The 226,396-nt window shown below is 71.9% G+C and carries 204 protein-coding genes, 1 tRNA gene and 6 pseudogenes (2 of these 211 only partly in view); 99 read left to right on the top strand and 112 right to left on the bottom strand.

Features of this window, described 5'->3' with window-relative positions; genetic code table 11:
• Positions 1-709, top strand: partial view of an allantoicase gene (gene alc / locus ACIGXW_RS17365; RefSeq protein WP_399573776.1) — the 3' portion only. 503 nt of this gene lie to the left of the window's left edge; 709 of the gene's 1,212 nt are visible here — the last part of the coding sequence; its start codon lies beyond the left edge, outside the window; its stop codon occupies positions 707-709.
• A gap of 4 nt (positions 710-713) precedes the next feature.
• On the opposite strand, the gene ACIGXW_RS17360 is transcribed toward alc, so the two are convergent.
• From ACIGXW_RS17360 to ACIGXW_RS17350, 3 genes are read right to left on the bottom strand one after another with little or no spacing between them, the layout of a single operon-like run.
• Entirely contained in the window at positions 714-1,382 is a 669-nt protein-coding gene (locus tag ACIGXW_RS17360; RefSeq protein ID WP_399573775.1) for a transcriptional regulator, read from the bottom strand.
• Positions 1,383-1,405: 23 nt separating this feature from the next.
• Positions 1,406-1,549: a DUF6126 family protein gene (locus ACIGXW_RS17355; protein WP_177338302.1), complete on the bottom strand. Its 144-nt coding sequence runs from the start codon at positions 1,547-1,549 to the stop codon at positions 1,406-1,408.
• Entirely contained in the window at positions 1,546-2,154 is a 609-nt protein-coding gene (locus tag ACIGXW_RS17350) for a helix-turn-helix domain-containing protein (protein ID WP_399573774.1), read from the bottom strand. The genes ACIGXW_RS17355 and ACIGXW_RS17350 overlap by 4 nt, the downstream gene beginning before the upstream one ends.
• A 184-nt stretch (positions 2,155-2,338) precedes the next feature.
• On the opposite strand from ACIGXW_RS17350, the gene ACIGXW_RS17345 reads away from it, so the two are divergent.
• The 12 genes from ACIGXW_RS17345 (at position 2,339) to ACIGXW_RS17290 (ending at position 14,084) form a co-directional block, all read left to right on the top strand.
• Entirely contained in the window at positions 2,339-2,761 is a 423-nt protein-coding gene (locus tag ACIGXW_RS17345) for a ribonuclease domain-containing protein (RefSeq protein ID WP_399573773.1), read from the top strand.
• A 186-nt stretch (positions 2,762-2,947) separates the two neighbouring features.
• Positions 2,948-3,583 (top strand): 2-dehydro-3-deoxyphosphogluconate aldolase, encoded by a 636-nt coding sequence (locus ACIGXW_RS17340; protein ID WP_071965201.1) that lies wholly within the window; start codon positions 2,948-2,950, stop codon positions 3,581-3,583.
• 159 nt (positions 3,584-3,742) lie between these two features.
• Positions 3,743-4,954 (top strand): cytochrome P450, encoded by a 1,212-nt coding sequence (locus tag ACIGXW_RS17335; protein WP_399573772.1) that lies wholly within the window; start codon positions 3,743-3,745, stop codon positions 4,952-4,954.
• A 142-nt stretch (positions 4,955-5,096) separates the two neighbouring features.
• The gene (locus tag ACIGXW_RS17330) at positions 5,097-5,846 is read left to right on the top strand and encodes a GntR family transcriptional regulator (RefSeq protein WP_399573770.1); all 750 of its coding nucleotides are present in this window, start codon (positions 5,097-5,099) and stop codon (positions 5,844-5,846) included.
• A gap of 270 nt (positions 5,847-6,116) precedes the next feature.
• On the top strand, positions 6,117-7,097 hold the full coding sequence (locus ACIGXW_RS17325) for a sugar ABC transporter substrate-binding protein (protein WP_177338303.1): 981 nt from the start codon (positions 6,117-6,119) through the stop codon (positions 7,095-7,097).
• Positions 7,094-8,146 carry an ABC transporter permease gene (locus tag ACIGXW_RS17320; RefSeq protein ID WP_399573769.1) on the top strand — a complete coding sequence of 351 codons (1,053 nt, stop codon included), beginning with the start codon at positions 7,094-7,096 and terminating at the stop codon, positions 8,144-8,146. The genes ACIGXW_RS17325 and ACIGXW_RS17320 overlap by 4 nt, the downstream gene beginning before the upstream one ends.
• A complete protein-coding gene (locus ACIGXW_RS17315) occupies positions 8,143-8,964 on the top strand; it encodes an ATP-binding cassette domain-containing protein (protein WP_399573768.1) in 822 nt (273 codons plus the stop codon). Before ACIGXW_RS17320 ends, ACIGXW_RS17315 begins: the two co-directional genes overlap by 4 nt.
• Positions 8,965-9,260: 296 nt before the next feature.
• Positions 9,261-10,382 carry an ROK family glucokinase gene (locus ACIGXW_RS17310; RefSeq protein ID WP_399573767.1) on the top strand — a complete coding sequence of 374 codons (1,122 nt, stop codon included), beginning with the start codon at positions 9,261-9,263 and terminating at the stop codon, positions 10,380-10,382.
• Between the two features lie 5 nt (positions 10,383-10,387).
• The gene (locus tag ACIGXW_RS17305; protein ID WP_399573766.1) at positions 10,388-10,978 is read left to right on the top strand and encodes a hypothetical protein; all 591 of its coding nucleotides are present in this window, start codon (positions 10,388-10,390) and stop codon (positions 10,976-10,978) included.
• A 36-nt stretch (positions 10,979-11,014) separates the two neighbouring features.
• On the top strand, positions 11,015-12,580 hold the full coding sequence (locus ACIGXW_RS17300; protein WP_399573765.1) for an alpha/beta fold hydrolase: 1,566 nt from the start codon (positions 11,015-11,017) through the stop codon (positions 12,578-12,580).
• A 50-nt stretch (positions 12,581-12,630) separates the two neighbouring features.
• Positions 12,631-13,275, top strand: coding sequence for an MBL fold metallo-hydrolase (locus tag ACIGXW_RS17295; RefSeq protein WP_399573764.1), 645 nt, complete (start codon positions 12,631-12,633; stop codon positions 13,273-13,275).
• Between the two features lie 29 nt (positions 13,276-13,304).
• A complete protein-coding gene (locus tag ACIGXW_RS17290) occupies positions 13,305-14,084 on the top strand; it encodes an exodeoxyribonuclease III (RefSeq protein WP_399573763.1) in 780 nt (259 codons plus the stop codon).
• Between the two features lie 18 nt (positions 14,085-14,102).
• On the opposite strand, the gene ACIGXW_RS17285 is transcribed toward ACIGXW_RS17290, so the two are convergent.
• The 6 genes from ACIGXW_RS17285 to ACIGXW_RS17260 all read right to left on the bottom strand — a co-directional run bounded on the left by ACIGXW_RS17285 (position 14,103) and on the right by ACIGXW_RS17260 (position 21,678).
• Positions 14,103-15,101, bottom strand: a complete 999-nt coding sequence (locus tag ACIGXW_RS17285) for a TIGR03842 family LLM class F420-dependent oxidoreductase (RefSeq protein ID WP_399573762.1) — start codon at positions 15,099-15,101, stop codon at positions 14,103-14,105.
• Positions 15,102-15,125: 24 nt separating this feature from the next.
• A complete protein-coding gene (hydA, locus tag ACIGXW_RS17280) occupies positions 15,126-16,526 on the bottom strand; it encodes a dihydropyrimidinase (RefSeq protein WP_399573761.1) in 1,401 nt (466 codons plus the stop codon).
• Positions 16,523-17,797 carry an aspartate aminotransferase family protein gene (locus ACIGXW_RS17275; protein WP_399574048.1) on the bottom strand — a complete coding sequence of 425 codons (1,275 nt, stop codon included), beginning with the start codon at positions 17,795-17,797 and terminating at the stop codon, positions 16,523-16,525. The genes hydA and ACIGXW_RS17275 overlap by 4 nt, the downstream gene beginning before the upstream one ends.
• A gap of 41 nt (positions 17,798-17,838) precedes the next feature.
• On the bottom strand, positions 17,839-18,681 hold the full coding sequence (locus ACIGXW_RS17270) for a nitrilase-related carbon-nitrogen hydrolase (protein ID WP_399573759.1): 843 nt from the start codon (positions 18,679-18,681) through the stop codon (positions 17,839-17,841).
• A gap of 211 nt (positions 18,682-18,892) precedes the next feature.
• Complete coding sequence (ggt, locus tag ACIGXW_RS17265; RefSeq protein WP_399573758.1) at positions 18,893-20,719, bottom strand: gamma-glutamyltransferase; 1,827 nt, start codon at positions 20,717-20,719, stop codon at positions 18,893-18,895.
• A gap of 74 nt (positions 20,720-20,793) precedes the next feature.
• The gene (locus ACIGXW_RS17260) at positions 20,794-21,678 is read right to left on the bottom strand and encodes an SGNH/GDSL hydrolase family protein (RefSeq protein ID WP_079273620.1); all 885 of its coding nucleotides are present in this window, start codon (positions 21,676-21,678) and stop codon (positions 20,794-20,796) included.
• 155 nt (positions 21,679-21,833) lie between these two features.
• On the opposite strand from ACIGXW_RS17260, the gene ACIGXW_RS17255 reads away from it, so the two are divergent.
• The 3 genes from ACIGXW_RS17255 to ACIGXW_RS17245 all read left to right on the top strand — a co-directional run bounded on the left by ACIGXW_RS17255 (position 21,834) and on the right by ACIGXW_RS17245 (position 25,335).
• Entirely contained in the window at positions 21,834-22,286 is a 453-nt protein-coding gene (locus ACIGXW_RS17255; RefSeq protein WP_071962093.1) for an Rrf2 family transcriptional regulator, read from the top strand.
• 109 nt (positions 22,287-22,395) lie between these two features.
• Positions 22,396-23,586: a globin domain-containing protein gene (locus ACIGXW_RS17250; protein WP_399573757.1), complete on the top strand. Its 1,191-nt coding sequence runs from the start codon at positions 22,396-22,398 to the stop codon at positions 23,584-23,586.
• A gap of 162 nt (positions 23,587-23,748) precedes the next feature.
• Positions 23,749-25,335, top strand: coding sequence for a CocE/NonD family hydrolase (locus tag ACIGXW_RS17245; RefSeq protein WP_399573756.1), 1,587 nt, complete (start codon positions 23,749-23,751; stop codon positions 25,333-25,335).
• A 14-nt stretch (positions 25,336-25,349) separates the two neighbouring features.
• Here the strand turns inward: ACIGXW_RS17245 and ACIGXW_RS17240 are convergent, their stop codons facing one another.
• Genes ACIGXW_RS17240 through ACIGXW_RS17225 form a run of 4 tightly spaced genes read right to left on the bottom strand, consistent with a single transcriptional unit; the run spans position 25,350 to position 28,568 of the window.
• Positions 25,350-26,210, bottom strand: a complete 861-nt coding sequence (locus tag ACIGXW_RS17240; RefSeq protein ID WP_399573755.1) for an amino acid ABC transporter permease — start codon at positions 26,208-26,210, stop codon at positions 25,350-25,352.
• Positions 26,207-26,851, bottom strand: coding sequence for an amino acid ABC transporter permease (locus tag ACIGXW_RS17235; RefSeq protein ID WP_071962096.1), 645 nt, complete (start codon positions 26,849-26,851; stop codon positions 26,207-26,209). The genes ACIGXW_RS17240 and ACIGXW_RS17235 overlap by 4 nt, the downstream gene beginning before the upstream one ends.
• A gap of 11 nt (positions 26,852-26,862) precedes the next feature.
• A complete protein-coding gene (locus tag ACIGXW_RS17230) occupies positions 26,863-27,792 on the bottom strand; it encodes a glutamate ABC transporter substrate-binding protein (RefSeq protein ID WP_399573754.1) in 930 nt (309 codons plus the stop codon).
• Positions 27,793-27,824: 32 nt separating this feature from the next.
• Positions 27,825-28,568, bottom strand: coding sequence for an amino acid ABC transporter ATP-binding protein (locus tag ACIGXW_RS17225; RefSeq protein ID WP_399573753.1), 744 nt, complete (start codon positions 28,566-28,568; stop codon positions 27,825-27,827).
• Between the two features lie 210 nt (positions 28,569-28,778).
• Between ACIGXW_RS17225 and ACIGXW_RS17220 the strand changes: the two genes are divergently transcribed.
• Positions 28,779-29,561: a GntR family transcriptional regulator gene (locus ACIGXW_RS17220; RefSeq protein ID WP_399573752.1), complete on the top strand. Its 783-nt coding sequence runs from the start codon at positions 28,779-28,781 to the stop codon at positions 29,559-29,561.
• A 15-nt stretch (positions 29,562-29,576) separates the two neighbouring features.
• Here ACIGXW_RS17220 and ACIGXW_RS17215 read toward each other — a convergent pair whose 3' ends face one another.
• The gene (locus ACIGXW_RS17215) at positions 29,577-30,017 is read right to left on the bottom strand and encodes a DUF6278 family protein (RefSeq protein WP_399573751.1); all 441 of its coding nucleotides are present in this window, start codon (positions 30,015-30,017) and stop codon (positions 29,577-29,579) included.
• 148 nt (positions 30,018-30,165) lie between these two features.
• Here ACIGXW_RS17215 and ACIGXW_RS17210 point away from each other — a divergent pair, with 148 nt between their 5' ends.
• Positions 30,166-32,022: an SGNH/GDSL hydrolase family protein gene (locus tag ACIGXW_RS17210; protein WP_399574047.1), complete on the top strand. Its 1,857-nt coding sequence runs from the start codon at positions 30,166-30,168 to the stop codon at positions 32,020-32,022.
• A gap of 38 nt (positions 32,023-32,060) precedes the next feature.
• On the opposite strand, the pseudogene ACIGXW_RS17205 reads toward ACIGXW_RS17210, so the two are convergent.
• The 35 genes and pseudogenes from ACIGXW_RS17205 to ACIGXW_RS17035 form a co-directional block, all read right to left on the bottom strand.
• Positions 32,061-32,582: pseudogene (locus ACIGXW_RS17205) on the bottom strand (biotin/lipoate A/B protein ligase family protein); the annotation flags it as partial.
• Positions 32,583-32,999: 417 nt separating this feature from the next.
• Complete coding sequence (locus ACIGXW_RS17200) at positions 33,000-34,055, bottom strand: biotin/lipoate A/B protein ligase family protein (RefSeq protein ID WP_399573750.1); 1,056 nt, start codon at positions 34,053-34,055, stop codon at positions 33,000-33,002.
• Between the two features lie 93 nt (positions 34,056-34,148).
• Positions 34,149-34,883 carry a hypothetical protein gene (locus tag ACIGXW_RS17195; RefSeq protein WP_399573749.1) on the bottom strand — a complete coding sequence of 245 codons (735 nt, stop codon included), beginning with the start codon at positions 34,881-34,883 and terminating at the stop codon, positions 34,149-34,151.
• 27 nt (positions 34,884-34,910) lie between these two features.
• Positions 34,911-35,597, bottom strand: coding sequence for a pentapeptide repeat-containing protein (locus ACIGXW_RS17190; protein ID WP_399573748.1), 687 nt, complete (start codon positions 35,595-35,597; stop codon positions 34,911-34,913).
• A gap of 71 nt (positions 35,598-35,668) precedes the next feature.
• Entirely contained in the window at positions 35,669-35,863 is a 195-nt protein-coding gene (gene amcA / locus ACIGXW_RS17185; RefSeq protein WP_399573747.1) for a multiple cyclophane-containing RiPP AmcA, read from the bottom strand.
• Entirely contained in the window at positions 35,860-37,014 is a 1,155-nt protein-coding gene (gene amcB, locus ACIGXW_RS17180; RefSeq protein ID WP_399573746.1) for a cyclophane-forming radical SAM peptide maturase AmcB, read from the bottom strand. Before amcB ends, amcA begins: the two co-directional genes overlap by 4 nt.
• A gap of 503 nt (positions 37,015-37,517) precedes the next feature.
• Positions 37,518-37,799, bottom strand: coding sequence for a hypothetical protein (locus tag ACIGXW_RS17175; protein ID WP_399573745.1), 282 nt, complete (start codon positions 37,797-37,799; stop codon positions 37,518-37,520).
• Between the two features lie 169 nt (positions 37,800-37,968).
• Entirely contained in the window at positions 37,969-38,100 is a 132-nt protein-coding gene (locus tag ACIGXW_RS17170) for a hypothetical protein (RefSeq protein ID WP_399573744.1), read from the bottom strand.
• Positions 38,101-38,509: 409 nt separating this feature from the next.
• Positions 38,510-39,355, bottom strand: coding sequence for a helix-turn-helix domain-containing protein (locus tag ACIGXW_RS17165; protein ID WP_399573743.1), 846 nt, complete (start codon positions 39,353-39,355; stop codon positions 38,510-38,512).
• A 23-nt stretch (positions 39,356-39,378) separates the two neighbouring features.
• Entirely contained in the window at positions 39,379-39,906 is a 528-nt protein-coding gene (locus tag ACIGXW_RS17160) for a DUF6879 family protein (RefSeq protein ID WP_399573742.1), read from the bottom strand.
• Positions 39,836-40,120 carry a hypothetical protein gene (locus ACIGXW_RS17155; RefSeq protein WP_399573741.1) on the bottom strand — a complete coding sequence of 95 codons (285 nt, stop codon included), beginning with the start codon at positions 40,118-40,120 and terminating at the stop codon, positions 39,836-39,838. Before ACIGXW_RS17155 ends, ACIGXW_RS17160 begins: the two co-directional genes overlap by 71 nt.
• Positions 40,121-40,292: 172 nt before the next feature.
• Positions 40,293-40,559 (bottom strand): hypothetical protein, encoded by a 267-nt coding sequence (locus tag ACIGXW_RS17150; RefSeq protein WP_399573740.1) that lies wholly within the window; start codon positions 40,557-40,559, stop codon positions 40,293-40,295.
• Positions 40,556-40,807, bottom strand: coding sequence for a hypothetical protein (locus ACIGXW_RS17145; RefSeq protein WP_399573738.1), 252 nt, complete (start codon positions 40,805-40,807; stop codon positions 40,556-40,558). The genes ACIGXW_RS17150 and ACIGXW_RS17145 overlap by 4 nt, the downstream gene beginning before the upstream one ends.
• 64 nt (positions 40,808-40,871) lie before the next feature.
• Complete coding sequence (locus tag ACIGXW_RS17140; protein ID WP_399573737.1) at positions 40,872-42,878, bottom strand: peptidoglycan-binding protein; 2,007 nt, start codon at positions 42,876-42,878, stop codon at positions 40,872-40,874.
• A 21-nt stretch (positions 42,879-42,899) separates the two neighbouring features.
• Positions 42,900-44,126, bottom strand: coding sequence for a hypothetical protein (locus ACIGXW_RS17135; RefSeq protein WP_399573736.1), 1,227 nt, complete (start codon positions 44,124-44,126; stop codon positions 42,900-42,902).
• Positions 44,127-44,130: 4 nt separating this feature from the next.
• Positions 44,131-45,195 carry a phage distal tail protein gene (locus tag ACIGXW_RS17130; RefSeq protein ID WP_399573734.1) on the bottom strand — a complete coding sequence of 355 codons (1,065 nt, stop codon included), beginning with the start codon at positions 45,193-45,195 and terminating at the stop codon, positions 44,131-44,133.
• Between the two features lie 48 nt (positions 45,196-45,243).
• Positions 45,244-50,070, bottom strand: coding sequence for a hypothetical protein (locus ACIGXW_RS17125; protein ID WP_399573733.1), 4,827 nt, complete (start codon positions 50,068-50,070; stop codon positions 45,244-45,246).
• 53 nt (positions 50,071-50,123) lie between these two features.
• Positions 50,124-50,480, bottom strand: coding sequence for a hypothetical protein (locus ACIGXW_RS17120; RefSeq protein ID WP_399573732.1), 357 nt, complete (start codon positions 50,478-50,480; stop codon positions 50,124-50,126).
• 80 nt (positions 50,481-50,560) lie between these two features.
• Positions 50,561-50,941, bottom strand: a complete 381-nt coding sequence (locus ACIGXW_RS17115; RefSeq protein ID WP_399573731.1) for a hypothetical protein — start codon at positions 50,939-50,941, stop codon at positions 50,561-50,563.
• A gap of 51 nt (positions 50,942-50,992) precedes the next feature.
• Complete coding sequence (locus ACIGXW_RS17110; RefSeq protein WP_399573730.1) at positions 50,993-51,658, bottom strand: phage tail protein; 666 nt, start codon at positions 51,656-51,658, stop codon at positions 50,993-50,995.
• A 92-nt stretch (positions 51,659-51,750) separates the two neighbouring features.
• Positions 51,751-52,152 (bottom strand): hypothetical protein, encoded by a 402-nt coding sequence (locus tag ACIGXW_RS17105; RefSeq protein ID WP_399573729.1) that lies wholly within the window; start codon positions 52,150-52,152, stop codon positions 51,751-51,753.
• 2 nt (positions 52,153-52,154) lie between these two features.
• Positions 52,155-52,466: an HK97 gp10 family phage protein gene (locus ACIGXW_RS17100; protein ID WP_399573728.1), complete on the bottom strand. Its 312-nt coding sequence runs from the start codon at positions 52,464-52,466 to the stop codon at positions 52,155-52,157.
• A 33-nt stretch (positions 52,467-52,499) separates the two neighbouring features.
• Positions 52,500-52,841, bottom strand: coding sequence for a hypothetical protein (locus ACIGXW_RS17095; protein WP_399573727.1), 342 nt, complete (start codon positions 52,839-52,841; stop codon positions 52,500-52,502).
• A complete protein-coding gene (locus ACIGXW_RS17090) occupies positions 52,838-53,251 on the bottom strand; it encodes a hypothetical protein (RefSeq protein ID WP_399573726.1) in 414 nt (137 codons plus the stop codon). Before ACIGXW_RS17090 ends, ACIGXW_RS17095 begins: the two co-directional genes overlap by 4 nt.
• Before the next feature lie 60 nt (positions 53,252-53,311).
• Positions 53,312-54,256, bottom strand: a complete 945-nt coding sequence (locus ACIGXW_RS17085) for a phage major capsid protein (RefSeq protein ID WP_399574046.1) — start codon at positions 54,254-54,256, stop codon at positions 53,312-53,314.
• Between the two features lie 100 nt (positions 54,257-54,356).
• Positions 54,357-54,875, bottom strand: a complete 519-nt coding sequence (locus tag ACIGXW_RS17080; protein ID WP_399573724.1) for a hypothetical protein — start codon at positions 54,873-54,875, stop codon at positions 54,357-54,359.
• A gap of 67 nt (positions 54,876-54,942) precedes the next feature.
• The gene (locus ACIGXW_RS17075) at positions 54,943-55,731 is read right to left on the bottom strand and encodes a hypothetical protein (RefSeq protein WP_399573723.1); all 789 of its coding nucleotides are present in this window, start codon (positions 55,729-55,731) and stop codon (positions 54,943-54,945) included.
• The gene (locus tag ACIGXW_RS17070; RefSeq protein ID WP_399573722.1) at positions 55,728-57,053 is read right to left on the bottom strand and encodes a phage portal protein; all 1,326 of its coding nucleotides are present in this window, start codon (positions 57,051-57,053) and stop codon (positions 55,728-55,730) included. Before ACIGXW_RS17070 ends, ACIGXW_RS17075 begins: the two co-directional genes overlap by 4 nt.
• Positions 57,054-57,151: 98 nt before the next feature.
• On the bottom strand, positions 57,152-58,921 hold the full coding sequence (locus ACIGXW_RS17065; RefSeq protein WP_399573721.1) for a terminase: 1,770 nt from the start codon (positions 58,919-58,921) through the stop codon (positions 57,152-57,154).
• 24 nt (positions 58,922-58,945) lie between these two features.
• Complete coding sequence (locus ACIGXW_RS17060; RefSeq protein WP_399573720.1) at positions 58,946-59,383, bottom strand: hypothetical protein; 438 nt, start codon at positions 59,381-59,383, stop codon at positions 58,946-58,948.
• A 316-nt stretch (positions 59,384-59,699) separates the two neighbouring features.
• The gene (locus ACIGXW_RS17055) at positions 59,700-59,999 is read right to left on the bottom strand and encodes an HNH endonuclease signature motif containing protein (protein WP_399573718.1); all 300 of its coding nucleotides are present in this window, start codon (positions 59,997-59,999) and stop codon (positions 59,700-59,702) included.
• Between the two features lie 310 nt (positions 60,000-60,309).
• Positions 60,310-61,212, bottom strand: coding sequence for a class I SAM-dependent methyltransferase (locus ACIGXW_RS17050; protein ID WP_399573717.1), 903 nt, complete (start codon positions 61,210-61,212; stop codon positions 60,310-60,312).
• Positions 61,209-61,406 carry a hypothetical protein gene (locus ACIGXW_RS17045; RefSeq protein ID WP_399573716.1) on the bottom strand — a complete coding sequence of 66 codons (198 nt, stop codon included), beginning with the start codon at positions 61,404-61,406 and terminating at the stop codon, positions 61,209-61,211. Before ACIGXW_RS17045 ends, ACIGXW_RS17050 begins: the two co-directional genes overlap by 4 nt.
• 184 nt (positions 61,407-61,590) lie before the next feature.
• Positions 61,591-61,969 (bottom strand): annotated as a pseudogene (locus ACIGXW_RS17040) (inositol monophosphatase family protein); the annotation flags it as partial.
• Between the two features lie 207 nt (positions 61,970-62,176).
• Positions 62,177-62,524 (bottom strand): hypothetical protein, encoded by a 348-nt coding sequence (locus ACIGXW_RS17035; protein ID WP_399573715.1) that lies wholly within the window; start codon positions 62,522-62,524, stop codon positions 62,177-62,179.
• 254 nt (positions 62,525-62,778) lie between these two features.
• Here ACIGXW_RS17035 and ACIGXW_RS17030 point away from each other — a divergent pair, with 254 nt between their 5' ends.
• On the top strand, positions 62,779-63,069 hold the full coding sequence (locus ACIGXW_RS17030) for a hypothetical protein (protein ID WP_399573714.1): 291 nt from the start codon (positions 62,779-62,781) through the stop codon (positions 63,067-63,069).
• Positions 63,070-63,237: 168 nt separating this feature from the next.
• On the opposite strand, the gene ACIGXW_RS17025 is transcribed toward ACIGXW_RS17030, so the two are convergent.
• From ACIGXW_RS17025 to ACIGXW_RS16985, 9 genes are all read right to left on the bottom strand, one after another.
• Complete coding sequence (locus ACIGXW_RS17025) at positions 63,238-64,011, bottom strand: hypothetical protein (RefSeq protein ID WP_399573713.1); 774 nt, start codon at positions 64,009-64,011, stop codon at positions 63,238-63,240.
• Positions 64,008-64,322, bottom strand: a complete 315-nt coding sequence (locus ACIGXW_RS17020) for a WhiB family transcriptional regulator (RefSeq protein WP_366683512.1) — start codon at positions 64,320-64,322, stop codon at positions 64,008-64,010. Before ACIGXW_RS17020 ends, ACIGXW_RS17025 begins: the two co-directional genes overlap by 4 nt.
• Before the next feature lie 34 nt (positions 64,323-64,356).
• Positions 64,357-64,806 (bottom strand): single-stranded DNA-binding protein, encoded by a 450-nt coding sequence (locus tag ACIGXW_RS17015; RefSeq protein ID WP_399573712.1) that lies wholly within the window; start codon positions 64,804-64,806, stop codon positions 64,357-64,359.
• The gene (locus tag ACIGXW_RS17010; RefSeq protein WP_399573711.1) at positions 64,806-65,210 is read right to left on the bottom strand and encodes a hypothetical protein; all 405 of its coding nucleotides are present in this window, start codon (positions 65,208-65,210) and stop codon (positions 64,806-64,808) included. The genes ACIGXW_RS17015 and ACIGXW_RS17010 overlap by 1 nt, the downstream gene beginning before the upstream one ends.
• Positions 65,207-66,118, bottom strand: coding sequence for a hypothetical protein (locus tag ACIGXW_RS17005; protein ID WP_399573710.1), 912 nt, complete (start codon positions 66,116-66,118; stop codon positions 65,207-65,209). Before ACIGXW_RS17005 ends, ACIGXW_RS17010 begins: the two co-directional genes overlap by 4 nt.
• Positions 66,119-66,175: 57 nt before the next feature.
• The gene (locus ACIGXW_RS17000) at positions 66,176-66,511 is read right to left on the bottom strand and encodes a hypothetical protein (RefSeq protein WP_399573709.1); all 336 of its coding nucleotides are present in this window, start codon (positions 66,509-66,511) and stop codon (positions 66,176-66,178) included.
• Positions 66,511-67,293, bottom strand: a complete 783-nt coding sequence (locus tag ACIGXW_RS16995) for a recombinase RecT (protein ID WP_399573708.1) — start codon at positions 67,291-67,293, stop codon at positions 66,511-66,513. Before ACIGXW_RS16995 ends, ACIGXW_RS17000 begins: the two co-directional genes overlap by 1 nt.
• Positions 67,290-68,213, bottom strand: a complete 924-nt coding sequence (locus ACIGXW_RS16990; protein ID WP_399573707.1) for a YqaJ viral recombinase family protein — start codon at positions 68,211-68,213, stop codon at positions 67,290-67,292. The genes ACIGXW_RS16995 and ACIGXW_RS16990 overlap by 4 nt, the downstream gene beginning before the upstream one ends.
• Before the next feature lie 677 nt (positions 68,214-68,890).
• Entirely contained in the window at positions 68,891-69,595 is a 705-nt protein-coding gene (locus tag ACIGXW_RS16985) for a beta-ketoacyl-ACP reductase (RefSeq protein ID WP_399573706.1), read from the bottom strand.
• 319 nt (positions 69,596-69,914) lie between these two features.
• On the opposite strand from ACIGXW_RS16985, the gene ACIGXW_RS16980 reads away from it, so the two are divergent.
• Complete coding sequence (locus tag ACIGXW_RS16980) at positions 69,915-70,763, top strand: helix-turn-helix domain-containing protein (protein WP_399573705.1); 849 nt, start codon at positions 69,915-69,917, stop codon at positions 70,761-70,763.
• A gap of 421 nt (positions 70,764-71,184) precedes the next feature.
• Here the strand turns inward: ACIGXW_RS16980 and ACIGXW_RS16975 are convergent, their stop codons facing one another.
• Both ACIGXW_RS16975 and ACIGXW_RS16970 read right to left on the bottom strand, forming a co-directional pair.
• Positions 71,185-72,942: a recombinase family protein gene (locus ACIGXW_RS16975; RefSeq protein WP_399573704.1), complete on the bottom strand. Its 1,758-nt coding sequence runs from the start codon at positions 72,940-72,942 to the stop codon at positions 71,185-71,187.
• Positions 72,943-73,090: 148 nt separating this feature from the next.
• Positions 73,091-73,630, bottom strand: a pseudogene (locus tag ACIGXW_RS16970) (biotin/lipoate A/B protein ligase family protein); the annotation flags it as partial.
• 218 nt (positions 73,631-73,848) lie between these two features.
• Between ACIGXW_RS16970 and ACIGXW_RS16965 the strand changes: the two are divergent.
• From ACIGXW_RS16965 to ACIGXW_RS16955, 3 genes are all read left to right on the top strand, one after another.
• Positions 73,849-74,325 (top strand): DUF3761 domain-containing protein, encoded by a 477-nt coding sequence (locus ACIGXW_RS16965; RefSeq protein WP_399573703.1) that lies wholly within the window; start codon positions 73,849-73,851, stop codon positions 74,323-74,325.
• A gap of 102 nt (positions 74,326-74,427) precedes the next feature.
• Positions 74,428-75,255, top strand: coding sequence for an inositol monophosphatase family protein (locus ACIGXW_RS16960; protein ID WP_399573702.1), 828 nt, complete (start codon positions 74,428-74,430; stop codon positions 75,253-75,255).
• Positions 75,256-75,291: 36 nt separating this feature from the next.
• Complete coding sequence (locus tag ACIGXW_RS16955) at positions 75,292-76,701, top strand: phytoene desaturase family protein (protein ID WP_399574045.1); 1,410 nt, start codon at positions 75,292-75,294, stop codon at positions 76,699-76,701.
• A 47-nt stretch (positions 76,702-76,748) separates the two neighbouring features.
• Here ACIGXW_RS16955 and ACIGXW_RS16950 read toward each other — a convergent pair whose 3' ends face one another.
• Both ACIGXW_RS16950 and ACIGXW_RS16945 read right to left on the bottom strand, forming a co-directional pair.
• On the bottom strand, positions 76,749-77,327 hold the full coding sequence (locus tag ACIGXW_RS16950) for a Clp protease N-terminal domain-containing protein (protein ID WP_399573701.1): 579 nt from the start codon (positions 77,325-77,327) through the stop codon (positions 76,749-76,751).
• A 2-nt stretch (positions 77,328-77,329) separates the two neighbouring features.
• Positions 77,330-77,554 carry a hypothetical protein gene (locus tag ACIGXW_RS16945; protein WP_360907359.1) on the bottom strand — a complete coding sequence of 75 codons (225 nt, stop codon included), beginning with the start codon at positions 77,552-77,554 and terminating at the stop codon, positions 77,330-77,332.
• A 124-nt stretch (positions 77,555-77,678) separates the two neighbouring features.
• On the opposite strand from ACIGXW_RS16945, the gene ACIGXW_RS16940 reads away from it, so the two are divergent.
• Entirely contained in the window at positions 77,679-79,163 is a 1,485-nt protein-coding gene (locus ACIGXW_RS16940; protein WP_399573700.1) for an AlkA N-terminal domain-containing protein, read from the top strand.
• A gap of 11 nt (positions 79,164-79,174) precedes the next feature.
• Complete coding sequence (locus ACIGXW_RS16935; protein ID WP_399573699.1) at positions 79,175-79,666, top strand: methylated-DNA--[protein]-cysteine S-methyltransferase; 492 nt, start codon at positions 79,175-79,177, stop codon at positions 79,664-79,666.
• A 34-nt stretch (positions 79,667-79,700) separates the two neighbouring features.
• Here ACIGXW_RS16935 and ACIGXW_RS16930 read toward each other — a convergent pair whose 3' ends face one another.
• Positions 79,701-81,383: a BCCT family transporter gene (locus tag ACIGXW_RS16930; protein ID WP_399573698.1), complete on the bottom strand. Its 1,683-nt coding sequence runs from the start codon at positions 81,381-81,383 to the stop codon at positions 79,701-79,703.
• A 125-nt stretch (positions 81,384-81,508) separates the two neighbouring features.
• On the opposite strand from ACIGXW_RS16930, the gene ACIGXW_RS16925 reads away from it, so the two are divergent.
• On the top strand, positions 81,509-82,639 hold the full coding sequence (locus ACIGXW_RS16925; protein WP_399573697.1) for a glycerate kinase: 1,131 nt from the start codon (positions 81,509-81,511) through the stop codon (positions 82,637-82,639).
• Positions 82,640-82,731: 92 nt separating this feature from the next.
• Here the strand turns inward: ACIGXW_RS16925 and pssA are convergent, their stop codons facing one another.
• The 9 genes from pssA to ACIGXW_RS16880 form a co-directional block, all read right to left on the bottom strand.
• On the bottom strand, positions 82,732-83,580 hold the full coding sequence (gene pssA / locus ACIGXW_RS16920; RefSeq protein WP_399573696.1) for a CDP-diacylglycerol--serine O-phosphatidyltransferase: 849 nt from the start codon (positions 83,578-83,580) through the stop codon (positions 82,732-82,734).
• Positions 83,567-84,223, bottom strand: coding sequence for a phosphatidylserine decarboxylase (locus ACIGXW_RS16915; protein WP_399573695.1), 657 nt, complete (start codon positions 84,221-84,223; stop codon positions 83,567-83,569). Before ACIGXW_RS16915 ends, pssA begins: the two co-directional genes overlap by 14 nt.
• 181 nt (positions 84,224-84,404) lie before the next feature.
• Positions 84,405-85,610, bottom strand: a complete 1,206-nt coding sequence (locus ACIGXW_RS16910; protein ID WP_399573694.1) for an acyl-CoA dehydrogenase family protein — start codon at positions 85,608-85,610, stop codon at positions 84,405-84,407.
• A gap of 1 nt (position 85,611) precedes the next feature.
• On the bottom strand, positions 85,612-86,124 hold the full coding sequence (locus ACIGXW_RS16905) for a MaoC family dehydratase (RefSeq protein WP_071962110.1): 513 nt from the start codon (positions 86,122-86,124) through the stop codon (positions 85,612-85,614).
• A 5-nt stretch (positions 86,125-86,129) separates the two neighbouring features.
• Positions 86,130-87,107 (bottom strand): HpcH/HpaI aldolase/citrate lyase family protein, encoded by a 978-nt coding sequence (locus ACIGXW_RS16900; protein WP_399573693.1) that lies wholly within the window; start codon positions 87,105-87,107, stop codon positions 86,130-86,132.
• A complete protein-coding gene (locus tag ACIGXW_RS16895; RefSeq protein ID WP_399573692.1) occupies positions 87,104-89,116 on the bottom strand; it encodes a protein meaA in 2,013 nt (670 codons plus the stop codon). The genes ACIGXW_RS16900 and ACIGXW_RS16895 overlap by 4 nt, the downstream gene beginning before the upstream one ends.
• Positions 89,117-89,126: 10 nt before the next feature.
• Complete coding sequence (gene ccrA, locus ACIGXW_RS16890; RefSeq protein WP_399573691.1) at positions 89,127-90,464, bottom strand: crotonyl-CoA carboxylase/reductase; 1,338 nt, start codon at positions 90,462-90,464, stop codon at positions 89,127-89,129.
• A gap of 364 nt (positions 90,465-90,828) precedes the next feature.
• On the bottom strand, positions 90,829-91,689 hold the full coding sequence (locus ACIGXW_RS16885; protein WP_399573690.1) for a TetR family transcriptional regulator: 861 nt from the start codon (positions 91,687-91,689) through the stop codon (positions 90,829-90,831).
• Positions 91,690-91,789: 100 nt separating this feature from the next.
• A complete protein-coding gene (locus tag ACIGXW_RS16880) occupies positions 91,790-93,619 on the bottom strand; it encodes a 3-hydroxyacyl-CoA dehydrogenase family protein (RefSeq protein WP_399573689.1) in 1,830 nt (609 codons plus the stop codon).
• 325 nt (positions 93,620-93,944) lie between these two features.
• Between ACIGXW_RS16880 and ACIGXW_RS16875 the strand changes: the two genes are divergently transcribed.
• Entirely contained in the window at positions 93,945-94,580 is a 636-nt protein-coding gene (locus ACIGXW_RS16875) for a HEAT repeat domain-containing protein (RefSeq protein WP_399573688.1), read from the top strand.
• Here the strand turns inward: ACIGXW_RS16875 and ACIGXW_RS16870 are convergent.
• The gene (locus ACIGXW_RS16870; RefSeq protein ID WP_399573687.1) at positions 94,550-95,074 is read right to left on the bottom strand and encodes a GNAT family N-acetyltransferase; all 525 of its coding nucleotides are present in this window, start codon (positions 95,072-95,074) and stop codon (positions 94,550-94,552) included. The genes ACIGXW_RS16875 and ACIGXW_RS16870 overlap by 31 nt on opposite strands.
• A 114-nt stretch (positions 95,075-95,188) precedes the next feature.
• Between ACIGXW_RS16870 and ACIGXW_RS16865 the strand changes: the two genes are divergently transcribed.
• The 7 genes from ACIGXW_RS16865 to ACIGXW_RS16835 all read left to right on the top strand — a co-directional run bounded on the left by ACIGXW_RS16865 (position 95,189) and on the right by ACIGXW_RS16835 (position 105,785).
• Positions 95,189-95,647, top strand: a complete 459-nt coding sequence (locus tag ACIGXW_RS16865; RefSeq protein ID WP_071962118.1) for an SRPBCC family protein — start codon at positions 95,189-95,191, stop codon at positions 95,645-95,647.
• 257 nt (positions 95,648-95,904) lie between these two features.
• Entirely contained in the window at positions 95,905-98,244 is a 2,340-nt protein-coding gene (locus ACIGXW_RS16860) for an MFS transporter (RefSeq protein ID WP_399574044.1), read from the top strand.
• 146 nt (positions 98,245-98,390) lie between these two features.
• Positions 98,391-100,805 carry a SpoIIE family protein phosphatase gene (locus ACIGXW_RS16855; protein WP_399573686.1) on the top strand — a complete coding sequence of 805 codons (2,415 nt, stop codon included), beginning with the start codon at positions 98,391-98,393 and terminating at the stop codon, positions 100,803-100,805.
• Positions 100,802-101,521, top strand: coding sequence for a class I SAM-dependent methyltransferase (locus tag ACIGXW_RS16850; protein WP_071962121.1), 720 nt, complete (start codon positions 100,802-100,804; stop codon positions 101,519-101,521). The genes ACIGXW_RS16855 and ACIGXW_RS16850 overlap by 4 nt, the downstream gene beginning before the upstream one ends.
• A 52-nt stretch (positions 101,522-101,573) precedes the next feature.
• Positions 101,574-102,407 (top strand): M55 family metallopeptidase, encoded by an 834-nt coding sequence (locus ACIGXW_RS16845; RefSeq protein ID WP_399574043.1) that lies wholly within the window; start codon positions 101,574-101,576, stop codon positions 102,405-102,407.
• The gene (locus ACIGXW_RS16840; RefSeq protein ID WP_071962122.1) at positions 102,400-103,782 is read left to right on the top strand and encodes a M20/M25/M40 family metallo-hydrolase; all 1,383 of its coding nucleotides are present in this window, start codon (positions 102,400-102,402) and stop codon (positions 103,780-103,782) included. Before ACIGXW_RS16845 ends, ACIGXW_RS16840 begins: the two co-directional genes overlap by 8 nt.
• Before the next feature lie 5 nt (positions 103,783-103,787).
• Positions 103,788-105,785 carry a prolyl oligopeptidase family serine peptidase gene (locus ACIGXW_RS16835; RefSeq protein ID WP_399573684.1) on the top strand — a complete coding sequence of 666 codons (1,998 nt, stop codon included), beginning with the start codon at positions 103,788-103,790 and terminating at the stop codon, positions 105,783-105,785.
• Positions 105,786-105,788: 3 nt separating this feature from the next.
• Here the strand turns inward: ACIGXW_RS16835 and ACIGXW_RS16830 are convergent, their stop codons facing one another.
• Positions 105,789-106,607, bottom strand: a complete 819-nt coding sequence (locus ACIGXW_RS16830; protein WP_399573682.1) for an ABC transporter ATP-binding protein — start codon at positions 106,605-106,607, stop codon at positions 105,789-105,791.
• Positions 106,608-106,760: 153 nt separating this feature from the next.
• Here ACIGXW_RS16830 and ACIGXW_RS16825 point away from each other — a divergent pair, with 153 nt between their 5' ends.
• The 6 genes from ACIGXW_RS16825 (at position 106,761) to ACIGXW_RS16800 (ending at position 114,559) form a co-directional block, all read left to right on the top strand.
• Positions 106,761-107,555 (top strand): 2,3-dihydro-2,3-dihydroxybenzoate dehydrogenase, encoded by a 795-nt coding sequence (locus ACIGXW_RS16825; RefSeq protein WP_399573680.1) that lies wholly within the window; start codon positions 106,761-106,763, stop codon positions 107,553-107,555.
• Between the two features lie 680 nt (positions 107,556-108,235).
• Positions 108,236-109,366: an isochorismate synthase DhbC gene (gene dhbC / locus ACIGXW_RS16820; RefSeq protein WP_399574042.1), complete on the top strand. Its 1,131-nt coding sequence runs from the start codon at positions 108,236-108,238 to the stop codon at positions 109,364-109,366.
• Positions 109,367-109,368: 2 nt separating this feature from the next.
• Positions 109,369-111,018: a (2,3-dihydroxybenzoyl)adenylate synthase gene (locus ACIGXW_RS16815; RefSeq protein WP_399573678.1), complete on the top strand. Its 1,650-nt coding sequence runs from the start codon at positions 109,369-109,371 to the stop codon at positions 111,016-111,018.
• An 18-nt stretch (positions 111,019-111,036) separates the two neighbouring features.
• The gene (locus ACIGXW_RS16810) at positions 111,037-111,669 is read left to right on the top strand and encodes an isochorismatase family protein (protein ID WP_399573677.1); all 633 of its coding nucleotides are present in this window, start codon (positions 111,037-111,039) and stop codon (positions 111,667-111,669) included.
• Positions 111,670-111,674: 5 nt separating this feature from the next.
• Complete coding sequence (locus ACIGXW_RS16805; RefSeq protein WP_071962128.1) at positions 111,675-111,905, top strand: phosphopantetheine-binding protein; 231 nt, start codon at positions 111,675-111,677, stop codon at positions 111,903-111,905.
• Entirely contained in the window at positions 111,902-114,559 is a 2,658-nt protein-coding gene (locus tag ACIGXW_RS16800) for an AMP-binding protein (protein WP_399573675.1), read from the top strand. The genes ACIGXW_RS16805 and ACIGXW_RS16800 overlap by 4 nt, the downstream gene beginning before the upstream one ends.
• A 241-nt stretch (positions 114,560-114,800) precedes the next feature.
• Here the strand turns inward: ACIGXW_RS16800 and ACIGXW_RS16795 are convergent, their stop codons facing one another.
• Positions 114,801-115,595 carry an HAD-IIA family hydrolase gene (locus ACIGXW_RS16795; protein ID WP_399573672.1) on the bottom strand — a complete coding sequence of 265 codons (795 nt, stop codon included), beginning with the start codon at positions 115,593-115,595 and terminating at the stop codon, positions 114,801-114,803.
• A 168-nt stretch (positions 115,596-115,763) separates the two neighbouring features.
• On the opposite strand from ACIGXW_RS16795, the gene ACIGXW_RS16790 reads away from it, so the two are divergent.
• From ACIGXW_RS16790 to ACIGXW_RS16770, 5 genes are all read left to right on the top strand, one after another.
• The gene (locus ACIGXW_RS16790) at positions 115,764-117,197 is read left to right on the top strand and encodes a hypothetical protein (protein WP_399573670.1); all 1,434 of its coding nucleotides are present in this window, start codon (positions 115,764-115,766) and stop codon (positions 117,195-117,197) included.
• Complete coding sequence (locus ACIGXW_RS16785; RefSeq protein ID WP_399573668.1) at positions 117,194-118,645, top strand: CoA transferase; 1,452 nt, start codon at positions 117,194-117,196, stop codon at positions 118,643-118,645. The genes ACIGXW_RS16790 and ACIGXW_RS16785 overlap by 4 nt, the downstream gene beginning before the upstream one ends.
• A 190-nt stretch (positions 118,646-118,835) precedes the next feature.
• Positions 118,836-120,836, top strand: coding sequence for a DUF5107 domain-containing protein (locus ACIGXW_RS16780; RefSeq protein ID WP_399573666.1), 2,001 nt, complete (start codon positions 118,836-118,838; stop codon positions 120,834-120,836).
• A gap of 63 nt (positions 120,837-120,899) precedes the next feature.
• Entirely contained in the window at positions 120,900-121,631 is a 732-nt protein-coding gene (locus ACIGXW_RS16775) for an SDR family oxidoreductase (RefSeq protein WP_399573665.1), read from the top strand.
• A 97-nt stretch (positions 121,632-121,728) separates the two neighbouring features.
• The gene (locus ACIGXW_RS16770; protein ID WP_399573663.1) at positions 121,729-124,311 is read left to right on the top strand and encodes a DUF6185 family protein; all 2,583 of its coding nucleotides are present in this window, start codon (positions 121,729-121,731) and stop codon (positions 124,309-124,311) included.
• A gap of 10 nt (positions 124,312-124,321) precedes the next feature.
• Here ACIGXW_RS16770 and ACIGXW_RS16765 read toward each other — a convergent pair whose 3' ends face one another.
• Complete coding sequence (locus ACIGXW_RS16765; RefSeq protein ID WP_071962139.1) at positions 124,322-124,672, bottom strand: VOC family protein; 351 nt, start codon at positions 124,670-124,672, stop codon at positions 124,322-124,324.
• A gap of 10 nt (positions 124,673-124,682) precedes the next feature.
• Positions 124,683-125,516 (bottom strand): class I SAM-dependent methyltransferase, encoded by an 834-nt coding sequence (locus tag ACIGXW_RS16760; protein ID WP_399573661.1) that lies wholly within the window; start codon positions 125,514-125,516, stop codon positions 124,683-124,685.
• A gap of 184 nt (positions 125,517-125,700) precedes the next feature.
• Between ACIGXW_RS16760 and ACIGXW_RS16755 the strand changes: the two genes are divergently transcribed.
• Positions 125,701-126,909: an aminotransferase class I/II-fold pyridoxal phosphate-dependent enzyme gene (locus ACIGXW_RS16755; protein WP_399573659.1), complete on the top strand. Its 1,209-nt coding sequence runs from the start codon at positions 125,701-125,703 to the stop codon at positions 126,907-126,909.
• 81 nt (positions 126,910-126,990) lie between these two features.
• Positions 126,991-127,995 carry an MBL fold metallo-hydrolase gene (locus tag ACIGXW_RS16750; protein WP_177337572.1) on the top strand — a complete coding sequence of 335 codons (1,005 nt, stop codon included), beginning with the start codon at positions 126,991-126,993 and terminating at the stop codon, positions 127,993-127,995.
• Between the two features lie 16 nt (positions 127,996-128,011).
• Here ACIGXW_RS16750 and ACIGXW_RS16745 read toward each other — a convergent pair whose 3' ends face one another.
• The 4 genes from ACIGXW_RS16745 to ACIGXW_RS16730 all read right to left on the bottom strand — a co-directional run bounded on the left by ACIGXW_RS16745 (position 128,012) and on the right by ACIGXW_RS16730 (position 131,272).
• Entirely contained in the window at positions 128,012-129,253 is a 1,242-nt protein-coding gene (locus ACIGXW_RS16745) for a hypothetical protein (protein ID WP_399573658.1), read from the bottom strand.
• A gap of 87 nt (positions 129,254-129,340) precedes the next feature.
• Positions 129,341-129,970: a DedA family protein gene (locus ACIGXW_RS16740; RefSeq protein ID WP_399573656.1), complete on the bottom strand. Its 630-nt coding sequence runs from the start codon at positions 129,968-129,970 to the stop codon at positions 129,341-129,343.
• Complete coding sequence (locus ACIGXW_RS16735; protein WP_399573654.1) at positions 129,967-130,731, bottom strand: MBL fold metallo-hydrolase; 765 nt, start codon at positions 130,729-130,731, stop codon at positions 129,967-129,969. Before ACIGXW_RS16735 ends, ACIGXW_RS16740 begins: the two co-directional genes overlap by 4 nt.
• 16 nt (positions 130,732-130,747) lie before the next feature.
• Positions 130,748-131,272, bottom strand: coding sequence for a GNAT family N-acetyltransferase (locus ACIGXW_RS16730; protein WP_360907431.1), 525 nt, complete (start codon positions 131,270-131,272; stop codon positions 130,748-130,750).
• 132 nt (positions 131,273-131,404) lie between these two features.
• On the opposite strand from ACIGXW_RS16730, the gene ACIGXW_RS16725 reads away from it, so the two are divergent.
• The 3 genes from ACIGXW_RS16725 to ACIGXW_RS16715 all read left to right on the top strand — a co-directional run bounded on the left by ACIGXW_RS16725 (position 131,405) and on the right by ACIGXW_RS16715 (position 135,387).
• Positions 131,405-131,647, top strand: coding sequence for a hypothetical protein (locus ACIGXW_RS16725; protein ID WP_399573652.1), 243 nt, complete (start codon positions 131,405-131,407; stop codon positions 131,645-131,647).
• A 122-nt stretch (positions 131,648-131,769) separates the two neighbouring features.
• The gene (locus ACIGXW_RS16720) at positions 131,770-133,875 is read left to right on the top strand and encodes a hypothetical protein (RefSeq protein WP_399573651.1); all 2,106 of its coding nucleotides are present in this window, start codon (positions 131,770-131,772) and stop codon (positions 133,873-133,875) included.
• A gap of 120 nt (positions 133,876-133,995) precedes the next feature.
• Positions 133,996-135,387, top strand: coding sequence for an amino acid permease (locus ACIGXW_RS16715; RefSeq protein WP_399573649.1), 1,392 nt, complete (start codon positions 133,996-133,998; stop codon positions 135,385-135,387).
• Positions 135,388-135,465: 78 nt separating this feature from the next.
• Here ACIGXW_RS16715 and ACIGXW_RS16710 read toward each other — a convergent pair whose 3' ends face one another.
• Together ACIGXW_RS16710 and ACIGXW_RS16705 are read right to left on the bottom strand one after the other, a co-directional pair.
• Positions 135,466-136,227, bottom strand: a complete 762-nt coding sequence (locus ACIGXW_RS16710) for an SDR family NAD(P)-dependent oxidoreductase (protein ID WP_399573648.1) — start codon at positions 136,225-136,227, stop codon at positions 135,466-135,468.
• Between the two features lie 118 nt (positions 136,228-136,345).
• The gene (locus tag ACIGXW_RS16705; protein WP_399573647.1) at positions 136,346-136,927 is read right to left on the bottom strand and encodes a TetR/AcrR family transcriptional regulator; all 582 of its coding nucleotides are present in this window, start codon (positions 136,925-136,927) and stop codon (positions 136,346-136,348) included.
• Positions 136,928-137,014: 87 nt separating this feature from the next.
• Here ACIGXW_RS16705 and ACIGXW_RS16700 point away from each other — a divergent pair, with 87 nt between their 5' ends.
• Positions 137,015-137,956, top strand: coding sequence for a leucine-rich repeat domain-containing protein (locus ACIGXW_RS16700; RefSeq protein WP_399573646.1), 942 nt, complete (start codon positions 137,015-137,017; stop codon positions 137,954-137,956).
• 8 nt (positions 137,957-137,964) lie between these two features.
• Here ACIGXW_RS16700 and ACIGXW_RS16695 read toward each other — a convergent pair whose 3' ends face one another.
• A complete protein-coding gene (locus ACIGXW_RS16695) occupies positions 137,965-139,203 on the bottom strand; it encodes a PP2C family protein-serine/threonine phosphatase (RefSeq protein WP_399573645.1) in 1,239 nt (412 codons plus the stop codon).
• Between the two features lie 249 nt (positions 139,204-139,452).
• Here ACIGXW_RS16695 and ACIGXW_RS16690 point away from each other — a divergent pair, with 249 nt between their 5' ends.
• A complete protein-coding gene (locus ACIGXW_RS16690) occupies positions 139,453-140,760 on the top strand; it encodes a phosphatase PAP2 family protein (protein ID WP_399574041.1) in 1,308 nt (435 codons plus the stop codon).
• 399 nt (positions 140,761-141,159) lie between these two features.
• On the opposite strand, the pseudogene ACIGXW_RS16685 reads toward ACIGXW_RS16690, so the two are convergent.
• A pseudogene (locus ACIGXW_RS16685) lies at positions 141,160-141,543 on the bottom strand (transposase family protein); the annotation flags it as partial.
• 367 nt (positions 141,544-141,910) lie between these two features.
• On the opposite strand from ACIGXW_RS16685, the pseudogene ureA reads away from it, so the two are divergent.
• The 11 genes and pseudogenes from ureA to ACIGXW_RS16630 all read left to right on the top strand — a co-directional run.
• A pseudogene (gene ureA / locus ACIGXW_RS16680) lies at positions 141,911-142,261 on the top strand (urease subunit gamma); the annotation flags it as partial.
• Positions 142,241-142,657: an urease subunit beta gene (locus tag ACIGXW_RS16675; protein ID WP_399574040.1), complete on the top strand. Its 417-nt coding sequence runs from the start codon at positions 142,241-142,243 to the stop codon at positions 142,655-142,657. The pseudogene ureA and the gene ACIGXW_RS16675, both read left to right, overlap by 21 nt.
• A gap of 81 nt (positions 142,658-142,738) precedes the next feature.
• Complete coding sequence (gene ureC / locus ACIGXW_RS16670; RefSeq protein ID WP_399574039.1) at positions 142,739-144,739, top strand: urease subunit alpha; 2,001 nt, start codon at positions 142,739-142,741, stop codon at positions 144,737-144,739.
• Between the two features lie 98 nt (positions 144,740-144,837).
• A complete protein-coding gene (locus ACIGXW_RS16665; RefSeq protein ID WP_399573644.1) occupies positions 144,838-145,512 on the top strand; it encodes an urease accessory protein UreF in 675 nt (224 codons plus the stop codon).
• A 26-nt stretch (positions 145,513-145,538) separates the two neighbouring features.
• Entirely contained in the window at positions 145,539-146,234 is a 696-nt protein-coding gene (ureG, locus tag ACIGXW_RS16660; protein ID WP_399573643.1) for an urease accessory protein UreG, read from the top strand.
• Between the two features lie 113 nt (positions 146,235-146,347).
• A complete protein-coding gene (locus ACIGXW_RS16655; RefSeq protein WP_399573642.1) occupies positions 146,348-147,136 on the top strand; it encodes an urease accessory protein UreD in 789 nt (262 codons plus the stop codon).
• Positions 147,137-147,485: 349 nt separating this feature from the next.
• Positions 147,486-148,133 (top strand): annotated as a pseudogene (locus ACIGXW_RS16650) (transposase).
• Positions 148,134-148,211: 78 nt separating this feature from the next.
• Positions 148,212-149,429 carry a Shedu anti-phage system protein SduA domain-containing protein gene (locus ACIGXW_RS16645; protein WP_399573640.1) on the top strand — a complete coding sequence of 406 codons (1,218 nt, stop codon included), beginning with the start codon at positions 148,212-148,214 and terminating at the stop codon, positions 149,427-149,429.
• Positions 149,426-149,752, top strand: coding sequence for a hypothetical protein (locus ACIGXW_RS16640; RefSeq protein ID WP_399573639.1), 327 nt, complete (start codon positions 149,426-149,428; stop codon positions 149,750-149,752). Before ACIGXW_RS16645 ends, ACIGXW_RS16640 begins: the two co-directional genes overlap by 4 nt.
• A 385-nt stretch (positions 149,753-150,137) precedes the next feature.
• Entirely contained in the window at positions 150,138-150,557 is a 420-nt protein-coding gene (locus tag ACIGXW_RS16635) for a tyrosine-type recombinase/integrase (protein WP_399573638.1), read from the top strand.
• A 205-nt stretch (positions 150,558-150,762) separates the two neighbouring features.
• Positions 150,763-151,140 carry a nuclear transport factor 2 family protein gene (locus ACIGXW_RS16630; RefSeq protein ID WP_399573636.1) on the top strand — a complete coding sequence of 126 codons (378 nt, stop codon included), beginning with the start codon at positions 150,763-150,765 and terminating at the stop codon, positions 151,138-151,140.
• Here ACIGXW_RS16630 and ACIGXW_RS16625 read toward each other — a convergent pair.
• Entirely contained in the window at positions 151,130-151,957 is an 828-nt protein-coding gene (locus ACIGXW_RS16625) for a helix-turn-helix domain-containing protein (protein ID WP_399573634.1), read from the bottom strand. The two genes, ACIGXW_RS16630 and ACIGXW_RS16625, sit on opposite strands and share 11 nt — an antisense overlap.
• A gap of 31 nt (positions 151,958-151,988) precedes the next feature.
• Positions 151,989-153,797, bottom strand: coding sequence for an FAD-dependent oxidoreductase (locus ACIGXW_RS16620; protein ID WP_399573633.1), 1,809 nt, complete (start codon positions 153,795-153,797; stop codon positions 151,989-151,991).
• Positions 153,798-154,004: 207 nt separating this feature from the next.
• On the opposite strand from ACIGXW_RS16620, the gene ACIGXW_RS16615 reads away from it, so the two are divergent.
• Positions 154,005-154,310 carry a 4a-hydroxytetrahydrobiopterin dehydratase gene (locus ACIGXW_RS16615; protein ID WP_399573632.1) on the top strand — a complete coding sequence of 102 codons (306 nt, stop codon included), beginning with the start codon at positions 154,005-154,007 and terminating at the stop codon, positions 154,308-154,310.
• 96 nt (positions 154,311-154,406) lie between these two features.
• Here ACIGXW_RS16615 and ACIGXW_RS16610 read toward each other — a convergent pair whose 3' ends face one another.
• The 3 genes from ACIGXW_RS16610 to ACIGXW_RS16600 all read right to left on the bottom strand — a co-directional run bounded on the left by ACIGXW_RS16610 (position 154,407) and on the right by ACIGXW_RS16600 (position 158,285).
• Positions 154,407-155,249, bottom strand: coding sequence for an aldo/keto reductase (locus ACIGXW_RS16610; RefSeq protein ID WP_399573631.1), 843 nt, complete (start codon positions 155,247-155,249; stop codon positions 154,407-154,409).
• 114 nt (positions 155,250-155,363) lie between these two features.
• Positions 155,364-157,190 carry an AMP-dependent synthetase/ligase gene (locus ACIGXW_RS16605; RefSeq protein ID WP_399573630.1) on the bottom strand — a complete coding sequence of 609 codons (1,827 nt, stop codon included), beginning with the start codon at positions 157,188-157,190 and terminating at the stop codon, positions 155,364-155,366.
• Between the two features lie 168 nt (positions 157,191-157,358).
• Entirely contained in the window at positions 157,359-158,285 is a 927-nt protein-coding gene (locus ACIGXW_RS16600) for a LysR family transcriptional regulator (protein WP_399574038.1), read from the bottom strand.
• A 103-nt stretch (positions 158,286-158,388) separates the two neighbouring features.
• On the opposite strand from ACIGXW_RS16600, the gene ACIGXW_RS16595 reads away from it, so the two are divergent.
• On the top strand, positions 158,389-159,510 hold the full coding sequence (locus tag ACIGXW_RS16595; protein WP_399573629.1) for a bile acid:sodium symporter family protein: 1,122 nt from the start codon (positions 158,389-158,391) through the stop codon (positions 159,508-159,510).
• Here ACIGXW_RS16595 and ACIGXW_RS16590 read toward each other — a convergent pair.
• Together ACIGXW_RS16590 and ACIGXW_RS16585 are read right to left on the bottom strand one after the other, a co-directional pair.
• Entirely contained in the window at positions 159,448-161,466 is a 2,019-nt protein-coding gene (locus ACIGXW_RS16590; protein ID WP_399573628.1) for an exo-alpha-sialidase, read from the bottom strand. The genes ACIGXW_RS16595 and ACIGXW_RS16590 overlap by 63 nt on opposite strands.
• 104 nt (positions 161,467-161,570) lie before the next feature.
• Complete coding sequence (locus ACIGXW_RS16585) at positions 161,571-162,503, bottom strand: zinc-binding alcohol dehydrogenase family protein (protein WP_399573627.1); 933 nt, start codon at positions 162,501-162,503, stop codon at positions 161,571-161,573.
• 118 nt (positions 162,504-162,621) lie between these two features.
• On the opposite strand from ACIGXW_RS16585, the gene ACIGXW_RS16580 reads away from it, so the two are divergent.
• A complete protein-coding gene (locus ACIGXW_RS16580) occupies positions 162,622-163,083 on the top strand; it encodes a MarR family winged helix-turn-helix transcriptional regulator (RefSeq protein ID WP_360907462.1) in 462 nt (153 codons plus the stop codon).
• Positions 163,084-163,437: 354 nt separating this feature from the next.
• Complete coding sequence (locus ACIGXW_RS16575) at positions 163,438-166,035, top strand: GTPase-associated protein 1-related protein (protein ID WP_399573626.1); 2,598 nt, start codon at positions 163,438-163,440, stop codon at positions 166,033-166,035.
• Between the two features lie 22 nt (positions 166,036-166,057).
• Here ACIGXW_RS16575 and fdhD read toward each other — a convergent pair whose 3' ends face one another.
• Positions 166,058-166,891, bottom strand: a complete 834-nt coding sequence (fdhD, locus tag ACIGXW_RS16570) for a formate dehydrogenase accessory sulfurtransferase FdhD (protein WP_399573625.1) — start codon at positions 166,889-166,891, stop codon at positions 166,058-166,060.
• A gap of 209 nt (positions 166,892-167,100) precedes the next feature.
• On the opposite strand from fdhD, the gene ACIGXW_RS16565 reads away from it, so the two are divergent.
• Positions 167,101-168,645 (top strand): aldehyde dehydrogenase family protein, encoded by a 1,545-nt coding sequence (locus ACIGXW_RS16565; protein ID WP_399573623.1) that lies wholly within the window; start codon positions 167,101-167,103, stop codon positions 168,643-168,645.
• A 10-nt stretch (positions 168,646-168,655) separates the two neighbouring features.
• Here the strand turns inward: ACIGXW_RS16565 and ACIGXW_RS16560 are convergent, their stop codons facing one another.
• Complete coding sequence (locus ACIGXW_RS16560; RefSeq protein ID WP_399573622.1) at positions 168,656-169,987, bottom strand: DUF2254 domain-containing protein; 1,332 nt, start codon at positions 169,985-169,987, stop codon at positions 168,656-168,658.
• A 106-nt stretch (positions 169,988-170,093) separates the two neighbouring features.
• Here ACIGXW_RS16560 and ACIGXW_RS16555 point away from each other — a divergent pair.
• Positions 170,094-170,181: transfer RNA gene (locus ACIGXW_RS16555), tRNA-Leu, on the top strand.
• A gap of 76 nt (positions 170,182-170,257) precedes the next feature.
• On the opposite strand, the gene ACIGXW_RS16550 is transcribed toward ACIGXW_RS16555, so the two are convergent.
• Positions 170,258-170,983 carry a hypothetical protein gene (locus ACIGXW_RS16550; RefSeq protein ID WP_399573621.1) on the bottom strand — a complete coding sequence of 242 codons (726 nt, stop codon included), beginning with the start codon at positions 170,981-170,983 and terminating at the stop codon, positions 170,258-170,260.
• Positions 170,984-171,207: 224 nt separating this feature from the next.
• Between ACIGXW_RS16550 and ACIGXW_RS16545 the strand changes: the two genes are divergently transcribed.
• From ACIGXW_RS16545 to ACIGXW_RS16535, 3 genes are all read left to right on the top strand, one after another.
• Positions 171,208-172,269 carry a hypothetical protein gene (locus ACIGXW_RS16545; protein ID WP_399573620.1) on the top strand — a complete coding sequence of 354 codons (1,062 nt, stop codon included), beginning with the start codon at positions 171,208-171,210 and terminating at the stop codon, positions 172,267-172,269.
• 91 nt (positions 172,270-172,360) lie between these two features.
• Positions 172,361-173,908 carry an FAD-dependent monooxygenase gene (locus ACIGXW_RS16540; RefSeq protein ID WP_399573619.1) on the top strand — a complete coding sequence of 516 codons (1,548 nt, stop codon included), beginning with the start codon at positions 172,361-172,363 and terminating at the stop codon, positions 173,906-173,908.
• A 127-nt stretch (positions 173,909-174,035) separates the two neighbouring features.
• Positions 174,036-175,613 (top strand): FAD-dependent oxidoreductase, encoded by a 1,578-nt coding sequence (locus ACIGXW_RS16535; protein WP_399573618.1) that lies wholly within the window; start codon positions 174,036-174,038, stop codon positions 175,611-175,613.
• Positions 175,614-175,642: 29 nt separating this feature from the next.
• Here the strand turns inward: ACIGXW_RS16535 and ACIGXW_RS16530 are convergent, their stop codons facing one another.
• The 5 genes from ACIGXW_RS16530 to ACIGXW_RS16510 all read right to left on the bottom strand — a co-directional run bounded on the left by ACIGXW_RS16530 (position 175,643) and on the right by ACIGXW_RS16510 (position 184,548).
• Complete coding sequence (locus ACIGXW_RS16530; protein ID WP_399573617.1) at positions 175,643-176,785, bottom strand: serine hydrolase domain-containing protein; 1,143 nt, start codon at positions 176,783-176,785, stop codon at positions 175,643-175,645.
• 131 nt (positions 176,786-176,916) lie between these two features.
• A complete protein-coding gene (locus ACIGXW_RS16525) occupies positions 176,917-178,128 on the bottom strand; it encodes a cytochrome P450 (protein ID WP_360907482.1) in 1,212 nt (403 codons plus the stop codon).
• Positions 178,128-179,729 carry an FAD-dependent monooxygenase gene (locus tag ACIGXW_RS16520; RefSeq protein WP_399573616.1) on the bottom strand — a complete coding sequence of 534 codons (1,602 nt, stop codon included), beginning with the start codon at positions 179,727-179,729 and terminating at the stop codon, positions 178,128-178,130. Before ACIGXW_RS16520 ends, ACIGXW_RS16525 begins: the two co-directional genes overlap by 1 nt.
• Positions 179,726-183,022: a ferritin-like domain-containing protein gene (locus tag ACIGXW_RS16515; protein ID WP_399573615.1), complete on the bottom strand. Its 3,297-nt coding sequence runs from the start codon at positions 183,020-183,022 to the stop codon at positions 179,726-179,728. The genes ACIGXW_RS16520 and ACIGXW_RS16515 overlap by 4 nt, the downstream gene beginning before the upstream one ends.
• Entirely contained in the window at positions 183,022-184,548 is a 1,527-nt protein-coding gene (locus ACIGXW_RS16510; RefSeq protein WP_399573614.1) for a flavin monoamine oxidase family protein, read from the bottom strand. The genes ACIGXW_RS16515 and ACIGXW_RS16510 overlap by 1 nt, the downstream gene beginning before the upstream one ends.
• A gap of 413 nt (positions 184,549-184,961) precedes the next feature.
• Between ACIGXW_RS16510 and ACIGXW_RS16505 the strand changes: the two genes are divergently transcribed.
• The 3 genes from ACIGXW_RS16505 to ACIGXW_RS16495 all read left to right on the top strand — a co-directional run bounded on the left by ACIGXW_RS16505 (position 184,962) and on the right by ACIGXW_RS16495 (position 188,084).
• A complete protein-coding gene (locus tag ACIGXW_RS16505) occupies positions 184,962-185,945 on the top strand; it encodes a DMT family transporter (RefSeq protein ID WP_399573613.1) in 984 nt (327 codons plus the stop codon).
• A gap of 108 nt (positions 185,946-186,053) precedes the next feature.
• Positions 186,054-186,554: an inorganic diphosphatase gene (locus ACIGXW_RS16500; RefSeq protein ID WP_399573612.1), complete on the top strand. Its 501-nt coding sequence runs from the start codon at positions 186,054-186,056 to the stop codon at positions 186,552-186,554.
• A gap of 36 nt (positions 186,555-186,590) precedes the next feature.
• Positions 186,591-188,084, top strand: a complete 1,494-nt coding sequence (locus ACIGXW_RS16495; RefSeq protein WP_399573611.1) for a hypothetical protein — start codon at positions 186,591-186,593, stop codon at positions 188,082-188,084.
• A 13-nt stretch (positions 188,085-188,097) separates the two neighbouring features.
• On the opposite strand, the gene ACIGXW_RS16490 is transcribed toward ACIGXW_RS16495, so the two are convergent.
• Together ACIGXW_RS16490 and ACIGXW_RS16485 are read right to left on the bottom strand one after the other, a co-directional pair.
• A complete protein-coding gene (locus tag ACIGXW_RS16490; protein ID WP_071965439.1) occupies positions 188,098-188,511 on the bottom strand; it encodes an SsgA family sporulation/cell division regulator in 414 nt (137 codons plus the stop codon).
• Between the two features lie 281 nt (positions 188,512-188,792).
• Positions 188,793-189,998: a sensor histidine kinase gene (locus ACIGXW_RS16485; protein ID WP_399573610.1), complete on the bottom strand. Its 1,206-nt coding sequence runs from the start codon at positions 189,996-189,998 to the stop codon at positions 188,793-188,795.
• Positions 189,999-190,139: 141 nt separating this feature from the next.
• Here ACIGXW_RS16485 and ACIGXW_RS16480 point away from each other — a divergent pair, with 141 nt between their 5' ends.
• Positions 190,140-191,240, top strand: a complete 1,101-nt coding sequence (locus ACIGXW_RS16480) for a WD40/YVTN/BNR-like repeat-containing protein (RefSeq protein WP_399574037.1) — start codon at positions 190,140-190,142, stop codon at positions 191,238-191,240.
• Here the strand turns inward: ACIGXW_RS16480 and ACIGXW_RS16475 are convergent.
• Positions 191,229-191,528 carry a YciI family protein gene (locus ACIGXW_RS16475; RefSeq protein WP_071965435.1) on the bottom strand — a complete coding sequence of 100 codons (300 nt, stop codon included), beginning with the start codon at positions 191,526-191,528 and terminating at the stop codon, positions 191,229-191,231. The two genes, ACIGXW_RS16480 and ACIGXW_RS16475, sit on opposite strands and share 12 nt — an antisense overlap.
• A gap of 79 nt (positions 191,529-191,607) precedes the next feature.
• On the opposite strand from ACIGXW_RS16475, the gene ACIGXW_RS16470 reads away from it, so the two are divergent.
• From ACIGXW_RS16470 to ACIGXW_RS16435, 8 genes are all read left to right on the top strand, one after another.
• On the top strand, positions 191,608-192,300 hold the full coding sequence (locus tag ACIGXW_RS16470; protein ID WP_399574036.1) for an endonuclease V: 693 nt from the start codon (positions 191,608-191,610) through the stop codon (positions 192,298-192,300).
• 123 nt (positions 192,301-192,423) lie between these two features.
• On the top strand, positions 192,424-192,561 hold the full coding sequence (locus ACIGXW_RS16465) for a hypothetical protein (RefSeq protein ID WP_399573609.1): 138 nt from the start codon (positions 192,424-192,426) through the stop codon (positions 192,559-192,561).
• Between the two features lie 2 nt (positions 192,562-192,563).
• Positions 192,564-193,499 (top strand): dihydrodipicolinate synthase family protein, encoded by a 936-nt coding sequence (locus ACIGXW_RS16460; RefSeq protein WP_399574035.1) that lies wholly within the window; start codon positions 192,564-192,566, stop codon positions 193,497-193,499.
• 36 nt (positions 193,500-193,535) lie between these two features.
• Positions 193,536-193,892: an MmcQ/YjbR family DNA-binding protein gene (locus ACIGXW_RS16455; protein WP_399573608.1), complete on the top strand. Its 357-nt coding sequence runs from the start codon at positions 193,536-193,538 to the stop codon at positions 193,890-193,892.
• Positions 193,893-193,995: 103 nt separating this feature from the next.
• A complete protein-coding gene (locus ACIGXW_RS16450; RefSeq protein WP_399573607.1) occupies positions 193,996-195,144 on the top strand; it encodes a CaiB/BaiF CoA transferase family protein in 1,149 nt (382 codons plus the stop codon).
• Positions 195,141-196,283 (top strand): acyl-CoA dehydrogenase family protein, encoded by a 1,143-nt coding sequence (locus ACIGXW_RS16445; protein ID WP_399573606.1) that lies wholly within the window; start codon positions 195,141-195,143, stop codon positions 196,281-196,283. The genes ACIGXW_RS16450 and ACIGXW_RS16445 overlap by 4 nt, the downstream gene beginning before the upstream one ends.
• A 36-nt stretch (positions 196,284-196,319) precedes the next feature.
• Positions 196,320-197,534, top strand: a complete 1,215-nt coding sequence (locus ACIGXW_RS16440; RefSeq protein WP_399573605.1) for an acetyl-CoA C-acetyltransferase — start codon at positions 196,320-196,322, stop codon at positions 197,532-197,534.
• A 47-nt stretch (positions 197,535-197,581) separates the two neighbouring features.
• Positions 197,582-199,762, top strand: coding sequence for a 3-hydroxyacyl-CoA dehydrogenase NAD-binding domain-containing protein (locus ACIGXW_RS16435; RefSeq protein WP_399573604.1), 2,181 nt, complete (start codon positions 197,582-197,584; stop codon positions 199,760-199,762).
• A gap of 35 nt (positions 199,763-199,797) precedes the next feature.
• Here the strand turns inward: ACIGXW_RS16435 and ACIGXW_RS16430 are convergent, their stop codons facing one another.
• Both ACIGXW_RS16430 and ACIGXW_RS16425 read right to left on the bottom strand, forming a co-directional pair.
• Positions 199,798-200,550, bottom strand: coding sequence for a MerR family transcriptional regulator (locus ACIGXW_RS16430; protein ID WP_399573603.1), 753 nt, complete (start codon positions 200,548-200,550; stop codon positions 199,798-199,800).
• 140 nt (positions 200,551-200,690) lie between these two features.
• On the bottom strand, positions 200,691-202,211 hold the full coding sequence (locus tag ACIGXW_RS16425) for a M1 family metallopeptidase (RefSeq protein ID WP_399573602.1): 1,521 nt from the start codon (positions 202,209-202,211) through the stop codon (positions 200,691-200,693).
• A gap of 256 nt (positions 202,212-202,467) precedes the next feature.
• On the opposite strand from ACIGXW_RS16425, the gene ACIGXW_RS16420 reads away from it, so the two are divergent.
• A complete protein-coding gene (locus ACIGXW_RS16420) occupies positions 202,468-204,378 on the top strand; it encodes a Xaa-Pro dipeptidyl-peptidase (protein WP_399574033.1) in 1,911 nt (636 codons plus the stop codon).
• A 43-nt stretch (positions 204,379-204,421) separates the two neighbouring features.
• Here ACIGXW_RS16420 and ACIGXW_RS16415 read toward each other — a convergent pair whose 3' ends face one another.
• The gene (locus tag ACIGXW_RS16415) at positions 204,422-205,375 is read right to left on the bottom strand and encodes an FAD-dependent oxidoreductase (RefSeq protein WP_399573601.1); all 954 of its coding nucleotides are present in this window, start codon (positions 205,373-205,375) and stop codon (positions 204,422-204,424) included.
• 69 nt (positions 205,376-205,444) lie between these two features.
• Between ACIGXW_RS16415 and ACIGXW_RS16410 the strand changes: the two genes are divergently transcribed.
• On the top strand, positions 205,445-206,485 hold the full coding sequence (locus ACIGXW_RS16410) for an oxidoreductase (protein ID WP_399573600.1): 1,041 nt from the start codon (positions 205,445-205,447) through the stop codon (positions 206,483-206,485).
• A gap of 50 nt (positions 206,486-206,535) precedes the next feature.
• Entirely contained in the window at positions 206,536-208,173 is a 1,638-nt protein-coding gene (locus tag ACIGXW_RS16405; protein ID WP_399573598.1) for an ABC-F family ATP-binding cassette domain-containing protein, read from the top strand.
• Positions 208,174-208,264: 91 nt separating this feature from the next.
• On the opposite strand, the gene ACIGXW_RS16400 is transcribed toward ACIGXW_RS16405, so the two are convergent.
• Entirely contained in the window at positions 208,265-210,634 is a 2,370-nt protein-coding gene (locus tag ACIGXW_RS16400) for a Tex family protein (protein WP_399573597.1), read from the bottom strand.
• A 75-nt stretch (positions 210,635-210,709) separates the two neighbouring features.
• Positions 210,710-211,567, bottom strand: coding sequence for a hypothetical protein (locus ACIGXW_RS16395; RefSeq protein ID WP_399573596.1), 858 nt, complete (start codon positions 211,565-211,567; stop codon positions 210,710-210,712).
• 104 nt (positions 211,568-211,671) lie between these two features.
• Between ACIGXW_RS16395 and ACIGXW_RS16390 the strand changes: the two genes are divergently transcribed.
• Together ACIGXW_RS16390 and ACIGXW_RS16385 are read left to right on the top strand one after the other, a co-directional pair.
• Positions 211,672-212,661, top strand: coding sequence for a GlxA family transcriptional regulator (locus ACIGXW_RS16390; protein WP_399573595.1), 990 nt, complete (start codon positions 211,672-211,674; stop codon positions 212,659-212,661).
• A 33-nt stretch (positions 212,662-212,694) separates the two neighbouring features.
• Positions 212,695-213,342, top strand: coding sequence for a DJ-1/PfpI family protein (locus ACIGXW_RS16385; RefSeq protein ID WP_399573593.1), 648 nt, complete (start codon positions 212,695-212,697; stop codon positions 213,340-213,342).
• On the opposite strand, the gene ACIGXW_RS16380 is transcribed toward ACIGXW_RS16385, so the two are convergent.
• Positions 213,326-214,078 (bottom strand): enoyl-CoA hydratase/isomerase family protein, encoded by a 753-nt coding sequence (locus ACIGXW_RS16380; RefSeq protein ID WP_399573591.1) that lies wholly within the window; start codon positions 214,076-214,078, stop codon positions 213,326-213,328. The two genes, ACIGXW_RS16385 and ACIGXW_RS16380, sit on opposite strands and share 17 nt — an antisense overlap.
• Before the next feature lie 245 nt (positions 214,079-214,323).
• Between ACIGXW_RS16380 and ACIGXW_RS16375 the strand changes: the two genes are divergently transcribed.
• Positions 214,324-214,842: an ATP-binding protein gene (locus ACIGXW_RS16375; protein WP_071965422.1), complete on the top strand. Its 519-nt coding sequence runs from the start codon at positions 214,324-214,326 to the stop codon at positions 214,840-214,842.
• On the opposite strand, the gene idi is transcribed toward ACIGXW_RS16375, so the two are convergent.
• The 3 genes from idi to galE all read right to left on the bottom strand — a co-directional run bounded on the left by idi (position 214,817) and on the right by galE (position 217,615).
• Entirely contained in the window at positions 214,817-215,428 is a 612-nt protein-coding gene (gene idi, locus ACIGXW_RS16370) for an isopentenyl-diphosphate Delta-isomerase (protein WP_399573590.1), read from the bottom strand. The genes ACIGXW_RS16375 and idi overlap by 26 nt on opposite strands.
• 100 nt (positions 215,429-215,528) lie before the next feature.
• Positions 215,529-216,476: a cation diffusion facilitator family transporter gene (locus ACIGXW_RS16365; protein ID WP_071965420.1), complete on the bottom strand. Its 948-nt coding sequence runs from the start codon at positions 216,474-216,476 to the stop codon at positions 215,529-215,531.
• A 152-nt stretch (positions 216,477-216,628) separates the two neighbouring features.
• A complete protein-coding gene (galE, locus tag ACIGXW_RS16360; protein ID WP_399573589.1) occupies positions 216,629-217,615 on the bottom strand; it encodes a UDP-glucose 4-epimerase GalE in 987 nt (328 codons plus the stop codon).
• Between the two features lie 254 nt (positions 217,616-217,869).
• Between galE and ACIGXW_RS16355 the strand changes: the two genes are divergently transcribed.
• From ACIGXW_RS16355 to hpnD, 9 genes are all read left to right on the top strand, one after another.
• A complete protein-coding gene (locus tag ACIGXW_RS16355) occupies positions 217,870-219,681 on the top strand; it encodes a DUF5941 domain-containing protein (protein ID WP_399574031.1) in 1,812 nt (603 codons plus the stop codon).
• Positions 219,678-220,430, top strand: coding sequence for a sugar phosphate nucleotidyltransferase (locus ACIGXW_RS16350; protein WP_399573588.1), 753 nt, complete (start codon positions 219,678-219,680; stop codon positions 220,428-220,430). Before ACIGXW_RS16355 ends, ACIGXW_RS16350 begins: the two co-directional genes overlap by 4 nt.
• Positions 220,418-221,479: an iron-containing alcohol dehydrogenase family protein gene (locus ACIGXW_RS16345; protein ID WP_071965416.1), complete on the top strand. Its 1,062-nt coding sequence runs from the start codon at positions 220,418-220,420 to the stop codon at positions 221,477-221,479. Before ACIGXW_RS16350 ends, ACIGXW_RS16345 begins: the two co-directional genes overlap by 13 nt.
• Entirely contained in the window at positions 221,457-222,236 is a 780-nt protein-coding gene (locus tag ACIGXW_RS16340; protein WP_071965415.1) for a CDP-alcohol phosphatidyltransferase family protein, read from the top strand. The genes ACIGXW_RS16345 and ACIGXW_RS16340 overlap by 23 nt, the downstream gene beginning before the upstream one ends.
• Complete coding sequence (locus ACIGXW_RS16335; protein ID WP_071965414.1) at positions 222,233-223,129, top strand: glycosyltransferase; 897 nt, start codon at positions 222,233-222,235, stop codon at positions 223,127-223,129. Before ACIGXW_RS16340 ends, ACIGXW_RS16335 begins: the two co-directional genes overlap by 4 nt.
• A gap of 78 nt (positions 223,130-223,207) precedes the next feature.
• A complete protein-coding gene (locus ACIGXW_RS16330; RefSeq protein ID WP_399573587.1) occupies positions 223,208-224,143 on the top strand; it encodes an ABC transporter permease in 936 nt (311 codons plus the stop codon).
• On the top strand, positions 224,136-224,927 hold the full coding sequence (locus tag ACIGXW_RS16325; protein WP_071965411.1) for an ABC transporter ATP-binding protein: 792 nt from the start codon (positions 224,136-224,138) through the stop codon (positions 224,925-224,927). Before ACIGXW_RS16330 ends, ACIGXW_RS16325 begins: the two co-directional genes overlap by 8 nt.
• A 456-nt stretch (positions 224,928-225,383) precedes the next feature.
• On the top strand, positions 225,384-226,283 hold the full coding sequence (hpnC, locus tag ACIGXW_RS16320; protein ID WP_071965410.1) for a squalene synthase HpnC: 900 nt from the start codon (positions 225,384-225,386) through the stop codon (positions 226,281-226,283).
• Positions 226,280-226,396 carry the beginning of a presqualene diphosphate synthase HpnD gene (gene hpnD / locus ACIGXW_RS16315; RefSeq protein WP_071965409.1) on the top strand. Its footprint extends 834 nt past the window's final position, so only the first 117 of its 951 coding nucleotides appear in the window; the start codon lies at positions 226,280-226,282; its stop codon lies beyond the right edge, outside the window. Before hpnC ends, hpnD begins: the two co-directional genes overlap by 4 nt.

The raw sequence follows: 226,396 nt of genomic DNA, 5'->3' as shown, positions 1-226,396 counted from the left end.
CACCGCGCTGCCCGGCACCCCGTCGCCGCACGAGCTGCTCGCCGACGACGTGACGTGGACGACCCTCGTCCCGCGCACCCCCGTCGGCGGCCACGCCGCCAACGGCTTCCGCGTCGACTGCCGGCAGCGCATCACCCACCTGCGGCTCAACCAGCACCCCGACGGCGGCATCGCCCGGCTGCGCGTCCACGGCGAGGCCGCCCCCGACCCGGTCTGGCTCGCGGCCCTGGGCACCTTCGACCTCGCCGCCCTGGAGAACGGCGGGCACGTCGAGGACGCCTCCGACCGCTTCTACTCCTCGCCGGACAACAGCATCCTCCCCGGCCGCTCCCGCAAGATGGACGACGGCTGGGAGACGCGCCGCCGCCGCGACAGAGGTCACGACTGGGTGCGCTACCGCCTCACCGGCCAGTCGGTCCTACGGGCCGTCGAGATCGACACCGGCTGCTACAAGGGCAACGCGGCGGGCTGGGCCGCCCTGTCCGTGCTCGACGCCACCACGGGAGCCGACCCCGCCGACCACTCCACGGGCTGGAGCGAGCTGCTGCCGCGCACCCGCCTGCAGCCCGACACTGTCCACCGCTTCCCACTGGCCGAAGCCCCCACCGCCACGCACGTACGGATCGACATCCACCCCGACGGGGGCATCGCCCGCCTGCGCGTCCACGGCTCGCTGACCGAGGAGGGCGCGGGGCGGCTGCGGCGCTGAGGCCCTACGCCGCGGGCGGTCCGGCCAGCGTGTTCCAGAACATCGACTCGTACTCCTGGAGCAGCCGGCCGTAGCGGTGCGCCAGGCGCTCCGACAGCCGGCCGCCCACCAGCCCCTCGGCCACGGCGGCCAGCGCCTTCTCCGTGCCCTGTGGGTCGGGCCCGGCGAAGAAGTCGAAGAAGCCGCACGCCTCGTCGTCGAAGCCGTAGTGGACGCGCAGGGCCTCGCTGACGGTGGCGCAGTAGCCGCCCCACGCGGCGAAGTTGGCGGTGAGCGCCACCACCGCGTCCACCGGCTCGGCGCCCAGGGCCAGCCAGGCGACGTACGCCGGGTAGGTCTGGCACCCGGCCCTCGGCTCATGCGCCCCGGCTGCCTCCTCGTCCAGCCCGCAGGCGGCCGTGAGCGGGGTCAGCAGGTCGAGGGCGAGGCTCTCGCCGTGGGCGAGGTGGGCGAAGAAGTGGGCGAGGGCGCTGTCGTGCCGGCCGGTCGCGCGTGTCGCGAGGTGTTCGAAGCTGCGCCGGTCGGCGGCGATGACGTGGCGCTGTTCCAGGGCGAGGGCGGCGACGGCCGCCCGGGGCGCCTCGCCCGCGGCGATCAGGGGGACGAGGCGGTTGGAGCCGGGCGGCAGGCTGCGGACGGCGTCGTCGAGGACGTCCCGGGCGGTACGGGCCATGCGGCCAGGGTATCCACGGGCGGCTACTCCGCCCCGCCGAGATAGAAGAGAAGGAAGAAGAAGGCCACGATGAAGTGGACGGCGACGAGGTAGATGAAGACCCGGACCGTCATGCCCATCGGGGCCCGGTCCTCCTCCACGTAGTCGTCCTTCACGTTGTCGCTCATGGCATTGCCCTCCGGGTCGGTGCCGAGCCGCCGAGGCACAGCCCGGCGGCGCCGCTCTGCATCAGCGTGTGCATGAACAGAAGATCCACTCCCTCGCGGGACGCGGCCGCGATACGGTGCGGAGTGAGGGAGTCGAAGTGGGCGGCGTCCCCCGCGTCGAGCAGATGGGTGCTCTCGCCGAGGGTCAGCCGCAGCCGCCCGCCGGTGACGTAGAGCCACTCCTCGCCCGGGTGCACCCGCACCAGCTCCTCCTGGCCGCCCGGGCCCTGCGGGACGTGCAGCCGCAGCGCCTGCATGGCCCGGCCGGAGCCGCCGGCCCGCCAGTACGTCCAGCCGCCCGCCTCCTGCGCCTCCATGCGGTCCGCGCGTACGATCGGATCACGCTGCTCGGGCACTTCGCCCAGCAGGTCGGATACGGTCGTCCCGTACGTGCGTGCCAGCGCGAGCAGCATCGGCAGCGACGGGGTCCGCTGCCCGGTCTCCAGCCGGGAGAGGTGGGCGGGCGAGAGCCCGGCCCGTGCCGCGGCGGCCTCCAGGGTCAGCCCGCTGCGCTTGCGCAGGGCGCGCAACTGTGGGGCCACGGCGGGCAGATCGTCTCCACTCATGGTTCCGGTATAAGCCCGGTCGTGCCTCTGGGGCAAAAGTTTTGCCTCTCGGGCAAATTCGGGGGTCGTTACCCTTGGTAACCCTCCAGTACCGTCCGGTGCGGCGGCTGATCGCGGTAAACGTCAGGGAAACATCAAGATTTGGCATTGACATGACATGCGCTACGCGCGTCATGCTGGTGACATGACAACCCCCCCTCGCCTGGCCCGTTTCGCGGCCCTCGCCGCCCTGGCCTCCACGCTCCTGGTCGGTACCCCGGCCGTCGCCGCCACGTCGACCGCCGCCGGGACCCCGGCTGCCGTGATCGCGTCCGCCAAGACCGTCGGCGACATCTGCTACTCCGAACTGCCGTCGCAGGCCCATGACACCCTGCGTCTGATCGACAAGGGCGGCCCGTTCCCGTACCCGAAGGACGGCACGGTCTTCTCCAACCGCGAGGGCGTCCTGCCGAAGCACAACAGCGGCTACTACCACGAGTACACCGTGAAGACCCCGGGCTCCCCGGACCGCGGTGCCCGACGGATCGTCACCGGCGAGAAGACGCACGAGGACTACTACACCGGCGACCACTACGCGACCTTCGACCTGGTCGACTTCACCTGCTGAGTACGCTCTCGTCCCACCCGGGTCCCGCTGCCTCCCCTGGCGGCGGGGCCCTTTGCTGTGCGTTCTCCCGAACGTTCCACAGGTCCGCGGTCGCCGTCGTCGGACCGGGGCCGATTGTCAGTGGGGCCCGCTACCGTTTTGGTGAGGCACGACACCCAGGCACTTCGAGAAGGGCGGCGAACTTCCGTGTACCGGTGGGAGATCACCCGGGCCGCGCTGGCCCAGCGCGTCGTGGCCCAGGTCCGTGGCGACAGCTACGACCAGGCCGCTTCGACGGCGGGCACCCTGCTCTCCGCCGGGATCACGAGCCTGGAGATATCCCTTGCGACCCCCTTCGCCCTGGAGGCCGTCACCACGCTGGCCCACGAGGTCGGCGAGGAGGGCATCATCGGCGCCGGGGCGGTCCTGGACGCGCCCTCCGCCCGGATGGCCATCGACGCCGGCGCCCGCTTCCTGGCCTCGCCGGGCCTCGACGCCGGCGTCATCCGCACCGGCCACCGCTACGGCGTGCCGGTCTTCCCGGGCGTCGCGACGCCGACCGAGCTGGTGCGCGCCCTGGAGCTGGGCGCCGACGCGCTCAAGCTGTTCCCCGCCGTGGGCCGGCATCCGGAGTGGGTCGGGGCGGTGCGGGCCGAGCTGCCGCAGGCGGCGCTCGTGCCCAGCGGCGGGATATCCGTCGACAGCGCCCCCGACTGGATCGCGGCGGGGGCCGTGGCATGCGGCATGGGCGCCGAACTCTCCGACGGCGACCGGGACTCGGTCGCCAAGCGCGCCGGGGAGCTCCTCGGCCGCCTGGCGGAGGCGGGTCACCGCTGCGGCTGACGTCTCCAACTCCCGGACGGCGCGTCCCCCTTGCGGCTCCTCCTCACGGCCGATGCCCCAGCACCGTACGCTCCCGTACGGTGAGGGCAGCCGACGGACGACCGGAGTGCGCCTCCGGCGCCCGTACCGAGCGATCTCCGACGACCAGGGGGTAGCGCCATGGGAGCCACGACGGACACGCGGGACGGCATAGTCGACCTTGCGGCGATGGGGGCCGACTTCGCCCGCGACCCGTACAGCGTCTACGCGAAGCTGCGCGAGCAGGGGCCGGTGCACCGGGTGCGGATGCCCGAGGGTGCGATCTGCTGGCTCGTGGTCGGCTACGACGAGGTGCGCGCCACCCTCAACGACCCCCGGCTGTCGAAGGACTGGGACCGGGCCTCGGGCGACCTCGGCCTGCCGCGGATCGCCTCCGGCCCGCACATGCTCATCGTCGACGCGCCGCACCACAGCCGCCTGCGCCGGCTCGTCGCCAAGGAGTTCACCGCCCGGCGCGTCGAGGCCCTGGCCCCGCGCGTGCAGGAGCTCACCGACGGGTTCCTGGACGCGATGCTGGCCGGCCCGGACCGCCGTGCCGACCTCGTCGACGCCCTGTCCTTCCCCTTGCCCATCAGCGTCATCTGCGAGCTCCTGGGCGTTCCGGACCTCGACCGGCAGTCCTTCCGCCGCTGGTCGAACACCGCCATCGGCTCCGACCCGTCCCCGGTGAAGGCGCAGGCGGCCGGAAACATCGCCGCCTACCTCGCCGAACTGGTCGCCGCCAAGCGCGAACGGCCCGGCGGGGACCTGCTGAGCGCACTGATCCGCACCACGGACGAGGACGGCGGCCGGCTCTCGCCCGAGGAGCTCCTGGGCATGGCGTGGGTCCTGCTGGTCGCCGGCCACGAGACGACCGTGAACCTCATCTCCAACGGCGTCCTCGCCCTGCTCAGCCACCCCCGCCAGCTCGCCGACCTGCGGGCGGACTTCGGGCTGCTCGACAACGCCGTCGAGGAGATGCTGCGCTACGACGGACCGGTGGAGACCTCCACGTACCGCTTCACCACCGAACCCGTCGAGATCGGCGGCACGCTGGTGCCGGGCGGCGGCGAGCTCGTGCTCGCCGTCATCGCCGACGCCGACCACGACCCGGCCCGCTTCCCCGAGCCCGGCCGCTTCGACATCCACCGCGATGCCCGCGGCCACGTCGCCTTCGGACACGGCATCCACTACTGCGTGGGCGCCCCGCTGGCCCGGCTGGAGGCGAAGATCGCCATCCGCTCGCTGCTGGAGCGCTGCCCGGACCTCGCCCTGGACGCCCACCCGGCGGCCCTGACCTGGCGCGAGGGCCTGCTGATGCGGGGCCCGCACCGCCTGCCCGTCCGGTTCTGACCGCTGCGGCGCCGACCGGCGGGGGCCCCCGGCCGGGCCCGCCAGGAGGCCGCCCGCCGGCCCGCGACCCACGCCCGCATATTGTCAGGACAACCGGACCTCCGGACTTCCCGTCATCTGGTCCCGGGGCTACGCTCCCTCCGTGGCGAAGCACCGACCCCTCCAGTTCTCCCTCGACCGCAGCAGCCCGGTCCCGCTCTACTTCCAGCTGTCCCAGCAGCTCGAGGCCGCCATCGAGCGCGGCGAGCTCGCCCCCGGCAGCCTGCTCGGCAACGAGATCGAGCTCGCCGGGCGGCTGGGCCTGTCCCGGCCCACGGTCCGCCAGGCCATCCAGTCGCTGGTCGACAAGGGCCTGCTCGTACGCCGCCGCGGCGTGGGCACCCAGGTCGTGCACAGCCAGGTCCGGCGCCCGCTGGAGCTGAGCAGCCTCTACGACGACCTGGAGGCGGCCGGCCAGCGGCCCGCCACCCGCGTGCTGCGCCACGCCGTCGAGCCCGCCACCGCACGCGTCGCCGCCGCCCTCGGGGTCGCCGAGGGCACGGACGTGGTGGTCGTCGAGCGGCTGCGCCTCTCGCACGGCGAGCCCATGGCGCGGCTGACCAACCACCTCCCGGCCGGCCTGCTGGACCTCGAGGACGACACGCTGGAGGGGACCGGCCTCTACCGCCTGATGCGCCTCGCCGGCATCACCCTGCACAGCGCCCGCCAGACCGTCGGCGCCCGCGCCGCCACCGCCGCCGAGGGCGAGCTGCTGGCCGAGCCGGAGGGCGCGCCGCTGCTGACGATGGAGCGCATGACCTTCGACGACACCGGTCGTGCGGTGGAGTTCGGATCGCATCTGTACCGTGCCTCCCGGTACTCCTTCGACTTCCAGCTGCTGGCACGTCCGTGACGGAGCGCCGACCTGTCAGGGCATAAGAATGTACTGACAAAGTCTTGACGTGGTGTGTCGCCCGCCACTACAAATCCCCCCACAGCGTGAGCGACGCGCGACGAACAAGGAATGCAGCCCCGCACGGCACCGCCGACGCCCCGGCCGACAGCGGTGACGGATGGTGACGGATACTTGGGCGGTTGGGTCTGTGATCGGGACCCGGCCGCACCGTGACAGACAGTGGAAGGGCAAGTCCTCGTGGCAAGGGTTCGGACAGGCGTACGTGCGGTGAGCGCCGTGCTGGCAGCGGTGCTCGGCGCCACACTGGCGGGGTGCAGCAGCACGGGCGGCAAGCGCGCCGAGGAGCGGGCCGCCAAGGCCGCCCAAGGGCGGGCCGCGGTCGACACCCCCCGGTGGACCTTCGCGATGGTCACCCACTCGGGCGATGGCGACACCTTCTGGGACATCGTGCAGAGCGGTGCCAAGCAGGCGGCCGCCAAGGACAACATCAAATTCCTCTATGCGCACGACCCGGAGGGGAACAAGCAGGCGCAGAACGTCCAGGCCATGATCGACCAGAAGGTCGACGGCCTGATCGTCACCCTCGCCAAGCCCGACGCCATGAAGGACGTCGTCGCCAAGGCGAAGAAGGCCGGCATCCCGGTGATCACCGTGAACTCGGGCTCCGAGAAGTCCAAGGACTTCGGGGCGCTCACCCACATCGGCCAGGACGAGACGATCGCCGGCGAGGCCGTCGGCGAGCAGCTCAACCAGCGCGGGAAGAAGAAGGCCGTCTGCGTCCTGCACGAGCAGGGCAACGTCGGCCACGAGCAGCGCTGCGAGGGCGTGAAGAAGTCCTTCAAGGGCGACCTGCAGAACCTCTACGTCGAGGGCACCAACATGCCCAACGTGCAGTCGTCCATCGAGGCGAAGCTGCAGTCCGACAAGGACATCGACGCGGTCGTCACCCTCGGCGCCCCCTTCGCCCCCACCGCCGTCAAGGCCGCCGAGCAGGCCGGCAGCAAGGCCGAGGTCGACACCTTCGACCTCAACGCCAAGGTCGCCGAGGCCCTCCAGGCCGGCACCCTCGGCTTCGCCGTCGACCAGGACCCCTACCTCCAGGGCTACGAGGCGGTCGACCTGCTGTGGCTCTACCGCTACAACCGCGACATGCTCGGCGGCGGCCGCCCGGTCCTGACCGGCCCGCAGATCGTCACCAAGGACGACGCCAAGGTCCTGGCCGAGTACACCAAGCGGGGCACACGATGAGCGCACCCGCCACGGCCCCCGTCCAGGACGCGCCCGACGAGCGGCTGGTGAGCCGCTCGTACCTGCGCCGCATGCTCGGCCGCCCCGAGCTGGGCGCGGTCGTCGGCGCCGCCGCCGTCTTCGTCTTCTTCTCGTTCGTGGCCGACAGCTTCCTGCAGGCCTCCAGCCTGTCCACGGTGCTGTACGCGTCCTCGACGATCGGCATCATGGCCGTGCCGGTGGCGCTGCTGATGATCGGCGGGGAGTTCGACCTGTCGACCGGCGTCATGGTGACGACCTCGGCCCTGGTCTCGTCGATGTTCAGCTACCAGATGACGGCGAACGTCTGGGTGGGCGTGGGGGTCTCCCTCCTCACCACCCTGGCGATCGGCTTCTTCAACGGCTTCATGCTGACGCGCACCAAGCTGCCGAGCTTCATCATCACGCTCGGTACGTTCCTGATGCTGACCGGCCTCAACCTGGGCTTCACCAAGCTCATCAGCGGCACGGTCTCCACCAAGACGATCGGGGACATGGAGGGCTTCGAGTCCGCCCGGAAGGTCTTCGCCTCCCATCTGACGATCGGCGGCGTGGACCTCCAGGTCACGATCCTGTGGTGGTTCGGCCTCGTGGCGCTGGCCACCTGGATCCTGCTCCGCACCCGCGTGGGCAACTGGATCTTCGCGGTCGGCGGCGGCGCGGACGCGGCCCGCGCGGTCGGCGTCCCCGTCAACCGCACCAAGATCGGCCTGTACATGGCCGTGGCGTTCTGCGCCTGGATCTCGGGCCAGCACCTGCTTATGTCCTACGACGTCGTCCAGTCGGGCGAGGGCGTCGGCAACGAGTTCCTCTACATCATCGCGGCCGTCATCGGCGGCTGCCTGATGACCGGCGGCTACGGCTCGGCCATCGGGTCCGCGGTCGGCGCGTTCATCTTCGGCATGACCAGCAAGGGCATCGTGTACGCGCAGTGGAACCCGGACTGGTTCAAGTTCTTCCTCGGCGCCATGCTGCTCCTGGCGACCCTGCTGAACGCCTGGGTCCGTAAGCGCGCGGAGGCGACCAAGTGACAGCTCTCGTCAAGCTCACGGACGTGAGCAAGTACTACGGCAACATCCGCGCGCTCGAGGGCGTCTCCCTGGAGGTCCACGGCGGCGAGATCACCTGTGTGCTGGGTGACAACGGCGCGGGCAAGTCCACGCTGATCAAGATCATCGCGGGTCTGCACCAGCACGACGCGGGCTCCTTCGAGATCGAGGGCGAGGAGGCGAGGCTCGCCTCGCCCCGGGAGGCCCTCAACCGCGGCATCGCCACGGTCTACCAGGACCTCGCCGTCGTCCCCCTGATGCCGGTGTGGCGCAACTTCTTCCTCGGCTCCGAGCCGACGAAGGGGGCGGGCCCCTTCAAGCGCCTCGACGTCCAGCGGATGCGCGAGACGACCCGTGCGGAGCTGCTGCGCATGGGCATCGACCTCCGCGACGTCGACCAGCCCATCGGCACGCTGTCCGGCGGTGAGCGCCAGTGCGTGGCGATCGCCCGCGCCGTCTACTTCGGCGCGAAGGTCCTCGTCCTGGACGAGCCCACGGCGGCGCTCGGCGTCAAGCAGTCGGGCGTGGTCCTGAAGTACGTCGCCGCCGCCCGCGACGCGGGCCTGGGCGTGGTCTTGATCACGCACAACCCGCACCACGCGTATCTGGTCGGTGACCGCTTCGTGCTGCTCAAGCGCGGGGCGATGGCGGGCAGCCACCCGAAGTCGGGGATCGCGCTCGACGAGCTGACGCGGCAGATGGCCGGTGGCAGTGAGCTCGATCAGCTCAGCCATGAGTTGGAGCGGGCGCCGGGGCCGGATGTGATCGGCGGCAAGCCGGTGGACTCCGACGGGGACTAACAGTGTTCCTTGCCCGGCATTGTGGGCGCCGCTTCGGTGCGGGCCGGTGGGCCGGTTGTGCCCACCCTCCCCCAGCTACCGCTGGGAGGTGCCCCCAGCCCCGCGGAACGCCTGCCCACAAACCGGCTCACCTGCGCCATTGTGCGGCGGGACGGGCCGGTGAGGCACAATCGGCGACGACCGTAGATACGAGGCCCCGGCCTCCTGAGACCACTGCAGGGACATCGACTCGTGCGAGCACGCACCGGCAGCGCCCGTAGAACCGCCAGGCCCCACGCAGTGGTGGAGGTGTCGCGATGAGCACGTACCGCGAGCGGGTGTACCGGGGCACCGGAAGAGCGACCGTGCTGCGCACGACCGGCACGCGCGAGCGCCGCTCGCACCTCACCGCGCCCCGCGTCCCCACCGTCGGCATCGACATCGGCGGCACCAAGGTGATGGCGGGCGTCGTCGACGCCGACGGCAACATCCTGGAGAAGCTCCGCACGGAGACCCCGGACAAGTCCAAGAGCCCCAAGGTCGTCGAGGACACGATCACCGAGCTGGTCCTCGACCTCTCCGACCGCCACGACGTCCACGCCGTCGGCATCGGCGCCGCCGGCTGGGTCGACGCCGACCGCAACCGCGTCCTGTTCGCCCCGCACCTGTCCTGGCGCAACGAGCCGCTGCGCGACCGCCTGGCCGGCCGCCTCGCCGTCCCGGTCATGGTCGACAACGACGCCAACACCGCCGCCTGGGCGGAGTGGCGCTTCGGCGCGGGCCGGGGCGAGGACCACCTGGTCATGATCACTCTGGGTACGGGCATCGGCGGTGCCATCCTCGAGGACGGCCAGGTCAAGCGGGGCAAGTTCGGCGTCGCCGGCGAGTTCGGCCATATGCAGGTCGTCCCCGGCGGCCACCGCTGCCCCTGCGGCAACCGCGGCTGCTGGGAGCAGTACAGCTCCGGCAACGCCCTGGTCCGCGAGGCCCGCGAGCTGGCCGCCGCGGAGTCCCCGGTCGCCTACGGGATCATCGACCGCGTCGGCGGCAACGTCCCCGAGATCACCGGCCCGCTGATCACGGAGCTGGCCCGCGAGGGCGACGCCATGTGCGTCGAGCTCCTCCAGGACATCGGCCAGTGGCTCGGCGTGGGCATCGCCAACCTCGCCGCCGCCCTCGACCCCTCCTGCTTCGTCATCGGCGGAGGCGTCAGCGCCGCCGACGACCTGCTGATCGGCCCCGCCCGGGAGGCGTTCCGCCGCCACCTCACCGGCCGCGGCTACCGCCCGGAGGCCCGCATCGTCAAGGCACAGCTGGGCCCCGAGGCCGGCATGGTCGGCGCCGCCGACCTGGCCCGCCTCGTCGCCCGCCGCTTCCGCCGCGCCAACCGGCGCCGCGTCGAGCGCTACGAACGGTACGCACGGGCGGGCCGGGGATGAGCATCATGGAACACAGCGCACCCACCGCCCCCGCGGAGGAGCCCGGCGGCCGCGACGGCGGCCGGGGCGACGGCACGGGCGGCGGCCGTACGAGCCGCCGCTGGGTCAAGCCCGTCGTCATCTTCCTGCTCATCGCCATCCCCGCCGGCTACCTCTACATCTCCGCGATGCAGAGCCGCAGCGGCAGCACCACCAAGCGGGAGGAGGCCGTCTCCAAGGGGCTGGAGGAGGGCTGGCCCTCCAAGGTCCAGCGCCGCATCTACGGGATGACGGTGCCCGCCTACGCCACCGACGTCGCCCACTACGAGACCAACTCCTGGCGCTCCAGCTCGCTGTACCTGCAGTTCACGACCACGCGCAAGAAGTTCGACAAGTGGCTCAAGCAGGTCGGCACCAACCCCGCCGCCCTCCAGGACGGCCGGATCGCCATCGACGAGGACGAGGCGGCGACGGTCGGCTGGGAGTTCGGCAGCGGTCACCGTTGGAAGGGCACGGTCCGCGAGCAGGACAAGCCCAAGCCGAACTTTCAGATCACCGCCAACATGGACAACCCGGACCACCCCCAGGTCTTCGTCATCTCCACCACGACCCCCTGAACCGGTTCCGCCACTACGGCGGATAGCGTGGCGCGGGTGAGCGAGCAGCAGACCCCTTCCCTCCAGCACCGGTTCGACGGCCCCGAGGACGGCCCCGTACTCGTCCTCGGCCCCGCCCTGGGCACCACCTGGCACATGTGGGACCGCCAGATACCGGAGCTGACCCGGCACTGGCGCGTCCTGCGCTTCGACCTCCCCGGTCACGGCGGCGCCCCCGCCCGGCCCGCCGCCACCGTCGGCGAGCTCGCCGACCGGCTGCTGGCCACCCTGGACCGGCTCGGCGTCGAACGCTTCGGGTACGTGGGCTGCTGCGTCTCCGGCGCCATCGGCACCGACCTCGCCCTGCGCCATCCGCACCGGCTCGCCTCGCTGGCGGTGGTCGGCTCCGCCGCGCACTTCGCGGGCGCCGACAGCTGGGGGTCCCGCGCCGGCGAGGTCCGCGCGAACGGGCTGGAGCCGGTGGCCCGGTCGGCGCCCGAGCGCTGGTTCACCTCCGCCTTCGCGGGCGGCCAGCCCGCGATCGTGGACTGGGCCGTCCAGATGGTCCGTACGACCGACCTCCACTGCTACGCCGCCTCCTGCGAGGCCCTCGCCGCCTTCGACGCACGGGCGGGGCTGGGCCGGATCGGCGCCCCCACGCTGGTGATCGTCGGTGCCGAGGACCAGGTGACCCCGGCCGCCGAGGCCCGGGTGCTGGTCGCCGGGATCCACGACGCCCGCCTGGCCGTGGTGCCCGCGGCGCGGCACCTCACGCCGGTCGAGCAGCCGGCCGCCGTGACCGATCTGCTGGTCCGCCACTTCTCGGCCCCCTGGCAGCCCGCCGCCGGGCCTCAGTCGTCCGTTCAGGGCGGGTCGTTCGGGGCACCGGAGCCCGCTGTCGCGTCCGCCCCGGCCGGAACGTTCGGCGCGCCGGAGCCCGCTGCCGCCGCCACCGCTCCCGCGCCCGCCCCCGCCGGATCTCAGCCGTCCGTGCCGTCAGTACCGTCCGTGCCGGGCGGACCCTTCGCGGTGACGCAGCCGGCAGCCGTCGCCGAGCCCCGGGCCGCCTCGGCCCCGGCCCCCGAAGCGGCCCCGAAGGCCGATTCCCCGGAACCGGACCAGGGCGCGAACCCCTTCGCCGCGGCCGGGCACCTGCCGGCCTCCGCGGGCGCCAACCCGTACGCGGCCCCGGGGGACGCCAACCCCTACGCGACCACCCCCGCCCCGGCACCCGGCCCCGCCCCGGACGCCGACGCCCACGCGACGGGCGTCCGGATCCGTCGCGAGGTGCTCGGCGAGGAGAGCGGGAGCCGGCCCGGACCGGACGGGTTCGGCGCCGAGTACGACGACTTCGTCACCCGCGTGGCATGGGGCGGCACATGGGCGCGCCCCGGGCTCGACCGGCGCACCCGCTTCCTGCTCACCCTGACCGCCCTGACCACGGCCGGCCACCTCGACGAGCTGGACCGGTACGTCCGGGCCGCCCTGCGCGACGGCGTCACCGCCGACGAGGTCAAGGAAACGTTGCTGCACACCGCCCTCTACTGCGGTCTGCCGGCGGCGGGCGCCGCCTTCGCGGTGGCCGAGCGCGTCGTCGCGGCGGAGGGCGGCGACGCGCGGTAGGGCGCGGCGGCGCGCAGACGCGGCGCGGGGGCGCGTAGCAAGATGGGGCCATGAAGCTGACCAAGCAGAGTCATGCCTGCGTCCGTCTGGAGAAGGACGGCCGCACGCTCGTCATCGACCCCGGAGGGTTCAGCGAGGAGGACGCGGCCGTCGGCGCGGACGCCGTCCTCGTCACCCACGAGCACCCCGACCACTTCGACGAGAACCGGCTGCGGGCCGGTCTGGAGGCCAACCCGGCCGCGGAGCTGTGGACGCTGCGCAGCGTCGCCGAGCGGATCTCGGCCGCCTTCCCCGGCCGGGTGCACACGGTCGGCGAGGGCGACACCTTCACGGCTGCCGGCTTCGACGTCCAGGTGCACGGGCAGCTGCACGCCGTGATCCACCCGGACATCCCGCGGATCACCAACGTCGGCTACCTCGTGGACGGTTCGGTCTTCCACCCCGGCGACGCGCTGACCCTGCCGGGGCAGCCGGTCGAGACGCTGATGGTCCCGGTCATGGCCCCCTGGAACAAGGTCTCCGAGGTCATCGACTACGTCCGGGAGATCAAGCCCCGGCGGGCGATCGACATCCACGACGCGCTGCTGACGGACCTCGCGCGGCCCGTCTACGACCGGATGCTGGGCCCGGACGGCCCCGGCGTCGGGGGAGCGGACCACTCCAGGATGGCGGCCGGCCAGAGCATCGACCTGTGACTGTCAGAGGCGGCCGTTAGGGTGGCCGCATGCGCATCGCCACCTGGAACGTGAACTCGATCACCGCCCGTCTCCCCAGGCTGCTGGCCTGGCTGGAGAGCAGCGGCACGGACGTGCTGTGCATCCAGGAGACCAAGTGCACCGCCGAGCAGTTCCCCACCGAGGCGCTCCGCGAGCTCGGCTATGAGTCCGCGGTCCACGCCACCGGGCGGTGGAACGGCGTGGCGCTGGTCTCCCGGGTCGGCCTGGACGGTGTGGTCATGGGCCTGCCCGGCGGGCCCGACTACGAGGGCGCGCAGGAGCCGCGCGCGATCTCCGCGGACTGCGGGCCCGTCCGTGTCTGGTCGGTCTACGTGCCCAACGGCCGCGAGGTCGGCCACAACCACTACACCTACAAGCTCCGCTGGCTGGAGTCGCTGCGCGACGCCGTCGCGGTGGACGCGGCGGGGGAGCGGCCGTTCGCCGTCCTCGGCGACTTCAACATCGCCCCGACCGACGAGGACGTCTACGACCCCTCGGTCTTCGAGGGCGCCACGCACGTCACTCCCGCCGAGCGTGCCGCCCTCGCCGCCCTCCGCGACGCCGGCCTGTCCGACATCGTGCCGCGCCCCCTGAAGTACGACCGTCCGTACACCTACTGGGACTACCGCCAGCTGTGCTTCCCCAAGAACCGGGGCATGCGCATCGACCTGGTCTACGGCAACGCCCCCTTCGCCAAGGCCGGCCAGGACGCCTTCGTCGACCGCGAGGAGCGCAAGGGCAAGGGTGCCTCGGACCACGCCCCCGTCGTCGTCGACCTCGACGTCTGACGGCCCCGGCGCCCCGGCCTAGCCGAGCGCCGGGACGATGTGCCGGCCGTAGGCGTCGATGGTGCTCTCCTTCGCGTCGTGCATGGCGTAGACGGCGAACTGGTCCACCCCCAGCTCGCGCAGCCGCTCCAGCCGCTCCCGGTGCGCCTCCACGGGACCGAGGAGGCAGAAGCGGTCCACGATCGCGTCGGGCACGAAGTCGGTGGAGGGGTTCCCGGCGCGCCCGTGGTGGCTGTAGTCGTAGCCCTGCCGCTGCTCGATGTACGAGGTGAGCACCTCGGGCACCAGGCCGGAGTGCGCGCCGTAGCGGCTGACCAGGTCGGCGACGTGGTTGCCGACCATGCCGCCGAACCAGCGGCACTGCTCGCGCGCGTGCGCCAGGTCGTCCCCGACGTAGGCGGGGGCGGCCACGCAGATCGTGACCGAGGACGGGTCGCGGCCCGCCTCAGCGGCGGCGGTGCGCACGGCCTTGATCATCCACTCCGTCAGATACGGGTCGGCGAGCTGGAGGATGAAGCCGTCGGCCTCGCGGCCGGCCAGGGCCAGGGCCTTGGGTCCGTACGCGGCCATCCACACCGGCAGCCTGCCCTCGCCGACCCAGCCCAGCTTCAGGGTCTTGCCGTCCACCTGCGTCTCCCGGCCCTCGGCCAGGTCGCGGATGACGCGCATCGCTTCGCTGAGGGTGGCGAGGGTGTTGGGCTTGCGCCCGGCGACCCGCATCGCCGAGTCGCCGCGGCCGATGCCGCACACCGTGCGGTTGCCGAACATGTCGTTGAGGGTGGCGAAGGTGGAGGCGGTGACCTCCGGGCTGCGGGTGGAGGGGTTGGTGACCATGGGGCCGACCATGAGTCGTTCGGTGTGTTCCAGGATGCGGCTGTAGATGACGAAGGGCTCCTGCCACAGCACGGCGGAGTCGAAGGTCCAGCCGTAGCGGAAGCCGGCCCCTTCGGCACGGCGCATCAGGTCGATGACGGCGGAGGCGGGCGGGTCGGTCTGGAGGACGAGGCCGAAGTCCACGGTACGGGGTGCTCCTTACACGAGTTACGCCAGGTACTGACAGGTCGAGCGGGGCAGGTAGCGTCCGTGTCCCGCCCGGCCGGTGAACCGCCTCCGGTCGAGGACGGTCTCTCCGCGGCACAGGACGCTCTCCACCTGTCCGGTGATCCGCTTGCCCTCGTAGGCCGAGTAGTCGACGTTCATGTGGTGGGTCGCGGCCGAGATCGTCTGCTCGGCGTGGGGGTCGTAGACCACGATGTCCGCGTCGCAGCCCGGAGCGATGGTGCCCTTGCGCGGGGCGAGCCCGAACATCCGGGCGGGGGCGGCGCAGGCGATCTCGATCCAGCGGCGGCGGGAGATATGGCCGTCGACGACGGCCTGGTGGAGCAGGTCCATGCGGTTCTCCACGCCCGGCAGGCCGTTGGGGATCTTGGAGAAGTCGCCCCGGCCCAGCTCCTTCTGTCCGGAGAAGCAGAACGGGCAGTGGTCGGTGGAGACGACCTGGAGGTCGTCGGTGCGCAGCCCGCGCCAGAGCGCCGCCTGGTGCTCGCGTGGGCGCAGCGGTGTCGAGCAGACGTACTTCGCGCCCTCGAAGCCGGGCTCGGCGAGGTTGTCCGTGGACAGGAACAGATACTGCGGGCAGGTCTCGCCGAAGACCGGCAGGTCCATGCCGCGGGCGCGGGCCAGCTCGGCCACCGCCTCCTCGGCCGAGACGTGCACGACGTACAGGGGGCTGCCGGCGACGCGGGCGAGCTGGATGGCCCGGTGGGTGGCCTCGGCCTCCAGCAGGGCCTTGCGGACCTCGCCGTGGTGGCGGGGGTCGGTCCTGCCGGCGGCGAGGGCCTGTTCGACCAGGACGTCGATGGCGATGCCGTTCTCGGCGTGCATCATGATCAGTCCGCCGTTTCCGGCGGCCCGCTGCATGGCCCGCAGGATCTGCCCGTCGTCGCTGTAGAACACGCCCGGGTAGGCCATGAACAGCTTGAACGAGGTGACGCCTTCCCCCACCAGGAGGTCCATCTCCTTCAGGGAACCGTCGTTCACATCGGAGAGGATCATGTGGAAGCCGTAGTCGACGGCGCACTGCCCGTCGGCCTTCGCGTGCCAGGTGTCCAGTCCCTGGCGCAGGGACTGCCCGCGCTGCTGCACCGCGAAGTCGACGATGGTCGTGGTGCCGCCCCACGCGGCGGCCGCGGTGCCCGTCGCGAAGGTGTCCGAGGAGGAGGTGCCGCCGAAGGGGAGGTCGAGGTGGGTGTGGGCGTCGACCCCGCCGGGCACGACGTACTTCCCCGTCGCGTCGATCGTGTGCTCCGCGCTCCAGCCGCCGGCGCAGGAACTGCCGGGCGCGGCCAGGGCGGCGACCTTGCCGTCCTCGATGAGGACGTCCGCGTGCATCTCCTCGGCGGCGGTGATGACGAGACCGCCGCTGACGATCGTTCTGGTCATGTCCGTTCCTTCGCTCCGACGGTGTTCTGCACCGTGCGCAGCGCCTCTTCGAGCGCGGCGGCGCCCTCCTCGGCCTCCGCGACGGTGAGCGACAGGGGTGGGGCGATGCGCAGGGTGTTGCCCTCGCGGCCGCCCTTGCCGACCAGCAGGCCCTGTTCGCGGGCGCGTTCGAGGGCGAGCGCGGCGGCGCGCGGGGAGGGCGAGCCGTCGTGCTCGACGAGCTCGATGCCGATCATCAGGCCGCGGCCGCGCACCTCGCGGACGACGGACAGGCCGGCCGTGATGGCGCGGAGCCGCTCGATGAGGAGGCCGCCGACGCGCCGGGCGTTGCCCTGGAGGTCGTGCTCGAGCAGATAGGTGAGGTTGGCCAGGCCCGCCGCCGCGGTGACCGGGCTGCCGCCGAAGGTGGAGATGGAGTTGGCGTCGAGGCAGTTCATGACCTCGGCCCGGGCCACGACGCCGCCCAGCGCCATGCCGTTGCCGATGCCCTTGGCGAAGGTGAGCGCGTCCGGCGGGCCGCTCGCGTCGTGCGCCTGCCAGCCCCAGAAGTGATCGCCCGTGCGGCCCCAGCCGGTCTGCACCTCGTCGCTGATCCACAGGATGCCGTGCCGGTCGAGCACCTCGCGGAAGGCGGCGTAGAGCCCGTCGGGCGGTGCGGTGAACCCGCCGACGCCCTGCACCGGCTCGGCGATGAGCGCGGCGACGTTGCCGTGCGTCTGGCCGAGCATGTCCTCCAGGTCCGCGACGCAGGCCTCGATGAACTCCGCGTCCGACAGCCGCCGGTAGGGCCCGCGGCCGCGGATGCCGCCGTGCACGTACAGCGTCTGCAGCGGCGAGAGGCTGGTGGGCGACCAGCTGGAGTTGCCGGTGACGCCGACGGCGGAGAACGAGCGGCCGTGGTAGCCGTTGCGCATCGCCAGGATCTGGTTCGAGCGGCGGAAGGACGTGGCCAGCAGCAGGGCCGTGTCGTTGGCCTCGGTGCCGGAGGTGGTGAAGAAGACCCGGGCGTCGGGGATGCCGGACAGGGCAGCGATGCGCTCGGCCAGCTCCACCATGTGCCGGTCGAGGTAGAGGGTGGAGGTGTGCAGGATGCGGCCGGCCTGCCGGGCGACGGCCTCGGTGACCTCGGGCAGGGCGTGGGCGGTCATGGTGGTCAGGACGCCGCCGAAGAAGTCGAGGTAGCGCCGGCCGTCGGCGTCCCAGACGTAGCGGCCCTCGCCGTGGGAGAGCTCCAGCGGCTCGTCGTAGTAGACGGAGAGCCAGTCGGGCATCACCGCGCGGTGCCGGGCGCGCAGCGAGGGCTGCCCCGCGCTCACGGCCGCACCAGCCCGTCGTACGCGTCGGGCCTGCGGTCCCGGTAGAACGCCCACTGCCGGCGCACCTCGTCGATGACGCCGAAGTCCAGGTCGCGGACCAGGAGTTCCTCCTTGGTGTCGCTGGCGAGGTCCCCGACGAACTGGCCGCGCGGGTCGACGAAGTACGACGTGCCGTAGAAGTCGTTGTCGCCGTACTCCTCCTGGCCGACGCGGTTGATGGCGGCGATGAAGTACTCGTTGGCGACCGCCGCCGCGGGCTGCTCCAGCTGCCACAGGTGGGCGGACAGGCCGCGGGAGGTGGCGGAGGGGTTGTAGACGAGCTGGGCGCCGGCGAGGCCGAGGGAGCGCCAGCCCTCGGGGAAGTGGCGGTCGTAGCAGATGTAGACGCCGACCTTGCCGACGGCGGTGTCGAAGACGGGCCAGCCGAGGTTGCCGGGCTTGAAGTAGTACTTCTCCCAGAAGCCCTTGAGCTGCGGGATGTGGTGCTTGCGGTACTTGCCGAGGTAGCTGCCGTCGGCGTCGATGACGGCGGCGGTGTTGTAGTAGAAACCGGACTGCTCGACCTCGAAGACCGGTACGACGATCACCATGCCGGTCTCGCGTGCGAGCTCCCGCATCCGCTGGACGGTGGGTCCGTCCGGGACCGGCTCGGCCCAGCGGTAGTGCTCGCTCTCCTGCACCTGGCAGAAGTAGGGGGCGTTGAAGACTTCCTGGAACCCGATCACCTTGGCGCCCTGCGCGGCCGCGGCGCGGGCGTGTTCCTCGTGCTTGGCGATCATCGACTCGGTATCGCCGGTCCAGGTCGCCTGGACCAGTGCGGCGCGGACAACGTTGGCCATGAGCTGCTCCTATGCCAGGGGCTTCCACCAGGCTGACACGCGAAGATCCGTGTGTGCATGCGACCGTAGGTCCCGTCACTCCCCGTGGCAAGACCATCGCACTTCCTGTGGAAAACCCGGGGGCATCCGGGTGTGCGCCGCCCGGGAGAGCGGTCGGCCGGGGCGGCGTCCGCGGTGGTGCCGCCCCCCACCGCGGACGCCCCGGTCCGGCTCAGTGCGCCGGCCGCACCACCATCGCGGAGCCGCCGCCGCGCCGTGCGGTCTCGGCGGCCGCCAGCCACCGCCCGTCCGGCAGGCGCTGGACACCGGTCGCGGCGCCGATCTCCGGGTTGGGTTTGAAGACGTGGCCCTTGGCTTCCAGGCGGCCCCGCAGCGGGCTGTCCCACAGGCTCGGCTCCAGCTCGGTCGTCGCCGCGTTGCGCTGGCTGGCGCGCGGCGCGGCGATCGCGTCGACGAGCGGCATCCCGCGGTCGACGTGGTTGAGCAGCGTCTGCAGCACCGTGGTGATGATCGTGGCGCCGCCGGGGGAGCCCAGGGCGAAGGCGGGCCGGCCGTCCTTCAGGACGATCGTGGGGGACATCGACGAGCGCGGGCGCTTGCCCGGGCCGGGCAGGTTGGGGTCGTGGACGCCCGGGCTGACGGGGGTGAAGGAGAAGTCGGTCAGCTCGTTGTTGAGCAGGAAGCCGCGCCCCGGCACGGTGATGCCGCTGCCGCCGGTCTGCTCGATGGTGAGGGTGTACGCGACGACGTTGCCCCACTTGTCGGCGACCGTCAGATGGGTGGTGTGCTCGCCCTCGTACGGCGTGGGGGCGGGGGTGCCGCGCGTCGTGCAGGACGGTGCGGGCCGGCGCGGGTCGCCGGGCGCCAGCGGGCTGGTCAGCACGGCGTCGTCCTTGATCAGGCAGGCGCGCGAGTCGGCGAAGGCTTGCGAGGTCAGCCCCTGGACGGGCACCTTCTCGAAGGCCGGGTCGCCGACCCAGCGGTTGCGGTCGGCGAAGGCGATCCGGCTCGCCTCGATGTAGCGGTGGAGGTACGCCTGCGGGGACAGCCGCTTGATCTCGCTGTTCTCCAGGATGTTCAGCGCCTCGGCGACGGTGGTGCCGCCCGAGGAGGAGGGGGCCATTCCGTAGACGTCCAGGCCGCGGTAGGCCGTCCGGGTGGGTTCCTGCTTCCGGGTGGCGTACGCCCGCAGGTCCTTCTCGGTCAGGTCGCCGGGGCGCGCCACGCGCTGCGAGGCGGGGTCGACGGGGGGCTTGCGCACGGTCTTGACGATGTCGCGCCCGACCGGGCCCCGGTAGACGGCGTCGACGCCGTCCTTGGCCAGCAGGCCGTAGGTGCGCGCCAGGTCGGGGTTCTTCAGGGTCGAGCCCACGGCCGGGAGCTTTCCGCCCGGCAGGAACAGCTCGGCGCTGGCGGGGAAGTCCTTGAAGCGCGCCTGGTTGTCGGCGGTCTGGCGGCGGAAGGTGTCGTCGACGGTGAAGCCGTCGCGCGCCAGCCGCCGGGCCGGCTCCAGCACCTGGGCGAGCGAGCGGCTGCCCCACGAGCGCAGGGCGGTGTCCCAGGTCGCCGGGGTGCCGGGCGTGCCGACGGCGAGGCCGCTGGTGACCGCGTCGGCGAACGGCAGCGGTCTGCCCTTCTCCAGGAAGAGGTCCTTGGTCGCGCTGAGCGGCGCCCGCTCCCGGCCGTCCACGGTGGAGACCTTGCGCGTCTTGGCGTCGTAGTGGACGAGGTAGCCGCCGCCGCCGATGCCGGCGGAGTAGGGCTCGGTGACGCCGAGGGCGGCGGCGGTGGCCACCGCCGCGTCCACGGCGTTGCCGCCCTTGCGCAGCACTTCGATGCCGGCCGCCGACGCGTCCGGGTCGACGCTGGCCACCACGCCCCCGTGGCCGACGGCCACGGGGGACTTGCGCGGGGCGGCCTCCGTGGCCGGGCCGGCCCCGGAGGCCGCGGCGGGTGCCGTCAGCGCGCCCGCGAGGAGCGCTGTCGCTATGGCGAGGACGGGCAGGCTTCGGTGAGTGGTCGGTCTCGGGAGCGCCATCTGTGCCTCCATTCGGGCGAACGGGCCCCGGAGCCTACTCGCGGAGCCCGCCCGCCGACAGGGCACGCTCGGCGTCAGCGCAGCTTCGCGAGCACCGAACGGGCCATGGACTGCTCGCCCTTGGCATTGGGGTGGAAGGGCGCGGCGGGGTTCTCGGGCTGTGCGCCCTCGACCCACCGGTCGGCGGTGGGCTTGCACACATCGTGGCCCACCGTCGGGCCGTAGGTGTCGGCGAAGCGGACGTGCGCCTTGCCCGCCTGCTCCTTGAGCATCGCGTTGAGTCGCTTCTCGGTGTCCCGCAGGTACGGGGTGTCACCGGCGGCGATCGGCACGGCCGGGAAGCAGCCCTTGCCGTCGTCCGGCATGATCGTCGGGTAGCCGACGAGCACGACCTTGGCGTACGGGGCGCGCTCGTGCACGGCCTTGAGGACACGGGCGATCTTGGGCGCCGCGTCGTTGATGCGCGCGGTGAGCTGGTCCGAGCCGTCCGCGGCCGTGAACTGCTTCTTGCAGGGGGCGCCGGCCGGGTCCGTGGCGGACAGCTGGGCGCAGGTGCCGATGATGGTGCCGAAGCCGATGTCGTTGCCGCCGATGCCGACGGTGACGAGCCGGGTCTGCTTGCCGAGGGCGTCGAGCTGGGGCGCGTTCGCACCCTGCGCGCGCCACATGTCGTCGGTCACCGCACCGCTGCAGCTGACGTCCTTGAAGGACTTCTGCCCCAGCTCAGCGGCGGCCAGCGAGGGGTAGTTCACGCTGGAACGCGCGCAGTCGCCGCCGGTCTGCTCGGGGATGCCCGGGCCGGAGGTGTACGAGTCGCCGAGGGCGACGTAACGGGCGCTGCCGGGCTGCTCGGTGGTGGCGACCGAGGGGGCCGCCGCCCCGGCCGTCAGCGCTGAGGCCGCGCCGAGGACCGCCAGTGCCTTTCCGTACCGCCCACCGCGTTGGCGCACGTGTGCCACTACTGCCTCCGTAGACAAAAAGAGTCGTTCACCGATGATCGGCTGATCATGGCCTGGTCAGACTCGCCTCGTGGTGACTCTCTGTCAATCTCGTCACGGGCGTCCCACCCGTCCGATAATTCGACTCTCGGAGTCCAATTAGCTAGGTTGGAGTCGTGCGACTGACCAAAAGCACCGACATCGCCCTGCGCATCGCGATGCGCCTGGCCGTGGCGCCGGATGCCGGCGACGGCGCGGCGCCGACCACCCGCGAGGTGGCCGGCGCGGTCGGCGTGCCGTACACCCACGCCGCCAAGGTGGTCAGCCGGCTGCAGCACCTGGGGGTCGTCGAGGCCCGCCGGGGCCGCGGCGGCGGGCTCGCCCTGACCGAGGCCGGGCGCCGGAGTTCGGTGGGCCGGCTGGTCCGCGAGCTGGAGGGGGCCGGCGACGTCGTCGGCTGCGAGGACGAGCCGCCCTGCCCGCTGCGCGCCGCGTGCCGGTTGCGCGGCGCCCTGCGCCAGGCCCAGGAGGCGTTCTTCGCCGCTCTCGACCCGATCACCGTCGAGGAGCTGACCGGCCCGCCCACCGGCCCCGTCCTGCTGAGCCTGAGCCCACCCCCCGGAAGCTGACGCACCGCCGCCCGCGAGCGGGCGGTCACGCACACCCTTTAATGCGAATCTCAGATGCAAGTTCGATCGCCGATCGCTTGCTCCGAGGCCCGACCGTGAGGAGCCGCCGATGCTGTCCCCGAAGTCCACCGAGATCGTCCGCGCCACCCTGCCCGCGGTCGGCGGCGCCATCGGCGAGATCACGCCGCGCTTCTACGACCGCCTGTTCGCCGCCCACCCGCAGCTGCGCCGCGACCTGTTCAACCGCGGCAACCAGGCCAGCGGAGCCCAGCAGCAGGCGCTCGCCGGCGCCATCGCCGCCTTCGCCACCGCACTCGTCGAGCACCCGGACGTGCGGCCCGACGCCATGCTCTCGCGCATCGCCCACAAGCACGCCTCGCTCGGCGTCAGCCGCGAGCAGTACCCGGTCGTCCAGGAGCACCTCTTCGCCGCCATCGCCGAGGTGCTGGGCGAGGCCGTCACCCCCGAGGTCGCCGCCGCCTGGGACGAGGTCTACTGGCTGATGGCGAACGCCCTGATCGCCCTCGAGGCGCGGCTGTACGAGCGGGCGGGCGCCCTGCACGGCGCCACGTGGCGCTCGTGCCGCGTCCTCGCCCGCCACCAGGAGACCGCCGACGTGGTCACCTTCGTCGTCCGCCCGTGCGAGGGCCGCCCGGTGCCCGCCGCCCGGCCCGGCCAGTACGTCTCCGTCCAGGTCACCCTGGACGACGGCGCCCGGCAGATCCGCCAGTACAGCCTCTCCGGCCACCCGGAGGACGCCCTTCAGTTCTCCGTCAAGCGCGTCGCCGGCGACCCCGCGGGCGAGGTCTCGAACCACCTCCACGACCACGTCGCGGTGGACGACACGCTGCTCGTCAGCCACCCCTTCGGCGACGTCGTCCTGGACGACGGCGACGGGCCGCTGCTCCTGGTCTCCGCCGGCATCGGCTGCACCCCGATGACCGCGATGCTCTCCCACCTCGCCGCCACCGGCTCGACCCGGCGCGTCGTCGCCGTCCACGCCGACCGCAGCGAGGCCACCCACGCCTTCCGCGCCGAGCTGTCGCAGCTGACCGCCAAGCTCGCCGACGCCGGCGCCCACGTCTGGTACGAGCACCCCGAAGGCCCCTGGCCCGCCGAGCGCACCGGCCGTGCCGACCTGACCCGCCTCGACGTCCCGGCCGGCGCCACCGCGTACCTCTGCGGCCCGCTGCCCTTCCTGCGCGCCGCCCGCGCCCAGCTCCTCGAGGCCGGCGTGGCGGCCGCCGACATCCACTACGAGGTCTTCGGCCCCGACCTGTGGCTGGGTGCGGAGGACTGAGGGGCCGTCAGGCGCCGGCGGCGCGGACGATCAATCGTTACCCACGCGTAACTCGCGTGCCTATTACCCCCGGTAAGCCTCCGAGGTTACTTTCGGGTCACTTGTCCCGGCAGTGCCGCCGCCCCCTGTGCGGGGCGGCGGCACCGACGTCAGGAGTGACCCGTGCGACACCCCCGGCAGGCCCAGCGCACCACGGCCACCGTCGTCGCCTCGGCCGCGCTGCTCGCGGCCGGGGTCCTGGGCCCGGCACCCACCGCCCGGGCGTCCTCGCCGGCCGCGCCACCGCGCGCGGCCGCGGCCGCGGGGGCGGACCTGCGCTTCACCGACATCCCCGGCTCCGGCGGCATCACCCTCAAGGGCAACGTCTTCACCCCCACCGGCGCCGACGGCTCCCGCCGCTACCCGGTGATCGTGCTGCCCACCAGCTGGGCCATGCCGCAGTTCGAATACATCGCCCAGGCCAGGAGACTCGCCGACGCCGGCTATGTCGTGGTCAGCTACACCGCACGCGGCTTCTGGCTCTCCGGCGGAAAGATCGAGACGGCCGGCCCGCCGGACGTCGCCGACGCCTCCAAGGTCATCGACTGGACGCTCGCCCACACCCCGGCCGACCCGGACCGGATCGGCATGGCCGGGATCTCCTACGGAGCGGGCATCAGCCTGCTGGCCTCCGGCTCCGACAAGCGGATCAAGGCCGTGGTGGCGATGAGCGGCTGGGCCGACCTCATCGAGTCCATCTACGGCGAGCGCACCCAGCACCGCCAGGCCGCCGAACTGCTCGGCGGCCTGGGCGCCCTGACGGGGCGACCGGGCGACGAGCTGAAGGGGATCCTCAAGGACTTCCTCGGCTCGAACCTGGCCAAGGAGAAGGAGATGCTGGAGTGGGGCGCCAAGCGCTCCCCGGCCACCCGCCTGAAGGAGATCAACGACAACGGCGCGGCCATCATGCTGGGCAACGCCTGGGGCGACTCCCTCTTCCCGCCCGGCCAGTACGCGAAGTTCTACGAACGGCTCACCGGCCCCAAGCGCCTGGAACTGCGGCCCGGGGACCACGCCACCGCCGAGGGCACCGGACTGCTCGGCCTGCCCAACGACACCTGGAACAACGCCCACCGCTGGTTCGACCGCCATCTCAAGGGCGCCGCCAACGGCATCGACCGCGAACTGCCCGTCCAGCTGAAGCCCCGCTCCGACGGCCCCTACGAGTCCTACCCCGACTGGGCGGCCGTCGAGCGCACCCGCAAGGCCGTCCCCCTCACCGGCTCCCGGACCATCCGCGCGAACGTCGACTCGGGGGCCAACGGCGGCACCGCCATCCTCTCGGGCGCCCTCGACCAGTTCCTGAAGCTGCCGCCGATGGTCTCCGTGCCGCTGCTGCCGCGCTCGTACGCCGCCGTGTGGCAGACCGGCCCGTACGCCGCCCCGCAGCGCGTGCGCGGCACCGTCGGGCTGCACACCACCCTCACGAGCGACAAGGAGAGCGGCACGGTCGTCGCGTACCTCTACGACGTGGGCCCCCTCGGCGTGGGCCGGCTCGTCAGCCATGCCCCGTACACCTTCCACGGCCGCACCCCCGGCACGCCCTTCGACGTGGACCTGGAGCTGTACGCGACCGCCTACGACGTCCCGGCCGGACACCGGCTCGCGCTCGTCGTCGACACCGTGGACCCGCTGTACATCGAGCACAACCCGGCGGGCGCACGGCTGACGCTCGGCCCCGGCCGGCTCTCGGTGCCCGTGCGGGACTAGGGGTGCGTGCGGGACTAGGGGTGCGTCCCCGCGCCCGGCATCAGCGTGCCGGGCTCGGCGGGGGCGACCTCCACGGCCTCCGTCTTCAGGCTGCGCTTCTGCCGCTTGGCCACCCAGTTGGCGAACCAGGACAGCAGCATGCACATCCCGATGTAGATCGGGGAGATGACCATGACGACGGGGATGAACGGCAGGTCGTAGTCGAGGTTGCTGGCGATCAGCTTGCCCGCGTGCAGGAACTCCTCGTAGGTGATGAGGAAGCCGAGCGAGGTGTCCTTCAGGGCGACCACGAGCTGGCTGATGATGGTCGGCAGCATCGCGCGCAGCGCCTGCGGCACCAGCACGTAGGTCATCACCTGGGTCTTGTACATGCCCAGCGAGTACGCGGCCTCCCGCTGCCCGCGTTCGACGGAGTTCACGCCCGTGCGGAAGACCTCGGCGAGCACCGAGCCGTTGTAGAGCGTCAGGCCGGTGACCAGGGCCGGCAGCGGCTGGACCTTGAGCGCGACGAAGACGAAGAAGATCATGACCAGCACGGGCATGGCGCGGAAGAACTCCACCACGAGCGTGGCCAGCCAGCGCACCGGCGCGTGCACCGACAGCCGCCCGCAGGCCAGGACCGCGCCGAGCGCGAGGGAGAGCACGGCGGCGTAGGCGAAGGCCTTGAGCGTGTTGCCCAGGCCGCGCAGCAGCATCTCCTGGATGCCCTTGTACTCGAACGGCGTCCACTTGGCGGCCGTGAACTGCTGGGTGTCGAAGAGGAGGTAGACCACCCAGGCGAGGATCCCGGCGATCACCACGGTGGCGATGACGCCGTAGAGGCGGTGGCGGCGCCGGGCGAGCGGACCGGGGATGTCGTACAGGGCGGTGGTCATCGGGCGACTCCCCAGCGCTTCTCCAGCACGTTGAAGATCGCGCTGATGGTCAGGGTCACGATCAGATAGCCGACGGCGATCCAGATGAAGGACCAGATGATGCTGTAGCCCATCTCGTTGAGGGGCTTGTAGACGCCCAGCAGCTCGGTGACGCTGAACGACCCGGCGATCGCCGAGTTCTTGGCGAGCGCGATCAGCGTCGAGCCGATCGGGGGGATGACCGAGCGGAAGGCCTGCGGCAGGACCACGTCGCCGAGGGTCTGGGTGAAGGTCATGCCGAGGCTGCGGGCGGCCTCCCCCTGGCCGGTGGGCACGGTGTTGATGCCCGAGCGCAGGGCCTCGCAGATGAAGGCCGAGGTGTAGCACCCCAGGGCCAGCACGGCGAAGAGCTGGAAGGGCAGCACGATCCCGAAGCGCGGCAGGCCGAGCAGCACCGCGAAGAACAGCAGGGTGAGCGGGGTGTTGCGCAGCACCGTCACCCACACCGTGCCGAAGGTGCGCAGCGAGGCGACGGGGGCGACCCGGAAGGAGGCCATGAGGAAGCCGAGGGCGAGCGCGAGCAGCGAGGCGTAGACGGTGAGCTCGACGGTGCCGAGCAGGCCCTCGCCGTAGAGGGCGAGGTTGTCGGTCAGGACGTTCATAGGAGTCCTCCTCAGCCCGCCGGGTAGCGGTCGACGGGGGGCGGCTGCGGTGCGGGCACCCCGGACAGGCCGAGGGTGGCGTCGTACGCCTTCTTCCAGTCGCCGTTCTTCTCGTGCGCCACGAGGGCGTCGTCGAGGGCGAAGCGCAGGGCGTTGTCGGACCGGGGCACCCCGATGCCGTACGGCTCCTTGGAGAAGGGCTTGCCGACCACCTTCAGCTCGTCGGGCGCCTTGGCGGCGAAGCCCATGAGGATGGTGTCGTCGGTGGTGACGGCGTCCACCTGGAGGGTGAGGAGGTTGTCCACGCAGATCGAGTACGTGTCGTAGGCGACGGCGATCGCCTTGGGGTACTCGCGCTGGATGCGCTGCAGCGGGGTGGAGCCGGCCGCCGAGCAGACCCGCTTGCCGGCCAGGTCCCCGGGCCCGTTGATGTCCGTCTCGTCCGCGCGGACCAGCAGCGACTGGCCGGCGATGTAGTACGGACCGGCGAAGCCGACCTGCTTCTTGCGCAGGTCGTTGATGGTGTAGGTGCCGACGTAGTAGTCGATCTGGCCGTTCTGCAGGGCGGTCTCGCGGTTGGCCGAGGCGATGGTGCGGAAGGCGATGGTCTTCGGATCGAAGCCCAGGGACGCGGACATCATCCGGGCGATCTCGATGTCGAAGCCGGAGTAGGTGCCCGAGGCCGGGTCCTTCTCGCCGAGGTAGGGCTGGTCCTCCTTGGCCCCGACCACCAGGTGCCCGCGCTTCCTGGCGGCCCGCCAGGTGGGGGAGTCCTCCAGCTGGAAGCCGGCGTCGACGTGGTAGACGGGGAGCGCCCCGGGCTTGGGGCCCTTGACCGGCGGGCTGCCCTCCTTGCCGCAGCCGGCCGCCAGCAGGGCGAGGGCGGCCAGCGCCAGGGCGGCCGCCCGGCCGCGCCCGCGCCCGTGCCGCGTCCGCCTCATGTGCACGCGTCTGATCTGCACGCCGTCCCCGCTCAGTGCTTGAGGATCTTGGACAGGAAGTCCTTGGCCCGCTCGCTCTCGGGGGCCGTGAAGAACTCCTCGGGGGTGCGGTCCTCGACGATGCGGCCGTCCGCCATGAACACCACGCGGTTGGCGGCGGAGCGGGCGAAGCCCATCTCGTGGGTGACGACGACCATCGTCATGCCGTCGCGGGCGAGCTGCTGCATGACCTCCAGCACCTCGTTGATCATCTCGGGGTCGAGGGCGGAGGTGGGCTCGTCGAAGAGGAGCGCCTTGGGGTTCATGGCCAGCGCGCGGGCGATGGCCACGCGCTGCTGCTGGCCGCCGGACAGCTGCGCCGGGTACTTCTCGGCGTGGGCGAGCAGCCCCACCCGCTCCAGCAGCTCCCGCGAGTGCCGGTCGGCCTCGTCCTTGCCGCGCTTGCGGACCTTGACCTGGGCCAGAGAGACATTGGCGAGCACCGTCTTGTGGGCGAAGAGGTTGAACGACTGGAAGACCATGCCGACCTCGGCGCGCAGCCTGGCCAGCTCCCGGCCCTCCTCCGGCAGCGGCCGCCCGTCGAGCAGGATCGTGCCGGACTCCACGGGTTCGAGCCGGTTGATGGCCCGGCACAGCGTGGACTTGCCGGATCCGGAGGGGCCGATGACCACCACCACCTCCCCGCGGCCGACGGTGAGGTTGATGTCCTGCAGCACGTGCAGCGTGCCGTAGTGCTTGTTGACATCCCGCAGTTCGATCAAGGGATCGACGGCCATACCAGCGCCCTACCCACTCTCGGCTGACTCGCAGTCGCCGCAAACTATCCACATCAAAAGGGCACTTCACCGGCGACACGCGTACAGACCGGGATTGGGCCGGATAGGGGGTGCGATGGCGGCCATTTGCCCTAGGTACACAGACCCAGCCTGGGTACCTAGCCTGTGGGTGGCGGACGGGGGGAAGCTCCAGGGGGAAGGGAGCCCGGTGTGGGCGACAGCAGGCCCGTATACCTGCGCATCGCGGACGACCTGCGGCAACGGATCGACGAGGGGGCCCTGGCGGTCGGCGACCGCATCCCCTCCCGCTCCGAACTCAAAAGCGCCTACGAGGCCAGCGACCAGACCGTGGACCGCGCGGTCCGCGTCCTGAAGGCCGCCGGCTACGCCCAGGGCCAGTTCGGCCGGGGCGTCTTCGTCACCGACCGGGCGCCGCTCGGCACGCTGCTGCGCTCCACCGGCGCCGTCGACTCGCCCTTCGCCGCGAAGATCCGCGACTACGGCGGCACGCCCCACCCCACCGCGCCCGCCACCCGCGACACGGCGCTGACCTGGGAGGCGTCCTCCAGCGAGACCCCCGCCCCGGCGTCCGTCGCCGAACGGCTGGGCATCACCGCCGGCGAGCCGGTGCTGTGCACCCAGTACGAATACCTGGCCAACCGCCACCCCGTGCAGCTCGCCACCAGCTGGGAGCCGCTGACCATCACCGAGGGCACCGACGTGGCCCTCCCCGAGCGCGGCCCCTACGCCCGGCGCGGCGTGCGCGGCCGCCTGGCCGCCATCGGCATCCGCGTCGTGCGCGCCCGCGAGCTCGTCGGCTCCCGCCCGGCCACCACCCCCGAGGCCGAGGCGCTCGGCTGCACGGCCGGGCAGTGCGTCACCGTCGTCGAACGCACGCACTTCGACGGCGACGACCGGGCCGTGGAGACCTCCGACATCGTCGTCCGCGCGGACCGCTGGCGGCTGGAGTACACGATCGCGTTCACCAGCTGACGCACCGCCCCGGGGTCAGTTCTCCGCGACCTCCGCGTAGAGCTGGGACAGCTCCGGGGCGCCGTCCGCCGCCCACGCCTGCCCCGCCTCGACCACATCGATCTCCCGGCCGCTGGCCAGCCGCACCACCGGCTGCCCGTCCGGCCAGATCCACCAGCCCGCGCCCGTGACCGTGCGCACGATGACCGTGCCCAGATACAGCCCCGCGTCGTTACCGAGCCAGGGCACCAGTTCCGGGTCCTCCCGCCAGCGCGGCTGCAGCTGGTCCAGCGCCTCCAGGGACGACGGCGAGTCATCGAGTGCGACCCCTGCCGACTGTGCGTGCGCACGCAGCAGTTCGCACTCCGACAACAGCTCGGCCAGACCCTCCGGTCCCCGGTCGGCCGCCTCGGGCAGCGCCACCCCGTGCGCAGGACCGTGCCGCTTGCGCCAGCTGTCCAAGAAGGGAATGTTCATACTGGACAGGATCTCACTCATACGGATGGCCCCACCACAGGCGCGCTGCGCCCGACGTGGCCGGTCGGCCTCCTTGACGTTCCCCTGGCGTCTCCCTAGCTTCATCCCGCCACGTGCAGAGCGGGGAACGCTGGGAGGCATGACACGCATGCTCCGGACATCGAAGCTCACAGTGCCCGTCGCGGGACGGCACAGACCGACGGCCCTCGCCCGGGCCCTGGCCGCGGGCGCCGTCGCCACGGGGGCCGTCTGCGCCCTCGTCCTCGCCGGCGTCCCGGCCCACGCCGACACCGCACCCGCCGCAGAGCCGCTCCCCCTGGAGCGGCTCTTCGACAACCGGGCGGTCAGCGACGACGCCCGCCCCGAGGAGGCCGACTTCGACGGCCAGGGCGGCTCCTTCTCCGCCCAGGACCTGACGGCCGCCGGCTGGACCCCCGGCCGCCTCCTGCCCATCGACGGCGCCCCGCTGCGCTGGCCCGACTCCCGGCCCGGCCGGCCCGACAACGTCCGGGCCGACGGCCAGGCCGTGCGGCTGGGCGGACGCGGGGACGCCCTCTCCTTCCTGGTGGCCGGCAGCTCCCCGGGACCCGCGGCCGACGTCGCCGGCGGCACCGGCTACGTCCGCTACCGCGACGGCTCGCGGACCCGTTACCACCTGCGGGCGCCCGACTGGCGCCACGGCCCGCTCACCACCAAGGCCGTGGGCCTGCCCCACCGCAACACCGGCGGCGGCCAGCGCACCGAGACCACCCGCCTGTACGTGGTGACGGTGCCACTGGCCCGGGGCCGGGAGCTGTCCTCCGTCGTGCTGCCCGAACGCCAGGGGTACGCCGGTGAACTGCACGTCTTCTCCCTCGCCGTGCGGCCTCCCTCGAACGGGTGGACCGGCAGCTGGGGGACGTCCACCTCCGGGTACGCCGCCGTGGGCCCGTGGACCGACCGGACACTGCGGCTGATCGTGCACAGCAGCGCGGGCGGACCGCGCACCCGCATCCGGCTGGAGAACACCTTCGCCCAGCGCACGGTCCGCATCGGGCACGCCACCGTCGCGGTCCAGGGCAGCGGCGCGGCGACGGCCGGCCGGCCCGTGCCGCTGGCCTTCGGCGGCCGCGCCGGCGCCGAGATCCCCGCCGGCGCCCAGCAGTTCAGCGACCCGGTGGGCTTCCGGGTGCCGCCCGACACCAACCTGCTGGTCAGCATCCATCTGCCGCAGACGGTACGGGCCCTGCCCGTGCACAGCTACAGCAACCAGGTCTCCTACCTGAGCGCCGACGGCGCCGGCGACCGCACCGGCGACCGGGGCTCGGCCGCGTTCGGCGAGAAGCTGGAGGGCTGGCCGCTGCTGACCGGCGTGGACGTCGCCGGCGGGTCCGGCTCGGTCGTCGCCCTCGGCGACTCCATCACCGACGGCGAGCGCGCCACGCCGGGGGCGAACGGACGCTGGCCCGACCTGCTGTCCCGGCGGCTGCTCGGCCAGCACACGGTGCCCCGCCTCGGCGTCCTCAACCACGGCATCTCCGGCAACCGCGTGGTGACCGACCGCTATCCGGGCGCCGGGACCAGCACCATCAAGAGCGGGGTCAGCGCCGAGCACCGGCTGGAGCGCGACGTCCTGGCCCAGACCTCCGCCCGTACCGTCGTCTTCTTCGAGGGCGTCAACGACATCCGCGCCGGCACCACGGCGGACGAGGTCATCGGCGCCCTGAAGAGGATGGCGGCACTCGCCCACGAGCGGGGCATGCGCGTCGCGGCCGCCACCATCGCACCGTGCGGCGGCTTCTTCGACTGCACGGCGGAGGCCGAGGCCCAGCGCGTCGCGATCAACCGCCACATCCGGACGGCCACGGGCGTCTACGACGCGGTCTTCGACTTCGACGCCGCCATCCGCGACCCCCGCCACCCCGACCGCATGCTGCCGCGCTTCGACGGCGGCGACCACCTGCACCCCAACGACGCGGGCATGAAGGCGTTCAGCGACGCCATCGACCTGCGGAAGCTGATCTGAGCCCGTCGTTCCCCGCCTCCGTCCCCCGGGGGACGGGGCTACGGCACCCGCGCCGTCCATTCAGCCGAGGCGAACTTCGTCGCTGCCAGTTCCTCGGCCCGCGCCAGCTCCTCGGCGGTGACCGAGCCCCGGGCCAGGCCGTAGCGGCCCCGGAAGGACTCGATCATCTTCTCGATGACGGCCGAACGCGGCAGGCCGGTCTGGCGGCGCAGCGGGTCGACGCGCTTCTTCGCGCTCGTGGTGCCCTTGTCGGACAGCTTCTCCTTGCCGATGCGCAGCACGTCGAGCATCTTGTCCGCGTCGATGTCGTACGCCATCGTCACGTGGTGCAGCACGGCGCCGTCGCCGGTGACCATGCGCTTCTGCGCCGCCCCCGCGATCTTGCCGGCGTCCGTGGCGATGTCGTTCAGCGGCTGGTACCAGGCCTTGACGCCCATCCCCTCCAGCGCGCCCAGCACCCAGTCGTCCAGGTAGGCGTAGCTGTCGGCGAAGGACAGCCCCTGCACCAGGGCGTCCGGGACGCACAGGGAGTACGTGATGGTGTTGCCGGGCTCGATGAAGGTCGTAGCGACAGTACACTACGACGATCATCGAGCCCGGGTCAGCGGAGGCTCGGAGCGGGCCTAGACACCCACTCACCTGCGGAAACGTCACCGATCCGCTCTTCGTCCTCGTTGCTGAGGGCCTGGAGAACGGCCATCGAGGCAGGGCCTCCGTCCTCCGCGAGGAGCCGCACCACGTGCTCGAACTCCTTCGGAGTGAACCTCACCGCGAGTTCCGAGGCGGCACCCTCGCAGGGGGCCTGGGCAGCTTCTGCGGCTCGCCAGGCCGCAACGTTCGCGAGGGTATTCGCTAAGAAGCGAGTCGCGTTGTCCGGACGCTCGATCGGCGTGGGGGGAGGGCGATCCCCCACGCGCCGGTATTCACCCAATTCCATGATCGAGACCTTAATGGCCAAGATCAGGATTGGCTGTGACCTATGGAACCCGGGCGGTCCACTCCTGAGAGCTGAACTTGGTCTTCGCCAGTTCTTGCGCACGGCTCAGCTCCTGCTCGGTCACCTCGCCAACCGAGCAGCCGTAACGGTTCCGGAAGGATGCGATCATGCGATCAATGACATCGGCACGCGGAAGACCGGTCTGCCGGCGGAGCGGGTCGACCCGCTTCTTGGCGCTCTTGGTGCCCTTGTCGGACAGCTTCTCTTTGCCGATGCGCAGCACGTCGAGCATCTTGTCGGCGTCCATGTCGTAGGCCATGGTCACGTGGTGCAGTACCGCACCGTTCTCGCCGACCATTCGTTTTTGCGCGGCTCCGGCGATCTTCCCGGCGTCGGTGGCGATGTCGTTCAGCGGCTGGTACCAGGCTTTGATGCCCATGTCCCCGAGGGCGGCCAGCACCCAGTCATCGAGATAGGCGTAGCTGTCCGCGAACGACAGTCCTTGGACGAGGGAGTCCGGTACGTAGAGCGAGTAGGTGATCGTACTCAGGGGCTCTACAAACATAGCTCCCCCTCCACTGATACGCCGGACGACCGTCATGCCATGGCGCTCCGCGGACTCCATGTCCACTTCGTTGCGCAGCGACTGGAAGCTACCGATGATCACGGCTGGCGATTCCCATTCCCAGACCCGCAGCGTCGGCGCCCGGCGGCCGGCGGCGACCTCCGCAGTAAGGACCTCGTCGAGTGCCATGTGCAGGGCGGGGGACTGGGGCCCGGTGTGGATGAGCTGCCAGTCGTAGTCGTGCCAGTCGGTGGCGTTCGCGAGCGCCCGGCGCACGGCGACGCCCACGGCCTCGGAGGTGAGGCCGAACATGACCGTGCCCTCGGGCAGCGCCGCATCGATGCGGGCGGCGAGCTCCGGAGCCGGCAGGTCGGCGTTGGCCCCCTCGAGCGCCCGGTTGATGTCGAACAGCGCCTCGTCCGGTTCGAGGAAGAAGTCCCCCGCCACCCGCACGTCGCGGAGCGCTCCGTCCACCACGTCCAAGTCCACGACGACCAGCTTGCCGCCCGGCACCTTGTACTCCCCGTGCACTGTGCACCCTCCCGAAACTGGCCTCTGGGCCGGTCCCAGTGGCGGATACAGCCACCGTACGTGTTGGGGTGACGCGCCACCGGCCGTAGGTGGTCAGGGCGTGCCGGCACCCCTTGGCCACCGGCCTAGCCAGAAGGCGGCAGTGGAGGGCTGTTCTCCGCCCAGGGTGGAGCCGTCATGGGGCAGCAGCTCGGTGGGAGCGAGGTAGCCGTCCCCGGGCTCCAGGCGGACGCGCAGGCATTGCAGCGGCCGCCCCTGGGTGACGTATCGCCTCACGTCGTCCGTGTGCGGGTAGCGGTGTTCCGGGTCGGGGCGAACGAGTCGGTAGATCTCTTCGATGTCCCGGTCTCCGAGGAGGAAGTAGCGGATGCCGGGGCCTAGGTTCAGGCAGAGCCGGCGGCGGCCGTCGCCACGGACGCCGTAGGGGAGGCGGTCCCAGTTATCGACGTGGAGGCCGAGGCGTCGTCCGGTGGTGGGGTCTTCAGTCGTGGTGCACGCCTCTCCGGGATTCGTGACACAGCCCAGGAAATCGGCAGGCCAGCGGTCAGCGAACGGATAGAGGTCGGCGGCGGTGGTGTGGAGGTCCGGTGCCTCTTCCGTTCGCATGACCGGCAGGGGCTGGCGTACCAATTCGATCAGCGTGCCGTCGGGGGTGCCGGGCTCAGCCTCGAACCACCGGGCTTCCCGCGGGTTCAGTGGCCGCCAGTCACCGGCGGGCACGACCGCCCCTTCGTCGTAGTCCGTCTCGCCGTGGCTCAGCCGGACGGACCCGATCTCGCACCGCTCCCGGAGGCTTCCGCCCTGGCCGAACAGCAAGCTCACTGCCATATTTGTCCCTCTCGTCCTAGGCGGGGGTCATTCGTCGTCGAGGTCTTCGCCGTAGGTGACCTCCAGCTCGGCCGCCAGCGCATCGGCCAGTTGGGCGACCTGGGCACGGTCGATGAGTACTTTCTTGAGCGCGGCCGTTCCCCGCAGCGCGCTCAGGTCATTGCCCCGAAGGTCGCAGTCGCGGTACTGGCCGCCCTCGAACTCGGCGAGCCGCAGGTCACACGCTTCGAAGGCCACCGAGCCGAGGTCGCAGGCCCGGACGCTCATCTCCCGCAGGGTGCACTTCGAGAAGATCACCGGGCCAGTGGCGCGGACTCGGTCGAGAGTGGCGTAGTCGAACTTGCAGTTCTCGAAGAGCACGTTGTCCAGGGCCACGTCTTCCAGGAGCGCCCCCATGAGCTTGCAGTTGCTGAACGTGACGCGGGAGAGCCTGCTGTCCGACCATTTCAGCGAGGAGAGGTCACAGTCTGAGAAGTGCACTGAATCAGCACGCACCTCGTGGAACCGGGCGCGCTGGGTCCTCACGCGCTGGATTCGGCCGTCCAGCAGGTGGGTGCCGGCGAGGTCCATGTCCCGGAGATCCTTGTCGGTGTACTGGAACTCTGCGACTCTGCCCCGGCCGCTTTCGAGTGACTGGATGCTCGACAGGTACAGACCCGGCTCGTCCAGGGCGGGCAGGGTCACGCTCACACGGCGTACCTTGCGCGGTTCCATGCGCTCTTCCTTCACGATGTCAGCCGGTGGCACGCCAGCGTCCGCGCAGGCGTGCCACCGGGAGGAGCGGTCTACTTCTTCTTGTTCCAGTTGTCCCAGGTCGGCTGGTTGTTGAAGGTCACCGGCGGCTCTTTTGCCCAGTTGTCCCAGGTAGGGCGGTTGTCGAACTTGGCATGGATCTGCCCGTTCTGCGGCCGGCCGAACGCGGCGACCAGCTCACGCACCACGGGTGCGTCGGTGGCCGTGAGCTGCTCCAGTAAGGTCATGCCATTTGCTCCTTCTTCGCAGTGGTGGACAGGGCCATTACCAGGGCTTGCCGGGAAACACGGCAGTAGTTCGTTTCGGTGCTCGACAGGCGGCCGTTCTCGAAGTAGCGGTTTCCAGCCTGGGCGCCCCGGCAGAAGTCGAAGAACTCGCACTCGGCCTGGCAACGCTCCAGGCCGGTCAAGAACTCGCGGATGTAGCGCAGGCGGGGAGCTTCCCTCAGCATCTGCGCGATGGTCTTCTCCCGTACGTTCCCGGCGAGGAAGTCGCCGTAAGCGGCATCGCTGGTGTCCGCCAGTTCCGGCGATAACAACACGACGTCACCGTTCCAGGTCACGGTGGGGATGGGGTCGAGGAGGCGGTTGTCCCAGTCGCTCTTCTGCCCGCTGCGGACAAGGCTGAGGTATTCGGAGATCCGCTCCAGTTCGCGTATCGCCGGGCCGCTGTTCTCGCGTGACCACGACAGGACCCGCCGCCAGAACTCCTCGGCCTGATCGCGGCTGGGCGGGCGGCGCTCGATGTTGACGCCTTCGGTCTCCTCGATGTTGAAGCCCACCGAGTGGCAGCCCAGCGTGGCGACGAAGTCCAGCAGCTCTTCCGGTTGATCGATACCCTCCCGCCCCACCACCGCGATCACCGAGAACGGGATATTGCGTTCCCGTAGGAGATCAACACCCCGCATGATCCGTTTGAAGGCAGGCCGTCCCCGGAGGTCTACACGCTGGGTGTTCAGGGCAGCCGGCCCATCGATGCTCACGCCCACCCGGAACTCGAACTCCTCCAGCAGATCGCACCAGCCAGGCGCAATCAGGGTGGCGTTGGTCTGGACGTAGTGATGCATCCGGCCGTCCAGACGCAGGCCCTCGAACGGAGCGAGCAGAGCGGAGAACTTCTCCGTCCCCACCGTCAGAGGCTCCCCGCCGTGCCAGACGAGACCTATCGGATGGCTGGCGTCGGCAAGGCCGGCAAGGGACTCCGCCACGGCTGCGGCGGTCGCGGGCAACATGTTGTTCTTCAAGCCCTTGTCCCGCAAGTAGCAGTAGAAGCAGCCCATGTTGCAGAAGCTCGTGGGCTGGACCACGACGGTCTGTGGCTTCCGCGCGAACCAATGGCCGTACCGGTGGTGCGGCCGGCTACCGCAGCGTTGTGTCATAGAACCCCTCCTCTTCCGCGACCGCACCGTCACTGTGGACTGCCGGCCGCCTCCGTCAGGAATCCAAGTCCGTTCCTCTTCAGGGCGCCGTGGCCCCTGCCCGTCCCACCGGGACGGGCAGGGGCCACGGGGGCTTGCGGATGACCGTCACGCCGTGCTCGTCGCACCGGTACACACCCGCGTGGAACGGTTTGAGACTGTGCCCGCCATGCGGGCACAGCATGGTTTCAGGACCGCCCCGGGGCCGGTACCGGCTCACCACTGGACCGTCCGGTGCATGCTCGACCAGTGGGCTGCCCGATGCCGAGCGGTCCGTGTCTCAGCCGCTGCGTCACCGCTCCTGATGGCCTTGGCGAGGTCGGCGTCCAGTAGGCGGCAGGTGCGGCAGGATGGTCCTGGCGTGCCGGCCGGGGCGACGTACTTGCAGCCCGGCCCGGAGCCGTGGGGTGCGGTCACCACGTATCGATAAGCCACGGCCAGGTCCGGGCGTTCTGCCTTGACGTTCACCGCTGGCCTCCCTCGACGGGCTGGACGTAAGCCATGGAACGGCAGTAAGTCCAAAACGCGGTGTGGTCGGGAAAGCGGCCGGTATGACGCATGCACGCCAGGTGCATGGCCTCATCGTCATCCCGCTGCACGGTCCAATCACACTTCAGGCACTGGGCGCCATAAGTGATGGTGTCGGCGTGAACGACGATGCGGTGCAGGACGAAGCGCCAGATGGCTCGGAGGCCGCGGGCCCCCTTGATGGTCTCCTGGGTGCTCACCAGGGCGGTGGTGCTCATGGTGCACTCGCTTCCCGCCGGGCCGGGCGGGCTGGCTGGCGCGACCAATAAGACGTCGGCACTTCGATGACACCACTCTGCCGAACCACGAAGGCCCGGCGGGTGCAGTGATCCTCGGTCGAGGTGCGGGGGGTCCGCTGAGGCCCGCGTTTCCCTTGGGCGGGATCGCTCACCGCATGCCCGCCCCGTTCCGCCCCGGATGGTCGTAAGGGTCCTGCCGGGCCACGTCGACCGGGGCGTTCACCGTCTTGGGCGGGAGGTCCTTGAAAATCAGCACCCGGCCGTGCTCCTGGCGGCGCATGTCCATCACCCTCCGCCACGCACCGTTGAGGAGAACCCAGTCGCCCTCCCTGACTCGATCCGGCGGAACACGGACCTTCTTCATCCCGCAGGGGACTGGAATCTCCGTTGTCACCGGCTGGCGCCTCCTCTTCGCATCTCTTGATCTCGCCAATCGCAACACGCCACTCGATCCCGCCCCTGGGCGGGAGAAGCCAGACGCAGTTGGATGGCGAGTCACGGCCGAAGCGGACGGGGTCACCGATTCCGTGGACGATCCCAACCCGGCCCTCTTTGTCGAGAACCCGCACGCCCAACTTGACCCAGTCAGGTAGCGCGGGCTGGTTGGTCGGCAGCGTCGTCATGCGCTCGAACGTAGGAGGGTGAGGCGGCCAGCCTCAACGATCTTCTACAGAATTGCACGCGGGTTGCTAGAGGGCATCAATCGCGCCTGTGATCAGGTTGCGTGCATGCCGACCGTACACGGCCAGCTCACTGAGTTCTGCGAACGCCTGTGCATACTGCTCGATCTCACCAGGGGCGCGAATGTTGACGGCGGCTGTCAGCAGCTCCACCTGCACCTGCTCCTGATCAAAGATCATGAACGTCTCAAGGGTCCACATGGTGCGCGGGGCCGAGAAGGGGATCACGCCGAGGGATACGGAAGGGAGCGACATGACCGTCAGCAGGTAACCCAGTTGACCTGCCATCGTCTCGGCGTCACCGATCCGGTAGCGAAGAGTGGACTCCTCCACGAGGAGCGCGAAGCGGTGTTCTCCTCTGTGGATCACCCTGGACCGTGCGACGCGGGCAGCGGCTGCTTCGGCCGAGTCGTCGGGGGTTCCTTGCGCCCTGCTGATCAGAGCGAACAGGGCTGTGGCGTAGGCCTCGGTTTGGAGTAGTCCGGGGATGACGTTGGAGCAGTAGACGCGGAACTGTTGGGTGCTCTCGTAGAGCGGAACGCGCGACTCTTGCAGCCTGCGGCTCCCGGTTCGCTGGAGCCTCTTCCACTGCACGTACATGGAGTCGGCGGAGCGGTTCGCCGCAATGAGATCGTCTGCTTGATCGTCCGCACCACAAACCCGGCACCAGGTCCTGACGTCGTCGTCCGACGGTGGGGTTCTGGCGTTTTCGATGCGCGACGATTTGGAAGCGTGCCAGCCAGCGCGCGCAGCCAGCTCATGCCCTGTAAGCCCCGCGTCCTTCCTGATGTCACGGAGGCGGCCGGCGACGGCCTCGCGTGCCGCTTGGGCGCTGGAGGAGGGGGAGATGGGCATGGGCTGGCTGTCGGACGCGCGGCTCAGATCTGGTACTGCTCGTGGGGGATCCCGCGGTCCCAGACAGCTTCGAACGCTGTAGCGCACAGCTTGATGACGTCCGGATCCTGAGAGACCTGGGGTTCAGTGTCCACACCGTCGCCGCTGAAGTGGTTGAACCTCACGATCCGATCATCGATCAGCCAAAAGTCGACTCCAGGGAGAGCAAGGTCGAAGGTCTGGCGACGAGGTAGCCACCGCACCAGTTCGCCAGCAGCGACGTTGGTGAACGTGCCACTGTGCTCGTACCGGATGTAGTCCGTCACCGGCTCGGAGACGACCCGAGCACGTCGCATGACCACGCCTCGCCGGACCGTCTCTTGGACCAGGTCGAGCCAGGGACGCCACCACGATGCGCGATCCTCGACCTTCAGCCGGTGCCCGGCCTTCCACGCCTCGAACGCTTCCTGCTCTTGTTCGACGGCGTACAGGTCGCGCATCTCAAGGTGAATCGCCGAGCGCTTCGCCGAGGTCAGCAGCTCCGAGAAGCTGGGCACGTCGTTCTGCGTCATCACACGCCTTCCTGATGATCGACACCATCCGTACCGGTACCCGGACTATGCCTTCATGGTCGGGAAGAGGGCTGTGCGCCTGGCACTCCTCTTCGGTCTCCTCGTCCGGCTTCCATCCCTGAAACAGCAGGTCAGCGTTCGCCTTATCCACCCAGACGGCTGGGCAGTTGCCATCGTTGGTACTGGGGTCAATGCCGATGAACTCTAGTGCCACTGTGACCTCCACACCGAGGGCGTTGCACTGTCGTGCATGACAATCGTCAATCCATGCAAGAGGTGTCAAGTGGGCCGCACATTCATGCTAGTTGCACTCGCTTGTTGCACTGTTGAGCAGCAATGACGAAACGCCCCCGCGCCGGCCGTGTGGCCGATGCGGGGGTGTGATCTCACTGGGCGGGGGTCGCCTGCCAGATGGAGAGAGCCAACGTCACGAGGCTGATGATCGCTGCGAGGCTGGCGAGGGGCCAGCGGTTGCGTTCGAGGGCATCGAGTCGTTTGTCGTGGTCGGCTAGCTGCCGGTCGCTCTGGTCGCTGCGTTGGACTAGCAGGGCGAGGGCACCGTCGACGCGGGCGAAACCCGCCTCCATGGTTCCCCGGAGCCGCTCGAGTTCCAGCGCGACGGCTGCCGCGTCGGCCGGGGCGGGATTGGTCACGCACTGCCCTCGTGATCATCAGTGGGGAGGGACGCCCGCGGGTGGGTGCGGAGCCAGGCTGGCATGAGGGCCTGCACGCTGGGGATGGTCATGATCCGAGTCAGGCCGGCGGCGACGGCGAGCGCGCCGGCCACCCATGGGAGGGTGGCGGGGATGCCCGAGGCGTCGAGGATGACGGGCAGGAGTGCGGCCAGCGAGACGGCGGTCTGCACGGTGGTGCGGATGGTGCGCCGGGCGGCGTCGGTCAAGAGGGTTCGCCTTTCGTTGAACGGCGTCAGGTGTCGGTAGCGGGTGCCGTGACGGTGGCCGTGCTCACTTGCCGGTGACCTGCGGGACCTTCAGTGCGGCCCACTGCTTCGGGCCGAACCAGCCGTCGCAGTATTCGGGCGAGTTGCCCAACTTCTTCTGCCAGCGGCGGACCGATTCGCGGTCGGCGTCGGTCCACTGGGGGCCGGGCCCTTGCTCGTAGGCGCCGCAGCCCTCTTCGACCAGGCGGCGGCCCATGGCGGTGATGATCGGGCTGTTCGGCGCGCTCTTGAAGAAGGCTTCGCCCGGGAATGGCTCGAACCCCGTGCCGGTGTCGCCACCGCTCCCGCTGCTGCTGGCCGCGGACCGGGCGGTGGGGATGTCGCGTTCGTCGGCCTGGTTGGCGAAGAAGACGACGCCCTTCTGTCCCTTGCGGGCGGGGTCGGCGAGGACGACGCCTTCGGGGTAGGCGGGTATGCCGTAGCCGTAAATGCGGTCGCTCTTGCGGGGGCGGGTTCGCAGATAGACCCCGTCGCCCTCCGACGACCCGTTGTCGTTGGTGTTGCCTTCCACGGTCGTGATCGTGTCGTCCGTGTAGGCCACGCAGATGCCGACGTGTTCACCGCCGCCGTCGCCGTAGTAGACGACGCCACCCACCACGGGGTAGTCGCTCCAACGGCCTCGCTGCTTGAACCAGTCGACACCGGTGGCGCAGGAGGCGGTGACGGGGGCGAGGGACTTCATGCCGGCGGTCTGGAAGGCCCAGCTCACGAAGACGTGGCACCACGCCTGGCCCTGGGCCCATTCGAGGCCGGGCACCTCGGGTGCGTACTTTTCCTGGTTGTTCCAGTGGCCATCGGATCGGCCCTCGTGGTAGCCGACTTCCCGGCGGGCGATGCTGATCACGTTACGTGCGACGGGCATGGAGTCCTTGTCTGTTGGTTCTTTATCGGAGCCTGAATCAGGCGGTGGTTTGCCGCTGTTGGCGGCCTCCTCGGCTGCCTTACGGGCTGCTTCCTGCGCCCATCGCGACGCTTCCTGCACCGCCTTGGACGCCGCCTCGTAGGCGGCCTTGGAGATCTCGTCCCAGCCGCCGTTGCGGGGTGGCGGGGGGCTTGTGTCCACCGCGAATTTGATGGCGTCCAGATAGATCCACTTCACGGGGGACAGGACCATGGCCTGTAGCTGGCCCGGGTAGGGATCGCTGTTCGACGTGACGTCGACCCGGATGCTGTTGTTCGTGTTGTCGTTGCGGGAGGTCGCGCATATGAACGAGCGCATGTAGTGGGGCTGGGCGGCCGGCGGGAGGGTGGCCAGGAGCCAGGAGTCCGCGGGGTTGAAGTCGCGGCCGTCCTTGCGCTCGACGCTGCCGGACAGCTCGACGCTCCCGTTCACGATGCGCCAGCTCGGGGAGCCGCCGTGAGCCTTGACGTCATGGGGCAGCGGCAGCGGGTTCCACGGGCCCGGGGACAGCGGCACCCACGCGGACTCGGTACGAAGTTCCAGGCGCTGTTCGTCCTGGAGGTAGGCGATCTTGCCGGGTACCGGCATATCGGGGGCCACCTCGCGCGCCCCCGCATTCGCGTACACCGCCTGCGTCAGCGCGAACACGCGCTCGTCAACAACGTCGGACGTCTTGATGGCTCCGGCCTGCGGGGCGACGGTGATGCGCGCAAGGGGTACGTCCACGATGCCGTCCTGGCCCTGGGAGAGGGTCGGCGGCAGGGGCTTGGCGCCGGGTGTGCCGGTCAGGTAGGCGATCTGGATGCGCTGGGCGGTGCGGTCCAGGCGGACGGTGATCCGGTCGATCCGTGGGGCGGTCCCGGTGTTCGGTCCCACCACGACGTTCTGTGTGGCGTCGGCGTGGTAGTGGTGGCCCTGCACGGTGGCGTGGCCGGGGGCGAGGGTGAGGGTCATGTCCTGCCCGGTGACCGATGCGCCCAGGGGGTCCGGCTCGCCGGCGCGGGGGGCGCGGACGCCGTCGGTCTGCCACATCGACGTCATGTGCGACCACTGGGCGGACGTGACCGTGGTCCCAGGGCCGGAGTCGAAGGGATAGAAGTACTCGGGCAAGCCGAAGCCTCCGGAAGGGGGTCAGTGTCGGGTGTTGAGCTGGTGGACTGCCTGCCACAGGCGCCGTACCTGCCCGTACAGGGCGGGGGTCTTCGTCGCGCTGGCGGTGCCCACGGTGGCCTGCACGGTGGAGGTGTCGGCGGTGTCGGTGATGTGGACCTCCCGCACCGGATAGGCGAGGTCCGTGCCGCCGACGGTGGTGACGGTCACGGTGTCGCCGACGCGGTAGTGGAGGCCGTAGGTCATCTGCGGTGTGTCGATGGGCGACAGAGACAACTCCGCCTGCTGGCCGCCCTGCTCCAGCGCGCGGCTGGCGGCCTCGGCGAGCGCCGCGAACTGCGGGTCCGTGGCGTCAAGGCGGGCGGGTACGGGGGTGTCGCGCTGGTCCACGAACGTTTCTGCGCTGCGGGCCCAGTCGCGCTCTGCCTCCGGTGTGGTCCACTGCCAGAAGAAGCGGTCCGCTCCCTTGCCCTGGGCGGCCACGACGGCCCGGGTTGCCTTCGGCGCGGTCAGCTCGTAGGCGTAGGCGGCCAGGTTGCCGAGCTGGGGGGACAGGCGTACTTCGCGGGAGCGGTCCCGCACCGGGGCGACGGTCAGGGCCAGGCGCGGCACGGTGGGGTCGGGGTGGACGATGCGGACCGCCAGGCCGGCGCCGGTGGCGAGGGTCTGTACGGCCGACAGGACGGTGTCGAAGCGCAGCCGCGCCGAGGCGGCCGCCCCGGTCGCGGTGCCGGGCGGTGGGGTGGTGTCGAGGCCGGGGACGCGCCGACCGGGTAGCGCGTGCTCGCCGAGGTTTGTGGCGACCAGTTCGCGGACGATGTCGGCGGCCGGGCCCTGGCGGGTCCAGTAGTCGACGCTGTAGCGGCCGTTGCCCGTGTCGGGGGCGCGGGCGGGGTCGGGGAAGGCGAGGCGTTCGGCCAGGGCGGCGTTGTCGCAGGTGCCGGTGAAGGTGAGGGTGCCGTCGGTGCCGGTGCTGTTCGACCAGTCGTGCCGGACCTTGGCGACCGGCCCGCTCAGCAACGGCTCCCGCCGGCCCTCCGCAGCGTCCACGCCGGTGGAGCCTTCGGGCCAGATGATCACGCCCTGTCCGGTGGTCAGCAGCCGGGCTTGGGGGTGGGCTGCGGGCAGGGTGAGGGACCAGGTGCCGACGTCGAGGTGTCGCACGATGACGTCGAGGTTGGTGTAGGCGTCGATCTGGCCGATCCGCCGGAGGGCGGTGTCACGGACATCGACGCGGTAGCGCCGCACGGGGTCAGGCTCCGTAGTGTCTGGGCTGGTAGGACAGGGTCACGGCGGACCGGTCGTCCGCCCCGGCGGCGGTGACGACGAGCTGGTTGGTGCCGGGCAGCAGGGGCCACAGGGCGGCGGCCCCGCTCACGGACGGCCACAGGTTCTCGCCCTGCCCGCCCTCCGGGGTCTCGCGGTAGACCGTCTTGATCCCGGGGCGGGTGTCGATGACGACGGTGGCGCCGGCCGGGACGGCGTAGTTCAGGGCCAGGGTCTGGCCGGTGGTGGTGTTCGCGATGCGGACGGGCACGGCGGGCTGTCCGGCGTCCTGGGTGCCGAGGGGTCCGGTGATCCGCCAGACCGGCCACACGTCGGTGTCCGACGTGACGTCGATGGGCACCCCGCTCTCCCCGATGACGCTCGCGCCGATCCGAAGCGGGAAGAACTCTGTCTCTCCCCCGTCACCGTCACCGCTGCTTCCGGCGGGGGCGGGGAGGCGGGAGAGGAAGTGGGGGGTGCCGCCGCGCACGCGGAAGGTGGCCGTGCGCAGGGGGCCGTACCAGTACGGATCGGGGGCGACGAGCTGGAGGCCGTAGCGGGCGTAGGCCAGCCCGGCGTTGTCGCTTCCCTCGTCGCCTTCCAGGCCGCCCATGTAGTGGACGCCGATGGTGCGGGCGGATCCGTCGGCCTCGGCAACCCGCAGTATCGCGGGGCCTGCCATGACGGCGGCGATCAGTCGACGGCGAAGCGTCAACAGCTCCGGCCGGGAGCGGGCCCACAGCAGCAGGGGCAGGTTGATCCGGCGGGTGGCCGCACGGGTCTTGACGACTTGGCCGCCATCGAGGCCGACGTACTCGGAGACGGTGGCCTGCCACGGCGGGGCGTCCATCCCCGTGGGGCCCGGCAGGATGGCGATGCACGCACCCGCCTGTGACAGGTCAGCCGTCAGCAGGAATTCCGCCCCGCCGGCCGTGGTCAGGGTGACCCGGGGCGGAACGTCCTCGATCGGGCCGCCGGCCGCCCCGTTGTCCCCTTCTCCCGAGAAGGTGACCACGGCCGATGGGGAATTCAGCTCCGCAAGGGCACGCACAATCCAGCCCCCTTTACTCTCTCGCGCCGCACGGCGCAGGGGGTTGGATTAGGCGTAGAGGGCGTCAGCGAAGCGGAGCGCGCTCACGATCTGCTCTTCGGTGGGGATTCCGGGAACGGCGTGCAGATGAATCACGGCTCCGTCACCGCCGCTGGTCTCCTTCGGCGGTGCTCCGTTGAACCCCTGGGCATTGGCAATCATGTCCCACTGGGTCGGCGTGAACACCGGCTCGGGACGCCCCAAGCCGTTGTAGACGAGGGACAGGCCGGGAGGCAGATAGCCGCCGCTGTCGTAGCCGCCAGGGCGATCGAGCGCGGAAAGCGAACCGTACCTGTGCACGGCATAGTTGAGGCCGGAATATATGTTGGCCAACGGGTCAATTGACGTGCCGTACAGGAAAGGACCGGTGTTTCTGAAAGGGCCTGCGTAGGCGTCAAAGGTGGGGCCGATTACCTGCATCAAGCCCACGCTTGGGGTGCCGTCCTGCCAGTTGACATCCCACGTGTTGACGATGCCTGGGTTGCCGCCGGATTCGTCATTCATGCGGCGAAGAACGGTGTCCAGCCATGAGGCGGGCTGGCCGAGCATGGAAAGGGCGGTGAGGACCTGTGGCGTCCACCGGGTAACCCCGCTGCCGCCGGCGTCCCCGCCCGATCGCGGGCTTCCGCCGGCCGAGAGGAAGCCCTTCACGTAGTCCACGACGGTGTCTTTCAGGCCGGTGACCGGCGTCGTGAAAACGCTGCGGATCATCTGCGACCACTTGGCCTTGTTCATGGCGTCGAGGTCGCTGAATACCGGCTTCAGCAGCTTGTCCATGGCTTCGCCCGGGTGGGCCAGCATGTCGGCCGCGCCGGACACGCCGCGCCAGGCTTTCGTAGCCTTGTCGCTGCCCCAGTCCCACGCCTTACCTGCGGCGTCGCGCCCCCAGCCGAGGGCGGAGCCGATGACGCCGCCGCGGGCGAGCATCTGCGTGCCGGCAGCCTGGAGCAGGCCCAGCGCCCGCCCGCGGTACTTGGGATCGGTGGGGATCACGAACTCGGGCCAGCGGGGATTTCCTTCACCCACAATCGCGGTGGGCTTGTTGAAGACGCCGGGCCTTACGGGCAGCGGGCCGCCGGATTCCAGGAGTGGCAGCTTTTCCATTTTGAGCTTGTCGCCGATGCCGGGAATCCAGCCCGTCAGGGTGTTCCAGATATCGAGAACGCCCTCGTTCCAGACGGTGCCGATCACGAAATTGACCGGCCCCTTTGTGGCGTCCTGGATTTTGTGCCACGAGATGGCTACGGCGTCCTTGGCGGCGGCGAATGCCTTGCCGACCAGGTCGATTCCGACCTTCAGGGCGTCGAAAGCGGGCTTGATCGCGTTGTCCCAGCCCCATTCGATGACGCCGCCGATGCCCCGCCAGGCGGGCTTGACCACGTCGTAGTACAGCCACTCGACGGCGGGGCCGAGGACGTTCTTGAAGAACCAGACGAACGCGGCGACGGACGGTCGGATGACGTTGTCCCACGCGAACTCGATCGCGGCGCCGATCAGTTGGAACGTGGGCCGCACGATCGCGCTGAACAGCCACACGATCACCGGGGCGAGGATGTTCTTCGTGAACGACCAGAGCGCTTGCAGTGCCGGTTGGATGACCGACACCCAAACCGTGGCGATCACTTGGCCGATGAACTGGAACATCGGCCAGACGATCGCCTGGGCGAAGTCGACAACGACCGGCCCGAGTGTTTGAACGATAAACGACCAGAAGGCCAAAAAAAGGGGTTTCAGTGCGCCGTTCCAGACGGCGCCAACCACGGCTCCTATCCCCAGAAATGCGGGCTGGACGGCGTTCAGCCACAGCCACATGACCGCCGGCGCGACCGCCGTCATGATGAAGGCGGCAAGCCACGAAAGGGCGGGCCGAAGATAGGTGGCCCATATCAACTGGCCTGTGCTGGCGACCCAGTTGAAGAAGGGTTCGAGGGCGTTGTGCCAGAGCCAGAGGAACGCAGGGGCGACCTGCGTCATGACGACGGCAGCGAGCCACCGGAACAGCGGCTGGAGGACCGCGTTCCAGACGAACAGGGACGCCGTCTTGATCGCGTCCCAGCAGGCGGTTACCGCGTCGCGGAACCAGCCGAAGCGCTGGTAGGCGTAGTAGAGGCCGACGCCGAGGGCGACGACGGCAGCGATCACCAGGGCGATCACGTCGGCTGTCCAGCCGATCGGCGTCGCCTGTATCAGCACGGCGAGCGCGCCCGTGGCGGTGTTGACCAGCCATTCCGCCAGGGCGACAGCGCGCAGGCCGAGGCTGATGCTGATCAGCGCGACGCCGATCGCCTCCAGCACCCCGGGCGGCACCGCAGCGACGAGGCGGGCCAGGTCACTGACGACCGGCAGCGTGACGTGCGAGATCGGCGCTAGCGCCGTGGCGACGTTGCCGAGGGCGGCGGCGATGTTGCCGAGCAGCTCCCCGACGACGGGGCCGTTCTCACGGATCCGGGCCAGGAACGCGGCGAAGGCGGGGTTGTCCCGCAGGCCGGTGCCCCAGTCGGCGAAACGTTTCGCCCCGCGCACCAGCGAGCCGGTGAAGGCTTCGGTGTGCGGGAGGGCGGCGTCGAAGGCGCCGGCCACGCCCTTGGCCATGTAGCCGGCGGCCGTGCCGACGCCGACGATGGCCGGGCGGACGGCGCCGGTCAGGTCGTCGCGGAAGCGGTGCCAAAATGGCGTCCGCATGTCCCGGGACGTGGCGTCCCACAGCTCCCGCGCACCCGCAGCCGCACTCTTGACCAGCGGCGTGAAGGCCGGCAGGGAGGCCCGCGCACCGTCCAGGGCGCGGGTGAACAGCGGCATGACCTCGGGCTGAAGCTCCCTCGACCAGTCCTTAACGGCGCCCTTGAGCGCCACGAACGCGTCGAACGTGGCGCGGGCGCTAGGCGTGAGGGCATCCAACGCCCGCTGGTACTTCGAGGCTGCCGTCTGGGCGGCCGTCGCCGTCTGCGCGCTCTCGCGCTGCGCGTCGGCAACGCGGCGCTGGGCGGTGGCAACCTGCTCGGCCGCCTGCTGCTGGGCTTTCCCCACCGCGCGGACGGCGTCCGCCACCCGGCCTTGCGCGTCAGCGACCGTGCGGGCCTGGTCACTGACGCGCTGCTGGGACTGCGTGAGGGCATCGTGCGCCCGCCGTACCTGCTCGCTCCCCTCGACGCCGGCCTCGTTCGCCCGGCGGACGTCGGAGGCAAGGCGGCGGTGGGCGAGCTGCTGTTCCTTGAGCCGCTGGAGAGCCTGGTCGTAGTCGAGCTGGGCGCGCTCCCGCTCGAGTGCGCCGGCGCGCGGGTCCGCGGCGGTCTTGGCCAGGTCCTCGCGGGCCTGGGTGAGGTGCAGGACGGCCGCCCGCTCCGACAGTGCGGCATCCGCGAGGCGGTTGCCGAGGTCTTCGAGCTGGCGGGCGGCGTCCGCGCGGGCGGCGGTCAACGCCTCCTGCGCACGACGGGCGTCGTCCTGCGCACGGGCCAACTGCTCCTCGGCCCGGACCACGCCCTCTTCGGCGGCGGTCACCTGCCGTCGCGCGGCCTCCACCTGCTCCGCGCCCTGCCGCTGCGCTGCTGCCAGGGCCCGGACGGCCTCTTCCTGCTGCCGGGCACGCTGCGCGGCCTGCGCAGCCACGGCGGCGCCGTTGCCGGTCGCGGTGGCGGCGGCGTCCTCGGCGGCCTTCTTGGCCTGGAGCGCCTGGACGATACCGGCGAGGGCCGGGGCGGCGACGGCGGCCAGAACGGCGAAGCCGCCGGCCGCCGTCAGGGTGGCGGCGGCCAGTCCCCCGACCTGCGCGGCCACGACCTGAACCGCCGGTACGGCGGCAAGCCCGGCCAGCGCGGCGGACAGGGCCCAGGTGCCCAGGAGGGCGGGGCGGGTGTTGAAGTCGATGTTCTTGCCGTCGAGGGCATCGACCTGAGCCCGGACGGCAGCCAGAGCGGAGGACGCCGCAGCGGCGTCCACCCGCACGTCGATGTCGGCGTCGGCGGCGGACAGCGCGGACAACCGCGCCTGCACCATCTCAACCTGCGCCAGCGCCGCCCCGGCCTCGACGTCGATACCGATCCGGGCCTCGGCGAGCGTGGCGAGCTGCGCGCGCAGCGCCGCCAGCTCCGCCCGCGCCGGCGTCGTGTCGGCGTTGACGTTGATCTCGGGCAACGCCGCCTGCGCCGCCTGCACCTGGGCCCGCAGGCGGGCCCCGAAGGTCCCGTCCGTCTCCAGCCGCACGCGCCCCGGGACGGCCGTGATCCGGTCGATCTCCTCGCGGACGGCGGCGAGCTGGACGCGGGCGGCGGCGGTGTCCGCCCGCACCGTGACGTCGGGATGGGCAGCGCCGAGCCGGGTCAGCTCGGCTTCGATCTCGTCGACCTCGGCGCGCGCCGTGGCGGCGTCGAGGTCGATGCCGACGGTCTTGCCCGCCAGCGCCTCCATGCGCACCCGCAGCGCCTGGAGGTCGGCGTCCGCCTCGGCCGTGTCCGCGCCGACCGTGATGTTCGGCAGGGTGCGGAAGGCGGCTTCGAGGCGTGCGCGGACCGTGCGGGCGAACGCCCCACCGGTCTCCTCGCCCGCACGTGCGGCACTGCCCTGGGCAGCCCGGCCGCCGGCGCGGACCGCGCCCGGGATCGCGTTGCGGATGGCGGGGGACAGTGCGGAGGCGATGGCCCGGCCGAGGCTCGCGCCGATGCGGGCGCCGTCGTCGGCATAGCCGCGCATCGCGCCGGCGAACGCCCGGCCGGCCAGCCGTCCGGCCTCCTCGCCGGCCTGCCGGGAGGGCTGGGCAAGGTCGGCCGCTAGCTGGGCGCGGATCCCCTGAACATTGGGGATGACCTTGACCTCGACCGAGCCGATCAGCGTGCCCACCGGCGGCCCCCTTATCTCTCGGGGGACCAGCCGCTATGGGGCGGGCCGCCGTGCTACGTCGGTTGTGCTGGCGCGGGCGTGGTGCCGCGCATGATCTGCCACAGGGCCTCGGCCGCCGCACCGCTCATCCGTCCCCGCACGGGGGCTTGGCCGGTGCGGGGGATGCCGGGACGCGCCACCGGCTCCGGTGGCGTGATCTTCTTGCGGGCCTTGCTGTCCGTGTTCGCCACCACGTAGCAGTGGGACAACTGGCGGACAGCGTCGATGAGCTGGGCGAGGAGCATGTCTGACTGCGACCACCGGCCCGAGGCCGGATCGCTGCCCGCAGCTCGTTCGTCCAGGGCCCCGTCCGGGGCCGTGTTGCGCAGTGCGGTCATGACCGCCGACTCCGGCGGCAGGTGCTCCACCATCACCCGCACCTGCCGCCAAGACAGGCGGCCACGGTGCAGGTCGAGGAGGTCAGCCCGGTAATAGCGGCGCAGGTCCGCTTCTACCGCTTCGCCGTGCTCCGCGAGGAGGCGGTACGTCCAGAGGACTTTCCCAGGCCCTCGCCGCCCGCATCGGCCACCTCGCGCACCCACGCGCCGATCTCGTCCTGCGTCGGGTCCACCTCGTACCAGACGGACACGTCGTCCGCGTACAGCACGCCTTCGGCGAACGCATCCAGGTCACCCGAGTTCAGGGCGCGCAGGTGGGAGGCGCGCCACCGCTGCGCGGGGAGGACCCGCACCGGGCGGCCGGCCAGCGCCGCCGTCACGTAACCGCCGGAGGCGTCGACTTCCTGGCCGGCGGGGTGGGGCGCCACGCCGGTCTGCTGCGGCACATCGGTCAGGGCGCCGGCGGTCGGGGTTTCCATCATGGTCTCGGACATGGGTTTCTCAACTTCCTTACGGGAAAAGGCTCAGCGGGTCGGTGGATGCCGTTAGGCGGCGGGAGCGAAGTCGGACTGCGTCGGGGTCGTCTGCCCGGTGGTCGGCTTCGGCGTGATGACGTCCGACACCTTCGGCGCCCCATTGGCAGCGGGGGGAATCGACGCGGTGAAGGCGTGGTAGACGGTCACGTTGGAGGCGTCCGGGTAGGCCGTAATGGTGATGTCGTAGCCGGCCATTTCCTCGCTCTTATAGGTGACGTCGGAGCGGTCGGTCACCTCGCCGGCGGGGACGTAGAAGCCCTCCATCGTGTCGCCGTCCACCGTCAGGAAGTAGAAGGCCCGACGGTCCGGCTTGGGGCTCGCGCTCTCGGCGAACCGGGCGATGCCGTCCTTGTCGGGGGTCAGGTCTGACGTCGGAATGCGGAAGACGAGGGACTTGCCCACTGGGTTGTTGGTCTCCCAGAGGGTCAGGCCGAACGTTCTGACGCTCTTGGTGATCTGGGTGCGGAAGGCACTCGTCACGCCCCACGGACTGAATTCCTTGTGGTCCTCGTCGATGCCGAATTTCAGGCCGTCGTCGGAGATGGCGCCGAGTCCTGCCCACGGGGCCAGGGGCGTCCCCAGCCCGACGGGGCTCGGGGTGCCAAGAGGGGCGACCCAGGCGCCGCCGGTCGCACCGACCATCGTCAGGTCCGCAGAGCGCGTGATCTGAAGCAAAAAAGTTCCTTCGCGAAATCATGCGCACCCGGCGTCTCCTCCGGGGCGCGGGGCCAGCGGCCCGGAGTGAAAAAGGGGGGAAAGGGCGGGGTTCAGCGGGTGTGCAGGCGCACGGAGTAGGTGGCGCCGACCCTGACCACGGCCGGGTTCGTCCAGGGACGCACCGCCGGGGCCGCCGTGGTGGAGCAGGCGGTGACCACCACGTCGCCGGTGGCGGCGGAAATGGTGCTGCCGGGCAGGTGCTCCAGCAGCAGGGCTCGCAGGCGGGCGGCGAGGGCGACGGCCTGGGCCCGGGTGCCGGCGAACACGTCCACCTCCACCACAGCGGCATCGAGGCGGAACCCGTCATCGGTGCCACCGCTGCGGTAGAGCCGCACCAGCGGCAGGACAGTTTCGAGGTTGGCGGGGGTGTCCGTGCACACCCGCATTCCGTCCAGGAGGCGGGGCAGCCAGGCGATGAGCGCGGCTTCGGCGTCCGGCCAGTGGGCGTTCATGGCTACTGTCGCCTTACTGCTGCCCGCCACAGCGTGTGGTGGGCGGGGGTGTCGCCCGTGCCGTACTCGACGGCTGCGGCGTGCCGGGCGGTGTTGATGACCATCGCCCCGGTGCGGTCCTTCTTGGCGCCCATCCCGCGCTGGGCCCAGACCTCGAAGGAGTCGCGGTAGACGCCCGTTTCCACCGGGGCGGTTGCGCGGGCCCGGTCGGCGATGACCTCGCCTGCCCGAACCATGGCGGTGGCGATCATGGTCGTGTTCAGCATCGCGCGGACGCCCTTGCGGTACACCCGCACTCGCACGTCGCCGGCCATTGGAGCCTCCTCTTCCCCCGTCTCGGGGGTGGGTCAGCCGGTGGTGCGGCGGGCGGTCAGGTGGACGCCGGCGCCTTGGCCGGTGAACGGGGAGCGGTGGATAGTCACGGCCCCGTGTACCTCGAAGACCTCGCCGCGGATGCGGATGCGGTCGGTGGGGCGCACGTCGGTTCCCACGGGGAGGTAGACGGCGAGGGCTTCGGTGACCGTGTCCCGCCCGTCGGTCACCTCACCAGGCGGCCCGGCGGGGGCGATGACGCAGCCCGGGACCAGCTGCTCGGCGTCCGGGCCCGGCAGGTCGTTGCCGTAGATGTCGCGACCGGTCGCACCAGGACGTAGCACCGTGACCGGCTCCCCGAACGGGAACCCGGTCACAGGCCGCCCTCCGGATAGAGGAGAAGGGCGGTTCCGGGGGCCACGCGCACACCGCCGTGGGCCAGCGCGGTGACGGGCCCTGCCCCGGCGGGGGTGGGGTCGACGGTGAAGGCGCCGCCCCGGCCGGCCATGAGCTTGAGCGACCGGCGTTCGTCGCGCGTCATGTACAGCCCCGCTTGTGCGGCTGGCCGCTGGACGCTGTAGGGGCCCACCGTTTCGGCGGCGAGCCCCTGCGGGTTGGCGTACGCCCGTGCGGCGACGGACAGCACGACCGCGCCGGCGCCTTCGGGCAGCGGGTCCACCACCGCCCGGCACAGCGCCTCGGCCTGCGTGATGACCAGTGCGGCCCGCGCCTGCTCGACGTCTTGGCCAAGGAAGGCGGCGAGTTGCCCGGGGTCGATCAGGGGCAAAGGCTCACCCCCGATCACGTGGCAGCCGCGCAGAAAACGGGGCTTGGGCTGTTCCGGGCGTTAGGCGGCCTGCACGAAATCGGACTGCTTGGGCGCGGCCTTCGGTGCGATGACGGGCGAGGTGTAGGTCACGAAGGCGTTCTTGTCGCCGACCGCGAAACCGTAATGTGCCTCGGCGAGAAGGAGAACCAAATTCTCCTGGAACGCGGAATGCATGTGACCGTCGGAGTCGATGTAGGTACCGACGTCGGTGGACTTGATGGTGATGTCCATACCGACGCCGTACACGCACTGGTCGAAGTCACCGGCGACGGCGCGAAGGCCCGTATCGGCCGTGATGGACTGCCGGTTGAGTCGCCCACCTACACCTCGGTTGTAGGCGATCGGGTAGCCGACGAGGGAGCCCCGTGTAACGGTGCCCTGCCCGGCCGGATCGGGTACGAAAATCGGCCGACCGGTGGTGTCCGTGGTCAGCAGCATTTCCGGCTTCAGGAGCGGGTCGGCCACAAAGCCGCTGGTGTCGTATCCGGCGGTGGCCACCTGCTTAAGGCCGCTTACAACGTCGGCATAAATGCCACCCTTAGCCTGCGTAGTGGTGCCGAGGGCCACGGTATTGGGGGGGGCCGCAAGGTAGTCCTCGAACGGGCCCTTACCGCCGGTGAGGGTCTTGCCGTGAATGGCTGCGTAGTCGAATGCGCGGCCAAGCGCGGTGGGGAGGTCCCGCTGGAGCTGTGAGAACAGACCTGCGGGGTTGTTCATAAAAACTTCGGCGCTGACCGGCACCAATACGGCCACCTTCTTGCCCCGCATGGTGCGGACGGAAAGAGAGGAGGCGCCCAGAGGCTTGGTTCCGGCCTCATCGACCCAGTCGGCAAGCGGGACGTCCCCGGACACCGGGATGGCGGTCTCGGCGGTCATCGACAGCGGAACGCGTCGGGCGAGCTGCATCACCGCCGACGATTCCACCGCCCTGTCAAAGATCGGGCCCGTGATCTGCGGGGGCAGCAGAGTGGACGGAACAGCGGTGGACTTGATCGGGGTGAGCGCGGAAATAGTGCAGAGTCCTTAGGCGGTGCGATGGAACAAAGCGTGCAACAGGGGAAGTTCAGCGGTGCAGCGTGTTGCGGATGATCGCCGCGAACATCTGCGCCGGGTCACCGGCCGGGAGCTGACCGGAAGTGCCCTGGGAGGGGTCAGGCATCATCAGCGGCCCGCCGGCGGCGGCCTGCTCCGGGGCGGGGGTGAAGGTCGCCAGAAGGTCGTCGGCGTCGGCTTCGAGCTCTTCGCGCGTGGCGCCGACCAGCCGTGCGGCCTGCTGCGGGGACAGGCCCTTGGCCTGGGCGACGGGCGCGCGCAGCAGTTCGGCGCGCGACTGCTCGGCCGCCCGCTCTGCCGTCTCCGCCCGCTCCATGAGCTTCTGCACCTCCGACTTCTCCGCCTCGCGGAGCTGGTGGAGCTCGGCGGCGGCCGGCTCCAGCTCCGCCACGCGCGCGAGGTGGGCGGCCAGCTCGGCATTCAGGCGTTCGATCTCCGCCCGCGCCGCCGTCGGCTCGTCCCACGCGGGGACCGGCTTGGGCGGCGGTGCGGGAGCCTCGGGCGACTCGACAGGGGCATTAGATGACATAGCGGGCACCTCTGGGCAAAAAAGAAGCCCTGCCGGAGGACACGGCAGGGCTAGGACGGGCGGGGGGTCAGGTGGTCGCGCGGTCGGCCGGTGGGCGGCTGCGGTGCTTGGCGTCGAAGGCGCGGCGGAACGCGGTCAGCTTCTCGGATCCGTAGACGCCGTGGGACGCCTCGTAATACAGCTCCTCCCACGCGTCCACCTGCGGTTGCGGCTGCGGCTTCACTCCGCGGAACGCCGGCTCGGCGTGGCAGTGGCAGCGGTCGTGATACGGCTCGCCGTCCTCACGCCGCGCGGCGGTGCGCTGGTCGGTGTAGACGAGGCCGTTGACGGCCAGGAGCGCGCAGAAGGCACAGCACCCGGCGGTGGTCACGCGCCGCCAGCCGACCGCTTGGGGGTCGGCGCGGGCCGCCTTCTCGATCGTTCGCCGTCCGGCCTGGGCCGCAAGGCGTTGCACCCGGACGAGGTCGCGTTCGGCCTGTACCGCCTCCCACTGCTGTGCCGCCTTGCCGTCGTCCGCGTCGCCCGACGGGCGGCGGGATGCGGAGGCGCGCACGGCGCGGCGGGACGCGGTGATCTGGCCGATGGGCGGGGGCCCGGCCACGGGCACGTCGAAGGCGCCCGGCACGCCGGCGGCCTTGCGGGCGTCGGCGTAGTACTCGGCGGCCAGTTCGGCGGAGGCAGCACCGTAGCGGTGGATCATGTGCACGATCGTTGCGGACCAGGCGCGTTCGCGCTCGGTGCCGGGCGCGGTGGCCTGGTAGCGCTCCTGCGCGGACCGGTACTCGGCGGCAAGGGCGCGGCTGAGCGCTTCCTGTCGGCGCCGGTGGGCGTCGGCTAGGGCGCGGAGGATCTTCACGCGGCCAGCCCGAACCCGTCCGAGTCGGCGGTGTCGCCGGTGGAGGGGGTGAGGGTGCTGGCGAGTTCTTCGAGTGCGGCTCGGCCGGCGCTGCGGCGGCGTTCGGTGGCGATCCGCTCGCGTTGCGCGCGGTCTATTCCGGCTCGCTCGAGTGTCACTTCCGACTCTGCCGGGAGCACGCCGGCCGCCACCAGCTTCACCGTGGCGTCCGCCTGTGCGGCCACCGTCGGCGTTGCGGCGTCGCGCCACAGCACCTCGATACGGGGTACTGGCGCGGGGAGGCCGGAGAGCTGGAGGGCGAGGCGCATCGCGCGCGACCAGGCACCCGCGAAGCTGCGCTGACGACGTTCGGCCTTCTTGATCAGCCGCGCTTCGCTGGAGCGGATGGCTTCGGCGGAGGCGGGGTTGTCGGTGGTATAGCCGAGCATGTAGGCGGGTACCCCCGCGACGCCGGACATGAGGCGGGCGTACATGTCCACGAGCCGCCCGTACACCGCCGGGTCGTAGGCGGGGAACTGGCCCACCTGCGGGGTGTTGCCGTCCTCGTCCCGTTCCAGTGCCAGGTACCGGCCCGTGTACGTCTCCCACGCACCGCGCGGCGAGCCGTCCGGGCCCTGGAACGCACCCTCGGCGGCGCCGAGGATGTAGCGCTGGGGTGCGCCGAAGAACTCGCGGGCGACCTCGCCGCCCAGCAGGGTGCGGCACGCGCCGTCGGTCAGGGCCCGCACCTCCGGCGTGATCTCCGAGGATCCGCGGCGGTCGCCGGTGCGGGGCCGGTTGGCCAGGCGGACCACGGGGACGGCGCCCAGGCGGTGCGGGCGGCGTTCCACGACCGACCAGCCGGTTCCCGTCCCCTGAAGGTCAATGGTCTGGTCGGGAAGGTAGAGGGTGGCGGTGCGCTGGGCGCCGGCGGTGATCTGCCGCAGGGCGGCCCGCACGGTGCGGGTGCGCACGTCGTAGTCAACGGTCATGTGCTGCGGCGCCTCGACCGACACCAGCGGCACCCCATCGTCTCCGACCCCCACCACCAGGTAGGCCCGCCCGTACACCAGGGCGTCGAGGTGCGCCAACTGCGCCTCCTCATACAAGTCGTTGTGCGCCCACAGCCCGGCCAGTTCGGCGTCCGCGCCCGGGGCGTCCGGGCAGCGCAATCCGTCGATGTCCAGGCGCTCGTCCAGGGCGTCCACGATGATGCGCGGCCAGCCGGTCACCGTGCGGATCCGCTGCAACGCCGGTGGCACGGCGATGCCCAGGTTCGCGACCCGGGACAGGCCGGTGAAGTAGGCGTCCAGCGTGGCGAACTCCGCCTCGTCCTGCGCCACCAGGGCGGACAGGCGCGCCAGCGTATCCAGCTCGGCAGTGGACAGGGACAGCGAGGGCAGGGCAGGGGTGGACAGGGCGGTACGTCTCCTCGATCTTGCTAGCCGAGGACGACCACACGCCCCGAACCGCGCGCCTTGCGGCGCGTTGCGAACTTGTGGGAGTTGAGGACCAGGCGCCGCAGCATCCGGGCGCCGACCATGCACACGGCGAGGTCGACCTTCCGGGCGGACTCGCGGTGCTCCTTGCCGATCGTGACGCCCCAGGCGTTGACCCGGCGGCGGGCGTTGGCGACGTGCGTGCGCATGATCCGGTGCCCGTCGTGCGTCAGGGCGCGTTCCAGGATGTCGGAGCGGGTGCGCATCACCGCCTCCGTGAACGCCTGCTGGCGCTTCGGGTCGCCCATGTCCCACTCGACGGCATGGCGGCGCAGGCCGGAGGTGACCGCGTGGACCAGGAGCCGGTTGCCGTACCGTTTCGCCCACTCATCGATGTAGTGATCCCAGTACCGGCCACCCCTGTTGGGGTCCGTGGCCGTGCCGGGGTCGGTGGCACCGCCGGCGCCCGGGTCGGTGCCGGTGCCGGGGTCGGCGAAGAACGCCAGGACCCGGTAGCGGCTGAAGGTGCGTTCCACCACGCCGTCCACCTCGTCCCGCGGAACCGTCCACCCGTCTGTGCGGGGCGGGCGCTGCCAGACGCCGAGGGTGACCACGTGGCCGTCGGAGACGCGGCAGGCCGCAAGGCCGGTGGCGTCGTCGCTGGTGGAACCGTCGAAAAAGATCACGATCTCGTCCCCATCGGCCAGGACGAGTTCCGGGCGGGCGCAGGCGTCCCACTCGTACCGCGCCATCCACGCGTCCTCGCTCGCCGTGACCTGGTTGTACCAAAAGCGCCGGGAGCGCGACGGGGGGTTGCGGACGTCGAGGATAGAGGCCACGATCCGGTCGACGTCCAGCCAGTGCGCATCACCGCGCACCGCCCGGATCACCGCCGGCGCCCAGGCGGCGTTCAGCTTCGCTTCCGGCGGCGCCTCCAGGGAGTCGTACAGCAAGCCGGTATCCGCCGCACGGCCAGCCTGGACGTCCTCCCACGCCTCCCGTGTGCGCTCGGCAACGCTGTCGAGTCCCGGTTCAAAGGCATTGGTGATCGCCAGGGTGCGGGCCGCGCCGTCGGCTGACTTGGTCGCGTTGCGCTCGATCACGGCCGCCATCTCGTGACCGCCCGTGGACTGGGTCCACCAGTGCGTTTCGTTCATGATCGTTGCCGTCGTGCGTCCGCCTTCGAGGGCGGCCGGGGACGACGTCACGGCCTCGATCCGCGCCGCACCCTTGTGGGCATAGATGATGGTCTTGCCCAATTCGATGCTGTATTCCTCGATCGCCCTCTTGGTGAAGAGGGAGGGAAAGAGCGTCATCAAGTTGCGGTTCTGGTCGAACGACACCGCAGCGCACTGCACCCAGGCGGCCGGGTGCGGCTGTCCGATGGGCTGGCCGGCCAGTTCCCCCGTGGTGAACGTCCGGCCGCTGGGCCGGCATGGGCCTACGAACTCGATCGCCGAAATCGCTGCGGCGGTCGGGTCCTTCCCCCACCCCTTGAGGCGCTGGAGAACCGCGTCCCGATACAGGAACCGGTGGTCGGCGTCGAGCGCGTAGAACCAGAGGATGAACCGGAACTGTTCACCGGTCCAGGTCCACGGCCGGCCGTCGGGGTGCTGGAGGTACTCCGCAGCCCACACCGAGACGTGCCAGCCCAGGGAGCGTTCCGGGACGACGAACGAGCCGTCCTCGTTGCGCTGCCAGGCGGGGCCGAGCGCCACCGGCACCACCTTCTCCGGCGGCTCTTCCTCCGCCGGCGCCGGGGGCGTGCTCATGGCGCACCCCCTTCGGCGCGGGGGCTATCCGCTCAGTGCCTTGCGGTAGGTCTCCAGCGCCGTCACGCCTGCGGGTACCGCCTCCTCGGCGCCGCCGCGCTCCAGCTCGATCCGCACCCGCCTGCGCGCACCCTCCGTCGTCAGGAGGTCGGTCATCGCGGAGGAGACAGCGGCGAAGAGCTGAGCGGAGAACCGGCTGTTGTTCAGGTTGCGGCTCATGGCCTCGGCGACGTACCGGGCCACGGCGACGTCGGAGGGCTCGTAGAACTGCGACTGACCGGAGGCGGCGAGCGAGGTGAACCAGTCGGCTGCCACGGGATGCCAGCCCGGATCGGGCGGCGGCCAACTCACCGCGCCCGGAGCGGAAGCGGCACGGACCAGAGCGGGCCCGTCGTCGTCCTTGTTGCGGCGCCGACGCTCGGTCGAGCGCTTCGGCACCGGGCCCCGGGTTCCCACGGCCATCACCTCCTCGACGAGTGCGGGGACGGCGGCGGGTGCTCCGGCGGGCCGTGCCCACGACCGCCCGGTGGGCACACCCGTTAGGGGGCGGTTACCGGTCGCTGGCACGGCCCGCGCGGGGCGCGCTGCCTCACGTCGACTCACTTCACCCGCAGTAACCACGGGCGCAGAGCAGCACGGGCAACGCAGGTCACGAGGGGCCCGAACGGGGGCTCACGGGCTCGGAAACCCGTACACGGGGGGAGCTGCTAGGCGTATCGCCCTGGGTCCGATCCCGGGGGGAGGGAGCACCCCCAGGTGGTGGCTCCGACCGCGTCACTCATCGTGACGAGATCCGGCCCGGGTGCTGCTCCTCCGGACGCCGCCGGCCTGGTCGCCTGGCCCTGCCGGCCGCCCCTTCGAACGCGCTCTTCTGCGCGTGGCAGGGGTAGCAGACGCCCTGCAGGGCAGTATCGCGGTGGTCGTCGGTCATGGCCTTGATGTGGTCCACCTGTGTGGAGCGGCGCACGGCGCAGATGCGGCACAGGGGGTCTCGGGCGAGGATCCGGGCTCGGATCACCGACCAGTTCCTGGGCAGGCGGGCGGCGCGGTTGCTGGTGTGCCAGGGCAGGGCCGTCACCTCCTGGCGTGTCGGTGACGGTGGAGCCGGTGCCCGCCCCCGGGTTCGAACCGGGATCTCTGCGGCATATCCGCGACGCAGTGGCCGCGCATCTCTCCCTTGGGTCAGGCGGGCGTGTGAGGGGTCCGCACGAGCTTGCAACCCTGTTCGGCGCACCCCGCCCGTGTGGGCGGGGGTATTGGTTACTGATGGGCGGTGCGGACCCCTGGCGGTCCGGGCCGGAGTCGAACCGGCTGGGCCCCACCGTGCGGGCGGGGCGGCTCCCTGGTGAGCGGCGGGACCGTGCCGCCCTGGTGGGCGGCGGGCAGTGTCAGGTGGCAAGTGCTGCGGTTGCCTTGCGCGGGTCGCCCTTGACGAAGGTCAGGACGTATTGGTGGTGGCGGCCGATTTTCCGGGAGGCGCGCCACTGGGCACCGAGCCGCATGGGAACGGTGCCGAGGGAGTTGAGGAGTACGGAGTCGTTGTAGAGACGGGCGCCGGCCGCTTCGTGGGCGGCGATGGTGAGCGGCACCAGGCCGCGCAACATGCCGGTGCTGCCTCGCACTTCGCCGACCACCCATGTGGTGAATCGGTTCGGCGCCAGGCAGCGCACCGTCTCCACGATGATCTCCCGGTACGCCTGCTCGAACTCGCGCCACCGCATGGCAGACAGGTCCGCCGGGTGATCGCTGTAGCGCTCAAGGCTGTGATACGGCGGGCAGGTGAACACGTAGTCGAAGCTGTCGCCGGGGAGGCAGGGAAGCTCTTCGGCGCTGTCGCCGAGGATCCACCGGGGTTCGGCGGCCAGGAGATCGCGATCACGCCATGCGGCGGCGGTCTCCTCGTTGGCATCGACCTGGGAGGGGGACAGGTCGATGCCGGTGTACGAGTGGCCGTTGTTGGCGGCGACCAGGCCGCGCACGGAGCCACCGGCGAACGGGTCGAGAATGCTGCCGCCGTCGGGGCAGTACCACCGGTAGGACAGTTCGGCGAGGACGGGGTCGAAGGTCGACAGGCCCCCGCCGATCGTGGCGTGCTTGCTGCTGACCGGGTCGCTGCCGGTGCTGTAGGTGCTCACGTGCTCGCGCCCGCGCCTGCTGTGCAGGCCGAGTTCTTCCCAGGACCGGCGACGCGTCCGCCAAGGGCCGAGATCGGTGCGCAGGACGGAGAAGGGGCGTATGCCGTGCACCGCGTCCGACGCGGGCGGGGCGGCGCTCTGGGCGCGCTGGCTCATGCGGTCGAGCGCTCCCGTCCTGCAAGGTAGGCGCGCACTTCACGCAGTTCCACGAGGGCGCGGCCGGCACGGTCGTAGCCGCGATGCTCGACGTGGCCGCGTCGGATCCACTGGCGGACGGCGGACGGTGTAACGCTGACGTACCGGGCGGCGGCGACGGTGTCGCAGATGATCGGTGTGGGTGTCGGGGACACGTGCGTCAGCCTCCTCCCTGGCACGCCGAAAGCCCCGTCGGCGGGGGGACCAACGGGGCTTTCGAGTGATCACTTACCCCCGGTGTGCGGGCATACTGGGGGCGCTGTTGACGAGTGTGACACGGGGGGATGGAAACCCCAAACAGGTCTCCCTGGGGCAGGGGTCTCCCACAGCCCCGGGTGGCGAGGCTAGGAGGTCGTGAACTTCACAGACCTGAAGTGGAGCGAAGCCGGGGTCGCCGTGCACGAACTGCCGGGTGCCGTCGACGGGGTCGACGATCCAGACGGGGTCCTCGCCGCACAGCGAGGCGAGGATGCGCGGATCCGCGTGCACCGCTTCCTCCCCGACCACGACCGAGCCGGGCAGCAGGGCGGTCAGCGCGTGGGTGAGGTGCTCCTCCGCGAGCCGGTCGGCGACGGTCACGAGGTCGTGCGGGCCGTTCTTACTCGATGATCTCGTCCGCGGCGAGCTGCCGGAAGCGCGGCAGTATCTCGGCCGCGGCCGCTTTGCGGACCGCTTCCTCCACGTCCGTGAGATCGCCTGCGAGGAACCTGTCGACCATGTGGACCATAGGGCCATCGAACCACGTCGCACCGACATTCGATGCAGCACGGGTGACCACCGGGCGACGCCCCGGTGAACCCCTGTCCCCACCGGCCGCCCACCGGGGCGGTCCGCTGCCCGGCGACGCGGGACCCGAGCCCCTGGGCAGGCGCCGGGGCCCGCGGCGGGACTGCGGGCCCCGGTCGCGTCGCGTCTCAGGTGCTGCTCACGGGGTGGCCCGGAACATCACGGACCTGAAGGTGAATTCATCCGGCCTCGTTTCTTCGGATGCGAGGGTGGCCTTGGGGTCGCCTTCGCACCCCAACTCCTCGTACACGTCGGCGATGGCGTCGGTTGTGTTGTTCGGCCCGAATACGTAATCGGTGGACACAAGGGGGATGTTGTAGCACTGGCCCAGCGTCGGGTTGTCCAGCGTGCCACCCATCCTTTCGCCTTGGTCGGTGTAGCCGTAGAGGAATGACCCCTCCGCCGCCACCGCGTATGCGGGGGTGGAGGCGGACAGGGCAAGGGCGAAAGAGCTCGCGACGGCGAGCAGCGTGATACGCAGGCGCATGGAATTTCCCTCCGCGTGGCGGGCCAGGACTGGCCGGCCCCATGGTCCCGGCACGCGGACAAGGACCATACCGATTGCCCCTTTTGATGATGTTAATCCACCCTGGGGGATGAATTTGAGGGAGAGGTGGACGCGCCTTTCACCCCATAGGGACGTAACAGTCAGTCCTCTTGTCCGTTTACCTAGCTGGAGCGGCCGGATTCCGATAGTCCGGTTACCTGCTTCACCTCTCTCCCGCTCAGTGAGGAGCCACCATGCCAGGAAGCCTCAAGACCCGTCTCGCCGTCGCCCTGGGCTCGCTGGCCCTGGCCGCCGCCGGCGTCGTCGTCGCCGCACCGGCCGCCAACGCCACCGGCCCCGAATGCGCCAACTCCCTCGCGTCCACTGCTCCGGCGCGCAACACCACCGCCGGCGACCTCTTCTGCGGGGTCGGCGGAGCCGGCCTCCCGACGGTCAGCGAGCTGGTGTGCAGCACCGGACTCACCCGGGTCTCCCAGGTCGGCACCGCGCGGGCAGCCAGCGCCTGCGCCCAGGCCCGCCGCTGAACCCCCACCCGAGAAGCGCTGTGAGCACGCCGCTGCTCACAGCGCCACCTAAGAGGCCGCCACGACCGACAGTTGGCCAGTATCGCTCCATCAGTTAGTGGCGGTCGAACGTTAGTCGGATACTAGGAGTAACGCCTCCCGTCGTGCCCGAGCAGCAGGTAAGGATTTTCAATAGAGAGCGCCATCAGCTTCGGCGGCTAGGGCTGCACTGAGGTCTAGGGCGTCCCAGGTGGCGCGGCACCATGGGCAGGTGACGGTAGTGGCGCCGGGGACGTAGCGAAGAACGGCGCCGCAGGTTCCCCTGCGGCCGATCTCGTCGAGCACCGGTACGGGGCAGCGCCCGATGCGGCGAGCGCGTTTCGCGGGGTCGAGCATGCCCGTTGCGGTGCGGTGCAAGTCGTTTATCTCGGCGGCGAATTCGTTCACCGCAGCGTGTTCTTCGACTGCCCACGGGAGGTTCGCACGGAGGGCCGCGGCAGCCTCGGCGAGGGGGTCGTTGCGGTATGCCGGTGCGTCCCAGGAGAGGTGTTCGTGCCAGTCACGGAGCCAGCTGTCGAGGGTGGCCGTCACGGAGGTGATGACGTCGAGGACGTCTAGACGGATCGGCGCGGCCGGCTCTGAGCTGGCCCGGGTTCGGCAGGCGGGGGCGGCGGTGTGCACGCCGGGCAGCAGAAGGCCGTGGAGGTCCCGGACCAGGTCCGGGAGCTGGGCGAGGTGAGCGGTGATGCGCTGTTCGCACAGACGGCAGGCGTATCGGTGTTGTTCGTCGGCCCACAGGGTGCGGGGGCATATACAGCATGCAGGGCGTTCGTCCGCCCTCCGCTCCGCGCCGTGAGCGGGGGTCTCGCAGTGCTGGGTGGCCCGGCTGTCGTAGGCGTCGAGGCGGGCGTACAGGGCGTCAAGGGCGTCGTCGGTGATGGTGCTTGCGGTGTGGCGGGTCACGCTGCTGCCTTGGTGTGGTCGGTGCGGCGGGTCTTGAGTCGTGCGGTGGTGGGCCGGTAGCCGTGCTCTTCCTCGGTACGGCCTCCCCAGATGCCCCACTCCTGGTGTTCACGGGCCCAGTCGCCGCAGGCGGTGCGGACGGGGCAGCGGAAGCACAGGGCCTTGGCGGCGGCCACGCGTTCGAGCTGTTCCTTCTGGCGCTCTTGCCGGTCGGGCGGGAAGAACAGGTCCGGGGCGTCGGTGCAGGGCAACCGCGCCTCGTCGGTGCTGGGCACGTAGGGCGGTGGAGCGATCTTGATGGGGAAGGGCACGGGGGTCTTTCCGGGTGGAGCGGGGATGGACGGTTCAAAACGGCGCGGGGCCGAGCCGCTGTACGGCCGCCTGCGGGCCGCTTGCACCCCCGTGGGCGCCCGAGGGCCAATGGGGGGCGGCTGGGCCCGGAGTGGGGGCGCTGGCACCGCTGGTGGGGCGTATGGGACGGGAGAGGCTGGTGAGCTGCATCTGAAAGCCGGTGTGACGGACGCCGTCGCGCTCGTAGTCGTCGGGGCGCAGGTGGCCCGTGACCGTGACCGGGTCGCCCTTGGCGAGCTGGCCGGCGGCGGCCTCGGCGAGGCGTTCCCAGGCGGTGCAGCGCAACCAGAGCGTTCCGGCGTCCTCCCACTGGCCGCTCGAGTTTTTCCGGCGGTCGTTGCAGGCGACGGTGAAGGAGGCGACCGGGCTACCGGTGCCGGTGAAGCGAAGGACCGGGTCGGCGGTGAGGTTGCCGGTGGCGGTCAGGCGGGTCTCAGTGGCCATCAGCGGGTGACTTCCTTCGGGACGGTGCGACCGGCGCAGGTGAGGAGTTCATGCAGGGGCCGGCGGCGGGCGGTGGGGTCGGCGGCGCGCGTGCGCTGGGCGCGGAGGGCAACGAGGTAGGCGCGGACGTCGTCGGGGTCGGCGTCGGGCACCTCGGGTGACTGCCCGGGGCCGTGGACGTGGCGGATGCGTCCGGCGCGGGCGCGGCGTATCTCGGCGATGATCTCGGCCGGGCTGACGAACGGCTGTCGTCCGGCGACCGTGGCGGCGGCCTGCCGGGCGTCGCCGAGGTCGTAGGGGCCAAGGACGTCGTGCCAGGCGTCGGGGGTGTAGGAGTCGAGCTTCTGTTGCGGGCACAGGGCCCGGACGTATCGGGTCAGGACCACGGTCTCGTCGGGGGTCATGCGGTGAGTGCTCTCGGTTCTTCGTGCGGGGTGTCGGTGGGGTGTGCGGCCATGCGGGCGCGGGCGCGGGCCATGGCGCGGTCGAACAGGTCGTCGCTCGCCTGCTGCTGGCGGTCGACGGCCGGGGCGGGGGCGGGCTGGTCCGGGGCGCCGGCGGGGGCGGCCGGCGTGGCGTCCCAGACCTTGATCAGGTAGCGGATGCTCCGCGGTGGCCGGTCGGGGTTCCAGGCGCGCCGTGCGGCGTCGACCAGGCGGGCGACGGGGACGCGGTCGAGGTGTTCCCGCAGGGCTTGGCGGTCGGCGCTGTCCGTCCGCCATTGCAGGTGGCATCCGGCGGCGGCGAGCTGATCGGCGAGGGCCTGCGCGAAGGGCGGGACGCCGGACGCGTCCGCCTTCCGCTCGGGGGGACGGAGGGGGGACGGTTCTATCCCGCCAGGGATAGAACCCGGGACGGGTACGGGACGGGTACGGGTCGGGGCGCTGTTAGTCACGGGGTGACTGACGGCGTTAGTAACGCCCGGCGTAACGGCGTTACGCGCCTCCTCCTCAGGGGCGGTCGTCGTGTCGGTGTCGGCCGTGCGGCGCTCTCGAAAGCGCCTCTGACGTGCGGCGTTGCGTTCTCGCTCTGCCCGGACGTGGTCGGCGGTCGGCTGGTAGTCGTGGAAGTCGTGCAACACCCAGCCGTCGTCAACGCGCTTCCACAACCCGGCGTCTTCGAGCTGCCGTGCTGTCGCCGTCATGCCGCGCACGTGCGCCACAAGGCGCAATTCCCGGTCGCCGACGTGTCCGTCGGTCAGGTTCGCCGCGCACCAGCACAGGGCGGAGACATGCAGCCGGAAGGCGCGGTCCGACAGCATCGCCACCTTCCGGTGCGAGGGGAAATGATCGTCCAGGCGGACCCAGGGCACGGGGGTGTTCTCTCTGTCTCGTAGGTGGTCAGTGGGATGGCGTCGGGCCGGTGGTGTTCACGCGGCTACGGCCTCTTGGTGGGGGGCGGTGAGCCGGTAGACGGCGATGTGGTGGCCGTGGGTGTCCGGCGACGTGGACGGCACCGTTCTGCCGGTGTTGCTGATGGCCCGGGAGGCGGCCAGTCCCCGGACGGCGGCCCCGAGGAGCCCGTGGGGCAGGTCCGCGGGGAGACGGTCGCGGAAGTCGTTGGCGGAGAACTCTTCGACGGTCAGGGCGTGGTCGAGGATGAGCGCCTGGACCAAGGCGAGCTGTTCCCGGTCGGCGGCGGCCCGGATGCGCTCCAGGAGCCGGTTCGCGCCCCGCTCGGCGCGGAATTCGTGCAGGGCGCCCATCACGCAGCCTCCGCTTCCTGCTCGATGACCTCGCCGGGGATGACCTCCGGCATCTCGGGTTGGGCATCGATGGCGTCGGGGCGGCGGTCGGTGCGCACACTTCCGTCGTGGGCGAGGGCCCGGGACAGTTCGGGGCCGGTGGGCAGGAGCTTGCACAGCTCCCGCACGCATGTCTTCTTGGCCATGGCTTCGTAGTGGTCGCGCCACGGGCCGGAGTCGGCGGATCGCGAGTGCCGGCGGTGCCGCTCGATCTCCTCCGGTGGCAGCACCACGAACGCCGATCCGCCCCGGGTGGTGGTCGCCACGGCGTAGTACGCGACTGGCCGACCCCGGTCGGTGAGGGTGGGCCGGTGCACGAGCGCCGGCGTCAGCCCGTACTCATGGCGGAAGTGGTCGCCCTCGTACACCACGCGGGCGTCCAGCGTCTTGGCCAGGGGGGATTTCCACCACAGCTTGACCATGCCCTTGTACCCGAGCACGAACGTGCACTCGCGCCCGTAGGGCACCAAGTACGCCTCGCCCAGGGGGCCGGGCTCCACGCCGAGCTGCGCGCAGGTCATGAGGGAGCCGAGGAAGCTTTCCGGGGTGGTCTGCTGGAGCTTCGGGCTCCGGCGAAGGGTGGTCAAGGCGACGCGCGCCATGCGGTCGGCGTCCGTCTGAGCCCACGCCGGCAGCACCCGGGCGATCTCCGGGCGCATGGCCTCCACCTGGTCGGCCAAGGTCACCTGCGCGTGCTGCTGCCGCTGGCGGGCGGCCACGGCGGTCTGTATGGGGCTGGTCATGCGGCGAGGTCTTCCGTCAAGAGTCGGGGGTGCGGGATGAGGGCGCGGGTGCTGCCGTCGTTGCGAGTGCTGCGGGTGGCGACCTTCCGGCCAGCAGCTTCGGCCCGGCGGGCGGTGCCCATGGCGGACAGGACGGCCGCCGACGCGGCGCGCTTGGCGTCCTCCGCCTGGCGGTGATCCGTGAGCGCCTGCCGGTAGGTCTCGGCGACGTCCGGCGCGATATCGGCCACGGTGTCGTCCACGGCCCCCGGGAGGCGTTGGACCGTGCGGTACGTGGCCGGGTGGCCGTCGACCGGCGGCGGGTCGCCCGCCCGGATGCTGTCGAGGAACGCAGCGGCACGGTCCCGGAGGAACACCGCCTCGCCCTCGTCCCGCGTGATGGTGTACTCGCGGTAGTCCTGGCCTGCGACCAGGACGACGACGTGGGCGACGTCAAGGCCCAGGGTGTCGAGCTGCCAGACGACCTGGCACCGGTAGGTGACGGGCACCTGGTCCGTCCCCACCTCGCCCCAACCGTCGCCGTAGCGACTGGTTTTGATCTCCAGCAGGGCCGCAGGGCCGCCGTCGGCCGGCGTGATGATCCGGTCCGGGGTGGCGCGCTGCCAGTCCCGGGCCCGGCTCGCCCACGTCCCGGTCTCATGGACATGCAGTTCCGGGTGGGCCTCGGCGAAGGCGTCGGCAATGACCGGTTCGAGCCGGGTTCCCCATCGCATGGCGGCCGTCGGGGCCGCCTCTTCAGCGGGCAGGGTTCCGGCCTTGTCGTGCCAGAGGGAGAGCGGGGACCGCCAGGGCGACAGCCCGACGATCACGGCGGCCTCCGTGGCGGTGACGACCAGGCCGGACCGCGCGGCCGTCCACTCCGGCGTGCCGGGGTCGAAGGCACCGAGCAGTCGGGCGGCCGGGACGGCAGGCGGGATCATCGGGCACCACCGCGTCGGTGCCGTCGGCGTCGGCCGGCGGGGATGTCTGCTGTGTGCTCCAGCCACGCGAAGGCGAGGGCGCCCACGATGGCGAACCCGACGATGGCCCAGGCAGTCACGAGCGATCACCGCCGACCACATGGAAGGGCGCCGGGTATGCGGAAAGGGGAATAGGAATGCGAGCCATTTTTGGTATGCCTAGGAAAGCGCAGAGTGACAACGCTTCTGCGCGCGAGGTGAAAGGGATGGGCTCGGCTTCGCGGGGCGGGCACGGACGTAGAACGTCGACGCTTCACGCAACGTGGCGACGCGCGCACGTAGAAGCCGGAAGGCGGACCAGCGCATTCGGATGAGCGCCGAAGGTCGGCCGAAGAAAGGTCTCTGCCCTGGCGTCAGGCGGGGCAGGCTGCTGAACCTCTCACGAAACCGCAATTCGATCACGCGAAGGCGGTAGACGGTTTCGCAGGCAGCGACGGGTAAGGACCTGGGGATGTCATGGATCACGGGGAGCCCGTGGCACAATCACCTCTCACGGGTTCGGGGCTTTTGCTCAGGATCCAGTCGGGTGACTGCGGATCTTCGAATCTGCGTGTTGCGTGACGACGGTGCCGGGCCGTGAAGGTTCCTACGCCATTGAGCGGCCTGGCACCGCAAAAGATTCTTTGTGACCGTGCGCGCTAGTGGCCCATGCCGGCGCCGCCATCGACGGGCAGCACGGCGCCCGTGATGTACGCCGCCTCGTCCGAGGCGAGGAAACGCACGGCATGCGCGATCTCCTCAGGCCGACCGACGCGCCCCAAGGGGATCTGCGTAAGCATGTCCGCCCGCCGTTCTTCGGCGACAGCGCCGCTCATGGCCGTTTCCGTCAGGCCGGGGGCCACCACGTTGACGGTGATGCCTCGGGAGCCGAGTTCCCGCGCGAGGGAACGGGAGAAGCCCACCAGGCCGGCCTTCGAGGCGGCGTAGTTGGCCTGCCCTGCTTCGCCCCGCAGGGCAACCGCGGAAGAGATGACGACGACGCGCCCCTTACGGGCCTTCAGCATCCCCTTACAGGCGCGCTTGGCCACACGGAAAGTGCCCGTCAGGTTAGCGTCCACCACGCTCGTGAAGTCGTCCTCAGACATCCGAAGGAGAAGCTGATCCCGGGTGACGCCGGCGTTGGCCACCAGCACTTCCACCGGGCCGTGGATCTCCTCGATTTCCTTGTACGCCTGCTCGACCTGCTCCGGATCGGTGATGTCGCACTTCACCGCGAAGAAACCGGCGGGCGGTTCTCCCGATCGGTAAGTGATCGCGACCTTGTCGCCTGCGGCGGCGAAGGTGCGCGCGATGGCGAGGCCGATTCCCCGGTTCCCCCCGGTGATGAAGACAGAACGGCTCACGCCGACTCCTTGAACTAGTCCCGCTGTTGGCCTCCACTTTGCCTGATTTTCGGCCCGCCATGTTGGAATAGAACACTTCCGGAACACGCCAGTTCCGGTTTCGGGGGGACTAAAGTCCTTGTACGGAGCGAGCAAGATCGCATTCGACGAGTAATCATAAACCGCCAATGATCTTACTCGGGTTGATTCGTAATGGCGTCAGTTACTATCGAGTACTTGCCTGGGGCATCGATCCGACGGTTCGTTGAATCCCGGAGCAATCGGGGGCTGACGGATCGTTGCAGCCAACCCATGGATCTTTTTGTGTGAGGGCGGCGCAATGAGCGAGCAAAACGACCTGGTGGCGGTCGGACGGATGGTCAGGCAATGGCGTGAGCGCGTGGACCCGGAAGACCTCCCCGGCTTCACCGCACGGTACGGCCGTCGGCGGGGCCGCGGGCTCACCCAGGAAGACGTGAGTCACTTCGCCGGCTTCTCCACCCGCTGGTACAGCAACCTTGAACGTGGCGTCTCCACGCCCTTCTCGGACGAGTTCCTGGACTGCGTCTCACGCGTCCTGGGTCTCACCGAGGACGAGCGGCTGACCCTCTACACGTACACGGTGGGCAGGACGCCGCCGGAGGGGCCGCAGATGGACACAAGCGTCATCGGCCCGGCACTGGCCCGGTTCGTTCTCATGCAGCCCTACCCCTGCTACGTCTCCGGACCCGAGTGGGACATCCTCATCCACAACGCGGCGGCCTCGCAGCAGTGGCGATGGATGCCCCACGGCGTCAACGTGATGATCTGGGCGCTGACGTACAGGGAGGCACGCCTTCAGCTCGTGGACTGGGAACAGACCTGGGCCAGGCCCATGGCGGCACAGCTTCACCTGGCGATGCGCAACAACCCCGACAATGCGCGCATGCGAGAGGTAGTGGAAGAGGTCCGAAAGGACGACGTCGCCCGGCGCATCTATGACGAGAGCCTGGCAAACGTCCACCCGGACGGCTCACGGCGTCGTGTCTACCTGCCGCATCATCATGACCAAGAATTTGAGGTCGTCTTTCTCTGCTTCTCTCCCATGCGTGACCCCCGGTATCGCGTCATGACCGTGGTGCCGGCCAACGAATGCGACAGCGAACGCTTCGCGGTCCCCGTTTCGAGGTTGCTGCACGCGGCTTCCTGAACCTTCTGAAGTGGATGCGCCGGACATCGCCGTGGCCGGCGCATCGTTCATGCCGCCTCAGCGACACGTGAGCCCGAGCCGTCGCGGCGGGGGCGAGGCTGTGTGACCTCGGCAACCCTCCTTGGGCCTTGGGAACCCTGGACGTAAATTGTGCATAGGTGAGATGTGCGCCAAGCCGACTGACCAGCCCACGAGTTGAATCCGGTCATCGCGTCTCTCCGTGGATTTCTGCCCCAAAGGTCGGTAGAGCACGAAGGGCGAGACCCTCCGGTAGGAGGAATCCCGCCCGTCTCGTAAAGGACTTACATGGACCTCGACATCATCGTTCGAACCCGAGAAGACTGCATGGACGAGTTCTGGGACCTCGTGGCAGTGCTCGCTGTGCAGTACGAAGACGAACTAACCGCTCTCCGGGCCGCTGCTACGCAGCCAGTGCCGGCTTGATCCTGGGCGGCGGCGCGACCCACAGCGGGTAGACCTCGATCTTTCCTTCCGTGTCCTTCCCCGGGTGGACGCGGATCTCTCTGATCAGCTTGCCCGCAAGCTCCCTCCGGTCTGCCTGCCCGGCCACGGAGTAGACCTCAAGGGCCGTAGCGATGCGCTGCTGGTCCGGGCGCTCAATCACCTTGGGCACATTCTTGATCTTGTCTTGCAGCTCGGCGCTCTCCTTGAGGAGGGCGCCCTTCTGCGTCTCCAGCTCGGCACGCTTGCGTCGAGCCGCGTCCTTGGAGATCAGCTCCTCAAGGACTGCATCCGTCAGCTTGTCCTCCTCGCGGCGGATGTCCGCGAGCTGAGCCTCGATCTCGCTCAACCGCTTCAGGTAGTCGTCGTTCTCATCACCCTGGGCGCGGATCTTCGCCATCCGAGCTGCAAGCTTCCGCGAGGTCTCGGCGTCCATCGCAGCCTCCTGCGCCAGCCAACGCTGGAACCGCTTCTCGGCAACGGCGAGTGAGATGTACACGCCTCCCAGTGGGCACGACTTGTTGTCGATGTGGTTCGCGCAGCGGAAGGTGACGTCCAGCGGGTTCGTCAGGCCGTCGATGAGCGGGCGCCGATGCTTCTTGCCCCGCAGTGCGGTCTGCATGCGGCCCCCGCAGCCCGAGCATCGCAGGTGGCTCGACAGGGAGTAGCGCGCCTGATTCGTGAAGTGGTGCTTCCTGCTCTGGGTCATGCGGCGCTTGGTGTAAGCGTCCCACAGCCGCTCGCACTCCACCGGGTCATCGATGACGGCCTTGTGTGCGCCGCCGTAGTAGAGGTACGCGGTGATGTCGCGCTGACGGTTGACGCGCTTCTTCTTCGTGCTGCCGTCCTCGCGGGTGATGACCTTGTGGCCGAGTTCCGGAATGAGGTAGCGCACGAAGCCGAGGCCGAAGCCGGTGTCGAGCGTGGCGTGGAGGTCGCCGGACGTCCAAGGCTTGCCCACGAACGTCGTGAATCCGCGCCTGTTAAGGCCCATGACAATCTTCCTGACCGAGATGCCCGCCGCGTAGTCGCGGTACATCTGGGCCAGCACCGGGCCTGTCACCGGATCCACATTCAGGATGCCAGGACGACACCTGGGGCACGTTTCGAGCTTCTTGCCGAACTCCCACTTCGGGCAGGTAAGGCAGCGGTAGTAGCCGAACTTTCCACGGTTGGCGTGGGGAAGGCCCCGATTCCTGCGGCGCTCGAACGTGTCGCGCCACATGTCGGCCTTCTGGTTCGACTCAAGTTCGGCAATGTTCAGCATCTGAGCGATGGCGAACCTGCCGATGGTGGTCTTGCCGTCGAAGTCTTCCTTGGCGGCGCGTACCTCGACGCCGTAGTCCATCAGGGCGTCAAGATGCTGAAGCGACTCGCGAAGGTTCCGACCGAAGCGCGACCAGATCCAAAGGATCAAGACGTCAAACACCTTGTCCCGAGCCATCTGCTTGATCTCTTCGATCTTGCGCTCTTCGAACTCTCGGCCTGATTCGCCGAGGTCCATGATCGGCTCAAGAATGACGTCGATGTCATTGGCGTCGGCCAGCGCCTGGGCATGACCTACCTGGAGTTCCGGGCTGATCATGTCAGCTCGTGCCTGCGATACGCGGACGTAGATGAGGCCGCGCTTCCTGCGCTTAAAGGTCTCTGGAAGGCCATCAGCCTCCGCGGGGCGCAGGCGTATTGGTGCAGGTGCAGGTGCCACGGTGATGCTCACGTCCTTGACGTTACGAGGGGAACTGATTTCTCCCTCGTCGCAGGACGCAAATCCCTAAGTACCGAGACTTAAACGATATCCGTAATGATCGATACGCGGTCGTGGCGAAAGATCACTACGCCGCGGTGCTGTAGTGCCTTTGCGATGCGACGAACATCGCACCCCCGCCGGAGATGCGGCGCACCACCGTCATGCCGTGGCGGGCAGCCCCCTCCGGGTCGACCTCGTTGCGCAGCGACTGGAAGCTGCCGATGACCACGGCGGGGGAGCCCCACTCCCACACGCGCAGCGTCGGCGGGCGCCGCCCGGCGGCGACCTCGGCGGTCAGGACCTCGTCCAGGGCCATGTGGAGGGCGGGCGACTGCGGCCCGTCGTGGATCAGCTCCCACCGGTAGTCGGTCCAGTCGGTCGCGTTCGCCACGGCCCGGCGCACCGCGATGCCGACGGCCTCCGAGGTGAAGCCGAACATCACCGTGCCCTCGGGCAACGCCGCCTCGACGCGGGCCGCCAGCTGCGGGGCCGGGGTGTCGGCGGGGGCGCCCTCCAGGGCCCGGTTGATGTCGAGAAGGGCCTCGTCGGGCTCGAGGAAGAAGTCGCCGGCCACCCGCACGTCGCGCAGCACCCCGTCCGCGACCTCCACGTCGACGACGACGAGCTTGCCGCCCCGCACCTTGTATTCACCGTGCACGGCGCATCCTCCAGCGTGCTTCCTCCGGCCGGCCCGGCCGGCCGGCAGCGGAAACAACCGTAACTCCGTCATCTGGCCACGCGTTCGCCGCGAAGCCCCTTACACTCTGGCTACCCCCCACCCCGCCCTCCCGGACCGCCGGGCGCCGGCTCGCGACCGGGTGCGGAGCCATGCGCGGAACTGCTTCGCGCAGCAGTACACCGGGGGGAATCCTCATCGTGAGCACGTTCACCGCGCGGCGGACCGCACGGGCCTGTGCGGCGCTGTTCGCCGCGCTGGCACTGGGATTCGGCGCCGTCGCCTGCGACGACGGCGACAGCAAGAAGACGCAGGACCCGAAGCCCACCGTCTCGACGGCGACACCGTCGGAGATAGCCGAGCCCACCGCCACGCCCACACCCAGTCCGACGCACGCCCCCACGCCCTCGTCGAGCAGCGCCTCGCCGACCCCCTCGCCCACGCCGCCGGCCAAGGCGGACGCCGGTTCCCTCGGCGGCGCCGTGTCCGGCGGTTCCGGCGGGTCCGGTTCCACGTCCACCGGGGGAGGCGGCGGCTCGTCGTCCACCACCGGCGGCTCGCACAGCGGGGCCTCCGCGATCTGCAACGACGGCACGTCCTCCTACTCCGCGCACCGCAGGGGCACCTGCTCCCACCACGGCGGTGTCGCGCAGTGGCTCAAGGACCTGCCCTCCTGAGCCCACCCCGGGCAGCAGGGCCGGCGAGGGGTTCACCGCGGGGACACCGTGCGGCCATCACCACACCACCGATTGTCGGTGCGACGTGGTTCGATGGTTCGTATGATCGATGAATTTCTCGCAGGTGATGTGAACGATGTCGAGGAAGCGGTCCGCAAGGCGGCCGCCGCGGAGATCCTGCCGCGCTTCCGGCAGCTCGCCGCGGACGAGATCGTCGAGAAGAACGGCCCCCACGACCTCGTGACCGTCGCCGACCGGCTCGCGGAGGAACACCTCACGCACGCGCTGACGGCCCTGCTGCCCGGATCCGTCGTCGTCGGCGAGGAGGCGGTGCACGCCGACCCGCGCATCCTCGCCTCGCTGTGCGGCGAGGAGCCGGTGTGGATCGTCGACCCGGTCGACGGCACCCGGCAGTTCGTGAACGGCGACCCCGGCTTCGCCACCCTGGTCTGCCTCGCGCACCGCGGCGAGCTGCTCGCCTCCTGGACCTACGCGCCGGCTCTGGAGCTGATGGCGATAGCCCGCAAGGGGGAGGGGGCGGTGCTCAACGGCGTACCGCTGCGCTCCGGTTCGCCCGAGCCGGGCAAGGACCTGGAAGTCGCCACCTCGCACTACGACTTCACCACCGACGAGCAGAAGCGGGTCCTGGCGGCGCTGTGCACGGAAGGCGTCGCGCCGCGCCCCTGCGGCTCGGCGGGGCTGGAGTACCTGCACGTGGCGCAGGGCTCGCTCGACGCGGTGGCCTTCTCGTGGGAGAACGCCTGGGACCACGCGGCCGGGCTGCTGCTGGTCGCCGAGGCCGGCGGGGTCAGCGGGACCGTCGCGGGGGAGCCGTTCCGGATCGCGGGCGGCAACGCCCTGCCGTTCAGCGCGGCGCGGGACGAGCCGACCCTGCGGCATATCCTGGGCCTGCTGGCGTCCGCCGGCTGACAGGCAGGGACGAGGGGAGTCCATCCGGTGGCCACCATGCTCGACGCCGTCGTCGTGGGAGCGGGGCCCAACGGGCTGACCGCCGCCGTCGAACTGGCCCGCCGCGGCCTCGCCGTCGAGGTGTTCGAGGCGGCCGACGCCATCGGCGGCGGAGCCCGCACCGAGGAGCTGACGCTCCCCGGCTTCCGCCACGACCCGTGCTCGGCCGTGCACCCGCTCGCGGTGCGCTCGCCGGCGTTCCGCGCGATGCCCCTCGACCGGCACGGCCTGGAGTGGATCCACCCCGACCTGCCCATGGCGCACCCCTTCCCCGACGGCACGGCCGCGGTCCTCTCCCGGCTCGTCGGCGAGAGTGCCTCCTCGCTCGGACCGCGCGACGCGGGCGCGTACCGGCGGCTGGTGGCGCCCTTCCACGGCCGGTGGGACACCCTCTCCGCGGACTTCCTGCGCACGCAGTGGGACGGGCTGCCGCGCGACCCGGTCACCTACGCCCGGTTCGGGCTGGTCGCCGCCCAGTCCGCCACGCTTCTGGCCAGGAGCCGCTTCCGGGACGAGAAGGCCCGCGGGCTCTTCGCCGGGCTCGCCGCCCACGGCATCGCCCCGCTCGGCGGCTTCGGCACGGGCGGCATGGCCCTGATGTTCGCCCTCGCCGCGCACGAGTGCGGCTGGCCCGTCCCGCGCGGCGGCTCGCAGTCCATCGCCGACGCGCTCGGCTCCTACCTGCGCGAGCTGGGCGGCACGATCCACACCGGCTTCGAGGTCAAGCACCTGGACGACCTGCCGCCGGCCCGCGCGTTCGTCTTCGACACCTCGCCGACCGCCCTCGCCCGGATCGCCGGACTGGGCGACGCCTACCGCCACTTCCGCTACGGCCCGAGCGTCTTCAAGCTCGACTACGCCCTGGACGGGCCCGTGCCGTGGACGGCCGAGGCGGCCCGCCGGGCCGGGACGGTCCACATCGGCCCGACCATCGGCGAGATCGGGGCTGCCCTGCGGGCAGCCGTCGGGGGTGACGACCCGTCCGTCCCCTTCCTGATCACCGCCCAGCCCAGCATCATCGACCCCACCCGGGCCCCGGAGGGCAAGCACACCTTCTGGGTGTACGGGCACGTACCCAGCGGCTGGGAGGGCGACGGCACCGAGGTGATAGAGCGTCAGATCGAGCGCTTCGCGCCCGGCTTCCGCGATCTCGTCCTCGCCCGCGCCACGGCCGGGCCGCCGGAGCTGGCGGCCCGCAACGCCAACTACGTCGGCGGCGACATCGCCACCGGCTCCGTGGCCGGCCTGCGCCTGGTGATCCGCCCCCGGCTGGCCCGGGTGCCGTACGCCACCTCGCACCCCGCCGTCTTCCTCTGCTCCTCGGCGACCCCACCGGGGCCGGGCGTGCACGGGATGTCCGGGCACCACGCGGCGAAGGCGGTATGGCGGAGCCTGCGCGACGCCTGACCGGGGGCTCCGCCCCCGGGCCCCCGGTCCTCGAACGCCGTGGAAAATCAGGCGGCCTGCGCCAGGTCCGCCAGCACCCCGGACCGCAAGGTCGCCGGATCCGTGCCCAGCCGCCGCAGGACACCGGCCGTCACCTCGTCCTCCGCGTCCAGAATGCCCAGCAGCACATGCTCGACGCCGATGCGCCGGTCCCGCAGCGCCAGCGCCTCCCGCAGGGAACGCTCCAGCGCCTTCTTGGCGCGGCGCGTGAACGGGACGTGCGCCTTGGTGCCGCCGCCGCGTCCGAACAGCCGGCGCGGGGCCGGGCCGGCCGGCGGCGGTGCGTCGAGCGCGCCCGGGCCGAAGGCGTCCTCCGCCCTGCCGCGCACGGCCTCGAGGTCGATGCCGAAGGCGCGCAGCGCCTCCGCGTCGCCGTCGTCGAAGGGCCGGGGCGAGCCGATCGCGGCCCGGCACGCCTCGGGGGTGATCCCGAGCCGGGCCAGGGTGCGGGCGCCCGGCGCCCCGGTGCGGGCGACCACCCCGAGCAGGAGGTGTTCCGGGCCGATCCACGCGTGGTCCAGGGCGCGCGCCTCTTCCTGCGCGCTGACGACGGCTTCGCGCGCGTCCTTGGTGAACCGTTCGAACATGCCTACCTCCTGGCGTGCTTCTTGTGGACTGCCTGCCTGCTGACGCCCAGCGCGGCCCCGATCTCCTCCCAGGACCAGCCCTGCCGTCGCGCGCTGTCGACCTGGAGTTCCTCCAGGCGCTCGACCAGCCGCCGCAGTGCGGCGACGGCCCGCAGCCCCACGTGGGGGTCCGCGTTCATGGCGGCCTCGGTGGTGCCGACCGCGTCCTTCGCATCCGTTCCGGCCATGCTGTCAACCTAGGGTGACACCGCGCGCGTGTCAACCAGTGTTGACATGTGGGTGGGGAACGCCGCGGACGGTGATGTCGGATTTCCGCGAGCCCCACCGCCCCGGAAGCCGGATCCTTGAGACATGCACACCGACTTCGACCGCTGCGTACGGGCCGTGCGCTCCAAGGACGCGCGCTTCGACGGCTGGTTCTTCACCGCCGTGCTGACCACGCGCATCTACTGCCGCCCGAGCTGCCCGGCCGTGCCGCCGAAGGACCGGAACATGACCTTCTATCCCAGCGCGGCCGCCGCCCAGCAGGCCGGGTTCCGGGCCTGCAAGCGCTGCAGACCCGACGCCAGCCCCGGCTCCCCGCGCTGGAACGAGCGCGCCGACCTCGTCGCCCGCGCCATGCGCCTCATCGGCGACGGCACGGTCGACCGCGAGGGCGTACGCGGCCTCGCCGACCGCCTCGGCTACAGCACCCGCCAGATCGAACGCCAGCTGCGCGCCGAGCTCGGCGCCGGTCCGCTCGCCCTGGCCCGCGCCCAGCGCGCCCAGACCGCCCGCGTGCTGATCGAGACCAGCGCGCTGCCCATGTCCGACGTCGCCTTCGCCGCGGGCTTCTCCTCCATCCGCACCTTCAACGAGACCGTCCTCGAGGTCTTCGCCCTCACCCCCACCGACCTGCGCGCCCGCGCGTCGCGCGGCCACGCCCCGGCCACCCCCGGCACGCTGACGCTGCGTCTGCCCTTCCGCGAGCCGCTGTGCCCCGACAACCTCTTCGGGCTCCTCGCCGCCACCGCCGTCCCCGGCGTGGAGGAGTGGCGCGACGGCACGTACCACCGCACCCTGCGCCTGCCCTACGGCCAGGGGACGGTCGCGCTGCGCCCCCGCCCCGGGCACGTCGAGTGCCGCCTCGCCCTCACCGACCAGCGCGACCTGGCCGGCGCCATCAGCCGCTGCCGCCGGCTGCTGGACCTGGACGCCGACCCCGAGGCCGTCGACGGGCTCCTGCGCGCCGACCCCCACCTCGCGCCCCTCGTCGACAAGAGCCCCGGCCGGCGCGTGCCGCGCACGGTGGACGCCGAGGAGCTGGCCGTCCGCGCGGTCCTGGGCCAGCAGGTCTCGACCGCCGCCGCCCGGACGCTCGCCGCCCGGCTGGTCGCCGCGCACGGCGAACCCCTCGCGATACCCGGCGGCGCCGGCACGGGGCTGACCCACCTCTTCCCGACGGCCGGGGCGCTGGCCGCCCTGGACCCCGCGGCGCTGGCCATGCCCGCCGGCCGCCGCGCCACGCTCGTACGGACGGTCGGGGCCCTCGCCGGCGGCGAGCTCGCCCTCGGGCCCGGCAGCGACTGGGCGCGGGCCCGGGCCCACCTCGCCGAGCTGCCCGGCATCGGGCCCTGGACGGCCGAGCTCATCGCCATGCGGGGCCTCGGCGACCCCGACGCCTTCCTCCCCACCGACCTGGGCGTGCGGCGCGCGGCGGCCCGGACCGGACTGCCCGCCACCCCCGCAGCCCTGACCCGGCACGCCACCGCCTGGCGGCCCTGGCGCGCGTACGCCGTCCAGTACCTGTGGTCGGCCGACGACCACGCCGCCGCCCGACCGCCCCTCACCAGCTGAAGGAAGCCACCATGTCCCGCGTCCACACCGTCGTCGACAGCCCCTACGGGCCGCTCACGCTCGTCGCCGACGACGGCGTCCTGTGCGGCCTCTACATGACCGGCCAGCGGCACCGGCCGCCCGAGGAAAGCTTCGGCGACCGCGCCGAGGACGGCCCGTTCCCCGAGGCGGTGCGGCAACTGGAGGCCTACTTCACCGGCGCGTCGGACCGGTTCGACCTGCCGCTGAGTCTGGTGGGCACCCCCTTCCAGCGCCGCGTCTGGGAGGCGCTGCGGGAGATCCCCTACGGCCGGACGGTCTCCTACGGCGAACTCGCGGACCGCATCGGCTCCCCGGGCGCCTCCCGCGCGGTCGGCCTCGCCAACGGCAAGAACCCCATCGGCATCATCGTCCCCTGCCATCGCGTCATCGGCGCCACCGGGAGCCTGACCGGTTACGGCGGCGGGCTGGACCGCAAGCGCCGGCTGCTGGCCTTCGAGCGGGCCGGGGAGCGGCTGTTCTGAGGTGTCCTGACGTATCGACGACCGGGACCGAGCCCTAGGTGCCGTCGCCGTCCCCGTCGCGGTCCCGGGCGCCCTCCGCCACCCGGCGCAGGCGGTGGTGGCGCACCGGGCCCTGTTCCAGGACGGCCTCGCCGACCATCGTGCGCAGGGCGTCCCGCAGGCCGTGCATCGCGTGGTGGCGGGCCGGCCCCGCGCCCGGGTCGGTGCGCAGCTCCCTGAGCAGGGACCAGCACAGCGCCAGCATGACCAGGACGAACGGCAGCGCGACCAGGATCGTCGCCGACTGCAGGGACTTCAGGCCCCCGGCCACGAGCAGCACGGCGGCGACGGACGCCATGAGCACGCCCCAGACCACGACCAGCCAGGTGCGCGGGTGGAGGGCGCCGCGGCTGGAGAGCGAGCCCATCACCAGGGACGCGGAGTCCGCGCTGGTGATGAAGTACGTCATCACCAGCGCCATCGCGATCCAGGAGGACAGCGTGGCCAGCGGCAGGGTGTCCAGCAGCGCGAACAGGGAGGCCTCCGCCCCCTCCTTGACCGTGCCCGCCATGTCGGCGGCGCCGGTCATGTCCAGGCGCAGGGCGCTGCCGCCCATCACGCAGAACCACACCACCGTCGCTCCGCTGGGCACCAGGAGCACCCCGACGAGGAACTCGCGGATCGTCCGGCCGTGGGAGATGCGGGCGATGAACGTGCCGACGAACGGGGCCCAGGACAGCCACCACGCCCAGTAGAAGATCGTCCAGGCGCCGAGCCACTTGGAGTCGGTGAACGCCCCCGTGCGGGTCGCGAAGGTCATCAGGTCGTGGAGGTAGCCGCCGGTGGCGGCCGGGATGGTGTTGAGGACGAAGACGGTCGGGCCGAGCAGGAAGACGAAGAGCATCAGGCACGCGGCGAGCGCGATGTTGAGCGTGCTCAGCCACTTCACGCCCTTGTGCAGGCCGGAGAAGGCGGAGAGGACGAAGGCGGCCGACAGCGAGGCGATGATGACGAGCTCGAGGGAGGTGGAGTCCTTGACGCCCGTCGTGATGTTGAGGCCCTTCGAGACCTGCAGCGCGCCCAGGCCCAGGCTGGTGGCCGTGCCGAAGACCGTGGCGAAGACGGCGAGGAGATCGATGGCCCGCCCCGGCCAGCCGGCCGCCCGCCCCGCCCCGAGCAGCGGGACGAACGCCGAGCTGAGGCGGTTGCCGCGGCCCTTGCGGAAGCCCGCGTACGCGAGCGCCAGGCCGGCCATGCCGTAGATCGCCCAGGGGTGCAGGGTCCAGTGGAAGAAGGAGTACTCCAGCGCCGTGCGGGCCGCGGCCGGGGAACCGGCGGATACCCCGCTGCCGGGCGGCGGGACGACGAAGTGCTGCAGCGGCTCGCCGACGCCGTAGAACATCAGGCCGATGCCCATGCCGGCGCTGAACATCATCGCGATCCACGCGAGGTTGCCGAACTCCGGCTGCGCGTCGTCCGTGCCGAGCCGGATCCGGCCGTAGCGGCTGACGGCGATCACCACGCACAGCGCGAGGAACACATCGGCCGCGATCACGAACAGCCAGGCGAAATTGGACAGCACCCAGCCCAGAGCCGTCGTCGAGACCCGGTCGAAGGAGCGCTTGCCCAGCGCCGCCCAGGCGACCACCGCCAGGACCGCCACGCCGCCGAAGACGACGAGCGGCACGTCCGGGGGCTCGTCCTGCGGTGCGCGCACGCCGGTGCTCTCGGTGCTCATGACGCCCCACTATGGCCGGGAAAGGCCGTATTGGGCGGCCTGGCACGCCGCCGCGGGGCATGGGCGGCGCGACAGTCCCCCGGGTAGGGTCACCGCGGCGCGACCCGGAAGCGAGGGGATGCACGGTGGCGGATGCGACACGTGTACGACACGTACTGATCGCCGCGGACAAGTTCAAGGGGTCCTTGACGGCCGTGGAGGTCGCCCGGCACGTCACGGCCGGTCTGCGGCGCGGTGCGCCGGGCGTGGCGGTGCGGGCGCTGCCGGTCGCGGACGGCGGCGACGGCACGGTGGAGGCCGCGGTGGCGGCGGGCTTCGAACGGCGCACGGCGACGGTGACCGGGCCGGTCGGCGAGCCGGTCGCCGCCGCGTACGCGCTGCGTCCGGCCGACGGCACGGCAGTGGTGGAAATGGCCGAGGCGTCCGGCCTGCGCCACCTGCCGCGCGGGGCCTTCGCCCCGCTCACCGCCACGTCCCTCGGCACCGGGGAGCTGCTGCGGGCCACGCTGGACGCCGGGGCCCGCACGGTCGTGCTGGGCGTGGGCGGCAGCGCCGGCACGGACGGCGGGGCGGGGATGCTGGCCGCCCTCGGGGCCCGGTTCCTCGACGCGGACGGGCGGGCGCTCGGCCCCGGGGGCGGCCCGCTGGCGGCGCTCGCGCGCGCCGATCTGTCCGGGCTGGACGCACGGCTCGCACGGACCCGGATCGTGCTCGCGAGCGACGTCGACAATCCGCTGACGGGCCCGCGGGGGGCTGCCGCGGTGTACGGGCCCCAGAAGGGCGCCTCGCGGGAGGACGTCGCGGTGCTGGACGCCGCCCTGGCCCATTACGCGCGCGTGCTGGACGGCGGCGTGCGGGCGGGTGCGCCCGGGGCCGGGGCGGCGGGCGGACTGGGCTACGGAGCCCTGGCCGGCCTGGGGGCGGACTTCCGGCCCGGCATCGAGGTGATGCTCGAGGTGCTGGGCTTCGCGGCGGCGCTGAAGGATGCCGACCTCGTGATCACGGGGGAGGGCTCGCTCGACGAGCAGACGCTGCACGGCAAGGCGCCGGTGGGGGTGGCCCGGGCCGCCCGTGGCACGCGCGTGGTGGCGGTCTGCGGCCGCCTCGCCCTTGGCGGTGCCGCTCTCGCGGGCGCGGGCATCGAGCGCGCGTACGCCCTCACGGACCTGGAGCCGGATGCTGAGCGGTGCATGGCCGAAGCGGGGACGCTCGTGGAGCGTCTCGCCGAGCGCATCGCGCGCGACTACCTCGCCTGAGGCCAGGACCCTTCCCACAACACCGAAGGGCGTGGGCCCGGGCTTTCGCCCGGGCCCACGCCCTTGGTTCGTACCGTCCCGCGCGGCCAGCGCTACGGCTGCGTCGCCCGTGCCTCGCGGCGGTTGTCGCGGAACGTGTTCACGCGACGCGCCGTGGCGAAGAGCGGGATCACCGCGCCCAGGACGACCTGCAGTGCGCAGCCCGTCTGGAGCAGGAGCTCACCGCCGGGGGCGTCGAAGGCCCACGCGGCCAGCAGGCCCATGCTGAGCACGATCCAGCTGAGCATGGCCACCGCCAGCGGCCCGCGCGGCTTGGGGTACTCGACCCGGCTGACCATCAGCCACGCCACCCCCATGATCGCGAGCAGCGTCGGCACGAACGGCAGCTCGAGCAGCACGATCGAGACGACCGTCAGTGCCCCGAAGGGGCTCGGCATCCCCTGGAAGATGCCGTCCCGCAGCTGGACGCACGAGAAGCGGGCCAGCCGCAGCACCACCGCGAGCAGCACCACGATCGCCGCGACCGCCGAGACCCGCTGGTGGGCGTCGTCGGCGACCATGCCCCAGACGACCACGAAGTACGCGGGCGCCAGGCCGAAGCTGATCAGGTCGGACAGGTTGTCCAGCTCCGCACCCATCGCCGAGCTGCGCAGCTTGCGCGCCACGAGCCCGTCGAAGAGGTCGAAGACCGACGCGAGCAGCATCAGTATCACGGCCGTGGCCGCGCTGTGGCGGGCCATGCCGCCGTCCTCGTTGCCCGTCAGGTGCGGGATGAGGACGCCGGTGGTGGTGAAGTACACCGCCATGAAGCCGCAGATCGCGTTGCCCAGGGTGAGGGTGTCCGCTATTGACAGACGCGTGGACAGCGGCATGACGTCCGTGTCGTCGGCGTCGGCCTCGGGAACCCAGGCGGCCTGTGTGTCCGGCTCAACCACGGTCAAGGCGTGTCACCCCTGCCGTGGTGGCCTGTCCGACCTCGACCGCGACCTCCACGCCCTCGGGCAGGTAGAGGTCGACACGGGAGCCGAAGCGGATCAGGCCGATCCGCTCGCCCTGCTCGACCTTGGTGTTCGCGTCGATGTACGGCACGATGCGGCGGGCGACGGCGCCGGCGATCTGGACCATCTCGATGTCACCGAGCTCGGTGTCGAAGTGCCAGATGACGCGCTCGTTGTTCTCGCTCTCCTTGTTGAAAGCCGGAACGAAGCCGCCGGGGACGTGCTCGACCGAGGTCACCGTGCCGGCCATCGGGGCGCGGTTGACGTGGACGTTGAGCGGGCTCATGAAGATCGCGACGCGGGTTCGTCCGTCCTTCCAGGGCATGATGCTCTGCACCACGCCGTCGGCCGGGGAAATGACCCGGCCCTGGGTGATCTCACGATCGGGGTCGCGGAAGAACCACAGCATGCCCGCCGCGAGTGCGGTGGCGGGCACGGCCAGTGCCGCCCAGCGCCCGGAGCGGCGGGCCTGGGTGAGGCTGACCGCCGCGGTGGCGACGGTGGGAAGGAGCCACGGCGATGCTCCTCGCGCGAGGCGTACACCGCGGGAGCTGTCGCGAGGTGCAGAGGAAGAGCTGTGGGGCATGGGTGACCTTCGTAGCGGAGGGTGCCGCGTAACGATATGGGGGACGGCGGCTTTCCGGGGATGCTATCGGTTTCGGACGGCAACTGGCTAAGCGCCGGGGCCAGTAGATGGCCGAACGCCGATGACAGGGTGTGATCTTCTTCTCTGTTAAAACACCCCCAGATACCTCCAAACCGGGCATTTACCCCTGGATTCGGTACTCCTCCAGTAGCCGGCGCCCGATGATCATTTTCTGGATCTCGGCCGTACCTTCACCGATCAGGAGCATCGGCGCCTCACGGTAGAGCCGCTCGATTTCGTACTCCTTGGAGAAGCCGTAGCCGCCGTGGATGCGGAAGGCGTCCTCGACGACCTCCTTGCAGTATTCGGAGGCCAGGTACTTGGCCATGCCGGCCTCGAGGTCGTTGCGCTGACCCGAGTCCTTCTTCCGCGCGGCATTCACCATCATCGCATGGGCCGCCTCGACCTTTGTCCCCATTTCGGCCAGCTTGAACTGAATGGCCTGGTGCTGGGCGATGGCTTTTCCGAAGGTGTGGCGCTGTTGTGCGTAGGAAACACCCAGCTCGAACGCACGCTGAGCGACGCCGCAACCACGCGCCGCGACGTTGACGCGGCCCACCTCGACGCCGTCCATCATCTGGTAGAAGCCCCGCCCGGTGGCCCCGCCGAGCACACGGTCGGCCGGCACGCGCAGCCCATCCATGATCAACTCGGTGGTGTCGACGCCCTTGTAGCCCATCTTCTCGATCTTTCCGGGGATGGTCAGACCCGGCTTGACCTGGCCGAAGCCCGGTTCCTTCTCGATCAGGAAGGTGGTCATCGACTTATGGGCGGGGGTGCCCTCGGGATGGCCCTCGTCCGTCCGGCACAGCACCGCCACCAGCGTCGACGACCCGCCGTTGGTCAGCCACATCTTCTGGCCGTTCAGGACGTACTCGTCGCCGTCCCGCACGCCCTTGGACGTGATGGCCGACACGTCCGAGCCCAGTCCGGGCTCCGACATCGAGAACGCGCCCCGCACCTCGCCCGTCGCCATCCGCGGCAGGAAGTACTCGCGCTGCTCCTGCGTGCCGTGCTGCTTGAGCATGTAGGCGACGATGAAGTGCGTATTGATGATTCCGGACACACTCATCCAGCCCCGGGCGATCTCCTCGACGCAGAGCGCGTATGTGAGAAGTGACTCACCCAGCCCGCCGTACTCCTCCGGGATCATCAGACCGAAGAGCCCGAGTTCCTTGAGGCCCTCGACTATCCGGGTCGGGTACTCGTCGCGGTGCTCCAGCTCGGTCGCGACCGGGATGATCTCTTTGTCGACGAATTCACGGACCGTGGCGAGAATGTCCCGCTGGATGTCCGTCAGCCCGTCGGTCTGCGCCAGGCGGCCCATCTCACTTCTCCCGGATGATCGGCTCGGGGCGGCCGGGCTGCTCCCCGCCGCGCTCCTTGATGTACGTGGCGGTGGGGACCATCACCTTGCGCCGGAAAGTGCAGACGACGGTGCCGTCCTGCTTGTAGCCGATGGTCTCGACGTACACGATCCCGCGGTCGCTCTTCGACTTCGACGGCGTCTTGTCCAGCACGCGCGTCTCGCCGTAGATGGTGTCGCCATGGAAGGTCGGCGCTATGTGCTTGAGCGACTCGACCTCGAGGTTGGCGATCGCCTTGCCCGAGACGTCGGGCACGGACATGCCCAGCAGCAGCGAATAGACGTAATTTCCCACCACGACGTTCTTGCCGAAGTCCGTGGTCTTCTCGGCGTAATGGGCGTCCATGTGCAGTGGGTGGTGATTCATGGTGAGCAGGCAGAAGAGGTGGTCGTCGTATTCCGTGACCGTCTTGCCGGGCCAGTGCTTGTAGACGTCGCCGACGGTGAACTCTTCGTAGGTGCGGCCGAACTGCATCGCTCTTATGCCTCCGGGATCTCGAACTTCGACGTACGGGTCATCCCGGCCGCGCGGCCCTTGCCCGCGATGACGAGCGCCATCTTGCGGCTGGCCTCGTCGATCATCTCGTCGCCGAGCATCGCCGAGCCCTTCTTGCCGCCCGCCTCGGAGGTGCACCAGTCGTAGGCGTCCAGGATCAGCTCGGCGTGGTCGTAGTCCTCCTGCGAGGGCGAGAACACCTCGTTGGCGGCCTCCACCTGGCCCGGGTGCAGCACCCACTTGCCGTCGAAGCCCAGCGCTGCCGCGCGCCCGGCGACCTCCTTGTAGCCGTCCACGTTCCTGATCTGCAGGTACGGGCCGTCGATGGCCTGCAGATCGTGGGCGCGGGCTGCCATCAGGATGCGCATGAGGATGTAGTGGTAGGCGTCCGCCGGGTAGCCGGGCGGCTGCTCGCCGACCACGAGGGACTTCATGTTGATGGAGGCCATGAAGTCGGCCGGGCCGAAGATGATCGTCTCCAGGCGCGGCGACGCGGCGGCGATGTCGTCGACGTTGACCAGGCCCTTGGCGTTCTCGATCTGCGCCTCGATGCCGATGCGCCCGACCTCGAAGCCCATGGTCTTCTCGATCTGCGTCAGCAGCAGGTCCAGCGCGACGATCTGCTGGGCGTCCTGCACCTTCGGCAGCATGATGCAGTCGAGGTTGGGGCCGGCGCCCTCGACGACCGTGATCACGTCGCGGTACGTCCAGTGCGTGGTCCAGTCGTTGACCCGGACGACCCTGGTCTTGCCCGTCCAGTCGCCGTTGTTCAGCGCGTCGACGACGGTGTGCCGGGCGCCTTCCTTGGCCAGCGGCGCGCAGGCGTCCTCCAGGTCGAGGAAGACCTGGTCGGCGGGCAGGCCCTGGGCCTTCTCCAGGAAGCGCGGGTTGCTGCCGGGCACGGCGAGGCAGGAGCGCCGCGGGCGCAGCCGGTTGACAGGGGCCGGCGCGGGGGTGGTCATGCGGAGACCTCCAGAGGGTCGAGCTGGTTCGCTTTGCGGATCTCGTCGACGATACGGCCGATGATCTCCGTGATCCCGAAGTCCTTCGGGGTGAATACGGCCGCGACCCCGGCCGCCCGCAGGGCGGCGGCGTCGGCGGAGGGGATGATGCCACCGACGATGACGGGCACGTCGTCCGCCCCCGTGCGGCGCAGCCGGGCCAGTACGTCCGGTACGAGCTCGGCGTGCGAGCCCGAGAGGATCGACAGGCCCACGCAGTGGACGTCCTCGGCCACGGCGGCCGAGACGATCTGTTCCGGGGTGAGCCGGATGCCCTGGTAGACCACCTCGAAGCCGGCGTCGCGGGCCCGTACGGCGATCTGTTCGGCGCCGTTGGAGTGTCCGTCGAGGCCGGGCTTGCCGACCAGCAGCCGCAGCTTGCCGCTGCGCAGCTCCTCGGCGGTGCGGGCGACCTTCGCGCGGACGGTCGCCATCGGGGTACCCGCCTCGGCGGTCACGGCCACCGGGGCGCTGCTGACGCCCGTCGGGGCGCGGAACTCGCCGAAGACGTCGCGCAGGGCCCAGGACCACTCGCCGGTCGTGACGCCCGCGCGCACGCACTCCAGCGTGGCGGCCATCAGATTGTCGGAGCCCGCCGCGGCCTTCTTCAGGGCGGAGAGCGACTCCTGGGCGCGGCCCTCGTCGCGGTCGTCGCGCCAGGAGTGCAGGGCCGCCACGACGCGGGCCTCGTTGGCGGGGTCGACGGTCATGATGGCCGTGTCGAGGTCCGCGGTCAGCGGGTTGGGCTCGGTGGACTCGTAGCAGTTGACGCCGACGATCTTCTCCTCGCCGGCCTCGATGCGGGCCCGGCGCTCGGCGTGCGAGGAGACCAGCTGCGACTTGAGGTAGCCGGACTCGACGGCCGCCATCGCCCCGCCCATGGCCTGGATGCGCTCGATCTCCTCCAGGCACTCGGTGACCAGGGCGGCGACCTTGGCCTCGATGACGTGCGATCCGGCGAAGATGTCGTCGTACTCCAGCAGGTCGCTCTCGTGCGCGAGGACCTGCTGGATGCGCAGCGACCACTGCTGGTCCCAGGGCCGGGGCAGGCCCAGGGCCTCGTTCCAGGCGGGCAGCTGCACGGCGCGGGCGCGGGCGTCCTTGGAGAGGGTGACGGCGAGCATCTCCAGCACGATGCGCTGGACGTTGTTCTCCGGCTGGGCCTCGGTCAGGCCGAGCGAGTTGACCTGGACGCCGTAGCGGAAGCGGCGCTGCTTGGGGTTCTCGATGCCGTAACGCTCGCGGGTGATGTGGTCCCAGATGCGGCCGAAGGCGCGCATCTTGCACATCTCCTCGATGAAGCGGACGCCCGCGTTCACGAAGAAGGAGATGCGGGCGACGACGTCGCCGAAGCGCTCGGCCGGGACCTGGCCGGAGTCGCGGACCGCGTCGAGCACGGCGATGGCCGTGGACATCGCGTACGAGATCTCCTGGACGGGGGTGGCCCCGGCCTCCTGCAGGTGATAGCTGCAGATGTTGATCGGGTTCCACTTGGGGATGTGGTTCACCGTGTAGGTGATCATGTCGGTGGTCAGCCGCAGGCTGGGGCCCGGCGGGAAGACGTGCGTCCCGCGCGAGAGGTACTCCTTGACGATGTCGTTCTGCGTCGTCCCCTGCAGCCTGGTGACGTCGGCGCCCTGCTCCTCCGCGACCACCTGGTACATCGCCAGCAGCCACATCGCGGTGGCGTTGATGGTCATGGAGGTGTTCATCTGCTCCAGCGGGATGTCCTGGAACAGCCGCCGCATGTCACCGAGATGGGCGACCGGGACCCCGACCCGCCCGACCTCGCCGCGGGCGAGGATGTGGTCGGGGTCGTAGCCGGTCTGCGTCGGGAGGTCGAACGCGACCGAGAGGCCGGTCTGGCCCTTGGCGAGGTTGCGCCGGTACAGCTCGTTGGACGCCTCGGCCGTGGAGTGCCCGGCGTAGGTCCGCATCAGCCACGGACGATCCTTCTGACGCTCAGTCATCGCAGGTTTCTCACACGTTCCTGAAGCGGTTGATGGCCTCGATGTGCTGCGCGCGCATCTCCTCGTCGCGCACGCCCATGCCCTCCTCCGGCGCCAGGCACAGCACGCCGACCTTGCCCTGGTGGAGGTTGCGGTGCACGTCGTAGGCCGCCTGGCCGGTGTCGGCCAGGGCGTAGGTCTTCGACAGCGTGGGGTGGATCTTCCCCTTGGCGATGAGGCGGTTGGCCTCCCACGCCTCGCGGTAGTTGGCGAAGTGCGAACCGACGATCCGCTTCAGCGACATCCACAGATAGCGGTTGTCGTACTGGTGGTTGTAGCCCGAGGTCGAGGCGCAGGTGACGATGGTGCCGCCCTTGCGGGTGACGTACACCGAGGCGCCGAAGGTCTCGCGGCCCGGGTGCTCGAAGACGATGTCGACGTCCTCGCCGCCGGTCAGTTCGCGGATGCGCTTGCCGAACCGCTTCCATTCGCGCGGGTCCTGCTCGTGCTCGTCCTTCCAGAAGCGGTAGCCCTCGGCGCTGCGGTCGATGATCGCCGTCGCGCCCATCCGCCGGCAGATCTCCGCCTTCTGCTCGCTGGAGACCACACAGATCGGGTTCGCCCCGCCGGCGAGCGCGAACTGGGTGGCGTACGAGCCGAGTCCGCCGCTCGCGCCCCAGATCAGGACGTTGTCGCCCTGCTTCATCCCGGCGCCGTTGCGGGAGACAAGCTGGCGGTAGGCGGTGGAGTTGACCAGGCCGGGCGCCGCGGCCTCCTCCCAGCTGAGGTGGGCCGGCTTGGGCATGAGCTGGTTGGACTTCACCAGCGCGATCTCGGCCAGGCCGCCGAAGTTGGTCTCGAAGCCCCAGATGCGCTGCTCGGGGTCGAGCATCGTGTCGTCGTGGCCGTCGGCCGACTCCAGCTCCACCGACAGGCAGTGTGCGACGACCTCGTCGCCGGGCCGCCAGGCGTTGACGCCGGGTCCGGTGCGCAGCACGACGCCCGCCAGGTCGGAGCCGATGACGTGGTACGGCAGGTCGTGCCGCTTGCCGAGCGGGGAGAGCTTGCCGTAGCGCTCCAGGAAGGCGAAGGTCGACACGGGCTCGAAGATGGAGGTCCACACCGAGTTGTAGTTCACCGAGCTGGCCATGACGGCCACGAGGGCTTCGCCGGGGCCCAGTTCGGGCACCGGCACCTCCTCGAGGTGCAGCGACTTGCGCGGGTCCTTCTCCCGGGTGGGGAGTCCGGCGAACATCTCCGCCTCGTCCTTGTGCACGGTCACCGCGCGGTAGGACTCGGGAAGGGGCAGCGCGGCGAAGTCCTCGGCGCTGGTGTCGGGCGCGAGTATCGCGTCCAGGATCTGGTTCACGGTTTGCCTCCGGCGAAGCACGTGTGGAACGGGCTTGAGGGAACGTCGGGGGTGGTGCAGAGGCGGTGCCGTCGGTTCGGCGATGGTGCTCGGCTGCGCGGGTGAGCGCGGTGGGGCCTGGTGACGCAGGCATCCGGGCGCACGGCGTACGGGGTACGTAGTGGGGACAGCCGGCACACGACGGTTGTGTCTGCGTGCCGGCCGCCCGGACACCCACAAGGTATGGCACCGCGTGCCATGCGACAAGACACTGGGTGCCAACAATTTCTCTCAGATGTCATCCGGAGGGCACGTATGAGCAACAACGGCCGCCCCGATGGGGCGGCCGTTGAGGGACTGCTATTCGTTGATATCCGCTTATGTCTTAGTTTTTCTTGAGCGCCTTCTCGATGGCGCGCATGACATCGCCCAGCGGTGCGTCCGTACGGGCCACCGCCACCAGCACCTCGTCCTCGGTCCGCACCGACGCCGCGGGCGCGTCCGCCGCGCCGGAGCGCCCCGCCCCGATGCCCGTGCCGAAGGTCTCGCGCACGATGGCGAAGGCGTGGTCGAGCTGGGCCTCCACGTCCCCCTCGCCGCCGCTGCGCAGCCAGCGGCGCAGGACGTGGTTGTGCGCGGTGACGACCGCGGAGGCGGCGACCTCGGCCAGCAACGGGTCGTCGTCGCCCACGTGATGGGCGCTCTCGTCGAAGTGGCCCAGCAGATAGCGGGTGAACAGCCGCTCGTAGCGGGCGACCGAGGCGATCTCGCGCTCGCGCAGGGCGGGCACCTCGCGGGTCAGCCGGTAGCGCTCGACGGAGACGGCCGGGGAGGCCGCGTACATCCGCATGACCTCCTTGATCCCCCGGCAGACGGTGTCCAGCGGGTTCTCGTGCGGAGGGGCGGCGTCCAGGACGCCCGCGGCACGGACGAGCGTGTCGTCGTGATCGGGGAAGATCGCCTCTTCCTTGGAGCGGAAGTGGCGGAAGAACGTCCGCCGGGCGACCCCGGCCGCCGCGGCGATCTCGTCGACGGTCGTCGCCTCGTAGCCCTTGCGTGCGAACAACTCCATCGCCGCCGCGGCCAGTTTGCGGCGCATCGTGAGCCGCTGGGCGGCGGCGCGGCGGGATCCGGCGCTCCCGGGGACGTTCTCGTGCGGGTCCTGGACGGCCTTCGGGCCCTTGACTCCCCTGGACTCGGTGGCGGCCCCGCGCGGTGCGCGGGCGGACTTGGCGGGCTGGGACATGTGGGGAACGTAACACGCGTCCGTATGGGTGTGCCGGGGCGGACTTCCCGACGGTTCGAGCAGTCCGCCCCACCCCACCGCTTGATCGAGCACGGCCCGGTCAGGCCTTCGCGTACTCACGGAAGCCGCGGCCCGTCTTGCGGCCCAGGCAGCCCGCCGCCACCAGGTGCTCCAGCAGCGGAGCCGGCGCGAGGCCCGGATCGCGGAACTCGCGGTGCAGCACCTTCTCGATGGCCAGGGACACGTCCAGGCCGACGACGTCGAGGAGCTCGAAGGGGCCCATCGGATAGCCGCCGCCCAGCTTCATCGCCGCGTCGATCTCGTCCAGGGAGGCGTAGTGCTCCTCGACCATCTTGATCGCGTTGTTGAGGTAGGGGAACAGCAGGGCGTTGACGATGAAACCGGCCCGGTCCCCGCAGTCCACCGGGTGCTTGCGCACCTTCGCGCACACCGCGCGCACGGTGGCGTGCGCGTCGTCGGCGGTCAGCACCGTACGGACCACCTCGACCAGCTTCATCGCCGGCGCCGGGTTGAAGAAGTGCATGCCGACGACGTCCTGCGGGCGCGAGGTGGCGCGGGCGCAGGCCACGACCGGCAGCGAGGAGGTGGTGGTGGCCAGCACCGCGCCCGGCCTGCACACCTTGTCGAGCGTGGCGAACAGCTGCCGCTTGACCTCCAGGTCCTCCGCCACCGCCTCGACGGCCAGGCCCACCTCCGCGAACGCGTCCAGCGAGCCGGCCGGGGTCACCGCCGCCAGGGCCTCCGCGGCCTGCCCGGCCGACAGCCTGCCCTTGTCCACCGCACGCGCCAGGGACTTCGCGATCCGCGCCTTGGCCGCCTCCGCCTTCTCCTGCGAGCGCGCCGCGAGCACCACCGCGTAGCCGGCCTTCGCGAAGACCTCGGCGATCCCGCTCGCCATCGTCCCCGAGCCCGCGACCCCCACGGACCGCACCTCGCGGACACCCGCCTCCCGCGCCGCGGGTGCCGGGGTGTGCGTGTCCGGCACGACGACGGCGGAGCCCGCCGCCTCGTACGTGTAGAAGCCGCGCCCCGCCTTGCGCCCCGTCAGCCCGGCCGCGGCCAGCTGGCCCAGGACGGGCGCGGGAGCGTGCAGCCGGTCGTGCGAAGCGGCGTACATCGCCTCCAGGACCGTGCGGGCGGTGTCGATGCCGATCAGGTCCAGCAGGGCGAGCGGGCCCATCGGCAGCCCGCAGCCCAGGCGCATCGCTGCGTCGATGTCCTCGCGGGTGGCGTAGCGGGACTCGTACATCGCGGCGGCCTGGTTGAGGTAGCCGAACAGCAGCCCGTCGGCGACGAACCCGGGCCGGTCGCCCACCGCCACCGGCTCCTTGCCGAGCTCGCGCGCCAGGGCGGTGACCGCGGCGACCGCGCCCGGCGCCGTCAGCACCGAGGAGACGACCTCCACCAGCTTCATCGCCGGCGCGGGGTTGAAGAAGTGCAGGCCCAGCACGCGCTCGGGGCGCGCCGAGTCCGCGGCCAGCCGGGTCACCGACAGCGCGTTGGTGCCGGTCGCCAGGATGGCCGTGGGGCGGACGACGGCGTCGAGGGCGGTGAACACCTCGTGCTTGAGCTCGTAGTGCTCGGGCACGACCTCGATCACCAGATCGGCGTCGGCGGCGGCCTCCAGCTCGCGCGCGGTGCGGAAGCGGGCGAGCGCGGCCCGGCGCTCCGCCTCGGTGATCCGGCCGCGTTCGACCGCGCGGGCGGTGGCGGCCTCCAGCGCGGCACCGGCCCGCAGGGCGGCGGCGTCGCTGATGTCGATGCCGACCACATCACGGCCGGCCAGGGTGAGGACCTCGGCGATCCCGGTGCCCATGGTGCCGAGGCCGATCACGGCTATGGTCCTGAGGGGGGCGGGCGATGCCGAGGAGCTGAGAGGGGACGGCTCAGGGGTGGACGTACGGTCCATCGCGAGACTCCAGGGGATGTTCCCCGTACGCAGGGGAGACGGCGGTTGGCGGCGGCCCCGGCCAGGGGGCGGCGACTGAGAGAATCCGCGGACGGGTAAGGGGCGTCCACGGAGAGGGAGTTGTACGACCGGCAGGCCCTGTCCCGGGGCGGTGCCGTACTCGAAAATGCCGAACCGACGTCATCGCTGTGGCGGCTGCGTCACCAGAACGCCAGAGCGGGAATGCTGCTCTTGCCGGGAGATTAACTCACGGGTAACCAAGAGCGCCAGGGGCGTGCGCGCGACTTACGATGTGGCCCAGGCCACTCGGGGAGGAGAGCGGGAAATGGAAGAGGAATTCCGCGCGCTGCTGAAGCGGGTACGGGCCGAACTGGTCTCCCCGGCCGAATTCGCGGCGCACGACAAACTGATCGCGCTCGTACGGTCCGACAGCCGCGCGGCGCGCGACCGGCTCGCCCAGGTCCTCGTCGCCCCCGAACAACCGCTGTGGGCCCGCGAGATCGCCGCCTTCGCCCTGGGCGCCAAGGGTGACCGGCGCGCCTTCGAGACGCTGATCCTCCTCCTCAACTACCGCGAACCCGTGCGCTGCGCCACCGCCGCCCACGTCCTCGCCCGCCTGCGCGACCCCCGCACCGCCCGCGCCGCGGCCGCGCTCGCCACCAATCCGCTGCGCACCGCCTACGCCCTCTACCCCGTCCGCCTGCTGACCGAGCTGCGCGCCCCCGAGTCCGTGCCGGCCCTGCTGGCCACCCTCGAGCGGCTGCTGGCCGCCCGCGACCACTGCTGGCCGGTCGCCCGCGCCTGCGTCGAGGGCCTGGGCGTGCTGGGCGACCGGCGCGCCGAGGCCACGCTGGTGGCCGCGCGCGAATACGAACGGCTGCGGCCGGCCGCCGTCGTGGCGCTGGCCCGGCTGACCGGCCGCGGCGGCACTCAGGGGCTGCGCAGCGGCTCCAGTACGTAACGCACCTCCGGCACGGCGGCGCCGTCGATGTCGTCCGTCCGCTCGGCGCCGTCGCGACTGCAACCGGCGCGTTCGTAGAAGCGGCGGGCGTGCGCGTTGCCCTTCAGCACCCACAGCACCATGCGCGCGTCCCCGCGCTGCCGTGCGCCCTCGAGCGCCGCCTCCCACAGGGCGCGGCCGACCCCGGTGCCGATCAGGTCGGGCCGCACGTAGACCGCGTACAACTCGGCCGTCCCGGGCGGCTGGTCGGCGTCCCGGCACGGCCCGTGGCAGACCCAGCCCACCACGCCGCCCGCCGCCTCGGCCACCGCGTTCACCGCCGGATCGGCGCCGCTCGCCAGGCGCGCCCGGTGGGCCGCGGCGTTCGCACTCGCGTCCATGGCGTCCAGATGGCGCCGCGGCACCAGGCCGGTGTACGCGTGGCGCCAGCCGGCCACCCGGAGGGCGGCCACGGTCTCGATGTCGGCGTCCGTCATCTCCCGTATGTTCACCATGCGCGGAGGCTAACGCCCGGCGCCCAGGATTTGGGCGGTTGTGACGAGGGTGGTTGGCTTTGCCCGCACACGCACAACGGCAAGCACAGCTTTTATCGTCCCGGAGGACTAGCCATGGGCCAGGTCGAGGCCACCACGGAGCGGATCATCGCGGCGGGCGCGGAGGACGTCTTCGACGCCCTCGCGGACTACAGCGGCACCCGCGCCAAGCTGCTGCCCGAGCACTTCAGCGAGTACGAGGTGCGCGAGGGCGGCGACGGCGAGGGCACGCTGGTGCACTGGAAGCTCCAGGCCACCAGCAAGCGCGTCCGCGACTGCCTGCTGGAGGTCTCCGAGCCGTCCACGGGACAGCTGGTGGAGAAGGACCGCAACTCCACCATGGTCACCACCTGGACCGTCACCCCGGCCGGCGAGGGCAGCTCCAAGGTCGTCGTCACCACCACCTGGACCGGCGCCACCGGCATCGGCGGCTTCTTCGAGCGCGCCTTCGCCCCCAAGGGCCTCGGCCGGATCTACGACGCCGTCCTCGCCCGCCTCGCCGCCGAGACCGAGGGCAAGCCCAGCGCCGCCTGAGCCCCGGGGCAGCCCGGGCCCCCACCGGTCCGGGCTCACCGGTTCGAGTGGTTCTCGCCGTGCCGTACCAGTGCACCGAAACCGCCTCCGACCGGCCGAAAGCCCCTCGTTCGGCGCTCCCACGCAAATCGTCGCGCTTGCTGGCCGTTGTCGCGTAATGCGAGAAATGGGCGGCAGCGCAGGCGCGACGAGGGGAGCGGTACGTGGGCGGGTCCACCTTCGAGACCACCTTGGAGAAGAGCGACAGGACGCTCGACCTGCCCCCGTCCGTACCGGCCCCCAGCGGCCCCCCACCCCCGCCCGGCCCCGCCAGAGTGCGGCTGGTGTTCACCGGGCTGATGCTCACGCTGCTGCTCGCGGCGCTCGACCAGACCATCGTGGCCACCGCCCTGCCGAAGATCGTGGGCGAACTCCACGGCCTGGACCGGATGTCCTGGGCGGTCACCGCCTATCTGCTGACGTCCACGATCGTGCTGCCGCTCTACGGCAAGCTGGGCGACCTCTTCGGCCGCAAGGCCGTCTTCGTCCTCGCGATCGTCGTCTTCGTCGCCGGCTCCGCCCTCGCCGGCTGGTCGCGCACCATGGACCAGCTCATCATCTTCCGCGCGGTCCAGGGAATCGGCGCCGGCGGCCTGCTGATCGGCGTGCAGGCGATCATCGCCGACATCGTCCCGCCCCGCCGGCGCGGCCACTACATGGGCGTCATCAGCGCCGCCTACGGACTCGCCTCCGTCGCCGGCCCCCTGCTCGGCGGGTTCTTCACCGACCACACCGGCTGGCGCTGGTGCTTCTACGTCAACGTCCCCTTCGGCCTCGTCACGCTCGCCGTCGTCGTCCTCGCGCTCGAGCTGCCCCGGCCGCCGCGCCGCGCCCGCTTCGACGTCCTGGGCGCCCTGCTGCTCACGGCCTCCTCCACCTGCCTGGTGCTGCTGACCACCTGGGGCGGGAGCGAGTACGAGTGGACCTCCCGCACCATCCTCGGGCTCGGCGCGGGAGCGGTCGGCACGGCCCTGCTCCTCGCCGTCGTGGAGCACTTCGCCGCAGAACCGATCATCCCACCGCACCTGTTCCGCGACCCGGTCTTCACCGTCACCGCGCTCGTCGGCGCCGTCGTCGGCGTCGCCCTCTTCGGCGCCGCCACCTATCTGCCCACCTTCCTGCAGATGGTCGACGGCGTCGACGCCACCGAGTCCGGAATGCTCATGCTGCCCATGATGGGGGGAATCGCCGCCGCCTCGCTCGTCGCCGGCCACCTCATCAGCCGTACGGGCCATTACAAGCTGCTGCCCATCCTGGGCGGCGCCCTCTCCGCCGAGGGCATGTACCTGCTCTCCCACCTCGACGCCCAGACCGGACGGCTCGTCTACAGCCTCTGGATGGCCATCCTCGGCGTCGGTATCGGCCTCGCGCTGCCCGTCCTCGTCCTCGCGGTGCAGAACTCCGTGCGCCCCGCCGACCTCGGCACCGCCACCAGCGCCCACAACTACTTCCGGCAGATCGGCGGCTCGGTCGGCGCGGCGGTCTTCGGCACGCTCTTCGCCCACCGCCTCACCACCGCCCTGGCCGCCGAACTGCCGCCCCGCGCCGGCCTGCCCGCCCCCGACTCCATCACCCCGCAGCTGGTGCACGCCCTGCCCGCCCCGCTGCGGGACGGATACGTCCGGGCCTACGCGGAGGCCATGCCACGGATCTTCCTCTACCTCGTACCGGTGCTCATCGTGGGCTTTGTGCTCGCCTTCCTGCTGAAAGAGAAACCACTGGTGTCCCACAACGCCCCCGAAGCCGCCATTCCGTCCGCGCGCACCGTCCCGCCGGCCGATCCGGCGCCCTTCGTCGCGGGCATCCCCGTGACCGGCGCCGTCCAGCACCACGACGGCACCACCGTCCCGCGCGCCGCCCTCACCCTCATCGACGTCCAGGGCCGCCAGATCGGCCGGGGCGCGAGCGGCGAGGACGGGCGGTACGCCATCAGCACCCCCGGCACCGGCTCGTACGTCCTGATCGCCGCCGCCGGAGGGCACCAGCCGCAGGCCGTCACCGTCACCGTCGGCGAGCGGCCCGTCGAGCTCGACGTCGTCCTCGGCGGCGCCGGACGGCTGGCCGGCACCGTCCGCACCGCCGACGGCACCCCCGTCCGCGAGGCCCTGGTCACCCTGACCAACGTGCACGGCGAGGTCGTCGCCTCCACCCGCACCGGCCCCGAAGGCGGCTACGTCATCGACGAGTTGATCGCCGGCGAGTACACCCTCGCCTCCAGCGCCCCCGCCTTCCGCCCGGCCGCCCTGCCGGTCACCGTCCAGTCCGCCCGCGAGACCCGCCAGGACGTCGAGCTCGCCGGCGGCGCGGTCCTGCGCGGCACGGTGCGCGCCGGCGGCGGCCGGCCCGTGGAGGACGCCCGCGTCAGCCTCCTGGACGCCGCCGGCAACGTCGTGGACTCCACCATCACCGGCGCCGACGGGGCGTTCCGCTTCGTGGACCTCTCGGCGGGCGAGTACACCGTCGTCGCCGCCGGCTACCCGCCCGTCGCCACCGTCCTGCAGGTCGCCGGCGGCGGAAGGACCGAACGGGACCTGCAGTTGGGCCATGCGGACCATTGACCTCCAGGGCCGTCCGGGCACGGTGGGCGGCCCGGCACCCCGGTGCACGACATATTCCGTTATTGGCCCGCGCCCGGTCCCGCGTGGCCTCTACGGTGGTAGGCGGTGGGGAGATCTTGCGTACGCGTGCGAAGGAGCAACCGCCCATGGACCGTGGCACGTCCGGACCCGTGCCCGCACAGCGGGAAGCCGTCCCGGGGCGCGTCCCCCTCGCGGTGGTGGTGGCGGGCGCCTCCGGGCTCGTCACCCACTGGAGCAGCGGCGCCCGCACGCTCTTCGGAGCCGGGCGGGCGGACGCCGTCGGCAGGCCCCTCGCCGATCTCCTGCCCGTCTACGGGGCGTTACGGGAGCCCGGCGACCCGGACGAACGGGACGCCTACGCCTGCGGACCCGGCACCGGCCTCGGCGCCGAACCGCCCGGCATCCCGGCCGCACCCGGCTACCCCCGGGCCGGACGCGCCCGGGCCGGCGACGACGACGGCACCATCGACATCCTGTGGTGGGCCTACCCCCTGGCCGGCCCCGGCCCGGAGCGGCTGCTCGTCCTGGCCGCCGACGCCACCGCCCTGCCCGGCCTCGAACGGGTCCTTCCGGCCTTCGCCCCGCACACCGCGTTCCCCGACGCCGACGGCCTCGCCCGCCGGCTCCCCGACATCCTGCCCGGCATGGGCCCCGCCGCGAGCGAACGCATCGTCGCCCAGGTCCTCGAACTCGGCTACCCCGCCCTGGAGATCAGCCACCACGAACAGATCCCCGTCACCCACGACTGGGGCGTGCCCGCGTACGTACGGCGGCGCGCCCGGCAGCAGCACACCCGGCCCGCCGGACAGCGGACGGCGGCACCGCAGGCGGCGGGGGAGCCGGCAGAGGAGACCGACCTCGAATACGCCGCCGTGCGCGAACGCCTGGAGTTCCTCAACGAGGTCAGCGGCGGCATCGGCACCTCCCTGGACCTGGAGCGGACCATCCGCGAGGTCACCAGCGCCGCCGTACCCCGCTTCACCGACTTCGCCGGCACCCACCTGCGCGCCGCCGTCCTCGCCGGCGAGGGCTTCCCCGACGGCCCGCCCGACGTCACCACCGTCTGGCACCGCGTCTGGGTCGAGCACAACGACGAGCCCGGCCGCTGGGACGACACCGTGCCCGTCGGCGAGGCCATCGCCTTCCCCGAGCACACGCCGTTCTTCCAGTGCATGGTCTCCGGCGAACCCGTCCTCATCCCGCGCATCGGCGAGGAACTGGCCAACCGCATCTCCGGCCAGTTCGAGAAGCGGGACCTGCGGCCCCTGATCACCGGCCGCTCGATGCTGGTCGTCCCCCTCAAGGCCCGCAATGTCGTCCTCGGCTTCATGGTCCTCATGCGCCGCGACGGCCGCGAGCCCTTCGACGACATGGACCGCACCACCGGCGCCGAACTCGCCGCCCGCGCCGGGCTCGTCCTCGACAACGCCCGCATGTACACCCACCAGGAGAACGTCGCCGACACCCTCCAGGACAGCATGCTGCCGCAGCTCACCCCGCGCACGGCGGGCTGCGACACCGCCACCCGCTACCTCCCCGGCACCCGCCTCGGCCGGGTCGGCGGCGACTGGTTCGACAGCGTCAAGCTCCCCGGCTCCCGCACCGCCCTCGTCGTCGGCGACGTCATGGGCCACGGCCTGCACTCGGCCGCCATGATGGGCCAGCTGCGCACGGCCGTACAGACCATGGCCGCCCTCGACCTGCCGCCCGGACAGCTCCTGCGCAACCTCGACGACCTCGCCCAACGCCTCGGCGAGCACTACCTGGCCACCTGCCTGTACGCCGTCTACGACCCCATCCGCTCGGAGCTGCGCATCGCCAACGCCGGGCACATCCCACCCGTCCTCGTCCGCGCCGAGGACGGCCGCAGCAGCCTGCTGGACCTGCCCACCGGAGCACCCATCGGGGTCGGCGGCGTGCCCTTCGAGGCGACGACGGTACGCGTGGCCCCCGGCGACCGGCTCGTGCTGTGCACCGACGGGCTGGTGGAGGTGCGCGGCCAGGACATCGGCACGGGACTCGCCGCCCTCTGCGAATCCGCGGCCCACCCGGCGGCGTCCATGGACGCCGCCTGCGACACCATCATCCGCGCACTGAACACCGGCGACAGCCGCAAGGACGACGTCGCCCTGCTCATGGCCCGCCTCAACGGCATTCCGCCCGGGCACGTGGCCCAGTGGAGCTTCCCGGCGCAGGCCCACGAGGTGCCCCGGGCCCGGCGGCTGGTCCGCGACCGGCTGGCGGCGTGGGGACTGCGGTCGGCCGCCCCGGTCGCCGAGCAGCTCGTCGGCGAGGTCGTCGGCAACGCCGTGCGCCACGCCGACACCCGGCAGGTGGGGCTGCGCCTGGTCCGCACGGACGTGCTGCTGTGCGAGGTCACCGACGACGACCACACCCTGCCGGGGCTGCTCGACACGGCGGCGGACGAGGAGTACGGACGCGGTCTGCGGGTAGTGGACGCTCTGGCGCGCGAGTGGGGCGCCAGCCATACGGGACGGGGGAAGACGGTGTGGTTCGAGCAGACACTGGTGCGCCCGTGAGCGTGACGGACCGGTACCTGAACGCCTGGGAAGCATTCTGGAGCGAGACCTCCGATGAACAGGGCGACGCGATCTGGGACTCCGACCCCTCCCTGACCGCCGCACCCCACCTGGACCTCCTCGCACCCCACGCGGACCGCACCCTGCCGGTCGTCGACCTCGGCTGCGGCAACGGCACCCAGACCCGCTTCCTGGCCGGCCGCTTCGCGCGCGCGGTCGGGGTGGACCTGTCCCGGGCCGCGGTGGAGCGCGCACGCCGTGCCGACCGGCGGGCGCTGGCGGAGTACGCCCGGCTGGACCTGGTCGACGCGGCCGCGGTCCGCGCCCTGCACGAGCGGCTCGGCGACAGCAACGTCTACCTCCGGGCCGTGATCCACCAGAGCGACGCCCAGGACCGGGCGCCCGTCGCGCGGGCCGTCGCACGGCTCGCCGGCCGGCGGGGGCGGGCCTTCGTGGTCGAGCCGACCCGGGCGGCCGGCGACGTACTGGCCGGCGTCGCCCAGGGCCCGGACGGCCCGCCCGCCAAGCTGCGCCGCGTCCTGACGCACGGTCTGCGGCCCGCCGCCGCCCCCGACGGCGAGGTGTGCGCACTGCTGCGTTCGGCCGGGCTGGAGATCCTCGCCGAGGGGCACACGGAACTGGCCATGACCGCCTTCCACCCGGACGGCCGGCGGATCCTCCTGCCGGCCCAGTGGTTCGTCGCCGGCCGCCTCTGACACCACCGCACTGCTGCCGCGAGCACCCCGCCTGAGATAGAACGGGTGCATGGTGAAGATCCTGATCTCCGCGGACATGGAAGGTGCCACCGGTGTCACCTGGCCCGGTGACGTGCTGCCCGGCGCATCGCAGTGGGAGCGGTGCCGGCACCTGTTCACCTCGGACGTGAACGCGGCGATCGCCGGGTTCTTCGACGGTGGCGCCGATGCCGTCCTCGTCAACGAGGCGCACTGGAGCATGCGCAATCTGCTGCTGGAGCAGCTGGACGAGCGAGCGGAAATGCTCACCGGAAAGCACAAGAGCCTGAGCATGGTCGAGGGGGTTCAGCACGCAGACGTCGACGGCATCGCGTTCGTCGGCTACCACACGGGCGCCGGCACCGAGGGGGTGCTGGCCCACACCTATCTGGCCAACTCCCTCACCGGCGTATGGGTGAGCGGCGCGCGGGCCAGCGAAGGGTTGCTGAACTCCCTGGTCGTCGCCGAATACGGTGTTCCGGTGGTGCTGGTGACCGGTGACGACCGTACGTGCGAGGACGCCAAGGGCTATGCGCCCGAGGCCCGTTCGGTCGCGGTGAAGGACTACGTCTCGCGGTACGCGGCCGTGTGCCGTCCCCCGGCCCGTACGGCCCGGGAGATCAGGGCCGCGGCGAAGGCCGCCACCGCGCTCGCGGTGCGGCACGAGCCGGTGCGCGGCGGGCCGTTCGCCATGGAGCTGGAGTTCGACGCCGAACACCTCGCCGGCGCGGCCACGGCCGTGCCGGGCGTCGAACAGAGCGGCGAGCGCCGGGTCTCCTACACCATGCCGACCATGTACGAGGCAATCCGCTGCTTCAAGGCGGTCACCACCGTCGTGTCCGCGGCGGTGGAGGACCAATATGGCTGATGCGATCAACGGGGGTCACGGGGGGCACGGGGGCGACGGGTCCGGGGGCGTCGACGAACGGGCGCTGGAGGAGGTGGTGCGGTTCACCTCGGACCTGATCAGGATCGACACCACCAACCGGGGCGGCGGCGACGGCCGGGAGCGGCCCGCCGCCGAGTACGTCGCCGAGCGGCTCGCCGAGGCGGGCCTCGAACCGCTCCTGCTGGAGAAGGAGCCCGGGCGCACGAACGTCGTCGCCCGGGTCGCCGGCACCGACCCGGGCGCGGACGCCCTGCTCGTCCACGGCCACCTCGACGTGGTCCCGGCCGATCCCGCCGAATGGAGCGTGCACCCCTTCTCGGGCGAGGTCCGCGACGGCCAGGTGTGGGGCCGGGGCGCGATCGACATGAAGAACATGGACGCGATGGTCCTGGCGACCGTACGGGCCTGGGCCCGTGCCGGGGTGCGCCCGCCCCGCGACGTCGTGCTCGCCTTCACCGCCGACGAGGAGGACAGCGCCGTGCCGGGCGCGGGCTTCCTCGCCGACGAGCACGCCGCCCTGTTCGAGGGCTGCACGGTGGGCATCGGCGAGTCCGGCGCGTACACCTTCCACGCCGACGGAGGGCTGCGGCTGTACCCCGTGGGCGCGGGGGAGCGCGGCTCGGCCTGGGTCAGACTGACCGCGCACGGCACCGCCGGGCACGGCTCGAAGGTCAACCGCCGCAACGCGGTGGTCGCCCTCGCCGCCGCCGTCGCCCGGATCGGGTCGCACCCGTGGCCGGTGCGGCTGACCCCGACCGTACGCGCCGCGCTGCGCTCGATCGCCGCCGCGCACGGCATCGAGACCGACCCGGACGCGCCCGGTCTCGACATGGACGAACTCCTGGGCAAACTGGGCAAGGCGGCCGCGCTGGTGGCCGCCACCGTCCGCAACAGCGCCAACCCCACCATGCTGGACGCCGGGTACAAGATCAATGTCATTCCGGGGGCGGCCGTCGGCTTCGTGGACGGGCGGACCGTGCCGGGCGGGGAGGAGGAGTTCCGCACCACGATGGACATGCTGACCGGCCCCGACGTGGAGTGGGAGGTGTACCACGGGGAGTCCGCGCTGCAGGCCCCGGTCGACGTCCCGGTGTTCGCGCGCATGCGCGCGGCGCTGGAGCGCTTCGACCCGGAGGGACAGGTGGTGCCGTTCTGCATGTCCGGCGGTACGGACGCCAAGCAGTTCTCCCGCCTGGGCATCGCCGGCTACGGCTTCTCACCGCTCAAGTTGCCCGTGGGCTTCGACTACCAGGCGCTCTTCCACGGTGTCGACGAGAGGGTGCCCGTCGAGGCGCTGCACTTCGGTGTCCGCGTGCTCGATCATTTCCTGATGGACCGTTTTGAGGAGGCGTAGCAATCATGGTGTCCACGGCGCCCTACGGAGCCTGGCAGTCCCCCATCGGCGCGGAGCTCGCCGCGGCGCACGACGGCAGACCGGACTACGTGGGCACGGTCGGTGACGAGGTGTGGTGGGTCGCGCCGCGCCCGGCGGAGGACGGCCGCTCGACCCTGGTCCGGCGGCTGCCCGACGGACGGGAGGTGGAGGCGCTGCCCGCGCCGTGGAACGTCCGCACCCGGGTGCTGGAGTACGGGGGCGTCCCCTGGACGGCCGTCCCCCGGTCCTCCGGCGGGCCGCTGGTGGTCTTCGCGCACTTCGCGGACCAGCGGCTGTACGCGTGGGAGCCGGACGACCCGGCGGGCGGCGCGCCCAGGCCGCTGACCCCGGTGTCGCAGGTGGGCGGCGGGCTGCGCTGGGCCGACCCGGTGCTGCGGGCGGACGGCGGGGAAGTGTGGTGCGTGCTGGAGGAGTTCACCGGCGAGGGGCCGTACGACGTGCGGCGGGTGATCGCGGCGGTGCCGCTGGACGGCTCCGCCGCCGGGGACCGAGCGGCCGTGCGCGAGCTGAGCGACGACGGCCACCGCTTCGTCACCGGGCCCCGGCTCTCCCCGGACGGCCGGCGCGCGGCGTGGCTCGCCTGGGACCACCCGCGCATGCCCTGGGACGGCTCGGAGCTCAAGCTCGCCGACGTCACGGCCGGCGGGGACGGGCCGCGCTTCTCGGGCGCCCGGACCGTCATGGGTGGTGCCGGGGAGGCCGTGGCGCAGGTGGAGTGGGCGCCGGACGGCAGACTGCTGGCCGTCACCGACCGCACCGGGTGGTGGAATCTGCACCGTCTCGACCCGGAGACCGGCGAGAGCGTCAATCTCTGTCGCCGCGAGGAGGAGTTCGCGGGGCCGCTGTGGAAGGTGGGGCAGCGCTGGTTCGTTCCGCTGGCCGCCGGGCCGATCGCCGTCGTGCACGGCCGCGGCGCCCAGACGCTGGGGATACTCGACCCCGAGACCGGGGAGTTGGTGGACGCCGCGGGGCCGTGGACGGAGTGGGCCGCGACGCTGGCGGCCGGCGACAGCCGCGTCATCGGTGTGGCGGCGAGCCCGCGCACCGCCTTCGAGGTGGTCGAGCTCGACACCCGCACCGGCAGGGCCCGGGCGATCGGCGCCCGGCACACGGACGCGGTCGACCCGGCCTACTACCCCGAGCCGCTCATCCGCACCTTCACCGGACCGGACGGACGGGAGGTGCACGCCCACATCTATCCGCCGCACAGCCCCGACCACACGGCGCCCGCCGACGAGCTGCCGCCGTTCGTGGTGTGGGCCCACGGCGGCCCCACCAGCCGCTCGCCGCTGGTGCTGGACCTGGAGATCGCCTACTTCACCTCGCGCGGCATAGGCGTGGCCCAGGTCAACTACGGCGGCTCCACCGGCTACGGGCGCGAGTACCGCGACCGGCTGGCGGGGCGGTGGGGGATCGTGGACGTGGAGGACTGCGCGGCCGTCGCCGAGGCCCTCGCCGACGAGGGCAGTGCCGACCGGCACCGGCTGGCGATCCGGGGCGGCAGCGCGGGCGGCTGGACCACGGCGGCCTCGCTGGTCTCCACGGGGCTGTACGCCTGCGGGGCCATCAGCTTCCCGGTGATGGACCTCATGTCCTGGGCCGACGGGGGCACGCACGACTTCGAGTCGCGCTATCTGGAGACGCTCATCGGGCCGTTCGCGGAGTTCCCCGACCGCTACCGCGACCGGTCCCCGCTCAGCCGGGTGGACCGGGTCACCGCGGCCTTCCTGCTGTTGCAGGGCCTGGAGGATCCGGTGTGCCCGGCGGCGCAGAGCGAGCGGTTCGTGACGGCGATGGCCGGGCGGGGCGTGCCGCACGCCTACCTCGCCTTCGAGGGCGAGGGCCATGGCTTCCGGCGGGCCTCGACCGTGGTCCGCGCGCTGGAGGCGGAGCTGTCCCTCTACGCCCAGACCTTCGGCATGGCGGTGCCGGGCGTCCCCGTCCTCGAACTCGTCAAATGACCGTCAGCTGACGGCGGCCGCCGCCGTGACGGGCGCCCCGGCGGCGCCCGTGCGGGCGGCGGGGACGACGACGGGGGAGCCGTCGCCGGGGGCGGCCAGGACGTCGGCCTCGATCCCGTACAGCTCGCGGACGAGGGTGGCGTCGACGACCTCGCGGGAGGGGCCGTGCGCGACGATCCGGCCGTCGCGCATGGCGACGATGGTGTCGGCGTAGCGGGCCGCGCTCGCCAGGTCGTGCAGCACCATCACCACGGTGCGGCCGGCGGCGGCGACCTCGCGGACGAGCTCGAGGACGTCCACGGCGTGCCCGAGGTCCAGGGCGCTGGTCGGCTCGTCCAGCAGCACGATGGGCGTCTCCTGGGCCAGGACCATGGCCAGCCAGCAGCGTTGGCGCTGACCGCCGGAGAGCTGGTCGAGGCGGCGCGAGGCCAGGGCGGCGGTGCCGGTGGCCTCCAGCGCCTCCCGGACGGCCCGCTCGTCCTCGCGCGACCACTGGCGGAAGAGGCCCTGGTGCGGGTGGCGGCCGTAGCGGACGAGCCCGGCGACGGTCACGGCCTCGGGCGCCTGCGGCGACTGGGGGAGCAGGGCGATGCGGTGCGCCGCCTTGCGGGGGGTGAGCGCCCAGATGTCGGCGTCACCGATGCGGACCGTGCCGGAGTCGGGCTGGTGCAGGCGCGCGATGGAGCGCAACAGGGTGGACTTGCCACAGCCGTTGGGCCCCACGACGGCGACGACCTGTCCCTCCGGGACGGTCAGGTCCACGCCGTGCACGACCGGGTGGCCGGGATATCCGGCGGTGAGCTGTTCGACGACGAGTCGCATGAGGTTAGCCTAACCTAATGGTTGCCTTCTGTTTCTCCCCCGGTTTTCCCCGTCCCCTTGGATTCTGACGCGCCGGGATGTCATGGCCTCGCACGTCAATTCCCTTCGAGCGGGTCTGTCATGTAAGGTAAGGCTTACCTTAATTCAAATGGAATGGGGGAAACCGCCGTGGAGCAGTCCGAACTCGCCGGCCGTATCGCGCTGGTCACCGGCGCCGGTCAAGGCATAGGCGAGGCCGTGACCCGCGCCCTGGTCGCAAAAGGGGCGCGTGTCGCGGCCCTCGATTCGACGCCGGACGGCATCAAGGAGCTCGAAGCGGAATACGGCGCCGGCTCGGTGACCGCGTACACCGCCGACGTCTCCGACAGCCATGCCGTCGAAGCCGTCGTCGACGAGGTGGAGCGCACACTCGGTCCGCTCGGCATCCTCGTCAACGTCGCCGGAGTGCTGCGCACTTCGCCCGTCGTCGAGATCACCGACGAGGACTGGCAGCGGACCTTCGCCGTCAACTCCACGGGCGTCTTCAACACCTCCCGCGCCGCGGCCCGCCGCATGGGCGAGCGCCGCAGCGGATGCATCGTCACCGTCGGCTCCAACGCGGCCGGAGTGCCGCGCACGAGCATGGCCGCGTACGCCGCCTCCAAGGCGGCCGCCACCATGTTCACCAAGTGCCTCGGGCTCGAGCTGGCCCGCAGCGGCGTCCGCTGCAACGTCGTCTCGCCCGGCTCCACCGACACCGCGATGCAGCGCCAGCTGTGGACCGGCGACCAGGTCCCGGACCGCGTCATCGACGGCGACCCCGCCTCGTACCGCGTCGGCATCCCCCTCGGCCGCATCGCCGACCCCTCGGACGTGGCCGAAGCGGTCCTCTTCCTGGTCTCGGACCGCGCCCGCCACATCACCATGCACGACCTCTACGTCGACGGCGGCGCCACGCTGCGGGCCTGACGGCGCGCGATTGACCGGACCGGCCGAACCCGGCCGGTCGCCGGGCGTGCCGCCGGACGGCCCTTCGGGCCGCCGGAACGGGGGCGGATACTGCACCGCCCCGGCGGCCTTGCGGGCCCTTCGGCCCGATTCCGGGGCACCTGCCCGGCGTCCAGTCACCACCAGGGCGGCCGCCCCCTCGCGGGGGCCGGTCGTCCGACCCGCCGTCAGACGGCCGGGCCTCCGGGCCCGGGCCGCCGGCCGGCGGCGCAGCGCCACCAGGGCGTTCGGCCCCTCGCGGAGCCGGAGACCCGACCCGCCGTCAGGCGGCAGGCCGGCCGGGCCCTTTCGGGCCCGGCGCTCGTCCGCCCGGCGGTGCCAGTGCCACCAGGGCGTGCGGCCCCTCGTCAGGGGCCGGGCGTCCGACCCCCCGCCGTCGTGGCGGGATCGCCCAGGGCGGCAGTGCCCCACCGGGTCCGTCCGTCCCTACCGCCCTCGTGGCGGGAGGCGGGGTGCCCGAACCGGGGCGGTCCGTCATTACTTCACAGCCTTGCCCGGTGCGATCCACCGGGGGAACGGAGCAGCAGGTGACCACGGTTCACCACGTCGCCGGCCGGCCGAGCGAGCCCGCCGCCCGCCCGGACGGGCGGTCCGGCACCCGGCCCGAGGGGCGGGCCGCAGCCGTCGGCGCGGCGACCTCGCTGCTCGACGCCTACGAACCCGGCCGCGCCCGTTTCTTCGCCTCCCCCACCCGCACCCTCCTCGCCCACGGCACCCGGGCCGAAGTACCGCACGGCGACGCCCCGCTGGCCCGGCGCGTGGCCGACACCCTCGACGCGCAGCTGCTCGCCGGCAACCCCGCGCCGCTCGTCGTCGGCGTCGTCCCCTTCGACCACACCGCCCCCGCCGCGCTCGCCGTGCCCGAGGCCGTCCGCTGGGCGCCGCCGCTGGCCGAGGACCCGCTCATCGCGCTGCCCGCCGCCGAGCCCGCCGCGGCCGACTGGGACGTCCGGCCCGTGCCCGAGCCCGCCGGCTACGGCGACGCCGTCGCCGAGGCCGTACGCCGCATGAAGCGCGGCGACTTCAGCAAGGTCGTCCTCGCCCGCACCCTGGAGCTGCGCTCCTCCCGCGACCTCGACCTGCCGGGACTGCTCCAGCGCCTGGCCCGCCGCGACCCGTCCGGCTACACCTTCGCCCTGCCCTCCGGCCCCGGCCGCACCCTCCTCGGCGCCAGCCCCGAACTGCTGGTCTCCAGACGCGGCGGGCGCCTCGTCGCCAACCCGCTCGCCGGCTCCACGCCCCGCAGCGCCGACCTCGCCGAGGACGTACGCCGGGCGGCCGCGCTCCTGGAGTCCGCGAAGGACCTGCACGAGCACGCCGTCGTCGTGGACGCCGTCCGCGAGGCCCTCGCCCCCTACTGCCGCACCCTCGACGTGCCCGCGCGCCCCACGCTCGTACGGACCGCCACCATGTGGCACCTGTCCACGACCGTCACCGGCGAACCGGCCGACCCCGCCGTCTCCGCCCTGGAGCTGGCGTGCGCCCTGCACCCCACCCCGGCCGTGTGCGGCACCCCCACCGCCACCGCCCGCGAGGTCATCGGCGAACTCGAACCCTTCGACCGGGGCGCCTACACCGGCATGGTGGGATGGGGAGATGCCGGCGGCGACGGCGAATGGGTCGTCACCATCCGCTGCGCCGAGGCCGAGGAGCGCACGCTGCGCCTCTTCGCGGGCGCCGGCGTCGTCGAGCAGTCCTCGCCGGAGGCCGAGACCGCCGAGACCGGCGCCAAGTTCCAGACGTTCCTGCAGGCAGTGGGGGTAGACCAGTGACCGTGCCGACCATCGACGCGCCGGGGTACCCGGCCGAGTTCGCCGAGCGCTACCGCGCCATGGGCTACTGGCGTGGAGAAACGTTTGGGCAGATGCTGCGCGACCGCGCCGAGAAGCACCCGGACCGGGTGGCGGTCGTGGACCCCTCGGGCGAGGGCCGCCGCTGGACCTACGGCGAGCTCGACGAGCGCGCCGACCGGCTGGCCGCCGGCCTGCTCGCGCGGGGCATCGGCAAGGGCGACCGCGTCGTCGTCCAGCTGCCGAACGTCGCCGAGTTCTTCGAGGTGATCTTCGCCCTCTTCCGCATCGGCGCCCTCCCCGTCTTCGCGCTGCCCGCGCACCGCGAGACCGAGATCCGCCACTTCTGCTCCTTCAGCGAGGCCGCCGCCTACGTCATCGCCGACGTCGCCGAGGGCTACGACTACCGGGAGCTGGCGACGAAGGTGCGGGCCGAGGTGCCCACCCTCGGGCACGTCTTCGTGGTCGGCGAGCCCGGCGAGCACACCGCCCTGGCCGACGTCCCCACCGAGCCCGTCGTGATCGAGGACGCCCCCGAACCCCACGAGCTGGCGTTCCTGCAGCTCTCCGGCGGTTCCACCGGCGTGCCCAAGCTCATCCCGCGCACCCACGACGACTACATCTACTCGCTGTGGGGCTCCAACGAGATATGCGGCGTGGACGAGAACAGCGTCTACCTCTGCGCGCTGCCCGCCGCCCACAACTTCCCCCTCAGCTCGCCCGGCACGCTCGGCGCCCTCTACGCCGGCGCCCGCGTCGTCCTGGCCCCGCGCCCGAGCCCGGACGTCGCCTTCCCGCTCATCGCGCGCGAGGGCGTCACCATCACCGGCCTCGTACCGCCGCTGGCCCTGGTGTGGACCGAGGCCGCGGCGGCCGGCGAGCACGACCTCTCCAGCCTCGACGTCCTCCTCGTGGGCGGCGCGAAGTTCAGCGAGGAGGCCGCCCGCCGCGTGCGCCCGGCGCTCGGCTGCACCCTGCAGCAGGTCTTCGGCATGGCGGAGGGCCTGGTGAACTACACCCGGCTCGACGACCCCGAGGAGACCATCGTCACCACCCAGGGCCGCCCCATCTCGCCCGACGACGAGGTCCGCGTCGTGGACGACGAGGACAACGACCTGCCCGTCGGCGCGACCGGACACCTCCTCACCCGCGGCCCGTACACCATCCGCGGCTACTGGCGGGCGCCCGAGCACAACGCCGCGTCCTTCACCGCCGACGGCTTCTACCGCACCGGCGACATCGTCCGGCTCACCGAGAGCGGCCACCTCGTCGTCGAGGGCCGGGCGAAGGACCAGATCAACCGCGGCGGCGAGAAGGTCGCGGCCGAGGAGATCGAGAACCACATCCTCGCCCACCCCGCCGTCCACGACGTCGCCGTGGTCTCCATGCCCGACGACTACCTGGGCGAGCGCACCTGCGCGTACGTCGTGCTGCGCGAGGGCGCGGAGCCGGTGAAGTCCATCGCGGTCAAGAAGTTCGTCCGCGAGCGCGGCCTCGCCGCCTTCAAGGTCCCCGACCGCGTGGAGTTCGTCGACGCCTTCCCGCAGACCGGCATCGGCAAGGTCTCCAAGAAGGACCTCCGCGCGGCCATAGCCGCCCGGCTCCGCGACACCGCCGCCGCCCCACAGCACTGAGAAAGGCCCCACACCACCATGGCGCTCCCTGCCATCGCCCCCTACCCCATGCCCACCGAGGCCGACCTGCCGGCCAACAAGGTGGACTGGACCGTCGACCCGGACCGCGCGGTCCTGCTCGTGCACGACCTGCAGAACTACTTCATGGACGCCTTCACCGCCGGCGCCTCGCCCGTCACCGAACTGCTGGCGAACATCGGGCAGCTGAAGAAGGACTGCGCACGGCTGGGCGTCCCGGTCGTCTACTCCGCCCAGCCCGGCGGCCAGAGCGCCGCCGAGCGCGGCCTGCAGCAGGACTTCTGGGGCCCCGGCCTGCCCGACGACGCCCGCGCCAAGGCCATCGCGGAGGCGGTCGCCCCCGATGAGGGCGACACCGTCCTCACCAAGTGGAAGTACAGCGCGTTCGTCCGCACCGACCTCGCCGAGCGCATGGCGGCACAGGGCCGCGACCAGCTGATCATTGTCGGGGTATATGCCCATATCGGTGTCATGATGAGCGCCTGCGACGCCTGGATGCGCGACATCAGGCCCTTCCTCGTCGCCGACGCCGTCGCCGACTTCTCCGCGGAGGACCACGCCATGGCACTGCGCTGGGCGGCCGCCAAGTGCGCGGTCGTCACCACCACCGACCGCGTCTTCGAAGGAAAGTGACCCCCATGGCCCTCACGATCGAACAGATCCGCTCCGACGTAGCCGACGTCCTGGGCGAGGACCCCGCCGACATCCCCGACGACGAGAACCTCGTGGACTACGGCCTCGACTCCGTCCGCATCATGACGCTCGTCGAGCGCTGGCGCCGTGACCACGGCACCGAGGTCACCTTCGTCGACCTCGCCGAGAAGCCGGCCATCGAGCAGTGGGCGCCGCTGCTGGGGGCCCGGGCATGACCGTCCCCGCTCTGGAGCGGCCCGTCGACGGCACCGCCCCCGCCCGGCGCCACGCGCCGCGCGGCGGCCTGCCGCTGACGGCCGCTCAGGCGGGCATGTGGCACGCCCAGGCCCTCGACCCGGGCAGCCCCGCCCTCAACACCGCCGAGTACCTCGACATCCACGGCGACGTCGACCCGCAGCTGTTCGCCGAGGCCCTGCACCGCACCGTCGGCGAGGCAGACGCCCTGCGCGTCCGCATCACCGACACCCCCGCCGGACCCCGCCAGCTGCCCCTGGACATCCCCGCGCCCGGCCACGGCTTCCCGCTCCACACCGCCGACCTGCGCGAGCGCAGGGACGCCCAGGCCGCGGCCCTGGCCTGGATGCGCGCCGACTCCGCCACCCCCTTCGACCCCGCCGCCGGACCGCTCTTCGCCCACGCCCTGTTCCGCGTCGGCGACCACCGCTGGCTGTGGTACCACCGAGCCCACCACGCCGTCCTCGACGGCTACGGCCACTCCCTGATCGCCCGCCGCGTCGCCGAGACCTACACCGCCCTCGTCGCCGGCCGCGACCCCGGCCCGAGCCCCTTCGGACGGCTCTCCGCCCTCGTCGACGAGGACACCGCCTACCGGGCCTCGGCCACCTACGACCGCGACCGCGAGCACTGGCTCGGCCACCTGGCGGACGGCCCCCGCGTCCCCACCCTCGCCGGCCGCACCGCCCCGCCCTCGCGCACGTCCCTGCGCCACACCGCGCACCTCGACCCCGCCGCGAGCGCCCGGCTGCGAGAGCTGGCCGCGTCCGTCCGCGCCACCTGGCCCGACGTGCTGCTGGCCGCGCAGGCCCTCTACCTCGCCCGCGCCACCCGCAGCGAGGACGTCGTCCTGGGCCTGCCCATGATGGGCCGCATGGGCTCGGTCGCCCTGCGCGTACCCGGCATGGTCATGAACGTCCTGCCGCTGCGCTTCACCGTGACCCCGGACGCCACCTTCGCCGAACTCGCCCGCCAGGCCGACCTCGGCATCCGCTCCGCCCGCCGCCACCAGCGCTACCGCGACGCCGACCTGCGCCGCGACGCCGCTGCCGCTGACGCCGTGCTCGCCGGCCCGCTCGTCGGTCCTCTCGTCAACGTGATGCCCTTCGACTACGGACTGACCTTCGCCGGCGCCCCCTCCGAGGCCCACAACGTGTGTGCCGGGCCCGTCGAGGACATGGACGTCAACATCTACGACCGGGCCGACGGCTCCGGCCTGCGCATCGACTACGACGCCAACCCGGCCCTCTACGACGACGCCGAAGTCGCCGCCCACCAGCGGCGTTTCCTCGACCTGCTCACCCGCATCGCCGACGGCGACCCCCACCGGCCGCTCTCCGCGCTGGGCCTGGCCACCGGCGAGGAGCGCGAGCGCGTCCTGGGCGAGTTCAACGACACCGCCGTCGCCCTGCCCCCGACGACCCTGATCGGCCCCGTCGAGGCCCGCGCCGCCCGCACCCCGGGCGCCCTCGCGCTCGTCGCCGACGGACAGCGCCTGACCTACGCGGAGCTCAACTCCCGCGCCAACCGCCTCGCCCGCCACCTCATCGGCCTGGGCCTGCGCCCCGGCAGCCGGGCGGCCGTGGCCCTGCCGCGCTCCGCCGAGCTGGTCGTCGCCCTGCTGGCCGTCCTCAAGGCGGGGGCGGCGTACGTCCCCGTGGACCCCGGCCACCCAAAAGAAGGCCACACATTCCTGGCCGGCGACGCCGCGCCCGTGTGCGTCCTGACGGACGCCGCCGGCCGGGCGGCGCTCCCGGACACCGCGCCCCCGGCCGTGGCGCTGGACGACCCCGCGCTGACGGCGGAGCTGGCCGACCACTTGCCCACCGATCCGGGCCGCGCGCTCACCCCGCAGCACCCCGCGTACGTCCTCCCCGCCGCGCCCCGTGACGTCGTCGTGCCCCATTCGGCCGTCGACAACCGGCTGCGCTGGATGCAGGACCGGTTCCGGCTGGAGCCCGGGGACCGGGTGCTGCAGCGGACCGGCGCCGGCGCCGACGCGTCGGTGTGGGAGTTCCTCTGGCCGCTGCGGGAGGGCGCAACCCTCGTCCTCGCCGGGCCGGACGCCCTGGCCCGTACGATCCGCGAACACGGCGTCACCACCGCCCACTTCGCGCCGTCCGCGCTGGCCGGCTTCCTGGCGGAGGCGGAGTCGGAGTCGAAGTCGGGTGCGGATTCGGGTGCGGAGGTGGCGCACCGTGCCGGGCTGCGCCGGGTCCTGTGCGGCGGCGAGGTGCTGCCGCGCGAGACGGTGAACCTCTTCCACCACGTGCTGCCCGGCGTCCGGCTGCACCACCTCTACGGACCCGCGGAAGCGGCCGCCGTGGCCTCCCACCACCGGTTCGAACCGGCGGAGCCCGGCGCGCCCGTACCGCTGGGGCAGCCCGTGTGGAACACCCGGCTGTACATCCTCGACGTCGCGGGGCAGCCCTGCCCGCCCGGCGTCATCGGCGAGCTGTACGTCGCCGGTGACCGGCCGGCGGACACGGGCCGCGGCGAGGGGTTCGTGGCGGACCCGTTCGGCCCGCCCGGCGGGCTCATGTACCGCACGGGCGACCTCGCCCGCTGGCGGGAGGACGGCGCCGCCGAGTACGCGGGCCGCGCCGACGGCGACCGCACGGTGGTCGCCATGTGACTCCGGCCTCGGCGGATGCCGCCGCCGAGGCCGGGCCGACGGAACCCGCGCGGGCCTACCTCAAGGGCACGGGCCGGGGGCTGCCGAGAGCCCCTCGGTGACGTACGTCGGGACGGGCCCGCGGCCCGCGTCGCCGCCGGGCTGGGCGCTGCGCGACACCGGTGCCGGGCCGGGGTACGCGGCGGCCGTGCCGCTGTCCGTGCAGTGACCGTCCGCTGCTTGCGGGAGGAACGCCTGTTCTTCAGGAGAGGGGGCCGCTCAGCAGGGCCGGTACGTCCGCGATCGAGTCGACCGTGTATCGCGCCCCCACCGCGAGCCCCTCGGCGGCCTGCCCCGCGTACTTGCCGGTGCGCACCTGGATCGTGGTCGCGCCGATCCCGTTCCCGCCGGCGTTGTCGGTCGTGGCGTCGTCACCGACGACCGCTGTCTGGTCCGCGGTGAAGCCCGTCGACGTGGCGGCGAGCCCGAAGTACTCGTGGGAGGGCTTGCCCAGCAGTCGGGCGGAACGGCCCGTGCCGTACTCGAGGGCGGCGACGATCGCCCCGGTGTCGATGAACTCCTCGCCCTCCGGGGTGCGGTAGAGCGCGCCGCGCTGCAGGGCGATGAGCTCCGCGCCCGCGCGAACCGCCCGGAAGGCCCGGTTCAGGAGCTCGTAGTCCAGCACCTTCTGGCAGTCGCCGACCACCACGTGTGTAGGGTCGCTCTCCTCCGGCCTGCCGGAACGCTCGGAATGCAGCGACCTACGCAGCTCCTCGGACATCAGCGACAGCACGCGTGGGGCGGCGCACGTCTCCAGCAGCGTCCGCGCGGCGACCACCGGCGTGAAGAGTTCGTCGCGCTTGATGTCCAGACCGCAGGCGCACAGGCTCTCCAGCGTCGCCTCGACGGTTTTGGACTCGGTATTGGTGAGGAAACGCAGCGCATATCCACGGTCCCGCAGGCTGTTCACGGCCTCCGGCGCGCCTTCTATGGCAATTCCGTGGTCGAAGACGGTGCCATTGATGTCGATCAACAGTGCCCGGATGTGGGACTGCACGTGAGTTCGAACCTGGGATTCCATGGCTGTCTCCCCTCGTGCGATGGAGAAACGCCTGTCGATCCTACCCCGGCGGGCAGAACACCACGACCCCTGCCATCCTGAGAGCGGCCGGTCACCTTTCTGGCCGAACGCTGTCCTCCGTGCCGCACGGAAGGGGGCTCGAAAATGACCGCAGGCTTTGATCCGGCAAGGACGATGAGACCGTTCCGGCGAATAGGGCTCGCGGCGGAGCATGAATCGCCGGAGAATCCATGTGGCTCCGAGATGCGGGTCGCGCTGACCCCGGGCGGTGTGAAAGCATTGGTCAGGCATGGTTGCGCGGTAGCCGTCGAGCGTGGCGCCGGGGCGGCCACGGGATATCCCGACGCCGCCTACGCCGCGGCCGGTGCGGCCATCGAAACACGCGCCGCCCTCTATCGGTCGAAAGACCTGGTCATCAAGCTCAAAGGACCGGCCCATCACGACCTGGCGCACATGGACCCCGGATCCAGCCTGCTCTGCATGGCGCATGTGCAGTCCATTCCCGAAAGAGTGGCCGTCGCCGACGAGAACGCGGTGAACATCGTCGCGATGGAATTGATATGCGAAAGCCCTGAACTCCTCGCGGATCCTTACGTTCGTAGTCGGCTGGCCATGGAGAGGATTCTCGGCGGGCACCACTCCGTACATTCCGTGCCGCCCGTGCCTACGCCCGCGCCCGATGCCCGGTCCCTCGCCTTCGTCGGCTTCCCCGCCGACTCCTACGGGGCCCTCCAGTACGCCGCCCGCTGTCTGCCGCGCTCCCTCCAGGTGCTCCAGGCCCACCCCCCGCGCCCCGCGGACCCTGCCGTCCTCGCCATCGGCGCCGACGAGCTCGTGGAGATCGCCGCCGCCATTCCGCCGGACCGCGTGGACGAGTACCGGGCCGGCCGGACCCTGAAGGCGTACGGCGGGAGACGGATCCACTGCCTGCACGAGACCGGACGGGCCGGCGCCCGCTTCGGCATCGACCTCGTCCTCGAACGCAACCGGCACATCCCGGGCCCCGCCGCCATCAGGACCACCGTCCTCGGCTATGGCAACGTCGCCTTCGGCGCCCTCGACGAATGCCTCCGGCAGGGCGTGGCCACCGTCGACATCCTCACCAAGCGGGCCACCGCCCGCCCGGCCGTCCGCCGCTACCTGCGGTCCAGCGACCTCATCATCAACGGGGTCGAACTGGCCGCGCGGTTCCGGGGAACGCACTACATCGTCACCGACGACGACCTGAAGTCCGTCCTGCGCCCCGGCACGGTCGTCGTCGACCTGGTGGGCGGCTGCGCCACCAACCGCACCCCCGTGGAGCCGATCGTCGAGTGCACCCACCCCGCCGACCCGTACATCGTCCGCGACGGCGTCTGCCTGGCCTCCGTCTGGGGCTGGCCCCTCATGGGATTCCAGCGTGAATCCGTGGAGCGCTACAGCCGCCAGATCGTCCGCGTCCTGCTCGGCGAGGAACACCTGATCAACGGGCTGGCCGCCGCGCCCCCCGGCGTCCAACGCGCCCTCGTGGCAGGCCCGGTGCTGTCCCGGCGGCCCTCTTCCCAGTCGATGGCACTCAGTGCCACACTCGGGGGATGATCAAGAGATCGACCGATGCGACGGACCGCGTCTGGGCGCTGCTCGGCGGGGACCCCGCCCTCACGGCGGCCGTCGGCCTCGGCGGGCCCGGGCCCGGAGGCGCGCTCCGGGCCCGGCTGCCCGTGCGCGAGATGGCCCGGTCGACCGTGGCCGTCTGCGCGCTCGCCGCGGCCGAACTGGCCGCCGCGCGACGCGGCGGCGGCCCGCTTCCCGCCGTACGCGTCGACGACGGCGCCGTGGCGGCCGCGTTCGCCAGCGAACGGCACCTGCGCGTCGGGGGACGGGCGGCCACCACCTTCGCGCCGCTGTCCCGCTTCTGGCGCACCGCCGACGGGTGGGTGCGCACCCACGCCAACTACCCCCACCACCGGGCGCGGCTCCTGGCCGCCCTCGGGCAGCCGGACGCCGGCGCCGGCGGCGACGAGGCCCTCACCGGCCGCGTCGCCGACGTGCTCGCCGGGCGCGAGGCCGCCCAGGTGGAGGAGGAGATCCACGCGGCCGGCGGGCTGGCCGTCGCCGTGCGCACGCCGCACGAATGGGCCGTCCATCCGCAGGGGGCCGCGGTCGCGCAGCGGTCGCTGCTCTCGCTGGAGCGTATGGGGGATGGGCCGGTGCGGAGGTTCGGCGGCCACGTCGGCGGGCTTCCCGCCGCCGGGCTGCGGGTGCTCGACCTCACCCGCGTCATCGCCGGGCCCGTCGCCACGCGCACCCTCGCCCTGCTCGGCGCGGACGTGCTGCGCGTCGACTCGCCCTCCCTGCCGGAGAGTCAGGACGCCCACAACGACACCGGCTTCGGCAAGCGCTCCACCACGCTCGACCTCGCCCGGGCGGCCGACCGCGCCACGTTCGACGAGCTGCTCGCCACCGCCGACGTCGTCGTCACCGGCTACCGGCCGGGCGCGCTGGACCGCCACGGCCTGTCGCCGCAGGCCCTGGCCGAGCGCCGGCCCGGGCTGGTCATCGGCCAGTTGAGCGCCTGGGGCACGTACGGGCCGTGGGGCGGACGGCGCGGCTTCGACAGCCTGGTGCAGGCCGCGTGCGGCATCGCCGCCGTCGAGGCCGGTCCGGACAGCCGGCCCGGTGTGCTGCCCGCGCAGGCCCTGGACCACGGTACGGGGTATCTGCTGGCCGCCGCTGTGCTGCGGGGCGTTACGGATCAGCGGGCCGGGGGTGGTACGTACTTGGCGCGGCTTGCTCTTGCGCAGACTGCGGCTTGGTTGGCGCGTGGTGTGGGGCGCGATGAACCGTTGCGGGACGTGGGGGAGTGCGACGTCGAGCCCTGGACGCGCGAGCGGCATGGGGCGTTCGGGCTTGTGCGGTATGTGGCATCGCCCGTTGTTTTTGACGGTGGGCCGTCTGACTGGGCTTGTGTGGCGGGGCGTTGGGGTGCTGACGCCGCTGTCTGGGGCGGGGCCGGGGGCGGTGCGGGCCCTTCTGGGGCTGCATGATTTACGGCGGGTGCCGTTCCCGTCATCGGCCCCCCAATGCCGCCGCAAATCACGCTTTACGCCCCTGCCAGGGCCCACACCGCCCCCGGCCCCTCCGGTCGGTTCCGGGCGAATCGGCGCCCGGAAGCGTCCAGGTCCGCTGCTCGGGGAAACGATCACCGTATCCGCCCTGCTGGAAGCCGAGGTTGCCGTGGTCACGTCCGTCCGTTCTGCTGTTCTGACTCTGCCTGCCGCTTCTTTGGGGCCTGAGAATCCCCTGGCTCCGCTCGTACCTCCTCGTGACGTGCATCGGGACGTTCGGGCCGTTGGTCGGATGCCTGGCGACATGGCCCGGCAGATGCGCTACGCCCCCCTGCGGTCCCTACTGCCCGTACGTCGGCGTGATGGGTATGGGCGTGAGCGTGTGCCGACGGATTTTGATGCGGTCGTCATCGAGAACGACCGGCTGCGCGCCACCGTCCTGCCTTCTCTCGGCGGTCGCGTGCACTCCCTCGTGCACAAGCCGACCGGCCGCTCGCTCCTGTACACCAACCCCGTGCTCCAGCCGGCCGGCTTCGCCCTCAACGGCGCCTGGTTCTCCGGCGGCATCGAGTGGAACATCGGCGCCACCGGGCACTCCACCCTGTCCGTCGCCCCGCTGCACGCGGCCCGTGTGCCCGCGCCCGACGGTGGGGAGATGCTGCGGCTGTGGGAGTGGGAGCGGCTGCGCGATCTGCCGTTCCAGGTGGACCTCTGGCTGCCCGACGGTTCTGATTTTTTGTATGTCGGCGTGCGCGTGCGCAATCCGCACGACCGGCCCGCTCCCGTGTACTGGTGGTCCAACACCGCCGTACCCGAAGGGGCGCGCACCCGTGTCCTCGCCCCTGCCGACGGGGCCTGGCACTTCGGGTACGAGCGTGCCTTGCGGCACGTTTCGGTTCCGGCCTCGGGTGGTTGTGACGGCACTTATCCGCTCAGTGGGGATCGGCACGCCGATTTCTTCTATGACCTGCCTGAGGGGGAGCGGCCCTGGATCGCCTCGTTGGACGAGCGTGGGCGGGGGCTCGTGCAGACCTCCACCGATCTGCTGCGGGGGCGCAAGCTCTTCGTCTGGGGTGCGGGAGCCTCCGGGCGGCGCTGGCAGGAGTGGCTCACCGAGCCGGGCACCGGCGGCTACGCCGAGATCCAGGCGGGGCTCGCCCGTACCCAGCTCGAACACCTGCGGCTGGAGGCGGGCGGCGAGCTGGCGTGGCTCGAGGCGTACGGGCCGCTGGACGCCGACCCCGGACGGGTGCACGGGGCCGACTGGGCTGCCGCCCGTGCCGAGGCCGCCGGGCGGCTGGAGGAGGCCCTGCCGCGTGCCACCGTGGACGCCGCGTACGCGGACTGGCGGCCGTACGCCGATCACGAGCCCAAGGAGATGCTGGCCACCGGCTCCGGATGGGGTGCGCTCGAAGTCGAGCGCGGGCGGCTCGACCTGCCCGGCACGCCGTTCCGGGCGGCGACCCTGGGCGACGAACAGCGGCCGTGGCTGAAGCTGTTGCGCACCGGTGCCCTCACCGAGGACGGGCCCGAGCCTGGACACTCGCTGGTCTCGCCGCGCTGGCGGGAACTGCTGGAGGCCGCCGACCCCGGGCCGTCCGCCGCTTATCACCTCGGCGTCGCCCAATGGCACGCCGGCGACCGTTCGCAGGCTGTCCGCAGCTGGGAGCGTGCTCTGCGGGAGGGCCTGACCTGGCCCGCGCTGCGCGCCCTGGCCGCCGCCGACCAGGCCGACGGCCACCCCGAGCGGGCCGCCGACCGCTACGCCGCCGCCGTGACCGAGGCACGCGTCGCCGGTGCCTCGCGCGCCGCCCGGTCCGCGCTGGCGCTCGAGGCGGCCGGTGCGCTGCTGGACGCCGGGCGGGCCGACGACGCGGCCGCCGTCCTGGCGGCCGAGCCGTCCGGCGCTCGCGCGCACGGCCGTTTCCGGCTGCTCCGCGCCCGTGTCCTGCTCGCCCAGGGGGACGCGGCGGGGGCGCGCGCGGTCTTCGACGAAGGCTTCGACATGGACGACCTGCGGGAGGGCGAACACACTCTCGCCGACGTCTGGTGCGCCATCGCCGAGCGCCTGGTGGCGGGGGAGGGGCCGGTCACGGAAGCCGTACGCGCCCGTGCTCGCCAGGCGCATCCGCTGCCTGCGCGGTACGACTTCCATATGGGTGCCCACTGACCTCGCGCGCACGGTCCGCGTGCGCGGCGCATCGCAGTCTGGACGCATAACGAAAGGTGACCCATGAAGTTCGCAGTCATCGGTGGTACCGGTCTGATCGGGTCGCGGGTCGTGAAGAAGCTGAACGCGGCCGGGCATGAGGCCGTGCCGCACTCGCAGTCCACAGGTGTCGACGTGATCACAGGGCAGGGCCTGGCGGAGGCGGTGGCCGGCGCCGACGTCCTCGTCAACCTGACGAATTCTCCGACCTTCGACGACGCCTCACCGGCGTTCTTCCAGACCTCGATGGACAACCTTCTGACCGCCGCCCGGAAGGGCGGGGTGGGCCACGTCGTCATCCTCTCGATCGTCGGCGCGGACCAGGTGCCCGGCCTCGACTACTACCGGGCCAAGGTCCTGCAGGAAGACATCCTCAAGGCCGGGCCGATCCCCTACTCGATCGTCCGCGCCACCCAGTTCATGGAGTTCATGGACGCGGTCCTGTCCTGGACCACCGAGGGCGACACCGTCCGCCTGCCGACTACCCCGCTCCAGCCGATCGCCGCCCAGGACGTCTCCGACGCCGTCGCCGAAGTCGCTGTCGGCGCCCCTTTGAACGGCACCCTCGACATCGCCGGGCCCGACGTCCTCCCCCTCGACGAACTCGGCCGGATCACCCTCAATGCCCATCCCGACGGCCGGACGGTCGTCACCGACGACACCGCCGGCATGTTCGCCGCCGTCCAGGGCGATGCCCTGACCGCCAAGGGCGACGCCCGTATCGCTCCCACCCACTACAGCGACTGGCTCTCCTGAACCAGCCGGCCCACCACCTTCACCTCTCTGTTGCAGGCCGACCTTTGGGCACTTACGGTGATTTTCTTGGTGCTTTCGGTGATCGATGGAGGCGGCGGTGAGGGCATGGCGGTGGATTGCGCTGGCCTCCGCGACGATCGGGTGGTGGGTCGCGCAACCGGCACAGGCGCAGGCCACCGACAGGGCTTATTGCCCGGAAATCCGGCAACCTGAGAAGACTGTCGTCAAGTACAACCTTTTGTTCGACCAACGCCATGCCGATTTCGTCAAGGTGCAACAGGTAACAAGCGTCGAAATTTCGGAGCGTCAGTGGGATTTCGCGAACGCCCTGACGCTCAGCGCGGACAGCAGCGAACATCGAGATGCCATGCAGTGCCTGTTGCGCGAGGGCGGAAAATCGAAGAAAAAGTTTAACCAATGGCATCCGGAGTGGCAATCCATCAGTTCCCAGGCGACCAAGGAAAAAGACCTGGTCACTGTGCGATACGAGTCATGGAATCTGATCAGCAGCCCTGGTGAATTCGAAGTGGGTCCATGGGCGGTCATGGTCGGACGGGGCAAGGACTGGGAGGCCGTCCTTCGCTCACCGGATGCTCTGAAGGGGGCCTCGCGCAAAACAGTCGAGGTCAAGTCGGGCGGCCTGGAAATCAGCGGAGCACCCGGAGCCTCGAGCGCGAGCAAGGCCAGCAGGGTTTGGGACATGAACGGCTCGAGCGCCGAGGTCAAGATAGTGCCACCACGGAATCTTTCCTCGGTGCTGAGTCGCCGCGATTCCTGGATCGAGTCGCTGGGTGTCGTCTCCTGGTGGATCTGCAGCTCGGCCGTGATCGCGTTGTCGGTATGGCCTTTCCTTGAAAAGAAGGCCGTCGGCAGCGACAAGAAGGCCGTCGGTAACCCCAAGAAGGCTGCTGCCAGGGTTTTGGCCACCACGGCTTTGCAGTGGGCCGGGCTGAGTGCGGCCCTCGGCCTGACATTGCTTCTGGTGCTCCAGCCCTCTCCCAGTGCAAACCGTTGGCGCGCCCTTGTCGGAATTACCTCGGGGCTTGCTCTCGTCCTCCTCGCGCGGCCGTGGCTTCCCTTGTCACAGGCTTCCGACGGAAGTCAGAATGGACTGAGGAGGCGAATTGTCGTCGTCGCCGCCTCCGCAACGGCAGCGATCGGCCTGCTGGTGATCGTGGCTCCCCAGCTCTTCGGCCTTCCGTCGAATCTCATGCCGGCGGCCCAGCCTCCGCTCCCAGGGATTGTCGGGCTGGTCCTGTTGGACATGTCCGTGCTATGGCTGTGGTTTACCGCGATGGCCGCATGGGGCTGGCGTTTTGCACGGGAAGGAAGGTTGGGTAAACCTTCGATTGGAAATGAGCCCGGCCATCACCTCCGGAATATCACGGTAATCGGAGCGGTGCTCGCCGTGGCCGCAGCCATGGTGGTGGTCTGCTATGCGCTGTCCTTTGAGCTCAGATGGGAACGTGCCAACTGGATTGGTGGGGCAAGTGCGCTGTTCGATAACACCCGCGGTAGCGCCCTGAGCCAGCAACTCGCGGAACTCTCATCTGTCGGTCCGCTATGGGCGTACGCCCACACATGGGTATTGACGGGGGTCGCCCTTGTGGCGCTACTCCATATCAGTTCCCGCCTCAAGCCGCAAAAAAATTCCCTTGGCCCCAAGGGGTGGGATCTGCTGCTGGTGACCGCCGTCTTCGCCATCGTGACACTGAGGGGGGTCAAGTTTGCAGGAAGCTCGTCGGAGGTGTACGGCCTCTGGCTTCCTCTGAATATGTTGGCTCTCTATGCCATGGTGAAGGCTGGGCGTCGATGGTCGGTGCTGGGTCGAATGGACCGAGCGGTAAAGAGATGCATGGCAGGAGAAGCAGTAGAAAAAGAGAGTTACGTCGCGGAAGAGCTGGGCACCCGCGCCGGGCACCGGCGGCTGATGGACGAATCCCGCAGCTGTCGCGATCTGCTCCACCGGCTGCATCTCGTTGATCAAGGGCGCGCGGAGGGAGTCACGAGACGGGATCTGGAGGAGCAACTCAGTGCACTGCACCACTGGCGGCCCACCAAGTGCAGCCGCGACTGCCTACCGGACCCCGTATCCGTGGTCGACGTCGCCCTCAGCTGGGGACCGCGTCGGCGCTGGTGGAAGAACGCCGTCAAGGCCGCGCGCTGGGCGGCCATCTTCGGAATCGTCCCGAGTATGGTCACGGCCTGGTACGAGAACGCATACGACATCGAGCATTGGACGTTCACACTCGACGCGCCTACGGGAATTCCGGATATGCTCTGGGAGTTCGCGAGACAGGAGATCTTCTTCGCCGGTGCGGGGTTGGTCCTGGGGGCGTTGTGGCGCGTGCTGCCCGGAGAGCGCGGCCCGGTGCGGGCCTTCAACCTGTTCATCGCCTGGCTCGTCCCCATCGCTGTGCTGGCCATGCTCAACCACAGCATCGACCGCAAGGCGCTGGGCCTGGCAGTCCTGAACGTAGTCCTGATGCTCATGGTGCTGACACTGACGAGCATGTGGATGGACACGGAAACGTTCAGTCGTGAACGGCCCTACTGGACGAAACGCCTCGGCCTGCTGGCGTCGGTCTACCAGGTGCACGGCCTCTCCGGGCAGCTCGCCTTCCTGGTCGTGCAGGTGGCGGCTGCGGTGACGATCTGGCGTCAGATCGTCACCGCGTGATCGCCGGATATCACCCCGGTCGGCGGTCGACGTACTCGAAGACCGAGCCGTCCGGGTGGCGGGCCACCAGGTTGCGGCCGATCGGGGTCGGCAGGGGGCCCGCGATGATGTCGGCCCCCACCGCCTGGAGATCGGTGAGGGCCTCGTCCACGTCCGTGACGGCGACGGTCGCGGTGATCTTCCGCAGGATGGAGAGCTCCGCCTCCGGCCCGCTCATGAGGAAGAAGCAGCCGACGGCCGCCACCGCCACCCCTCCGCGCCGGAAGCGCAGCGCCTCTTCCCCGGTCAGCCGTTCGTAGACCGCGATCGCCGCTTCCAGATCGGCGACGCACACCCGTAGCGAAGTCCCCAGAATGTTCATGTGCAGCAGGCTAGTTGACCCTGCAGAGCAGTTCGCCGTTGAGCACCGAGAACCACGCGTCCTCGTGACGGCCCCACTCCCGCCAGGCCCGGGCGATGGTCTCCAGGCCCTCCCGGTCGGTGTGGCCGCCCGCGAGCGCGAGGTCGGCGTAGGGGGAGGAGAGGGTGCGGTCCGCCCACAGGCCGCTCCACCAGGTGCGCTCCTCCGGGGTCGCGTAGCACCAGGCGCCCGCCGTCGCCGTGACGTCGGTCAGGCCCGCCTGCCGGGCCCAGGACAGCAGCCGGCTCCCGGCGTCCGGCTCCCCGCCCCCGGCGCGGGCCACCCGTACGTACAGGCGCTGCCAGTCGTCCAGGCCGGGCACGTGCGGGTACCAGGTCATGGCCGTGTAGACGACGTCGCGCACGGCGACGAGGCCGCCGGGGCGGCACACGCGGCGCATCTCGCGCAGCGCGGCCACCGGGTCGTCGAGGTACTGGAGCACCTGGTGGGCGTGGACGACGTCGAAGGAGTCGTCGGGGAAGTCCAGGGCGCGTATGTCGCCGGTGGTGAAGTCGATGTTCTTCAGGCCCCGTTCACGGCCGATCGCGCGGGCGTGCTCCAGGATTCCCGGGGCCGCGTCCAGGCCCGTCACCCGGCCCTGCGGGACCAGGGCCGCCAGGTCGGCGGTGATGCTGCCCGGGCCGCAGCCGATGTCCAGGACCTGGTGGTGCGGCCTCAGCTCGGGCAGCAGATAGGCGGCGGAGTCGGCGGCCGTGCGCCTGCCGTGGGAGCGGAGCACCGACTCGTGGTGGCCGTGGATGTAGACCGTGGTCGCGTTGTTCCGCTTCTTCCGTTCCTCGGGCATGGTGGTCCCCTCGCTGCTGGGTGCGGTGGCGCTTTTCACCGTACGCAATCGATCTCGCATCGCGAGAGTCCCGTCTTGCGATGCGGGACGGTCCGTCACCCGCCCGCCCGTGTCGGCCCGCCGCGCACACCAAGATCTGCGAAGGTGGACGGAAGACCGGGCCGGGTGAGGTACGGAGGTACGGATGCAGCAGGGCTCTGCGGCACCCTCCGCCCTCCCCGGGCCCGAGCGCGGACTGCCCGTCCTGCCCGAACTCGCCGCACGGCTGGCGGAGGCGGCCGGCCGCTCCGGCCCCGAACCCCTTGGCGGCGGGCCCGAGCTGCGCACCGCCGCCTGCGCCTACTGGGCCCGGCGCGGGCTGCCCACCGCCCCCGAGCACGTCGTCGCCGGCCCCGGCCCACAGCCTCTGCTGCTGGCCCTGTTCGCCTCGGCGGGCGGCGAGGTGCTGCTGACCCGGCCCTGCGCCGCCTGGTACGGCCCGCTCGCCCGGCTCGCCGGGCGGCTCGCCTACCACGTGCCCGTGCCGGCCGAGTGCGGCGGCGTGCCCGACCCGTTCGCGCTGCTGGAGACCGTACGGCGGATCCGTGCCGAGGGCGGGCGGCCGCGGTTCCTCGTGCTGTCCGTCGCCGACGACACTACCGGCACGGTGGCCCCGCCGGAGATCCTCCACGAGGTCTGCGAGGCCGCGGCCGCCGAGGAACTGACCGTCATCAGCGACGAGACCTGGCGCGACGTCCTGCATGACCGGCACGCCACGGTCTTCGTCGGCCCCGCCGAGATGTACCCCGACCGCGTCGTCGTCCTCGCCGACCTCGCCGGGCCCCTGGCCCCCGCCGCCTGGCCCGTGGCCGTCGCCCGCTTCCCCGCCGGCGGCAGCGGCCCGGCCCTGCGCGCACGGGCCGGCACGGTCCTGACCGCCCTGGGGGCCGAACTGCCGCCGCCCGTCGCCGCCGCGGCCCGCTGGGCGCTGACCGAGCCCGGGCCCGTGCGCGAGCGCACCGCCGCCACCGCACGGCTGTACGGGGCGCTGGGCGCCGCGGCCCGCGAGCGGCTGGACGCCGCCGGGGTGCTGTGCCGGCCGCCGCAGACCGGCCCCCACCTCTACGCCGACCTCGGCGAGCTGCGCGACGCCCTCGCCGCCCGCCGCATCACCGACTCCGTCGAGCTGGAGGGCTACCTCAGCGCGGTCCTCGGCCATCCCGTGCCCGGCGGGCACCGCTTCGGGGACGCCCCCGACGCGCTGCGGGTCCGGCTCTCCACGCCGCCGCTGCTGGGCGCCTCCGACGAGGGGCGGCAACGCGCCCTGGACGCGGCCGACCCGGTGGCGGAGCCGGATGTCGCGGAGGCGTTGTCCACTTTTGGATCGGCGTTCAGTGAACTCGCCGGTATCTGATCTACCGTCGAGCGGTGAGCGTGCCGCGGCCCCCGCCTGCCGCACCGTCCAGGTTCCGGTTCCCCACGAATGGAGCCCCAGATGACCGAACAGACCGAGCGGCCCCTCGCGCAGCCGCGCCCCCTCGGCGAGATCCGCTCCTGGCCCCCGTCGTTCGCCGACCGCCTCACCGCGCCCCTGCCGGGCGTGCGCGCCCTGGCCCGCCTCGCCCGCGAGGGCCGGCTGCGGCCGAGCGCCGAGGCGCTGCTGGAACTCCCCGACCTGCCCTTCGAGCCCGGGCCGCTGCCGGCCGTCGACGCCGGCTCGCTCGCCCTCACGTGGGCGGGGCACGCCAGCTGGGTGCTGCGCGTGGGCGGTCTGACGGTCCTGACCGACCCCGTCTGGTCCCGCAGAATCCTCGGCACCCCCGCCCGCGTCACCCCGGTGGGCGTGGCGTGGGAGGACCTGCCGAGGATCGACGCCGTCGTCATCAGCCACAACCACTACGACCACCTCGACGCCCCCACCCTCAAGCGGCTGCCCCGCGACACCCACCTCCTCCTCCCCGCCGGCCTGGCCTCCTGGGCGCGCCGCCGCCGCTTCACCCGCGTCACCGAACTCGACTGGTGGGAGGCCGTGGAGCTGCCCGGCCCGGCCGGCCCGGTCCGCTTCGACTTCGTCCCGGCCCACCACTGGAGCAAGCGCACCCTCACCGACACCTGCCGCTCGCTGTGGGGCGGCTGGGTGCTCACCGCGCCGGGCGGGCGGCGCGTGTACTTCGCGGGGGACACCGGCTACGGCTTCTGGTTCGAGCGGATCGGCCGCCGCTACCCCGGCATCGACGTGGCGCTGCTGCCCATCGGCGCCTACGACCCGCGCTGGATGCTGGAGACGGTGCACACCGACCCGGAGGAGGCCGTACGCGCCTGCGGGGACCTGGGGGCCCGGGTGATGGGGGCGATGCACTGGTCGACGTTCCTGCTGTCCGCCGAGCCGCCGATGGAGCCGCTGCGGCGGGTGCGCGCGGCCTGGGCGGCGGCGGGGCGGCCCCGGGAGGACCTGTGGGACCTTCCGGTGGGGGCCTCGCGGGTGCTGTCGGCCCTGTGAACCCCCGGCCCGCCGGTCAGCCGCTCCAGGCGAACGTGAAGCGGTTGGCGCCGTGGCCGGTGCAGGTCAGGAACGAGGGGAAGCGGCTGGCCCGGGTGTCGACGCCGACGACGCCGGTCGGCTCCTCGTAGGTGAAGTACACCGATCCGTTCGCCACGACCTCCTCCTCGCGCCGCACGACGAGCTGTACGGGCGCGCCCTCCCTGATGGCGAAGTCCCGGGCGGGAGCGCCGGATTCCATGCGGACGTCGAGGCCGTCCGGCTCCCGCAGGAACTGCAGCGTGACGGCCCGGGCCGGATCCCGGACGCCCGCGAGGTCCACCCGGACCTCCCGGCCCCGGGGCCCGTCGGGCGCGGCCACCGCCAGGCTGTGGAAGCCGCCGGCGGCCACCAGCGTGACGGTCCTGTCCTTCGCCTCCGCGAGGATGCCCGAGACCTGGCCGTCGCCGTCCTTGCCGGCGCCCAGGAGCGCGCCGTCCCGCGTCACCGCGAGGCTGTGCAGATAGCCCGCGGCGATCGCGGCGATCTTCCGGCCCTGTGCGGCCCTGACGATGCCCGACACCTGGTGGTTGCCGTCCCGGCCGGCGGCCAGCAGCCGGCCGTCGTCGGTCAGCGCCAGGCTCTGCAGGGCGGCCGCGGACACGGCGACGACCTTCGCGTCCCCGGCCGCCGCCAGGATGCCGGACACCTGCCCGTCCTCGTCCCGCCCGGCCGCCAGCAGCCGCCCGTCCCGGGTCACGGCCAGGCTGTGGAAGTCACCGGCGGCCGCCGCCGCGACCTGCCCGCCCCGGGCCGCCGCGAGGATGCCCGAGACCTGCCGGTCGCCGTCGTGGCCGGCGCCGAGCAGGTCCCCCTCGTCGGTCACCGCCAGGCTGTGCACGGAACCGGCCGCCACGGCGGTGACCTTCCCGCCCCGGGCGGCCTCGAGGAGGCCCGACACCTGCCGGTTGTGGTCCTTGCCCGCGCCCAGCAGCAGCCCGTCGCGGGTGACGGCCAGGCTGTGGAACCCGCCGCCGGCCACCGCGGCCACCGCCCGGCCCCGCGCGGCCGCGAAGATGCCCGTCACCTGCTCGTAGTCGTCCAGCCCCGCCGCGATCAGCCGCCCCTCCTCGGTCACCGCCAGGCTGTGGTAGCCGCCCCCGGCCATCGCCACGACCTTCCGCTCCCGCGTCCCCCGCAGGATCCCCGGCACCTGCCCCTGAAGGCTCAGCCCCGCGGCGAACAGCTGCCCGCCGGCGCGGGTCGGTACGACCGCCATGAGCCCTCCAGTCGATTCGGCACGGTGAGGTCCACGCTGGTCGCTCGCACAGGCTGCGGCACGTGCGGCAAGGCCGAACAGGTGAGCTCAGCGCAGCCGGCGTCGCAGCGTCGGCACCGCGCCCACCGCCAGGGTCAGCAGCACCGCCGCCACCACGCCCTCCCACGGGCGGGCGAAGAGCGAGCCGCCCACCACCCCGATGACCTGGTACGTGGCCGCCCACGCCAGGCACGCGGGCAAGTCCCCGCGCGCGAAGCGCACCGCCGGAACCCGCGCGAGCAGACAGGCCAGCATCACCGGAACGCGCCCGGCGGGCACCAGCCGGGACAGCACGAGCACGGTCACCCCGTGCTCCTCCAGCCGCGCCCGCGCCTGCGCCAGCCGCTCGGGCGCGGCCCGCTCCCGCAGCCGGCGCAGCCAGCGCGAACCGCCCCGGGAGCGGAGACCGCGCTCGCCGAGCCAGTACAGGCCCATGTCGCCGAGGAAGGCGGCGAAGGCGGCGACGAGGAAGACCCACAGCAGCGAGAACGGCGAACCCTGGTGGAACGCCACCACCGCCGCCGAGCTCACCAGCGCCCCCGTCGGCACGACGGGCACCAGCGCCCCCAGCACCACCAGCACGAACAGGGAGGGATAGCCGACCGCCTGCTGCGTCGACTCCGGCGGCACCGACCGCTGCGCCGCCTCCGCCACCACCCCGGCCAGGGCCGCCGTCACGGCCGCACCGACTCGCCGTGCGCCGGCCGGTGCACGGCCGCCCCCGGTGCGTAGCGGGCCGCCTGCCGGGCGAACTCCTCGCCGGGCGCGTGGAATTCGTACGGCCGGATCGCGTCCATGCCGATCGGCCAGAACGTGCCGTAGTGCACCGGCACCGCGCTGCGGGCCCCCAGCAGGGCCAGCACCCGGGCCGCGCGCCGCGCGTCCAGATGGCCGTGGCCCAGGAACGGGCCCCAGCCGCCCACCGGCAGCAGCGCTACGTCCACCGGGCCGACCTCGTCGGCCATCGACGCGAACCAGGCCGTGTCCCCGGCGAAGTACGTGGTCGCCGCGCCCCGCACCACGTACCCCAGCGCCGGCGCCCGGTGCGGCCCGCACGGCAGGCGCCGCCCGTCGTGCTCGGCCCGCACCGCCCTCACCCGCACCTCCCCGATCACCACCTCGTCGCCGGGCGCGGCCTCGGTGACCGCCAGCCGGCGCTCGGCCGCCAGCCTGCGCAGGCCGCGCACGGCGCCGGCCGCGCCCCGGGGGACGACCAGGGCGGTGCCGGGGGCGAGCCGGGCCAGCGAGGGCAGATGCAGATGGTCGGCGTGCAGATGGGAGACCAGCACGACGTCCGCGACGGCCGCCTCGGGCGGCGGCACGGCACCCCTGCGGCGGCGCAGGTGCGCGAGCCGCCGCACGAAGAGCGGATCGGTCAGGACCCGGACGCCGGAGTCCTCCACCGTCACGGTGGCATGGCCCCACCAGGTGATTTCCATGGGCGCGTCCGGCACGTTACGGGCGCGCCTCGAGCACGTGCACGCACAGCGGCACCCCGTACGCCGGATGCGTCGTCTCGCGCTCCCGGCGCATGCCGAGCTTGCGCACGACCCCCTCGGCGGCGGAGTTGCCGACGGCGTGCACGCTGACGACTCTGGCCAGCCCCCGGTCCCGCAGCGCGAAGTCCAGCACCGCCCGCGCCGCCTCGGTCGCCAGCCCCTGCCCCCAGAACGGCCGTCCGAGCCGCCACCCGAGCTCCACGGCCGGCAGGATCTCGGGCAGGAAAGCGGGCACGGACAGCCCCGCGAAGCCGGCCAGCCGGCGGCTGCTCCGGTACTCCACCGCGAAGAGCCCCACGCCGCGCTCCTCCCACTCCCGCTCCCAGGCGGCGATCCGGTCCTCGGTCTCCCGCCGGTCGCACACCGACCCGTCCCCGATCCAGCGCATCACTTCCGGATCGGCGTTGATGGCCGCCATGGGCGCGATGTCGTCCTCGCGCCAGCGGCGCAGCGTCAGTCGGGGCGTACGAAGGCAGGTCATGCCGCCATCCTGCCCAGCCGCCGCACGGAAGCCACCCCGGGCGACGGATCCGGCCGGCCCGGCCGGAACGCCCCCCAAGGGTCTACGCTTTGAGGCGCAACGGTCATCGCGCGCAAGGGCTGGTCGGTCCCGGTGAGTGAACACAAGTCCCCGCACGGACCGGAGCCGCAGGCCAGGGCGTGCCCGTGGTGCCACGGCTCCGGATACACCACGCGCGCGCTCGCCTACACCGTCGGCACCCATCCGTTCAGAGGGCCGGCCGAGACCGTCCACCGCGCCGGCCAGTGCCCGCACTGCCTGGGCGTCGGTGCCTACGACTCCGCTCTGGACCCCACGTTGGATCAGGTGCGCCGCCGGCCGCGGCCACCCGCCTGAGGGCAAGCTGAGGGCAGGCGTCCGCCGGTTCCGGTGGCCGGAACCGGAGGCGTAGTGACCGGTTCCCTTCCTTAGTGATCCGGGCCACCGTGCACCCGGCCCGCCCGTCCTACTCTGCAGTCATGGGGCAACTGCGCAGCGTCATCCGCCGTGCGGGCAGGCTGGTCGGGGAAAGATGGCTGGGGGCGGTCCTGCCCTGGGCCGTCTCCACCGTCACCATGCTCGCCCTCGCCGGCCTCCTGCCCGACTTCCGGCTGCGGCCCGCCGGCGGCGACGGCGCCGCCCGCTTCGTCCTCGCCGCCGCGCTCGGGGCCGGGGCGTTCGGACTGCTCACCGCCGTCGTCTGGCCCGTGCTCGTGCGCGCCTTCCTGCTCGTACCGGCCTGCGTCCTCGGCCTGCTGGTCTTCTTCCTCAACGGCACGCTGCTGGTGACCGCCCTGGCCCTGGTCCCCGTCGGCGGGGGCACCGCCGAACCGGAGACCGCGGTCGTGGTGGCCGCGGTGGTCTCCGCCGCCTCCTCCGCGGCCGGGGGCTTCGTCGCCGTGCGCGACGACGGGGCCTACCGCCGCCGCCTCGCCCGCCTCGCCGACCGCAAGCGCCGCCGCCGGGGCCAGCCCACCGGCCGGCACTCCTCGCCCGGCACGGTCTTCCTGCAGCTCGACGGGGTCGGCCACGACGTCCTATGCGACGCGCTGCGCGAGCGGTGGGGCGCCCGCGGCCGCCGCAGGCCCCCGCTGATGCCGACCGTCGCCGCCTGGGCCGCCGGCAGCCACCGCCTCACCCCCTGGCGCACCGACTGGTCCAGCCAGACCGGCGCCAGCCAGCTGGGCATCCTGCACGGCTCCAACGAGGACGTGCCCGCCTTCCGCTGGTACGAGAAGGAGACCGGCGAGGTGATGATCAGCAACCGCCCCGCCGGCGCCGCCGAGCTGCAGCGCCGCGCGGCCGCCCGCACCGGCCACGACGGGCTGCTCACCGCCGACGGCGCCAGCCGCGGCAACCTCTTCACCGGCGGCGCCGACCAGCTCGCGCTCGTCCTGTCGGTCGCCGCCCGGCGCGGCCGGCACAACCGCTCCCGGTCCGGGTACTTCGCCTACTTCTCCGACCCCGCCAACGCCACCCGCACGGCCGTCTCCTACGTGGCCGAGGTCCTGCGCGAGATGGGCCAGTCCACGCGCGCGAAGTTCCACCGCGAGACCCCGCGCCTGGGCCGGGGCGGGCTCTACCCCTTCATACGGGCCTTCGTGACCGTCGTCGAGCGCGACGTGATCGTCGCCGCCGTCATCGGCGACATCCTCTCCGGGCGCACCTCCGTCTACGCCGACCTCGTGGGCTACGACGAGGTCGCCCACCACTCCGGGCCGCGCGGCCGCGACACCCACCAGGTGCTGCGCGGGCTCGACCGCGCCGTCGCGCTGATCGCCAAGGTCACCGAGCACGCCCCGCGCCCGTACCGCATCGTGCTGCTCTCCGACCACGGCCAGAGCCCCGGGGAGACCTTCGCCGCCCGCTACGGGCTGACCCTCCAGGAACTGGTGCGCACCGCGGCGGGCCGCCCGGCGAGGGGCAGGGAACCGGTCGTGCTGGCCTCCGGCAACCTCGGCCTGGTCTCCTTCCCGGACCTGCCGGGCCGGGCGAGCCGCGAGCACATCGAGCGCGACCACCCGGGGCTGCTGCGCACCCTCGCCGACCACCCGGGGGTCGGCTTCCTGCTCGTACGCTCGGCGGAGCGCGGCCCGGTCGTACTGGGCGCCGGCGGCAGCGAGCACTACCTGGACACCGGCGAGGGAGCCGAGCACAGCCCGCTGCGCGGGCTGGGGCCCGGCGCGGTGGCGGCCGTCCGGCGGACCGCCGGCTTCCCGCACGCGGCGGACATCATGGTCAATTCCGCCTACGACCCGGTCACGGGCGAGGTGCACGCCTTCGAGGAGCAGATCGGCTCGCACGGCGGGCTGGGCGGCGAGCAGAGCCGGGCCTTCCTGCTGTGGCCCGGGGAGCTGAGCGCGCCGGTGGGGGAGGGGGAGGAGCTGGTCGGCGCCGAGGCGGTGCACCGCGTGCTGCGGCGCTGGCTGTGCGAGGCGAGTGGGCGACCGCAAATACCGGCCGGGACGGTTGTGGGGGAGCCGATTCCGCATGAGGGCGTCCCGGTGGACGAATCACGGTCCACGGCACCCGTGACAGCACCTTTTGCGGTCGAGGGCCCGGCCGTGCGGGACAAAAAATTCTAATTTTGCGCCTCGGGGCTCCGCGGTCAATATGTGCTGTCGCACATACCTGTGCTCTTGCACGGGTGTGCGATGTCGCCCCAGAATCGGCGACCTGCCCGCAGCACGAGAGGCGCACCTCCCATGCACGACTCCGACGGCGCACCCGCACGCCGTTTCGGCCTCCCCACCGCCATCACCCTGGTCATGGGGAACATCATCGGCGGCGGCATCTTCATGCTGCCCGCCTCGGTCGCCCCCTACGGCACGGTCAGCCTGCTGGCGTTCGGGGTCCTGACGATCGGCGCGATCGCGCTGGCCCTCGTCTTCGGCCGTCTCGCCGGACGCTTCCCGCGTACCGGCGGCCCGTATGTCTATGCACGCGAGGCGTTCGGCGACTTCGCCGGATTCCTGTCCGCCTGGTCCTACTGGACGATGACGTGGGTGAGCAACGCCGCCCTCGCCGTCGCCGGCGTGGGCTACCTCCACGTGCTCACCGGGGGCAAGGAGTCCAAGGGGCTGGACCTGGTCCTGGCCCTGGCGCTGCTGTGGCTGCCCGCGCTGGCGAACCTCGCCGGCACCCGCTGGGTGGGCGCGGTGCAGATGGTCTCCACGGTGCTGAAGTTCCTGCCCATGCTCTTCGTGGCGGTCGTCGGCCTCTTCTTCTTCGACCCGGACAACCTGGGTCCCTTCACCACCGGCGGCGGCAACTGGACCGGCGGTCTGACCGCCTCCGCCGCGATCCTGCTCTACAGCTACGTCGGTGTGGAGTCGGCCGCGATCAGCGCCGGCGAGGTCCGTGACCCCGAGCGCAACGTCAGCCGCGCGAGCGTCATCGGCACCATCGGCGCGGCCGTGGTCTACCTGCTCGGCACGGTCTCCGTCTTCGGCACCGTCGCCCACGACAAGCTGGTGGACTCCACCGCCCCCTTCTCCGACGCCGTCAACGCGATGTTCGGCGGCACCTGGGGCGGCACGCTGATCGCGCTCGCCGCCGTGATCTCCATTACCGGAGCGCTCAACGGCTGGACGCTGATGAGCGCCCAGATGCCCTACGCGGCGGCCAAGGACGGGCTGTTCCCCGCCATGTTCGCGATCAAGCGACGCGGCGTGCCGACAGCCGGTGTGATCGCCGCCGCCGTGCTCGCCTCGGTGCTGACGATCGTCAACTACACGGTCGGCGTGAGCGGGGTCTTCGAGATCCTGGTCCTGATCACCACGTTCTCCGCCACCGTCCCCTACCTGCTGGCCACCGCCGCGCAGGTGTACTTCCTGCTCACGGGGGCACGCGACAAGGTCCACCCCGGCCGCATGACGCGCGACATGATCCTCGCCCTCGGCGGCTTCGCCTTCTCCTTCTGGCTGGTGGCGGGCGCCGGGTACGCGGCGGTCTACCAGGGCGTGCTGTTCCTCTTCGCCGGCATCCTCGTCTACGTGTGGATGGCGGCCCGCCGCAAGGCCGCGGAGCCGGCCGAGGAGGCCGTCGCCCCTCAGGCCGTGAAGACGGAGGCCGCCGAGCCGGAGCTCGTCGGCTGAAGCAGTCGCTGAACGTGGCCCGGCGGGTGTCCTCGGACGCCCGCCGGGCCACAGCCGTTTCCGGCGGCCTTCTGCGTCTCAGGCCGTGATGCCCCCGTCGAGCACGAGCTCGGTGCCGACCGCGTAACCGGCCTCGTCGGAGGCCAGGTACAGCACGGCCGCCGCGATCTCCTCGGGGGTGCCCGCCCGCCCCGCCGGCACCTCCCGGCCCATGCGCTCGGCCTTGTCCTCGGCGGACTCGCCGGGGCGGGAGGACATCGGGGTCTCGACGGGCCCGGGGCTCACGGCGTTGATCCGCACACCGTCCCCGATGTGGTCCAGGGCGGCGCCGCGCGTCAGGGCGGAGGCGGCGGCCTTGCTGGCGGCGTACGCGCTCAGGCCGGGCAGCCGCTTGTGGGCGCCGAGGTTGGAGGAGATGTTCACGATGGCGCCGCCGCCGTTGGCCCGCATGTGGCCGATCTCGTGCTTCATCGACAGCCACAGGCCGGTCAGGTTGGTGGCCATCAGCGTGTCCCAGTGGTCCTCGGGGATGTCCGCGAGCTTCGTCGGCGGTATGAACGTACCGACGTTGTTGACGGCGACGTCCAGCCCGCCGTAGCGCGCCACCGTCTGCCCGACCAGGGCCTCGACGTCCTCGGAACGGCTCACGTCGGCGGTGACGGCGGTGGCCTCGCCGCCTTCGGCCTCGACGAGGGAGACGGTCTCCTGCAGCGGCTCCGGGCGCCGCCCCGCGACCACGACCCGGGCACCCTCGCGGGCGAAGGCGAGCGCGATGGCCCGGCCGATGCCGGTGCCGCCGCCGGTGACGAGGACGGTGCGGCCGGTGAAGCGTGCGGTCATGGTGACTACTCCTCAACGAAGAAGCTCTGTGAGAGCTATGCGAGAGTTATTCGAGAATGATCGGTCTTGAATTAGGGCATGCGGGTGCCGTCCTTGGGGCGGGGCGGCGAGGGGTCGGTCAGTCCAGCAGGGCCAGCGCCTGGTCGGCGGCGTCGCGCAGCAGGCCGGCCGAGGGGTTCACCTTGCCGATCACCCGCAGCCCCTGCAGGAGCACCAGCAGCATGCGGGCCAGTGCGACCGGGTCGCGGTCCGCGGGGAGTTCGCCCTGGGCCGCGGCCCGCATGAGGGCCGAGGTCAGCACCGTCTCCAGGGAGGACCAGCTCTGCTCGACCCGGCGTGCGGTGTCCGCGTCGTGCGCGCCGAGCTCGACGGCGGTGTTCGTCACGAAGCACCCGCGCCGCAGCTCGTCGCAGGCGGCCTCCTCCGCGAAGCGGCGCACCAGCGCCCGCACCGCGGGCAGGGCGGGCCCCGGCTGCGACAGCTCCTCGACGATGGGCGGGCCGTGCTGCTCGCCGTAGCGCTCGAGGGCCTTCAGGTAGAGCTCGCGCTTGCTGCCGAACGTGCCGTACAGGCTCGCCCGGGCGATGCCGAGGTGCGCCACGAGGTCCGCCATCGACGTCGCCTCGTAGCCGCGCTGCCAGAACAGCTCCAGGGCTGACTGCAGGGCGGCGTCCGGATCGAATTCCTTGGTCCTGGCCACGTCGATGATCTTAGGGATATCTGGAACGTTCGGTCAATAAAGCGGTCTCGTAGCCTTGCGGTTGTCCGGACAAGGGAGAGGGGACGCATGACGCGGCACGAGGGGCGAGGACGGCTGGACCTCAGGGGCAGGGGCCTGGACCGGTGGCCGGCGCCGCCGGGCGGTCTGGACGGGGTCACCGAACTCCACCTGGACGACAACGCCTTCACGGCCGTTCCGGAACCGCTGCGCACCGCGGGCGACCTGCGGCTGCTGAGCCTGTACCGCAACCGGCTGGAGTCCGTACCGCCCTGGATCAGGAACCTGAGCGGCTTGCGGAGCCTCAACCTGGCGGCCAACAGGCTCACGACCCTGCCGGAGGAGATCACGGACCTACCGGGCCTGCACACGCTGGACCTGGGCCACAACGACCTCATGGCCGTACCCGAATCCCTGGATCGCCTCAGGGGCCTCGACCGCTATCTCTACCTCAGCAACAACCGCCTCACGACGGTCCCGTCCACGCTGTGTCGCCTCACGCGCCTGCGCTACCTGAACATCACGGACAACCGCCTGACGCAACTCCCGCAGGACCTTGGCGCCCTGGCCGCCCTCCGCGAACTGCGCCTGTACAACAACCGCCTCCGCACCCTGCCGGACTCCCTGGGCCGCCTGGGCGAACTCCGCGAAGCGCACCTGATGGGCAACGCCCTCACGGCTTTGCCCGAATCCCTGGGCAACCTGAAGGCCCTGCGCGAACTACGCCTCATGGACAACGCCCTGCGACACCTCCCCCGCTCCACCGGCCACCTGAAGCGCCTACGCCTCCTGGATCTGCGCAACAACCACCTGACGGAACTCCCGGAGTCCCTCTCGGCCCTCCCCGAACTGACCCACCTCGACCTCCGCAACAACCGCCTGACCGAACTCCCGGAGTCCCTGTCCCAACTCCCGTTCCTGGAGAAGCTGGACCTCCGGTGGAACCCGATCGCGAGCCGGCCCGTATGGCTGTCCGCGCTGGAGCACCGGGGCTGCGCGGTGCTGTGCTGAGGAAGGAGTCAGGCGGCTTCGCTGGGGCTGCCTCCGTAGTGCCATTCGATGAGTTCGGGGTGCCATTCGAGGAGCAGGATGGTGGCGTCGTCGCTGAGGGCGTTGCCCTGGTACTCGAGGATCGCGTGGATGAGCAGCCGCAGGACCTCGGAGGGCTGCTGGCCGGCGGCGGAGGAGCGGATGATGAAGTCGGTGAAGCGGTCCAGGCCGAACGCCTCGCCGTCGTTGCCGCGGGCCTCGGTGACGCCGTCGGTGTACAGCAGCACCCGGTCGCCGGGTTCCAGCGTCGTGGTGTGCACCTTGCGGCGGGTGGGTCCCAGCTGGAACGGCAGCCCCATCGGCGGCTGAGGAGGGCTCTCCAAGGCGTGCTCCAGCACGCCTTCATCGCGGATGAGCAGGGGAGGCGGGTGGCCGCAGTTGCACCACCGCAGGATGCCGGTGTCCACGTCCAGCTGGCACACCACGCCCGTGCAGAACTGATCGGGGAGCCACTCGGCGAGCGTCCGGTCCACTGCCTCGATCATGTTCGGCAGGTCGGCGCCGGAGCGGCGGCCGTTGCGGCAGCCGGCCATCACTACGGAGGTGGTCAGCCCCGAGGCGAGGTCGTGGCCCATCGCGTCGAAGATGCTGGCGTGCAGGATGTTCTTGCTCACCGAGTGGTCGAAGGCGTCCCCGCCGAGCTTGTAGGCGGGTTCCAGCACGGCGGTGGAGATCACGCCGGTGCGGCCGACGCTGCGTGGCGGCAGGAAGGCGCGCAGCATCTCGGTGGGCAGATCCATGCCCTGTGTGCGGATGCGGGCGACGAACCAGTCGCTGTAGGTGCGCTTGGAGGTGACCACCAGGGACAGGACCCGCGCCAGCATCCGGCACCGGCGCAGCCGCGTCCCGTCCAGCACTCCGGCCCGTATGCCCAGCACGCCGAGCCGCTCCGCGCCGTCCACCATCGGCAGCCACACCACCACGCCCTCACGGGACTCGTGGACCCGCAGTGACAGGGTGCGGTAGGCCCAGCCCGCCTCGCTGGAGTCCACCGGAAGCCGTTCGGTCTGGTCTTCGAGAGGGATGAGCTGATGCTGCTGGAGGTCGACGAGATAGATCGCGGCGCTGTCCAGTCCGAGTGCCCGGGCGCACCGGTTCACCAGCCCGGGCAGCCGGTAGGGGACGATCGCATTGGCCTCGGCGAGCAGCCGTTCCAGCATCTGCTCGTCCGCCCCGGTGGTGACCGCCCGGTCGTCCCTGTCGGCCATCACACCACCTCCGCCACCTCAGTCTCGCATCGATCCGCCCGAGTCTCATTCCGGGCATTCCATGCATTCCGGGCGGAAGGCGGCGGCGCTCGCCGGTGGCCACCCGCCTTGCGAGGGGGGCTGGCCCGCCGGACACTGGACGGTCTACCAACACCCCACAAAACGGTCAAAAAATTGGTACCTATAGTATCGCGGGTGTCGCGAATAGACTGCAGAAGCAAAGCCGCCGCGTGGCGACAACCACGGACGATCCTGTGGGCCACGGCGGGTGCGGTGACCCTCGGGTTCCTCATCACGCTGGAGATCGCCGCGCGTCGCTACGCCGGCGTGCCGGGGCCGCTGACCACCCAGGCGCGAGAGGTGATCTTCGCCCCCAAACCGGGGCCGCTGTACGGCGGTCTGGCGCTGATGATGGTGGTGCTCACCTGGCGACAGCGGTTCATCGCGGCTGGTGCGGCGATCGGCATCGACGTCGTCTTCGTGCTGGTGCGGTGGGCGGTCGACGCCAAGGTGGACGCCGACCACTTCTTCGGCAACGGCGCGTTGTGGGTGATGCTGGGCTGTGCGGTCATCGCCGTCACACGACGCACCGGCCAGGAACGCGTCCTGCTGCTGAAGGCCGTCGGCCTGGGCCTGCTGCTGGTGGCCGGCCGCAAGACGGGCGACACCTGGCTGCTCATCACGGCGAAGACCCGCCCGGAGGTGCTCGACCCGTACCTGGCGACCGCCGATCACGCGCTGGGCAACCCGTCATGGGTGGCGGGCCGGATCCTCAAGGCCACCGGCCCGATCGGCATCCACACGCTCGACCTGGTCTACGCCCAGCTCGCGGTGGCCGCGATCGTCGTCGCGCTCTACCAGCTGCGCAACGTGGCGGCCGAGCGCCGCTTCCCGAGCCATCACCTGGTCCGCACCTTCCTGGTGATCGGCCTCCTCGGACCGGCCGTCTACATGATCTTCCCGGTCGTCGGACCGATCTTCGCCTACGGCCCGGGCACCTCCGGCACCGGCGGCGTGCAGTGGGCGGTGGCCAACCTGTGGCCCAACACGCCGCCGCCGATCAGCATCCCGCACCCGGTGCCGTACGACGCGATCACCCCTCGCAACTGCATGCCGAGCCTGCACACGGCGTGGGCCACCACGATCTTCATCCACTCCCGCAAGGGCCCAAGACTTCTGCGATTCGCCGGGACCTTCTGGCTGGTCGCCACCCTCAGCGCAACACTGGGCTTCGGCTACCACTACGGCGTGGACCTCGTCGCCGGCGTGGTGTTCGCGCTCACGGTCGAGGCAGCCATGCGCGCACTCGACCGCGGCTGGGACCGGTCCGCGACCCAGCTGATCGCCTACGGCGCAACGGTCTTCGCCGCACTCCTGGCGTGCTACCGCTACCTGCCGGTGGAGATGGCCCGGAATCCGTGGGCGTTCGGACCGCTTCTCCTTCTGGCGATGACCTCGGTGATCTACGGCTACGTACGGACCACGAAACTGTGGGAACGGGAACCGAAGAAGACCGCCCCGGCGCGGCAACCGGAACCGCAACTCGAACTGGTCTGAGTCACCACCCCCGCGTCACCGCCCTCCCATGACCGTTGTTTACCGCCCCTACTGGCACGTTGTGGCACGCGCTCTTGGGCTTGTCGACGCCGAACCCTCCTTGCGGTCCGTGGGCGTCCGTCGGCGGGCCGGGACGAGTTCCAGAGCGAAGTGGGTCAGCCTTCGGGGAGTTCTTCCCCTTCGAGGGAGACGCTCGGGAATCACTGCGACTCGTTTGGGGTACAGACCGCGGACGGTCCTCCTAGCACCCGGCGTCGTTGTCAGTTCCTCCTTCTAAAGGCTGTCCCGTAAATGGTCTTCGAGTCGGTGAAGGCGGGTCGTTCCGTGCGGGGCTACTCCACCGCGCACCAGGTCGTCACCGATGCCGACACCCGCCAGGTGGTCGGCATCGGCCGGCCGGTGCCGGTAGTTCTTGGACTGCTCGGCAATGCTGCGGTCTCGGGTGGGTACGAGGGTGCCGTCAATGATGAGCACGGTGTCTTTACTGAATCGCTTGCGCGGCTGGAGTGCCAGTTTCGGACCAAGGTGTTCGATGATCCGGTCGGCGGCCGACTTGGAGTCCCTGAAGTGCGGGGCAAGCTGGCGCAGCGTCAAGTGCATGCGCCTGTACGCCACGACCAGGAGCACCCGGTCTTCCAGTGACAGGCTCCACGGCCGACTGCGCCGTGCCCCGTCCGCGGCCTCACGGCGAACCACGGTCACCAGCTTGCCGAAGCAGCGAGGGCTCAGCCCGGTGAACGGGACTATCCAGGACGGCTCCGACGCCGTGATCACACCAGCCACTGCCGACGATGGCGTAGTGACGGCCTGAGTGAACCCGCAGTTCTGGCATGCCCGCCGGCTGTCACAGTTGCCATGCCGGAATCTCGCCAGTATCCCGCCCAGCGCCTGGAGCACCGCAGAGCCAGCGACTGGGGGCCAGCCTCTATTCCTAATACGTAGCAGAAGCCTCAGCCGTTGCCGGTACTACTCGATGAGGGGGTGACGCCGGAGGCTCGCTGATCAAGCTCCATCCGAAAGCATGAATGGATGCATTGCTTCCGTTTCTATTCCTACCTGGGTCGTTGAACACATAAGTGGCGTCCGCACCGGGTTCTCCTTGGGCGACTCGCCGTGCACGTCACGCCGAACCACAGGAAGGAGAGCCCGCATGCATCTGACGCCACATGAGCAGGAGCGGCTCATGATCCGTGTTGCGGCGGATCTGGCCGAACGACGTCTCAGGCGCCAGCCTGATCTCGCACTGAACTACCCGGAAGTCATGGCGCTGTTGGCGGCCTATGTGCTGGAGGAGGCCCGCCACGACACGAAGACGGTCGCCGAGCTCATGGATACCAAGCTGAGCGATGTGGCGAAGACGCTCAAGATCCCCAATAAAACCGCCAGCGGCAACTTGACGGACTTCGAGGTCATGGACGGCGTGCGGGAGATGATCCGCGACGTGCAGGTCGAAGCGACGTTCAAGGACGGCACGAAGCTGGTGACCATTCCGGACCCGCTCGGCAAGGCGGAGCCTGACGCGAAGGTCTACCCGGGCAAGTACGAACTTCTCGCGGATGACGGTCAGCACGCGGTGACGTTCAACGCGGACGACCACGACGACTCCCTGAGGGAGGGGCCGCTGTGGGCGAAGAACACCGCGAAGCGGCCTATCCAGGTCGGCTCCCACTTCCACCTGGGCGAAGTCAACGCGTGCCTCAAGTTCTTCAAGGACGAGGAGTGCACCGACCCGGCCGACGATGACGTGAAGGGGAAGCGGCTGCACATTGCGGCCGGTACGTCGGAGCGGATCGAGCCCGAACACGTGTGCAGAGTGTGGGTGGTGCCCATCAAGGGAGCCCAATTGGTCAAGGGCCTTCGAGTCAAGGACCCGGGTGATTGGAAGGTGGCCCCATGAGTGGTAGCTCCAGTCAGGCACGTGGTGTCGTGCAGTCGACCGCCGCGCGAGCTCAGCTTTACCGCGCGCCCTCCGGAGCCGCTGTGGCGGCAGGACTACGCCACGTTGTACGGCCCGACGAAGGGCGACCGGGTCAGGCTCGCCGACACGAATCTCATCGTCGAGATCGAGGAGGACTGGTGCGGGGGACCGGGCCGTAGCGGCGACGAGATGCTTTTCGGCGGCGGAAAGGTCATCCGGGAGTCGATGGGCCAGTCGCATTTCCCGAGGAGCGACACCACACACAATCCGGTGGACACAGTGATCACCGGTGCTCTGATCATCGACTACTGGGGTGTGGTGAAGGCCGACGTCGGCCTGCGAAACGGCGAGATCAAGGCGATCGGGCAGGCTTACAACCCGGAAACGATGACACCGAAGCCCTACACGGCCGAGGAGAACCTGGGCGGGCGTGCCTCGCACTTCGTGGTGGGGCCGGAAACCGAGGTGATCTCCGGCAACGGGCGGATCCTGACCGCGGGCGGCATCGACACCCACGTGCACTTCATCGGCCCCGGGCAGATCCACGAGGCACTCGCTTCGGGAGTGACCACGCTCATCGGCGGCGGCACCGGCCCCGCGGAAGGCAGCCGGGCCACCACCGTGACGCCTGGCGAGTGGCACCTCCGGCGGACGTTCGAGGCCCTGGACGCCTACCCGGTCAACATCGGCCTGTTCGGCAAGGGCGGCACAATCTCCTACGAGGCGCTGGAGGCCCAGATCAAGGCCGGCGCCATCGGCCTCAAGGTCCACGAGGACTGGGGAGCCACCCCCGCGGCCATCGACAAGGCGCTGGAAATCTGTGACACGCACCACGCCCAAGTCGCCCTGCATGCCGACTCGATGAACGAGTCCGGGTTCGTTGAGGACACCTTCAACGCCACCAAGCATCCCACCACCAAGAAGCCCCGGGGCATTCACGTCTTCCACGTCGAAGGCGCCGGCGGCGGCCACGCACCGGACATCATGAAGATGGTGGGCAAGGGCTACGAGAATGTCCTGCCCGCGTCGACCAACCCGACCCGGCCCCTGACGGTCAACACCGTCGCCGAGCACATGTACATGATGGTTGTCTGCCATCACCTCAACCTTGAGGTGCCCGCGGACAAGTCGTACGCCGACTCGCGTATCCGGCCCTCCACCATGGCCGCCGAGGACTGGCTGCACGACACCGGCGCCATCTCGATGATGTCCTCCGACTCGCAGGCCATGGGGCGTATCGGCGAGATGATCACGCGGACCTGGCAGACCGCGCACGTCATGAAGAAGCGCCGCGGCCACCTGCGGGAGGACACCGACAGGCACGACAACTACCGCGTCAGGCGCTACATCGCCAAGTACACGATCAACCCGGCCATCGCCCACGGCATCGACGAGCATGTCGGCTCCGTCGAGACGACCGGCCCCCGTGATACCCCCAAGGTCGCCGATCTGGTGCTGTGGGAGCCGAAGTTCTTCGGCGTCAAGCCGCACGTGATCATCAAGGGCGGACAGATCGCCTACGCGCAGGTCGGCGACGCCAACGCGTCGATCCCGACACCGCAGCCGTACCTGCCCCGCCCGGTGTGGGGGGCATGCGGCCGGGCCCCGGGAGGCAACTCCTTCAACTTCGTGGTGCCCGAGGCGCTCGGCATCAAGACGACGTACAACCTGACCAAGGGGGTGAAGGAGACCAAATCCACTCGTGACGTGACCAAGCAGAGCATGAAGCTCAACGGTGAGTCGCCGGAGATCGAAATCGGTCCCGAGACTTTCAGCGTCACCATCGGCGAGAGCAAGAGCAAGAGCCAGGCCGCGGGAACAGCCACGGCCACGGGCTCCGGCACTGGCACAGCCACGGGCTCCGGCACAGCCACGGGCACGGCCACGGATACGGGCACAGCCGCGAATCCCCCGGGATATGAGCGGGGCACGACCATGGACAGCCTCACGAAGGTGGAAGGCGCCCCGAATGACGGGCTGATGTTCGAGAAGAACCAGCCGCCGAATCCGGACCTCTACGAAACCGAACTGCCCATGGCTCAGCGGTACTTCCTCTTCTGAGCGCGACGTCGGTCCGGCGGCGCTCCGCCGCCGGACCGCCTGCTCGGGAAGTCCCTCCTCCTGAGGTCCGTACCTGTGAAAGGCAGGCCACCGTTCCCATGAGCCATGCTGCCCTGCTCGTCCTGGCCGACGGCCGTTTCCCCGCCGGTGGGCACGCCCACTCCGGCGGTGTGGAGGCAGCGGTCGCCTCGCACGGTGTCCACGACGCCTCAAGCCTGGAGGCGTTCTGTCGGGGCCGCCTGCACACCGCCGGGCTGACCGCGGCCGGCCTCGCCGCCGCGGCCGCCACCGGATACGACCCGATGGCGCTGGACGAGGCCGCGGACGCACGCACCCCCGTACCAGCACTGCGGCAGGTCGCCCGCAAGCTCGGCCGGCAGATGCTGCGCGCGGCCCGGGCCGCCTGGCCCTGCCCCGAGCTCGACGAGATCGCCCACCGCCTGCCGCAGGGCGCTCACCAGCCTGTGGTGCTCGGCGTCGCCGCGCGCGCCGCGGGCCTGACCCCGTTCGACGCCGCCCAGTGCGCCGCGTACGAGAGCATCGGCGGCCCCGCGACGGCGGCGGTGCGGCTGCTGAGCCTCGACCCGTTCGACGCGACCGCCCTGCTCGCCCGGCTCGCCGGCGAACTCGACGACGTCGCCCACGCCGCCGCCGAAGCGGCAGCACGGCTCGCCACCGACGGTGTCGGAGTGCTGCCCGCCGCCTCGTCGCCGCTCCTTGACATCACCGGTGAACAGCACGCCGCCTGGTCCATGCGGCTCTTCGCCTCCTGACACCCCCATACCGTTCGGAGTACGCCATGCACCTCGACCACGACACGATGCTGCCGCACCACCACACGCCCAGCGCAGAGGCACTGCGCCCCGACGGCGGGCGCCGCGCCCTGCGCATCGGCCTCGGCGGGCCCGTCGGATCCGGCAAGACCGCCACCGTCGCCGCACTGTGCCGCGCCCTGCGCGACCGGCTGTCCATCGCGGTCGTCACCAACGACATCTACACCCGCGAGGACGCCGAGTTTCTGCTCCGCGAAGCCGTGCTGCCGCCGGAGCGGATCACCGCCGTCGAGACCGGCGCCTGCCCGCACACCGCGATCCGCGACGACATCTCCGCCAACCTCGAAGCCGTCGAACAGCTGGAGGAGACACTGCTCCCGCTGGATCTGATCCTCATCGAGTCCGGCGGCGACAACCTCACCGCCACCTTCTCCAAGGGCCTCGTCGACCACCAGGTCTTCGTCATCGACGTCTCCAGCGGCGACGACATCCCCCGCAAGGGCGGCCCCGGCATCACCACCGCCGACCTCCTCGTCATCAACAAGACCGACCTCGCTCCCTACGTCGGCGCCGACCTGGACACCATGGCCGCCGACGCCGGCCGGCAGCGCGGCAACCTCCCCGTCGTCTTCACCAGCCTTGCCTCGGACGACGGCATCCAGCCCGTCGCCGACTGGGTCAACGGATGCCTGGCCGCCTGGCGGACCGAGGCCGCCGTATGACAGCCACCGCACCACACCCGAGCCCGCCACCCAGCACAGCACCCCCCGCATCGACCGCCGCAGGAAGCGAGACGGACAGCGGGCCGACAGACGGGGAGCACGTGGCCGGAAGGGTGCACCTAACGGACCCCGAACTCTCCGGTGTCCGGGCCACCGCCTTCATCAGGGCCGCCTGCGAGGGCTCCACCACGACCGTGCCGCTCATGCGCAACAGCGGCCCCTTCCACTTGCACCAGACGCAACCCCACAATGGGTGGGCCCGGGTCAGCGTGATCAGCTCCATGTGCGCACCTCTCGGCGGGGACCGGCTCGCCCTCGACATCACCGCCGAGGAAGACGCCAGGCTGGAGGTGAGCACGCCGACCGCCACCATCGCGCTGCCCGGCGCCACCGCCACACCCGCCGCCTACGACGTCCGCCTCACCGTCGCCGACCACGCCATGCTGACCTGGCTGCCCAAACCCCTGATCAGCGCCTCGGACAGCACCCTTCACCAGACCTGCACGGTCCACCTCGCGCCCACCGCCGCCGTCCTGCTGCGCGAGGAGCAACTCCTCGGCCGCACGGCCGAACCCCCAGGCCACCTCACCACCCGCCTCACCGTGTACCGCGGCGGCCGCCCCGTCCTCGACCAGCACACCGCCTACGGCGGGACGGCACCGGCCTGGGACGGCCCCGCCGTGCTGGGCGGACACCGCGCCGCCGGCCAGCTCCTCGTCGTGGACCCCCACCTCACCACCGACCACCCATCGATCCTCATCGGTGACGACCCTGAGAAGGGCCACGCCGTTCTCACCCCGCTCGCCCAGCACCCCGCCTACCTGGCCACCGCCACCGCCACCACCCTCCACCAGGTGGGCAAGCTCCTCAACACCGCGCTCGAACACATCCGGAACATGTAGCTGGGACCAGCCTGAGACGCGGGCCCGGGAGGACATCCGACGGATCGTGCAAGGGGCTCACGAGCAGTTCTTCCCACTCGGCGGCTCGGCGGGGGATCGGTCGAGCGACGAAGGCGCCCGGTTGCCACCACGCACAGACTCCCGGCAAGGCAGTCGGTGTCAGTTCCGCCTCGTGGATGACGGGGCCAGAAATCAACATCACCAAAGAGGCAACATGCCAACGGCCACGACGAGCCCGTGATGCCCTACGAGGCCATGCGCTGGTTCATGGAGCAGGTGGTCGAGCAGGTAGACCGCTGCTGCATCGCGCTCAAGCAGGGAGAATCGTCGGCAGTGGAATGATCAGGCAGTGGCTGGTGCGATCACGCGTCGGAGCCGTCCTGAGGCCGCGGACGGGGCACGACGCGGTCGGCCGTGGAGCCTGTCACTGGAAGACCGGGTGCTCCTGGTCGTGGCGTACTGGCGCACGAACTTGACGCTTCGCCAGCTGGCTCCGCTCTTCGGGGCCTCCAAGTCGGCCGCCGACCGGATCATCGAACACCTAGGTCCCGAAACTGGCACTCCAGCCGCGCAAGCGGTTCAGTAAGACACCGGCTCATCATGGACGGCACCCTCGTACCCACCCGAGACCGCAGCATTGCCGAGCAGTCCAAGAACTACCGGCATCGGCCGACCGATGCCCGGCAACCGCCACGACTCCCGCGGCTGGAAGGAGTCCGGGGCGAAGGAAGCCGTCGGTGACACGGTGACGATCGCGGACGGCGGCTACCAGGGCACCGGACTCGTCATCCCGCACCGACGGACGAAGGGTGAGGCCCTTCCGGGATGGAAGGAGGAACACAACCGCTCCCACAAGCAAGTACGCGCCCGCGTCGAGCACGCCTTCGCCCGGATGAAGGGCTGGAAGGTCCTACGCGACTGCCGCCTCAAAGGGGACGGCGTGCATCATGCCATGCTCGGCATCGCTCGCCTGCACAACCTCACCCTCACCGGATAGGGCGAGCCAGTCCGCACGGAACAACCACGCCTTCACCGACTCGACGACCATTTACGGGACAGCCTTTAGAGTCCCCGCATGGCGACATTCCGATCCAGTTTCACGCTTTGGAAGATGGTCAGCGGGGCACGTGAGCTCACCGAGCACCCGAGCGTGCAAGAGCGCATCGATGCGGTGCTGCGCATTATGGGTTCTGCCTTCGGCGGGACGGGGTACGGCAAGGGCAGACCGTTGGTGAAGGCCCTGGAGGACGTCGCTCAAGAAGCGCTCTTGCTTGGTGACTTCGCGTTTGCACAGCGGTTCCAGCGTTTCGCCGCCTACGCCGGCGGCGAACTGTTCCTCGAAATCCTAGAGAACTATTACGACGAGGAGGCGCGGCATCGCAGCGAGGAAGGCATGCGCAGGATGGTGGCCATGGGATCCGATCGAGCGGTGGCCGTTTTGGACGCTCTCTCCAACGACAATCCTGATGCAACGGTCGCCGACGCGCGGGACCTCTTTCGCGGGATAGCCCTGTTTGTGGATCACTTGGGTCTCGGCACTGGTGAGGGCGGGATCCGGCTGCCCACCCGAGAGAGGAGGCGACTCCAGCAGTACGGGCACATGGAGCTGGTTCTCAGAAACCTGCCGCGACCGGCCTCGGCCGGCGCCGCGCGGATGGTAGGCGACTTGCTGGCGGACGCCGATGTGGGGTTGCCCGCTCAGTTGCTGGAGCTGAAGGCCCGGAGGGCGGGCCTCGAAGCCCTGCGCGTTGTGGTGGAGGACGAGACGAGCTCCGAAAGCGCCCTCCACGCCCATCTGAAGAACCAGGAGTGGATCTTCGGCGGTGCTTACGTGGCAGAGCTGGCGCGCCGACAGTACACCTCGGACACGATTCTAGACATCCCGCTTCTGCGCGGTGATGGATCCCTTCACGTGGTGGAACTCAAGCGCGCCAACATCAAGGACCTGGTAATACGTCGCAGCGGCCACCTCATGTTGGGTGCCCCGGCGCACCGAGCGGTGTCACAGGCGCAGAACTACCTCCGCACTATGGACGAGAACCGTAAGACCATCCTCACGCACCATGGCGTCGACACTCGTAGAGCCTCGGCGACGGTTGTGATCGGGCATCCGAGATACGGGAGTGGGGACATCAGCCCCCAAGAGATCGCGGAGACACTGCGCACCTACAACACACATGCGGCACGTATTGAAGTGATCACGTACGAAACCCTGCTGGAGTCAGCAGCCCGGATGCTGGCCCTCTCGTCAGCGCGGCAGGACCCTGACCAGACCGAGGAGCCCACGGCATGACGGAAGAAGAGCGTCCTGCGATCGAACAGCTGCTGGCCCGCCTGTGCGGTGGCGTGATCACCGGCAGGGATTACGTCGGCTACTTCCTCAATGAGTACGGGGAAGAACTCGTCTTCGCCCAGCGCCGGGGAGAGAAGACCGCCCGGCTCTGGCACAGCGACGTCGATTGGCAGATGTTCCGCGTCGGCGACCACTCAATACGGGTCGGCGGCGTGATGGACGGGGTGGTCACCGTGGACGACCTGATCATCAATCGCTCTGAGGCGACGTGGCTGTCCTCCTGCCTGGCCGCTTCCCGCCACCTGCGTCAGAAACGCGGCTGATATGTCGCTCGGAGGTGGGCAACGGCGAAGGCCCCGGGTCGGTGACCTGAGGCCTTCGTGTCTGAGCGGATGACGGGAATCGAACCCGCGCCATAGGCTTGGAAATCACCCGGCACTTGGGCCTGTGTACGGCCACTGACCTGCGAAAGTCCCCGCTGGGAGCCAGGTTCTGGCGGCCTTGCCAGGCGCCTGTTGACCGCTGCTTACCGCCTCTACTGGCATGTTGTGGCACGGCCTTCAGCGGTGGGATGTGGTGTGCTGCCCGGCTACTCCCGATCCGGGAGGGTGCGGGCCGCCACGTTGAAGGTGAGGTTGGAGAAATCCCGGCCCTGGAGCACTGGGCCGTACTGCGTTCCGCCGCTGATGCGGTTGTGTACGTCGCTGCTTGAGGCGTGGAGTTCCTGCTACCACTTCTTGGAGGGGTACGAGAAGCGGCAGCAGCAGGAGTGCCGGGAACGAGGAGTGGCATGGGGACCCGAAGGGGCTTGTCTTCCCGAGCGAGACCGGAGGTCAACGTGACTCGCGCAGTGTCCTGCGGAACTTCCGTTCCCTGCTGAGGGACGCCGGCTTCGCAAAGCCCCACGAGTGGACCGCGCGTGAGCTGCGAACGAGCACCGTATTGCTCCTGTCGGCCAACGGGACCCACATCGAGGTCATCGCCCGTGTTGTCGGACACAGCGGTACTCAGACGACCGAGCGTGTCTACCGAAAGGTGCTTCGCCCGGTGATCACAGAAGGGGCGGAAGCTATGGACGGCATCTTCGACCTGAGCGCCGACTCCACCAGGGAGACGCCGAGCGACTGACCCCGCCCGGCGCCCGGTGGCTTCCTCTTTGGCTCCCCGCGACCCTGTTGCTCCGGCGGGGCATTACCTGACCGGTAATCGCCCACCCACCCCCCGTCCCGGCACAGTGAGTGCAGCGCCTCCCGGACCCGCGCACTCGGGTCCGGGGAGCGTGGGCCGGGTTGCCGGCCGGTTCTGTTGATGTTGGGTTGAAGGGGAGATCGTCATGTCGCAGTCGCAGTACGAGGGCGCCGTTAACCGTTACTTCGAGGCCTGGAACGCCGTGGATGCCGAGGCGCGGGGCAAGGCTGTCGCCGCTGCTTGGAGTGAGGACGGGAGCTACACCGACCCGCTGGCCGATGTGCGGGGGCACGAGCAGGTCGGTGCTGTCATCGCCGCGGCGCGGGAGCAGTTTCCGGGGTTCGAGTTCCGGCTGAGCGGGGTCGTCGACGGGCACCACGACACGGCGCGCTTCTCGTGGGAGCTGGTGTCGGTGGCCGACGGGGCCGCGCCGGTCGCCGGGTCGGATGTGATCACGCTGGCCGAGGACGGCCGGATCCGGTCCGTCCTCGGCTTCCTCGACCGGGTGCCCGCTACGGCGTGAAGCCCTGCCTCAGGGCGGCGGCCGTCTCCGGATCGGCGGGGAGGAAGGTCTCCAGGGCCAGTTCGGAGACGGTCACGTCCATGGGGGTGTTGAAGGTCGCGATGGTGGACGTGAACGACAGGGTGCGGCCCCCGTGTTCGATCACCATCGGCAGGGCGAAGGGAAGTCCCGTGCCCTCGCCCGTCGACATCTCGATCTCAGCCGTGCGGCCTTCGGGCATCGGGTAGGCGCTGACCTCGTCGTAGAGGGCGCGCAGCGGGGTGGAGCGCATCAGGGCCAGCTGGCGCTCCATCTGGTGGAGCAGATGGCCGCGCCACTCGCGGAAGTTGAGGATGCGGGGCGCGAGGCCCTGGGGGTGCAGGGTGATCCGCATGGCGTTGAGCGGGGGAGTGCGCAGGTGGTCCGCTATGCCCTCCATCAGCATGGCGATGCCGCTGTTCGCGGCCAGCACCCGGTAGGTGCCGTCCACGACCAGCGCGGGGAACGGCTCGTAGCCATTCAGCAGCCGCTCCAGCCCCTCCCGTAGCCCGTCCAGCGCCGGGTCGTCCAGGGGTCGCTCGGGGTAGTGCGGGGCGTAACCGGCCGCGATGAGGAGGGCGTTGCGCTCCCGGACGGGTACGTCGAGGTGGTCCGCGAGGCGCAGCACCATCTCCTGGCTCGGCCGGGAGCGGCCCGTTTCGATGAAGCTGATGTGCCGGGCGGAGGAGTCGGCGCGCAGCGCCAGTTCCAGCTGGCTGATCCGCCGCCGGTCCCGCCATTCGCGCAGCAGCGCGCCCACGCCCACGCCCGTGTCCGGGGCAACCGCAACAGTCGTCATGGTCCGACCGTAACCCGTGCGTTCGCGAGGGTTACCCCAGATCGAAGGCGTTGCGCAGCCCGAGCCGGTGGCGCAGGTCGTCCTGCCGCCGGAACCCCTCGAGTTCGGGTGCCCGGTACAGGGGTGCGATCGCGCACCGCTCGGTGCGGGAACCCGCCTCGTCCAGCAGGGCGTTGACCGCCGCGCGGGCCGAGGCGTTGGCGCCCTCCATGGTGGCCAGGTCGATGTCGACGGCCACGTAGTCGCCGGAGAGGAAGAGGTTGGGGATCGCGGTCCGGGCCTCGGGGCGGTTGTACCAGGTGCCGGTGGGGTGGATGAACAGCTGCTCGTCGTTGCTGGCGTGCGTGCCGCCGAGTTCGACGGCCGGGTCCAGGAACCAGGAGTGCAGCTTCGCGTCGCTCAGCACCGTGCGCCCGGTGTCGTTGAGGCCCGCCTTCATCTGCGCCCACACCTCGCGGGCGACCTCCTCGCGGGTGCACTGCTTGGCGGTCTTGGCGTAGAGGATGCCGGGCCGGTCCCATTCGGAGACGTCGACCGACAGGCAGTCCGCCACCGTGCCGTCGCCGTAGTTGCGCCGGAAGTCCCGTCCGGGCCAGTACTGGGCCTGGCCCACGGAGGTGATCGACCAGGGCGAGTCGATGTGGTTGATGTGGCCGTGAATGATCGGCGTGGGCTCGGTGAGATAGAACTGGATGCCCGTCATCCAGTCCGTCCGCAGCTTGTCGCAGCGCGCCAGCCGTGGGTCCGCCGCCCGGACCTGTGCGTTCCAGGTCGTACGGGCGTGCTCGACCGGCATCGCGGAGACGAAGTGGTCGGCGGTCACCGACTGCCGTGCCCCGCTGGCGTCCTGCAGCACGGCCTCGGTGATCCGTCCGCCGGCGAGTCGCAGGTCGCGTACGCCCCAGCCGGTGCGGAACTCGACGCCGAGCGACCGTAGATGGGTGATCCAGGGGTTGATCCACGCCTCGTTGGTGGGGGCGTTGAGGACCCGGTCCGGCTCGCCGTCGGCGCCCCGGCCCATCGCGTTGAACAGGAACGCCTCGATGCAGGTGGCGACGGTCTTCGTGCTGGCGACCTCGGCCTTGGTCGCGACGATGTTGCGGGTGATTCCGACGGCAAGCAGCTGCCGGTAGTTCGCCGACATCCGGGCGGCCTTGGTGTACTCGAACCACGGCACGCGCTCCCACTCCTGCGTCCGCCGCCGCTCGCTGCTGGTGAACCAGACCAGCAGCCGTCCCGCGAAGTAGGCGATCTCATGGGCGGGCAGCCGGGCGAAGGTCTCGAAGAAGGCCGTCAGCATGCGCAGGAACGCGTCCGGCGTGAGCACGGGCGGCGCCTTGCCGATGCTCGCGAACGGTATCCGGATGTCCTCGCGCCCGCCCGTGCGCGCCAGCATCACCTCGCTGGAGGCCACGAGGTTGTCGTGGCAGCCGTTCGCGTTGCCGGGGAAGGGGATGCGGCGCAGGGTGTCGGGCAGGTTCCGGTAGAAGCCGGGGATGAAGCGGAAGCCGTGTTCGCCGGGGAGCGGCCGGCGGCCGCCCTTCGCGCTGCCCGGTACGTCCATGCTGCGCGCCTTGCCGCCGAGGGCGGACTTGCGTTCGTACACCGTCACCTGGAAGCCGCGCTCGGCCAGTTCGTGCGCGGCCGTGAGCCCGGCGACGCCGCCGCCGAGCACCGCGACGGTGCGTCCGCCGGTGCGCCGGCGGGGCTGTGCGTGGGCCGTGCCGCCGAGCGCGGCCGTGGCGCCGAGCGCCGTCGCCCCGCCGAGCGTCGCCGTCGCGGCGACGGCACCCGCGCCGCCCAGGAACCCTCTGCGTGTGCTGCCTGCGGGATCCACCATGGCCACAGCCCCTAACCGCCGGTAACTTGTCATGCCCGGCGCAGGAGCATAGGTGGGTCCTCCTCGACCCGGAAGGCGGGCGGGGTCTCCTCCGCGCCGTCGGCCGTACATTGGCGCGAAAGCGCTGCCGCCCCATGGGACGCTTGCATCACCGCCGGCTCGCGGTGGGAACGAAGACGGGGCGAAGACGCGACGAAGGGATGCGCGATGGCAGTCGAACCGCTCTCGCAGAACGACGTGGAGGAGCGCCTCCAGGAACTGCCCGGCTGGACCACGGACGGCGACCGGATCACGCGCACGTACTCCTTCGACGGCCACTTCCAGGCGGCGGCGATGGTGATCCACATCGCGCAGCTCCAGGAGGAGCTCAACCACCACTCCGACCTGACCCTGGGCTACAACACCGTCTCCCTCGCCGTGAACACGCACAGCGTCGGCGGCAAGGTCACCGGCCTGGACGTGGAGCTGGCCCGCCGCGTCGAGGCGATCGCGCCCGGGCACGGGGCGCGCTGACGCACGGCGGCCCCGGGACGGTACGTCCGTCCCGGGGCCGCAGGGGCGACATGACGACCGGTCGTGGCGCCGGCCCGACCGGCCGAGGCCGGCGGATCAGTTGAAGTCGAACTCCGCCGGGTCCGGGCCCAGCCGGGTGCCGTTGTCCAGGCCGGCGATCGCCGCGAGGTCGTCGGCGTCCAGCGCGAAGTCGAAGACGTCGATGTTCTCCCGGATGCGGGAGGGGGTCACCGACTTCGGGATGGCCACGTTGCCCAGCTCGACGTGCCAGCGCAGCACGATCTGAGCGGCAGTCTTGCCGTGTTTGGCGGCGATGCGGGCGAGCGTCGGGTCCTCCAGCAGGCCCCGGCCCTGGCCCAGCGGGGACCACGCCTCCGTGACGATGCCGTGCCGCGCGTGGAGGGCGCGGAGCTCGGCCTGCGCGAAGTTGGGGTGCAGCTCGATCTGGTTGACCGCGGGGACGACCGAGGTCTCGGCGATGACCCGCTCGAGCTGCTCGGGCTGGAAGTTCGAGACGCCGATGGCCTTGGCGCGGCCGCTCGCGGCGATCTCCACGAAGGTGCGGTAGATCGTCAGGTAGTCGTCGCGCATGGCCCGGGGCCAGTGGATGAGGTACAGGTCGACGTAGTCGAGCCCGAGCTTGTCGAGCGAGGCGTCGAACTCCCGCAGGACGCTCTCGCGCGTCCAGGTCTCGGAGGCGCTGTTCCACAGCTTCGTGGTGACGAACAGTTCGTCACGGGCGACGTCCGAGGCGGTCAGCCCCTTGCCCGTGCCCCGCTCGTTCTCGTAGATCGCGGCCGTGTCGATGCTGCGGTACCCCGCTTCGATGGCGGTCGCGACGGCGGTGGCGGCCTCGCCGTCCGGGACCTGCCACACGCCGTAGCCGATCTGCGGCATCTCGACGCCGTTGTTGAGGGTGATGGTGGGGACCTTGCTCACGAGCAATCGATCCTTACGTCCGTCGGATAGCACTTACCCCATGGTCAACCGGCACGTTCCGGATCGCATTCCCGATACACCTATTTTTCTGGCACCGGGGACTTACGGGCCGCGTCAGGTGGCGTAGAGCGCGTCGACTTCCATGGCGTAGGCCTTCTCGATCGCCTTCCGCTTGAGCTTCAGCGTGGGCGTCAGCAGCCCTTGGTCCTCGGTGAACCGGTTCGCCAGGATGCGGAACGTGCGTATCGACTCGGCCTGTGAGACGAGTGTATTGGCGGCCACCACGGCCCGCCTGATCTCGGCCTCGAGCTCCGGGTCGTGCACCAGTTCGGACGGTGGCGGCAGGGGCTTGTCGCGCAGGGCCATCCAGTGCGCCACCGCCTCCTGGTCGAGCGTCACGAGGGCCGCGACGTAAGGGCGGTCGTTGCCGACCACCAGACACTGGGCGACCAGCGGATTGGCCCTGACCCGCTCCTCCAGCGCGTGCGGTGAGACGCTCTTGCCGCCGGAGGTCACCAGGATCTCCTTCTTCCGCCCGGTGATCGTCAGATAGCCGTCCTCGTCCAGCGCGCCCAGGTCACCGGTGGCCAGCCAGCCGTCGCGCAGGACGGCGTCCGTGGCACGTCGGTCACCCAGATAGCCGGAGAACACCTGCCCGCCGCTCAGCCAGATCTCTCCGTCGTCGGCTATGTGCACGCTCGTGCCGGGAACGGGCCGGCCCACGGTGCCGAAGCGGGTGCGCTCGGGCGGGTTGGCGACGGCGGCGCCGGTCGTCTCGGTCAGCCCGTACCCCTCGAACACGGTGATGCCCGCGCCCGCGAAGAACAGCCCCAGGTCCCGCTCCATCGCCGAGCCGCCCGACATCGCGTACCGCACCCGACCGCCGAGCGCCTCGCGGATCCGGGCGTAGACCAGCTTGTCGAAGACCTGGTGCTGTACGCGCAGCGTGGTGCCGGGGCCCGGGCCCCGGCCGAAGGCCTTGTCCTCCAGCGCCTGCGCGTACCGCACCGCGACGTCGACGGCCTTCTCGAACGGCCTGCCCCTGCCCTCCAGCTCGGCCGTGCGCCGGGCCGAGGCGAACAAACCCTCGAACACATAGGGGACGGCGAGCACGAACGTCGGCCGGAACGACTGCAGGGCGGGCAGCAGCGCGGCGGCCGACAACTGCGGCTGATGCCCCAGCCTGACCCGGCCGCGCACCGCCGCGACCTGCACCATCCGGCCGAAGACATGGGCGAGGGGGAGGAAGAGGAGGGTGGAGGCCTCGTCACCGGGGCGGGAGCGGAAGACCTGCTCGTAGCGGCGCAGGACGTTGTCGGCCTCGGCCATGAAGTTGGCGTGCGTGAGCACACAGCCCCGGGGGCGGCCCGTGGTGCCGGAGGTGTAGATGACGGTCGCCGGGGAATCCGGGGTGACGGCCATGCGGTGCCGGTGCACGACCTCGTCCGCGATGCGCGTCCCGGCGCCGGTGAGCTCGCCGAGCGCGCCTGCGTCCAGCTGCCAGAGGCGGACGAGGCGCGGCAGCCGGTCGATGACCGAACCGATGGTCATCGCGTGGTCCTCGTGCTCGACGACGCAGGCCGAGACGTCCGCGTCGTGCAGCATGCCGAAGACCTGCTCGGTGGAGGACGTCGGGTACAGCGGTACGGGCTGGGCGCCGATGCACCACAGCGCGAAGTCGAACAGCGTCCATTCGTACCGGGTACGGGACATGACGGCGACCCGGTCGCCGAACCGGACCCCCTGGGCGATCAGGCCCTTGGCCAGCGCCAGGACCTCGTCCCGGAAGGCGCCTGCGGTCACCTCCCGCCACCGGCCGTCCTGCGTCGGGCGGCCCAGCGCGACTCTGTCGGGGGCGTCGGCGGCATGATCGAACACGACGTCCGCCAGTCCTCCGACGTGGGGCGCCGTCACCAGGGAAGGGACGGTGAACTCGCGCAACCTCTCGCTCCTCGCGACGCTCCGCACAGCGCCGTGACCGTACCCGATCCCGTCCCGCCCCGAACCCCTTCGACCGGCCTCGTCTCGTCTGATGGACGGGGTCCGACCGGATCTGCACCGAATCTCTTCGATACCTCTTCGAGGCGTGCACGCAGTTGTCGCCGACTGTTATCCGGGACCCTGAGACCCCTGGGGCGCCTGCGCTCGGCCCGGCGACTGCAACCGGTCCCCGGCGGCCAGGATCGCCTCCGCCAGCGCCCGCGCGCTGCCGCGCGCGGTGCCGCCCCGGACCGTCCGGGTGCCGTACAGCAGCACCACGTCGACGTCGCCGAGCTCCGGAAGCCCGGCGCGGGCCGGAACGCGGACGAGCCCCGGCGGGATCATGCCCTGGGCGTGCGCCATCACGCCCAGCCCGGCACCCGCGGCGGCCACCAGACCGTTGAGACTGCCGCTCGTACAGGCCACCCGCCAGGGGCGGCCGTGCCGTTCGAGCACCTCGAGGGCGCGGGCCCGGGTGACGGCCGGCGGCGGGAAGACCACCAGCGGCAGCGGGCGGTGGGCGTCGAGGCGCAGCCCCTCACCGCCGATCCACACGAGCCGGTCGCGCCAGACGAGCCGGCCGTGGGGCTCGTCCGGGCGGCCCTGGCCCGGATGGCGCTTGACGAGGACGAGGTCGAGCCGTCCGGCGGCGAGCTGCTCCTGGAGGGGGCCGGAGAGGTCGACGGTCAGCTCGAGATCCACCTCGGGGTGGTCGCGCCGGAAGGCCTGCAGGATCTCGGGGAGCCTGGTGAGGACGAAGTCCTCGGAGGCCCCGAAGCGCAGCCGCCCCCGCAGCCGCGTCCCCGCGAACCAGTGCGCCGCCCGCTCGTTGGCCTCCAGGATCGTACGGGCGAAGCCGAGCATCGCCTCGCCGTCCTCGGTGAGCGTCACGCTGTGGGTGTCGCGGACGAACAACAGCCGGCCGGCCGCCTTCTCCAGCCTGCGCACCTGCTGGCTGACGGTCGACTGCCGCACGCCCAGGCGATCGGCGGCCTGGGTGAAGCTCAGGGTCTGCGAGACGGTCACGAAGGTACGGAGCTGGGTGGGATCGAACAGATCGGCCATGCCCCGAGCCTAGCCAGGCCCATCGCCATACGTGATAACAGTCAGCGTGGTGAACGGGGTTCCCGATGGCCCGTCCGGCGGACAACCTGAGGACATGCGCCCCCGCCCTCTCCGTCCCGGCCTTCTCCGTGCCCGCCTTCCCCGCCGCCTCGTCGCGGTGCTCCCCGTCGACCCCTACATAGCCGCCCTGCTGGGCACGGTCCTGCTCGCCACCCTCCTGCCGCCGCGCGGCCCCGCCGCGACCGCCGCCGCGGACCACGCCTCCACCGGGGCCGTGGCGCTGCTCTTCTTCCTCTACGGCGCCCGCCTCTCCACCCGTGAGGCGCTCGACGGACTGCGTCACTGGCGGCTGCACCTGACGGTCCTCCTCTGTACGTTCGCGCTGTTCCCGCTGCTGGGCCTCGCCGCCCGCGGTCTCGTGCCCCACGTCCTGACGCCGCAGCTGTACACCGGGCTGCTGTTCCTGTGCCTGGTGCCCTCGACCGTCCAGTCGTCGGTCGCCTTCACCTCCCTCGCCCGCGGCAATGTCGCGGCCGCGATCTGCGCGGGCTCCCTGTCCAGCGTCGTCGGCATCGTCCTCACCCCTCTGCTCGCCGCCCTCCTGCTGGGCGGCAGCACGGGCGGGGTCTCCCTCGACTCGCTGCTGTCGGTCGCCCTGCGCCTGTTGGTGCCGTTCGTGGCGGGGCAGCTGCTGCACCGCCGGCTCGGACCCTCTCTTGTGCGCCACGGCAAGGCCCTGGGGTACGTCGACCGCGGCTCGATCCTGATCGTGGTCTACGGGGCGTTCGGCGCCGGCGTCGTCGGGGGCGTCTGGCACCAGGTGACGCCCTGGCGGCTGGCGGCCCTGCTGGCCGTGGAGGCCGTCCTGCTCGCCCTGATGCTCACCCTGACCAGCCGCGGCGCCCGCCGCCTGGGCTTCGACCGGGCGGACCGCGTCGCCATCACCTTCGCCGGGTCGAAGAAGAGCCTCTCCGGCGGGCTGCCGATGGCGACCGTGCTCTTCGGGGCGCACGCGAGCGTCGCCGTGCTGCCGCTGATGCTCTTCCACCAGCTGCAGTTGATGGTCTGCGCGGTACTCGCCAAGCGCTACGCCCGCCAGGCGCCCACCGCTGCCGCCCCAGCCCCCGCCCCCGGGGCCGCCAGCCCCCGCCCCTCAGCGGCGGGAAGCGACACCGGCACGATCGCCGGGGTCGACGCGGTCCAGCGGCAGCCATAGCACCGGACCGTCGCTGCGGGCGGGCGGCGCGTTCGTCGCCCGCAGCGCCGCCAGCTCCCCGGCCGTCAACGCCCTCCCGTACACCCGTACCTCGTCCAGACCCCCCTTCAGAAAAGCGCGTGCGTCCGGCCTCTGCGCCAGATGCACCCCGAACGTCGAGTTCCGGCTCACCGACCCCGGCACATCGGGCACGGCGGTGGAGACGCCGTCCACGGTCAGCGTCAGCCTCCCGCCCGTACGCCGCAGGGCCAAGTGGTGCCACCGCCCGTCGTCGTACGCCCCCACCGACCGGACCGTCGCCGTCCGGGACGGCCCGGGCCCCTCGGCGAGCGCCGTCACCTGCCCGGCGATCCGCCCCTCCCGCGGCTCCCCGCGCAGCGCCACCTGCGGCGCCCCGCCGACGCCGCCCATCCACAGGAACGGCTGCTCGCCCCCGGCCCCCGAGGCGCCGTAACGGAACCACAGCGCCGCCGTGAAGTCCCGCGCGCCCAGCGGCAGCGAGGCCCGGTAGGGCAGGCGCACGGCGTCGTCCTTGCCGTCGAACCCGAGCCCGGAGCCGAACCGCCCCCCGACCGGCCGCGCGCCGCCGAGCACATACGCGCCCCGCCCGCCCGGCGCCCGGTCCGGCGTCGTCGGGTCCGGCCCCCGCCGCGCGCCCAGCCACTCCTCGGTGAACCGCGCGAAGCGGATCTCCTGCCGGGCGTCCGCCTTCCCGGCCTCGTAGAGCAGCCCCGTCGTGCCCGGGCCGACGACCGCCATGTCGGAGTAGCCGGACCAGTCGGCGGTGACCCGTCTGCCGCGCTCGGCGCTCTCCCAGGTGCGCCCCTGGTCGTAGGAGGAACGAATGGTCAAGGTGCGGCGGCGGTCGGGGTCGGCGGGCGCCGAGAACAGCCAGCGCCCGGGCCGCAGCGGGGCGACCGCCCCCTGCACCATGGGGGAGTACAGGTCCGGCAGCGCCCGGAACGGCGCGGTGAAGCTCGCTCCGCCGTCACGGCTGACGGCGTCGTCGCGATTGCCGGGCTCCGTGCCGTCCTGCTCCCGGCCGTTGACGTAGACCGCCCCGTCGCTCCGCTCGGCGAGCGTCAGCTCCGAGGGCTTCTGCCGGTAGGTGCGGTCGGCCGTGACCTCGTGCGTGTCCACCGCGCCGAGCCGCCAGTGCGCCCCGCCGTCGTCGCTCAGCGCGAGCGCCGCGTGGTTGGCCGATGTCCGGGTGCCGTCATGGCTCTCGGCATTGAGGCCGATGACCAGGCGACCGCGGTGCGGCCCCCGGGCGAGCTGGATGCCGTGCCCCGGGCCCGTCGCGTACCAGGAGTTCCACCCGGCGGGCCGGATCTGCGCCGTCAGCTCCCTCGGGCGCGACCAGCTGCGGCCGTCGTCGTCGCTGTACTGCAGGTGCGGGGTGCGGTCGCAGGGCACGTCGCAGTTCCCCGCGTCGTCGCGGCCCTCGTTATAGGTGGTGGCCAGCACGATCCGGCCGGTGCGGCGGTCCACGACGGGCGCGGGGTTGCCGTGGGTGTCGCCGCGGCCGTGGTCCACGATCCGCAGCGGCTCCCAGCTGCGGCCGCCGTCGGTGGAGCGCTTGAGAACGAGATCGATGTCGGTGGCGTCACCGCAGTTGTCCTTTCTCCCCTCGGCGAAGGCGAGGAGCGTGCCCCGGTTGGTGGTGACGATCGCCGGGATGCGGTAGCAGGCGTAGCCGTGCCCCGGCTCCCGGCCGGCCTTGAACAGGACCTGTTCCTCGAACCCTGCGTCCGCTGGTTCCTCGACCCCGGCACCCGCCGGGGTGACGTACCCCCCGGGCACGGCCGCCGCTGGGGGGAGGCAGAGCGCGAGCAGCGCACCGCAGAGAACGGCGGAGGCGGCAGCGGCCCGCCAGCTGATGCGGGGACCGGGCGGGGACGAGGAATGAGCCAGGGGTGCGCGCTGTCGGCAACCGGTGGGAGGATGCGCCGCCATGGCCCGGCCCTTTCGCGTCAAGGCCGTCGCGGCGGCCCCACGTGTCCGGTGCGCCACCGTACGGTGCGGGCGTTGCTCCCACAAGGACCGTCAGGCCAAAGGGCTCACACGGGTCGCAGGACCACCTTGCCCTGGTTGACGCGGGCTTCGATGATCTCGTGCGCCTTGGCCGCGTCCTCCAGCGGCAGCTCGGCGTGCACCCGCGGCCGCACCTGCCCGGAGGCGTACAGCTCCCACAGCTCCTGCCGCCACCGCTCCATCAGCTCCGGCCGGCCCCGGGCTATGAGCGCCATCTGGAAGCCGATCGCGGATTTCGCGCCCACCAGCAGGTCGTACGCCTCGATGGTCCCGCCGCCGGAGCTGTACGCCACCAGCCGGCCGCCCGGAGCGAGCGCCGCGATGGCGGGGGAGAGCAGCTCGCCCCCGACGGCGTCGAGAACGATGTCCACCGGCTCGCCCCAGGACTCGTCCTCGTACGTCACCACCTCGTCGGCGCCCAGCGACCGGACGAAGTCGGCCTTGGCGGCCGAGCCGACCGCCGCCACCACGCGGCTTGCCCCGCGGGCCTTGGCGAGCTGGACGGCCAGATGGCCGGAGCCGCCGGCCGCGGCCGTCACCAGCACCGACTCGCCCTCGGCCGGCCGCGCGGCCTCGTACGCGCCGAGGGCGACCAGGCCGCACCGCACGAGCGCCACGGCGTCGGCGGCGTCCACGCCGGGAGGGACCGGGGACGCCATGGCGGTGTGCAGGACGGCGTGGTCCGCGTACGCGTCGCCGAAGCACAGCCCCGTGACCCGCTCGCCGACCGCGAAGCCGGTCACTCCCGGGCCGACTGCGACGATCTCGCCGGCCACCTCGCCGCCGATGCTCGCGGGCAGCGGCAGCCCGCCCTCGCGGACCTTGCGGACGACCGGCAGCGTGACACCGATCGCCTCGGTCCGCAGCAGCAGTTCACCCGGGCCGGGCGCGGGGACCTCCGCCTCCTCGACGCGCAGGACCTCGGGGCCGCCGTACTCGTAATACCGGACGCGACGCATGGGCACACACCTCCACCATAAGCATTGGTACGTCCAACGTTGGGAGCCCCAACGTTGGTAGCCCCTACGGTACCCCACATCGTTGGGAAGTCCAATGGTTTCCGGATACGCTCACCCCATGGCTCCCATGACCCCCGCGACCGGAGACGAGCCCTCCCTCGCCCGCATCCGCACCCTCCCCAGCTGGCTGCTCAACCGCGCCTCCGCCCGCGGCCGCCGCCTCGTCGCCGAGGCGCTGGCGCAGGACGGCATGCGCATGTCGCACCACGCCGTCCTCTCCGCCGTCGCCGACCTCGGCCCCGTCGCCCAGGCCGAGCTGGGCCGGACCACCGGCTTCGACCCCAAGGACATGGTCGGCATCCTCAACGACCTGCAGGCCCAGGAGCTCATCACCCGCGCCCCCGACCCCGCGGACCGCCGCAAGAACGCCATCGATCTCACCCCCGCCGGCCGCCGCCGGCTCGCCCGCCTCGCCAAGCTGGGGGACAAGGCGAACGAGACGCTCCTCGCGGCGCTCTCGCCCGCCGAGCGTGAACTCTTCCTCGCGCTCCTCACCCGCGTGGTCGAGGACGACGACTGAACTTCCCCCCAAAGCCGGGGCGGCGGCGCGCCGGATCTGGTGGGATGTCACCCGCAAGTGGGGCGAAGGTGAGGAGCCGGAGGCGTGGCGGCCGCCCACCGGCCCCCACTGGCCGTACACAGGGCGTGAGGGCGGAAACGGACAAGGGGCAGGCCATCAGGCGCGCGCAAACAGACGGACAGGTGCGGTAGCCGGACGGCCGAACGCGGTAAGCAGTACGCGAGGCGCAATGCGGCAGTCGCAAGGCGCAGCACGGCAGTGCGCAACGTGCAGTACGTGCAGTACGTGCAGTACGTGCAGTACGTGCAGTACGTAAGACAAGGCCAAAAAGAACAAGGCGAAACGGGGTGTCACGTGAATCTGCAGCAGCTGCACTACACCTCCACCGCCACCGCGGGCCCGGACGGCTCGGGCTTCCGCTTCACCGCCGCGAGCCCCGAACTGCCCATCACCCTGCTGGGGGAGGCGGAGCAGCTGATCGGCTACGAGCCCCCCACCGACGCCCCCGACTGCCCTTCGCCCGAGGAACTCGCCGGGTTCCCCGTCGCGTTCAGCCACAACCGGCTCTCCGACGGCAGCCGCCTGCTGTGCCGGACCATCCGCACCGGCCCCGGCCGCGGCGGCCGCCACGGCAACTTCCACGCCCACGCCGTGCGGCTGCCCGAGGGCGGCGGGCTGCCCGGCGGCCTGCTGCCCATCGAGGCGTGGGAGTCCCCGTCCTGGGCCGACCGGACCCCGGGCGACGGCGCGCCGGAGCCGCTGGCCGCGCTCACCCCCGCACGGCGCATCGACAAGAAGGGGCTGCTCGACTTCGTCCAGGCCCGCGCGGACCGCCTCGAGCACTTCCTCGCGGACGTCCGCACCCTCTTCCGCACCCCCGACGCCCCACAGCTGCTCGTCATCGAGCGGGAGAGCTCCCAGACCGCGTTCTGGATCGCCATCGCCAGCGCCGTCCTGCCGCGCGAGCTCGCCGACCGGCTCACCTTCACCACCTACACCCGCCGCCCCATGCTCGCCCGACAGCAGATCGTCGGAGCCTTCCCCGACGCCGACTTCGACTTCGTCTCCGCCGCCGCCCAGCGTCGCTACCGCGTCCACGACTGCACCGGCGGCACCTCCAGCCCCGCCCGCGCCGAACGCGACCTCTGGGCGGCCGTCGCGGCCCGGATCTGGCTCGCCGGCCGGCCCGCGTTGTTCGCCGAGGCGTCCCGCCGCGGGGGAGCCGGAGCGGTACGGGGCTCCGGCGACGAGGCGGAGCGCCTGGCCGCGCTCGCCGCCCGCGAAGGCATCGCCCTCGACTCGAACGGTCGTACGGCCGCGGCCCGCTGGGCCCGCGAACAGCTCTCCCACGACGGCCTCGACGACCCCCACGGGAGCCGGCTGCTCGCCACCCTCGCCGCCGGCGGCACGGACCGCACCCCCGAGGAGTGGACGGTGCTCGCGTCGCTCACCGACGAGCTCTCGACCACGACGTCCTCCCGCGCCTCCCTCGCCCCCCTCCGGCGCGACCTGCGCACGGAGCTGGACCGCGCGGCCGACACCCCCCAGACGCCGCTCGTCCGCTTCCTGACGCTCCTGCGCCTCGCCGAGGCGCTCAGAGTGGACCGCAGCGCCGTCATGCCCGTCCTCACCGCCCGCCTCACCGCCGCCCTCCTCGACGAGGCGTCACCGGACCGCAAGGTCGTACGGGCCGCTCTCGACGCCCACCCCGCGCTGCGGACCGCGGTCCTCGACGCCCTCGACCGCACCGCGGCGACCGAGGACCCCCGCGCCCTCACCCATCTGCTCGCCTCCGAGCTCCCCGGCGCGGACCTCACCGGCCGCCCCCATCTGCGCATGGCCGCCGCCATGGCCGAGGACTCCGCGCCGTACGTCGACTACAGCTACGGCCACGGCTACGGCTACACCTGCAACTCCGACGACGGTCAGGACGAAGACCAGAGCTACGACGAGGACTACGGCCACGACGAGGGCTACGGCCACGGTCACGAGCAGGGCTACGCCCAGGACGAAGCCGCCCCCGACGGCACACCGGCCGCCGACACCCTTCACCACGAGCTCCACCACGAGCCGCTCCCACCGCCCCACGACCAGGACCGGCCCGCGCTCCTGCACAAGCTCATCGACGCCGCCGACCCCGAGCACCAGGACGCCCCCTCCGTCCTGCGCACCGCCTACCGGCTCGTCTGGGGCGACGAGCCGCTGCTGACCGAAGAGGCCGTCGTCCTGCTCGACACGATCCCGGCGGCCTCGCACCAGGCGGCCGGCCTCGCCCGGCCGTTCGTGCGCGCCGCCCTCGACAGCGACCCCGGCGACCGGGCCGCCCCCGCCCTCGCCAAGGCCCTCCTCCAGAGCGTCCTGGTCAGCGGGGCCGACCTGACCCCGCGGGACCGGGCCGCGCTGCTCCTCCTCGAACAGGCCGGCGACCTCGAGACCGGTGAGGCCCTGCCCGGCTACACCGCCCGCGTGGTCGGCCTGCGCCGCCAGGCCGCCCCGCTCGAAGCCGGCATCGAGCAACGCCTCAGCGAAGCCCTCGCCGACCGGCTGCTCTGCATGGACCCGCCCCCGGCCCCCGGCGAACTGCCCGACCTCATCCACTCCGACGACCGGCACCTCCTGCGCGCGTACGCCCACCAGGCGCGCAGCGCCGCCGTGGTCAGCCTGCTGCGCCGCGAGCGCACGTACGTCGCCGTCTGCTTCGTCGCCTGGCACACCGCGCCCGACGTGAGCGAGCTGTGGGAGGAGATCCGCGCCGACCTGCTGGCCTCGGTGCTACGGCCCGAGGTGCGCCGGATGTCCACCGAGGACGTGGAGGAGATCCGGCGGACCCTGCGGCAGGTCGGCGGTCCGTGGGCGGAGATCTTCCACGAGTGGGACCGGTTCGGGGTGCTCGGCAGGCTCGGCGGCCGCTGGCGCGGCCGGCCCGGCGGCTGCAAGCACGGCCGCCCGTGACCGCCCCGGCTCCCGACCTCCCTCAGTCCAGCACGACGCGCTGTTCCCCGGCGTAGACGTTCATCGACGCACCGCGCAGGAATCCGATCAGCGTCATGCCCGTCTCGGCGGCCAGGTCGACGGCGAGCGACGACGGCGCCGAGACGGCGGCGAGCACCGGGATCCCCGCCATGACCGCCTTCTGCGCCAGCTCGAACGACGCCCGGCCGGAGACCAGCAGCACGGCCCCCGACAGCGGGAGCAGCCCCTGCTGCAGGGCGCGGCCGACGAGCTTGTCGACCGCGTTGTGCCGGCCCACGTCCTCCCGTACGTCCAGGAGCTCGCCGTCCGCCGAGAACAGGGCCGCTCCGTGCAGGCCGCCGGTGCGGTCGAAGACGCGCTGGGCCTCGCGCAGCTTTTCGGGGAGCGTGGCGAGGAGTTCGGGCTTCAGACGCAGGGCCGTCGGGCCGTCGGCGACGGGCCAGCGGGCGGTGGTGCGCACCGCGTCCAGGCTCGCCTTGCCGCACAGGCCGCAGGAGGAGGTGGTGTAGACGTTGCGCTCGAGGGTGATGTCGGGGACGGGCACGCCGGGCGCGAGGCGGACGTCGACGACGTTGTAGGTGTTCGAGCCGTCGTCGGTGGCGCCCGCGCAGTAGACGATGTTGGCCAGTTCGTCCGCGCTGCCCAGCACCCCCTCGCTGACCAGGAACCCGGCCGCCAGCGCGAAGTCGTCGCCGGGGGTGCGCATGGTGATGGCGAGCGGCTTGCCGTTCAGCCGGATCTCCAGCGGCTCCTCGGCCACGAGCGTGTCCGGGCGGGTGGCGACGGCCCCGTCGCGGATGCGGATGACGCGGCGTCGTTCGGTGACCCGTCCCATGTCGATCAGTCCCGGTGTCGGTGGGTTGGTGCGGTGGACGGTTCATTCTCGCGGGTGCGCGCGGGGCGCCAGGCGCCCGGCCGGGCGCCGGCACGTGACGTGGGCCTCATCGACGGCAGGCGCCTCACCTTCCGTACGCCCCGTGGCTACCGTTCGGTAGGAAGCGCCAATTCCCCGCCCCGACCGTGCACCGAGAGCGGAGATCACCGATGGCACCCACCTTCACCCTCAAACCCGGCACCGAGTGGGCCACGGCCTGGCAGCGCTGCCAGGCCGTGGCCCCCGAGGCCTTCCGGTTCGACCGCGTCCTCAACCTCTGGAACGGCGCCTGGCAGGCCGACGGCCGCCCGCTGCCCGCCACCACCCCGGTCGACGGCACCCCCATCGCCGGCCCGCCCCGCCTCGACGCGGCCACCGCCCACTTCGCCGTACGGGCCTCCCTGGACCAGCACCGGGCCTGGCGCGAGGTGCCGCTCGCCGACCGGAAGGCACAGGTCGGCGCGGCCCTCGACGCGATGGCCGAGCACCGCGACCTCCTCGCGCTGCTCCTCGTCTGGGAGATCGGCAAGCCATGGCGGCTGGCCCGGGCGGACGTGGACCGGGCGATCGACGGCGTGCGGTGGTACGTGGCGGAGATCGACCGCATGATGGCGGGCCGTTCGCCGCTGCCCGGCCCCGTCAGCAACATCGCCAGCTGGAACTACCCGATGAGCGTGCTCGTCCACGCCATGCTCGTCCAGGCGCTGGCCGGCAACGCGGTCATCGCCAAGACGCCCACCGACGGCGGTGTGGCCTGCCTGACCCTGGCCTGCGCCCTGGCCACCCGCGAGGGGCTGCCCGTCACCCTGGTCAGCGGCAGCGGCGGCGAGCTGTCGGAAGCGCTCGTGCGAGCCCCGGAGATCGGCTGCGTGTCGTTCGTCGGCGGGCGGGACACCGGCGCGCGGGTGGCCACGGCGGTCGCGGACCTGGGCAAGCCCCACATCCTGGAACAGGAGGGCCTCAACACCTGGGGCGTCTGGAACTTCACCGACTGGGACGCCTTCGCCCCGCAGATCCGCAAGACCTTCGACTACGCGAAGCAGCGCTGCACGGCCTACCCGCGCTTCGTCGTCCAGCGGTCGGCGTTCGCCGACTTCCTCGCCCACTACCTCCCGGCCGTGCGCCAGGTGACGCTGGGCCACCCGCTGGCGGTCCCCGACCCGGCCGGGCCCCTGCCCGAGCTGGACTTCGGCCCCCTGATCAACGCGGCGAAGGCGAAGGAGCTCGGCGACCAGGTGGCCGAGGCCGTCGACCGGGGCGCCATCCCCCTGCACCGCGGCGACCTCGCCGCCGGCCGCTTCCTGCCGGGCCAGGACACCAGCGCGTACGTCCCGCCCGTCACCCTCCTCAACCCGCCCTCCACCTCGCCGCTGCACCACGCCGAGCCCTTCGGCCCGGTCGACACCATCGTGCTGGTCGACACCGAGGCCGAGCTGCTCGCCGCCATGAACGCCAGCAACGGCGCCCTCGTCGCCACCCTCTCCTGCGACGACCCGGCGGTGTACGAGCGGCTGGCCCCACAGATCCGCGCGTTCAAGGTCGGCCACGGCACGCCGCGCTCCCGCGGCGACCGCGAGGAGCTCTTCGGGGGCTTCGGGGCGTCGTGGCGGGGCGCGTTCGTCGGCGGGGAACTGCTGGTGAGGGCCGTGACACGGGGGACGGCGGCGGACGAGCGCGTGCCGGGCAACTTCCCGGACTACCACCTCATGCCGTAGCCGCCGCGGCTCAGCCGATGCCCTGCCGGTCCGGCCGCAGCGCGAAGTCCCGGTCGGCCGGCTCGCGCACCGTACGCTCCACGGCCTGCTCCAGGAGCGTGCGGTGCCGTTCGAGCGGCGCGCGCCGCTCGGCGGGCGCCAGCCGCGCCAGGTCCTCCAGGGCGGCCATCAGCCGCCGGGTCACCTGGGGGCTGCCGACGGCGCAGCCCCGGATCTCCGCGAAGCCGAGGTCGACGAGGTCGGCCCATTCCGGTACGTCCTGAACGAGCCGGACCGCGCCCTTGCGGTCGCAGTGGTGCAGGGCGCCCAGCGGCCGCCCGGAGACCGCCGCCAGGATCTGCACGATCCGGTCCAGGCACTGGACGGCCGTCGTCGGGTCGTTCACGGCCGCCGACAGGGCGCGCTGCGCGATGTCCGACAGCTGCCGCAGCCCGAACCCCAGGTCCTGGTGGAACGTCCGCTCCACTCCCACCGAGACGGTGTAGCGCAGGGCCCGCTGCGGGGGCGCCACGGCGCCTCCGTGCACCGCCAGTACGGGCGTGCCGGGGACGACGAAGTCCCCGATCCGCGGAATCAGCCGCAGCACGACTCCCTGCCGCCGGGCGGCCCGCACCAGGCGCGCGATGTGCACGTCCCGCAGCACCCCGGCCCGCCCCCGGTACCGCACCTCCGCCCCCGCCTCCGGCAGCCCCGGCCGCCCGGCGTCCGCCACCCCGTGCCGGTCCAGCACCCGGAACGACTCCCGCGTGATCCGGTCGATGACATGGCTGATCCGCATCAGCCGTAGCGTGGAGTTCACATAGGCGATGAACAGCCCCAGGCTCAGCAGCACCATCAGCACACACATGACGCTGGAGAACACCGGCACCGTGGACACGGTCCGCGGGTCCTCGTTCCCCTCGTAGGAGGCCTGCACCAGCAGGGCGAAGAGGAACGTCGCCAGGAAGACGGCGAACGTGCACTTCGTGATCCGGCTGCGCACGTACAGCCGCACCACCCGGGGCGAGAACTGGCCGCTGGCCATCTGCAGGGCGACCAGCGAGATCGAGAACACCACGCCGATGAAGGTCAGCATCGCCGAGCCCACCGTCGTGATGATCGTCTTCATGTCGTCCGCGATCGCGATCAGCGACTCGACCTCGCCGTACTCCCCCTCCTCCCGCAGCTCCCGCACCACGAGGTTGTCCAGCTCCAGCACCCCCATCGCCAGCACCGCCGCCCCCACCAGGCCGGCGGTCGGCGCGAACCAGAAGGTGTCCCGCAGGTGCTCCCGCAGCGGTGAAAGGGGCCGTGGCCTCCGACGGGCGGCACTCGCTGCGGGGGAGTGTCCCTCTTTGTGCATGTTTGAACCCTATGGCGCGGAAGAAATCCCTGGTGAAAGGCACTCCGAAACCTTGATAGAGTTATCCATGTCGCCGCGGGGAACGCCCCGCGAAGACAGACACCTAGTCCGGGTGGCGGAATGGCAGACGCGCTAGCTTGAGGTGCTAGTGCCCTTTATCGGGCGTGGGGGTTCAAGTCCCCCCTCGGACACCACAGAGAAAACCCCAGCTCAGCTGGGGTTTTTCTGTTTCCCGGGCCTCGGTGAGGGCCGAGGGGGCGGGCCTTGCGGTCACTTCTTCTTGGGGCAGTCCATCCAGCGGGTCTGATAGTCCATGCGCGGCTTCTTGTTCGCTCTCAGGGCCGGGGTATGGGTCGTCAGGTCGATCTTCTTCACGGCTCTGCCGCGACCGTCGGACCCGCCCTCCCAGTAGCTCATCTCCAGGTAGCCGGAGCTCTTCCGCAGCCATGGAGCGGACTGGAGGTACACCCTCTTTCCCTCGGGGATGCTGACGATGTTCTTCTTCTCATCGGTTCTGCTGTCGGTCCACTCGGTGGTCTCACCGTGCCGCTGCCCGTGTTCTTCGCCTTCCAGGCGGCCTACGGTGACGTCGCGGCCGAGGCTGATGTCCAGCACGCCCGCAATGGCCGCCGAGATCAGCCCCGAGACGTCCTTCTCGATCGACCGCTCCCGCTTTCTGACCCTCTCCCTCTCGCGCGACATCGCCTTCGACCTGGCCACGGACTCGTTGACCAGCAGCTCGACACTCCATGCGGGGCCGGCGCAGGCGCCGTAGGTGTCCGACACGGCCCGTTGGCCGACATCCACGTACCTGGACCTGTGCGTGATGACGAAACGGCACGTCGCGTACCTGCCGTACCCCAGGCGGCGGTTCTCGGCCCGCGCCCATTCCTTGTTGTTCCGCAAGAGCCCGCGGTCGTAGCCGTCCTCTTTGCCCAGGCAATCGGAGATTTGGCGGCGGTCGTGGGACGCGGGGGCGGCCGGAGTCTGGAGCAAGCCCACGAGGCCGGCCGAGGTGACACCGGCGACAATGACCTTCCACCGGCTCCGAGGGTGCGCAGAACGCACGGTGAACCCCATTCTTCGGGAGGAATACGGAGAAGCTGCTGGCCACTCGGGGAAACGATCGGCTGTGCTCCCCGCAACGGAGGCTCACTCTCCTAGCCGGTTTTCCTCGCGGGAACCGGAACCGCGCCGGTCCGGGTGTCGTCGTGCACTTCATGATCGACATGACCGGCCTCACCCCTGAACAGCTCGCCGACGCCTGGCGGCGCATCGACAAGATCTCGTCCGCGGACGAGGCGGACCCCCTGGTCATGGAGTGCGCGCGCAGGCTCGCCGCCGAGCCGGGCGGGGAGCTTGCCCGGGTGTGGGTGGCCGGGCTGGTCGCGATGTCCGGGTATCTCTCCTGGCGGCCCGGGCGGGCGGCTGAGGAGGCGGCGCTCGGGGCTCTGCACGCCGCGGCGAAGGAGCTGGGTGCGCGCCCCTGCTCCCACGACCTCCATCCGTACGAGAGGGAGACGGGGTCGCTGGAGGACGACATCCGGGCCTGCGGGGCTGGTCTGCTGACCGGCGAGCTCCCGGGCCAGGACGGCGACGCGGACGGCGACGCGGACGGCGATGCGGACGGCGATGCGGACGGCGGCGCCGACGCCGAGCGCGTGCTCTGCCCCGCCAACGTGGCCGGGTGGGCGCGCCTCGCCGCGGACGTGATCGCGCCGTTCACCGTGCGGCGCATACCCGTCGGGGCGCCGAAGTACCACCACAGCCGCATCAGCACCCTCTCGGGAATCGTGAACGACTACCCCTACTGCGACCCGTACGAGGAGCTCATCTTCGAGGCCGACGAACCCCTCGTCCGCCCCACCCGCGGTGAACTGGCCGGCTTCTTCGTCACGATGAACGCCACCTGCTGGTACGCGGCCTCCGAGCGGGTCACCGATCGCGCCGTGCTGGACGCGATGATCGCGGGGATCGAGGCGGCCGTTCCCCTCCTGGACGACCGTCCTTGCCCGCACGCCGCCGGCGACCACCCCGACACCGGCGACCCCGACTGGGTGAACCAGGTCGGCTATCTGCTGCGCAGCCCCGGCGGGCGGGCCGAGATCTCCGAGTACCACGGGTGGAACGAGGAGGACGAGACGGAGCACGAGGACGTGCCGCTGGACGCATGGGTGTGCCCGGAGTTCCTGCACGGCCTTGCCGACGAGACGCTCGGCACGCTCGAGGACGCTCTGCGCGAGTTCGAGCCCGCGGGTGGTGCGGATCCGGGAGAAAAGTAAGGACCTGCCCCATTGAGTCCGCTCTTGCCGTGCCACACGATGAGGGCAGGGGCGGCGGTGTCGTCCGCCGCCGGGCAGGGGGGAGACGCCAGTGAACGACTACCGCGATGTCGTGGTCATCGGGGCCGGGCCCACGGGGCTGGCCCTGGCCATCGGGTTGCGTCAGTACGGGGTGGACGTCGCCGTGGTGGAGAAGGCGGACCGGGGGAAGCGGGAGGCCCGGGCGGGGATCGTGTGGCAGCGGGCGCTGGAGGTGCTGGGCGACCTCGGGTGCGCCGAGGAGATGATCGAGCAGGGGCTGCGGCTGCGGCGGGTGGAGATTCACGCCGGGGGGCGGCGGGTCGGGGGGATGACCTTCGGCTGCGGGGGGACGGAGTTTCCCCATCCGCTGTCGATCGAGCAGGACGCCGTGGAGCGGCTGCTCGGCGAGCGGCTCGCGGCGGTGGGCGGCGAGGTGGAGTGGTCCACGGAGGCCGTGGCGGTGCGGACGGGCCCGGACGGGGCCGAGGTCGATCTGCGGAGCACGGACGGAAGCCCGCGGACCGTGCGGTGCGCTTGGGTCGTCGGGTGCGAGGGGGCGCGCAGCGTGGTGCGCAAGGGGCTCGGCATCCCGTTCGAGGGCGCACGGCGGCCCAACCTGCAGTGCCTGCAGATGAACGCCGTGGCGCAGTGGAAGTACCCCTACGCTCCCGACCTCACCTACTTCTTCCTCGAACGCGGCATCTCGCTCGGGGTGTCCCCCCGCCCCGGCGGCGGGCACCGGTTCTTCTGCTTCCGCACCGACCCGGACCCCTCGGTCGTGCAGCCGCCGGGGGTGGCGGAGATGCGGGACCTGGTCGCCGACGCCGCGCACGACCCCGACGTCCATCTGGTGCCCACCGAACCCGGCTGGACCAACCGGGCCCGCTTCCAGGACCGGGTCGCCGGCTCGCTGCGCGACGGCCGGGCGCTGCTGGCCGGCGACAGCGCGCATCTGTGGGCGCCCATCGGCGGGCACGGGCTCAACACCGGGCTGCGCGGCGCGCACAACCTCGCCTGGAAGCTCGCGACGGCCCTGAACGGCTGGGCCGCCGACCCGTACGCCCTGCTCGACACCTATGCCACCGAACAGCGGCTCACGGCGCAGAAGGTGATGGGGGAGATGCGGCACAACGTCCTGGAGCTGCCGCCCACCGCGGCGACGCTCCTGGGCATGCGTGTGATCGGGCCCCGGCTGACGCGCAGCCGGTGGTTCGCGCAGAGAATACGCACCATGCTCAGCGACCTGTCGATGCATCACCGGGAGAGCGCCCTGTCGCGGGGGGAGGAGGCGGGCGAGCGGCTGCCGGACGGGCCCGTCACCGTGGAGGGGCGCCGCTGCCGGCTGCACGAGCTGCTCTCCTACGACCGCTGGACGCTGCTGGTCGCCCCCGGCGCGCGGGCGCGCGGCGTGGACGAGGGCCGGCTGCGCGCGGTGACCGGCGCCTGTGCGCTGCCCGTGGAGGTCTTCCGGCCGCGGCTGGACCCGGGGGAGGGGGAGCGGCGCCTGCCCGGCCGGGCGCTGGTGCTGGTGCGCCCCGACCGGCACATCGGGCTGAGCACCGACAGCGCCGAGGAGCTGGAAACGTACATACACCAGTGGTTCGTACGAAAGGGCTAATGTCGGAGAATAGGCCCCATTGATACCCACCCCTTCATCCCGGACCATGAAGAGCGTCGAAGAGGGATGAAGGGGCGGGCGGCCGCGTCGGCCGGGCCACCCGCCGTTCCGCACGGGGGAGACCTGGATGAGTGACTTCTGCCGGGACGTCGTGGTCGTCGGGGCCGGGCCCACGGGTCTCGCGCTGGCCATCGCGCTGCGCCAGTACGGCCTGGACGTGGTCGTCCTCGAGAAGGAGCCGAGCACCAAGCGGGAGGTGCGGGCCAGCGTCATCTGGCAGCGGGCCCTGGAGGTCCTGCGCGACCTCGGCTGCGCGGACCGGTTCCTGGACCAGGGGCTGAGCCTGCGCCAGGCCGAGGTGTACGTGCGGGGGCGCCGCGTCGGCGGTCACGAGACCCAGGTCACCGGCACGGCCTTCCCCCAGCCCCTGGCCATCGAGCAGATCGCCATCGAGCGGCTGCTGGTGGAGCGGCTGGGGGAGCTGGAGGCCGAAGTGCGCTGGGACGCGGAGGCGGTGGCGCTCCGGCTGGGCGTCGACGGCGCCGAGGTCGACGTGCGCGGGCCCGGCGACCGGCTGCAGACCATCGGCTGCCGCTGGGTCGTGGGCTGCGAGGGCGCCCACAGCCTCGTGCGCAAGACGATGGACGTGCCGTTCGAGGGCGAACGCCGGGTCGACCTGCAGGCCGTACAGATCAACGCCAAGCCCGACTGGAAGTTCCCGACCGCCCCCGACACCACCTACTTCTTCCTCGAGCACCGCGTGTGCCTCATCGCCTCCCCCCGCCCGGGCGGCGGCTACCGCTTCTTCAGCTTCCTCGACGACCCCGACCCCCAGCGCGTGGCACCGCCGGACGTCGACGAGATGCGCGACCTCGTCGCCAGGGCCACGCACGACCCCGCCACCGCTCTGATGCCGACGGTCCCGCCCTGGTACAACCGGGCCCGCTTCCACGACCGGGTCGCCGGCTCCCTGCGCAAGGGACCGGCCATGCTCGCCGGGGACAGCGCCCACATGTGGGCCCCGATCGGAGGGCGCGGGCTCAACACCGGGCTCCGGGGCGCACACAACCTCGGGTGGAAGCTCGCCGCCGTGCACCACGGCTGGGCCACCGACTCCCTGCTCGACACCTACTCCCACGAACAGCGCGGCATCGCACAGGAAGTGATCCGGCAGATGCGCCGCAACGCGATGGAGCTGCCGCCCTCCGTCCTCACCCTGGCCGCGATGCGCTTCCTGGGGCCGGCGGTGCTCTCCAGCGACCGCCTCCACCGGCGCGGCCGCGCCGTCCTCAGCGAGCTCCCCCGCCACCACCGCGCGAGCGAGCTGTCGACCGACGGGGCCGGGCGCGGCGGCCGGGGCGCCCTGTGCGCCGGCGACCGGCTGCCGGACGTGACCGTCACCCACGGCGGCCGGGAGCGCCGGCTGCACGACCTGCTCTCCTACGACCGCTGGACCCTGCTGGAGATCCCGGACCGCAGGCCGGCGCCCGACGCCGCCGAGGAGCTGCGCCGGGCGGTCGGCCGCTTCCCCGTCCCCGCCGAGGTGTTCCGCGTCCAGCCGCCCCAGGGCGGCGGCAAAGCACCGCTGCGGCGCGGCTCGTTGCTCCTCGTCCGGCCCGACGGCCACATCGGCCTGCGGGCGCGGGCCGGCGACCACCAAGAGCTGGACGCCTATCTGGACCGCTGGTTCGTCCGCAAGAGCTAGGCGGCGGTTTCGCTTCCGGGCGGGACCGCCTAGCGGTTCTCGCACAGGGCCGTCGTCACGACCTTGTCCATCTGCGCGACGGGGGCGTTGGTCGCGAGGTGGGCGTTGGTCACCACGGACACGTGGCGGCCGTCCGCGGTGACCATCGTCTGGGTGTAGTAGCCGGGCACCATGCCGTTGTGACCCCAGGCCGACCCGCCGCAGGGCAGGTCGCGCCTGAGCAGCCCGAGCCCGTAACCGGTTCCCCCGAATTCGGCGCCCGCGGTCTTCTCCATCTCGGCCAGGGCGGCCGGAGAGACGATCTTGCCGCCGATCAGTGCCTGGTAGAACTTCGTGAGGTCCTCCTCCGTCGAGATCATCGCTCCGGCGCTGCTGAAGACGGACGGGTCGTAGTCGAGGACCCGGGACCAGAAGGAGACTCCGCCGATCCGCACCCCGTGGTACCCGCGTACCGCCGGGGTGGGCAGGGAGTGGTCGCCGGGGGCCGGGAAAACGGTCCGGGTCAGGCCGAGCGGCGTGATGATCCGGTTCGTGACGGCCTTGTGCACCGGCATCCCGGTGGTCTTCTCGACGAGCATGCCGAGGATCAGGTAGTTGGTGTTGGAGTACAGGAAAGCGGTGCCGGGCGCGGAGGCCGGGGGGCGCTTGAGTCCTTCCCGGACCAGCGCCTCGAGGGAGTACGTGCCGTCCGGATTACGGGCGGGCGGCGTGGAGAACGGCTCGTAGACCGCGACCCCGCTGGTGTGGTGGAGCAGGTGCCGCACCGTGATGGCGTTGCCGTCGTAGCCGTTGCCGGCGACGACGCCGGGCAGGTACTTCTCGATCGGCGCGTCCAGCGAGACCTTGCCCTCGTCGACGAGCTGCAGGACCGTGGCCGCAGTGAAGGTCTTGGTCTGGCTGCCGATGCGGTAGTGCTCGTTCGGCTGGACCGGGGCGTTGGTGTTGATGGTGCCGGTACCGACGGAAAGGCTCCAGGAGTTCGTGGCGTCACCCGCGTGGACGCCGGCGCCCGGGCCCGCGGCCGCCTGGAACGTCTTCAGTGCCGCCAGTGTGTCGGCGTGGGGATCGGCGGCCGCGGGCGCGGCCTGCGCCGCCGAAGGGAGCACGACCAGCATCGCGCACGCCGCGCCGAGCGCGGCCGCCAGTCCTGCCCGGACAGACTTCCCTGCCATGACTCCTCCTTGAGATGATCAAGCGAGCCGAACGATCGGCAAGGTAGTCATGGCGCGCGGGACCGGTCACCCGCAACGTTCCGGATTGACGGCCGGCCGCCCCCGCACCGGGAACGGCCGGCCGGGGTCCGCTAGCCCCGCGTCCGTACCGTCAGCCGCGACGGGCCGTGGAAGACCAAGTCGTCCGCCCACCGCACCGGTTCCTCCGACAGGGCGAGCCGGGGCAGGCCCCGCAGCAGCTCGCCCAGCCCGATCTCCGCCTCGGCACGTGCCAGCGGGGCGCCGACGCAGTAGTGGACGCCCATGCCGAAGCCGGTGTGCCGGCGGGCGTCACGGCGGACGTCCAGGCGGTCGGGGGCGTCGAAGTGGGCCGGGTCGCGGTTGGCCGAGCCCAGCACCAGCGTGACCTTGGCGCCCTTCGGGACGCGCCGCCCGCCCACCTCGTCGTCCTCGCGGGCCCACCGGCTGATCATCTGCACGGGCGAGTCGTACCGTACGAGCTCCTCCACCGCCTCCCGCATCAGCTCCGGCCGCGAGCGCACCAGGGCGAGCTCGTCGGGGTGGGCGAACAGCGCCAGCAGGCCCTTGGCGATCAGGTTCGTGGTCGTCTCGTGGCCCGCCGTGAGGAGGTGGATGCACGTGCCGACCAGCACGTCGTCCCCGAGCGGCAGTTGCTCCTCCGCGTGCAGCATGGCGGCGATCAGATCCGCCGCGTTCGGACTGCGCCCCGCCCTGCGGCGGGCCAGCTCGGCGCGGAAGTACGCCTCCAGCTCCCGTGCGGCGGCGTCCGCGACCCGGAACGCGTCGGCCCGCCGGGCCACGCGCGAGCTGGTGGCCTGCTGCAGGTCCACGGCCTGCGCCCGGAACCAGGGGCGGTCCTCGCGGGGCACGCCCAGCAGCTCGCTGATGACCAGGATGGGCAGGGGCGCGGCGAAGCCGTCGACCAGGTCGGCGGTGGGCGACCGGGCCAGATCCGCGACCAGATCGGCCGCCAGCTGCCGCACACGCGGACGCAGCCCCTCCACGATCCGCGGCGTGAAGGCCTTCGCGACCAGCGCGCGGACCCGCGTGTGCCGCGGAGGGTCCATGAAGACCATCCAGTTGGCGGTGGTCCGCCGCAGGTGGGGGCACTCCTCGGGCAGCCGGGCGGGCGGCGCGCCGCGCCCGTAGCCCCGGCTGGTCAGCACCCGCGCCACGTCGTCGTGGCGGAAGAGGTACCAGGAGTCGTCGGACAGATGGACCGGGTCGCCCTCCCGGTAGCGCCGGTAGAGCGGGTACGGGTCCTCGAGGTCGACGTCCGCCGTCCGGAAGGGGGCCAGGCCCGTCGGGTTCCCGTCATCCATCACGCGCCTCGCATCCTGTCCGCCCACGGCCCGGGGTCCGCGGGCAGCCGGGCGCCGCACCAGGCGACGTGCCCGTCCGGGCGCACGAGTACGTACGGGCTGCCGTAGAGCTCCGCCACCGGGCGGTGCTCCTCCAGCCGGACCGTCTCCAGGGGGACGCGCCGCCGCGCGAAGGCGTCCTGCACCGCCTTCTCCGCCGCCTCCGTGCCGTGCGCCGCGGTGAAGCACAACAACACGAAGGCGCGGCCGAAGAGATCGAGCGTCGAGGCGCCCTCGCCCAGCCACGCGTGCGGCGCCCGCGCCCCCGGCACGGCCCGTGTGCGCCAGTCGCCCTCGCCCCCGCCAGCGATCAGCGGGGAGGCGTAGCGGAACCCGAAGTGCACGTCGGGGGAGTCGAATTCGTGGCGCACCCCGCCCCGTTCCATCCCGGCCGACAGCTCCGCCCTGGCCCTGGCGCCCTCGGCCGAGTCCAGGAGGATCTCCTGCGGCAGCTCCCGGCGCATGGTGCGCATGAGATGGACGTTGGCCTCCTCCAGGCTGCCCTCGGCCACCGGGCGGCGCTCGGTGGCGTACGCGTCGAGCAGCCCCGGTCCGGCCCAGCCGGCCAGTTCGCCGGCGAGCTTCCAGCCGAGGTCGGCGGCGTCGGCGATGCCGGTGTTCATGCCGAACCCCCCGGACGGCGACAGGGTGTGCGCGGCGTCGCCCGCGAGCAGCACGCGGCCGTCGCGGAAGCGCTCGGCGACGCGATGGGTCAGGTACCAGACGTTCTCGGAGAGGATCTGCACGGGCGTCTCGGGGGCGATGGCCGCACGCACCATGGCCAGGGCGTCCCCGTCCACGGCGGGCTCCCCCTCCCGTACCCCCACCGTCAGCCGGTACAGCCCCTGCCCGTCCATGGACCGCAGCGGGAAGCGCAGCGCCGGCGGCCGGGTGAGGAAGTACACCAGGGCGTTGCGGTCGCCCAGTTGGCCGCGCAGGCGGGGGGCGCGGAAGAGGATGTTGCGGAAGACGCGGGTGGCGTGGCGGCGCGGCGCCTCGATGCCGGCCGCCTTGCGCACGGGCGAGGCGGCGCCGTCGCAGGCCACCAGATAGCGGGCCCGGACGGTCAGGCGGGCCCCGCCGTCCGTCAGGTCCGTCAGCGTGGCGCTGACCCCCTCGGCGTCCTGGGTGAAGCCGTCCAGCCGGCACCGCAGGCGCAGCGGGCCGTCCGGGTGGACTCCCACCTCCCGCATGAGCAGGGGCGCCAGCCAGTGCTGCGGGCACGGGTGCTCCGGCTCGGGGGTGTGGGCGAGCTCCGGGCGGCCGTCGACCGTGCCGAAGTCCAGGCGGTGGATCTCATGGCCGCCGACCGCCGTGACCCAGGCGATGTCCAGCGGGTGGTCGCCGGGCCAGCCGGCGGTACGGATCCGGCCGGCGACGCCCCAGCGGCGGAAGAGCTCCATCGAACGCGGGCCGACGGTTCCGACCTTGGGGTGGGCGACCGTGCCGTCGGAGGCCTCCACCTCGATGAAGTCGACGCCCCGGTAGGCCAGGTCCAGGGCCAGCGCCATGCCGACGGGGCCCGCGCCCACGATCAGCACATCGGTGTCGTAGTTCCTCATGGCTGTTCCCCACTCCGGCGGAAGAAGTCGGCGTAGAAGGCCGTCATGTCGGCGACCTGGGCGGGCACCGGCCCGCACTTTCCGGCCGTGGCCGCCACGTGGTCGAAGCGCAGCGCGAGCGAGCGCCGCGCCACGTCGGGCCGGGGGCCGAACGACGGCGGGGCGTCCAGCTCGAAGGTCGGGCCGGCCGTGCGGCCGCGCCGGCCCGACTCCATCGTGACGAGCAGCTCCGCCAGCGGGCGCATCACACCGGTCATCACGTCGATGGAGGCGTTCATCAGCTTCGAGCGGCGCAGGCTGCCGTCGGGACTCTCCCCGAAGTGCTGCACCATCAGCTGCAGCATCAGGTGGTACGAGCGGTTGAACAGCCGTGCCACCGTGCGCGCCTCGGGGTCGGTGATCTGGTCCTTGGCCGCGTCGCCCGCCCCCAGCGTGGGGTTGCGCAGCACCGGGTAGGCGGGGCTCCAGGGCACCAGCCGGCCGTGCGGCCCGGCGACGCGCTCGGTGGTCAGCAACTCGCCGATGCGCAGGAAGCTGTGGAAGTGGGAGGTGTCCGAGGGCGCGGCGGAGCCCAGGACGCCGCCCTCGCCCTGTTCGCTGATGAAGTCGACGGCGAACAGGGCGCTGGAGAGGTCGTCGACCTCCAACTGGTAGTCCGGATGGACGGTGTTGACCGACTCGCGCATGAACACGTGGTGCTCTCCGCCGCCGCGCCCCTTCTCCACCAGAAACAGGTCCGGGACGCGCTGCAGCCCTTCGCGGATGCCCGCGTAGAGCTCGCTCACCGAGCCCCAGGAGAAGCCCAGCGGGCGGACCGCCTCCAGTCGGGTGCCGCCCTCCCGCCGGACCTCGGGCGTCAGGCCCGCCGGCTGTTCGATGGCGATGTACCGCTGCACGCTGCCGACGCTCAGCCCCTCCAGCGCGAAGTCCAGCGGCACCGGCAGCTCGCTGTTGATCGTCGCGAAGTCGATGGACGGGACATGGAACGGCTCGCCCATCGCCATGATGATGTTGTTGACCAGCAGGAAGTGGATCATCTCCTCGCGGGCCACGTTCAGCAGGACGCCGCGGATCCCGTCGTCCAGCGTCGCCCCGCCCTGCCCGCAGGCCAGTTCCAGCTGCTCGGCCGTCCACTGCCCCCGCCGTACGTACTCCCGGCCGGCGCCGTGGGTGGGCACCGAGAACGCCGCGTACAGGTACTGCAGCATCACGGCGAGCTCCAGGGTGGCCGCCTGCTTCAGCACCGTCCACAGCTCGCCGCGGGTGGCGATGGCCGGGCCCCGGTCGAGCACGGCGGGCACGGTCAGGGGCGGGCGCACCCGGGCCTGCTGGTTGCGCAGATACGCCAGCAGCAGGCGGGCCTTGGGGTCGGAGAGGTCGCGTGTGGGCGGCATGTAGTACGTCTTCGCCTTGTTGCTCGGGTCGCACATCTGCCACACCAGCTCCGCGTACGTCTCGACCTTGCAGCGGTCGGCGAGGCTGAAGACCTCCGAGCGCATGAAGGAGGAGACGTGCTCGTAGTAGGCGAAGATCTCCCGGTGCAGCAGCTCGAAGTCGACGCTGTCACGGGGGATGTCGTCCAGGTGCCAGTCGTCGGGCAGGACGCGGACGGCCAGGGAGCCGGCGCCCGCCCAGTAGCCGAGAGCGTCCTCGTCGTCGTACGCCGCCCAGGCCGAGCCCGGCCCGCCGGGGCCGGCGGGTGCCGGCCGGTCGGCGGGGCCGGTGGAGAGCAGGACCCGGCAGGTGCCGGCCCGTTCGCCGCGCAGGGTGAGCAGGCCGTGGCCGTGGTCGTCGGTCTCCACGACGCAGTCCTCGGCGTACGCCCCGTCGCCGCCGCGCATCCCCAGCACGACGGCGTCGCCGCACCGCGCCCCGGGGCCGCCCGCGACGGCGTCGGCCGGCAGGGCGCGGGGGTTGAAGTACTGCCGTACGCGCACTCCGGCGCTCGCCGGGCGGCCGCGCACGTAGGACCGCAGCGGTACCTCCACCGGGTGGTCGCTGTCGCGGCCGCGGTGGTGCACCACCACCAGGGCCTCGTCGCTCTGGACGTTGACCTCCCGCTCGGTGAGCAGCGTCGTCCGCCGCCCGTCGCCTCCCGTGCCGGTCAGGCACAGGGCCTCGTCGGCGGCCGCCTCCCAGCCGGGTTCGGCGGCCACGGTGACCAGGCCCGCGGTGCTCGCGTCGTCCCCGGTGTACGCGGCGGCCGGTACGCGCGCCACGAGCCGGTCCGTGGCGGCCGTGCGCAGTTCGAGGTCGCCGGCGTCCAGGGGCGGGCCGAGCCGGTGCAGCGGGCCGGGCCCCGCCTGTGCGGCGCGGCCGGTGACCGGCACCGCGGTGATCATGTCGAGCCCGGCCCGCCCGTGCGCCAGGTGGACCGTGAGGTGGTGCAGCGGGCCGCCCGCCCCCGCGCGGGGGGCGAGCAGCCGGCCGGCCGGGTACGTGCGCAGCTCGTGCGCGTACCAGGGGGCGATCGTCCCGCGCACCCGCCAGTGGCCGGGTGCGTCGGGGACGAGGGGGGAGGCCATGTTGTCCAGCGCGAACCGTACGACCAGGCCGTCGGCCTCCTCGACGGCCTCGCGCAGCGCGCCGACGGCGGGGGAGAGCCCGGCGTCCGGCAGCCACCGCGGCCCGTGCCCGCCGCCGTCGGGGCCGTCCGGGGCGTCCCGGTCGGTGACCACGAACTGGTGCACGGCGCTGTAGCGCAGCTGCGGGGCCAGGATGTGGTCGCCCACGTCCAGGATGTGCCCGAAGTCCACCCAGCGCGGCGGCTGGAGGCCGCCGACCGGGCCCGTGAGCATATAGCCGTCGTCGTGCGAGCGCCCCAGGCGGCCGAAGCCGAACCGGCCGATCATCAGGGCCGTGGTCCACCGGGAGGCGGGGTCGAGGTCGAAGACCCGGGCGCGGTTGACGGTGGTGCGCAGGTAGTCGTTGTAGTGGCCCCAGACGTCGACGCCGCGGCCGACGACCGGGTCGGTGGTGTCCGGCGGACCGTCGGCGACCTGCGCCGACACGATCCGGGCGTCGATCAGGAAGTGGCCGTTGCCGTCGAAGTTCCAGCCCTTGGCGAGGCTGAACTCCCCGTCGGGGCAGGGCCGCCCCGACGCGTCGAAGCGGGGACCGCGCCGCTGCAGATAGGCGTGGTACTCGGCGGCGGGCCGGTCGGCGGGGAACGGCCCGTCGTCGGTCAGGGCGCGGTTGGCGGCCAGGTCGACCAGCCCGCTGCGCGGGCCGGTCGGCAGCTTCGTGACGGCGGTGCCGGCGAAGTGCAGCCTCGGCAGGTCGAAGACGCTCATCACAGAGCTCCCGCGGTGTTGGGCCGTCCGGTGACGGACGCGCGGCGGTGGGCCGGCCGGAAGCGCTCGACGTCCTCGACGGCCCACAGGGCGGACTCGATCGCTCCCTCGATCCAGGCGGGCGCCGTGGAGCAGTGCTCGCCCGCGAAGAACAGCCGGCCCACCGGGCGGGCGGCCCGGATGCGCTCCTCCTCGCACTCGGCGGCGTTCTTCCCCCAGCGCGTGGCGCAACCGCCCCCGCTCCAGGGGTAGTCCCCCCAGGCCATGCTCACGGCGCCCAGCACCATGCCGGGGGTCGTCAGTTCGGGATGGACGACGCTGAGCTCCTCCAGGACCACGCGGTGGCGGCGGCGGGCCGACATCCGGCCCAGCCGGGCCGCCTCGTCGCCGATGGTGTAGCTGGCCAGCAGGGCCGCCCCCCGGCCCGGATCGCCGTCGGCGGGCGGGTAGTACGTCTGCCGGATGCGCCCGCCGGTGAACGAGGCGCCGCCCTGGATGCCGCCGTGCCGCCAGAACGGCTCCCGGCAGTGGAAGGCCACCTTGGTGGCCGGGCAGTAGACCACGTCCCGCAGGGCGGCCAGCTTGTCCTCGTCCAGGCCGCTGAGGCGCATGCGGCGCATGACGGGGAAGGGGACGGTGCTGACGACGAAGTCCGAGCGGTGGACGATCGTGCGGGAGCCGGCGCGGACGTGGACCAGGACGTGGTCGCCGCGCACGTCGATCCCCGTCACCCGGCGGCCCGTCGAGATGTGGCCGCGGATCCGCGAGGCCAGCCGGTCCGTCAGCTGGTCCATGCCGCCGTCCAGGCGCAGCAGGTCGGGGCTGGTCTCGGCGAGGATGTCGTCGAGGAAGCTGTTGAGCCTGCCGCTGCAGCCGGCGCGGATGCCCGGGTGGGCGGAGAACAGCGAGTGGAGGTCGACCCGGTCGCGGTCCGGCCCGCGCAGGTGTCCGCTCAGATCGACGCGCGCCACCAGGTCGAGCAACTGGCGGCGCAGGTCCTCGCGGAGCGCCTCGCGCAGGTCCGGCGGAGCGATGGCGTCGACGATGGCCGTCAGCCACGCCCCGAAGACGATGGTGCCGCGGTCGTACCGGTGGCCGGGCACATGACGCTCCAGCTCACGCCGGAAGTTCTCGCGCAGCGGCCCGGCCGCGTCCCGGATGCGGATGAAGCCCGCGGCCGTCTGGAGGAATGCGTTCTCCTCCGACATCAGGGTGGTGAAGGCGCGGAGTTTGCCCTCGAGGCCCATCCGCCGAATGTATTCCAGGGTGTTGTGGTGGTGGGTCGGAATGCGCATGGCGCCCAGTTCGACGGACGGTGCGCCCGGGGCGTCGCCGAACCGGTGGGTGTGGATACGCCCACCGATACGGGTGTTGCCCTCGAGGATCTCGACGCGATAGCCGAGCCGCTCCAGCTCGTACGCCGTCACGAGGCCGGAAATTCCGGCACCTATGACAGTGACCCTGCGGCTGTCCTGTTCGAATTTATCGAGCGCGTGCACATGCCAAACTCCTGAACTGCCGGACATTGAAGCTTCCCCCCGTAAACGTGCATGTATTCCCCGTTTGAGCCTACATAGCGTTTTCCTATACGTAGGCCCTACACAATGGTATTTCAGGTCACCCTCATTCCCGCAGCCGATTTCCCGGTGGGCGTCGACAAACGCGTAGACGGCATACGCATAAAAGCGGTCCGGGATCATCCGGATATGTCGTGGGACAATGCGCCGGGTAAAGACGGGTGCGCCTGACGGGCGCCGCATATCGCGCGGCAGTCATCCGAACCGCCTACTCGTACTCCACCGGTAGTACGAGAAAGCCCGTACCCAAGTACGACGACGAAGGGCCCCGCGGCAGGCATGGTTGAGGGCATGGAGCACGAGGGGACCGAGCACAGAGCCGGGCGGGAACACGGGGGCGGAGCCGACTGCAGAGGCGGCTCGTGAGCGCGCTCGTGGTCTCGGTGCTGCTGTGTCTGGTGTCCGCCGTCTGCTACGCCGGGGCGGCCATCGTGCAGGAGCGCGTCGCCGCCACGGGCGGCGACGGCGCGTACGCCCCGCTGCGCCGGGCGGGGTGGTGGGCCGCGGTCGCGCTGACCGGTCTGGGCGCCGCCCTGCATGTGGTGGCGCTGGCGTACGGGCCGCTGAGCCTGGTGCAGCCGCTGGGCGCGCTCACCATCGTCTTCGCGCTGCCGATGGCCGCGCTGTTCGTCCACCGGCCCGTCGGGGCGGTGGGCTGGCGCGGCGCCTTCCTCGCGACGGCGGGTCTGGCGGGGCTGCTGAGCCTGACAGGGCCACCGAGCGCCGAGTCCATCGACGGCGCCCAACGCCCGGTGCTCGCCGCCGCGGTGCTGGCCGCGGTGGTCCTCCTCGCGCTCGCCGCGCGCTGGACGTGCCGGCCCGTCGTACGCGGCGTGGTCCTGGCGACGGCGGCCGGTGCCGCCTTCGGAATGGGCTCGGTCTTCACCAAGGCCGTGGCCGAGGACTGGACCTCCCATGACACGGACTTCGCCGGCCTGCTGCCGAGCTTCGGCGTCATCGCGCTGCTCGCCTCGGCCGGGATGCTGCTGTCACAGGCCTCCTACCGGGGCGCCGGCCTGGCCGCCCCGCTGGCGACCGTCACCGTCGTCAATCCGGTGGTGGCGGCCGTCGTCGGCATCGTGGGACTCGGCGAGGCCTTCCGCTACGGCGTGACCGGCGGTCTGCTGGCGGGTGCGGCGGGCGCGGTGGCCGCCGCCGGGGTGGTGACACTGACGCTGCAGAATGCGACCAGGGCGGCGGACGCGGGGGCCGATGCGCCCATCGCCCCTGGTCCCGATGCGGTAGACGCCCCCACGGCCGATGGCGTAGGAGGACCCCGGGTGCCCGGCGCCCGGCAGCCCGGGCGGTGTCTGGTTTCCACCCGTTCGGGCCCGAAGTCCCGCTGAGGGGCGGCCCCCAGCGGTCAGGGCCGCTCCGTCGCGACGCGGCATGGCGCCCGCGGGGCGGCACGCGTCACCATGGTGATCCGGCCGTCCCCCTCCCCAGGAGCCACCGTGGACTTCGACGTCGTCGTGGAGATCCCGCAAGGCAGCCGCAACAAATACGAGATGGACCATGAATCGGGACGCATCCGCCTCGACCGCATGCTGTTCACCTCGACCCGCTACCCGGCCGATTACGGCTACATCGACGGAACGCTCGGCGCCGACGGAGAGCCGCTGGACGCGCTCGTCCTGGCCGGCGACCCCACCTTCCCCGGCATCGTCATCCGCTGCCGCGCCATCGGGATGTTCCGGATGCGGGACGAACAGGGCGAGGACGACAAGGTGTTGTGCGTCCCCTCCGCCGACCCCCGCCACGAGCACCTCAGGGACCTCAGACACCTGCCCGAGTTCGACCGGCTGGAGATCCAGCACTTCTTCGAGGTCTACAAGGCCCTCGAACCCGGCAAGTCCGTCGTCGCCGCCTGCTGGGCCGGCCGCGACGCCGCCGTCACGGAGATCGTCGCCTCCCGGGTGCGCGCCGAGCGGGCGGGGGAGAGCGCCTTGTGGTGACGCGGTAGCGGCACCGCGATGCGGTAGACAGGGGCCATGGCCACGACCGACCGGCGGGCCGGACCCGCCCCCGGCGCCACGGACACCCCGTCCCCGCACCGCCGCAACACCCGCCTCGCGGCCGTCGCCCTCGCCTACGCCGCCCTCCAACTGTGCTACGCGGTCGCCCACATGCACCTCGGCTGGGACGAGAGCGTCTACCTCTCCCAGGTGGACCCGCGCCATCCCGCCGCCTACTTCAGCGCGCCCCGCTCGCGCGGCATCACCCTCCTCGTCGCCCCCGTCATCGCCGTCACCTCCTCCACCACCGCCCTGCGCGTGACGCTGGCGCTGCTCTCCTCCGCCGCCCTGTACGCCGCGTTCGCGGTGTGGCAGCCGCTGCTCGGCCGGGCCCGCGTCGCCCTCGCCGGGCTGCTGTTCGCCGGACTGTGGATCACCGTGCTCAGCGGCCCCGAGGTCATGCCCAACCTCTGGGTCGCACTGACCTCCGTCGCCGCGGTGGGCTGGTTCCTCAGGGCCCGCCACGACGGCCCCGGGCGCCGCAGGTCCCTCGTGGCGCTGGCCGCCTCGCTCGCCGCCGTCGCGCTCCTGCGTGCCCCCGACGCCGGCTGGCTCGCCCTGCCCCTGCTCGCCGCCTGCGCGGGCGTACGACAGTGGCGGCGCCCCGCCACCGCGGCCGCCGTCGCCGGCGGGCTCGCGGCGGGCGGTGCCCAGTGGGTGACCGAGGCGTACGCGCGGTTCGGCGGCATCGGCCGGCGGCTGTCGGTCTCCAGCGGCACCGAAGGCGGCATGGGCGAGCATCCGGGCGCCGGGCTGCGCGCCGCCTACCGCGCCCTCAACGGACCTCAGCTGTGCCGCCCTTGCCACATCGCGGGCCCCTCCCTCACCCACGCCCTGTGGTGGCTGCTGCTGCCCGCCCTCACCGCGGCGGCGTGCGCCCTCGCGCTGACCGGCCGCCGCCGCGCGCGGGGCGCCGCCGTCACCCTGCTGCCGGTGGCCTGCGCCCTGGCCCTCGCCACGCCCTATCTGCTGCTGCTCGACTACTCCGCGCCACGCTTCCTGCTCCCCGCCTACGCACTGCTCGCCCTGCCCGTGGCCGGCCTGGCCCTCGATGCGGTGGCCGCGGCCCGCAGAGGCCGCGCCCGGCTCGCCGTGTCCGTACTGCTGTGCGTCGTGCCGGCCGCCCATCTCGCCGTGCAGGCCCAGGAACTGCGGGCCAACACGGCCGACGCCCGTGACACCGCCGTGCGTTACCACCGCGCCGCCCAGGAACTGGGCCGGCTCGGGCTGACGGCCCCGTGCCTGGTCACGGGACCCCGCGCACAGCCCGTGGCCTACGCGGCGGGCTGCGCCTCCGCCCAGATCACCGGCAACAACCGCTCGCACTCCGCCGCCGACATCGTCCGCAGGGCCTCCCGTATCCCGACGGCACTTCTGCTCGACACCGAGGACCCCTACCTGCCGTCCTACGCGCGCGATTGGCGCCCCCACCGCCTGCCGGGCACCGACTGGCTCGCCTACCTCCCCTAGCGGCCCGGCACCGTCAGGCCTGGCGCAGCAGCGCGGCCAGGTCGCTGTCCACGTCGAGCTGGCCGCCCTCGCCGCCCGCGGGCACCAGGGCGTACGACCGCGCCAGGAAGGAGCGCAGCTCGGGGGTGTCGATCTGCACCATGGCCACCCCTTCCTGCGCGTGGAACTCCAGCACCGTGCGGTGCGGCCCGCAGGGCCACACCCGTACGTCGCCGCCGCCCGCCGAGCGCAGCAGCCCGCGGGCCAGCAGGTCGCGGGCGAAGGCCCATTCGACCTCCGCGCCGTCGAGCGAGGCCGCCGCGGGGAAGGCGATGCGTACGGCGAACGGGTCGGTGCGCTCGTACCGGAGGTGTGCGGGGACCGTCCGGGACGGCGGGGCCGACGCGATGATCCGTGCCTGGACAGGCTGTTCGATGACAGTGGACAACGCCAGCTCCCTTGCGATTGTTTTCCGGGTGGTGCGCTTCCGTGCCGCGTGCGACGTCCGCTCTACGACCGACTTCTCTTCTCCGGTGGGTGAGACGGTCGATCGATCGCGGTAGTGCACATGAATCCAGCGTGAGCTGCGTCACTTGCCTTGAAAAAGAAGACATTTGCCTTCTAGGTCTACGAACTCAAAGGAATACCCCAAGCATGGGCGGAACCATGCCGTCCGTCTGTGATTTCGGATGCTCAGGGATCAGGACCGCGTGCGGGGGTCGTGCGGTTTCACTGACGGACAGGAAGAACCGCCAGTACCTCCCAGCCGCCCCCGGCGACCGGCCCCGCCGTCAGCGAACCGCCGATGGCGTCCGCCCGTTCGGCGATCCCCACGAGGCCGAGCCCGCCGCCGTCCTGAGGGGTGCGCGGGCCGGAGGCGTGCGCGGGGTCGCCGTCGTCGCGCACGGACACGAACAGCCGTTCCCCCGACCGTCGTAGCGTCACCTCCACGGCGGACGCGTCCGGACTGTGCCGGTCCGCGTTGGCCAGGCCCTCGCCCACGATGCGGTGCACGGAGGCGGCGAGCTCGGGCGCGAGCCCCGCGTCGAAACCGGGCTCGACGCTCAGGGTGACCCGCGCGCCCGGGTGGCCCTCGCGGAAGCCGTCGACCAGCTCGGCGGTGCGCTCCAGACCGGGCAGCGGACCGCGCCGGGCCCGGTCCTGCTGCAGCACCTTCAGCAGCCGCCGGGCCGAGGTCATCGCCTCGTCGCCCGCCTCCTGGATGTCGCGCAGCGACGCCGCGACGCGCTCGTCCCGCGCGAGCGAGCCGGTGGCCTTGGCCAGCAGCGTCATCGCCGCCACGTGATGGGCGACGAAGTCGTGCAGCTCGCCCGCCAGCTCCAGGCGCTCGGCCTCGCGCGCGGCGGCCACTGCCCGGGCGCGCTCGACGTCGCGGTGGCGCAGACACAGGCCCGCCGCCGTCACCACCGCCACCACCAGGGCGTACGCGACGACGGTGGCGCTCAGCGCCTCCGCGTCCCGCACCGGCGCGGCGAGCACCCCCACGGCCAGCCCCGTCCCCAGCGGCACCGCCGTCCGCACCGGGGTGCGCCAGGCGACCACGCCCAGCATCACGAGCAGGGCGGCGCTCTCGGTGATCCCCCAGGCCGGCACGTGCTGCCCGGCCACCAGCAGATAGCCGGTCGCAGCCCAGGACACCGCCACGGCCGCCGCCGCCCGCGCGGCCAGCTGCGCCCACGGCAGGACGCAGGCCGCCACCAGCAGTCCTGCGACCCAGACCACCAGGTGCGCGTGATGGCCGCCCGGGGAAGAGGAGTAGGCCGCCCCCCGGCTCAGCACCCGGCCCTCGATCATCCACAGCCCGCCCAGGACCGCCAGCAGCCAGCCGCGGCCGCGCAGCGCCTGCCGCGGGGCGCGCAGCACGGCCGGCGCGGTGCGCGGTGACGGCAGGGGCGGCAAGGGGAGCTGGGCCATGGGCCCACGCTAGGCGGCAGGACCGGCCGTCCGGATCGTCCGTACGGCCACACACCATGGCCGAAAGGATGAATCTTCGACGTTCCCGCATTCCATGGACGGCCCCGCCGGGCTCCGCTAGCTTCCGGCCTCATGAGACGCATGGGGAACAAGGGGAAGACAGGTACGGCACTGCGCATCCTGCTCGCGGGGGCGTCCGTGGCGGCGCTCGCCCTGGCCGGGACGGCGCCGGCGCACGCCGGGCAGCGGCCCGCGCCCCGCCTGTCCTGGGAGGCGAAGGACAGCGGCACCGACGCCCGCTTCCGGGGGCTCGCGGCGGTCGGCCGCTCCACGGCGTGGGTGGCGGGCACCAAGGGCACGGTGCTGCTCACCCGGGACGGCGGCCGCCGCTGGCGCGACGTCTCCCCGCCCGGCGCGGGCGAGCTGGAGTTCCGGGACGTGGCGGCCTTCGACGCGCGGCACGCGGTCGTCCTGGCCATCGGCGAGGGCGAGGCCTCGCGGATCTACCGCACGGACGACGGCGGCGCCAGCTGGACGCAGACGTTCCGCAACACCGACCCGAAGGCCTTCTACGACTGCGTGACCTTCTTCGACCGGCGCAACGGCATAGCACTGGGCGACCCGGTCGACGGAAAGTTCCGTGTCCTGGCCACCGGGGACGGCGGCCGCAGCTGGCGGCTGCTGCCCTCCGACGGGATGCCGGCGGCCCTGCCCGGCGAGGCGGCGTTCGCCGCGAGCGGCCAGTGCGTGGTGAGCTCCGGCCGCCGGGACGCGTGGATCGCCACCGGCGGCGCGGCCGCCTCCCGCGTGCTGCACTCCGCCGACCTGGGCCGCACCTGGACCGTCACCCAGGCGCCCGTACCGGCCGGGGACCCGGCGCGCGGCGTCTTCGCCCTCGCCTTCCGCGACCGGACCCACGGCCTGGCCGTCGGCGGCGACTACCGCGCCGGCAAGCCCTCCGAGCGGGCGGCCGCCGTCACCGCGGACGGCGGCGCCACCTGGAGCCCGGCCGGCCGCCCGCCCGCCGCCTACCGCTCCGGCGTCGCCTGGCTGCCGCACGGCCGCGCCACGGCCCTCGCCGTCGGCCCGACCGGCAGCGAGGTCACCACGGACGGCGGCCGCACCTGGACCGGCTTCGACACCGGCTCGTACGACACGGTCGACTGCGCGCCCGACGGCGGCTGCTGGGCGGCGGGGGAGAAGGGACGGACGGCCCGGCTCCGGGTGCGGTCAGGAGGGTAGTTCCTGGCGGTACTGCTCCAGCGCCGCCGCGGTCTTCGTCGGAATGAACTCGGTGACGGTGTACTCGCACACCCCCGCCACCGTGAAGGGGTCGCTCCGGGTGATCTCCTCGATCTTCGCCCGGTCGTCGCCGAGGGCCAGGATGATCCCGCCGTCGCGCGGCACCTTCCGGCCGGAGGCGATGAAGACGCCGGACGCGTAGTGCGCGTCCAGCCAGGCGACGTGCTCTTGGAGGGCGGCGTCGATCCGCTCGATCGGCGCGATGTAGGTCAGCTCCAGTACGAACATGATCGACAGGCTACGCCGCCGGCCGGCGGGGGTGCCCGCCGACCGGCGCGACGCGCCCGTCGCCTACCGTGGGGCCATCATGAGCGACGCATACGACCTGCCGCCCGACTGGCCCACGACGGAGACGGAAGCGAGGGCCGTCCAGGACGAGTTGCGGGGCCGGGTGGTCCTGGACGAGATGGGCCCGCCGCCCGGCGGACCCCTGGTCGTGGCCGGCGTGGACGTCGCCTACGACGACGGGCGCGACCTCGTCGCGGCGGCCGCCGTGGCGCTCGACGCGCTCACCCTCGAGGTCGTCGGCGAGGCCACCGCGACCGGCCGCGTCTCCTTCCCCTACGTCCCCGGTCTGCTCGCCTTCCGCGAGATCCCCGCCGTGCTCGCCGCCCTGGACCACCTGCCCGTCACCCCCGGCCTGGTCGTCTGCGACGGCTACGGGCTCGCCCACCCGCGCCGCTTCGGCCTGGCCTCCCACCTCGGCGTGCTCACCGGCCTGCCCACGATCGGCGTCGCCAAGAACCCCTTCACCTTCCGCCACGAACCGCCCGGCCCGCACCGCGGCGACGCCTCCCCGCTGCTGGACGGCGAGGAGGAGGTCGGCCGCGCCCTGCGCACCCAACAGGGCGTCAAACCGGTCTTCGTCTCGGTCGGCCACCGCGTGAGCCTGGACCACGCGTGCGCCCACACCCTGCGGCTGTCCCCGCGCTACCGCATCCCGGAGACCACGCGCGCCGCCGACTCGCTGTGCCGGCGCGCCCTGCTCGCCGGCGGATAGCCCGTACGCCCCGACGGGATTGCGCGCGCCCCGCGCGGGCAGCTTTCCCGGGAGCCGTCGCCGGCCCCGGCCAGGGGCCGGGCGTATCCGGCGGCGCGGCGGGACACGGAAGGCGGGCGCACGATGGACGACGAGGCGGGCCCGGAAGCACGGGCGGGCGGCACCACCGCCTGGATCACCTCCTCCACCGGGAAGGGCGGGGGGACGCTCCTGCCGCGCCGCGGCGTCGGGGACCCGGCCGACGGCCCGGGGCGGTCGTGACCGTGCCGCTGCCCGTGCCCCTGACCGGTGTGGTGCCCCCGCTGTGCACTCCGCTCACCCCCGCCGGGGACGTCGACGCCCGCTCGCTCGCCGCCCACGTCGAACGCCTGCTCGCCGCCGGCGTCGACGCCGTCTTCGCCCTCGGGACCAGCGGCGAGAGCGCCCATCTGAGCGACGCCCAGCGCCGGGACGCCCTGCGCGCCACCGTCGACGCCGTCGCCGGGCGGGTGCCCGTCCTGGCCGGTGTCATCGACATGACCACCGCCCGCGTCCTGGAGCACGCCCGCGCCGCCGCCGGGCTCGGCGCGGACGCGCTCGTCGCCACCGCCCCCTTCTACACCGGCACCCACCCGGCCGAGACCGCCGCCCACTACCGCCGGGTGCGGGACGCCGTCGACCTGCCGCTCGTCGCCTACGACATTCCCTCCGCCGTCCACACCAAGCTCGCCGCGCCGACGTTGCTCGAACTCGCCGCGGACGGGACCCTGGCCGGGCTCAAGGACAGCAGCGGCGACCTCGGCGCCCTGCGCCGCCTGCTCCTCGCCCTGCGCGGGCACGGCCTCGACCGCACCTTCGCCGTCCTGACCGGCTCCGAACTGACCGTCGACGCGGCCCTGCTGGCCGGCGCGCACGGCGTGGTGCCCGGCCTGGGCAACGTGGACCCGGCCGGCTACGTACGGCTGTACGAGCACGCCCGCGCCGGGCGCTGGGCCGAGGCGGCCGCCGAACAGGACCGGCTCGCGGCGCTGTTCGCGCTGGTGGACGCGGGCGACCCGGCCGAGATGAGCGGCAGCGCGGCCGCCCTGGGCGGCTTCAAGGCGGCGCTGCACCTGCTGGGCGTCATCGACTGCGCGGCGACGGCGGCACCGCTGCGGCCGCTGCCGGCGGAGGCGGTGGCGGCGGTACGGCGACTGCTGGTGGAGGCCGGGTTGCTGTGACCGGGGGCCTGTGGCGGAGCCGCATATGGTGTCCCCATGTCCCGGAAATCCGTGCGTGAATTCGCCCTCTCCCTCCCCGGCGCCGTCGAAGAGTTCCCCTGGGGCGAGGACGCGGTGGTCAAGGTCAACAAGAAGATCTTCGTCTTCCTCGGCGACGAGCAGAACACCGATTCCCCCGCCATCTCCGTCAAGCTCAAGGACGAGGAGGCCCACGGCCACGCCCTCGCCGTACCCGGCGCCGTCCCCACCTCCTACGGCCTGGGCCGGCACGGCTGGGTGACGATCCCTCTGACCGGCGGCGGCGCCCCCGCCGAGCTGCTCTGCGACTGGGTCGAGGAGAGCTACCGCACCATCGCCCCCAAGCGGCTCGTCGCCGAACTCGACGCCGGCTGACGGCGGACGGGGCCCGCCAGGGGGCTTGTGGACGGTGGAACACGTTCTTAACATCGCGAGTGTTACAGCGGTTATGTCATAAGAGACCGGACGTGGGGGCCGCATGGCAGGCGCAGGGAACGGTCCGCTCACCGGAGTGCGCGTGGTCGAGCTCGCGGGGATCGGGCCCGGCCCGTTCGCCGCGATGCTGCTCGCCGACCTCGGCGCCGACGTGGTCCGCGTCGACCGCCCCGACGGCCAGGGGCTGCACATCGACCCGGCGTGCGACGTCACCAACCGCAACAAGCGCTCGGTCCTGGTCGACCTCAAGGCGCCGGACGGCCCGGGCACCGTGCTCGACCTCGCCGAGCGGGCCGACATCCTGATCGAGGGCTACCGCCCCGGCGTCGCCGAGCGCCTGGGCGTCGGCCCCCGCGAGGCCCTCGCCCGCAACCCCGCCCTGGTCTACGGGCGCATGACCGGCTGGGGGCAGGACGGGCCCCTCGCCCGCACCGCCGGGCACGACATCGGCTACATCGCCGTCACCGGCGCCCTCGGCATGACCGGCCCCGCCGACGGCCCGCCCGTCGCCCCGGCCAACCTCCTGGGCGACTACGCCGGCGGCTCCCTCTACCTCGTCATCGGCGTCCTCGCCGCCCTCCAGCACGCCCGCGCCCACGGCGCCGGCCAGGTCGTCGACGCCGCCATCGTCGACGGCACCGCCCACCTCACCGCCATGCTGCACGGCATGATGGCGGCCGGCGGCTGGCAGGACCGGCGCGCGGCCAACCTCCTCGACGGCGGCGCGCCCTTCTACGGCACCTACGAGACCTCCGACGGCGGCCACATGGCGGTCGGCGCGCTGGAGCCCCGGTTCTGGGCCGAGTTCACCCGCCTCCTGGGCATCGAGGAGGCCGCGCCCGACCGTGCGGACGCCGCCCGCTGGGACGAGCTGCGCACCGTCATCGCCGAGCGCTTCCGCGGCCGTACCCGCGCCGAGTGGACCGAGGTGTTCGAGGGGTCGGACGCGTGCGTGGCGCCCGTGCTGTCGCTGCGCGAGGCCCCCGGGCACCCGCACCTGGCCGCGCGCGGCACCTTCGCCGACCACGACGGCGTCACCCAGCCCGCCCCCGCCCCGCGCTTCTCCACCACCCCCGGCTCCCTGCGCCGCCCGCCCGCACGGCCCGGCGCGGACACCGCCGAGGTGGCGCGTGACTGGGGCGTCCCCGGACTTCAGCAGCCCGCGCCCCGGAAAGGCAGCGAGAACTCATGAAGCGTCAGATCTTCACCCCCGACCACGAGGCCTTCCGCGCGACGGTCCGCACCTTCCTGGACAAGGAGGTGACCCCGCACCACGAGCGCTGGGAGGAGGACGGCATCGTCTCCCGCGACGCCTGGCTCGCGGCCGGCCGGCAGGGCCTGCTCGGGCTCGCCGTGTCCGAGGAGTACGGTGGTGGGGGCAACACCGACTTCCGCTACAGCGCCGTGCTCACCGAGGAGTTCACCCGCGCCGGTGCCTCCGGGCTGGCGATCGGGCTGCACAACGACATCGTCGGCCCGTATCTGACCACGCTCGCCACCGACGAGCAGAAGCGCCGCTGGCTGCCCGGCTTCTGCACGGGCGAGACCATCACCGCCATCGCCATGACCGAGCCCGGGGCGGGCTCCGACCTGCAGGGCATCCGCACCGTCGCCGAGGACCGCGGCGACCACTGGCTGCTGAACGGCTCCAAGACCTTCATCTCCAACGGCATCCTCGCCGACCTGGTCGTCGTCGTGGCCAGGACGACGCCGGAGGGCGGCGCCAAGGGGCTGAGCCTGCTGGTGGTCGAGCGGGGCACGCCGGGCTTCGAGCGGGGCCGCAACCTCGACAAGATCGGGCAGAAGGCCCAGGACACCGCCGAGCTGTTCTTCGACGACGTCCGCGTCCCCAAGGAGAACCTGCTCGGCGAGCGCGACGGGGCGTTCGTGCACCTGATGACCAACCTCCCGCAGGAGCGGCTGAGCATCGCCGTCGCCGCGATCGCCGGGGCCGAGCAGCTGCTGGAGACGACCACCCGGTACGTCAAGGAGCGCGAGGCGTTCGGCCGGCCGCTGGCAAAGCTCCAGCACATCCGCTTCGAGATCGCCGAGATGGCCACCGAGTGCGCCGTCACCCGCGCCTTCCTCGACCGCTGCGTCACCGACCACGACCGGGGCGAGCTCGACGCGGTGCACGCCTCCATGGCCAAGTGGTGGGCGACCGAGCTGCAGAAGCGCGTCGCCGACCGCTGTCTGCAACTGCACGGGGGATATGGCTATATGACCGAATACCGGGTCGCCAAGGCCTTCACCGACGGCCGGATCCAGACGATCTACGGTGGCACGACGGAGATCATGAAGGAGATCATCGGCCGCTCCCTGCTCTCCTGACCCGCTTCCCCCGGACCTCTTGAAAGGCTTACGACCTTGAGCACCGAAGCGTACGTATACGACGCGATCCGCACCCCGCGCGGCCGCGGCAAGGCCAACGGCGCCCTGCACGGCACCAAGCCCATCGACCTCGTCGTCGGCCTGATCCACGAACTGCGGCGCCGCTTCCCGGATCTGGACCCGGCCGCGATCGACGACATCGTGCTCGGCGTCGTCAGCCCCGTCGGCGACCAGGGCTCCGACATCGCCCGCATCGCCGCCATCGCCGCCGGGCTCCCCGACACGGTGGCGGGCGTCCAGGAGAACCGCTTCTGTGCCTCGGGCCTGGAGGCCGTCAACCTCGCCGCGGCCAAGGTCCGCTCCGGCTGGGAGGACCTCGTCCTCGCCGGCGGCGTGGAGTCGATGTCCCGGGTGCCCATGGCCTCCGACGGGGGCGCCTGGTTCGCGGACCCGATGACCAACTTCGACGTCAACTTCGCACCCCAGGGCATCGGCGCCGACCTGATCGCCACGCTGGAGGGCATCTCCCGGCTCGGCGTCGACACCTTCGCCGCCCGCTCCCAGGAACTGGCCGCCGCGGCGTGGAAGGAGGGCCGCTTCGACCGCTCCGTCGTGCCGGTGCGCGACCGCAACGGCCTGGTCGTCCTCGACCGGGACGAGCACATCCGCCCCGGCACCACCGCCGAGACCCTCGCCGCCCTCAAGCCGTCCTTCGCGGCCATCGGCGAGCAGGGCGGCTTCGACGCCGTGGCGCTGCAGCAGTACCACTGGGTGGAGAAGATCGACCACGTCCACCACGCCGGGAACTCCTCCGGCATCGTCGACGGCGCCGCGCTCGTCGCCATCGGCAACCGCGAGGTCGGCGAGCGCCACGGGATGCGCCCCCGGGCCCGCATCGTCGCCGGCGCCGTCTCCGGCTCCGACCCCACGATCATGCTCACCGGCCCGGCCCCCGCCACGCGCAAGGCGCTCGCCAAGGCCCGGCTGACCATCGACGACATCGACCTCATCGAGGTCAACGAGGCCTTCGCGGCCGTGGTGCTGCGCTTCGCCAAGGACATGGGGATCGGGCTGGAGCGCATCAACGTCAACGGCGGCGCCATCGCGATGGGGCACCCGCTGGGCGCGACCGGGGCGATGCTGCTCGGGACGGTCGTCGACGAGCTGGAGCGGCGGGGCGGACGGTACGGGCTGATCACGCTGTGCGTGGGAGGTGGGATGGGGGTCGCGACGATCGTCGAGCGCGTCTAGTCGTTCCCCCGCTCCCACCCCACCCCCTTCCACTGGAGACGTCAAAAATGAGCGAGCCCACCACCATCCGTTACGAGCGGAGCGAGAGCGGCGTCGTCACCCTCGTCCTCGACGACCCGCAGCAGTCCGCCAACACCATGAACGACGCCTTCAAGGCCTCCCTCACCGCGGTCGCCGACCGCCTGGAGGCGGAGCGTCAAGCAGATCCGGCGTCCGTGCGCGGCGTCATCGTCACCTCCGCCAAGAAGACCTTCTTCGCCGGCGGCGACCTGCGCGAGCTGATCGCCGCCACCCCCGCCGACGCCGAGCGGATCTTCGAGGCGGGCATGACGGTCAAGCGCGACCTGCGCCGCATCGAGACCCTCGGGGTGCCCGTCGTCGCCGCCGTCAACGGAGCGGCCCTCGGGGGCGGGTACGAGATCGCCCTCGCCTGTCACCACCGCGTCGCCCTCGACGCGCCCGGCTCGAAGATCGGCCTGCCCGAGGTCACCCTCGGCCTGCTGCCCGGGGGCGGCGGCGTCACCCGCACCGTACGGCTGCTCGGCATCACCGACGCGCTGCTGAAGGTGCTGCTCCAGGGCACCCAGTACGACCCGCACCGCGCCCTGGAGGCCGGGCTCGTGCACGAGGTGGCGGCCGACCCGGAGGAGCTGCTGGCCAAGGCGCACGCGTTCATCGAGGCCAACCCGAGCTCACAGCAGCCGTGGGACGCCAAGGGGTACAAGATCCCCGGCGGCACCCCGGCCAGCCCGCGCTTCGCCGCCAACCTGCCGGCGTTCCCGGCCACCCTGAAGAAGCAGACCGGCGGCGCCCCCTACCCGGCGCCCCGCAACATCCTGGCCGCCGCCGTCGAGGGCTCGCAGGTCGACTTCGAGACCGCGCAGGTCATCGAGGCCCGCTACTTCACCGAGCTGGTCACCGGGCAGACCGCCAAGAACATGATCCAGGCGTTCTTCTTCGACCTGCAGGCCGTCAACTCCGGCGCCAGCCGCCCCCAGGGCGTCGAGCGCCGCACCGTACGCAAGGTCGCGGTGCTCGGCGCGGGCATGATGGGCGCGGGCATCGCCTACTCCTGCGCGCGGGCCGGCATCGAGGTCGTCCTCAAGGACGTCTCCCTGGAGAACGCCCGCAAGGGCAAGGCCTACTCCGAGGGCCTGCTCGCCAAGGCGCTGGCCAAGGGCCGTACGACGGAGGAGAAGCGCGACGCGCTCCTCGCCCGCATCACCCCGACCGCCGACGCCGCCGACCTGGCGGGCTGCGACGCCGTCATCGAGGCCGTCTTCGAGGACCCGGCGCTCAAGCACAAGGTGTTCCAGGAGATCCAGCACGTCGTCGAGCCGGACGCCCTGCTGTGCTCCAACACCTCCACCCTGCCCATCACCCTGCTCGCCGAGGGCGTCGAGCGGCGCGCCGACTTCGTCGGCCTGCACTTCTTCTCGCCCGTCGACAAGATGCCGCTGGTGGAGATCATCAAGGGGGAGCGGACCGGTGACGAGGCCCTGGCCCGCGCCTTCGACCTGGTCCGGCAGCTGCGCAAGACCCCCGTCGTCGTCAACGACTCGCGCGGCTTCTTCACCTCGCGCGTCATCGGCCGGTTCATCAACGAGGGCGTCGCGATGATCGGCGAGGGCGTTCCCGCCGCCTCCGTGGAGCAGGCCGCCGCCCAGGCCGGCTACCCCGCCAAGGTCCTCTCCCTGATGGACGAGCTGACCCTCACCCTGCCCCGGAAGATCCGCGAGGAGAGCAGGCGCGCGGTCGAAGAGGCCGGCGGCACCTGGACCCCGCACCCCGCCGACGCGGTCATCGACCGCATGGTGGAGGAGTTCGGGCGCACGGGCCGCAGCGGCGGGGCCGGGTTCTACGACTACGTGGACGGCAAGCGGGCCGGTCTGTGGCCCGGGCTGGCCGAGCACTTCGGTCCGGGGAACGGGCAGATCCCGTTCACGGACATGAAGGAGCGCATGCTCTTCTCGGAGGCGCTGGACACGGTCCGCTGCCTGGAGGAGGGCGTGCTGACCTCGGTCGCCGACGCCAACATCGGCTCGATCCTCGGCATCGGCTTCCCCGGCTGGACCGGCGGTGTGCTGCAGTACATCAACGGCTACGAGGGCGGCCTGCCCGGCTTCGCAGCGCGCGCCCGCGAGCTCCAGGCCGCCTACGGCGAGCGGTTCGCGCCGCCCGCGCTGCTGCTGGAGAAGGCGGAGAAGGGCGAGACCTTCACCGACTGACCCGGGCGGGCCCACGGAGTACGGGGGCGGGCCGCTCAGCCCCCGTACGTCGCCCGCAGCTCCTGCTTGAGCGAGCGCTGGAACGCGGTGACCAGCGCCTGCACCACCAGCGGCTGCATATGGGCCGAGAGCGACTTCATGGCCTCCACCTGCGCCGGGTCGCTCTCCTGCTCGCGGTAGGGCCCCCACACCTCGTCGTGGAAGAGCCGCGTCAGCTCCCGGGCCGTCGAACGGGCGTGCTCCAGCAGGACGGTGCGGGCCGCCAGGATCGTCTCCAGGGCGATCGGTACGTCCAGCAGCTGCACCCCCAGCCCCAGCAGCCCCGGGTCCACCCGGAAGGCAGCGCCGCCCTCGGCGTCCTCGGCACGCTCCAGGACGTTCATCGCGGCGAGCCGGTCGATGTCCTCCTCGGACAGGTGCCGGCCCGCCCGCCGCTCCAGCTGGGCCCGGGTGGCCTCCTCGGCCTCGTCGGGCGTCCAGGAGGCCACCAGGGCGCGGTGAATGGCCAGGTCGTGCGCGCTGAGGTCCTCCGGCAGGCGCCGCACGTAGCGTTCGATGGCGGCCAGCGTCAGCCCCTGGTGCTGCAGCTCCTCGATCAGGGCCAGCCGCGAGAGGTGGTCCGGGCCGTAACGGCCGACCCGGCGCGGTCCGATCGCCGGCGGGGGCAGCAGGCCCCGCGTGCCGTAAAAGCGCACCGTGCGGACGGTCACGCCGGCGCGGGCGGCCAACTCGTCGACCGTGAGGCCCGTTTCCGCGGTGTCCGCGGCGTTCCCGGCGGAGGTGTCCATCAGCGGTGCCTCGCTCTCTGTCGCGCCCTTCGGCCCAACAGTATTGCTGTGCCACCACCGCTGTGAAACCCTCGCCGGCCGCCCGGCACACGCGGGAAGGGCCCGTCGTCGCCGGACGACGGGCCCTTGCGCGGCGGGGGTCAGTGCCGGTGGGCGCTCTGCGCGTCCTGGATCTTCTTCCAGGACTTGGGCGCGGCGGTCTTGCCGGTCAGGGACCGGGCCGGCTTGCCGTCCTTGACGGCCGTGCCGATGCCGTCCTTCGCGGCCACGGCGGCGCTCGGCTTGCTGTCGGTGAACAGCCAGGTGTCGAAGAGCTTCTGCAGCGGCTTGCCGGAGGTCTTCTCCGCGAACTTCACGAAGTCCTGCACCGAGCTGTTGCCGAACTTCTTGTCGGTCGTCCACTGCTTGACGATCGAGAAGAAGGCCTTGTCGCCGACCTTGTTGCGCAGCGCCTGCAGGGCGATCGCCCCGCGCTGGTAGACGGCGCTGTGGAACTGGTTGTCCGCGCCCGGGTCGCCCGGCTTGACCTTCCAGAAGGCGTTGTCCGCCGGGATGGTGTCGTAGATGTAGTTCGCGAGCTCCTGCCCGGTGCCCTCGCCCTCCTTCTCCGACCACAGCCACTGCGCGTAGGTGGCGAAGCCCTCGTTGACCCAGATGTCGCGCCAGTCCTTCACCGAGACGCTGTCACCGAACCACTGGTGGGCCAGCTCGTGGACGACCAGCGAGGCGTTCGAGCCGTTGGCGAAGCCGGAGGGGCTGTAGTACGGCCGGGTCTGGGTCTCCAGCGCGTAGCCGGTCTTCACGTTCGGCACGTAGCCGCCGATGGCGTTGAACGGGTACGGGCCGAAGACTGTGCTCTCCCAGTCGATGATCTCGGTGGTGCGCCCGACGCTGGCCTTGGCCGAGGCGAGGTTGTCGCCGAGGTCCTTGCTGTAGGCGTTGAGGACCGGCAGCCCGGCGGCCGTCTTGTCGGTGGTGATGTCGAACTTGCCGATCGCCAGCGTGGTCAGATAGCTGGCCTGCGGCTTGGTCGAGCGCCAGTTGTAGCGCGTCCAGCCCAGCTTGGAGCTCTGCGACTTCAGCTCGCCGTTGCTGACCGTCTGCAGGCCGTCCGGCACCGAGACCGAGATGTCGTACGTGGCCTTGTCGGTCGGGTGGTCGTTGCTGGGGAACCACCAGACCGCCGACTCCGGCTCGTTGGCCACGACCGCCCCGTCCGGGGTGCGCTGCCAGGCGGAGTAGCCGCCGATCTGCACCTGGGAGGGCACGCCGCTGTAGCGGACGACGACGGTGATCTCCCGGCCCTTCTCCAGCGCGGAGGACGGCGTGATCTCCAGCTCGTGGTCGCCGGTCTTGGCGAACGCGGCCTTGTTGCCGTTGATCAGCACCTCGCTGACGTTCAGCGCGAAGTCCAGGTTGAAGCGCGACAGCGCCTGCGTGGTGGTGGCGGTCAGCGTCGCCGTGCCCTCCAGCTTGTCTGACGTGGGCTGGTACTTCAGCCTCAAGTCGTAGTGGGAGACGTCGTATCCGCCGTTCCCGGAGGTCGGGTAGTAGGAGTCTCCGGCACCCGGCGCGCCGGGCGTGGCGTCGGCAGCCGATGCCGGGATCGCCAGCAGCATGAAGGCGGCGGCCGCGCTCGGAACGATGAGTCTGTGACGCACGAGTCACTCCAACTCGTAGGGGGCGAAAGATCAATCGCAGCCTATGTACTCATTGCCGATGCGGCTATGTCCATGGTGCATTCCGACATGTGATCGACATGCGCCCGTCATGACGGCCATCCACGTCAACTTCAGGACCCCCGTCTACCCCCTTCTGCCCAGGAGTTGACCGCGCTACCGTCCGGCCGTGCCCATACGCGCGGGGAAGGCCCGCATACCCTGGACCGAGTCCGTACTGGCGGCCCTGGCCGCCCTGATGGCCGTTCTCCTGACGGCACCGGGCGCCGCCCACGCCGCCCCCGCCCCGGACAGCGCGAGGACGCCGGGCGAGAGCAGACCCGTCTACTCCTACGACCGTGCCGTCCGCGAATCCGTCTGGGTGGACACCCGGCTCGACGGCGACGGAGACGGGCGCACCGACCGCGTCGCCGTCGACGTCATCCGCCCCCGGGAAGCCGCCGAGCAGGGCCTGAAGGTGCCCGTCATCATGGACGCCAGCCCGTACTACTCCTGCTGCGGGCGCGGCAACGAGAGCCAGAAGAAGACCTACGACGCCCAGGGGAACCCCGTTCAATTCCCCTTGTACTACGACAATTTCTTTGTGCCGCGCGGCTACGCCGTCGTCCTGGTCGACCTCGCCGGAACCAACCGCTCCGACGGCTGCGTCGACGTCGGCGGCCGCTCCGACATCCAGTCCGCCAAGGCCGTCGTCGACTGGCTGAACGGCCGCGCCCACGGCTACGCCTCCCGCACCGGCCCGACCAGGACCACCGCCGACTGGACCACCGGAGCCGTCGGCATGATCGGCAAGAGCTACGACGGCACCGTCGCCAACGGCGTCGCCGCCACCGGCGTCGAGGGCCTGAGGACCATCGTCCCCATCGGGGCCATCAGCTCCTGGTACGACTACTACTTCGCCCAGGGCGCGGCCCTCTTCGGCAGCGGCCCCGACGGCCTCGCGGACCGCGTCGAGAGCCCCGGGGCACGCGGCCGCTGCCAGGCCGTACAGCGCCGGCTCGTCGAAGGCGCACCCCGCAACGGCGACTGGACGCCCCTGTGGGACGAGCGCGACTACGTCAAGGACGCGCACAAGGTGCGCGCCAGCGTCCTGGCCGTCCACGGCATGCAGGACCTCAACGTCCGCACCAAGCACTTCGGCCAGTGGTGGGACGCCCTCGCCGAGCAGGGCGTGGAGCGCAAGGTCTGGCTGTCCCAGGCCGGGCATGTCGACCCCTTCGACTTCCGCCGCGACGCCTGGGTGCGCACCCTGCACCGCTGGTTCGACCACTACCTCCTGGGCTACGCCAACGGCATCGAGCGCGAGCCCATGGCCGATGTCGAACGCGCCCCCGACCAGTGGTCCACCGACCGCCTCTGGCCGCCCCGCACGACCCGCGCCACCACCCTGCGCCCGGCCGCCGGCCCGCTGCCCGGCGTCGGCACGCTGGGCACCGAGCCCGCACCCCCCGGCGCGACGGAGTCCTTCACCGACGACCCGAAGCAGAACGAGAGCGACTGGTCCGCCCACATCGACCGGACGACACCGGCCAAGGCCGGCTTCACCACCCGCCCCCTGACGCGCGACCTGCGGCTGTCGGGCTCGTCGACGGTCCGGCTGACCCTCACCCCGTCCACCGCCTCCGCGCACGTCTCGGCCGTCCTCGTCGACCTCGGCCCGGCCGCCGTCCGCGACTACGCCGACGCGGGCGAGGGCATCCGCACCCTCGCCGACCGCACCTGCTGGGGCAGCGGCACCACCGCCGACACCGGCTGCTTCAAACGGACCGAGGCGGACGTGGAGAACGTCGCCCACACCGTCGTCAGCCGCGGCTGGGCCGACCTGGGCCACGCCGCCGACCTCTCCCACGGCGGCCCGCTCACTCCCGGCACGCCCTACACCGTCACCCTCGACCTCGCCGCCACCGACCACGTCGTCCCGGCGGGCCACCGCCTGGCCCTCATCGTGGCCGGCACGGACGCCGGCCTGGTCGAACCGGCCTCCACCACCCCACGCCTGACGATCGACCTGCGCCGCACCTGGGCGAGCCTCCCGCTCGTGGGCGGACCCGCGGCCTTCTCCCGGGCGACGCGGGACGCCCGCCCGTACGACCGTGACGACACTCTGCGCCCCGGCCTGCGCGTACCCGTCCCGCTGCACCTGCCCTGAGCGGCGTGGGCTCCCCCTGCCGTAAGGGGGAGCCCCGCCGTGCTCAGCCCTCGGCCAGGTCCGCGACGTCCAGCGCGCAGCCCCACGAGACCGTGATCCCGGCCCCGCCGTGACCGTAGTTGTGCACCACCCGCGCCCCGCCCGGAAGCCGCCCGGCCTCCAGCCGCACCCGCGATCGCGCCGGGCGCAGCCCCACGCGGTGCGCCAGGACACGGGCCTGGCCCAGCCGGGGGAAGACCCTCGAACACCGGCCGATGATCGCCTGGGCCGTGCAGGGCGAGGGCGTACGGTCCCACTCGTGCTCGCGGGCGGTGCCGCCGAGGACGACCCCGTACGGCTGCGGCAGCACGTACAGCGTGTCCGCCCGGCCGTCCGCGACGACCGTGAACCACTCGTCGATCCCCGGGTCCTCGACCACCACCAGCTGGCCTCGCACCGGGTGGACCGCGGGGTCGGGGACCAGGTCCCGGGCGCCCAGCCCCGAGCAGTTGACCACCGTCCGCGCCGCCCCGGCCGCCTGCGCCAGCGTGGAGAGCGGGCGGACGGTGACCGTGCCGCCCGCCGCCGCCAGCCGGCGCTGCAGATAGGCCAGGTGCGTCGCCATGTCCAGCAGCGGCACGCGGGCCCGCACCCCGCGCTCGTACCCGCGCGGCAACTCGCCCGGCCCCGCGGCCCGCAGTCCGGCCACCCCGGCCGCCCACGCCCCCAACTCCCGCGGCACCGCCCCCGCGTGCGTACCCTCGACCATGCGCACCCCGGTCTCCGCGGGCCGCCCGGCCAGCCCCGCCATGACCGCCAGCGAGCGCAGCGCCCAGCGGCCGACCGCCTCCAGCGGCTCGATCCGGTACGGCCACCACAGGCCCCCGGCCAACGCCGACGTGGTCCGCGAGGACGGCGAGCGGGTCCACACCTCGACCGCGCGCCCCCGCTCCGCCAGCACGATCGCGCTGGTCAGACCGGTGACCCCGGCACCGACAACGATCACATCGCTTGCCATGCGCCGACGGTACAACCGAAAACGCCGCCGCCGGGCTCGAAGCGGCACACACGGGGGAATACTGCGTGCATGGCGGTGGAGTACGCGACCTTCGCGCTGGCGCCGGCGGCGCACGCCGGGGACGAAGTCCCCCGGGACCCCCCGGACTTCGTGGTGGACGGCACCCCCCTGCTGCCGCGCCTGGCCGGCGCGGGCGGCCTTCCGCCACCCGTCGCGCAGCGCGGGCCGGCCCTGACCGCCGCACGGGTACGGGCACTGCTCCCGCCGGACGGCGCCGGCGGACGCCAGGTGATCTACGCCTGCCCGGAGTGCGAGGAGCCGGCGGGCGCCGTAGCCGAGTCCTCGCGCCGTGCGGAAGCGGAAGCGCACCACCCGGCGGGTTGCGAGGTGATCAGCGCCGTCGTCGAGAGCGACCGCACGGACGTCGTCTGGCGGGACTTCGCCCGGCAGACCGGGCCGCCGGCGGACCCCGCCCGGCACGGCTACCCGGGAATCGGCCCCTTCCGCTTCCGCGCGGAGGAGTACCGCGCCGTCCTGCGCCGGCTCCTCGCCGGCCTCTCCCCGCCGGCCCGCCCCCGGCGCGTCCTGCTCGTCGGCCCGCGCGTCGCCCTCTTCGCCCGGCTCGCGGCCACCCTGCGCACCCTCGGCACGGGCGCCGACATCAGCCGCGACGCGGTGCGCGCGCACCCGGACGAGATACGGACCTACGGAGCCGTGGCCTTCGACCCCGCGGTCGGCGAGGAGGAGCGGGCCGCGGTGCGCGCCGCGTTCGCGGCCGCCGGCCACGACGCCGGCTTCGTCGAGGCACCCGCCCCGCTCCTGGCGGTGCTCGTCGCCCAGGTCGAGCAGGCACTGCAGCCCCTGCCGGACGGCCGGCACCGCCTGACCACGCTCACGGCGGCCGCGGGCGAGGCCCGCTTGGAGGTGGCGGCGGCCTGCCGCGTGCGGCTCACGGGCTACGGCAGGGGGCCCCTGCGGCGGCCCCGGGCCCGCGAGCTCCTCGACGACGGACTGGAGCCCGGCCCGCACCGCGTCCCGCTCGGGGCCCGCCTGGCCTTCGTCGTGGCCCGCACCTACGGCGAGGTGCTGGTCGCCAGGGTGACCGGCTGAGGAAAATCGGTTTCGGCGGCCCCCGGCCCAGCGGCTACAGTCGTGGTCTCATGAGTGCCACCCTCGTCGCCAAGGACCTCGCCGCCGGACACGGCGACCGCACCCTCTTCTCCGGGCTCGACCTCGTCGTCGCGCCCGGTGAGGTCATCGGTCTCGTCGGAGCCAACGGCGCCGGGAAATCCACCCTGCTGCGCCTGCTCGCCGGCCTCGCCACGCCGGACGAGGGCACCCTGCGGCTCAGCCCGCCGGCCGCGACGGTCGGCCACCTGCCGCAGGAGCCCGAGCGCCGGGAGGGCGAGACCGTACGCGCCTTCCTCGCCCGCCGCACCGGTGTCACCGCCGCGCAGGCCGCCCTCGACGCCGCCACCCAGGGGCTCGTCGACGGCACGCCCGGCGCCGACGACGCCTACGCCGTCGCCCTCGAGCGCTGGCTCGACCTCGGCGGCGCCGACCTCGACGAGCGCGCGGAGGAGGTCGTCGGCTCCCTCGGCCTCACCGTCGGCCTGGACCGGCCCATGACCGGCCTCTCCGGCGGCCAGGCCGCCCGCGCCGGCCTCGCCTCGCTGCTGCTCAGCCGTTACGACGTCTTCCTCCTCGACGAGCCCACCAACGACCTCGACCTGGACGGCCTGGCCAGGCTGGAGGACTTCGTCACCGGGCTGCGCGCCGGCACGGTCCTGGTCAGCCACGACCGCGAGTTCCTCGCCCGCACGGTCGACAAGGTCCTCGAACTCGACCTCGCCCAGCAGCAGGTCAACCTCTACGGCGGCGGCTACGCCGCCTACCTGGAGGAGCGCGAGACCGCCCGCCGCCACGCCCGCGAGGCCTACGAGGAGTACGCCGACACCCGCTCCTCCCTGGAGGCCCGCGCCCGCACCCAGCGGAACTGGATGGAGAAGGGCGTGCGCAACGCCCGCCGCAAGTCCACCGACAACGACAAGATCGGCCGCAAGCTCCGCGCCGAGTCGACCGAGAAGCAGGCCGCCAAGGCCCGCCAGACCGAGCGCATGATCGAGCGGCTCGACGTCGTCGAGGAGCCCCGCAAGGAGTGGGAGCTGCGCATGGAGATCGCCGCCGCGCCCCGCTCGGGCGCGGTCGTGGCGACGCTGCGCGGTGCGGTGGTACGGCGCGGAGCCTTCACGATGGGCCCCGTCGACCTGCAGATCGACTGGGCCGACCGGGTCGCCGTCACCGGCGCCAACGGCTCGGGCAAGTCCACCCTCCTCGCCGCCCTGCTGGGCCGGCTGACCCCGGACGAGGGCAGCGCCGCGCTGGGCCCGGGCGTCGTCGTCGGCGAGGTCGACCAGGCACGGGCCCTGTTCTTCGGCGACGAGGCGCTGCTGGACGCCTTCGGAGCGGCGGTCCCCGAGCTGCCCCCGGCGGACGTCCGCACCCTCCTGGCGAAGTTCGGCCTCAAGGCCGCCCACGTCCTGCGCCCGGCCGCCACCCTCTCACCGGGCGAGCGCACCCGCGCCGCGCTCGCCCTCCTCCAGGCCAGGGGCGTCAACCTGCTCGTCCTGGACGAGCCCACCAACCATCTCGACCTGCCGGCGATCGAACAGCTGGAGTCGGCGCTGGCCTCGTACAACGGCACGCTGCTGCTGGTGACGCACGACCGCCGCATGCTCGACGCTGTCGCGACGACCCGGCGCCTCGAGGTGACCGAGGGCCGCGTTACGGAACGCTGACCGTTCCCTGTTTGTCCTCAATCGCCGGACGGGCTGAAAATCAGCCCGTCCGGCGATTGAGGACCGGGGGTCCGGGGGCGGAGCCCCCGGGTCAGCGGCCCTTCGGGCCGCCGCCCAGCAGGCCCGCCCGCCGCAAGGCATCCGCCATCGCACTGTCGGCGGGAGCCGCCGGCCGGCTGTCCGCGCGGCGCGGGCGCGGTGCCGACCGCTCGGCACGCTTGCGCGGGGCACCCGCACCCGCACCGGAGCCGCCACCGCCCGCCGCGGCCCCCGCCTCGTCGTCCAGCCTGAGCGTCAGCGAAATCCGCTTGCGCGGAATGTCGACGTCCATCACCTTCACCCGCACGATGTCCCCCGGCTTCACCACGTCCCGCGGGTCCTTGACGAACGTCTTCGACATCGCCGAGACATGGACCAGCCCGTCCTGGTGCACCCCGATGTCCACGAACGCCCCGAACGCGGCGACGTTGGTGACGACGCCCTCCAGGAGCATCCCCGGCGCCAGGTCGCCGATCTTCTCGACGCCCTCCTTGAACGTCGCCGTCCTGAACGCGGGCCGCGGGTCGCGGCCGGGCTTCTCCAGCTCGCGCAGGATGTCGGTGACCGTCGGCAGGCCGAAGGAGTCGTTGACGAAGTCGTCGGGCCGCAGCGAGCGCAGCGTCGCCGTGGCGCCGATGAGGGAGCCCACCGCGCCGCCCGTGGCCTTCGCCATGGCGCGGACCAGCGGGTACGCCTCGGGGTGGACGCTGGAGGCGTCGAGGGGGTCGTCGCCGCCGCGGATGCGGAGGAAGCCCGCGCACTGCTCGTACGCCTTCGGGCCGAGCCGGGCCACGTCCTTGAGGGCCTTCCGGGAGCGGAAGGGGCCGTTGGAGTCGCGGTGGGCGACGATGTTGTCGGCGAGGCCCGAGCTGATGCCCGAGACGCGCGAGAGCAGGGGGGCGGAGGCGGTGTTGACGTCGACGCCCACGCCGTTGACGCAGTCCTCCACGACCGCGTCCAGCGACCGGGACAGCTTCACCTCGGACAGGTCGTGCTGGTACTGGCCGACGCCGATCGACTTCGGGTCGATCTTGACGAGCTCGGCGAGCGGGTCCTGCAGCCGGCGGGCGATGGACACCGCGCCGCGCAGCGACACGTCGAGGTCCGGCAGCTCCTGCGAGGCGAAGGCGGAGGCGGAGTAGACCGAGGCGCCGGCCTCGGAGACCATCACCTTGGTGAGCCCCAGCTCGGGGTGACGGGAGATCAGATCGCCCGCCAGCTTGTCGGTCTCGCGGGAGGCCGTGCCGTTGCCGATGGCCACGAGCTCCACGGCGTGCTCACGGGCGAGCCGGGCCAGCGCGGCCAGGGAGGCGTCCCACTTGTTCTGCGGAACGTGCGGGTAGATCGTCTCGGTGGCGGCCACCTTGCCCGTGGCGTCCACGACGGCGACCTTCACGCCCGTACGGAAGCCGGGGTCGAGGCCCATCGTGGCGCGCGTGCCGGCCGGCGCGGCGAGCAGCAGGTCACGCAGGTTCGCGGCGAAGACCCGGACCGCCTCGTCCTCGGCGGCCTGGCGCAGCCGCAGCCGCAGGTCGATGCCGAGGTGGACCAGGACCCGGGTGCGCCAGGCCCAGCGGACGGTGTCGCCCAGCCACTTGTCGCCCGGCCGGCCGCGGTCCACGACGCCGAAGCGGCGCGCGATCGCCTGCTCGTACGCGCTCGGGCCCGCGGTCGTCTCGTCCGGCGCCTGCGGCTCCAGGGTGAGGTCGAGGACCTCCTCCTTCTCGCCCCGCAGCATCGCCAGCACCCGGTGCGAGGGCAGCTCGGTGAAGGGCTCGGCGAAGTCGAAGTAGTCGGCGAACTTCGCGCCCGCCTCCTCCTTGCCCTCGCGCACCTTCGCGGCCACGCGCCCGCGCGACCACATGCGCTCGCGCAGCTCGCCGATGAGGTCCGCGTCCTCGCCGATCCGCTCGGTGAGGATGGCCCGGGCCCCCTCCAGCGCGGCGGCCGCGTCCGCGACGCCCTTGTCCGCGTCGACGAAGGCGGCCGCGGCCGCCGCCGGCTCGACGCCGGGGTCGGCGAGCAGCCCCTCGGCCAGCGGCTCCAGCCCGGCCTCGCGGGCGATCTGGGCCTTGGTGCGCCGCTTGGGCTTGAAGGGCAGGTAGATGTCCTCCAGCCGGGCCTTGGAGTCGGCGGCGCGGATCCGCGCCTCCAGCGCCTCGTCCAGCTTGCCCTGCGAACGCACGGACTCCAGCACGGCCGTCCGCCGGTCCTCCAGCTCCCGCAGATACCGCAGCCGCTCCTCCAGGGCGCGCAGCTGGGCGTCGTCGAGCATCTCGGTCGCTTCCTTGCGGTAGCGCGCGATGAACGGGACGGTCGAGCCGCCGTCGAGCAATTCGACGGCCGCCCGCACCTGCCGTTCCCGTACGCCGAGCTCCTCGGCGATCCTGCCTTCGATCGACGTCGACGTCGTCACGATCACGCTCTGCCTTCTTCCGGGATCTCTCCTCGAGCCGCGATCTGCATTGTGGCAGGTGCCGCCGGCGGGGGCCGCGTCCTACCCCCGCAGGTCCGCCGGGAATCCGCCCGCCTCCACGACGGCCGTGGTGAACGCCGTCAGCAGCTCGGTCAGGCGCTCGACGCCTGCCGCGCCCAGGTGCTCGTACGGCGCCGCGTCCAGGACGTCCGTCTCGTCCTCGAGGTTCTCCCGCAGCGTGATGCCGGCCTCCGTCAACCGGCCGTCCGCGCCCAGCAGTCCGCGCCGCACCAGCCGCTCCCGGCCCGCGGTCAGCTCCTCCTCGCTCCAGCCGCGCGTGGTCAGCAGCCACTTCAGCGACATGCCGCGCCCGGTGACGGAGTGGCTGACCAGCGCCTCGACGGGGTCCAGCCCGGTCCGCGCGAGGGCGATCAGGTGCCCGTCGCCGCGGTACTCGCGCAGCAGCGTCGCCGCGTGCCACAGGGCGAGGTGCGGGGCGTCCGGCACGGGCAGGTCGGCGTGGGCGGCGTAGAGCGGGCGCACGGGACGCTCGCAGGCCTCCGCCGCGCGCAGCGCCAGCTCCGCGGCCTCGGCCATCTCCGCGGAGGCCAGGGCCTCCTCGCCCAGCAGGCGCCGCAGCGTGGCGTCGGCGGCCCGCAGACGCGCGTCGAGGACCTGCTGAGGCGTGGCGAGGTCCCACACCCGCGGGACGTGCCGCGCCACCATCTCGTGCTTGAAGCTGTGGAACGTCGCCGTGACGACGCCCGCGCCGACCCGGCCGAACGCGGCGGACCGCGCGGCGAGATAGGCGGCGCTGCGCTCCTCGATGCCGAGCCCGGCCATCTCGCGGACGGAGTCGGGCGAGAAGTAGACGACCGAGTGGAAGGGGTTGACGACGTTGTGGCAGCGGCGTCCGGCGCGCGCGGGAAGAGAGCTCATGTCCCGCACGTTACCGACTGGTTGGTTTGGCGGGGAAGGCCGGGGTGCCATGGCAGGAAAGGTGGGGAGCTCGTCATTGCGGCCATCACCCCGCCCGCCGCAGCATGAGGACCATGACCTCCCGCCGCACCGTGCTGATCATCCTCTACGAAGGGGTGCAGAGCCTCGACGTCACCGGCCCGCTCGAGGTGTTCCACGGCGCCGGCGTCCTGCTCGGCGACCCCGGCACCTACCGCGTGCGCACCGCGACCGTCGACGGCGCACCGGTGCGCACCGGCAGCGGACTGCGCCTGGCCCCGGACGCCGCGCTCGACGAGTGCGCCGCGGCGGACATCGTGCTCGTACCCGGCGGCCAGTGCATGGCCGACGCCGACCCGCGGCTGCTGGACTGGCTGCGCCGCAACGGCCCGCGTGCCGGGCGGCTGGTCTCGGTGTGCACGGGCGCGTTCCTGCTCGCCGCCGCCGGGCTGCTCGACGGCCGCCGCGCCACCACGCACTGGGCGTTCTGCGAGGACTTCGCACGGCGGTACCCCGCCGTTCGGCTGGATCCCGAGCCCGTCTTCGTGCGCGACGGCGGCATCGCCACCTCGGCCGGCGTCACCGCCGGCATCGACCTCGCGCTGGCCCTCGTCGAGGAGGACCACGGCCGGCGGACCGCGCTCGCCGTCGCCCGCCACCTCGTCGTCTTCCTGCGCCGCCCCGGCAACCAACGGCAGTTCAGCACCCAGCTCGCAGCCCAGACCGCCGACCGGCCGGCGCTGCGCGACCTCCAGCACTGGATCGCCGAACACCCCGGCGCCGACCTGAGCGTCGAGGCCCTCGCCGGCCGCGCCAGCCTCTCGCCCCGGCACTTCGCCCGCGCCTTCCAGGCCGAAGTGGGCGTCACGCCCGGCCGCTACGTCGAGGGCGTGCGGCTGGAGTCCGCCCGCCGCCTGCTGGAGGAGACCGCGCAGAGCGTCGCCGAGGTCTCCCGCGCCTGCGGCTACGGCACGCCCGAGGCCATGCGCCGCGCCTTCGTCCGCGCCCTGGGCACGGCACCCGCCGAATACCGGCGCCGGTTCCGGCCCCCGGCGCCCTCCTTGACCACCACCTGAGCCCCGTTCACCACACGAAAGAAGGAACACCGCATGCAGATCGCCATCCTGCTCTATCCCGGCTTCACCACGCTCGACGCCGTCGGCCCGTTCGAGGCGCTGCGCCTGCCCGGTGCGCGGCGGACCTTCGTCGCCGAGCGGCCCGGCCCCGTGGCCAACGACAGCGGCGAGCTGGCGCTCGTGGCCGAGGCCTCGCTGGCGGACGTGCCGCACCCGGACATCATCGTGGTGCCGGGCGGCCCGCAGGAGAACCTGCCCCTCGCACCCGGCCCCGTCCAGGACTGGCTGAAGGAGGCGGACCGGACGGCCACATGGACGACGTCCGTGTGCACCGGCTCCCTGATCCTGGGCGCCGCCGGGCTGCTGACGGGCCGCCGGGCCACCTCGCACTGGCTGTACCTGGACGACCTCGCCGCCTACGGCGTGGACCCGACGGGGGAGCGGGTCGTCACCGACGGCAAGTACGTCACGGCCGCCGGGGTCTCCTCGGGCATCGACATGGGGCTCACGCTCGTGGGCCGGATCGAGGGCGACCGCGCCGCCCAGTCCGTTCAGCTGATGATCGAGTACGACCCGCAGCCGCCGTACGACGCGGGCTCCCCGCAGAAGGCGCCCGCCGACCTCGTGGCCGAGTGGCGGAAGATCCGGGGCCGGGAGGAGGGCGTCACACCGTCCAGGTGAACCGCGGCCGCCTGCGCTCGAGGAAGGCGGCGACCCCCTCCGCGGGGTCCTTGCTGCCGCGCGCCTGCCCGGCCCAGTGCGCCAGGCGGTCCTCGCCCGCCGGCCCGGCCGCGAACTCCTTCGCCGCGGCCTGGGTCAGCTGGGAGCGGGAGGCGAGGGTCGCGGCGAACTCCGCGACCCGCTTCTCCAGCGCCCCGGCCGGCCACACCTCGTCCACCAGGCCGGTGCGCAGCGCCCGTTCGGCGTCGATCAGCTCGGCGGAGAACAGCAGGTACTTGGCCGTCGCCGGGCCGACCAGGTCCACCAGGCGCCGGGTGGAGGAGGCCGCGTAGACGATGCCCAGCCGGGCCGGGGTGATGCCGAAGGAGGCGTCCTGCGCGGCGAACCGCAGATCGCAGGCGGCGGCGAGCTGGCAGCCGCCGCCCACGCAGTGGCCGCGCACGGCGGCGATCGTCGGCTTGGGGAAGGCCGCCAGCGCCTCCTCGGCCGCGACCGCGAGGCCGCGGGCCCGCTCGCCGCCGTCCTCGCCCAGGCCGGAGATGTCCGCGCCCGCGCAGAATGTCCCGCCCTCGCCGGTCAGCACCAGCACCCGTACGGCCGGGTCGGCGGCACACCGCTCGAGCAGGGCGGGCAGCGCCTGCCACATGGCCGTGGTCATGGCGTTGCGCTTGGCCGGGTTGGCGATGCGGACGGTGGCGGTGGCGTCGGCGACGTCCAGATGCAGTGCGGGCTCCATGCGCCGGATGCTAGCCGGGACGACCCTGCTCATGATCACCGCAGGTCTCGGAAGATGACAGTCCGTATCGTTCATTGAAAGATGAACGCGGCAGCCAGGAACAGTCGCCGAAGCGGCCGCGGCACACGTACGCGATCAAAACCCGTCGATAGCAGCTGACTTCTGTTCAGCCGACCGGTGCGGACCCCCGGATTCCCAACACTCGACCTGTGCGGTCGGGCCACGGCGAGGGGTTGGTATCGGACATGGAGATCCTCGGGGGCGTACCGCCCGAGCCGGGCCAGGCGCCCCCGCCCCGGAAGCCGGCCGAGTACGACGGGACCTGGCGGTACACCACACCCGCGCTCGACTGCTCGGTGCCCCGGGCCAGACACGCCGTCCGCGACCTCATCCGGCGCCGGCGGGTCCCGCTGCGCGAGGACCTGCTGCACGGCCTGCTGCTCATCGTCTCCGAGCTGGTCACCAACGCCGTGCGGCACGCGGCGCTGCTCTCCCCGGAGGTGGCCGTGGAGGTCTCCATCGGCCCCGAGTGGGTGCGCGTGGCCGTCGAGGACAGCCACCCCTACCGCCCCAAGGCGCTGGAGGCGTTCGCCGAGGACGAGCCGCGCACCGGCGGCCGGGGCCTGCTGCTCGTCCAGGCGACCGTCGACGAGGTGGGCGGCCGGTGCGACGTCGAGCACACCCCGAGCGGCGGCAAGGTGGTCTGGGCCGCCCTGCCGCTGCACCCGTGCGCCGCCGCTACCAGCCCGCTGAGGCCCCGGTGACCTCACGGATCGCGGGACGCGCGGCGTCCAGCACCGTCGAGAACCACGCGGAGAACGTGCCGGTGCGCCGCAGCTCGTCGAGCTCGGCCGGGGTGACGAACGCGGTCTGGGCGATCTCCTCGGGGTCCGGGTCGGGCTCCGCCCGCACGGTCCCGACGAAGAGGTGGTTGTACTCCTGCTCGACCAGGCCCGAGGCGGGGTCGGGGTGGTTGTAGCGCACGGTCCCGGCCTCGCGCATCAGCGCGGGCGCCAGGCCCAGCTCCTCGCCGGTGCGGCGGGCGGCGGCGACGAAGGGCGGCTCGTCCGGGTAGGGGTGGCCGCAGCAGGTGTTCGACCAGACGCCGGGGGAGTGGTACTTCCCCAGGGCCCGGCGCTGCAGCAGCAGCCGGCCCTCGTCGTCGAAGAGGAAGACCGAGAAGGCACGATGCAGCCGGCCGGGCGCCACGTGGGCGGAGAGTTTCTCGGCGGTGCCGATGGTCGTGCCGTCCTCGTCGACCAGCTCCAGCATGATCGGTTCAGCGGAGTCGGCGGAAGCGGGTACCGCGGCGGAGTCGGCGGAGCGGTCCGTGGCTGATGTGATCGGCATTGACCATCCTCGTTGTCTGTCTTCGACCCTCAAGTCTGCCGTACGAGATGCCCAGGGCGGCGACGGATGAGTCCTGGCCGGCCCGCCGGGCGGCGGCCGGTCAGTGGCAGAGCCTGGCCTCGTGCTCGGCGTGCCCGCTGGGCTCCAGCTGGAAGGTGCAGTGCTCGACGGCGAAGTGCTCGCCGAGGCAGCCCTGCAGGTCGTGGAGTATCTTCCCGTGCCCGGCCGAGTCCAGCGCCGCCGGGTCGACCACCACGTGCGCGGACAGCACCGGCATCCCCGACGTGATCGTCCACACATGCAGGTCGTGCAGGTCCTCCACGCCGGGCAGGGCCATGATGTGCGCCCGCACGTCGTCCATGTCGACGTCCTTCGGCGCCGCCTCCAGCAGCACGTCCAGCGCCTCCCGCAGCAGCTTGAGCGTGCGCGGGACGATCATCAGCCCGATGATCAGGGAGGCGATGGGGTCGGCCTGCGTCCAGCCCGTCAGCATGATCACCACGGCCGAGAGGACCACGGCCAGCGAGCCCAGCGCGTCCGAGAGGACCTCCAGGAACGCCCCGCGCACATTGAGGCTCTCCTTCTGGCCGCGCATCAGCAGGGCCAGCGAGATCAGGTTGGCGATCACGCCCACCAGACCGAAGGCCACCGTCATCCCGCCCGGCACCTCGGTGGGGTTGCGCAGCCGGTCGACCGCCTCGAAGAGGATGAAGCCGCCGACCCCCAGCAGGAGCAGACAGTTCAGCAGCGCCGCCAGGATCTCGGCGCGGGCGTAGCCGTACGTGCGCCGGCCGCCCGGCGGCCGGTTCGCGAAGTGGATCGCCACCAGCGCCATCGAGACCCCCACCGCGTCCGTGGCCATGTGCCCGGCGTCCGCGAGCAGCGCCAGCGATCCGGTCAGCGCACTGCCGACGATCTCGGCGACCAGCACCGTCACGGTGATGCCCAGCGCGATGCGCAGCCGCCCCTTGTAGGCGGCGGCCGCGGTGCCGCTCGTGCCGGGCGGGGGTCCCCCGTGCGAGTGGCCGTGGTCGTGCCCCGCTCCCATGAATGCCGCCTCCGAAGATCGCCCGGAACGGCCGGCGGGTGCCGGCCGAGCCCCAGTGAACTACGGGTGGGGGGTATCGGGCAACGCGGCACTGAACACCGTTGTCATTGCCCTGACCTGCGACGATGCCCACGCTGCCCCTGTCGGCCCGATCAGCTGCGACGTGCCTGCGGGTGGTGGAGGCACCACCCTTCCCAGGCCGAAGTGACCATGCTCAGCAGGTCGTGCCGAGCGCTCCAGCCCAGCTCCTTCGCGATCAGCTCCCCGGACGCCACGACACGCGCCGGATCACCCGGACGGCGTGGCCCGGTCTCGGCCGTCAGTTCGGGCCGGCCGGTGACCTCACTGATCAGATCGGCCATCTCCCGCACCGACACCCCGCGCCCGGTGCCCACGTTCAGCGTCAGATCGCCCGTGCCCGGCCGCTCGGCGAGGCGGCGGGCGGCGGCCAGGTGGGCCGTGGCCAGGTCCTCGATGTGGATGTAGTCACGGACGCAGGTGCCGTCCGGCGTGTCGTAGTCGGTGCCGAAGATCCGCGGGCGCTCGCCACGGGTGACGCGGTCGAACATCATCGGGATGATGTTGAAGACGCCGGTGTCGGCCAGCTCCGGCCGGGCCGCGCCCGCGACGTTGAAGTAGCGCAGGCACGCCGTCGAGATGCCGTGCGCGGCCCCCGTCGCCCGGACGAGCCACTCGCCGGCCAGCTTCGTCTCGCCGTAGGGATTGATCGGCAGGCACGGCGTGTCCTCGGTGACGAGGTCCACGTCGGGCATGCCGTAGACGGCCGCGGAGGAGGAGAAGACGAAGCTGCGGATCCCGGCGGCGACGACCGCCTCCAGCAGCACCGTCAGCCCGTGCACGTTCTCGCGGTAGTAGAGCAGCGGCTTCTCCACCGACTCCCCGACCTGCTTCTTCGCCGCCAGGTGCACCACACCGGTCACGTCCAGCTCCGCGAAGGCGCGGTCCAGCACCTCGCGGTCGAGCACCGAGCCCCGCACCAGCGGGACGCCGTCGGGCAGCCGGCCGGCCACGCCGGAGGACAGGTCGTCCAGCACGGCCACCCGCTCCCCGGCCTCCGTCATCGCCCGCGCCACGTGCGCCCCGATGTACCCCGCTCCGCCTGTGATCAGCCACGTCATGACGGCAGCCTATTCCAGCCAGGCGACGGGAAACGTTTCGTCCGTCCGTGGGAACCGTCCGGATTCCCCGGGCGTCCTGTCAGTGACGGGACGCCCGGGTGCACGTGCGGTGAACGGCGGCTTCCGGTGATCCGATAGCCTCTGCCGACGTGCCGCACGCCGCCCCGCGGCCGGGGCCTGGCGCGCCACGCACGCCGCCCGGTCACTTCGCGGACCCCGAGGCGGCCACGCCAGCTTCCAAGGAGTGAGTTCGTCTGTCGACCGCCATCCTCACCGGCACGCCGCCCGCCGGCTCCTCCCTCGAGGACGACCTGCGGTCCCTGGGCTTCGACGTCCGCACGGCCCCTGACGCCGCCGGCGCCGCCTCGGCGCTGGCCGCCGTCCCGGCCGCCGAGCGGGTCGCCCTCGTCGACCACCGCTTCGTGGGCCACGTCCACGCCCTGCGGCTCGCCCTGACCGACCCGCGCTTCCCCGCCGCCGCCGTCACCGGCGCGCTCACCGCGCAGCCGGCGGCCCGCGCGGCGCTCACGCGCGCGCTCACGGCGCTGGCCGCGGAGCCCGCGCCGTCCGCGCAGCCGTCGGGCGCCGCCGAGGCCGGCCTGCCGGACGCCCTCGCCGCCCAGCTGACCGCCGACGGCCTGGCCGTCCACCGCCCGGAGCTGGGCGTCCTGGTCGCGGCCGTACCGGCGGACGACGACATCCGCGCCAAGGCGGCGGCCGAGACCGCCGCCGTCGACGACGAGGCCGTCCGGCTGCGCAGCGCCGTGAAGTCCCGCGACGGCTTCTTCACCACCTTCTGCATCAGCCCGTACTCCCGCTACCTCGCCCGCTGGTGCGCCCGCCGCGGCCTCACCCCCAATCAGGTGACCACCGCCTCGCTGCTGACCGCGCTGATCGCGGCCGGCTGCGCGGCGACCGGCACGCGCCCCGGGTACGTCGCCGCGGGCGTCCTGCTCATCGCGTCGTTCGTGCTCGACTGCACCGACGGCCAGCTCGCCCGCTACTCCCTCCAGTACTCCACCCTCGGCGCCTGGCTCGACGCGACGTTCGACCGCGCCAAGGAGTACGCCTACTACGCGGGCCTCGCGCTCGGCGCGGCCCGGGGCGGGGACGACGTATGGGCCCTCGCGCTCGGCGCGATGATCCTGCAGACCTGCCGGCACGTGGTCGACTTCTCCTTCAACGAGGCCAACCACGACGCCACCGCCAACACCAGCCCCACCGCCGCCCTCTCCGACAGGCTCGACAGCGTCGGCTGGACGGTCTGGGTGCGGCGCATGATCGTGCTGCCCATCGGCGAGCGCTGGGCGCTGATCGCGGTCCTCACCGCGCTCACCACCCCCCGCGTCGTCTTCGTCGTGCTGCTGATCGGCTGCGCCTTCGCCGCCTGCTACACCACCGCCGGCCGCGTGCTGCGCTCGCTGACCCGCAAGGCGCAGCGGACCGACCGGGCCGCCCGGGCGCTGGGGGACCTCACCGATTCGCTCTGGCTCACCGTGGAACCGGCCCGCAAGCGGCCCGGCGCCGCGTACGGCGCGCCCCTGTGGGCGGCGGGGGCCGCCGCCCTGCTGCTGATCCGCCCGCTCCTCCTCGGCGGGGCCGGCACCTGGGCGGCCGTCGGCCTGGCCGTGGCCTACGCCGGGTTCGCCGCCATCGCCGTCCACCACAGCCTCAAGGGCCCCCTCGACTGGCTGGTGCCGCCCATCTTCCGCGGCGCCGAGTACGGCATGATCCTCGGCCTGGCGGCGCTCTCCGGCGCCCCGGGCGCGCTGCCCGCGGCTTTCGGCCTGGTCGCCGCGGTCGCCTACCATCACTACGACACGGTGTACCGCATCCGTGGCGGCACCGGTGCCCCGCCGCACTGGCTGGTGCGGGCGATCGGCGGGCACGAGGGGCGGGTCGTGGCGGTCACGGCCGCCGCCGCCCTCTGGTACGGCCGGGGCTTCACCATCGCGCTGACGGTCCTCGCGGCCGCCATCACGCTCCTGGTGCTCAGCGAGAGCATCCGGTTCTGGGTGTCCGCCGGGGCGCCCGCAGTACACGACGAAACAGGAGAACCCGCATGATCGGCCTCGTGCTGGCAGCCGGCGCCGGACGGCGTCTGCGTCCCTACACCGACACCCTGCCCAAGGCCCTGGTGCCGGTCGGCCCCGACGGTGCGGAGGAGTCGCTCACCGTTCTCGACCTCACCCTCGGCAACTTCGCCGAGGTCGGTCTGACCGAGGTCGCGATCGTCGTCGGCTACCGCAAGGAGGCCGTGTACGCGCGCAAGGAGGCGCTGGAGGCCAAGTACGGCCTCAAGCTCACCCTGATCGACAACGACAAGGCCGAGGAGTGGAACAACGCCTACTCCCTGTGGTGCGCGCGTGAGGTCCTCGGCCGCGGCGTGATCCTCGCCAACGGCGACACCGTCCACCCGGTCTCCGTCGAGAAGACGCTGCTCGCCGCCCGCGGCGACGGCCAGAAGATCATCCTCGCCCTCGACACGGTGAAGAACCTCGCCGACGAGGAGATGAAGGTCGTCGTGGACGGCGAGAAGGGCGTCCAGAAGATCACCAAGCTGATGGAGCCGTCCGACGCCACCGGCGAGTACATCGGCGTCACGCTCATCGAGGCCGACGCCGCCGCCGAGCTGGCCGACGCCCTCAAGGTCACCTTCGAGCGCGACCCCGACCTGTACTACGAGGACGGCTACCAGGAGCTCGTCAACCGCGGCTTCAAGATCGACACGGCCTCCATCGGCGACGTGAAGTGGGTCGAGATCGACAACCACGACGACCTCGCCAAGGGCCGGGAGATCGCGTGCCAGTACTGACGAGGCTCATCCCCTCGCCGGTCGTCGTCGACATCCGCGCCGGTGCGCTGAACGATCTGGCCTGCGTCCTCGCCGACCAGCGGATCTCCAGCTCCGGCAAGCTCGCCATCGCCATCAGCGGCGGCTCCGGGGCGGCGCTGCGCGAGCGGCTCGCCCCGGCGCTGCCCGGCGCCTCCTGGTACGAGGTCGGCGGCGGCACCCTCGACGACGCCATCAGGCTCGGCGACCGCATGAAGAAGGGGCACTACGACGCCGTCGTGGGCCTCGGCGGCGGCAAGATCATCGACTGTGCGAAGTACGCCGCCGCGCGGATCGGCCTGCCGCTGGTCGCCGTGGCCACCAACCTCTCGCACGACGGTCTCTGCTCGCCGGTCGCCACGCTCGACAACGACGCGGGCCGCGGCTCGTACGGCGTGCCGAACCCCATCGCCGTCGTCATCGACCTCGACGTCATCCGCGAGGCCCCCGTCCGCTACGTCCGCTCCGGCATCGGCGACGCGGTCTCCAACATCTCCGCCGTCGCGGACTGGGAGCTCGCCCACCGCGAGCGCGGCGAGAAGATCGACGGCCTGGCCGCCGCGATGGCCCGCCAGGCCGGCGAGGCCGTGCTGCGCCACCCCGGCGGCGTCGGCGACGACGGCTTCCTGCAGGTGCTGGCCGAGGGCCTGGTCCTCACCGGCATCTCGATGTCCGTCGCCGGTGACAGCCGCCCCGCCTCCGGCGCCTGCCACGAGATCAACCACGCTTTCGACATCCTCTTCCCCAAGCGCGCCGCCAGCCATGGCGAGCAGTGCGGCCTCGGGGCCGCCTTCGCGATGCACCTGCGCGGTGCCCGCGAGGAGTCCGCGCTGATGGTCGAGGTGCTGCGGCGGCACGGCCTGCCCGTGCTGCCCGGCGAGATCGGCTTCACCGACGACGAGTTCGTGCAGGTGGTGGAGTACGCACCGCAGACCCGCCCGGGGCGGTACACGATCCTGGAGCACCTCGACCTCTCCACCCACCAGATCAGGGACGCCTACGCCGACTATGCACAAACCGTCAGTCGCTGAACTCCGCCCGGTCGTCCACCCCGCAGGTGTGAAGGACCGGCGCAGCGGTGAGCACTGGGCCGGTCGCCTGTACATGCGAGAGATCTCGCTGCGCTGCGACCGGTATCTGGTGAACACCCGGATCACGCCCAACCAGCTCACCTACCTGATGACCGTCGCGGGCGTCCTCGCGGCCCCGGCCCTGCTGGTGCCGGGGATCACGGGCGCCGTGCTCGGCGTCGTCATGGTCCAGCTCTACCTGCTGCTGGACTGCGTCGACGGCGAGATCGCCCGCTGGAAGAAGCAGTACTCGAACTCCGGGGTGTACCTGGACCGGGTCGGCGCCTACCTGTGCGACGCCGCGGTCCTGCTCGGCCTCGGCCTGCGCGCCGCGGACCCGTGGGGGAGCGGCCGGATCGACTGGCTGTGGGCCTTCCTGGGCACCCTCGCCGCGCTCGGCGCCGTCCTGATCAAGGCCGAGACCGACCTCGTCGGCGTCGCCCGCCACCAGGCCGGGCTGCCGCCGGTCAAGGAGGCGGCCGCCGAGCCGCGCTCCTCCGGCATGGCGCTGGCCCGCAAGGCCGCCGCGGCGCTGAAGTTCCACCGGCTGATCCTCGGGATCGAGGCGTCCCTGCTGATCCTCGTCCTCGCGATCGTGGACGCGGCCCGGGGCGACCTCTTCTTCACCCGCCTCGGCACGGCCGTCCTCGCGGGCATCGCCGTCCTGCAGACGCTGCTGCACCTCGTGTCCATCCTCGCCTCGAGCAGGCTGCGATGAGCGCCGCCGCCGCGCGCGTCGGCGCGGTCGTGCTGACCATGGGCAACCGCCCCGAGGAGCTGCGCGCCCTGCTGGAGTCGGTCGCCAAGCAGACCGGCGAGGCGATCGAGGTCGTCATCGTCGGCAACGGCTCCCCGCTGCCCGAGCTGGGCGTCCCCGGGCTGAGCGTGCGGACCGTCGAGCTGCCCGAGAACGTGGGCATCCCGGCGGGCCGCAACGTCGGCATCGAGGCGTTCGGCCCGGCCGGCCGGGACGTGGACATCCTGCTCTTCCTGGACGACGACGGACTGCTGCCGGGCCAGGACACGGCACAGCTGTGCCGGGAGGCCTTCGCCGCCGACCCCGAGCTGGGCATCATCAGCTTCCGCATCGCCGACCCCGACACCGGCGAGACCCAGCGCCGCCACGTGCCGCGGCTGCGGGCCGCCGATCCCATGCGCTCCTCGCGCGTGACCACCTTCCTCGGTGGCGCGAACGCGGTCCGCACGCGGGTCTTCGCCGACGTCGGCGGGCTGCCGGACGAGTTCTTCTACGCCCATGAGGAGACCGACCTCGCCTGGCGGGCCCTCGACGCGGGCTGGATGATCGACTACCGGTCGGACATGGTGCTGCACCACCCGACCACGGCTCCCAGCCGGCACGCCGTCTACCACCGCATGGTGGCCCGCAACCGGGTGTGGCTGGCCCGCCGGAACCTTCCGGCACCGCTGGTCCCCGTCTACGTCGGGGTGTGGCTGCTGCTGACCCTGGCCCGGCGCCCGTCGCTGCCCGCGCTGCGCGCGTGGTTCGGCGGATTCCGGGAGGGCTGGACGACTCCTTGCGGTCCACGGCGCCCGATGAAGTGGCGTACCGTGTGGCGCCTGACCCGACTGGGTCGCCCGCCCGTGATCTGACAAGCTCTTGTCTGAGAGCACCGGGCGCGAGCCGGGGCCCGGCCCCGGCAGCGCACCTTGAGGACGAAAGTGTCAATTGTGAGCGAGACAACGCACGACAGTGCGGTCGCCATGAGTGCCCCGCCGTCACCCGACGACGGTCTGCCCGCCGCCGAGCTGGCCCGGAAGTACGGGCTCGCGGTGAGCGGCGCCCGGCCGAGCCTGCCGGACTACGTCCGGCAGCTGTGGGACCGGCGGCACTTCATCATCGCCTTCTCCCGGGCGAAGATGACCGCCCAGTACAGCCAGGCCAAGCTGGGCCAGGTCTGGCAGGTGGCCACCCCCCTGCTGAACGCCTCGGTGTACTTCCTGATCTTCGGCCTGCTGATGCAGCAGGGCAAGGACATGGGGATCCGCAACTACATCCCCTTCCTGGTGACGGGGATCTTCGTCTTCACCTTCACGCAGAGCTCGGCGATGGCCGGCGTGCGCTCGATCGCGGGCAACCTGGGGCTGGTGCGCGCCCTGCACTTCCCGCGGGCGGCGCTGCCGATCTCCTTCGCGATGCAGCAGCTTCAGCAGCTGCTGCTCTCGATGCTGGTGCTGTTCCTCTTCCTGCTCGGCTTCGGCCACATGCCCGCGCTGTCGTGGGTGCTGATCGTTCCGGTGCTGGTGCTGCAGTTCCTCTTCAACACCGGCCTGGCGATGATCCTGGCCAGGCTGGGCAGCAAGACCCCCGACCTGGCGCAGCTGCTGCCGTTCATCACGCGCACCTGGATGTACGCGTCCGGCGTGATGTACAGCCTGTCCACGGCGCTGGAGAAGACGCACGCGCCGAAGTGGGTCGCCGACCTGCTGGCCGCCAACCCGGCCGCCGTCTACATCGACCTCATGCGCTGGGCGCTGATCGACGACCGCAGCCACATCCACCTGCCGCCGCACGTATGGGCGCTGGCGGTCGGCTGGGCGCTGGTCGTGGGCGTCGGTGGTTTCGTGTACTTCTGGAAGGCTGAGGAGAAGTACGGCCGTGGCTGATCAGAACACCGGGACCGAGGCGTCCGCACCCCTGCCCACCGTGATCGCGGACGACGTCCACATCGTCTACCGCGTCTACGGCGGCAACACCGGCCGCGGCAGCGCGACCGCCGCCCTGAACCGGATCGTCAAGCGCACGCCCGGCGCGGGCGTGCGCGAGGTGCACGCGGTCAAGGGGGTGAGCTTCACCGCCTACCGGGGCCAGGCCATCGGCCTGATCGGCTCCAACGGCTCGGGCAAGTCCACCCTGCTCAAGGCGGTGGCCGGGCTGCTGCCCACCGAGCGCGGCAAGATCTACACCGATGGCCAGCCCTCGCTGCTGGGCGTGAACGCGGCCATGATGAACGACCTCACGGGCGAGAAGAACGTGATGCTCGGCGGTCTGGCCATGGGCATGTCGCGCGAGCAGATCCGCGAGCGCTACCAGGACATCGTCGACTTCTCCGGGATCAACGAGAAGGGCGACTTCATCACGCTGCCCATGCGGACCTACTCCTCCGGCATGGCGGCCCGGCTGCGCTTCTCCATCGCGGCGGCCAAGGACCACGACGTCCTGATGATCGACGAGGCCCTGGCCACCGGCGACCGCTCCTTCCAGAAGCGCTCCGAGGAGCGCATCCGCGAGCTGCGCAAGGAGGCCGGCACGGTCTTCCTGGTCAGCCACAACAACAGGTCCATCCGGGACACCTGCGACCGGGTGCTGTGGCTGGAGCGCGGCGAGCTGCTGATGGACGGTCCGACCGACGAGGTGGTCCGGGCGTACGAGAAGGAGACGGCTCGCTAGCGGAATCCGCGCCCGTGCTTCCCCGGAGCACCCCGGGAAGCACCGGTCGCACCGGGCCCCCGCAGGCGTGTGCCGGCGGGGGCCTTGACCGTTCCGTGACGATCAACTCGCTTATTGTCAGGGCCGATTCGGGCATCGCGTGGCATTGTATGGATCAAGCACGCACCCCGGCGGGCGTCGGACACTTGTGCGGCGTACGCTGTAGCGTGCTCTTTTGCTGCTGTTTGTGGTGGGGCATGGCGATACCCGCGCACCCCGCTGCCGAGGGTGCACAGGGGGAGGCTCGATGGGGAGCCCGGGGCGACGCCCCTACCCTGCGGCGTGTCCGAAATAGGATGTTCTGGGTCGGCAGTGTAGAACGGGAGATGTGACGGCAATGGCTGCATTGGCCGTATTGGCCAGGGGCTCTCTCCAGATCAGAGACGCGTACGCCGTCCCCGGTCCGGGCAGCCCTCGATGACGGCGGGGACGGACGCGCACGCGCGCGCCGTGCTCGACAAGGCCGCGCACGAAAACTTTCCCGTGGCGCCCTTCTTCGTGCCCCGCGCCTGGCGTGCCGATCTCATGGCGATCTACGGCTACGCCCGTCTCGTCGACGACATCGGTGACGGCGACCTGGCCCCCGGCGGCCGCGACGCCGAGCTGCTGGGCCTGGACCGCGAGCAGAGCGACGACCGTCTCACCATGCTCGACGCCTTCGAGGCCGACCTCCTGCGCGTCTTCGACCCCACCGGCACGGGCCCCCGCCACCCGCTGCTGATCCGCCTGCGTCCGACCGTCCGCCGGTGCGGTCTGACCCCCGAGCCCTTCCTCGGGCTGATCGAGGCCAACCGCCAGGACCAGCGGGTGAGCCGCTACGCCACGTACGACGAGCTGCTCGCCTACTGCGAGCTGTCCGCCAACCCCGTCGGCCGTCTCGTCCTCGGCATCACCGGCACAGCGAGCCCCGAGCGGATCCGCCACTCGGACGCGGTGTGCACCGCACTGCAGATCATCGAACACCTACAGGACGTCGCCGAGGACCTTGGACGCGACCGCGTCTACCTCCCCGCCGAGGACATGAAACGCTTCCGTGTGACGGAGTCCGACCTCGCCCTGCCGACCGCCGGCGCATCGGTGCGCGCCTTGGTCGCGTACGAGGCGGAACGCGCCGGGCGCCTGCTGAATGAAGGCACCCCACTGGTGGGTAGCGTCCACGGCAGGCTGAAGCTGTTGCTCGCGGGATTCGTGGGCGGGGGGAGGGCCGCGCTCCGGGCGGTCACCGCCGCGGGACACGACGTACTCCCCGGACCGCCCAAGCCCACCAAGCTCAGCGTGCTGCGCGAGGTGGGGGCGACACTGCGAAGAGAGGGGTGAGCGGGACCGTGAACGGAACGCCACACGCGTCCGCACCGGTACTCGCCGCGTACAGCTACTGCGAGGCCGTCACCGGACAGCAGGCCGGCAACTTCAGCTACGGCATCAGGCTG

The sequence above is a fragment of the Streptomyces sp. NPDC053079 genome, from assembly GCF_044546695.1.
GTDB lineage: Bacteria > Actinomycetota > Actinomycetes > Streptomycetales > Streptomycetaceae > Streptomyces.
This window is presented reverse-complemented; position numbering and strand designations above follow the sequence as displayed.

What these genes read in the sequence shown, in the direction of transcription:
- ACIGXW_RS17360 (WP_399573775.1), bottom strand. Translation starts at nt 1,382, where the DNA reads ATGGCCCGTACCGCCCGGGACGTCCTCGACGACGCCGTCCGCAGCCTG.
- ACIGXW_RS17355 (WP_177338302.1), bottom strand. Translation starts at nt 1,549, where the DNA reads ATGAGCGACAACGTGAAGGACGACTACGTGGAGGAGGACCGGGCCCCG.
- ACIGXW_RS17350 (WP_399573774.1), bottom strand. Translation starts at nt 2,154, where the DNA reads ATGAGTGGAGACGATCTGCCCGCCGTGGCCCCACAGTTGCGCGCCCTG.
- ACIGXW_RS17345 (WP_399573773.1), top strand. Translation starts at nt 2,339, where the DNA reads ATGACAACCCCCCCTCGCCTGGCCCGTTTCGCGGCCCTCGCCGCCCTG.
- ACIGXW_RS17335 (WP_399573772.1), top strand. Translation starts at nt 3,743, where the DNA reads ATGGGAGCCACGACGGACACGCGGGACGGCATAGTCGACCTTGCGGCG.
- ACIGXW_RS17320 (WP_399573769.1), top strand. Translation starts at nt 7,094, where the DNA reads ATGAGCGCACCCGCCACGGCCCCCGTCCAGGACGCGCCCGACGAGCGG.
- ACIGXW_RS17310 (WP_399573767.1), top strand. Translation starts at nt 9,261, where the DNA reads ATGAGCACGTACCGCGAGCGGGTGTACCGGGGCACCGGAAGAGCGACC.
- ACIGXW_RS17305 (WP_399573766.1), top strand. Translation starts at nt 10,388, where the DNA reads ATGGAACACAGCGCACCCACCGCCCCCGCGGAGGAGCCCGGCGGCCGC.
- ACIGXW_RS17295 (WP_399573764.1), top strand. Translation starts at nt 12,631, where the DNA reads ATGAAGCTGACCAAGCAGAGTCATGCCTGCGTCCGTCTGGAGAAGGAC.
- ACIGXW_RS17290 (WP_399573763.1), top strand. Translation starts at nt 13,305, where the DNA reads ATGCGCATCGCCACCTGGAACGTGAACTCGATCACCGCCCGTCTCCCC.
- hydA (WP_399573761.1), bottom strand. Translation starts at nt 16,526, where the DNA reads ATGACCAGAACGATCGTCAGCGGCGGTCTCGTCATCACCGCCGCCGAG.
- ACIGXW_RS17275 (WP_399574048.1), bottom strand. Translation starts at nt 17,797, where the DNA reads ATGCCCGACTGGCTCTCCGTCTACTACGACGAGCCGCTGGAGCTCTCC.
- ACIGXW_RS17270 (WP_399573759.1), bottom strand. Translation starts at nt 18,681, where the DNA reads ATGGCCAACGTTGTCCGCGCCGCACTGGTCCAGGCGACCTGGACCGGC.
- ggt (WP_399573758.1), bottom strand. Translation starts at nt 20,719, where the DNA reads ATGGCGCTCCCGAGACCGACCACTCACCGAAGCCTGCCCGTCCTCGCC.
- ACIGXW_RS17250 (WP_399573757.1), top strand. Translation starts at nt 22,396, where the DNA reads ATGCTGTCCCCGAAGTCCACCGAGATCGTCCGCGCCACCCTGCCCGCG.
- ACIGXW_RS17240 (WP_399573755.1), bottom strand. Translation starts at nt 26,210, where the DNA reads ATGACCACCGCCCTGTACGACATCCCCGGTCCGCTCGCCCGGCGCCGC.
- ACIGXW_RS17235 (WP_071962096.1), bottom strand. Translation starts at nt 26,851, where the DNA reads ATGAACGTCCTGACCGACAACCTCGCCCTCTACGGCGAGGGCCTGCTC.
- ACIGXW_RS17230 (WP_399573754.1), bottom strand. Translation starts at nt 27,792, where the DNA reads ATGAGGCGGACGCGGCACGGGCGCGGGCGCGGCCGGGCGGCCGCCCTG.
- ACIGXW_RS17225 (WP_399573753.1), bottom strand. Translation starts at nt 28,568, where the DNA reads ATGGCCGTCGATCCCTTGATCGAACTGCGGGATGTCAACAAGCACTAC.
- ACIGXW_RS17215 (WP_399573751.1), bottom strand. Translation starts at nt 30,017, where the DNA reads ATGAACATTCCCTTCTTGGACAGCTGGCGCAAGCGGCACGGTCCTGCG.
- ACIGXW_RS17210 (WP_399574047.1), top strand. Translation starts at nt 30,166, where the DNA reads ATGCTCCGGACATCGAAGCTCACAGTGCCCGTCGCGGGACGGCACAGA.
- ACIGXW_RS17195 (WP_399573749.1), bottom strand. Translation starts at nt 34,883, where the DNA reads ATGGCAGTGAGCTTGCTGTTCGGCCAGGGCGGAAGCCTCCGGGAGCGG.
- ACIGXW_RS17190 (WP_399573748.1), bottom strand. Translation starts at nt 35,597, where the DNA reads ATGGAACCGCGCAAGGTACGCCGTGTGAGCGTGACCCTGCCCGCCCTG.
- amcA (WP_399573747.1), bottom strand. Translation starts at nt 35,863, where the DNA reads ATGACCTTACTGGAGCAGCTCACGGCCACCGACGCACCCGTGGTGCGT.
- amcB (WP_399573746.1), bottom strand. Translation starts at nt 37,014, where the DNA reads ATGACACAACGCTGCGGTAGCCGGCCGCACCACCGGTACGGCCATTGG.
- ACIGXW_RS17175 (WP_399573745.1), bottom strand. Translation starts at nt 37,799, where the DNA reads ATGAGCACCACCGCCCTGGTGAGCACCCAGGAGACCATCAAGGGGGCC.
- ACIGXW_RS17170 (WP_399573744.1), bottom strand. Translation starts at nt 38,100, where the DNA reads ATGCGCCGCCAGGAGCACGGCCGGGTGCTGATTTTCAAGGACCTCCCG.
- ACIGXW_RS17165 (WP_399573743.1), bottom strand. Translation starts at nt 39,355, where the DNA reads ATGCCCATCTCCCCCTCCTCCAGCGCCCAAGCGGCACGCGAGGCCGTC.
- ACIGXW_RS17160 (WP_399573742.1), bottom strand. Translation starts at nt 39,906, where the DNA reads ATGACGCAGAACGACGTGCCCAGCTTCTCGGAGCTGCTGACCTCGGCG.
- ACIGXW_RS17120 (WP_399573732.1), bottom strand. Translation starts at nt 50,480, where the DNA reads ATGGTGGAGCACCTGCCGCCGGAGTCGGCGGTCATGACCGCACTGCGC.
- ACIGXW_RS17115 (WP_399573731.1), bottom strand. Translation starts at nt 50,941, where the DNA reads ATGTCCGAGACCATGATGGAAACCCCGACCGCCGGCGCCCTGACCGAT.
- ACIGXW_RS17105 (WP_399573729.1), bottom strand. Translation starts at nt 52,152, where the DNA reads ATGAACGCCCACTGGCCGGACGCCGAAGCCGCGCTCATCGCCTGGCTG.
- ACIGXW_RS17100 (WP_399573728.1), bottom strand. Translation starts at nt 52,466, where the DNA reads ATGGCCGGCGACGTGCGAGTGCGGGTGTACCGCAAGGGCGTCCGCGCG.
- ACIGXW_RS17080 (WP_399573724.1), bottom strand. Translation starts at nt 54,875, where the DNA reads ATGTCATCTAATGCCCCTGTCGAGTCGCCCGAGGCTCCCGCACCGCCG.
- ACIGXW_RS17065 (WP_399573721.1), bottom strand. Translation starts at nt 58,921, where the DNA reads ATGAGCACGCCCCCGGCGCCGGCGGAGGAAGAGCCGCCGGAGAAGGTG.
- ACIGXW_RS17060 (WP_399573720.1), bottom strand. Translation starts at nt 59,383, where the DNA reads ATGGCCGTGGGAACCCGGGGCCCGGTGCCGAAGCGCTCGACCGAGCGT.
- ACIGXW_RS17050 (WP_399573717.1), bottom strand. Translation starts at nt 61,212, where the DNA reads ATGAGCCAGCGCGCCCAGAGCGCCGCCCCGCCCGCGTCGGACGCGGTG.
- ACIGXW_RS17035 (WP_399573715.1), bottom strand. Translation starts at nt 62,524, where the DNA reads ATGCGCCTGCGTATCACGCTGCTCGCCGTCGCGAGCTCTTTCGCCCTT.
- ACIGXW_RS17030 (WP_399573714.1), top strand. Translation starts at nt 62,779, where the DNA reads ATGCCAGGAAGCCTCAAGACCCGTCTCGCCGTCGCCCTGGGCTCGCTG.
- ACIGXW_RS17015 (WP_399573712.1), bottom strand. Translation starts at nt 64,806, where the DNA reads ATGGCCACTGAGACCCGCCTGACCGCCACCGGCAACCTCACCGCCGAC.
- ACIGXW_RS17010 (WP_399573711.1), bottom strand. Translation starts at nt 65,210, where the DNA reads ATGACCCCCGACGAGACCGTGGTCCTGACCCGATACGTCCGGGCCCTG.
- ACIGXW_RS17000 (WP_399573709.1), bottom strand. Translation starts at nt 66,511, where the DNA reads ATGGGCGCCCTGCACGAATTCCGCGCCGAGCGGGGCGCGAACCGGCTC.
- ACIGXW_RS16995 (WP_399573708.1), bottom strand. Translation starts at nt 67,293, where the DNA reads ATGACCAGCCCCATACAGACCGCCGTGGCCGCCCGCCAGCGGCAGCAG.
- ACIGXW_RS16990 (WP_399573707.1), bottom strand. Translation starts at nt 68,213, where the DNA reads ATGATCCCGCCTGCCGTCCCGGCCGCCCGACTGCTCGGTGCCTTCGAC.
- ACIGXW_RS16980 (WP_399573705.1), top strand. Translation starts at nt 69,915, where the DNA reads ATGAGCGAGCAAAACGACCTGGTGGCGGTCGGACGGATGGTCAGGCAA.
- ACIGXW_RS16960 (WP_399573702.1), top strand. Translation starts at nt 74,428, where the DNA reads ATGATCGATGAATTTCTCGCAGGTGATGTGAACGATGTCGAGGAAGCG.
- ACIGXW_RS16955 (WP_399574045.1), top strand. Translation starts at nt 75,292, where the DNA reads ATGCTCGACGCCGTCGTCGTGGGAGCGGGGCCCAACGGGCTGACCGCC.
- ACIGXW_RS16950 (WP_399573701.1), bottom strand. Translation starts at nt 77,327, where the DNA reads ATGTTCGAACGGTTCACCAAGGACGCGCGCGAAGCCGTCGTCAGCGCG.
- ACIGXW_RS16945 (WP_360907359.1), bottom strand. Translation starts at nt 77,554, where the DNA reads ATGGCCGGAACGGATGCGAAGGACGCGGTCGGCACCACCGAGGCCGCC.
- ACIGXW_RS16940 (WP_399573700.1), top strand. Translation starts at nt 77,679, where the DNA reads ATGCACACCGACTTCGACCGCTGCGTACGGGCCGTGCGCTCCAAGGAC.
- ACIGXW_RS16935 (WP_399573699.1), top strand. Translation starts at nt 79,175, where the DNA reads ATGTCCCGCGTCCACACCGTCGTCGACAGCCCCTACGGGCCGCTCACG.
- ACIGXW_RS16930 (WP_399573698.1), bottom strand. Translation starts at nt 81,383, where the DNA reads ATGAGCACCGAGAGCACCGGCGTGCGCGCACCGCAGGACGAGCCCCCG.
- ACIGXW_RS16915 (WP_399573695.1), bottom strand. Translation starts at nt 84,223, where the DNA reads ATGCCCCACAGCTCTTCCTCTGCACCTCGCGACAGCTCCCGCGGTGTA.
- ACIGXW_RS16910 (WP_399573694.1), bottom strand. Translation starts at nt 85,610, where the DNA reads ATGGGCCGCCTGGCGCAGACCGACGGGCTGACGGACATCCAGCGGGAC.
- ACIGXW_RS16905 (WP_071962110.1), bottom strand. Translation starts at nt 86,124, where the DNA reads ATGCAGTTCGGCCGCACCTACGAAGAGTTCACCGTCGGCGACGTCTAC.
- ACIGXW_RS16900 (WP_399573693.1), bottom strand. Translation starts at nt 87,107, where the DNA reads ATGACCACCCCCGCGCCGGCCCCTGTCAACCGGCTGCGCCCGCGGCGC.
- ACIGXW_RS16895 (WP_399573692.1), bottom strand. Translation starts at nt 89,116, where the DNA reads ATGACTGAGCGTCAGAAGGATCGTCCGTGGCTGATGCGGACCTACGCC.
- ACIGXW_RS16885 (WP_399573690.1), bottom strand. Translation starts at nt 91,689, where the DNA reads ATGTCCCAGCCCGCCAAGTCCGCCCGCGCACCGCGCGGGGCCGCCACC.
- ACIGXW_RS16880 (WP_399573689.1), bottom strand. Translation starts at nt 93,619, where the DNA reads ATGGACCGTACGTCCACCCCTGAGCCGTCCCCTCTCAGCTCCTCGGCA.
- ACIGXW_RS16875 (WP_399573688.1), top strand. Translation starts at nt 93,945, where the DNA reads ATGGAAGAGGAATTCCGCGCGCTGCTGAAGCGGGTACGGGCCGAACTG.
- ACIGXW_RS16870 (WP_399573687.1), bottom strand. Translation starts at nt 95,074, where the DNA reads ATGGTGAACATACGGGAGATGACGGACGCCGACATCGAGACCGTGGCC.
- ACIGXW_RS16865 (WP_071962118.1), top strand. Translation starts at nt 95,189, where the DNA reads ATGGGCCAGGTCGAGGCCACCACGGAGCGGATCATCGCGGCGGGCGCG.
- ACIGXW_RS16855 (WP_399573686.1), top strand. Translation starts at nt 98,391, where the DNA reads ATGGACCGTGGCACGTCCGGACCCGTGCCCGCACAGCGGGAAGCCGTC.
- ACIGXW_RS16840 (WP_071962122.1), top strand. Translation starts at nt 102,400, where the DNA reads ATGGCTGATGCGATCAACGGGGGTCACGGGGGGCACGGGGGCGACGGG.
- ACIGXW_RS16835 (WP_399573684.1), top strand. Translation starts at nt 103,788, where the DNA reads ATGGTGTCCACGGCGCCCTACGGAGCCTGGCAGTCCCCCATCGGCGCG.
- ACIGXW_RS16830 (WP_399573682.1), bottom strand. Translation starts at nt 106,607, where the DNA reads ATGCGACTCGTCGTCGAACAGCTCACCGCCGGATATCCCGGCCACCCG.
- ACIGXW_RS16825 (WP_399573680.1), top strand. Translation starts at nt 106,761, where the DNA reads ATGGGGGAAACCGCCGTGGAGCAGTCCGAACTCGCCGGCCGTATCGCG.
- ACIGXW_RS16810 (WP_399573677.1), top strand. Translation starts at nt 111,037, where the DNA reads ATGGCGCTCCCTGCCATCGCCCCCTACCCCATGCCCACCGAGGCCGAC.
- ACIGXW_RS16805 (WP_071962128.1), top strand. Translation starts at nt 111,675, where the DNA reads ATGGCCCTCACGATCGAACAGATCCGCTCCGACGTAGCCGACGTCCTG.
- ACIGXW_RS16800 (WP_399573675.1), top strand. Translation starts at nt 111,902, where the DNA reads ATGACCGTCCCCGCTCTGGAGCGGCCCGTCGACGGCACCGCCCCCGCC.
- ACIGXW_RS16790 (WP_399573670.1), top strand. Translation starts at nt 115,764, where the DNA reads ATGACCGCAGGCTTTGATCCGGCAAGGACGATGAGACCGTTCCGGCGA.
- ACIGXW_RS16785 (WP_399573668.1), top strand. Translation starts at nt 117,194, where the DNA reads ATGATCAAGAGATCGACCGATGCGACGGACCGCGTCTGGGCGCTGCTC.
- ACIGXW_RS16775 (WP_399573665.1), top strand. Translation starts at nt 120,900, where the DNA reads ATGAAGTTCGCAGTCATCGGTGGTACCGGTCTGATCGGGTCGCGGGTC.
- ACIGXW_RS16765 (WP_071962139.1), bottom strand. Translation starts at nt 124,672, where the DNA reads ATGAACATTCTGGGGACTTCGCTACGGGTGTGCGTCGCCGATCTGGAA.
- ACIGXW_RS16760 (WP_399573661.1), bottom strand. Translation starts at nt 125,516, where the DNA reads ATGCCCGAGGAACGGAAGAAGCGGAACAACGCGACCACGGTCTACATC.
- ACIGXW_RS16755 (WP_399573659.1), top strand. Translation starts at nt 125,701, where the DNA reads ATGCAGCAGGGCTCTGCGGCACCCTCCGCCCTCCCCGGGCCCGAGCGC.
- ACIGXW_RS16750 (WP_177337572.1), top strand. Translation starts at nt 126,991, where the DNA reads ATGACCGAACAGACCGAGCGGCCCCTCGCGCAGCCGCGCCCCCTCGGC.
- ACIGXW_RS16745 (WP_399573658.1), bottom strand. Translation starts at nt 129,253, where the DNA reads ATGGCGGTCGTACCGACCCGCGCCGGCGGGCAGCTGTTCGCCGCGGGG.
- ACIGXW_RS16735 (WP_399573654.1), bottom strand. Translation starts at nt 130,731, where the DNA reads ATGGAAATCACCTGGTGGGGCCATGCCACCGTGACGGTGGAGGACTCC.
- ACIGXW_RS16730 (WP_360907431.1), bottom strand. Translation starts at nt 131,272, where the DNA reads ATGACCTGCCTTCGTACGCCCCGACTGACGCTGCGCCGCTGGCGCGAG.
- ACIGXW_RS16720 (WP_399573651.1), top strand. Translation starts at nt 131,770, where the DNA reads ATGGGGCAACTGCGCAGCGTCATCCGCCGTGCGGGCAGGCTGGTCGGG.
- ACIGXW_RS16715 (WP_399573649.1), top strand. Translation starts at nt 133,996, where the DNA reads ATGCACGACTCCGACGGCGCACCCGCACGCCGTTTCGGCCTCCCCACC.
- ACIGXW_RS16710 (WP_399573648.1), bottom strand. Translation starts at nt 136,227, where the DNA reads ATGACCGCACGCTTCACCGGCCGCACCGTCCTCGTCACCGGCGGCGGC.
- ACIGXW_RS16700 (WP_399573646.1), top strand. Translation starts at nt 137,015, where the DNA reads ATGACGCGGCACGAGGGGCGAGGACGGCTGGACCTCAGGGGCAGGGGC.
- ACIGXW_RS16695 (WP_399573645.1), bottom strand. Translation starts at nt 139,203, where the DNA reads ATGGCCGACAGGGACGACCGGGCGGTCACCACCGGGGCGGACGAGCAG.
- ACIGXW_RS16665 (WP_399573644.1), top strand. Translation starts at nt 144,838, where the DNA reads ATGAGCCATGCTGCCCTGCTCGTCCTGGCCGACGGCCGTTTCCCCGCC.
- ureG (WP_399573643.1), top strand. Translation starts at nt 145,539, where the DNA reads ATGCACCTCGACCACGACACGATGCTGCCGCACCACCACACGCCCAGC.
- ACIGXW_RS16645 (WP_399573640.1), top strand. Translation starts at nt 148,212, where the DNA reads ATGGCGACATTCCGATCCAGTTTCACGCTTTGGAAGATGGTCAGCGGG.
- ACIGXW_RS16640 (WP_399573639.1), top strand. Translation starts at nt 149,426, where the DNA reads ATGACGGAAGAAGAGCGTCCTGCGATCGAACAGCTGCTGGCCCGCCTG.
- ACIGXW_RS16630 (WP_399573636.1), top strand. Translation starts at nt 150,763, where the DNA reads ATGTCGCAGTCGCAGTACGAGGGCGCCGTTAACCGTTACTTCGAGGCC.
- ACIGXW_RS16625 (WP_399573634.1), bottom strand. Translation starts at nt 151,957, where the DNA reads ATGACGACTGTTGCGGTTGCCCCGGACACGGGCGTGGGCGTGGGCGCG.
- ACIGXW_RS16620 (WP_399573633.1), bottom strand. Translation starts at nt 153,797, where the DNA reads ATGGTGGATCCCGCAGGCAGCACACGCAGAGGGTTCCTGGGCGGCGCG.
- ACIGXW_RS16615 (WP_399573632.1), top strand. Translation starts at nt 154,005, where the DNA reads ATGGCAGTCGAACCGCTCTCGCAGAACGACGTGGAGGAGCGCCTCCAG.
- ACIGXW_RS16595 (WP_399573629.1), top strand. Translation starts at nt 158,389, where the DNA reads ATGCGCCCCCGCCCTCTCCGTCCCGGCCTTCTCCGTGCCCGCCTTCCC.
- ACIGXW_RS16590 (WP_399573628.1), bottom strand. Translation starts at nt 161,466, where the DNA reads ATGGCGGCGCATCCTCCCACCGGTTGCCGACAGCGCGCACCCCTGGCT.
- ACIGXW_RS16585 (WP_399573627.1), bottom strand. Translation starts at nt 162,503, where the DNA reads ATGCGTCGCGTCCGGTATTACGAGTACGGCGGCCCCGAGGTCCTGCGC.
- ACIGXW_RS16580 (WP_360907462.1), top strand. Translation starts at nt 162,622, where the DNA reads ATGGCTCCCATGACCCCCGCGACCGGAGACGAGCCCTCCCTCGCCCGC.
- fdhD (WP_399573625.1), bottom strand. Translation starts at nt 166,891, where the DNA reads ATGGGACGGGTCACCGAACGACGCCGCGTCATCCGCATCCGCGACGGG.
- ACIGXW_RS16565 (WP_399573623.1), top strand. Translation starts at nt 167,101, where the DNA reads ATGGCACCCACCTTCACCCTCAAACCCGGCACCGAGTGGGCCACGGCC.
- ACIGXW_RS16560 (WP_399573622.1), bottom strand. Translation starts at nt 169,987, where the DNA reads ATGCACAAAGAGGGACACTCCCCCGCAGCGAGTGCCGCCCGTCGGAGG.
- ACIGXW_RS16545 (WP_399573620.1), top strand. Translation starts at nt 171,208, where the DNA reads ATGATCGACATGACCGGCCTCACCCCTGAACAGCTCGCCGACGCCTGG.
- ACIGXW_RS16535 (WP_399573618.1), top strand. Translation starts at nt 174,036, where the DNA reads ATGAGTGACTTCTGCCGGGACGTCGTGGTCGTCGGGGCCGGGCCCACG.
- ACIGXW_RS16530 (WP_399573617.1), bottom strand. Translation starts at nt 176,785, where the DNA reads ATGGCAGGGAAGTCTGTCCGGGCAGGACTGGCGGCCGCGCTCGGCGCG.
- ACIGXW_RS16525 (WP_360907482.1), bottom strand. Translation starts at nt 178,128, where the DNA reads ATGGATGACGGGAACCCGACGGGCCTGGCCCCCTTCCGGACGGCGGAC.
- ACIGXW_RS16520 (WP_399573616.1), bottom strand. Translation starts at nt 179,729, where the DNA reads ATGAGGAACTACGACACCGATGTGCTGATCGTGGGCGCGGGCCCCGTC.
- ACIGXW_RS16515 (WP_399573615.1), bottom strand. Translation starts at nt 183,022, where the DNA reads ATGAGCGTCTTCGACCTGCCGAGGCTGCACTTCGCCGGCACCGCCGTC.
- ACIGXW_RS16510 (WP_399573614.1), bottom strand. Translation starts at nt 184,548, where the DNA reads ATGTCCGGCAGTTCAGGAGTTTGGCATGTGCACGCGCTCGATAAATTC.
- ACIGXW_RS16495 (WP_399573611.1), top strand. Translation starts at nt 186,591, where the DNA reads ATGGCCACGACCGACCGGCGGGCCGGACCCGCCCCCGGCGCCACGGAC.
- ACIGXW_RS16485 (WP_399573610.1), bottom strand. Translation starts at nt 189,998, where the DNA reads ATGGCCCAGCTCCCCTTGCCGCCCCTGCCGTCACCGCGCACCGCGCCG.
- ACIGXW_RS16480 (WP_399574037.1), top strand. Translation starts at nt 190,140, where the DNA reads ATGGGGAACAAGGGGAAGACAGGTACGGCACTGCGCATCCTGCTCGCG.
- ACIGXW_RS16475 (WP_071965435.1), bottom strand. Translation starts at nt 191,528, where the DNA reads ATGTTCGTACTGGAGCTGACCTACATCGCGCCGATCGAGCGGATCGAC.
- ACIGXW_RS16470 (WP_399574036.1), top strand. Translation starts at nt 191,608, where the DNA reads ATGAGCGACGCATACGACCTGCCGCCCGACTGGCCCACGACGGAGACG.
- ACIGXW_RS16465 (WP_399573609.1), top strand. Translation starts at nt 192,424, where the DNA reads ATGGACGACGAGGCGGGCCCGGAAGCACGGGCGGGCGGCACCACCGCC.
- ACIGXW_RS16455 (WP_399573608.1), top strand. Translation starts at nt 193,536, where the DNA reads ATGTCCCGGAAATCCGTGCGTGAATTCGCCCTCTCCCTCCCCGGCGCC.
- ACIGXW_RS16450 (WP_399573607.1), top strand. Translation starts at nt 193,996, where the DNA reads ATGGCAGGCGCAGGGAACGGTCCGCTCACCGGAGTGCGCGTGGTCGAG.
- ACIGXW_RS16445 (WP_399573606.1), top strand. Translation starts at nt 195,141, where the DNA reads ATGAAGCGTCAGATCTTCACCCCCGACCACGAGGCCTTCCGCGCGACG.
- ACIGXW_RS16435 (WP_399573604.1), top strand. Translation starts at nt 197,582, where the DNA reads ATGAGCGAGCCCACCACCATCCGTTACGAGCGGAGCGAGAGCGGCGTC.
- ACIGXW_RS16430 (WP_399573603.1), bottom strand. Translation starts at nt 200,550, where the DNA reads ATGGACACCTCCGCCGGGAACGCCGCGGACACCGCGGAAACGGGCCTC.
- ACIGXW_RS16420 (WP_399574033.1), top strand. Translation starts at nt 202,468, where the DNA reads ATGGCCGTTCTCCTGACGGCACCGGGCGCCGCCCACGCCGCCCCCGCC.
- ACIGXW_RS16415 (WP_399573601.1), bottom strand. Translation starts at nt 205,375, where the DNA reads ATGGCAAGCGATGTGATCGTTGTCGGTGCCGGGGTCACCGGTCTGACC.
- ACIGXW_RS16410 (WP_399573600.1), top strand. Translation starts at nt 205,445, where the DNA reads ATGGCGGTGGAGTACGCGACCTTCGCGCTGGCGCCGGCGGCGCACGCC.
- ACIGXW_RS16405 (WP_399573598.1), top strand. Translation starts at nt 206,536, where the DNA reads ATGAGTGCCACCCTCGTCGCCAAGGACCTCGCCGCCGGACACGGCGAC.
- ACIGXW_RS16395 (WP_399573596.1), bottom strand. Translation starts at nt 211,567, where the DNA reads ATGAGCTCTCTTCCCGCGCGCGCCGGACGCCGCTGCCACAACGTCGTC.
- ACIGXW_RS16390 (WP_399573595.1), top strand. Translation starts at nt 211,672, where the DNA reads ATGAGGACCATGACCTCCCGCCGCACCGTGCTGATCATCCTCTACGAA.
- ACIGXW_RS16385 (WP_399573593.1), top strand. Translation starts at nt 212,695, where the DNA reads ATGCAGATCGCCATCCTGCTCTATCCCGGCTTCACCACGCTCGACGCC.
- ACIGXW_RS16380 (WP_399573591.1), bottom strand. Translation starts at nt 214,078, where the DNA reads ATGGAGCCCGCACTGCATCTGGACGTCGCCGACGCCACCGCCACCGTC.
- ACIGXW_RS16375 (WP_071965422.1), top strand. Translation starts at nt 214,324, where the DNA reads ATGGAGATCCTCGGGGGCGTACCGCCCGAGCCGGGCCAGGCGCCCCCG.
- idi (WP_399573590.1), bottom strand. Translation starts at nt 215,428, where the DNA reads ATGCCGATCACATCAGCCACGGACCGCTCCGCCGACTCCGCCGCGGTA.
- ACIGXW_RS16365 (WP_071965420.1), bottom strand. Translation starts at nt 216,476, where the DNA reads ATGGGAGCGGGGCACGACCACGGCCACTCGCACGGGGGACCCCCGCCC.
- galE (WP_399573589.1), bottom strand. Translation starts at nt 217,615, where the DNA reads ATGACGTGGCTGATCACAGGCGGAGCGGGGTACATCGGGGCGCACGTG.
- ACIGXW_RS16350 (WP_399573588.1), top strand. Translation starts at nt 219,678, where the DNA reads ATGATCGGCCTCGTGCTGGCAGCCGGCGCCGGACGGCGTCTGCGTCCC.
- ACIGXW_RS16340 (WP_071965415.1), top strand. Translation starts at nt 221,457, where the DNA reads ATGCACAAACCGTCAGTCGCTGAACTCCGCCCGGTCGTCCACCCCGCA.
- ACIGXW_RS16335 (WP_071965414.1), top strand. Translation starts at nt 222,233, where the DNA reads ATGAGCGCCGCCGCCGCGCGCGTCGGCGCGGTCGTGCTGACCATGGGC.
- hpnC (WP_071965410.1), top strand. Translation starts at nt 225,384, where the DNA reads ATGACGGCGGGGACGGACGCGCACGCGCGCGCCGTGCTCGACAAGGCC.